177 protein-coding genes, 3 tRNA genes and 2 pseudogenes (2 of these 182 running past the window's edge) are annotated in these 230,686 nt (G+C 71.1%); 87 read left to right on the top strand and 95 right to left on the bottom strand.

All coding sequences use genetic code 11. From position 1 onward, the window contains the following. Positions 1-1,742, top strand: partial view of a bifunctional acetate--CoA ligase family protein/GNAT family N-acetyltransferase gene (locus BLW47_RS07940; protein WP_091553634.1) — the 3' portion only. 811 nt of this gene lie to the left of the window's left edge; only the last 1,742 of its 2,553 coding nucleotides appear in the window; its start codon lies off the left edge, out of view; it ends in the stop codon at positions 1,740-1,742. Here BLW47_RS07940 and sigB read toward each other — a convergent pair whose 3' ends face one another. The 3 genes from sigB to BLW47_RS07925 form a co-directional block, all read right to left on the bottom strand. Beyond that, positions 1,743-2,735, bottom strand: coding sequence for an RNA polymerase sigma factor SigB (gene sigB, locus BLW47_RS07935; protein WP_091553633.1), 993 nt, complete (start codon positions 2,733-2,735; stop codon positions 1,743-1,745). Positions 2,736-2,881: 146 nt separating this feature from the next. Further along, complete coding sequence (gene dtd, locus BLW47_RS07930) at positions 2,882-3,325, bottom strand: D-aminoacyl-tRNA deacylase (RefSeq protein ID WP_091554622.1); 444 nt, start codon at positions 3,323-3,325, stop codon at positions 2,882-2,884. Positions 3,326-3,470: 145 nt separating this feature from the next. Further along, positions 3,471-4,985, bottom strand: coding sequence for a DUF7782 domain-containing protein (locus BLW47_RS07925; RefSeq protein ID WP_245736525.1), 1,515 nt, complete (start codon positions 4,983-4,985; stop codon positions 3,471-3,473). Between the two features lie 216 nt (positions 4,986-5,201). On the opposite strand from BLW47_RS07925, the gene BLW47_RS07920 reads away from it, so the two are divergent. The 3 genes from BLW47_RS07920 to BLW47_RS07910 all read left to right on the top strand — a co-directional run bounded on the left by BLW47_RS07920 (position 5,202) and on the right by BLW47_RS07910 (position 7,139). Next, a complete protein-coding gene (locus BLW47_RS07920) occupies positions 5,202-6,032 on the top strand; it encodes a DUF1684 domain-containing protein (protein ID WP_091553629.1) in 831 nt (276 codons plus the stop codon). An 88-nt stretch (positions 6,033-6,120) separates the two neighbouring features. Beyond that, positions 6,121-6,711, top strand: coding sequence for an HhH-GPD-type base excision DNA repair protein (locus BLW47_RS07915; RefSeq protein WP_091553628.1), 591 nt, complete (start codon positions 6,121-6,123; stop codon positions 6,709-6,711). 74 nt (positions 6,712-6,785) lie between these two features. Continuing rightward, entirely contained in the window at positions 6,786-7,139 is a 354-nt protein-coding gene (locus tag BLW47_RS07910; RefSeq protein WP_091554619.1) for a DUF3099 domain-containing protein, read from the top strand. Positions 7,140-7,174: 35 nt separating this feature from the next. Here BLW47_RS07910 and BLW47_RS07905 read toward each other — a convergent pair whose 3' ends face one another. Together BLW47_RS07905 and BLW47_RS07900 are read right to left on the bottom strand one after the other, a co-directional pair. Next, entirely contained in the window at positions 7,175-8,119 is a 945-nt protein-coding gene (locus BLW47_RS07905; protein ID WP_091553626.1) for a carbohydrate kinase family protein, read from the bottom strand. Positions 8,120-8,129: 10 nt separating this feature from the next. Beyond that, positions 8,130-9,053 (bottom strand): pseudouridine-5'-phosphate glycosidase, encoded by a 924-nt coding sequence (locus BLW47_RS07900; RefSeq protein WP_091554617.1) that lies wholly within the window; start codon positions 9,051-9,053, stop codon positions 8,130-8,132. A 90-nt stretch (positions 9,054-9,143) separates the two neighbouring features. Here BLW47_RS07900 and BLW47_RS07895 point away from each other — a divergent pair, with 90 nt between their 5' ends. The 3 genes from BLW47_RS07895 to BLW47_RS07885 all read left to right on the top strand — a co-directional run bounded on the left by BLW47_RS07895 (position 9,144) and on the right by BLW47_RS07885 (position 12,061). Further along, the gene (locus BLW47_RS07895; RefSeq protein WP_091553625.1) at positions 9,144-9,362 is read left to right on the top strand and encodes a DUF3039 domain-containing protein; all 219 of its coding nucleotides are present in this window, start codon (positions 9,144-9,146) and stop codon (positions 9,360-9,362) included. Positions 9,363-9,409: 47 nt separating this feature from the next. Continuing rightward, complete coding sequence (locus tag BLW47_RS07890) at positions 9,410-10,135, top strand: trimeric intracellular cation channel family protein (RefSeq protein ID WP_091553623.1); 726 nt, start codon at positions 9,410-9,412, stop codon at positions 10,133-10,135. 201 nt (positions 10,136-10,336) lie between these two features. Next, positions 10,337-12,061 (top strand): DEAD/DEAH box helicase, encoded by a 1,725-nt coding sequence (locus BLW47_RS07885; RefSeq protein WP_091553620.1) that lies wholly within the window; start codon positions 10,337-10,339, stop codon positions 12,059-12,061. Between the two features lie 96 nt (positions 12,062-12,157). Here the strand turns inward: BLW47_RS07885 and BLW47_RS07880 are convergent, their stop codons facing one another. Further along, positions 12,158-12,388: a DUF7455 domain-containing protein gene (locus tag BLW47_RS07880; protein WP_091554615.1), complete on the bottom strand. Its 231-nt coding sequence runs from the start codon at positions 12,386-12,388 to the stop codon at positions 12,158-12,160. Between the two features lie 244 nt (positions 12,389-12,632). Then, on the bottom strand, positions 12,633-14,243 hold the full coding sequence (locus BLW47_RS07875) for an RNA polymerase sigma factor (protein ID WP_091553617.1): 1,611 nt from the start codon (positions 14,241-14,243) through the stop codon (positions 12,633-12,635). A gap of 345 nt (positions 14,244-14,588) precedes the next feature. Here BLW47_RS07875 and BLW47_RS07870 point away from each other — a divergent pair, with 345 nt between their 5' ends. After that, a complete protein-coding gene (locus BLW47_RS07870; RefSeq protein WP_091553615.1) occupies positions 14,589-15,413 on the top strand; it encodes an inositol monophosphatase family protein in 825 nt (274 codons plus the stop codon). Between the two features lie 103 nt (positions 15,414-15,516). On the opposite strand, the gene BLW47_RS07865 is transcribed toward BLW47_RS07870, so the two are convergent. Then, complete coding sequence (locus BLW47_RS07865) at positions 15,517-16,056, bottom strand: LytR C-terminal domain-containing protein (protein WP_091553613.1); 540 nt, start codon at positions 16,054-16,056, stop codon at positions 15,517-15,519. 428 nt (positions 16,057-16,484) lie between these two features. On the opposite strand from BLW47_RS07865, the gene BLW47_RS07860 reads away from it, so the two are divergent. Continuing rightward, positions 16,485-16,781 carry a DUF4193 domain-containing protein gene (locus BLW47_RS07860; RefSeq protein WP_091553612.1) on the top strand — a complete coding sequence of 99 codons (297 nt, stop codon included), beginning with the start codon at positions 16,485-16,487 and terminating at the stop codon, positions 16,779-16,781. Positions 16,782-16,934: 153 nt separating this feature from the next. Next, positions 16,935-17,777, top strand: a complete 843-nt coding sequence (locus BLW47_RS07855; protein ID WP_245736523.1) for a hypothetical protein — start codon at positions 16,935-16,937, stop codon at positions 17,775-17,777. A 7-nt stretch (positions 17,778-17,784) separates the two neighbouring features. Here the strand turns inward: BLW47_RS07855 and BLW47_RS07850 are convergent, their stop codons facing one another. Continuing rightward, positions 17,785-18,291, bottom strand: a complete 507-nt coding sequence (locus BLW47_RS07850; protein ID WP_245736522.1) for a DUF3093 domain-containing protein — start codon at positions 18,289-18,291, stop codon at positions 17,785-17,787. Between the two features lie 80 nt (positions 18,292-18,371). On the opposite strand from BLW47_RS07850, the gene dut reads away from it, so the two are divergent. The 4 genes from dut (at position 18,372) to BLW47_RS07830 (ending at position 20,860) form a co-directional block, all read left to right on the top strand. Then, positions 18,372-18,890: a dUTP diphosphatase gene (dut, locus tag BLW47_RS07845; RefSeq protein ID WP_091553611.1), complete on the top strand. Its 519-nt coding sequence runs from the start codon at positions 18,372-18,374 to the stop codon at positions 18,888-18,890. Further along, on the top strand, positions 18,887-19,606 hold the full coding sequence (locus tag BLW47_RS07840; RefSeq protein ID WP_091553609.1) for a DUF3710 domain-containing protein: 720 nt from the start codon (positions 18,887-18,889) through the stop codon (positions 19,604-19,606). The genes dut and BLW47_RS07840 overlap by 4 nt, the downstream gene beginning before the upstream one ends. 169 nt (positions 19,607-19,775) lie before the next feature. After that, positions 19,776-20,156, top strand: a complete 381-nt coding sequence (locus BLW47_RS07835) for an OB-fold nucleic acid binding domain-containing protein (protein WP_091554607.1) — start codon at positions 19,776-19,778, stop codon at positions 20,154-20,156. Next, positions 20,156-20,860 carry a DUF3159 domain-containing protein gene (locus BLW47_RS07830; RefSeq protein ID WP_091553607.1) on the top strand — a complete coding sequence of 235 codons (705 nt, stop codon included), beginning with the start codon at positions 20,156-20,158 and terminating at the stop codon, positions 20,858-20,860. Before BLW47_RS07835 ends, BLW47_RS07830 begins: the two co-directional genes overlap by 1 nt. 40 nt (positions 20,861-20,900) lie before the next feature. Here BLW47_RS07830 and BLW47_RS07825 read toward each other — a convergent pair whose 3' ends face one another. Both BLW47_RS07825 and BLW47_RS07820 read right to left on the bottom strand, forming a co-directional pair. Next, complete coding sequence (locus BLW47_RS07825) at positions 20,901-21,602, bottom strand: potassium channel family protein (protein ID WP_175543560.1); 702 nt, start codon at positions 21,600-21,602, stop codon at positions 20,901-20,903. After that, the gene (locus BLW47_RS07820) at positions 21,599-22,264 is read right to left on the bottom strand and encodes a potassium channel family protein (RefSeq protein WP_091553582.1); all 666 of its coding nucleotides are present in this window, start codon (positions 22,262-22,264) and stop codon (positions 21,599-21,601) included. Before BLW47_RS07820 ends, BLW47_RS07825 begins: the two co-directional genes overlap by 4 nt. 172 nt (positions 22,265-22,436) lie before the next feature. On the opposite strand from BLW47_RS07820, the gene BLW47_RS07815 reads away from it, so the two are divergent. The 5 genes from BLW47_RS07815 to BLW47_RS07795 all read left to right on the top strand — a co-directional run bounded on the left by BLW47_RS07815 (position 22,437) and on the right by BLW47_RS07795 (position 30,705). Then, positions 22,437-24,479, top strand: a complete 2,043-nt coding sequence (locus tag BLW47_RS07815) for an APC family permease (RefSeq protein ID WP_091553579.1) — start codon at positions 22,437-22,439, stop codon at positions 24,477-24,479. Continuing rightward, the gene (locus BLW47_RS07810) at positions 24,476-25,723 is read left to right on the top strand and encodes a class I SAM-dependent RNA methyltransferase (protein WP_091553576.1); all 1,248 of its coding nucleotides are present in this window, start codon (positions 24,476-24,478) and stop codon (positions 25,721-25,723) included. Before BLW47_RS07815 ends, BLW47_RS07810 begins: the two co-directional genes overlap by 4 nt. 266 nt (positions 25,724-25,989) lie before the next feature. Next, positions 25,990-27,162: an anhydro-N-acetylmuramic acid kinase gene (locus BLW47_RS07805; RefSeq protein ID WP_091553572.1), complete on the top strand. Its 1,173-nt coding sequence runs from the start codon at positions 25,990-25,992 to the stop codon at positions 27,160-27,162. Positions 27,163-27,370: 208 nt separating this feature from the next. Then, positions 27,371-29,305: a 1-deoxy-D-xylulose-5-phosphate synthase gene (gene dxs, locus BLW47_RS07800; RefSeq protein WP_091553569.1), complete on the top strand. Its 1,935-nt coding sequence runs from the start codon at positions 27,371-27,373 to the stop codon at positions 29,303-29,305. An 11-nt stretch (positions 29,306-29,316) separates the two neighbouring features. Beyond that, complete coding sequence (locus BLW47_RS07795) at positions 29,317-30,705, top strand: outer membrane protein assembly factor BamB family protein (protein ID WP_091553567.1); 1,389 nt, start codon at positions 29,317-29,319, stop codon at positions 30,703-30,705. Here the strand turns inward: BLW47_RS07795 and BLW47_RS07790 are convergent, their stop codons facing one another. Then, complete coding sequence (locus tag BLW47_RS07790; RefSeq protein ID WP_091553563.1) at positions 30,706-31,899, bottom strand: C39 family peptidase; 1,194 nt, start codon at positions 31,897-31,899, stop codon at positions 30,706-30,708. It abuts the gene before it with no gap. Between the two features lie 169 nt (positions 31,900-32,068). On the opposite strand from BLW47_RS07790, the gene BLW47_RS07785 reads away from it, so the two are divergent. Then, positions 32,069-32,755, top strand: a complete 687-nt coding sequence (locus BLW47_RS07785; RefSeq protein ID WP_091553559.1) for a response regulator transcription factor — start codon at positions 32,069-32,071, stop codon at positions 32,753-32,755. Next, entirely contained in the window at positions 32,752-33,972 is a 1,221-nt protein-coding gene (locus tag BLW47_RS07780) for a sensor histidine kinase (protein WP_245736518.1), read from the top strand. Before BLW47_RS07785 ends, BLW47_RS07780 begins: the two co-directional genes overlap by 4 nt. 27 nt (positions 33,973-33,999) lie before the next feature. Here BLW47_RS07780 and BLW47_RS25555 read toward each other — a convergent pair whose 3' ends face one another. Continuing rightward, entirely contained in the window at positions 34,000-34,848 is an 849-nt protein-coding gene (locus BLW47_RS25555; RefSeq protein WP_245736516.1) for a DUF2637 domain-containing protein, read from the bottom strand. Between the two features lie 581 nt (positions 34,849-35,429). Here BLW47_RS25555 and BLW47_RS07770 point away from each other — a divergent pair. Together BLW47_RS07770 and BLW47_RS07765 are read left to right on the top strand one after the other, a co-directional pair. Continuing rightward, entirely contained in the window at positions 35,430-37,862 is a 2,433-nt protein-coding gene (locus BLW47_RS07770) for a non-reducing end alpha-L-arabinofuranosidase family hydrolase (protein ID WP_091553555.1), read from the top strand. A gap of 140 nt (positions 37,863-38,002) precedes the next feature. After that, complete coding sequence (locus tag BLW47_RS07765; RefSeq protein ID WP_425435358.1) at positions 38,003-39,340, top strand: poly(ethylene terephthalate) hydrolase family protein; 1,338 nt, start codon at positions 38,003-38,005, stop codon at positions 39,338-39,340. A gap of 90 nt (positions 39,341-39,430) precedes the next feature. Here BLW47_RS07765 and BLW47_RS07760 read toward each other — a convergent pair whose 3' ends face one another. From BLW47_RS07760 to BLW47_RS07750, 3 genes are all read right to left on the bottom strand, one after another. After that, positions 39,431-41,500: a 3-hydroxyacyl-CoA dehydrogenase NAD-binding domain-containing protein gene (locus tag BLW47_RS07760; protein WP_091553547.1), complete on the bottom strand. Its 2,070-nt coding sequence runs from the start codon at positions 41,498-41,500 to the stop codon at positions 39,431-39,433. Next, the gene (locus BLW47_RS07755) at positions 41,497-42,717 is read right to left on the bottom strand and encodes a thiolase family protein (RefSeq protein ID WP_091553544.1); all 1,221 of its coding nucleotides are present in this window, start codon (positions 42,715-42,717) and stop codon (positions 41,497-41,499) included. The genes BLW47_RS07760 and BLW47_RS07755 overlap by 4 nt, the downstream gene beginning before the upstream one ends. A gap of 109 nt (positions 42,718-42,826) precedes the next feature. After that, positions 42,827-44,050, bottom strand: a complete 1,224-nt coding sequence (locus tag BLW47_RS07750) for an HRDC domain-containing protein (protein ID WP_245736553.1) — start codon at positions 44,048-44,050, stop codon at positions 42,827-42,829. A 346-nt stretch (positions 44,051-44,396) separates the two neighbouring features. Here BLW47_RS07750 and BLW47_RS07745 point away from each other — a divergent pair, with 346 nt between their 5' ends. Next, complete coding sequence (locus BLW47_RS07745; protein ID WP_091553538.1) at positions 44,397-45,617, top strand: S1C family serine protease; 1,221 nt, start codon at positions 44,397-44,399, stop codon at positions 45,615-45,617. Positions 45,618-45,682: 65 nt separating this feature from the next. Further along, positions 45,683-46,459, top strand: coding sequence for a hypothetical protein (locus BLW47_RS07740; RefSeq protein WP_091553535.1), 777 nt, complete (start codon positions 45,683-45,685; stop codon positions 46,457-46,459). A 25-nt stretch (positions 46,460-46,484) separates the two neighbouring features. On the opposite strand, the gene BLW47_RS07735 is transcribed toward BLW47_RS07740, so the two are convergent. Further along, on the bottom strand, positions 46,485-47,051 hold the full coding sequence (locus BLW47_RS07735; RefSeq protein WP_091553531.1) for a DUF3000 domain-containing protein: 567 nt from the start codon (positions 47,049-47,051) through the stop codon (positions 46,485-46,487). 124 nt (positions 47,052-47,175) lie between these two features. On the opposite strand from BLW47_RS07735, the gene hemE reads away from it, so the two are divergent. The 3 genes from hemE to hemQ are packed head-to-tail and all read left to right on the top strand — an operon-like array spanning position 47,176 to position 50,371. Further along, positions 47,176-48,258 carry a uroporphyrinogen decarboxylase gene (gene hemE, locus BLW47_RS07730; RefSeq protein ID WP_091553528.1) on the top strand — a complete coding sequence of 361 codons (1,083 nt, stop codon included), beginning with the start codon at positions 47,176-47,178 and terminating at the stop codon, positions 48,256-48,258. Positions 48,259-48,269: 11 nt separating this feature from the next. Then, on the top strand, positions 48,270-49,673 hold the full coding sequence (hemG, locus tag BLW47_RS07725) for a protoporphyrinogen oxidase (RefSeq protein WP_091553523.1): 1,404 nt from the start codon (positions 48,270-48,272) through the stop codon (positions 49,671-49,673). After that, entirely contained in the window at positions 49,670-50,371 is a 702-nt protein-coding gene (gene hemQ, locus BLW47_RS07720) for a hydrogen peroxide-dependent heme synthase (RefSeq protein ID WP_091553519.1), read from the top strand. Before hemG ends, hemQ begins: the two co-directional genes overlap by 4 nt. Before the next feature lie 29 nt (positions 50,372-50,400). Here hemQ and BLW47_RS07715 read toward each other — a convergent pair whose 3' ends face one another. Both BLW47_RS07715 and BLW47_RS07710 read right to left on the bottom strand, forming a co-directional pair. Next, positions 50,401-50,856 (bottom strand): GNAT family N-acetyltransferase, encoded by a 456-nt coding sequence (locus BLW47_RS07715; RefSeq protein ID WP_091553517.1) that lies wholly within the window; start codon positions 50,854-50,856, stop codon positions 50,401-50,403. A gap of 50 nt (positions 50,857-50,906) precedes the next feature. Next, positions 50,907-51,167 (bottom strand): Prokaryotic metallothionein, encoded by a 261-nt coding sequence (locus BLW47_RS07710; RefSeq protein WP_091553514.1) that lies wholly within the window; start codon positions 51,165-51,167, stop codon positions 50,907-50,909. 165 nt (positions 51,168-51,332) lie between these two features. Here BLW47_RS07710 and BLW47_RS07705 point away from each other — a divergent pair, with 165 nt between their 5' ends. After that, entirely contained in the window at positions 51,333-51,611 is a 279-nt protein-coding gene (locus BLW47_RS07705; RefSeq protein WP_091553510.1) for an isoamylase early set domain-containing protein, read from the top strand. A 45-nt stretch (positions 51,612-51,656) separates the two neighbouring features. Here the strand turns inward: BLW47_RS07705 and msrB are convergent, their stop codons facing one another. Beyond that, entirely contained in the window at positions 51,657-52,070 is a 414-nt protein-coding gene (gene msrB / locus BLW47_RS07700; RefSeq protein ID WP_091553506.1) for a peptide-methionine (R)-S-oxide reductase MsrB, read from the bottom strand. 57 nt (positions 52,071-52,127) lie between these two features. Here msrB and BLW47_RS07695 point away from each other — a divergent pair, with 57 nt between their 5' ends. From BLW47_RS07695 to BLW47_RS07670, 6 genes are all read left to right on the top strand, one after another. Next, on the top strand, positions 52,128-52,688 hold the full coding sequence (locus BLW47_RS07695; RefSeq protein ID WP_091553502.1) for a hypothetical protein: 561 nt from the start codon (positions 52,128-52,130) through the stop codon (positions 52,686-52,688). Positions 52,689-52,753: 65 nt separating this feature from the next. After that, complete coding sequence (gene ligD, locus BLW47_RS07690; RefSeq protein ID WP_091553499.1) at positions 52,754-53,830, top strand: non-homologous end-joining DNA ligase; 1,077 nt, start codon at positions 52,754-52,756, stop codon at positions 53,828-53,830. Positions 53,831-53,937: 107 nt separating this feature from the next. Continuing rightward, on the top strand, positions 53,938-57,135 hold the full coding sequence (locus BLW47_RS07685; protein WP_091554603.1) for an FtsX-like permease family protein: 3,198 nt from the start codon (positions 53,938-53,940) through the stop codon (positions 57,133-57,135). 112 nt (positions 57,136-57,247) lie between these two features. After that, entirely contained in the window at positions 57,248-59,956 is a 2,709-nt protein-coding gene (locus BLW47_RS07680) for a thioesterase domain-containing protein (RefSeq protein WP_091553496.1), read from the top strand. Between the two features lies 1 nt (position 59,957). Then, a complete protein-coding gene (locus BLW47_RS07675; RefSeq protein ID WP_091553492.1) occupies positions 59,958-60,938 on the top strand; it encodes an ABC transporter ATP-binding protein in 981 nt (326 codons plus the stop codon). Beyond that, a complete protein-coding gene (locus tag BLW47_RS07670) occupies positions 60,935-61,675 on the top strand; it encodes an ABC transporter ATP-binding protein (protein WP_091553489.1) in 741 nt (246 codons plus the stop codon). Before BLW47_RS07675 ends, BLW47_RS07670 begins: the two co-directional genes overlap by 4 nt. Before the next feature lie 64 nt (positions 61,676-61,739). Here BLW47_RS07670 and BLW47_RS07665 read toward each other — a convergent pair whose 3' ends face one another. The 15 genes from BLW47_RS07665 to BLW47_RS07595 form a co-directional block, all read right to left on the bottom strand. Continuing rightward, on the bottom strand, positions 61,740-63,317 hold the full coding sequence (locus BLW47_RS07665; protein WP_091553485.1) for an alpha/beta hydrolase: 1,578 nt from the start codon (positions 63,315-63,317) through the stop codon (positions 61,740-61,742). 73 nt (positions 63,318-63,390) lie between these two features. After that, positions 63,391-64,479 (bottom strand): ATP-dependent DNA ligase, encoded by a 1,089-nt coding sequence (locus BLW47_RS07660; RefSeq protein WP_091553482.1) that lies wholly within the window; start codon positions 64,477-64,479, stop codon positions 63,391-63,393. Positions 64,480-64,548: 69 nt separating this feature from the next. Next, positions 64,549-65,154, bottom strand: coding sequence for a hypothetical protein (locus BLW47_RS07655; RefSeq protein WP_139307195.1), 606 nt, complete (start codon positions 65,152-65,154; stop codon positions 64,549-64,551). A gap of 66 nt (positions 65,155-65,220) precedes the next feature. Then, complete coding sequence (locus tag BLW47_RS07650; RefSeq protein ID WP_091553475.1) at positions 65,221-66,141, bottom strand: DNA-3-methyladenine glycosylase family protein; 921 nt, start codon at positions 66,139-66,141, stop codon at positions 65,221-65,223. 194 nt (positions 66,142-66,335) lie between these two features. Continuing rightward, positions 66,336-67,310 (bottom strand): Pecanex-like protein 1, encoded by a 975-nt coding sequence (locus tag BLW47_RS07645; RefSeq protein ID WP_245736514.1) that lies wholly within the window; start codon positions 67,308-67,310, stop codon positions 66,336-66,338. 73 nt (positions 67,311-67,383) lie between these two features. After that, entirely contained in the window at positions 67,384-68,139 is a 756-nt protein-coding gene (locus BLW47_RS07640; RefSeq protein WP_245736512.1) for a DUF4142 domain-containing protein, read from the bottom strand. A gap of 339 nt (positions 68,140-68,478) precedes the next feature. Further along, positions 68,479-69,114, bottom strand: a complete 636-nt coding sequence (locus BLW47_RS07635) for a hypothetical protein (RefSeq protein WP_091553469.1) — start codon at positions 69,112-69,114, stop codon at positions 68,479-68,481. A gap of 303 nt (positions 69,115-69,417) precedes the next feature. Further along, positions 69,418-70,206, bottom strand: a complete 789-nt coding sequence (locus BLW47_RS07630; RefSeq protein WP_091553466.1) for an anti-sigma factor family protein — start codon at positions 70,204-70,206, stop codon at positions 69,418-69,420. After that, positions 70,203-70,895, bottom strand: a complete 693-nt coding sequence (locus tag BLW47_RS07625; protein WP_091553464.1) for a sigma-70 family RNA polymerase sigma factor — start codon at positions 70,893-70,895, stop codon at positions 70,203-70,205. Before BLW47_RS07625 ends, BLW47_RS07630 begins: the two co-directional genes overlap by 4 nt. A gap of 78 nt (positions 70,896-70,973) precedes the next feature. Next, positions 70,974-71,834, bottom strand: coding sequence for a spermidine synthase (locus BLW47_RS07620; protein WP_091553461.1), 861 nt, complete (start codon positions 71,832-71,834; stop codon positions 70,974-70,976). Between the two features lie 35 nt (positions 71,835-71,869). Beyond that, the gene (locus BLW47_RS07615; protein WP_091553457.1) at positions 71,870-72,823 is read right to left on the bottom strand and encodes a hypothetical protein; all 954 of its coding nucleotides are present in this window, start codon (positions 72,821-72,823) and stop codon (positions 71,870-71,872) included. Between the two features lie 55 nt (positions 72,824-72,878). Further along, entirely contained in the window at positions 72,879-75,371 is a 2,493-nt protein-coding gene (locus BLW47_RS07610; RefSeq protein ID WP_091553454.1) for an AAA family ATPase, read from the bottom strand. Then, positions 75,368-76,519, bottom strand: a complete 1,152-nt coding sequence (locus BLW47_RS07605; protein WP_091553450.1) for an exonuclease SbcCD subunit D — start codon at positions 76,517-76,519, stop codon at positions 75,368-75,370. The genes BLW47_RS07610 and BLW47_RS07605 overlap by 4 nt, the downstream gene beginning before the upstream one ends. 9 nt (positions 76,520-76,528) lie before the next feature. Beyond that, the gene (locus tag BLW47_RS07600; RefSeq protein WP_091554599.1) at positions 76,529-78,295 is read right to left on the bottom strand and encodes an ATP-binding protein; all 1,767 of its coding nucleotides are present in this window, start codon (positions 78,293-78,295) and stop codon (positions 76,529-76,531) included. A gap of 161 nt (positions 78,296-78,456) precedes the next feature. Continuing rightward, complete coding sequence (locus BLW47_RS07595; protein ID WP_091553447.1) at positions 78,457-79,203, bottom strand: pyrimidine reductase family protein; 747 nt, start codon at positions 79,201-79,203, stop codon at positions 78,457-78,459. A gap of 147 nt (positions 79,204-79,350) precedes the next feature. On the opposite strand from BLW47_RS07595, the gene BLW47_RS07590 reads away from it, so the two are divergent. From BLW47_RS07590 to BLW47_RS07565, 6 genes are all read left to right on the top strand, one after another. After that, positions 79,351-79,896, top strand: coding sequence for a plasmid pRiA4b ORF-3 family protein (locus tag BLW47_RS07590; protein WP_091553444.1), 546 nt, complete (start codon positions 79,351-79,353; stop codon positions 79,894-79,896). A 291-nt stretch (positions 79,897-80,187) separates the two neighbouring features. Then, positions 80,188-81,501, top strand: a complete 1,314-nt coding sequence (locus BLW47_RS07585) for an ABC transporter substrate-binding protein (protein WP_091553440.1) — start codon at positions 80,188-80,190, stop codon at positions 81,499-81,501. A gap of 105 nt (positions 81,502-81,606) precedes the next feature. Then, positions 81,607-82,596, top strand: a complete 990-nt coding sequence (locus BLW47_RS07580; RefSeq protein ID WP_091553437.1) for a carbohydrate ABC transporter permease — start codon at positions 81,607-81,609, stop codon at positions 82,594-82,596. A gap of 7 nt (positions 82,597-82,603) precedes the next feature. After that, complete coding sequence (locus BLW47_RS07575) at positions 82,604-83,491, top strand: carbohydrate ABC transporter permease (RefSeq protein ID WP_091553434.1); 888 nt, start codon at positions 82,604-82,606, stop codon at positions 83,489-83,491. Beyond that, entirely contained in the window at positions 83,488-84,918 is a 1,431-nt protein-coding gene (locus BLW47_RS07570; RefSeq protein ID WP_091553432.1) for a GH1 family beta-glucosidase, read from the top strand. The genes BLW47_RS07575 and BLW47_RS07570 overlap by 4 nt, the downstream gene beginning before the upstream one ends. A gap of 87 nt (positions 84,919-85,005) precedes the next feature. Continuing rightward, complete coding sequence (locus BLW47_RS07565; RefSeq protein WP_091553428.1) at positions 85,006-86,052, top strand: LacI family DNA-binding transcriptional regulator; 1,047 nt, start codon at positions 85,006-85,008, stop codon at positions 86,050-86,052. Between the two features lie 23 nt (positions 86,053-86,075). Here BLW47_RS07565 and BLW47_RS07560 read toward each other — a convergent pair whose 3' ends face one another. Together BLW47_RS07560 and BLW47_RS07555 are read right to left on the bottom strand one after the other, a co-directional pair. Beyond that, a complete protein-coding gene (locus BLW47_RS07560) occupies positions 86,076-87,284 on the bottom strand; it encodes an acyl-CoA dehydrogenase family protein (RefSeq protein ID WP_091553424.1) in 1,209 nt (402 codons plus the stop codon). Continuing rightward, complete coding sequence (locus BLW47_RS07555; RefSeq protein ID WP_091553421.1) at positions 87,285-88,331, bottom strand: phosphotransferase family protein; 1,047 nt, start codon at positions 88,329-88,331, stop codon at positions 87,285-87,287. A 234-nt stretch (positions 88,332-88,565) separates the two neighbouring features. On the opposite strand from BLW47_RS07555, the gene BLW47_RS07550 reads away from it, so the two are divergent. The 3 genes from BLW47_RS07550 (at position 88,566) to BLW47_RS07540 (ending at position 90,932) form a co-directional block, all read left to right on the top strand. Next, positions 88,566-89,354 (top strand): ACT domain-containing protein, encoded by a 789-nt coding sequence (locus BLW47_RS07550; RefSeq protein ID WP_091553417.1) that lies wholly within the window; start codon positions 88,566-88,568, stop codon positions 89,352-89,354. A 127-nt stretch (positions 89,355-89,481) separates the two neighbouring features. Continuing rightward, positions 89,482-90,579, top strand: a complete 1,098-nt coding sequence (locus BLW47_RS07545; protein ID WP_091553413.1) for a GNAT family N-acetyltransferase — start codon at positions 89,482-89,484, stop codon at positions 90,577-90,579. A gap of 146 nt (positions 90,580-90,725) precedes the next feature. Then, positions 90,726-90,932: a hypothetical protein gene (locus BLW47_RS07540; protein WP_091553410.1), complete on the top strand. Its 207-nt coding sequence runs from the start codon at positions 90,726-90,728 to the stop codon at positions 90,930-90,932. 73 nt (positions 90,933-91,005) lie between these two features. On the opposite strand, the gene BLW47_RS07535 is transcribed toward BLW47_RS07540, so the two are convergent. After that, positions 91,006-92,574 carry an aldehyde dehydrogenase family protein gene (locus tag BLW47_RS07535; RefSeq protein ID WP_091553407.1) on the bottom strand — a complete coding sequence of 523 codons (1,569 nt, stop codon included), beginning with the start codon at positions 92,572-92,574 and terminating at the stop codon, positions 91,006-91,008. 317 nt (positions 92,575-92,891) lie between these two features. After that, positions 92,892-93,683 (bottom strand): LPXTG cell wall anchor domain-containing protein, encoded by a 792-nt coding sequence (locus tag BLW47_RS07530; RefSeq protein WP_091553403.1) that lies wholly within the window; start codon positions 93,681-93,683, stop codon positions 92,892-92,894. A gap of 470 nt (positions 93,684-94,153) precedes the next feature. On the opposite strand from BLW47_RS07530, the gene BLW47_RS07525 reads away from it, so the two are divergent. Next, complete coding sequence (locus tag BLW47_RS07525) at positions 94,154-95,335, top strand: YncE family protein (protein ID WP_139307194.1); 1,182 nt, start codon at positions 94,154-94,156, stop codon at positions 95,333-95,335. A 91-nt stretch (positions 95,336-95,426) separates the two neighbouring features. Here the strand turns inward: BLW47_RS07525 and bsaP are convergent. Together bsaP and bioB are read right to left on the bottom strand one after the other, a co-directional pair. Next, a pseudogene (gene bsaP, locus BLW47_RS07520) lies at positions 95,427-95,696 on the bottom strand (biotin synthase auxiliary protein BsaP); the annotation flags it as partial. Continuing rightward, positions 95,621-96,616, bottom strand: coding sequence for a biotin synthase BioB (gene bioB, locus BLW47_RS07515; RefSeq protein WP_091553395.1), 996 nt, complete (start codon positions 96,614-96,616; stop codon positions 95,621-95,623). The pseudogene bsaP and the gene bioB, both read right to left, overlap by 76 nt. A gap of 59 nt (positions 96,617-96,675) precedes the next feature. On the opposite strand from bioB, the gene BLW47_RS07510 reads away from it, so the two are divergent. After that, positions 96,676-97,812 carry an 8-amino-7-oxononanoate synthase gene (locus BLW47_RS07510; RefSeq protein WP_091553392.1) on the top strand — a complete coding sequence of 379 codons (1,137 nt, stop codon included), beginning with the start codon at positions 96,676-96,678 and terminating at the stop codon, positions 97,810-97,812. A gap of 23 nt (positions 97,813-97,835) precedes the next feature. Further along, entirely contained in the window at positions 97,836-98,537 is a 702-nt protein-coding gene (gene bioD / locus BLW47_RS07505; protein ID WP_091554594.1) for a dethiobiotin synthase, read from the top strand. Here the strand turns inward: bioD and BLW47_RS07500 are convergent. Then, complete coding sequence (locus BLW47_RS07500) at positions 98,530-99,198, bottom strand: class I SAM-dependent methyltransferase (protein ID WP_091553388.1); 669 nt, start codon at positions 99,196-99,198, stop codon at positions 98,530-98,532. The genes bioD and BLW47_RS07500 overlap by 8 nt on opposite strands. A gap of 183 nt (positions 99,199-99,381) precedes the next feature. Between BLW47_RS07500 and BLW47_RS07495 the strand changes: the two genes are divergently transcribed. After that, positions 99,382-100,212, top strand: coding sequence for a hypothetical protein (locus BLW47_RS07495; protein ID WP_245736551.1), 831 nt, complete (start codon positions 99,382-99,384; stop codon positions 100,210-100,212). Between the two features lie 22 nt (positions 100,213-100,234). Further along, positions 100,235-101,080 carry a DUF6807 domain-containing protein gene (locus tag BLW47_RS07490; protein WP_091553386.1) on the top strand — a complete coding sequence of 282 codons (846 nt, stop codon included), beginning with the start codon at positions 100,235-100,237 and terminating at the stop codon, positions 101,078-101,080. Positions 101,081-101,089: 9 nt separating this feature from the next. Here the strand turns inward: BLW47_RS07490 and BLW47_RS07485 are convergent, their stop codons facing one another. Continuing rightward, entirely contained in the window at positions 101,090-101,692 is a 603-nt protein-coding gene (locus BLW47_RS07485) for a TetR/AcrR family transcriptional regulator (RefSeq protein ID WP_091553382.1), read from the bottom strand. Between the two features lie 169 nt (positions 101,693-101,861). Here BLW47_RS07485 and BLW47_RS07480 point away from each other — a divergent pair, with 169 nt between their 5' ends. The 5 genes from BLW47_RS07480 to BLW47_RS07460 all read left to right on the top strand — a co-directional run bounded on the left by BLW47_RS07480 (position 101,862) and on the right by BLW47_RS07460 (position 105,583). Further along, on the top strand, positions 101,862-104,006 hold the full coding sequence (locus tag BLW47_RS07480; protein WP_091553379.1) for a TRAP transporter permease: 2,145 nt from the start codon (positions 101,862-101,864) through the stop codon (positions 104,004-104,006). Between the two features lie 13 nt (positions 104,007-104,019). Next, entirely contained in the window at positions 104,020-105,042 is a 1,023-nt protein-coding gene (locus BLW47_RS07475) for a TAXI family TRAP transporter solute-binding subunit (protein WP_091553376.1), read from the top strand. Between the two features lie 273 nt (positions 105,043-105,315). Continuing rightward, positions 105,316-105,388 (top strand) — tRNA-Gly (locus BLW47_RS07470). Positions 105,389-105,425: 37 nt separating this feature from the next. Then, positions 105,426-105,496, top strand: a tRNA-Cys gene (locus BLW47_RS07465). A gap of 12 nt (positions 105,497-105,508) precedes the next feature. Beyond that, positions 105,509-105,583, top strand: a tRNA-Val gene (locus tag BLW47_RS07460). A gap of 71 nt (positions 105,584-105,654) precedes the next feature. On the opposite strand, the gene BLW47_RS07455 is transcribed toward BLW47_RS07460, so the two are convergent. From BLW47_RS07455 to BLW47_RS07395, 12 genes are all read right to left on the bottom strand, one after another. Then, entirely contained in the window at positions 105,655-106,869 is a 1,215-nt protein-coding gene (locus tag BLW47_RS07455; protein WP_091553372.1) for a tyrosine-type recombinase/integrase, read from the bottom strand. Next, complete coding sequence (locus tag BLW47_RS07450; RefSeq protein WP_091553369.1) at positions 106,869-107,075, bottom strand: excisionase family DNA-binding protein; 207 nt, start codon at positions 107,073-107,075, stop codon at positions 106,869-106,871. The genes BLW47_RS07455 and BLW47_RS07450 overlap by 1 nt, the downstream gene beginning before the upstream one ends. 13 nt (positions 107,076-107,088) lie before the next feature. Next, positions 107,089-108,825 (bottom strand): replication initiator, encoded by a 1,737-nt coding sequence (locus BLW47_RS07445; protein WP_091553365.1) that lies wholly within the window; start codon positions 108,823-108,825, stop codon positions 107,089-107,091. A gap of 223 nt (positions 108,826-109,048) precedes the next feature. Then, the gene (locus BLW47_RS07435; protein WP_091553356.1) at positions 109,049-109,504 is read right to left on the bottom strand and encodes a hypothetical protein; all 456 of its coding nucleotides are present in this window, start codon (positions 109,502-109,504) and stop codon (positions 109,049-109,051) included. Then, on the bottom strand, positions 109,501-110,142 hold the full coding sequence (locus BLW47_RS07430; protein ID WP_091553351.1) for a hypothetical protein: 642 nt from the start codon (positions 110,140-110,142) through the stop codon (positions 109,501-109,503). Before BLW47_RS07430 ends, BLW47_RS07435 begins: the two co-directional genes overlap by 4 nt. Then, a complete protein-coding gene (locus tag BLW47_RS07425; protein WP_091553347.1) occupies positions 110,127-110,393 on the bottom strand; it encodes a hypothetical protein in 267 nt (88 codons plus the stop codon). Before BLW47_RS07425 ends, BLW47_RS07430 begins: the two co-directional genes overlap by 16 nt. Continuing rightward, entirely contained in the window at positions 110,390-110,632 is a 243-nt protein-coding gene (locus tag BLW47_RS07420) for a hypothetical protein (protein WP_139307193.1), read from the bottom strand. Before BLW47_RS07420 ends, BLW47_RS07425 begins: the two co-directional genes overlap by 4 nt. Beyond that, positions 110,629-110,817, bottom strand: coding sequence for a hypothetical protein (locus tag BLW47_RS07415; protein WP_091554592.1), 189 nt, complete (start codon positions 110,815-110,817; stop codon positions 110,629-110,631). The genes BLW47_RS07420 and BLW47_RS07415 overlap by 4 nt, the downstream gene beginning before the upstream one ends. A 26-nt stretch (positions 110,818-110,843) precedes the next feature. Further along, the gene (locus BLW47_RS07410; RefSeq protein ID WP_245736510.1) at positions 110,844-111,152 is read right to left on the bottom strand and encodes a spread protein; all 309 of its coding nucleotides are present in this window, start codon (positions 111,150-111,152) and stop codon (positions 110,844-110,846) included. Next, on the bottom strand, positions 111,149-112,798 hold the full coding sequence (locus tag BLW47_RS07405) for an FtsK/SpoIIIE domain-containing protein (RefSeq protein WP_245736508.1): 1,650 nt from the start codon (positions 112,796-112,798) through the stop codon (positions 111,149-111,151). The genes BLW47_RS07410 and BLW47_RS07405 overlap by 4 nt, the downstream gene beginning before the upstream one ends. After that, entirely contained in the window at positions 112,798-112,962 is a 165-nt protein-coding gene (locus BLW47_RS25060) for a hypothetical protein (RefSeq protein WP_175543543.1), read from the bottom strand. The genes BLW47_RS07405 and BLW47_RS25060 overlap by 1 nt, the downstream gene beginning before the upstream one ends. Positions 112,963-113,060: 98 nt before the next feature. Next, entirely contained in the window at positions 113,061-113,459 is a 399-nt protein-coding gene (locus BLW47_RS07395; protein WP_091553332.1) for a transcriptional regulator, read from the bottom strand. A 200-nt stretch (positions 113,460-113,659) separates the two neighbouring features. On the opposite strand from BLW47_RS07395, the gene BLW47_RS07390 reads away from it, so the two are divergent. Together BLW47_RS07390 and BLW47_RS07385 are read left to right on the top strand one after the other, a co-directional pair. Then, positions 113,660-114,514, top strand: coding sequence for an AAA family ATPase (locus BLW47_RS07390; RefSeq protein WP_091554588.1), 855 nt, complete (start codon positions 113,660-113,662; stop codon positions 114,512-114,514). Beyond that, positions 114,515-115,060, top strand: coding sequence for a kinase (locus tag BLW47_RS07385; protein ID WP_091553329.1), 546 nt, complete (start codon positions 114,515-114,517; stop codon positions 115,058-115,060). A 930-nt stretch (positions 115,061-115,990) separates the two neighbouring features. On the opposite strand, the gene BLW47_RS07380 is transcribed toward BLW47_RS07385, so the two are convergent. From BLW47_RS07380 to BLW47_RS07360, 5 genes are all read right to left on the bottom strand, one after another. Further along, the gene (locus BLW47_RS07380) at positions 115,991-118,987 is read right to left on the bottom strand and encodes an NACHT domain-containing protein (RefSeq protein WP_175543542.1); all 2,997 of its coding nucleotides are present in this window, start codon (positions 118,985-118,987) and stop codon (positions 115,991-115,993) included. Positions 118,988-119,368: 381 nt separating this feature from the next. Next, complete coding sequence (locus BLW47_RS07375; RefSeq protein WP_091553322.1) at positions 119,369-119,845, bottom strand: DUF4352 domain-containing protein; 477 nt, start codon at positions 119,843-119,845, stop codon at positions 119,369-119,371. A 385-nt stretch (positions 119,846-120,230) separates the two neighbouring features. Continuing rightward, positions 120,231-121,691: a hypothetical protein gene (locus BLW47_RS07370; RefSeq protein WP_091553318.1), complete on the bottom strand. Its 1,461-nt coding sequence runs from the start codon at positions 121,689-121,691 to the stop codon at positions 120,231-120,233. Between the two features lie 754 nt (positions 121,692-122,445). After that, positions 122,446-123,261: a tyrosine-type recombinase/integrase gene (locus tag BLW47_RS07365; protein WP_245736506.1), complete on the bottom strand. Its 816-nt coding sequence runs from the start codon at positions 123,259-123,261 to the stop codon at positions 122,446-122,448. Positions 123,262-123,578: 317 nt separating this feature from the next. Continuing rightward, positions 123,579-124,301 (bottom strand): 4'-phosphopantetheinyl transferase family protein, encoded by a 723-nt coding sequence (locus BLW47_RS07360; protein WP_175543541.1) that lies wholly within the window; start codon positions 124,299-124,301, stop codon positions 123,579-123,581. 186 nt (positions 124,302-124,487) lie between these two features. On the opposite strand from BLW47_RS07360, the gene BLW47_RS07355 reads away from it, so the two are divergent. Next, a complete protein-coding gene (locus BLW47_RS07355) occupies positions 124,488-125,789 on the top strand; it encodes an IS256 family transposase (protein ID WP_091553312.1) in 1,302 nt (433 codons plus the stop codon). 847 nt (positions 125,790-126,636) lie between these two features. After that, a pseudogene (locus BLW47_RS07350) lies at positions 126,637-126,825 on the top strand (transposase family protein); the annotation flags it as partial. Positions 126,826-126,851: 26 nt separating this feature from the next. Here the strand turns inward: BLW47_RS07350 and BLW47_RS07345 are convergent. From BLW47_RS07345 to BLW47_RS07285, 13 genes are all read right to left on the bottom strand, one after another. Further along, complete coding sequence (locus tag BLW47_RS07345; protein WP_091553308.1) at positions 126,852-127,718, bottom strand: alanyl-tRNA editing protein; 867 nt, start codon at positions 127,716-127,718, stop codon at positions 126,852-126,854. A 91-nt stretch (positions 127,719-127,809) separates the two neighbouring features. Next, positions 127,810-128,991 carry an NAD(P)/FAD-dependent oxidoreductase gene (locus BLW47_RS07340; protein WP_091553304.1) on the bottom strand — a complete coding sequence of 394 codons (1,182 nt, stop codon included), beginning with the start codon at positions 128,989-128,991 and terminating at the stop codon, positions 127,810-127,812. After that, positions 128,988-129,236 carry a phosphopantetheine-binding protein gene (locus BLW47_RS07335; protein WP_091553300.1) on the bottom strand — a complete coding sequence of 83 codons (249 nt, stop codon included), beginning with the start codon at positions 129,234-129,236 and terminating at the stop codon, positions 128,988-128,990. Before BLW47_RS07335 ends, BLW47_RS07340 begins: the two co-directional genes overlap by 4 nt. After that, the gene (locus BLW47_RS07330) at positions 129,233-129,976 is read right to left on the bottom strand and encodes a hypothetical protein (RefSeq protein ID WP_139307191.1); all 744 of its coding nucleotides are present in this window, start codon (positions 129,974-129,976) and stop codon (positions 129,233-129,235) included. The genes BLW47_RS07335 and BLW47_RS07330 overlap by 4 nt, the downstream gene beginning before the upstream one ends. Then, positions 129,973-131,511, bottom strand: coding sequence for an AMP-binding protein (locus BLW47_RS07325; RefSeq protein ID WP_175543540.1), 1,539 nt, complete (start codon positions 131,509-131,511; stop codon positions 129,973-129,975). Before BLW47_RS07325 ends, BLW47_RS07330 begins: the two co-directional genes overlap by 4 nt. Continuing rightward, entirely contained in the window at positions 131,508-132,140 is a 633-nt protein-coding gene (locus tag BLW47_RS07320) for an FMN-binding negative transcriptional regulator (protein WP_091553293.1), read from the bottom strand. Before BLW47_RS07320 ends, BLW47_RS07325 begins: the two co-directional genes overlap by 4 nt. 24 nt (positions 132,141-132,164) lie before the next feature. Further along, complete coding sequence (locus BLW47_RS07315) at positions 132,165-133,442, bottom strand: lysine N(6)-hydroxylase/L-ornithine N(5)-oxygenase family protein (RefSeq protein ID WP_091553290.1); 1,278 nt, start codon at positions 133,440-133,442, stop codon at positions 132,165-132,167. Beyond that, positions 133,435-135,486 (bottom strand): amino acid adenylation domain-containing protein, encoded by a 2,052-nt coding sequence (locus BLW47_RS07310; protein ID WP_091553287.1) that lies wholly within the window; start codon positions 135,484-135,486, stop codon positions 133,435-133,437. Before BLW47_RS07310 ends, BLW47_RS07315 begins: the two co-directional genes overlap by 8 nt. Beyond that, positions 135,473-140,749, bottom strand: coding sequence for a non-ribosomal peptide synthetase (locus BLW47_RS07305; protein WP_091553284.1), 5,277 nt, complete (start codon positions 140,747-140,749; stop codon positions 135,473-135,475). Before BLW47_RS07305 ends, BLW47_RS07310 begins: the two co-directional genes overlap by 14 nt. A 23-nt stretch (positions 140,750-140,772) precedes the next feature. Further along, positions 140,773-147,357 (bottom strand): non-ribosomal peptide synthetase, encoded by a 6,585-nt coding sequence (locus BLW47_RS07300; RefSeq protein WP_091553281.1) that lies wholly within the window; start codon positions 147,355-147,357, stop codon positions 140,773-140,775. Next, positions 147,354-148,367: a TauD/TfdA family dioxygenase gene (locus tag BLW47_RS07295; RefSeq protein ID WP_091553277.1), complete on the bottom strand. Its 1,014-nt coding sequence runs from the start codon at positions 148,365-148,367 to the stop codon at positions 147,354-147,356. Before BLW47_RS07295 ends, BLW47_RS07300 begins: the two co-directional genes overlap by 4 nt. After that, positions 148,364-149,395, bottom strand: a complete 1,032-nt coding sequence (locus BLW47_RS07290) for a TauD/TfdA family dioxygenase (protein ID WP_091553273.1) — start codon at positions 149,393-149,395, stop codon at positions 148,364-148,366. The genes BLW47_RS07295 and BLW47_RS07290 overlap by 4 nt, the downstream gene beginning before the upstream one ends. Next, complete coding sequence (locus tag BLW47_RS07285) at positions 149,388-152,543, bottom strand: non-ribosomal peptide synthetase (RefSeq protein WP_091553270.1); 3,156 nt, start codon at positions 152,541-152,543, stop codon at positions 149,388-149,390. Before BLW47_RS07285 ends, BLW47_RS07290 begins: the two co-directional genes overlap by 8 nt. A gap of 479 nt (positions 152,544-153,022) precedes the next feature. On the opposite strand from BLW47_RS07285, the gene BLW47_RS07280 reads away from it, so the two are divergent. The 15 genes from BLW47_RS07280 (at position 153,023) to BLW47_RS26020 (ending at position 180,615) form a co-directional block, all read left to right on the top strand. Then, positions 153,023-156,109, top strand: coding sequence for a non-ribosomal peptide synthetase (locus tag BLW47_RS07280; protein WP_091553266.1), 3,087 nt, complete (start codon positions 153,023-153,025; stop codon positions 156,107-156,109). 1 nt (position 156,110) lies between these two features. Then, positions 156,111-162,398 carry a non-ribosomal peptide synthetase gene (locus tag BLW47_RS07275; RefSeq protein WP_091553262.1) on the top strand — a complete coding sequence of 2,096 codons (6,288 nt, stop codon included), beginning with the start codon at positions 156,111-156,113 and terminating at the stop codon, positions 162,396-162,398. 4 nt (positions 162,399-162,402) lie between these two features. Next, positions 162,403-163,389 (top strand): 2,3-diaminopropionate biosynthesis protein SbnA, encoded by a 987-nt coding sequence (gene sbnA, locus BLW47_RS07270; RefSeq protein WP_091553257.1) that lies wholly within the window; start codon positions 162,403-162,405, stop codon positions 163,387-163,389. Continuing rightward, positions 163,382-164,371, top strand: coding sequence for a 2,3-diaminopropionate biosynthesis protein SbnB (gene sbnB, locus BLW47_RS07265; protein ID WP_091553254.1), 990 nt, complete (start codon positions 163,382-163,384; stop codon positions 164,369-164,371). Before sbnA ends, sbnB begins: the two co-directional genes overlap by 8 nt. 27 nt (positions 164,372-164,398) lie before the next feature. Continuing rightward, positions 164,399-165,739, top strand: coding sequence for a diaminopimelate decarboxylase (lysA, locus tag BLW47_RS07260; RefSeq protein WP_091553251.1), 1,341 nt, complete (start codon positions 164,399-164,401; stop codon positions 165,737-165,739). Further along, the gene (locus BLW47_RS07255) at positions 165,739-167,253 is read left to right on the top strand and encodes an amino acid adenylation domain-containing protein (protein WP_091553247.1); all 1,515 of its coding nucleotides are present in this window, start codon (positions 165,739-165,741) and stop codon (positions 167,251-167,253) included. Before lysA ends, BLW47_RS07255 begins: the two co-directional genes overlap by 1 nt. Then, positions 167,253-168,974 (top strand): ABC transporter ATP-binding protein, encoded by a 1,722-nt coding sequence (locus BLW47_RS07250; protein ID WP_091553243.1) that lies wholly within the window; start codon positions 167,253-167,255, stop codon positions 168,972-168,974. Before BLW47_RS07255 ends, BLW47_RS07250 begins: the two co-directional genes overlap by 1 nt. Beyond that, positions 168,971-170,746, top strand: coding sequence for an ATP-binding cassette domain-containing protein (locus tag BLW47_RS07245; RefSeq protein ID WP_091553239.1), 1,776 nt, complete (start codon positions 168,971-168,973; stop codon positions 170,744-170,746). Before BLW47_RS07250 ends, BLW47_RS07245 begins: the two co-directional genes overlap by 4 nt. Continuing rightward, on the top strand, positions 170,743-172,146 hold the full coding sequence (locus tag BLW47_RS07240) for a condensation domain-containing protein (RefSeq protein ID WP_091553234.1): 1,404 nt from the start codon (positions 170,743-170,745) through the stop codon (positions 172,144-172,146). The genes BLW47_RS07245 and BLW47_RS07240 overlap by 4 nt, the downstream gene beginning before the upstream one ends. 46 nt (positions 172,147-172,192) lie before the next feature. Next, positions 172,193-178,072 (top strand): non-ribosomal peptide synthetase, encoded by a 5,880-nt coding sequence (locus tag BLW47_RS07235; protein WP_091553231.1) that lies wholly within the window; start codon positions 172,193-172,195, stop codon positions 178,070-178,072. A gap of 135 nt (positions 178,073-178,207) precedes the next feature. Continuing rightward, a complete protein-coding gene (locus BLW47_RS07230) occupies positions 178,208-178,420 on the top strand; it encodes an MbtH family protein (protein WP_091553229.1) in 213 nt (70 codons plus the stop codon). After that, complete coding sequence (locus BLW47_RS25905; protein ID WP_217634802.1) at positions 178,421-178,729, top strand: alpha-hydroxy-acid oxidizing protein; 309 nt, start codon at positions 178,421-178,423, stop codon at positions 178,727-178,729. Between the two features lie 54 nt (positions 178,730-178,783). Next, the gene (locus BLW47_RS07220; protein ID WP_091553225.1) at positions 178,784-178,996 is read left to right on the top strand and encodes a hypothetical protein; all 213 of its coding nucleotides are present in this window, start codon (positions 178,784-178,786) and stop codon (positions 178,994-178,996) included. A 14-nt stretch (positions 178,997-179,010) separates the two neighbouring features. Further along, positions 179,011-180,417 carry an NERD domain-containing protein gene (locus BLW47_RS07215; protein WP_139307190.1) on the top strand — a complete coding sequence of 469 codons (1,407 nt, stop codon included), beginning with the start codon at positions 179,011-179,013 and terminating at the stop codon, positions 180,415-180,417. Positions 180,418-180,432: 15 nt separating this feature from the next. Next, on the top strand, positions 180,433-180,615 hold the full coding sequence (locus BLW47_RS26020) for a hypothetical protein (protein ID WP_091553218.1): 183 nt from the start codon (positions 180,433-180,435) through the stop codon (positions 180,613-180,615). Positions 180,616-180,682: 67 nt separating this feature from the next. Here the strand turns inward: BLW47_RS26020 and BLW47_RS07205 are convergent, their stop codons facing one another. Next, the gene (locus tag BLW47_RS07205; RefSeq protein ID WP_091553214.1) at positions 180,683-182,893 is read right to left on the bottom strand and encodes a caspase family protein; all 2,211 of its coding nucleotides are present in this window, start codon (positions 182,891-182,893) and stop codon (positions 180,683-180,685) included. Beyond that, positions 182,890-183,279 (bottom strand): hypothetical protein, encoded by a 390-nt coding sequence (locus BLW47_RS07200; protein WP_139307189.1) that lies wholly within the window; start codon positions 183,277-183,279, stop codon positions 182,890-182,892. Before BLW47_RS07200 ends, BLW47_RS07205 begins: the two co-directional genes overlap by 4 nt. 960 nt (positions 183,280-184,239) lie before the next feature. On the opposite strand from BLW47_RS07200, the gene BLW47_RS07195 reads away from it, so the two are divergent. The 3 genes from BLW47_RS07195 (at position 184,240) to BLW47_RS07185 (ending at position 189,565) form a co-directional block, all read left to right on the top strand. After that, positions 184,240-188,178, top strand: coding sequence for a golvesin C-terminal-like domain-containing protein (locus tag BLW47_RS07195; RefSeq protein ID WP_139307188.1), 3,939 nt, complete (start codon positions 184,240-184,242; stop codon positions 188,176-188,178). Positions 188,179-188,454: 276 nt separating this feature from the next. Beyond that, on the top strand, positions 188,455-188,907 hold the full coding sequence (locus BLW47_RS07190) for a DUF2690 domain-containing protein (RefSeq protein WP_091553205.1): 453 nt from the start codon (positions 188,455-188,457) through the stop codon (positions 188,905-188,907). A 505-nt stretch (positions 188,908-189,412) separates the two neighbouring features. Continuing rightward, positions 189,413-189,565, top strand: coding sequence for a DDE-type integrase/transposase/recombinase (locus BLW47_RS07185; RefSeq protein ID WP_217634811.1), 153 nt, complete (start codon positions 189,413-189,415; stop codon positions 189,563-189,565). 414 nt (positions 189,566-189,979) lie between these two features. Here BLW47_RS07185 and BLW47_RS24640 read toward each other — a convergent pair whose 3' ends face one another. Continuing rightward, complete coding sequence (locus tag BLW47_RS24640) at positions 189,980-190,639, bottom strand: hypothetical protein (protein WP_139307187.1); 660 nt, start codon at positions 190,637-190,639, stop codon at positions 189,980-189,982. A gap of 306 nt (positions 190,640-190,945) precedes the next feature. Here BLW47_RS24640 and BLW47_RS07175 point away from each other — a divergent pair, with 306 nt between their 5' ends. Next, the gene (locus BLW47_RS07175) at positions 190,946-191,665 is read left to right on the top strand and encodes a VOC family protein (RefSeq protein ID WP_091553198.1); all 720 of its coding nucleotides are present in this window, start codon (positions 190,946-190,948) and stop codon (positions 191,663-191,665) included. A 512-nt stretch (positions 191,666-192,177) separates the two neighbouring features. Here the strand turns inward: BLW47_RS07175 and BLW47_RS07170 are convergent. Both BLW47_RS07170 and BLW47_RS07165 read right to left on the bottom strand, forming a co-directional pair. Then, positions 192,178-193,113 (bottom strand): DUF2332 domain-containing protein, encoded by a 936-nt coding sequence (locus BLW47_RS07170; protein WP_091554579.1) that lies wholly within the window; start codon positions 193,111-193,113, stop codon positions 192,178-192,180. A 261-nt stretch (positions 193,114-193,374) separates the two neighbouring features. Further along, entirely contained in the window at positions 193,375-194,292 is a 918-nt protein-coding gene (locus BLW47_RS07165) for a hypothetical protein (RefSeq protein ID WP_139307186.1), read from the bottom strand. 311 nt (positions 194,293-194,603) lie between these two features. Between BLW47_RS07165 and BLW47_RS07160 the strand changes: the two genes are divergently transcribed. Genes BLW47_RS07160 through BLW47_RS07145 form a run of 4 tightly spaced genes read left to right on the top strand, consistent with a single transcriptional unit; the run spans position 194,604 to position 199,457 of the window. Beyond that, a complete protein-coding gene (locus BLW47_RS07160; protein ID WP_091553192.1) occupies positions 194,604-196,169 on the top strand; it encodes an ABC transporter substrate-binding protein in 1,566 nt (521 codons plus the stop codon). Next, positions 196,166-197,203, top strand: coding sequence for an ABC transporter permease (locus BLW47_RS07155; protein ID WP_245736501.1), 1,038 nt, complete (start codon positions 196,166-196,168; stop codon positions 197,201-197,203). Before BLW47_RS07160 ends, BLW47_RS07155 begins: the two co-directional genes overlap by 4 nt. Continuing rightward, positions 197,200-198,039: an ABC transporter permease gene (locus BLW47_RS07150; RefSeq protein WP_245736500.1), complete on the top strand. Its 840-nt coding sequence runs from the start codon at positions 197,200-197,202 to the stop codon at positions 198,037-198,039. The genes BLW47_RS07155 and BLW47_RS07150 overlap by 4 nt, the downstream gene beginning before the upstream one ends. Continuing rightward, the gene (locus tag BLW47_RS07145; RefSeq protein WP_091553185.1) at positions 198,036-199,457 is read left to right on the top strand and encodes an ABC transporter ATP-binding protein; all 1,422 of its coding nucleotides are present in this window, start codon (positions 198,036-198,038) and stop codon (positions 199,455-199,457) included. The genes BLW47_RS07150 and BLW47_RS07145 overlap by 4 nt, the downstream gene beginning before the upstream one ends. Before the next feature lie 55 nt (positions 199,458-199,512). Here BLW47_RS07145 and BLW47_RS07140 read toward each other — a convergent pair whose 3' ends face one another. From BLW47_RS07140 to BLW47_RS07115, 7 genes are all read right to left on the bottom strand, one after another. After that, complete coding sequence (locus BLW47_RS07140; RefSeq protein WP_217634801.1) at positions 199,513-199,899, bottom strand: response regulator transcription factor; 387 nt, start codon at positions 199,897-199,899, stop codon at positions 199,513-199,515. A 7-nt stretch (positions 199,900-199,906) separates the two neighbouring features. After that, positions 199,907-200,215, bottom strand: a complete 309-nt coding sequence (locus BLW47_RS07135) for a hypothetical protein (RefSeq protein WP_091553181.1) — start codon at positions 200,213-200,215, stop codon at positions 199,907-199,909. Continuing rightward, the gene (locus tag BLW47_RS24635) at positions 200,212-200,433 is read right to left on the bottom strand and encodes a hypothetical protein (protein ID WP_139307185.1); all 222 of its coding nucleotides are present in this window, start codon (positions 200,431-200,433) and stop codon (positions 200,212-200,214) included. Before BLW47_RS24635 ends, BLW47_RS07135 begins: the two co-directional genes overlap by 4 nt. Before the next feature lie 309 nt (positions 200,434-200,742). Beyond that, complete coding sequence (locus tag BLW47_RS07130) at positions 200,743-201,243, bottom strand: DinB family protein (protein WP_091554574.1); 501 nt, start codon at positions 201,241-201,243, stop codon at positions 200,743-200,745. Between the two features lie 251 nt (positions 201,244-201,494). Next, positions 201,495-202,088, bottom strand: a complete 594-nt coding sequence (locus BLW47_RS07125; RefSeq protein WP_091553178.1) for a hypothetical protein — start codon at positions 202,086-202,088, stop codon at positions 201,495-201,497. Between the two features lie 224 nt (positions 202,089-202,312). After that, a complete protein-coding gene (locus BLW47_RS07120) occupies positions 202,313-204,361 on the bottom strand; it encodes a hypothetical protein (RefSeq protein ID WP_091553174.1) in 2,049 nt (682 codons plus the stop codon). Further along, complete coding sequence (locus tag BLW47_RS07115; RefSeq protein WP_091553170.1) at positions 204,358-206,148, bottom strand: HSP90 family protein; 1,791 nt, start codon at positions 206,146-206,148, stop codon at positions 204,358-204,360. The genes BLW47_RS07120 and BLW47_RS07115 overlap by 4 nt, the downstream gene beginning before the upstream one ends. A gap of 270 nt (positions 206,149-206,418) precedes the next feature. Between BLW47_RS07115 and BLW47_RS07110 the strand changes: the two genes are divergently transcribed. Next, positions 206,419-207,243, top strand: a complete 825-nt coding sequence (locus tag BLW47_RS07110) for a hypothetical protein (protein WP_139307184.1) — start codon at positions 206,419-206,421, stop codon at positions 207,241-207,243. 181 nt (positions 207,244-207,424) lie between these two features. Here the strand turns inward: BLW47_RS07110 and BLW47_RS07105 are convergent, their stop codons facing one another. Both BLW47_RS07105 and BLW47_RS25775 read right to left on the bottom strand, forming a co-directional pair. Further along, positions 207,425-208,042, bottom strand: a complete 618-nt coding sequence (locus BLW47_RS07105; RefSeq protein WP_245736497.1) for an SAM-dependent methyltransferase — start codon at positions 208,040-208,042, stop codon at positions 207,425-207,427. Then, a complete protein-coding gene (locus BLW47_RS25775) occupies positions 208,039-208,164 on the bottom strand; it encodes a hypothetical protein (RefSeq protein WP_281247241.1) in 126 nt (41 codons plus the stop codon). The genes BLW47_RS07105 and BLW47_RS25775 overlap by 4 nt, the downstream gene beginning before the upstream one ends. A gap of 65 nt (positions 208,165-208,229) precedes the next feature. On the opposite strand from BLW47_RS25775, the gene BLW47_RS07100 reads away from it, so the two are divergent. Beyond that, the gene (locus tag BLW47_RS07100; RefSeq protein ID WP_091553157.1) at positions 208,230-208,835 is read left to right on the top strand and encodes a helix-turn-helix domain-containing protein; all 606 of its coding nucleotides are present in this window, start codon (positions 208,230-208,232) and stop codon (positions 208,833-208,835) included. Positions 208,836-208,964: 129 nt separating this feature from the next. Here BLW47_RS07100 and BLW47_RS07095 read toward each other — a convergent pair whose 3' ends face one another. From BLW47_RS07095 to BLW47_RS07065, 7 genes are all read right to left on the bottom strand, one after another. Continuing rightward, positions 208,965-211,490, bottom strand: coding sequence for a polynucleotide kinase-phosphatase (locus BLW47_RS07095; RefSeq protein WP_091553154.1), 2,526 nt, complete (start codon positions 211,488-211,490; stop codon positions 208,965-208,967). Continuing rightward, complete coding sequence (locus tag BLW47_RS07090) at positions 211,491-212,891, bottom strand: 3' terminal RNA ribose 2'-O-methyltransferase Hen1 (RefSeq protein WP_091553149.1); 1,401 nt, start codon at positions 212,889-212,891, stop codon at positions 211,491-211,493. A 191-nt stretch (positions 212,892-213,082) separates the two neighbouring features. Further along, positions 213,083-213,505, bottom strand: coding sequence for a hypothetical protein (locus BLW47_RS07085; RefSeq protein ID WP_091553146.1), 423 nt, complete (start codon positions 213,503-213,505; stop codon positions 213,083-213,085). Between the two features lie 126 nt (positions 213,506-213,631). Further along, positions 213,632-214,051, bottom strand: a complete 420-nt coding sequence (locus BLW47_RS07080) for a DUF350 domain-containing protein (RefSeq protein ID WP_091553142.1) — start codon at positions 214,049-214,051, stop codon at positions 213,632-213,634. Positions 214,052-214,093: 42 nt separating this feature from the next. After that, positions 214,094-214,285, bottom strand: coding sequence for a hypothetical protein (locus BLW47_RS07075; protein ID WP_139307183.1), 192 nt, complete (start codon positions 214,283-214,285; stop codon positions 214,094-214,096). A 14-nt stretch (positions 214,286-214,299) separates the two neighbouring features. Next, complete coding sequence (locus BLW47_RS07070; RefSeq protein WP_091553135.1) at positions 214,300-215,499, bottom strand: glutathionylspermidine synthase family protein; 1,200 nt, start codon at positions 215,497-215,499, stop codon at positions 214,300-214,302. Further along, on the bottom strand, positions 215,499-215,897 hold the full coding sequence (locus tag BLW47_RS07065) for a hypothetical protein (RefSeq protein WP_175543537.1): 399 nt from the start codon (positions 215,895-215,897) through the stop codon (positions 215,499-215,501). Before BLW47_RS07065 ends, BLW47_RS07070 begins: the two co-directional genes overlap by 1 nt. 311 nt (positions 215,898-216,208) lie before the next feature. Here BLW47_RS07065 and BLW47_RS07060 point away from each other — a divergent pair, with 311 nt between their 5' ends. The 4 genes from BLW47_RS07060 to BLW47_RS07045 all read left to right on the top strand — a co-directional run bounded on the left by BLW47_RS07060 (position 216,209) and on the right by BLW47_RS07045 (position 229,976). Then, the gene (locus BLW47_RS07060) at positions 216,209-216,853 is read left to right on the top strand and encodes a SanA/YdcF family protein (RefSeq protein ID WP_245736490.1); all 645 of its coding nucleotides are present in this window, start codon (positions 216,209-216,211) and stop codon (positions 216,851-216,853) included. A gap of 297 nt (positions 216,854-217,150) precedes the next feature. Beyond that, complete coding sequence (locus BLW47_RS07055; protein ID WP_139307182.1) at positions 217,151-218,248, top strand: TIGR03118 family protein; 1,098 nt, start codon at positions 217,151-217,153, stop codon at positions 218,246-218,248. A gap of 579 nt (positions 218,249-218,827) precedes the next feature. Continuing rightward, a complete protein-coding gene (locus BLW47_RS07050) occupies positions 218,828-222,712 on the top strand; it encodes a LamG-like jellyroll fold domain-containing protein (protein WP_091553121.1) in 3,885 nt (1,294 codons plus the stop codon). Positions 222,713-222,854: 142 nt separating this feature from the next. Next, the gene (locus BLW47_RS07045; RefSeq protein ID WP_091553118.1) at positions 222,855-229,976 is read left to right on the top strand and encodes a polymorphic toxin-type HINT domain-containing protein; all 7,122 of its coding nucleotides are present in this window, start codon (positions 222,855-222,857) and stop codon (positions 229,974-229,976) included. A gap of 272 nt (positions 229,977-230,248) precedes the next feature. Here the strand turns inward: BLW47_RS07045 and BLW47_RS26015 are convergent, their stop codons facing one another. After that, positions 230,249-230,686, bottom strand: the 3' portion of a protein-coding gene (locus BLW47_RS26015; protein WP_425435370.1) for a transposase. 78 nt of this gene lie beyond the right edge of the window; 438 of the gene's 516 nt are visible here — the last part of the coding sequence; its start codon lies off the right edge, out of view; the stop codon is at positions 230,249-230,251.

Here is a 230,686-nt window from a genome sequence, read left to right as displayed (position 1 = left end):
CCGACGCGGCCGCGGCCGGCGCGCACGGCGTGGTGGTGGTCTCGGCGGGCTTCGCCGAGACCGGCGGGCACGGCGCGGCCGCTCAGGAGGCGCTGCTGCGGGCCGCCCGCGACGCCGGGATGCGCGTGGTGGGACCGAACTGTCTCGGCATCGCCAACACCGACGACCGGATCCGCCTCAACGCCACGCTCGCGCCGCGGCTGCCCGGCGCCGGCCGGGTCGGGTTCTTCAGCCAGTCCGGGGCGCTCGGGGTGGCGCTGCTCGCCGAGGCCGACCGGCGTGGCCTCGGCCTGTCCAGCTTCGTCTCGGCCGGCAACCGCGCCGACGTCTCCGGCAACGACCTGCTGCAGTACTGGCAGACCGATCCCGGCACCGACGTGATTCTGCTCTACCTGGAGACCTTCGGGAACCCGCGTAAGTTCGCCCGGTTGGCCCGGCGGATCGGGCGCACCAAGCCGATCGTGGCACTCGCCTCGCCGGTGCGCGCCCCGGCCGCCCCGCCGCCGCCCGAGGCGGGCGTGGCCGGCCCGGACGCCGCGGCGATCACCGCGCTGTTCGCCCGGTCCGGCGTGATCCGGGTCGACACCGTCGCCGAGCTCTTCGACGTCGGGGCGTTGCTGGCCAACCAGCCGCTGCCGGCCGGCGACCGTATCGGGGTGGTCGGCAACTCCTCGGCGCTGGTCCGGCTCGCCACCACCGCCTGCGCCGCGCAGGGGCTCACCGTCGCGCCCGGCTACCCCCGCGACGTCGGCCCCCAGGCCGGCGCGAACGACTTCGCGGACGCGCTGGCCGAGGCCGCCGTCGACGACGCGGTCGACGCGCTGGTGGTGGTCTTCGCGCCGCCGCTGCCCGGCCAGCACGTCGACGAGGACGCGGACTTCGCCTCCGCGATCGGCAGCGTGGCGCTCGCCGGGGACAAGCCCACCGTCGCCACGTTCCTCGCCGGCCGGCTGCCGACCGGAGTGCCGTCGTACCCGTCGGTGGAGGAGGCGGTGCGGGCGCTCGCCCGGGTCGCCGCGTACGCCGACTGGCTCCGCCGGCCGCCGGGGGTGCTGCCGGAGCTGCCCGGCGTCGACCCGGAAGCCGCCCGGCTCGCGCCCGGCGGGGAGCTGCTCGGGGCGTACGGCATCGAGGTCGTCCCCGCCGAGCCGGCCGACTCGGCCGCGACCGCCGTCGCCGCGGCCCGGCGGCTCGGCTACCCGGTCGCGTTGAAGGCGGCGGTGGAGGGGCTGCGGCACCGGCTCGACCTGGGGGCGGTCCGGCTCGACCTGGACTCCGACGCCGCCGTCGAGCGCGCGTACGGCGAGATGGCGGCGGCGTTCGGTCCGGACATGCTGCTGCAGCCGATGGTCGAGCCCGGCGTCGCCTGCGTGGTGGAGATGGTGGAGGACCCGACGTTCGGGCCGGTGGTCGGCTTCGGACTGGGCGGGGTCGCGATGGACCTGCTCGGGGACCGGGCGTGGCGCGCGGCGCCGCTGACCGACAGCGACGCGGCCGCCCTGATCGACGAGCCGCGGGCGGCGCCGCTGCTGCGGGGCTACCGGGGCGCCGGCGCGGTCGACCGCGCCGCCCTCGCCGACCTGCTGGTCCGGGTGGGCCGGCTCGTCGACGAGCACCCCCAGGTGCGGGCGCTGCGGCTCAACCCCGTGCTGGTCCGGTCGACCGGCCTGTCGGTGCTGCACGCCACCGTCCACCTCGACGCCAACGCCCCCCGTCCCGACACCGGCCCCCGCCGCCTCTGATCAGCAGGCGTACGCCTCCAGGCGCTGGGCGCGCTCGGGGTCGCGCAGCTTGCCCAGCGTCACCTTCTCGATCTGGCGGATCCGCTCCCGGGACAGGCCGAACTCGCGGCCGACCTCGTCGAGGGTGCGCTGGCGGCCGTCGTCGAGGCCGAAGCGCAGCCGGATCACCTCCTGCTCGCGCTGCGACAGCGTGGCGAGCACGATCTCCACCTCGGTGCGGAGCTGACCCTGCGCCGCGGCGTCCGCCGGCTCCTGGCGCGGGTCGACCGCCGCCACGAAGTCGCCGAGCGCGCTCTCCCCGTCCTCGCCGACCGCCTGGTCCAGGCTGACCGGCTCCCGGTCGAACGAGATCAGCTCGATCACCTGGAACTCCGGCACCCCCATCGCGGTCGCGACCTCGCCGACGGTGGGCTCCCGGCCCAGGGTGGCCGCGAGATCCCGGCGGGCCCGCACCATGCGGTTGACCTGCTCGACCACGTGCACCGGGATGCGGATGGTGCGGGCCTGGTCGGCCATGGCGCGGGTGATGGCCTGCCGGATCCACCAGGTGGCGTAGGTCGAGAACTTGTAGCCCTTGGTGTAGTCGAACTTCTCGACGGCGCGGATGAGGCCGAGGTTGCCCTCCTGGATGAGGTCGAGGAAGGGCATGCCGCGGCCGGTGTAGCGCTTGGCCAGCGACACCACCAGACGGAGGTTCGCCTCCAGCAGGTGGTCCTTCGCGGCCCGTCCCTCGGCTGCCACGATCGCGAGGTCGCCCCGGAGCTCCGGCGTCAGTGGGCTGTCGTCGCCGAGCTTCTCCTCCGCGAGGAGGCCGGCCTCGATCCGCTTGGCGAGCTCCACCTCCTGCACGGCGGTGAGCAGCTTCGTGCGCCCGATGCCGTTCAGGTACGCCCGGACGAGGTCGGCGGAGACGCCCCGCTCGTCGGTGGCGTCGAGGTCCACCGTGGCCTCGCGCTCCGCCGCCGTGGCCGGATCGAGCTCGTTCTTCGTCATCTGCGGAACCACTGTGAGTCGCCTCCCCGCGTCGACAAGTGGCACGTACGCCGGCGGCCGAATCGCGCCGGTGACCACCAGCTTGGCGGTCGGGGCGTGAAGCGGGAGTGAGGAAAATTTCGACGTGGAGCGGGCGGAGCGGGGGGCTAGAGGTCGAGTAGGAGGGTTTGGGGGCCGACGTTGACGCTCTCGACGAGCATGTGGGCGCGGAAGCGGCCGGTCTGCACGGCCGCGCCCCGCCCGCGCAGCGCGGCGACGAAGGCCTCCACCAAGGGCTCTGCCACCTCGGCCGGCGCGGCGGCGGACCAGCTCGGCCGACGGCCCTTGCGGGCGTCGCCGTACAGCGTGAACTGGCTGACGACCAGCAGCGGCGCGCCGATCTCCGCCGCGGAGCGCTCCGGACCGGGCGTATCCGGCGCGGGGCCGAAGATGCGCAGCTCATGCACCTTCCGGGCCATGGTCTCGGCGGTCTGCGCGGTGTCCGAGTGCGTCACGCCGAGCAGTACCAACAGCCCGGCGCCGATCGCGCCGACCACCTCGCCGTCCACCGTCACGCTCGCCCGGCTGACCGTCTGCACCACCGCTCGCACCCGCCCACCCTCGCACGCGGGCCCCGCCACCCGGCGGCCCCACCCCCCTCTTTCGTTGATCAAGGGGGCGACGGCAGGAACAGCCCCGTGAACTGCCGCCGACTCCTTGATCAACGGGGAGAGGCGGGGGAGGGAGGGGGCGGGGTCAGGCGGGGAGGATGACGCTGCGTTCGACCAGGTGGGTGATGATCGGGACGGCGGCCTCCGCGAGCTCGGCCTCGGGCACGTCGTGGGCGACGGCGAGCAGCGCGATCTGGTCCCGCAGCGGCACCCGGCCGTCGCAGCCGCCGACGAGCGCCAGTACCAGCGGATCGACCTCCTCGGTCCAGCGCAGCCCGTGCGGCAGCGCGAGGACCTGGCGGTCCACCGCCCAGCCCTCGGGCCCCATTGTCGCCTCCTGGCGCAGCTGCAACCCGTCCGCCGCGCGGTAGCGGGCCGCCAGCAGCGCCCCGGCGTCACGCGACCGCAGCCAGTCCTGCCGATCGAACCAGGCGGCCACGTGCTCGCCCAGCGGCGGTTCCACCGCCTGGCGCAGGTCCTCCACCCGTACCACCGGGTCGGCGTGGCCGGAGTTGCGCAGCGTGATCAACCCGAACCCGACCGCCTCGACCTTGTGCGCGTCGAACCAGTCCAGCCAGGCGGCGGCCCGCTGCGGATCCGCGGCCTCGCTGGCGTCGGCCAGCCAGAGATTCACGTACCCGACCGGGTCGGCGACCTCGCGCTGGATCACCCAGGCGTCCAGCCCGGTGCCGGCGAACCAGCCCGCGACCCGTTCGCCCCAGTCCTCGCCGGCGACGTGCACCCAGTTCGCCAGGTACTGCATCACCCCGCCGTCGGTGAGCAGGCCGGGGGCCGCGGCGGCGAGCTCCGCACAGACGCCGTCGCCGACGCGGCCGGAGTCGCGGTAGGTGTGCGTCGCGGTGCCCGGACCGACCACGAACGGCGGGTTGCTGACCACCAGGTCGAAGCGGCGGCCCGCGACCGGGGCGACGAGATCGCCCTGGAGCAGCTCCCACTGCTGGCCGTTGAGGGCGGCGGTGGTGGCCGCGAAGCGCAGCGCCCGGACCGACAGATCGGTGGCCGTGACAGTGCCGGCGTGGGTGGCGAGGTGCAGCGACTGCACGCCGCAGCCGGTGCCGAGGTCGAGCGCCGCGCCGACCGGCCGGCGGATCGTGGCGCCGGCGAGCGTGGTCGAGGCGCCGCCGACACCGAGCACGTGGTCGGCGGGGAGCGGTCGGCCGGGCCGGGCGGCGGCGGGCACGTCGGAGAGCACCCACCAGCTCTCGCCGTACGGCTCCAGGTCCACGCCCTGCCGCAGCCCGGTGACGCCGTCCGGGTCCGCGGGCGCCCGTTCGACCAGTCCGGCGGCGCGCGCCTCGGCGAGCGGCAGCGGGGCCAGCGCGGCGGCGACCGTCTCCTCCGGCTCCGTCTGGCCGCAGACGAAGAGTCGGATCAGGGTGCCGAGCCGGTCGCGGTCCTCGGTCATCCGCAGCGCCATCCGAAAGTCGTTGCGGGCGACGCCCGCGGTGGCCTCCGGTCCGAGGCGCGCGGCGATGCCGGCGGCCGTGTATCCCGCACTGAGCAGCGCCTCGCGGAGCTGGTCGATGCCGGTGGGGGAGAGCAGGCCGGGGAACGGAGCATGGATGTCAGGTTCAGGCACGAGTGCCATCCTGCCGGCTGCGCTCCGCGCGCCGGGCCCAACCCCTGAATCCGCCCGGAGTCTGCCCGACCCGGCCGGAATGTGCCCGGTTCGGTGGTTCGGCCGCGGACGGTATCGCCACGATCACCCGCGAGTGGGGTGCGGGAGTGTCATCGTACGAATGCGGACAAGGCGGGCGAGCCGGGCGACCGACCGAGCAGCGAAGGGAACACCGCGATGACGATGGTCGAGCGCGAGGCGCTGGTCAACGACTGGGTGGCCTGGCGGGTGCGGCGCGTGGACGAGTTGCGCGAACCGTACGGCTGGCTGAGCCTGAGCGCGCTGCACTGGCTCACCGGGGAGCCGACCGGGTACCGGGGCGTGCCGGGCCGGTGGGACGGGCGCCCCGCCGGGGTCATGGCGCGGGTGACGCCGGAGGACGGCCTGGTCCTGCACGGCCGGCACGTGCAGGGCACGGTCCTGGTCGAGGTCGCCGACGCCGCGCCGCCCGCGATCGCCACCGTCGCCGACAAGCGGATCGAGATCATGCAGCGCGGCCGGCGGTACGCGATCCGGGTCCGGGACCCGCGGGCGGCGACGCGCACCCGGTTCGCCGGGGTGCCGGCGTACGCCCCGCGTCCGGAGTGGATTGTCGAGGGGTGGTTCCACGCGTACGACGAGCCCCGCGACGTGACGCTGGGCTCGGTGGTGGACGGGCTGACGCACCGGCAGTGCGCCCGCGGGGTGGTGCGGTTCCATCTCGACGGCGAGGACTACGCGCTGACCGCGTTCGGGCGCGCCGACGGCGGGTTGTGGCTGCCGTTCCGGGACGCCACGAGCGGCGTCACGACCTGCCCCGCGGCGCGTTCGCTGACGGTTCCCGAGCCCGGTCCGGACGGCCTGTTGATCCTCGACTTCAACCGGGCGGTGAATCCGCCGTGCGCGTTCACCGACTTCGCCACCTGCGCCCTCCCGCCACCCGAGAACACACTGCCGTTCGCCGTCGAGGCGGGCGAGCGGTCGCCGCTGCGGGTCGCACCGGACGGCGGCCGGCACCGCGCGGAGTGACCGTCGCCGGCCCATGACCGCCCGACGTACCGCTGGATCTGACCGGCACGGCCGGGGTGGCGCGGCTTCGCGGCTGGCGGAGGGCAGGATGGAGCACATGACGCTCTCTCTGCCCATCGATCCGCAGGCGAACAAGCTGCTCCAGGAGAACCCGCTGGCGCTGCTGGTCGGCATGGTGCTCGACCAGCAGGTCTCGATGGAGAAGGCGTTCTCGTCGCCGTATGAGCTGGTGCGGCGGCTCGGTCACGAGCCGACCGCGGCGGAGTTGGCGACGTACGACCCAGAGGCGCTGGTCGAGCTCTTCAGCGCCCGGCCGGCGCTGCACCGCTTCCCGAAGGCGATGGCGGCGCGGGTCCAGGACGTCTGCCTGAGGCTGGTCGAGCGCTACGACGGGGACGTCACGCGGCTGTGGTCGGAGGCGAAGGACGGCAGGGAGCTGCTCGAGCGGATCGGTGAGCTGCCCGGGTTCGGCAAGCAGAAGGCGCAGATCTTCGCGGCGCTGCTCGGCAAGCGGTTCGGGGTGACGCCGCCGGGCTGGCGGGAGGCGGCGGGCGCGTACGGCGAACCGGGCGCGTACCGGTCGGTCGCGGACGTCACCGACGAGGACTCGCTGGTGAAGGTGCGCAGCTACAAGCAGCAGATGAAGGCGGCCGCGAAGGCGTCGGAGAGCAACCTCTAGCCCCGCGCCCCCTCGCCGGGGTGGGTGACCCGGCCGTGGAGTGGGAGGATGGACGGCAGTCGAGGGAGGCCCGGGTGAAGCGACAGGAATCGCCACCGATCCTGATCACCGACGCCGCCCGCAGCCAGGACGATCAGCTGCGCAGCCGTCAGGTGCGGTACATCGTGATGATGTCGATCCGGGCGGTGTGCCTGATCGTCGGCGCTGTGCTCGTCTCCGCGCGGGCGCCGCTGCTCTGGCTCTGGCTCCCGATCTGCGGCGTCGGGATGATCCTCATCCCGTGGCTGGCCGTGCTGCTCGCCAACGACGGCCCGCCCAAGGAGAAGCACCGGATGTCCCGAATGCGTCACCACCCCGCGGGCCCGGCCGCCCTGCCGGCCCCGCCCGCCGGCCCCGCACCGAACCGCGTCATCGACCTCGAGCCATGATCCGCAGGATCGTCGCGTTGTGGCGGGTGGAGCGATCATGTGCGGGGCAGGGGTGGGCGGGCGCCGACGGTGGAGACGGCTATCGCGCCGAGTTCGCCGGCGCGGCGTAGTGCCTCCGCGGGCTCGGCGCCGGTCACCCAGGCGGCCAGCAGGCCGGCCGCGAACGCGTCCCCGGCGCCGGTAGCGTCCACCACCGGCACCCGCTGCGCGGGCTGCTCGGTCACCACCCCGGTCGGCTCCGCCCAGACCGCGCCCTCGCCGGCGCGTTTGAGCACCACGTGCCGGGCGATCCCGCGCAGCGCACGCGCGCGCGCCACCGCCGAGCTGGGCCGGTCGGGCAGCAGCGCCGTGCCGGTCAGCGCCGCCGCCTCGTCGGCGTTGGCGAGCAGCAGGTCGACGCCGCGTACCCATTGCAGGAAGGCCGCCGCGCCGACCTGCCGCAGCGGCTCCGCGGAGGCCGCGTCGACGCTGGTGGTGAGCCCGTGGCGGCGGGCGGCCGCCAGCGCGTGCCGGCCGGCGGCCCGCGAGGCGCGGTCCAGCAGCGTGTAGCCGGACAGGTGCAGGTGGGTGGCGTCCGGGGCGGCGGCGAGCGCCGCGTCCACGTCCGCCGGCTCCAGCTTCAGGTTCGCGCCCCGGTCGGTGATCATCGACCGCTCGCCGTCGTGGACCAGAACGATCACGGTGCCGGTCGGCGCGTCCGGGCAGCGCCGTACGGCGCAGCGCACGCCCGCCGCGGCGAGCTCGTCGACCCGGGCCTGCCCGGCCTCGTCGGCGCCGATCGCGGCGACGAGCGTCACGTCGCCGCCCTCCCAGCCGAGCCAGGCCGCCGTGTTCGCGGCCTGGCCGCCGCCGGTCTGCCGGACGTCCGCGCGGGTGTCGGAGCCGGTCGCCAGCGGTGCGGCGAGCACGGCGAGGACGTCGGTGACCACGTCGCCGACGACCACGATCCGTCGTCGGGGCGGCCCCTCGGGTTCGGGCATCGCCGGCGGGTCAGGCCGCGGCGGCGACGGCGATCCGGCCCGCCAGCTCCGCGTTGCGCAGGATGATCCGTACGTTCACCGCGAGGCTGCGCCCCTCGGTCGCCGAGTGGAAGTGCGCCAGCAGGAACGGGGTCACCGCCTTGCCGGTCACCCCGTCGCGCGCCAGCATCGCCAGGCCGTCGGCGAGCGTCCGGTCGTGCAGCGCCGGATCGAGCTGCTCGTCGACCGGCAGCGGGTTCGCCACGATCAGGCCGCCGCCCTGCACGCCCTGCTCACGCCGGGCGCGCAGCGCCGCGGCGATCTGCTCCGGCGACTCCACCGACCAGTCGAGGTCGAAGCCGCTGTCGGTGATGAAGAACCCGGGGAAGCGGCGGGTGCGGTAGCCGACCACGGTCACCCCGAGGGTCTCCAGCCGCTCCAGCGTCGCGCCCACGTCCAGGATCGACTTGACGCCGGCGCAGACCACCGCGATCGGCGTACGGGCCAGGGTGGTCAGGTCCGCGGACTCGTCGAAGGTCTGCGACGCCTCGCGGTGCACCCCGCCCAGCCCGCCGGTCGCGAAGACCCCGATCCCGGCGGCCGCGGCGACCGCGCTGGTTGCGGCGACCGTGGTGGCGCCGTCGGCGCCGAGCGCGGCCGCCACCGGCAGGTCGCGGACGGAGAGCTTCGCCACGCCGTCGGCGGTGGCGAGATGGCTGAGCTGGGCGTCGTCGAGGCCGACCACGAGCCGGCCGCCGACCATGCCGATGGTGGCGGGCACCGCGCCGGCGCCGCGGACCGCTGACTCGATCTCCCGGGCCACGCGCAGGTTGTCCGGGCGCGGCAGCCCGTGGGAGACGATGGTGCTCTCCAGGGCGACGATCGGGCGCCCGTCACGGCGGGCGGCGGCGACCTCGGCGCCGTACTGGATGTCGAAGCGCGGGGACTCGTTCACGATCACCACGGTACGGGTCGGGTCGGCACGGCCGTGCGTTGGACCGGCACCCCGTCAGCTGCAACACTGGTGGGCTGGAGGTGTTACCACGTGAGCACAGAGGTTCTGGAGCGTCCGGAGCTCAAGGACGCCGATACCGGTCCGGAGATGTTCCATTACGTCCGGAAAGAGAAGATCGCCGAGAGCGCGGTCATGGGGACGTTCGTGATCGCCCTCTGCGGCGAGACGTTCCCGGTCACCAAGTCGCCGAAGCCCGGCTCGCCGGTCTGCCCGGCGTGCAAGGAGATCTACGAATCGATGAAGGGCTGACCCGGCCCCTGCGCCGACCCCGGCCCCCGCGCGCGTAGCCTGCGGCGGTGAGCACCTCCACCGCCCTGCTGGCCGCCGACCTGGCCGGGGTCGCCGTCTTCGCGGCCTCCGGCGCCTCCGCCGCGGTGGTCAAGCGGCTCGACCTGTTCGGCGTGGTCTTCGTCGGCTTCGTCGCGGCGCTCGGCGGCGGGATCCTGCGCGATCTCGTCATCGGGGAGGTGCCGCCGCTCGCGTTCGCCGACTGGCGGTACGCGACGGCCGCCGCGCTCGCCTCGATCGCCGTCTTCTGGCTGCATCCCCAGCTCGCCCGGCTGCGTCGTACCGTTCTGGTCCTCGACGCGGCCGGCCTGGGCCTGTTCACCGTCACCGGCACGCTCAAGGCGCTCGGCGCCGGGGTGCCCGCGATGGGCACCTGCGTGATCGGCATGCTGACCGCGATCGGCGGCGGGCTCGGTCGCGACCTGCTCACCGGTGAGATCCCGGTCGTGCTGCGCCGGGAGATCTACGCGGTGGCCGCGCTCGTCGGCTCGGTCACGGTGGTCGCGCTGCACTTCACCGGGTACGCCGGGCCGGCCCCACTGGCCGCCGCGGCGCTGCTCGTCTTCGGCCTGCGGGTGGTGGCGCTGCGCCGCAGGTGGTCGGCGCCGGTGGCGATGGAGCGGGGCTTTAGGCGGCGGCTCCGCGAGGAAGGCGCCGCCGAGACCCCGACGGCGTCCGGCGACGGCGGCGCCGGCCGCGGTCGCCCGTCGTCACCCGGCCCGGCCGGCGGCTGAGGCCCGCCGTTCCACCGACCGCGTCCGGGTGTGACCAGGCGCTCGCGCGGTGTCGCTGCCGGGCCCGGAAACGTCGGCGCGGCTATGCTGGGACGGCCTTCGCGCTCCACCGTCGCGAGGGCGTTTTCGTGAGCCGCGACCGTGGTCGCGCTGGTCGTTGCGCAGAGTGTCCGCCCCCGTGGTGGTCGGAGGGAGCGTCTCTTGGGTGCCCAACTGCCGGCTATCGACACCTTTCCGGCACTGCGTGCCTGGCAGCGCAAGGCGCTCGTGGGTTACCTGCGGCGACGCTCCGAGGACTTCATGGCGGTCGCGACCCCCGGCGCCGGTAAGACCACGTTCGCGCTGCGCATCGCCGCCGAGCTGCTCGCCGACGGCACCGTCGAGGCGGTCACCGTGGTGGCGCCGACCGAGCACCTGAAGACCCAGTGGGCACAGGCCGCCGCGCGGATCGGCATCCAGCTCGACGCCGGCTTCCGCAACGCCGACGTGCACTCCTCCGCGGACTTCCACGGCGCCGTCGTCACGTACGCGCAGGTCGGGATCGCGCCCCAGGTGCACCGCCGGCGCACGCTGACCCGCCGCACCATGGTGATCCTCGACGAGGTGCACCACGCCGGCGACTCGCGCTCCTGGGGTGACGGGGTGAAGTCGGCGTTCGAGCCGGCCGTCCGTCGGCTGATGCTCACCGGTACGCCGTTCCGCTCGGACGACAACCCGATCCCGTTCGTGACGTACGAGCGGGGCGGCGACGGGCTGCTGCGATCGCGCGCCGACTCCGTCTACGGATACTCCGACGCGCTCCGCGACGGCGTCGTCCGCCCCGTGATCTTCCTTGCGTACTCCGGCGAGACCCGCTGGCGCACCAGCGCCGGCGACGAGCTCGCGGCCCGGCTCGGCGAGCCGATGACCCAGGACGTGGTCGCCCAGGCGTGGCGGACCGCGCTGGACCCGGCCGGTGACTGGATGCCCCAGGTGCTGCGCGCGGCCGACGCCCGGCTGCAGGTGGTGCGCAACGGCGGGATGGCGGACGCCGGCGGGCTGGTCATCGCGACCGACCAGCAGTCCGCCCGGGCGTACGCCCGGCTGCTGGAGCGGATCACCGGGGAGAAGGCCGTCGTCGTGCTCTCCGACGACGTGGGCGCCTCGGCGCGGATCGCCGAGTTCGCCGCCTCCAATCAGCGGTGGCTGGTCGCGGTCCGGATGGTCTCCGAGGGCGTCGACATCCCCCGGCTGGCGGTCGGGGTGTACGCGACGAGCGCCTCCACGCCGCTCTTCTTCGCGCAGGCCATCGGGCGTTTCGTCCGGGCCCGCCGGCCCGGCGAGACCGCGTCGGTCTTCCTGCCGAGCGTGCCGCACCTGCTCGGCCTGGCCAGCGAGATGGAGGCCGAGCGGGATCACGTGCTCGGCGCGCCGAAGCAGCGGGAGGGCTTCGACGACGACCTGCTGGAGCGGGCGCAGCGCAACGAGAACGCGAGCGGCGAGCTGGAGAAGCGGTTCGAGGCGCTCTCCGCCACCGCGGAACTCGACCAGGTGATTTTCGACGGCACCACGTTCGGCACGGCCGCCCAGGCCGGCACGCCGGAGGAGGAGGAGTACCTCGGGCTGCCGGGGCTGCTCACCGCGGACCAGGTGGCCGTGCTGCTGAACAAGCGCCAGGCCGAGCAGCTGGCGGCGCAGCGTCGGCGGCGGAGCGAGCAGGCGCCGCCCTCGGCGCCCACGCAGTCGGCCGGGCCGCGTACCGCGGCGGAGCGGCGGATCGTGCTGCGCCGTCAGCTCAACGCGCTGGTCGCTGCCCACCATCACCGCACCGGGCTCCCGCACGGGAAGATCCACGCCGAGCTGCGGCGGCTTTGCGGCGGACCGCCGAGCGCCCAGGCGACGATCGAGCAGCTGGAAGAGCGGATCGCGACCGTCCAGACCCTCTGACGGGGCGGCGGCAGCGGCAGCGGCGCACGGCATATAAACCGGCCGGCGGCGTCCCCCGTGAGGGGAACGCCGCCGGCCGGTTTATGTGATGGAACCTCAGTTCGCCATCAGATCGGCGCCACGCCAGGTGAACTCGGGGTCGGCCTTGAACTGGACCGCGATCTTCACGAGATCGTCGGCGTACTTGTTCGCGTGGTGTCCGCAGAACACCAGCTCACTGCCGCCCGCCAGCGTCACCCGCAGCTTGCCGGCCGCGTTGCACCGGTCGCACCGTTCATCGGCGCCCAGGGAAGCCACCGTCTCCGGCGGCGTGAGGGTCGGGGTCATCGCCTTCCTCCTCTTGTCGTCACCGATGAACACACTCGTCGGTCGTTGCTCACCCATCGTCCAACACCGGTGATGGGCGCGTCCTTCCCAATGTGCCCCCGGGGGACCGAGGTCACACGTGGTAGGGACAGTGTGCCGTGCACCAAGGGTGCCACGTCAACGATCACAACAGCACATCCGCCGGATCAGTTCGCGTTGATCCACATCTGGTGATCAAAGCGACACGTTCGGTTGACGAAATCGTCTAGTCCAAGTAGTCGCGGAGAACCTGCGAGCGGGACGGGTGTCGCAACTTTGACATCGTCTTCGACTCGATCTGCCGGATCCGCTCCCGGGTCACCCCGTAAACCTGGCCGATCTCGTCGAGGGTGCGCGGCTGACCGTCGGTCAGCCCGAACCGCAGCCGCACCACCCCGGCCTCGCGCTCGGAGAGCGTCTGCAGGACCTGCTGGAGCTGGTCCTGCAGCAGCGAGAAGCTCACGGCGTCGACCGCGACGACCGCCTCGGAGTCCTCGATGAAGTCGCCGAGCTGGCTGTCGCCCTCGTCACCGATGGTCTGGTCGAGCGAGATGGGCTCCCGGGCGTACTGCTGGATCTCCAGCACCTTCTCCGGTGTGATGTCCATCTCCTTGGCCAGCTCCTCCGGGGTGGGCTCCCGGCCCAGGTCCTGGAGAAGCTCGCGCTGGATGCGGCCGAGCTTGTTGATGACCTCGACCATGTGCACCGGGATGCGGATGGTGCGGGCCTGGTCGGCCATGGCCCGGGTGATGGCCTGCCGGATCCACCAGGTGGCGTACGTGGAGAACTTGTAGCCCTTGGTGTAGTCGAACTTCTCGACGGCGCGGATGAGGCCGAGGTTGCCCTCCTGGATGAGGTCGAGGAAGGCCATGCCGCGGCCGGTGTAGCGCTTGGCCAGCGACACCACCAGACGGAGGTTCGCCTCCAGCAGGTGGTTCTTCGCCCGCTCGCCGTCGCGCGAGATCCACATCAGGTCGCGCTGCATCTCCCGGACGAGCTTCTCCTCGCCCTCCTCGGCCGCGCGCAGCCGCTCGGCCGCGTAGAGCCCCGCCTCGATCCGCTTGGCGAGCTCCACCTCCTGCTCGGCGTTGAGCAGCGGCACCTTGCCGATCTGCTTCAGGTACGCGCGGACCGAGTCGGCGGAGGCGGTCAGCTCGGCGTCCCGGCGGGCCTGCTTGAGGGCCTCGGACTCCTCGTCGTCCCACTCGAAGTCGTTGCTGTCGTTGGAGGCGTCGGCCTCGGCCGCCTGGGCCAGCTCCGCCGGCTCCTCGACCACCACGTCCTCGATCTCGGCCGCGAGCTCCTCGGGATCGATCTCGCCCTCGGCGCCCTCGCCGTCGGCCGCCTTCGCCTTGCTCGCCTTCGCCGTCTTGGCCGGCGCGGCGGCCTTCGTCGCCTTGGCGGCGCGGACGGTCCTGGCCGGGGCCTTGGCCGGCGCGTCGCCGCCGTCGGTCGAGGTGGTGGTCGCCTTGCGGGCGGTCGCCTTCTTGGCCGGCGCCGCCGCGGCGGCCTCGTCGCCGCCCGGGGCGGTCTGCTTGGGGGCGGGTGGCGCGGCCTTCTTGGTGGTCTTCGCGGTGGTGGCCTTGGACGCGGGCGTGGCGGACCGGGCGGCGGCGACGCGGCGGCGCGTGCTCGCCGATCCGTCCACCACGACGGTGATGCCGGCGTCCGCGAGGGCGCGCAGAATCTTCTTGGCCTGGGCCGGGGTCACCTCAGCGGACTCGACGGAGCGTGCGACCTCGGCCGACGTGAGCTGGCCGCCGGCGCGCTCCGCGTGGGCGATCAGAGCGTCGGTGAGGGAGCGTACGTCGGCGCCGGTGTGGCGGAGTTCTGTCACGAATGACCTTCCGGAGGCGATGAGCGAGCACGGCCGGACCGGCCACCGCAGCGCGGAGCGACGTGTGCCGGTGTGGAGTGGGGCCCCCGTGTCGCGGACCGGCCGGGTTGGCGGCGATCCGTGGCGCAAGGGTAGGCGTGAATTGTAACGCCGTCTGCGGCGATCATCCTGCGCGCGCGCCGGAGGCGACGACCGGGCCCCACCAAGCGTGAACGAACGTGGACTTTGAAAGGATGTTACCCCTGCCAGGTGGGGGAGGGGTGGCCTGACCGGGCGACGGAGGCCGCCGACTTCATCCCCGCGGAAAACGCCCGAAAATGGGCGCGGAAAGGGCGTGACGCACGCATGCGCGAAATCACCCCACGTCCGGATGAGTTGCTGAGGATCGCGGTGGACGTGGCGCGGGACGCCGCCGAGACCGCCCGCCGGATGCGCGCCGAGGGCGTGCGCGGGGTCGACACCAAGAGCACGAGCACCGACGTGGTCACCGCGGCGGACCGGGCGGTGGAGCGCCAGGTCGTCGCGGCGCTGCGCGACGCCCGGCCCGGGGACACCGTGCTGGGTGAGGAGTACGGCGACAGCGCCGACCCGCGGTCGCGCCCGCCGGGCGCGGTGCGCTGGATCCTCGACCCCATCGACGGCACCGTCAACTACCTCTACGGCCTGCCCGAGTACGCCGTCTCGCTCGCCGCCGAGGTCGACGGGGTGGTCGTGGCGGGGGTCGTGCGCAACGCCGCGACCGGCGACGAGTGGCGGGCGACGCGGGGCGGTGGTGCCTACCGCGACGGCGAGCGGCTGCGCGGCTCCGCGCAGACCGACCTCGCGCACGCGCTGATCGCCACGGGCTTCGGTTACGACCCCGCCCGCCGGCGCCATCAGGCCGCGGTGCTCGCGGGTCTGATCACCGAGGTGCGGGACATCCGCCGGTTCGGCGCGGCCGCCATCGACCTGTGCCGGGTGGCCGAGGGCGCGATGGACGCGTACTACGAGAAGGGGCTCAACGCCTGGGACCACGCGGCCGGGGGCCTGGTCGCCACCGAGGCGGGGCTGCGGGTGGCCGGGCTGGCCGGGGCGCCGCCGGGGCCGGAGCTCGTCATCGCGGCGCCGCCGGCGCTCTTCGGCCCGCTGCACGCCCACCTGCTGCGGCTCGACGCGGCGGGCGGCGCGTAGCGCGCGACGACGACGGCGGGCCCGCCGCGCGGCGGGGCGGCCCGTGGCCCGCACGCGATCGGCGCCCGGTCCGACCGGACCGGGCGCCGATGGGATCACGCGATCAGAGCTGCTCGTCCGCGGCGCAGGTCTGCGGCGGCAGCTGCGGCTTGCCGCCGAGCTCGACCAGCGACTGGTTGACCTCCGTGGTCGTCGCCAGCTGCTGGTACGCGTTGCCGATCACCACGTCGACCGCGTCGTCCTTGCGCTTGGGGTCGTACTCCACCTTCGCCTGGTCCAGGAAGTACGCCCGCAGCAGGTGCGCCGAGCCGACCGCCTGCGGGCCGTACCGCAGCACCGCGACGCCGTCGACCCCCTTCTTCTGCGGGTCGTTGCCTTCCTTCTGCACCTGGAACTTGCGGTTCTTGAACTCCGTCCCGACCTTCGTGGCCAGGCCCGGCGTGTCCGTCGCGTTGTAAACGTTGATCCGGACGTCCTTCGGCTCCCGCAACCGGATGTTGGCCAGCGCGTACCCGTCGGGGCAGCTCTTGGCGGCGGTCGGGCCGCTCTGCGTGTCCCGAACGACCGCGACCACGACGAATACCAGCGCGAACAGGGCCAGCGCGCCGACGACGACGAGTGCTCGCACTCGCGCAAAGCTCATGGAATGGCTCCCGTGCAGGTGGGTTGGCTGGTGCCGGGCCAAAAGGGTGGTGTCGTCGCGACCCTGTGGCTACCGAGTATGCCGCTGAGGTTAGCGGTTATCCGTCCGGTGTGGGGAAACAGTGCGGGCCATCCGGCGCGGCGACCGTGATCGGTGGACTCTTACCCCTATCTTCGTGTCGCCTGAGTCACATTGGGAACAATTCCCCGCGCGCGGGCGTACATGCAACGCACGAGGGCGGTATACATGCCTCGCCCACAGGGGGGTAAGGTACCGCGCTCGCCGGGGATGTTTCCTGCGGTCCGCCGTGTCCGGGGACAGCATGGCCCGTTCCCGATGTGGACGCCACGTTGGCGCGCAGGGAACCAAAACACGTGTTCCGGCGTTGGAACCGGAAGCGACTTATATCGATACGGGAGAGTGAACCGATGGCCACCGACTACGACGCCCCGCGTCGCGACGAGGTCGACCTCGGCGAGGACAGCCTGGAAGAGCTCAAGGCACGGCGCGTCGACTCTCAGTCGGGCGCCGTGGACGTCGACGAGGCGGAGGTCGCGGAGAGCTTCGAGCTGCCCGGCGCCGACCTGGCCGACGAGGAGCTCACGGTCAAGGTCCTGCCCATGCAACAGGACGAGTTCCGGTGCGCGCGCTGCTTCCTGGTGCACCACCGCAGTCAACTGGCAACGGAGCGTAACGGCGAGCTGATCTGCCGGGAGTGCGCCTGAGCGGGCCGGCGGTCCGCTGAGCACGCCCGCCACCACGACCGCGACGGCGGCCTCGCTCGGCAGGTCGCCGTCGTCGCTCCGCGTGCGGGTGTCGCGCCGGCCTGATTCACTCGATCGCGGTAGGCCTATCCGATCCGTGTCCGGGGGCAGAGCATGACCCGCTTCGACCATTCGCCGCAGAACCCGCCCGCGGGTCCGCCGCCGTCCGACGACGAACCGGGCGCCGACCTGGTCGTCGCGGACGGGGAGCTGGGACGGACGGTCGTCGAGCTGACGCGCGACGACATCGAGCCCGCGCAGCGGCGGCGGCTGCTGGGCAGACTGATCGGTCAGGTCCGCGCCCGGGGGGTACGGGACCTGTTCAAGCCGAAGGCGGCGCTCCGCTGGATGGCGGACGTGGTGACCGAGATCGCGCCGCACGTTCCGGTGCGGGATCTGGAGACGCTGCGGCGGCACTACGACGGACTGGAGGGCGACGCGCTCGCCGAGCGTCTGGTGCGCAACGCCGCGCTGGCCACCGCCGGGGTCGGCGCCGCCGGCGGCGGGGTGGCCGCGGTCGAGTGGGCTGCGACGCCGACCCTGCTGTCGGCGCCCGTGCTGCTCGCGGCCGAGACCGTCGTGGTGGTCGCGATCGAGCTGAAGCTGATCGGCGAGTTGCACGAGGTGTACGGCGCGCCGGTGCGGGGCAACGGCGGCCAGCGCGCGGTGTCGATGCTGCAGTCCTGGGCCGGGCAGCGCGGGATCAACCCGATGGTGCCGGGGGTGGGGCTCGGCGCGGTGCTCGGCACGGCGGCCCGCAACGAGCTCCGGGACATGCTGCTGCGCCGCTTCGGGCGCAATCTGACGACGCTCGGCCCGTTCCTGAGCGGCGCGGCGGTGGCGAGTTACCTCAACCGGCGGGCGACCCGCAGCCTCGGCGACCGCATCCGCGACGACCTGCGCAAGCGGCACGGGACCGTGGACCCGGCGGCCCCACCGCGCGTCATCGAGAACTAAGCCGCGGTCAGCCGGCGTCGCCGCCGGACGGGGCGGGGCGCGCGGCGAGGATCGCGTTCGCCAACCGGACCGGATCCCGCGAGCTGACCACCCAGTACGGCGTCGGGTCGTCCGGGTCGTCCAGCACCACCTGCACCGCGCCGGCCACCCACGGCCGCTGCACCACGAAGGCCAGCGGGTCGGCCCCGACGCCCAGCACCTCGCGCCGCCCGGCGACGTCCAGCGCGATCACGTCGGCGACGAACCGGGCGGGCAGCCGGGCGTCGTCCACCCGTAGTTCGCCGTCGGTGACGGCGACCCTGATCCGGCCGAACCAGACCAGCCCGGCGGCGGTCAGCGGCAGGAAGACCGCGAAGGGCAGCCAGGCCCGTACGCCGGGGGCGCCCATCCACACCTCGGCGGCGAGCAGGGCGGCGAGCCCGAGCGCGCAGAGCCACAGCCACCAGGGCAGCGTGAGCCGCTCGGTGTAGCGGTCGGTGTCCGCCAGCGGCGCGACGTCGGAGTGCGGTGCCACGTTGTCCGAGGGTACGGCGCGCCACGGAACCCGCAGACGGCAGGATGGGGGACGCTGTCGGCGCACCGGACGCCCAGCCCATGCCCGCGAAGGAGCCGTCACCCGTGACCCACCCTGTGCCCGTACCCGTGCGGCAGCTCGACCCCGATCTGCCGCTGCCGGCGTACTCCCATCCGGGGGACGCCGGCGCGGACCTCGTCGCCGCCGAGGACGTCGAGCTGGCGCCGGGAGCCCGGTCGCTGGTGCGGACGGGAATCGCGATCGCACTGCCCGAGGGGTTCGTGGGGCTGGTGCATCCGCGCTCCGGTCTCGCCGCCCGGCTCGGCGTCACGGTGCTCAACGCGCCCGGCACGGTCGACGCCGGCTACCGCGGCGAGATCCTGGTGAACCTGATCAACCACGACCCGGCGCGTTCGGCGAAGATATCCCGCGGCGACCGCATCGCGCAGCTTGTGGTGCAGCGGGTGGAACGGGCACACTTCCACCGCGTCGACGAGCTGCCCGATTCCAGCCGTGGGGCCGGCGGGCACGGCTCGACCGGCGGGCACGCCGGCCTGGTGGCCCCGGTCGCGACCGACGACGGAAGGGTGGGACAGTGATCTTCTCGCGAGGACGCGGGGGCGGGCGGCACGCGCGCAGGGAGCAGGCCGGGACGGGTCCGGAGACGGATCCGCGCTCCGCGGCCGTCGAGGCGGCGTCCGACGCCCCGGAGCGCGGCCCGTACGACGTCTCCGAGGCCCCCGCGGGGGTGCAGCGACTCGATCTGGGCAGCCTGCAGATCCCCGCGGTGGCGGACGTCGAGGTGCGGGTGCAGGCCGATCCGGACGGCACCATCCAGCAGGTGGTGCTGGTGCACGGGGAGAACGCGCTGCAGCTCGGCGTCTTCGCGGCGCCCCGCACCGAGGGGATCTGGGACGAGGTGCGTGAGGAGATCCGCACGTCGCTGTTCAACGACGGTGTCGCGGCGCAGGAGACCTCGGGCGAGTACGGCGTGGAGCTGCGCGCCCGGGTCCGCGCCGAGGGCGGCCTGACGGACCTGCGGTTCGTCGGGATCGACGGCCCGCGGTGGATGGTCCGGGGCGTCTACCAGGGGCCGGCCGCGAGCGACCCGGCCAGCGCCGGACCGCTGGCGCAGGTGCTGGACGGGCTGGTCGTGGACCGCGGCCAGGAGGCGAAGCCGGTGCGGGAGCCGCTGCCGCTGCGGCTGCCGCGCGAGGTCGCGCAGCAGGCCGAGGCGGGCAACGTCGCCGCGTCCGGCGAGGGCGGGCCGGGCGTCAACGGCGCCGATCCGTACGGCGTCCCGCACCGGGACTAGCCGTCGCTGCGGCCGCGCCCGTCGCCGGTGGCGCCGCGCGCCGCCGGCGGATGGGGACGCGGCCGCCGCGGGCGTACTCTGGCGGAGCGGCCCGCGCCCGACGTGAGCCGTGCCGGCGTGCGACGCCGGTGGCACGGGGCGGCGCGTTGAGGAGAGTGACACCCCGGTGATGGCGACCGACGAGAACCGTCCGTCCCTGCGGCGTCTTTTGCGGCGGTTCACCGCCAGCGAGGCGGAGCTCGACGCGGCGGAGTTGCAGCGCGAGAGCGCGGAGCAGGGCTGCACGCTGGCGGACCAGTGCCGCCGCGGCCAGGTGGTCGCGGTCTCCGGCCGGCTGCGCACGGTGGTCTACACCCCGCGCACCAACCTGCCGACGTTGGAGGCCGACCTCTACGACGGCAGCGACGTGGTCACCCTGGTGTGGCTGGGGCGCCGGCACATCGCCGGCATCGAGCCCGGGCGGCAGCTGACCGCCCGCGGCCGGGTGGCGCTCCGTGACGATCGCAAGGTCATCTATAATCCGTACTACGAGCTGGAAGCGCCGCGCTGATGAGCACCGGAGAGCACCCCGCCGCCCCGACCGACGCCCGCGGCGAGGAGGACGAGCCGCTGCCCAGCATGGCCGAGATGGTCGCCGATCAGCTCGGCGGCGTGCGCGGGCTCGTCGAGTCCAGCGTCCCGGTCGTGGTCTTCGTGCTGGTGAACGTGATTGCGGAGCTGCGTCCGGCGGTCATCGCGGCGGTCGGGACCGCGCTGGCAATCGGTGTGCTGCGGTTGGTCCAGCGGCGCCCGATCCGGCACGCCGTCAACGGCCTGTTCGGGGTCGGCGTGGGCGCGCTGATCGCCTGGCGCAGTGGCGACGCCAAGGACTTCTACCTGCCCGGCATCCTCTACGGCGTCGCCTACGGTCTCGCGCTGCTCGGCTCGGTCGCGATCCGGCAGCCGATGGTCGGCTGGATCTGGTCGATGATCGTCGCGGGCGGGCGCTCCGATTGGCGCACCGACCCGCCGCTGATCCGCCTGTTCAACCGGCTCACCGTGCTCTGGGGCGTGGTGTGGCTGGCGAAGGTCGCGGCGCAGGCGGCGCTCTACCTCGCCGACATGGAGACCGCGCTCGGGGTCGCCCGGTTGGTGCTGAGCACGCCCCTGTACGCGCTGCTGCTGGCGTTCACGGTCTGGACCGTGCGGCGGGTGACCCGCGACCGTGAGGCGACCCCGGTCATCACGCCCGCCCCGGCGCCCGCCGAGGGCTGAGCCCGCGCGCGCTCGGCGGGTGCCGGGCCCGGCCGCGCGGTCAGCGCCCGTTGGCCGCCCGGGTCCGCTGCACGCTGTCCGCGCCGAGCATCACCGCGCGCACGTCGTCCTCCACCTCGGCGGTGCAGACGAAGACCAGCTCGTCGCCGGCCTCCAGCGGGTCGTCCGGGGTCGGGGTCAGCACCCGCCGGCCGCGCACGATCGCCACCAGCGCGGAGTCCGGCGGGAGCGGCACGGCGCTGACCGCGTGGCCGACGTAGGGCGCCTCCCGGGGCAGGGTGATCTCGACGAGGTTCGCCTCGCCCTGTCGGAAGGTCATCAGCCGGACCAGGTCGCCGACGCTGACCGCCTCCTCGACCAGGGCGGCCATCACCCGCGGCTTGCTCACCGCGACGTCGACGCCCCACTGCTCGGTGAAGAGCCACTCGTTCTCGGCGCGGTTCACCCGCGCGACCACCCGCGGCACGCTGAACTCGGTCTTGGCGAGCAGCGACACCACCAGGTTGACCTTGTCGTCCCCGGTGGCGGCGACCACCACCTCGCAGTTGGCCACGTCGGCCTCTTCGAGGCTGGCCAGCTCGCACGCGTCGGCGAGCACCCACTCCGCCGCCGGCACCCGGTCCGGGCGCAGCATCTTCGGTTGCCGCTCGATCAGCATCACCTGGTGGCCGTTCTCGATCAGCTCCTGCGCGATCGAACGTCCGACGTTCCCGGCGCCCGCGATGGCGACCCGCATGGTCAGTGCGCTCCTTCCGGCGGATTGCCGGCCACCGCGGTGACGGCCGGGGCGATGTCGTCGGTGACCAGCATGAAGAGCTGGTCACCCTCCTGGATGACGGTGGAGGCGGTGGGCAGCGTGCCGACGCCGAAGCGCATCACGTACGCCGCGCGGGTCCCGGTCGCGTCCTCCAGCCGGTGCAGCGCGCACCCGATCCAGTCCTTGTGCACCGGCACCTCGATGATCGAGACGGTGCTGGTCGGGTCGCGGAAGATCTCCACGTGCCCCTCCGGGACCAGGTGCCGGTACATCCGGTCGGCGGTCCACCGCACCGTGGCGACGGTGGGGATGCCGAGCCGCTCGTAGACCTCGGCGCGCTTCTGGTCGTAGATGCGGGCGGCGACGCGGGTGACGCCGAAGGTCTCCCGGGCCAGCCGGGCCGAGATGATGTTGGAGTTGTCGCCGCTGGAGACGGCGGCGAAGGCGTCCGCCTGCTCGATGCCGGCCTGCTGCAGCACCGCGCGGTCGTAACCCGTCCCGGTGACCGTGACGCCGCGGAAGTCGGGGCTGAGTCGACGGAACGCGTCCGCGTCCTGGTCGATCACGGCGACCGAGTGCCCCCGGGCCTCCAGATTGTGCGCGAGCGTGGAGCCGACCCGCCCGCACCCCATGATCACGACGTGCACCGTCGCCCCTCCCGCAGCGTGACCGCCAACCGCGCGTCCACCCCGGACGCACGCACCGCCAGCGTGCCACGAGCACGCACGCCGGTGCCGTAGGACGGTACCGCGCGTCACAGGGCCGCGTCGGGCGGCTCCGCGGGGCGGCAGGGGTGCGCCGGTCGTACTCTTACCCCTTGTGGCCAGACCCACCTCTCTCGTCAAGCGGCTGCTCCTGGGCCGGCCTTTCCGCTCCGACAAGCTCGAGCACACGCTGTTGCCCAAGCGGATCGCGTTGCCGGTCTTCGCCTCCGACGCGCTCTCCAGCGTCGCGTACGCGCCGGACGAGATCCTGCTGACGCTGTCGATCGCCGGCGCCTCCGCTTTCCTCTTCTCCCCGTGGGTGGCCCTGGCGGTCGTCGTGGTGATGCTCACCGTGGTCGCCAGCTACCGGCAGAACGTGCACGCCTACCCGTCCGGGGGCGGCGACTACGAGGTCGCCACGGTCAACCTCGGCCCGAAGTTCGGGGTCGGGGTGGCGAGCGCGCTGATGGTGGACTACGTGCTGACGGTCGCGGTGTCGGTCTCGTCCGGCGTGGCCAACCTCGGCTCGGTGGTGCCGTTCGTGGCGACCCACAAGGTGCTGATCGCCGTGACCGCGGTGGCGGTGCTGACCGCGGTGAACCTGCGCGGCCTGCGGGAGTCCGGGACGGCGTTCGCCATCCCGACGTACGGCTTCATGATCGTCATCATCGGCATGGTCGTCACCGGTCTGGTGCGGATCTTCGTGCTCGGTCACGAACTCCGCGCCCCCAGCGCCGATCTCGTCATCCAGGCCGAGCACAGCGTCACCGGCGCCGCGCTCGCCTTCCTGCTGCTGCGCAGCTTCTCCTCCGGCTGCGCCGCGCTCACCGGCGTCGAAGCGATCTCCAACGGCGTGCCCGCGTTCAAGCCGCCGAAGAGCCGCAACGCGGCCACCTCGCTGCTGCTGCTCGGCACGATCGCGATCACCATGCTGGTCGGCATCATCTGGCTCGCCCGCCTCACCCACCTGCAGTTCATGGAGGACCCCGTCCGGCAGATCGTCTCCGGACCGGCCGGCTATGTGCAGAAGACCGTGACCACCCAGCTCGGTGAGGCGGTCTTCGGCCACGGACTGCTGCTCTACGTCGTCGCCGCGATGACCGCGTTGATCCTCTTCCTGGCCGCCAACACCGCCTTCAACGGCTTCCCGGTCCTCGGCTCGATCCTCGCCCAGGACCGCTACCTGCCCCGCCAGCTGCACACCCGCGGCGACCGCCTCGCCTTCTCCAACGGCATCGTGCTGCTGGCGCTCGCCGCGATGGTGCTGATCGCGTCGTTCCAGGCCGAGGTGACCCGGCTCATCCAGCTCTACATCGTCGGCGTCTTCGTCTCGTTCACGCTTTCCCAGGCCGGCATGATCCGGCACTGGAACCGGGCGCTGCGCACCGAGCGCGACCCGGCGGCCCGGCGGCGGATGTACCGGTCCCGCGCGATCAACACCTTCGGCATGGCCCTCACCGGCGCCGTGCTGGTCGTGGTCCTGATCACCAAGTTCCTGCTCGGCGCCTGGATCGCGATCGTCGCGATGGCGGTGATCTTCCTGATCATGCTCGGCATCCGCCGGCACTACGACATGATCGCCGAGGAGCTGGAGCCGGCCGAGGGGCGTCCCGTGCTGCCGGCCCGCAACCACGCCGTCGTGCTGGTCAGCAAGGTGCACCGGCCCACGCTCCGCGCGGTCGCGTACGCCCGGGCGACCCGGCCGGACACCATCACCGCGGTGACCGTCAACGTGGACGACAAGGACACCCGCGCCGTGCAGGCCGAGTGGGAACGCCGGCAGGTGCCGGTGCCGCTGACGGTCATCGACTCGCCGTACCGGGAGATCACCCGGCCGATCATCGACTTCGTCTCGTCCATCCGCCGGGACTCACCCCGCGACGTGGTCACCATCTTCATTCCCGAGTACGTGGTGGGCCACTGGTGGGAGCACCTGCTGCACAACCAGAGCGCGCTGCGGCTCAAGGGGCGGCTGCTCTTCGAGCCCGGCGTGATGGTGACCAGCGTGCCCTGGCAGCTCGCCTCCTCGGCGAACAAGGACCTGGACCGCTTCGATGAGACGCTCAGCCGGGGCCCGTTGCGCGGACCGCGCGCCGGGCTCGGTCCCGGCCGGCCGGCCTCCCCGCCGGCCGAAGACGTCGCGGCGCCGCGCTCATGACCGCCGCCGGACCTGCCACGGGTGCCCCGCCGGAGGAGGCGGAGCGGGTGGAGTTGACCGTCGGCGCGGTGGCGCACGGCGGACACTGCGTCGCCCGCCTCGACGGTCACGTCATCTTCGTCCGGCACGCGCTGCCGGGGGAACGCGTGGTCGCCGAGATCACCGAGGTGCACCGGGCTTACCGGCGCGCCGACGCGGTCGAGATCCTCGAGGCGTCACCGGACCGCGTCACCCCGCCCTGCCCGTACGCGCGGCCCGGCGTCTGCGGCGGATGCGACCTGCAGCACGCGACCCCGGCCGCGCAGCTGGACTGGAAGAGCGCGGTGTTGCGGGAGCAGCTGGCGCGGCTGGGCGGGCTGGCGCCGGACGAGATCGAGGCGCTGGCGCCACGCGTGGAGGCGCTGCCGGGCGGGCCGTTGGGCTGGCGCTCGCGGGTGCGGTACGCGATCGACGCCGCCGGCCGGGCCGGGCTGCTCAAGCACCGCTCGCACGAGGTGGTCCCGATCGACCGTTGCCTGATCGCGCATCCGGCGATCCAGCAGCTGCCGGTGTTGCCGCCGACCGGGCGGCGCTGGCCGACCGGGGACGCGGTCGAGACCGTCGCGTCCTCCGGCGGGGACGTCGCGGTCCGGGCGGTCTCCGGGGAGACCGTCAGCGCGGTCGACGGCCCCGAGGAGGTCCGCGAGCGTGCCGCCGGCCGCCGGTGGCGCGTGCCGGCGGAGGCGTTCTGGCAGGTGCACCCGGCCGCGCCGGACACGCTGGTCAACGCCGTGCTGGAGCTGGTGGAGCCGCGCGAGGGGGAGTCCGCCTGGGACCTGTACGGCGGGGCGGGGCTCTTCGCGGCCGCGCTGGCCGGGCGGGTCGGCCCGGCGGGCCGGGTGACGCTGGTGGAGTCGGCGCCGCTGGGCGTGGCCGCGGCCCGCGACAACCTGCGGGACCTGCCGCAGGTGGAGATCGTGGCGGCGCGGGTGGAGAGCGCGCTGGAGCGCCGCCGGATCACCGGACCGGTCGATCTGGTGGTGCTGGACCCGCCGCGCAGCGGTGCGGGGGCGCGGGTGGTGCGGGCGCTCGTCGGCGCGCGGCCCCGGGCCGTCGGATACGTCGCCTGCGACCCGGCCGCGTTCGCCCGCGACGTGCGCACCTTCCGGGAGGCCGGCTGGCGGCTGGCGGCGCTGCGCGGCTACGACTGCTTCCCGATGACCCAGCACCTGGAGTGCGTGGGCCTGCTCCTCCCGCCGTCCTGACTGCGGGACGGGTGTGACCGGAGCGCCCGTCGGGGTCCGCACACCGCGGGACGGTGATGACGGAGGGCCTGCTGGTCGAGCGTCGCCGCCGACACGTGAGCGGATGAGGGATATACCGGAGAGTCAATAAATATGCCTGACCGGCATATTCCTCATCCAGCGTCGGTGCCGTCGACCGACAACGTCGGTGGACCGCGCCGCTTGCGCTTCAACGGCGGGACGACGCGGCCGGCCGCCGAGCCGTTCCCGGCGCTAGGGTCACCGGGGTGCGGATCGTCGGTCTGATGTCGGGCACCTCCCACGACGGCGTCGACGTGGCCGCGGCCGAGTTCGACCGTGCCGGCGACACGCTCCGGCTGGCCCCGCTGGGGCACCGGAGCCTGCCGTACGACGACGAGCTGCGGGGCGCGATCGCCGGCCTGCTCCCGCCGGCCGGCACCACGATCGAGGCGGTCTGCCGGCTCGACACCCGGCTCGGGCAGCGGTTCGCGGACGCCGCCGCGGTCGGCGTCGAGCTGGCCGGCGGCGCCGATCTGATCGTGTCGCACGGGCAGACGGTCTTCCACTGGGTCGCCGGCGGACGGGCACACGGGACCCTGCAGCTCGGCGCGCCGGCCTGGATCGCGGCGCGCACCGGCGTACCCGTGCTGTCGGACCTGCGCTCGGCGGACATCGCGGCCGGCGGTCAGGGCGCGCCGCTGGTCCCGGTCTTCGACGCGCTGCTGCTCGGGGACGGTGGCGACCGGCCGGCGCCGCGCGCGGCGCTCAACCTCGGCGGGATCGCCAACCTCACCGTGGTCGCGCCGCCGGCCCCACCGATCGGGTACGACATCGGCCCGGCCAACGCCCTGCTCGACGCCGCCGCCCGACGCTTCTATCGTGAACCGTGCGATGTGGACGGTCGGCACGCCGCCCGGGGCCGGGTGCACGAGCCGCTGCTGGAGTTGCTGCTCGCCGAGCCGTTCTACGCCCGACCGGCGCCGAAGTCCACCGGGAAGGAACTGTTCCACGACGGCTACCTCGACGCCCGGCTCGACGCGCTCGACGGGGCGCCGCCCGCGGACGACGTGCTCGCCACGCTGACCGAGCTCGCCGCCCGGACCGTCACCGCGGAGTGCGCACGGCACGGGGTGACCGAGGTGATCGCCGCCGGCGGCGGGGTGCGCAACCCGGTGCTGATGGCGCGGCTGCGTGAGCTGGCCGCGGGGCGCTGGCGGCTGCGCGACACCGGCGAGCTGGGGGTGCCGGCCCGGGCGAAGGAGGCGTACGCGTTCGCGCTGCTCGGGTGGCTCTCCTGGCACGGGCTGCCCGGCGCGCTGCCGTCGGTGACCGGGGCCCGGGCGGGCGCCGTACTCGGGTCGTGGACGCCGGGGGCGGCCCCGCTGCGGCTGCCGCCGCGGGCCGCGTCGCCGCCGCGGCGGCTGCGGGTCGGCCGGTGACGGTTGCCCGGCGTCCGCCGGGGCCGTCGATCATCCCGGGCGGGAGCACCGTCGTCGATTACCGGCCCGGGGTGCCGCGGTGAGGCGATGCTCTCGCCCGGGGCGGGGGTGCGACCGTCCCGATAGACTCGGCGGTCATGAGCGAGCGTAGCGAGCGGATCGGCCAGCTCACCCCGGCGGCCGGCACGACGGGCAGCGAGGTGGCCGCATGAGTCTGGACGAGGGATCGGTCACTGACGGTCGACTGCTGGCGACGGTGCGTGGCCCGCAGGACGTCAAGCGGATGTCCGTCGCGCAGCTGACGCGGCTCGCCGCCGAGATCCGCGACTTCCTGGTGGCGAAGGTCTCCCGTACGGGCGGGCACCTCGGGCCCAACCTCGGTGTCGTCGAGCTCACCCTGGCCATGCACCGCGTCTTCGACTCGCCCCGGGACCGCTTCCTGTTCGACACCGGTCACCAGGCGTACGTGCACAAGATCGTGACCGGCCGGCAGGAGGGCTTCGACCAGCTCCGCCAGCGGGGCGGCCTCTCGGGCTACCCGAGCCGGGCGGAGAGCGAGCACGACCTGATCGAGAACTCGCACGCCTCGACCGCGCTCTCCTACGCCGACGGGCTGGCCAAGGCGTACGCGCTGCGCGGCGAGGACCGCGCGGTGGTCGCCGTCGTCGGCGACGGCGCGCTGACCGGCGGCATGTGCTGGGAGGCGCTGAACAACATCGCCGGCGCCGGCAACCCGCTGATCATCGTCGTCAACGACAACGGCCGGTCCTACGCGCCGACCATCGGCGGCCTCGCCGACCACCTCTCCACGCTGCGGCTCAACCCCGGCTACGAGAAGGTGCTCGACCTCGTGAAGGAGTCGCTGGGCGCGACGCCGCTGGTGGGCAAGCCGGTCTACGAGGTGCTGCACGCGGTCAAGAGGGGGATCAAGGACGCGGTCGCCCCGCAGACGATGTTCGAGGACCTCGGCCTGAAGTACGTCGGGCCGATCGACGGCCACGACGTGGCCGCGGTCGAGTCGGCGCTGCGCCGCGCCAAGGGCTTCGGCGGCCCGGTGATCGTGCACGCCGTCACGCGCAAGGGGTACGGCTACCGCCCGGCCGAGGAGGACGAGGCGGACTGCCTGCACGGGCCGGGCAGCGCCTTCGACGTGGAGACCGGCAAGCTGCTGGCCGCCCCCTCCGTGAAGTGGACGCACGTCTTCGCCGACGAGCTGGTCGCGATCGCCGACGAACGCCCCGACGTGGTCGGGATCACCGCCGCGATGGCGGAGCCGACCGGCATCGCGTCGCTGGCCCGCAAGTACCCCGAGCGGGTGTACGACGTCGGCATCGCCGAGCAGCACGCCGCCACCTCGGCGGCCGGCCTGGCGATGGGCGGCCTGCACCCCGTGGTCGCGGTCTACGCGACGTTCCTCAACCGCGCCTTCGACCAGGTGCTGCTCGACGTGGCGATGCACAAGCTGCCGGTGACCTTCGTGCTCGACCGGGCCGGCATCACCGGTCCGGACGGCCCGAGCCACTACGGCATCTGGGACATGGCGGTCTTCGGGGCCGTCCCCGGGCTGCGCATCGCGGCGCCCCGGGACGCCGCCACGCTCCGCGAGGAGCTGCGCGAGGCCGTCGCGGTCGAGGACGGGCCGACGATCGTGCGCTTCCCGACCGGTTCGGTCGCGCCCGACCTGCCGGCGCTGCGCCGGGTCGGGCCGGTGGACGTGCTCGCCGAGTCGCCGCGCAAGGACGTGCTGTTGGTCGCGGCCGGTGCGTTCGCGCACCTCGGGGTCGAGGTGGCGGGCCGGGTCGCCGAGCAGGGCTACGGCGTCACCGTGGTCGACCCGCGTTGGGTCCGGCCGGTCGCCGACGAGCTGGTGACGATGGCCGCCGCGCACCGACTCGTGGTCAGCGTCGAGGACGGCGTCCGCAACGGCGGCGTCGGGGACGCGCTCGCCAAGGCGCTGCGCGACGCCGACGTCCGGGTGCCGCTGCGGGACCTCGGCGTGCCCGCGGACTGGCACCCGCACGGCACCCGTACGCAGATCCTCGCCGACCTCCGGCTGACCGCCCAGGACGTGGCCCGGGACATCACCGGCTGGGTCTCCGGTCTGGACGACCCGGTGGAGTCGGTGATCGACGCCCGCCGCTGACCGTTACGCCGGTGGGCGTCATCGAGCTCGGCGAGGTCGGGCGGGACGACCTCCCGCCCGAGGGGCCGCGGCGCCGCCCCGGTCGCCGGGCCGACAACCGGTGGCTCACCGCCGGCGGCCTGTTCGCGCTCGTGCTCGCGACGATGGCCGGCGGCGGGCCACGGTCCGGCCCGCTGCCCGAGGCGACGATCCCGGCCCGGCTGGGCGCGCAGACGGTCGCGGCCGGCGACCGTCTCTTCGTCATCGACCCGGCGGAGCGCGTCGACCCGAGCGGGATGGTCGCCGAGCCGTCGATCGCCGCCTACCGGCTGCCCGACGCCCGGCCGCTGTGGCGGGTGCCGCTGCCTGTCGCCCGGGTGCGTGGCTCCGGCGCTATCGATTCCCGGATCGTCGGGGAGACGCTGGTGATGACCGCCGCGGCGACGCCGGGCGTCGATTCCGGGTTCGCGACGGCGGCGCTCGACGTGCGCTCCGGGACGACGCTGTGGCGCCGCCCGGGACACGCGATAGGCCGTACCCCCGGCGGCCTCGTGCTGCTGGGGCTGTCCAGTCCGCGCTCGGCGCCCGACGCGGCGGCCCGGTACGCCGCGCTGAGTCCGCGCACCGGCGCGGTCCGATGGTCGCTCGCCGCGGGCGGCCGGGTGGCGTTCGACTTCGACGACGAGCAGGTGCGGGCGATGATCACGATCGCGCCGCCGAACCGGCTCGCGGTGCACGACGTGGAGACCGGGACCACCGTCCGCGCGGTCGCGCTGCCGGGCGAGCGCGTCGACCCGCAGCTGCTCGGCGTCGACGTCGCCGGCGGGCTGCTGCTGCTCCGCGACGACGAGCGGGGAACGGTCACGGCCTACGGGCTGGACCGGCTGGAGCGGCGCTGGACCAGGCCACTGGACGCGTCCGGCCGCTCGTATGTGTCCGCGTGCGGCGACGCCGTCTGCGTGCAGGATTTCGACGAGGGTGGCCTGCGGGTGCTGGATCCGCGCGACGGGCGGATCCGCTGGTCCCACGCCCACCTCATGCCGCCCATCCGGATCGGTGCGCGCATGCTCGCCTGGAATCCCGGCTCCGGATGCCGGAACCCGTGGCTCTGTCGCGAGCTGCCGGACGCGTCCGGCGTGCTCACCGTGGTCGACCCGGCGACCGGCAAGATCCTCGGCGAGCTCGGCCCGTGGCAGTGGACCGACCGGCCGGGGCCGCGCGGCGACCTGCTCGCGGTGCGGATCGACTCGCGGACCGGGCGTGCGCAGGTCGCCCGCCTCGATCCGGCGACGCTGACCGTCCGGACGCTCGGGATGCTGACCGGCGTCTCCGCGGCCGGCGGCGGGTGCGGGGTGGACGGGACGACGCTCCACTGCCGGCGTCGGGACGCGTCGGTCGGGGTGTGGCGGCTGCCGGCGTAACTACCAGTTGGGCTGCGACCCCGGCGGCGGCAGCGGCACGTGCGGTGGTCGGATCACGTACACGAGTCCACGGCTGGAGCCCAGCCAGGCCCGTTCGAACTCCGCGCGCGGCACCGGGGTGCGGACCCGGTCGTTGCTCGGCGCGGCCGGGTCGTTGAGCACCGGTTCGCCGGTCGCGGTGAACCCGACGAGCACCATGAGGTGCCCGGCGGTGTCGTAGTCGAGGCCGGGAATCTCGCCCCGGACGTACGACGCCGAGACGATCAGCGGAATACCGGCCGCGATGAAGCGTTCGGCCTCGACGAGCGACCGCAACCGGGTGACGAAGCCGTCCAGCCCGTACCGGCCGGCGTAGGCCGTGTTGAACGGCCAGTTGCCGGTGCCGCCGTACGCGTGGTCGTAGCAGTGCCGCGCCGCGTGGTCCACGTCCGGGTCGGTGTGGTCGGCGCCGACCCAGGCGTGGTCGGCCGGGGTGGGGCCGACGCCCCAGAACCGCAGCACCATCGCGGTCGACGCCGGGCTGCACCAGCCGTGCCCGCCGCCCGCCCACCGCGGGTGGTGCCCGATGTGGAGCTTCTGCGAGTACGGCGGGACGTCGAGGACGACCCCGTGCGCGGTCTCGGGGGCGCTCGGCAGCGCGGCGTCGGGGCGCGGCGCGCCGGTGGCGACCGCCCCCGCGGAACGCAGCACCGGCGTCGCCGCGCTGCCCGCCGCGCGCAGCAGCGTCACCCGTAGCTGCCACGCCGTCAGCGCCCGGCCCGGCCCGGCGACGAGCACGTCGGCGGCGACGGCACCGGCCGGGCCCGACTGTCCGGGCACCGAGGTGCGGGCCACCGGACCGTCGCCGGCGGTCCACCGCGCGAGGGTGAACCAGGGGGTGTCGCGGCCGTCGGCCGTGCTGCCGCGCAGCTCGATGTGGAGCCAGCAGCCGGGTGGGGTGTCCGCGGTCCAGGAGGGGATCACCTCGCTCGCCGTGAACCCGGGGGAGACCACCGGCGCGGTCCAGGCGCCGAACTCGTACCGCGCCGTCCGGCCCGTGTGCGGGTCGGTGTCGTCGCGGGCCCCGGCCGGCGCGGCGAGCACGACGGCGTCGCCCGAGAGCGCGACGCCGGTCAGGACGCCGGCGCCGAACTCGGCGGCGCTCCGGAATCCCCGGTACGCGATGTCGCGGACGACGATGGAGTCGGCCTGCACCCCATGCCTCCCTCCAGTGCGGAAAAAGGGTGACGCGAAGCATGCCGTACCAGAAGGTTTCCTGCAACGATCCGGCCGCGGACGCCGGTTCTGCGCGCGGCGCTAGGTTGTTTCACGCCGGCTTAACGCGTGCCGGCGCAGGGTGTGACGTCGACGGGAGGAGACCGCGGTGCGGGTGCTGGTGGTCGAGGACGAGCGCAATCTCGCCGACGCGATCGCGCGGGGCCTGCGGCGGCACGGCATGGCGGTGGACGTTGCGTACGACGGCTCCGCCGGGCACGAGATGGCGTTCGTGACCCGGTACGACGTGGTCGTGCTCGACCGTGACCTGCCCGGCATGCACGGCGACCAGATCTGTGCCGAGCTGGCCCGCTCCGGCGCGCTCACCCGGGTGCTGATGCTGACCGCGAGCGGCACGGTCGCCGACCGGGTCGAGGGGCTGCAGCTCGGCGCCGACGACTACCTGCCCAAGCCGTTCGCCTTCGACGAGCTCGTGGCCCGGGTCCGGGCGCTCGGCCGGCGGGCCACCCCCGCGACGCCGCCGGTGCTCACCGTCGCCGACCTCGTCGTCGACCCCGCCAAGCGGATCGCGACCCGCTCCGGGGCGCCGATCGACCTCACCCGTAAGGAGTTCGGTGTGCTGGAGGAGCTGCTGAAGGCGCGCGGCGCGGTGGTCTCCAGCGAGGAGCTGCTGGAACGCGTCTGGGACGCGAACACGGACCCCTTCACCACGACCGTGCGCGTCACCGTGATGACGCTGCGCAAGAAGCTCGGGGATCCGCCGCTGATCGAGACGGTGGTCGGCGCCGGTTACCGGGTGCCCGACCCCTACCAGCCCGGGCAGGTGACCCCGTGACCGTCTACCCGGGACGTCGACGATCCCGGCTGCGCCCGACACTGCGGCTGCGGCTCACCCTGCTCAACGGCGTGCTGCTGATCGGCGCCGGCGCGGTCCTGGTGGTGCTGGCCTGGCTGCTCGTCGACGGCGCGCTGCGCCCCGCCGACGAGCTGCGGCCCGGCACCACCGTGGTCCTCGCCGACGGGCGCACCCTGGACGCGCGGCAGTGGCAGACGCAGGTCGTCGACGCCGCGTCGCGGGAGCTGCTCGTCAAGGGCCTCGCCGCACTCGTCGCGATCAGCGTCGTCGGGGTCGCCGGCGCCTACGCCGTGGCGGGCCGGGCGCTGCGGCCGCTGCACCAGGTCACCGCGACCGCGCGGCGGCTGGGCGAGGAGACGCTCGACGAGCGGATCCGGTACGCCGGAGCCGACGACGAGGTCGCGGAACTCGCCGGCACGTTCGACGCGATGCTCGACCGGATCGGCGCCGCGTTCGAGGCGCAGAAACGGTTCGTCGCCAACGCCTCGCACGAGCTGCGCACCCCGCTCGCCGTCATGCGGACCGAGATCGACGTGACGATGGCCGACGACGAGGCGGACGTGGCCGAGTACCGGCGGATGGCGACGGTCGTGCGCGACGCGTCCGAGCGCGCCAACAACCTGGTCGACGCGTTGCTGGTGCTCGCGCGCAGCGAGGCGCAGTCCGGGCTGCGGCTGGTGCGCAAGGTGCCGACCGACCTGTCGACCGGCGTCTGCGCGGCGCTGTCGGCGATGCGGCACGAGACCGAGCGGCTCAAGCTCGACGTGACGACCGCGCTGGAACCGGCCCCCGTGGTCGGCGACCCCGGCCTGCTGGAACGCCTTGCCGGCAACCTGATCGAGAACGCGGTGCGCTACAACCACCTGCACGGCCGGCTGTGGGCACGCACCGGCGTGGACGCCGGGCAGGCGTGGCTGGTGGTCGGCAACACCGGATTCGAGGTGGAGCAGGCGGACGTGCCGGGGCTGTTCGAGCCGTTCCGGCGCGGTGGCCGGGAGCGCACCGGGGCGCGCGGCTCCGGGCTGGGACTGTCCATCGTGCGGGCGGTCTGCGACGCCCACGGCGGTACGGTCACCGCGCTCGCCCAGCCCGGCGGTGGCCTCGAGGTCACCGTCACCCTGCCGCGCGCCGACGCGCGGGTCACACCCCCGTCCCCGGCCCTTCCCGGCGATCCGGGAGTTGTCCACCCGGTTTGATCCCGGATCGTGCCGGGCGTGCCGGCGTCAGGCCGCCAGGTCCAGCTCGCGCGCCTGCCGCCGTACCGCCCGCAGCCGCGCCGGCGTGATCCCCAACTCCTGCGCCACGTCGGCCTCGGTGGCGTGCGGCCGTTCCGCTTCGATCGCCGCCGCCAACGCGGCGGTCTCGGCGACCGGGCGGCGCGGACGCGCCCCGCCCGACTTCGCGGTGCCGCCGCTCGCCTCCCGCGCGGGTCTCGCCGCGGCCTTCGCGCGGGTCTGCGGGCCGCGCGCGGTGGTGGTGGTCGCCGGCGGCGGCTCCGTCGGCGGCGCGGTGGCCGCCGGGAGCGGCTCGGGCGGCGCGGTGGCCGCCGGGAGCGGCTCGGGCGTCGCCGCGGGCGGGACGACCGCGGCCGGGGCTCCGCCCGTCGCCGTGACCGGCGTGGCCGTCCCGCTCTCCGCCTGCACGGCCGTGACCGGCGTGCCCGCCCGGTTCTCCGCCTGGGCGGCGGCGATCCGGCCGCCCAGCTCCACCAGACAGATGCTCGCCACCACGATCAGCCCGTCGACGGAGAGCGGCAGCAGGTACGGCGACGCGCCGGTCTCGCCGTAGCGCGCGGCCACGCCGGCCATGTGCCAGTACGAGACCCAGGCGGCGATCCCGGCGATGGTGGCGGTCGCGACGAACCGGGTGACCGCCAGGTGACGCCGGTGCACCGGAACCCGTGAGATCAGCTCGACGGTCAGCAGCAGCGCCAGCGGCGGCCACGCAGCGATCGCCTGGCTGATGGGGTTGTCCCGGGCGTGCAGGATGTTGGCGACCACCGACGCGGCGACCCCGAGGGCGAGGGTCGCGCGGACGGCCCAGCGGACGCGGCGAAGCTGAGTGAGGGGCACCGGTTGCTCCTTGCCTTGTCGTACTCACGGTGACGCCGGCCGTGCGTCCGGCGACCGATCCTCCTAAGGGCGGGGTTTCTGCCAGCGGAGCGACCCTACTTGGTGCGGGCGCGGAAATGGTGTGGCCGACCGGCGCCGGCGGCCGCGACGCCGACCGCGGTTCCTGCGGCTGCCGGAGGGGAAACCCGGCGGGCCGTCGGCTTCGGGGCCGCCATCTGTAACGACACCGAAACTATCGGTCGTGAGCCGGAAACTATCGCTTGATAATCCCGCAACTCTTTGCAACTCTAGAGACGTCCATGAATGTGAGCGCTAACACAATCTCGCCGGGCCCATATCCATGGATCGCCCCAAGCCCCATCGTCAGCGCCGCCTCGACGTAGACCACACGCCCGGGCCGTGGTGGTCCCTGCTCGCGACGATCAACCCCCGATCGCTCGGAGGTGTGCCTCGATCAACTGGAAAGCCCGCCGCCCTTAACTGCCATCCATGCCGGTCGTGGCGGCCCGGCCACTCACCGTTAACGCGGTTTGCCCGTCTTGTGAAGAAAGCGCATCTATCGCAATCGTTGGAGGATCAATATGGTCTCCCGGACCCGTCCCCCCGGGCGTCGACTTCGAACGCCGTCGGTTCTCGGGATCGTCGCAGGCGTCGCGGCGCTCACCGTGTCCCTGCTTCCCAATCTCGCGCAGGCCGCCGAATCCACCCTGGGTGCGGCTGCGGCCCAGTCCGGCCGGTACTTCGGTGCCGCCGTCGCCGCGAGCAGGCTCAGCGACAGCGCCTACACCACGATCCTGAACCGCGAGTTCAACGCGGTCACGCCCGAGAACGAGATGAAGATCGACGCGACCGAGCCGCAGCAGAACAACTTCACGTTCAGCAACGCGGACCGAATCGTCAACCACGCCACCAGCCGGGGCTGGAAGGTGCGCGGGCACACGCTGGCCTGGCACTCGCAGCAGCCGGGCTGGATGCAGAGCATGTCCGGCACCACGCTGCGCAACGCGATGCTCAACCACGTCACCCGGGTGGCCACCTACTACCGAGGCAAGATCTACTCCTGGGATGTGGTGAACGAGGCGTTCGCCGACGGCGACAGCGGTGCGCGGCGCGACTCGAACCTACAGCGCACCGGAAACGACTGGATCGAGGCCGCGTTCCGGGCCGCCGACGCGGCCGACCCGAACGCGAAGCTCTGCTACAACGACTACAACACCGACAACTGGACCTGGGCCAAGACCCAGGCGGTCTACAACATGGTGCGCGATTTCAAGCAGCGTGGCGTGCCGATCGACTGTGTCGGGTTCCAGTCGCACTTCAACGCCAACTCGCCGTACAACAGCAACTACCGCACCACGCTGTCCAGCTTCGCGGCGCTCGGCGTCGATGTGCAGATCACCGAGTTGGACATCGAGGGTTCCGGCACCACGCAGGCCAATACGTACCGGAACGTGGTCAACGACTGCCTGGCGGTGGCCCGCTGCAACGGCATCACCGTGTGGGGCGTGCGGGATTGCGACTCGTGGCGCTCCAGCGGCACCCCGCTGCTCTTCGAGTGCAACGGCAACAAGAAGGCCGCGTACAACTCCACGCTGGACGCGCTGAACAGCGCCGGCCCCGGGCCCACGCCCACCACGCCGGGGCCCACCCCCACCACGCCGCCGACTGTCCCACCAAACTCCGCCTCGGAGATCGTGGGCGTGCAGTCGGGTCGGTGCGTCGACGTACCCAATGCTTCCCATGCCAACGGCACACGGGTGACCCTCTACGACTGCAACAAGCAGTCCAACCAGGCCTGGACGTACACCTCGGACAAGCAGCTACGGGTGTACGGCGACATGTGTCTGGACGCGGCGGGTTCCGGCAACGGCGCGGCGATCCAGATCTACAGCTGCCACGGTCAGACCAACCAGCAGTGGAACGTCAACTCCAACGGCACCATCAGCGGCGTGCAGTCCGGGCGATGCCTGGACGTCTGGAGCACGGCCAACGGAGCGCAGATCCAGCTGTACGACTGCCACGGACAAACCAACCAGCAGTTCAACCTCGTGCCGCTGGGCGGTTCCACCCCACCGCCCACGACCCCGACGCCGCCGCCGGGCGGTACGTGCAGTCTGCCGTCGTCGTACCGCTGGAGCTCGACGGGAGCGTTGGCCCAGCCGCGGTCGGGGTGGGTGTCGCTGAAGGACTTCACCTACGCCCCGTACAACGGCCAGCATCTGGTCTACGGCACCACGCACGACACGGGAACGACGTGGGGGTCGATGAACTTCGGCCTCTTCTCGGACTGGAACCAGATGGGCTCGGCCAGCCAGAACGCGATGTCCTCGGCGACCGTCGCGCCTTCGCTGTTCTACTTCGCCCCCAAGAACGTCTGGGTGCTGGCCTACCAGTGGGGTGGACCCGCGTTCTCGTACCGCACCTCGACCAACCCCACCAACGCCAATGGCTGGTCAGCGGCGCAGACGCTGTTCACCGGCAGCATCTCCAACTCCTCCACCGGCCCCATCGACCAAGCCCTCATCGGTGACGACCAGAACATGTACCTGTTCTTCGCCGGGGACAACGGCCGCATCTACCGGGCCAGCATGCCCATCGGCAACTTCCCGGGCAGCTTCGGGTCGAACTACACCACGATCATGACCGACTCGACGAACAACCTGTTCGAAGCCGTGCAGGTCTACAAGCTGCGGGGCCAGAACCAGTACCTGATGATCGTCGAGGCGATCGGCTCCCAGGGTCGCTACTTCCGTTCGTTCACGGCCACCAGCCTGGGCGGCTCGTGGACCCCGCAGGCCACGTCCGAGAGCAACCCGTTCGCGGGCAAGGCCAACAGCGGCGCCACCTGGACCAACGACATCAGCCACGGCGAGTTGATCCGCACCAACGCCGACCAGACCATGACCGTCGACCCCTGCAATCTGCAACTGCTCTACCAGGGACGGTCGCCCAACTCCGGCGGGGACTACGGCTTGCTGCCGTACCGACCCGGCCTGCTCACCCTGCAACGTTAACGATCGGACAACGCCGGAACGGGCGGGCTCGGCACCTGCCGAGCCCGCCCGTTCCGCACTCACCCCGTCACCAGGAGGCACCGACAATGCGAGGACACACACCCCACCCGCCGCCCTCGCGGGATACCCATACTGACCGAGTGTCCCTCGGCCTTCGGGGCCGGCTGCTCACGCTCGCCGCGGCCGGCGTCGCGGTCACTCTCGGCCTGTTCACCATGGCGGTGACGACCGGGTCGGCGTCGGCCGCCGACAACCCGTACCAGCGCGGTCCGGACCCCACCCGGACCAGCGTCGCGGCCGTGAACGGGCCTTTCGCCAACACCTCGGTCAGCGTCCCGACCGGGTACGGCTTCAACGGCGGCAGGATCTACTACCCGACCGACACCAGCCAGGGCACCTTCGGGGCAATCGCGATCTCGCCGGGTTACACCGCGTTGTTCTCCGCCGAACTGGCCTGGATGGGGCCGTGGCTGGCATCGCACGGCTTCGTCGTGATCGGCATCGAGACCAACAGCCGCAACGATTTCGACACCGCCCGAGGCACCCAGTTGCTCGCCGCACTGGACTACCTGACGCAGCAGAGCCCGGTACGCGACCGGGTCGACCCCAACCGGCTCGCCGTCGCCGGCCACTCCATGGGCGGCGGCGGGGCACTGAGCGCAGCAATCCGGCGTCCGGGGCTGAAGGCAGTGGTCGGCATCGCGCCCTACTCGCCGTCGTCGAACCTGGCCAACGACCGGGTGCCCACGATGATCTTCGCCGGGCAGGCGGACACGGTAGTCACCCCGTCCTACGCCACCGGCCTGTACAACAGCCTCCCGGCCACGACGGAGAGCGTCTACCTCGAGGTTGCCGGTGCGGATCATGGATTCATGGTCGGACGGTCGAACCCGGTGATGATTCGGACCATGCTGCCGTTCGTCAAGATGTTCATCGACAACGACGCTCGGTACAGCCAGTTCCTCTGCCCGCTGCTCGACTCCAGCGGCGTGGTCACCTACCGCAGCACCTGCCCGTTGCTGCCCGCGACGCCGACCACCCCGCCGACGACCCCGCCCACCACGCCTCCAGCCACCCCTACCGTGCCACCCAACTCCGCCTCCGCGATCGTGGGCGTGCAGTCGGGTCGGTGCGTCGACGTCACCAATGCGTCCCGTGCCAACGGCACCCGGGTGCAGCTCTACGACTGCAACAAGCAGTCCAACCAGGCCTGGACGTACACCTCGGACAAGCAGCTACGGGTGTACGGCGACATGTGTCTGGACGCGGCGGGTTCCGGCAACGGCGCGGCGGTCCAGATCTACAGCTGCCACGGTCAGAGCAACCAGCAGTGGAACGTCAACTCCAACGGCACCATCAGCGGCGTGCAGTCCGGGCGATGCCTGGACGTCTGGAGCACCGCCAACGGAGCGCAGATCCAGCTGTACGACTGCCACGGACAAACCAACCAACGATTCAACCTCGTGTCCGCAGGATGATCAGCCGGGCTGGGCAGTAGCACAAACGCGTGATCGGGGACTGGCCGGCGCGCGAGCGCCGACAGTCCCCGATAACGCGGATGATGCGCCTCAGGCGGGGAAGCTGGCCACCCCGCGCGGCAGGAACCGGTGGCCGGTCACGCTCTCCGAGGTGCCGGTGCGGTCCAGGTACGGGGTGACCCCGCCCAGGTGGAACGGCCAGCCGGCGCCGAGGATCATGCACAGGTCGATGTCCTGCGCCTCGGCGACCACACCCTCGTCCAGCATCAGCCGGATCTCCCGGGCGAGCGCGTCGAGCGCCCGCTGGCGTACCTCGTCGGCCGTCAGCGGCGCGTTGCCCACCTGCAGCAGCGCGACCACCTCGGGGTTCACCGCGTCGTCCACCATGATCGGCTTGCCGGCCTCGGCGATCCGCTTGAGGTTCTCGCTCACGCCGAACCGGTCGGGGAACGCCGCGTGCAGCGTGCCGCCGACGTGGTGCGCGACCGCCGGCCCGACGAGCTGCAGCAGCGCCAGCGGACGCATCGGCAGGCCCAGCGGGTCGAGCGCGCTGTCCGCGACCTCCGGCGGGGTGCCGGCGTCGACCGCGGCGAAGATCTCGCCGAGGAAGCGGGTCAGCAGCCGGTTGACCACGAACGCCGGGGCGTCCTTCACCAGCACGCAGGACTTGCGCAGCGACTTGCCGACCGCGAACGCGGTGGCGAGGCTGGCGTCGTCGGTCCGCTCGCCGCGGACGATCTCCAGCAGCGGCAGCACCGCGACCGGGTTGAAGAAGTGGAAGCCGACCACCCGCTCCGGGTGCTCCAGGTCGGCGGCCATCTCCGTCACCGACAGCGAGGAGGTGTTGGTCGCGAGGATCGCCTCGGGCTTGACGATCTTCTCCAGTTCGGCCCAGACCTGCTTCTTGACGTTGAGGTCCTCGAAGACCGCCTCGATCACGAAGTCCGCGTCGGCGAAGACGCTCTTGTCGACGGAGCCGCTCACCAGGCCGTACAGCTTCGCCGCCGTGCCCTTGTCCATCCGGCCCTTGCTGACGGCCTTCTCGATCTCCTTGTGGACGTACGCGACGCCCTTGTCCACCCGGGCCTGGTCCAGGTCGGTCAGCACCACCGGCACCTGGAGACGGCGCGCGAACAGCAGCGCCAGCTGCGAGGCCATCAGACCGGCGCCGACGATGCCCACCTTGTGGACGTCGCGGGCCAGCCCCGGCGACGGCGCGCCGGCCGGCCGCTTGGCCCGCCGCTGCACCAGGTCGAACGCGTAGAGGCCGCTGCGCAGCTCCTCGCTCATCACCAGGTCGGCCAGCGCCTCGTCCTCGGCGGCCGTGCCCTGCTCGAACGGCGCGTCCTTGGCCAGGCCGAGCAGCTCCAGCGCCTTGTACGCGGCCGGGACCGCGCCGTGCAGCCGCTGGTCGAGCGTCTGCTTGGCGAAGAACAGCACGCCGTCCCACATGTCCTTGTCGACCTCGGGACGGGCCACCGTGATCTCGCCGCGCACCACGCCGACGGCCCACTCCAGCGACCGCTCCAGGAAGTCGGCCGGCTCGAACAGCACGTCCGCGATGCCCATCTCCGCCGCCTGCTTCGGCTTGAGCATCTTGTTCTGCATCAGCGGGTTCTGGATGATCACCTGAGTCGCCGCCGGGATGCCGATCAGGTTCGGCAGCAGCTGCGTGCCGCCCCAGCCGGGCACCAGGCCGAGCGAGACCTCGGGGAGCGCGAGCGCCGCGGCGCCGCCGGAGATCGTCCGGTAGTGGCAGTGCAGCGCCAGCTCCAGGCCGCCGCCCATCGCCGCGCCGTTGACGAACGCGAACGTCGGGACCGCGCTGCCGCGCAGCCGGGCGAAGACCCGGTGGCCGAGGCGGCCGAGCTCGACCGCCTGTGCCCGGTCGGTGACCAGCGGGATGCCGGTCACGTCCGCGCCCACGCAGAAGATGTACGGCTTGCCGGTGACCGCGATGAACGCCGGATTGGCGGCGAGCGCCTCGGTGATGGCGTTGTCCAGGCTGGCCAGGCCGGCCGGACCGAGTGAGTTCGGCTTCTTGTGGTCGAAGCCGTTGTCGAGCGTGATCAGCGCGGCCGGCTTGTCCAGCCCGGGCACGGTGACCAGTCGCAGCAGGGACTTGGTCACGACCTCGTTCGGGTTCTCCAGAGTGCTCACTTGGCACCTTCCCGCTGCGACTGCTGGCTGGACCCCGTCCAGGCAGGGTTCTCCCAGATCACGGTGCCGCCCATGCCGATGCCGATGCACATCGCGGTCAGGCCGTAGCGGACCTCGGGGTGCTCGGCGAACTGCCGGGACAGCTGGGTCATCAGGCGTACGCCCGACGAGGCGAGCGGGTGGCCCATGGCGATCGCGCCACCCCACTGGTTGACCCGCGGGTCGTCGTCGGCGATGCCGAAGTGGTCGAGGAAGGCGAGCACCTGCACGGCGAACGCCTCGTTGAGCTCGAACAGTCCGATGTCGTCGATGGTGAGGCCGGCGATCTTCAGCGCCTTCTCGGTCGACGGGACCGGGCCGATGCCCATGATCTCCGGCTCGACGCCGACGAAGCCGTACGACACCAGCCGCATGCCGATCGGCAGGCCGAGCTCGCGGGCCACGTCCTCGGCGGCGAGCAGGCTCGCGGTCGCGCCGTCGTTCAGGCCGGCCGCGTTGCCCGCGGTCACCCGACCGTGCGGACGGAACGGCGTCTTGAGGGTGCCGAGCTTCTCCATCGAGGTCTCGCGCGGCGCCTCGTCGACGGTGGCCAGGCCCCAGCCGGCCTCCGGGTCGCGCACGGCGACGGCGACCAGGTCCGCCTGGAACTTGCCGTTGGCGTACGCCTTGGCGGTCTTCTGCTGCGAGGCGAGCGCGAACGCGTCGGTGCGCTGCTTGGTGATGTGCGGGACCCGGTCGTGCAGGTTCTCCGCGGTGGAGCCCATCACCAGCGCCGACGGGTCGACCAGCTTCTCGGCGATGATCCGCGGGTTGGGGTCGACGCCCTCGCCCATCGGGTGCCGGCCCATGTGCTCGACGCCGCCGGCGATGGCCACGTCGTACGCGCCCATGGCGATGCCGCCGGCGACCGTGGTGACCGCGGTCATCGCGCCGGCGCACATCCGGTCGATCGAGTAGCCGGGCACGGTCTTGGGGAGCCCGGCCAGCAGCGCGGCGGTGCGGCCGAGGGTCAGGCCCTGGTCGCCGATCTGGGTGGTGGCGGCGATGGCCACCTCGTCGACGCGCTCCGGTGGCAGCTGCGGGTTGCGGCGCAGCAGTTCGCGGATGCAGCGGATGACCAGGTCGTCGGCGCGGGTGTTGGCGTACATGCCACCCGCTTTGCCGAACGGGGTGCGGACGCCGTCGACGAAGACGACATCCCGGACTTCACGGGGCACGGTAGGGCCTCCTTGCCAACATCGAGCGTGTGCCTCGGATGCTACTCGCCGGTAACTATCGCTCGGCAGCCCGCCCGGCTGTGGTCCGGCCCACACCCCGGTGCCGGTGCTACTCGGTGCCGGTCAGCGCCGCGGTCAGCTCCTCCGCGATCAACCCGACCTGCCAGGCCCGCGCCCCGAATCCGCGCAACGTCGCCGAGACGGCGTCCACCGTGATCTCCTCCGGCGGCGTCCACGCCAGCCGGCGTACGGAGTCCGGGGCGATCAGGTTCTCCGGCGGCAGGACGTGCGCGGCGGCGGTCCGGGTGACCACCTCGCGGCACCGGGCCAGCCGCGCGGCCGCGGCGGGATCGCGTTCGGCCCACCGGTGCGGCGGGGGCGGTCCCTCGACGGCCGGCGCCACCGGCAGCTCCTCGTCGGGCAGCGATCGCGCCTCGGCGAGTGCGTCGAGCCAGGTCCGGGCCAACCGTCGTACGGAGCGACCGCCGAAGCCCGGCAGGGTCAGCAGCGTGCGCTCGTCCCGCGGATCCAGCTCGGCGGCGGCGATGATCGCCGCGTCGGGCAGCACCCGGCCGGGGGCCGAGTCCCGCCGTGCCGCGATCGCGTCCCGGGCGCGCCACATCGCGCGTACCCGCGCCTGCGCCCGCGCGCCGCGCACCCGGTGGATCCCCGACGTGCGCCGCCACGGGTCGACCCGCTGTCGCGGCGGTTGCGCGCCCCACGCCACCAGCGCCGCGAACTCCTCGGCCGCCCACGCCTGCTTGCCCTGCCGCTCCAGCTCCACCGCGAGCGCGTCGCGCAGATCGGTCAGCAGCTCCACGTCCAGCGCCGCGTACGTCAGCCACGACTCCGGCAGTGGCCGCGTCGACCAGTCGGCGGCGGAGTGGTGCTTCTCCAGGGTGAAGCCGAGCAGCTGCTCGGTCAGGGCGGCCAGCCCGACCCGCTCGAAGCCGGCCAGCCGGGCCGCCAGCTCGGTGTCGAAGAGCCGGCGCGGGCGCAGGCCGAGCTCGGCCAGGCAGGGCAGGTCCTGGCTGGCGGCGTGCAGCACCCACTCGGCGTCGGCGATCGCCTCGTCCAGCGTGCGCAGGTCGGCCAGGGGCAGCGGGTCGATCAGGACGGTGCCGGCGCCGGCGCGACGCAGCTGCACCAGATAGGCCCGCTGGCTGTAGCGGTAGCCCGAGGCGCGTTCGGCATCGATCGCGACGGCGCCCGTGCCGGAGGCGAAGTCGGCCACGACGTCGGCCAGCTCGGCGGCGGTCTCCACGGGAGCGGGGGTGCCCTCGCGCGGAGCGGTCAGCGGCACGGGGTCGGCGCGCGTCGCGCTGGGGGCCACGGCCTCGGGCGTTGCGGCCTCGCCCGTCGGCTGCGGCTCGGCCGCCGCTGCGCGCTGCCCGGCCCGACGGCGCAGGGGTGGTTCGTCGGTCACCTCGCAACCCTAGTTCGGCGCGGCCCCCGACGTGCAGAGCTGGGCGGCCGGCGCGTCGCGGCCGAGCGGGATGGTGACGCAGCGTGAGCGGTGCGGGAGCAGCCGGACACCGGGGAAGACAAACCCCTTTCCTGCAGGTACGGTCCACCCTGCCGATCAGTACGCTGAGTTGTTTTTTGTGTGACCGCGGGATGGAACACGCGGCCGCCGGGCGGCGATCGGCAGCAGGCGCCTTAGGGGAGGGCATCGATCCATGAGCAGTGGCTACGACCCGCATGCCGCGCAGTCCGGCGCGCAGCAGGACGCGACGCCGAAGGCGGGGGAGACCGCCCCGCTCGCGCCGTCGGCCCCGCCGCAGCCCGCGCCCGTCGCCGCCACCCCGCCCGCCGCTCCCGTGAGCGCCGCCCCGGTCTCCGGGGCCGGCGACCCGACGCAGCTCCGGCCGGGGCCGATGCCGCCGCGGGTCGAGCCCGCGTCGGCGGCCGCGCTCGTCACCGGTGCGGCGACGCCGCACGCCGGCGCCAACCCGTTCCGCGCCCCGCACACCGCCCCGACGTCGGGCGCGAGTTGGGAGCCCTCCGCGGGCTACCCCCGGCCGTACACCCCGCCCCAGCCCCCCGCGTCGGCGGAGTTCGCCGCCCCGCCGGCCGGCCCGGCCGCGGCCAGCGCCGGCGCCCCGGCGGCGGCGCCGAAGCGCCGCCTGGCCTGGCCCGGCGTCACCGCGCTGCTGCTGGTGCTCGCGCTCGGCGGCGCCGTCGGCTTCCAGGCACATCAGATGCAACGGCTCCAGGACCGCCTCGCCGCGGCCGACCGCCGGCTCGCCGAGGCGCAGGTCGAGCAGGGCCGGCGGATGGAGGCGCTGGAAGGGCGGGCCGCGCAGCTGGAGAAGCAGGCCGACGACGTGTTCAACCCCGAGGCGATCTCCTCGGCCGTGCTGCCCAGCGTGTTCCGGGTCAGCGCCGGCGAGTTCACCGGCACGGCGTTCGCGGTCGGCAAGCCGGCCAACGGCGGCGGGACGAATCTGTTCACCAACTTCCACGTCGTCGAGTCGGTGTGGAACAGCGGCGAGCGGAAGGTCTTCATCGAGCGCCGCGACCAGCGCTTCCCGGCGACGATCGTGAAGGTCGACGAGACCAACGACGTGGCGCAGCTGCGCGCCGACGGGAAGTTCACCGGGCTGGTCCCGGCGGGCGACGCGGTGAAGTCGGGGCAGCAGATCGTCGTGGTCGGCGCACCGCTCGGGTTGGAGGACACCGTCACCACCGGGGTGGTCAGCGCGTTCCGCAAGTCCCCGGACGGCGCCGGGACGGTCATCCAGTTCAGCGCCCCGATCAACCCCGGCAACTCCGGCGGCCCCGTCATCAACCGGTCGAAGCAGGTCGTCGGAATCGCGACCGCGAAGGCGCGCGACGCGGAGGGCATCGGGCTGGCCGTGCCGATCAAGACGGCCTGCGACGAGTTCAAAATCTGCTGATCTCTCCGCTCTCTTTCCCTCGCCGGCCACGACTGCGCCGGTGGGGGCGCCTTCCTGGAGGAAACATGTCCCACCCTTCGCACACCCCCGACGGTTCGCCCGCCGGCGAGGCCGGGCCGGACCGGGGGTACGCCCCCGGCGCGGCGCCGGTGTCGCCGCCGGCACCGCACCCGGCGCTGCTGGACCCGACGGTGACGATGCCGGCGGCCGCGTCGGACGCGCCCGCCGGGCAGGTCCCGCCGGCCGATTACACGCCGCCGCCGTTCGGTGCCGGGCCCGCGTCGGCGCCGCCGTTCGGCGGGCAGCCCGGCGCTCCGGCCGGCCCCGCGACGGTTCCGGGGGCGCCGGGACAGCCGTACCCCGGCGGGCCGGTCTCCGGGCCCGGCTACGGGCAGCCGATGTCCGGCGTGCCGTACCCGGCGGCGGGCGCCGGGGCAGGCCGCAGCCGGGGCGCGACCGTGCTCGCGATCGTGGCCGGCCTGCTGTTCGTGCTCGGCGGCGTGATGACCGGGCTCTTCATCGCGAAGTCGAGCGAGCTGAGCAGCACCGAGCAGCGGCTGACGGCGCAGGTCAGCGACCGCGACGCCCGGCTCGACGCGAATGCCAAGGAGATCGACGGGCTGAAGCGTGACCTGGAGACCGCGAACGACAACCTGAAGCAGGTCGAGCAGGACCTGGCCGGCACGAAGAACGCCCGTGACGAGCAGGCCCGGCAGAAGGAGATCATCGCCACGTGCCTCGAGACGCTCGGCCGGGCGATGGCGGCCGACGACCGGGGGACCTTCGAGAAGCTCGCCAAGGAGGCCGACAAGGCGTGCAAGGAGGCCGACAAGTACCTCTAGCCCCCGCCGACCGAGGAAGAGCGCGTCAGTGGGTGCGGGGCTGGGGCAGGGCCGTGACGCCGGGGGGCGGGAGGCCGGCGGTCGAGGCGAGCAGCGCGCACCAGGCCAGCAGGTGCGCTCCCAGGTCGTCGCTGACCGGCGTCCACGACGCCCGGATCTCGATGTCGCCGCCGGGGGGCGGCCCGGAGAGATCGCCGAACCGGGTCGACATCGTCTGGGTCACCGTGCCGCCGATCGCGATGTACGCCGCCTCGTGCGCGTCGAGGGCGTCGGTGAGCCACGTCCAGCCGACCCCCGGCAGCAGCGGGTCCGCGGCAAGTTCCGGCTCCAGGTCCGCGGTGACGTACGTCACCAGCCGTAGCGTGCCCTGCCACGCCTCATGGCCGGCGGGGTCGTGCAGCAGGATCAGCCGGCCGGTCGCGATCTCGTCGCCGTCGCGCAGCACCGTCGCGCTCAGCGCGAAGGCGTACGGCGCCAGCCGCTGCGGCGCCCCGATCTCCTCGACCATGATCTCCCCGCGCGGCGTTACCGCGCGCAGCCCGGCCACGGCGCGGGTGAACGCCTCGGGCAGCATGGTGGGAGGGGAGCTCATGTCCGCAGCCTAAGCCGACCGCCGCCACGGGTGGGGTCGGCGCGCCGATCCGCGGATATGACCGGACCAACCCGATCGCCCTCTGCGTGCCGGACGTCCGGTGCCACGTGGCACGATTGCCCCGATGACCACCATCATGCCGGGCAGCGCAGCCCACGACGGAGCCCCGAGCACACCCGCCCGATCGGCGTTCGTACGCGCCTGTCGGGGCGAGCCCGTGCCACACACCCCGGTCTGGTTCATGCGCCAGGCCGGGCGGTCGCTGCCGGAATACCGCGAGATCCGGGCCGGCATCCCGATGCTGGAGTCCTGCCGCCGCCCCGAGCTGGTCTGCGAGATCACCATGCAGCCGGTCCGCCGGCACGGCGTGGACGCGGCGATCCTGTTCAGCGACATCGTGGTGCCGGTCGCCGCCGCCGGTGTGGACCTGGACATCGTGCCCGGTACCGGGCCGGTGGTCGACGAGCCGATCCGCACCATGGCCGATGTGCAGCGGCTGCGCCCGATCACCGTCGACGACGTGTCGTACGTCGACGAGGCGGTCCGGCTGCTCGTCGCGGAGCTGGGCGCGACCCCGCTGATCGGCTTCGCGGGCGCCCCGTTCACGCTCGCCAGCTACCTGGTCGAGGGCGGGCCGTCGCGCACCCACGCGAAGACGAAGGCGCTGATGCACGGGGCGCCCGAGGTGTGGCACGCGCTCTGCGGCCGGCTTGCCGAGATCACGCTGGAGTTCCTGCGCGTGCAGGTCGCGGCCGGGGTTTCCGCCGTCCAGCTCTTCGACTCGTGGGCGGGGGCGCTCTCCGCCGCCGACTACCGCCGGTTCGTGCTGCCGCACTCCTCGGCGGTGCTTCAGGGGCTCGCCGACGCGGGCGTGCCGCGGATCCACTTCGGGGTCGGCACCGCCGAGCTGCTCGGCGCGATGGCCGACGCCGGCGCGGACGTCGTCGGCGTGGACTGGCGCACCCCGCTGGACCAGGCGGTCACCCGGATCGGGCCGGGCAAGGCGGTGCAGGGCAACCTCGACCCCACCCTGCTCTTCGCGCCGTGGCCCGTGATCGAGGCTGAGGTGCGGCGGGTGCTCGCCGAGGGCCGCGCCGCGCCCGGGCACGTCTTCAACCTGGGCCACGGCGTGCTGCCCGAGACCGACCCCGAGGTGCTGACCCGGGTGGTCGCGCTCGTGCACGAGGCGTCCGCGCGCGCCAGCTGACGGGCACCGGCATGCAGAGACGGATCGCGGTGATCGGCGGCGGCATCACCGGGCTGGCCGCCGCGCTGCGGTTGCGGGAGGCCGCGCCCGCCGGCACCCGCGTCACCGTGTACGAGCAGTCCGGGGCGCTCGGCGGCAAGCTGCGCACGGGTGAGCTCGCCGGTTCGGTGCTGGAGCGCGGCGCCGAGAACTTCCTGACCCGCGATCCCGCGGGCGGCGACTCCGCCGCGGTCGCGCTCGCCCGCCGGGTGGGGCTCGGTGACGACCTGGTACATCCGGCCACCACGCAGGCGGCGATCGTCGTCGGCGGGCGGCTGCTGCCGGTGCCCCGCGGCACGCTGGTCGGCGTACCCGGCGATCTGGACCAGGTGGCCGCGGTCGCGCGGCCGGACGCGGACCGGGACGCCGATGGCGGTGGCCCGCTGCTCGGGCCGGACGAGGACGTCGCGGTCGGCGCGCTGGTCCGGCAGCGCCTCGGCGACGACGTGGTCGACCGGCTCGTGGACCCGATGCTCGGCGGGGTGTACGCCGGCCGCGCCGACCAGCTGTCGCTGGCCGCGACCATGCCCGGGCTGGCCCGCGCCGCCCGGGTCGAGCCGACCCTGGTCCGAGCGGTCCGCGCGGCGATGACGGCCGCGCCGCGTCCCGCCGGCACCCCGGTCTTCGCCACCGTCTCCGGTGGCCTGTCCCGGCTGGTCGACGCGGTCGCCGCGGCCGGCGGCGCGCAGCTGCGGCTCGGCGCGGCGGTCCGCGAACTGACCCCCACCCGCACCGGCTGGCGGCTGGTCGTCGGCCCGACCCGCGACCCCGAGCGCGTCGACGTCGACGCGGTGGTCCTGGCGTTGCCGGCCCGCCCGGCCGCGCGGCTGCTCGCCGGCGTCGACACCGGCGTCGCCGCCCGGGTCGGCGAGCTGGACTACGCGAGCGTCGCGCTGGTCGCGATGGCGCTGCCGGCGGCGGCGCTGCCGGAACTCTCCGGCTTCCTGGTGCCGGCGGTCGAGGGCGCGCTCACCAAGGCCGCGACGTTCTTCACCACCAAATGGGCGCACCTGCGCCGCCCGGACGGGGTCGCGCTGGTGCGGGCCTCGGTCGGCCGGCACGGCGAGGAGCAGCAGCTGCAGCGCGACGACGACGAGCTCGTGGCGACCGTGCACCGGGAGCTGTCCGCGCTGGTCGGCGCCGCGCTGCCGGCGCCGCTGGAGACCCACGTCCAGCGCTGGGGCGGGGCGCTGCCGCAGTACGCACCGGGACACGTCGCGCGGGTCGCGGCGGCGCGGGCCCGGCTGCGGGCGGCGCATCCGACGCTGGCGCTGGCCGGCGCCGGCTACGACGGCGTGGGGATCCCGGTGTGCGTCCGGTCCGGCGAGACCGCCGCGGAAGAGATCATCAAAGCCCTGGAAGGATTGGCGGCATGAGCGAGCAGACCAACGCGGCCCGGCTGCGGGAGCTGAACGACACGATCCGGTACACGATGTGGTCCGTCTTCCGGGTCTCCGGATCGCTCCCCGCGCTCCGCGACGACGTCGTCAGCGAGATCGAGTCGCTCTTCGAGCAGTTCGCCACGAAGGACGTGACCGTGCGCGGCACGTACGACGTCTCCGGGCTGCGCGCCGACGCCGACATCATGATCTGGTGGCACTCCGGGTCCAGCGACGCGCTCCAGGAGGCGTACGGGCGGTTCCGCCGCACCGCGCTCGGCCGACAGCTCACCGCGGTCTGGTCGCAGATGGCGCTGCACCGGCCGGCCGAGTTCAACAAGAGCCACATCCCGGCGTTCCTCGCCGGGGAGGAGGCCCGCGCCTACATCTGCGTCTACCCGTTCGTGCGCTCCTACGAGTGGTACCTGCTGCCCGACGCCGAGCGGCGCGAGATGCTCGCCGAGCACGGCCGGATGGCGCGGGGCTACCCCGACGTGCGGGCGAACACCGTCGCGTCATTCGCGCTCGGCGACTACGAGTGGATGCTGGCGTTCGAGGCGGACGAGCTGCACCGCATCGTCGACCTGATGCGCGACCTGCGGGGCTCGACGGCGCGCCGGCACGTCCGCGAGGAGGTGCCGTTCTTCACCGGGCGGCGTCGCTCGGTGCCGGAGCTGATCGCCACGCTGCCGTAGCCGGCGGTCGCTGCGCACGCCGCGGACGATCAGGGCGTCGGGTCGCGGCGCATCGGCACGTGCGGGATGCCGTCGTCGAGGTACTCCGGGCCGGTCGGACGGAAGCCGTAGCCGGCGTAGAAGTCGACCAGGTGCGCCTGGGCGTCCAGCACACAGGCGCGCCGCCCGACCACGGTCAGCGCCTCGTCGAGCAGCCGCGCCGCGTGTCCGCGCCCGCGCTCCGCGCCGGCCACCACGACCCGGCCGATCCGCTCCCGGTCGCCGTCGTCGAGGATCCGCAGGTACGCCACGGGCGTGCGGTCGCGGGCGAGCCAGAGATGCCGGGTGCCCAGCTCGGTGTCCCGTCCGTCGAGTTCCGGATAGGCGCACTCCTGCTCGACGACGAAGACGTCGACGCGGAGCCGGAGCAGGTCGTACAGGGTGCGGGTGTCCAGGTCGGCGAAGGACGCCACCCGGAGCTGCACCTCGGCGGTCTGCGGCTGCATCCGGCGATCGTAGAGCGCCCCGGCGTCCGCCGCCGGATGGGCGCCGCGCGTCAGCTCGGCCGCGCCCCGACCGCGTCGCGCGTCTCGGCGCCCTGCGTGCCGGCCGCCGAGCGGGCGCAGTGCGCGCAGCAGAAGAACCGGCCCGCGACCTCGACCCCGTGCCCGATGACCTTGCACTGACAGTGCTCGCAGACCGGCGCCATCCGGTGGATGGCGCACTCGAACGAGTCGAAGGTGTGGACGGCGCCGCTCGTCGTGTGGATCTCGAACGTCATCCAGTAGTCGTTGCCGCAGACCTCACAGGTCGCCATGGCGAAACCTCCCGGTTCGGACACCCGCGAGCAGCCTGCGCCCCGACCGCGACGTCGGCAACCGGAACGGGGAATCCGGGGCCTCTGGCCGGGCGTGTCGCTTCGCGACATTCGGCGGCGGTGCGACGCTCGTCGGGTCGAGTGCGACACCGGAGGAGCAACACCGTGATCAAGCGCAGCAAACTGTTCGGCAGCAAGACCCGGGTGACGTTCTGCCTCCCCGGCGACGTCCCGGCCGGCGCGGTCAGCGTGGTCGGGTGTTTCAACGGCTGGGAGCCGGGACGGCACGAGCTGGTGCGCCGCCGCGACGGCAGCCGGACGGTCACCGTCCGGCTGGAGCCCGGGGAGTACCGCTTCCGCTACCTGGCGACCGGCGGCGTGTGGCTCGACGACGAGCACGCCGACCACGTCGACGAGCAGGGTGGCCGGCTGGTGCTGTCCTGACCGTGCCCCGCCGGCCGCGGCGTCCGCGGCCGGCGCGGGGCGCGATCAGACCCGGTCGGTCGGCTCCAGGGTCATCGACACCGAGTTGATGCAGTAGCGCGCGTTCTTCGGGGTGAAGCCCTCGCCGTCGAAGCGGTGCCCGAGGTGCGAGTCGCAGGTGGCGCAGCGCACCTCGGTGCGGAGCATGCCGTGCGAGCGGTCCTCCAGGTAGCGGATCGCGCCGGGGATCGCCTCGTCGAAGCTGGGCCAGCCGCAGTGCGAGTCGAACTTGGTGGCGCTGGAGAACAGTTCGGCGCCGCAGGCGCGGCAGTGGTAGAGGCCCGGAGTCTTGGTGTCCACGTACTCGCCGGTCCACGGACGCTCGGTGCCCGCCTCGCGCAGCACCCGGAACTCCTCCGGCGAGAGGCGTACCCGCCACTCCTCCTCGGTGCTGGGCAGGGAGCTCTTGTCAACAGCCATGCCTCTACGGTACGGCGGCCGTGATTACCAACCGGCCGGCCCCGTCGTTAGCCAGGCATGCAGGCATCCGCGCCGCCGCCGTCCGGGCAGCGGGCGGTCGCGCCCGCCCCGCCCGTGCTCGCCCGGTTCCGTCCCACTCGGCGGCAGGCGGCCGGCCGGGGGAGCTTCATCGGCGGGCTGGTCGCGGTGGCGCTGGCGCTGGTCCTGCTCGGCGCCGTGATGGGGCCGCCCCTGCTGGACCGGGTGGCCGGCACCCGCTCGGGTCGCGTCGACGTGCCGCCGCTCGCCTGGCTGCTCCTGCTGCTCCCGGTGCCGGTCGGCGCGCTGGTCGGCGTGCGGCTGCGGGCGCGGTTCGGCGCCGACCTGGACCGGTTGGGGATGCACGGGATGCCGTTGGCGCTGGAGGGTTTCGCGCCGTGGAAGCTGGTCGTCGACATCCGCCCGGAGCGGCGGCACCGGCGCACGGTGGTGACGGTCTACCTCGACGACGGCACGGTCCTGCGGCCGCGGGCGCCGTACGACGGGAAGCTGCTCGGCCGGGACCGAGAGTTCGAGCGGAAGCTCTTCATGATCTGCCACGTCTGGGAGACGTACCGGGACTGGAGCGTCCGGGTCTGAAGGAAATGTCCCCGATCGACGACGAGACATGCGCGGGCGGCGTGCGGGTGACATATCGTCACGGCATGGGTGGGACCGCGAGCACCGACGGCACACGGACCGGCGCCACACGGGCGCGCGCCGCCAAGGCGCCCGCCGTCGAGGCTGAGGTCGCCGGCCACACCGTCCGGCTGACCAGCCCCGACCGGATCTGCTTCCCGGGCCCCGGCTACACCAAGCGGGACGTCTTCGACTACTACCTCGCGGTCGGCGACGGCATCATGCGCGCCCTGGCCGACCGCCCGACCACGCTGCAGCGCTTCCCCGAGGGGATCGAGGGGGAGATGTTCTTCCAGAAGCGGGTGCCGGCGCGGGGCGTGCCGCCCTGGATCCGGACCGCGAAGATCACCTTCCCGAGCGGGCGCAGCGCCGACGAGCTCTGCCCCGCCGACCTCGCGCACGTGCTCTGGGCGGCCCAGATGGGCACCGTCGTCTTCCACCCGTGGCCGGTGCGCGGCGACGACGTCGACCGCCCCGACGAGCTGCGCATCGACCTCGACCCGCAGCCCGGCACGGACTTCGCCGACGCGGTCGAGGTCGCCGCCGAGGTGCGGGCGCTCCTCGACGAGCTGGGCGCGGTGGGCTACCCGAAGACGTCGGGCGGCCGGGGCGTGCACGTCTACGTCCGGATCCGTCCGCAGTGGACGTTCACCGAGGTGCGCCGGGCGGCGATCGCGTTCGCCCGCGAGATCGAGCGTCGCCGCCCCGACCTGGTGACCACCGCGTGGTGGAAGGAACAGCGCGGGCAGAAGGTTTTCATCGACTACAACCAGATGGCCCGGGACCGCACGATCGCCTGCGCGTACTCGCTGCGCGCCAACGCCCGCGCCACCGTCTCCACGCCGGTCACCTGGGACGAGCTGCCGCAGGTGGAGCCGGACGACTTCGACCTGCGTACGGTCCCGGTGCGGTTCGCGAAGATCGGCGACCCGCACGGCGGCATCGACGACACCCCGTGGGACATCACGCCGCTGCTGGAGTGGGCCGACCGCGACGAGCGGGACGGCACGGGGGACCTGCCGTACCCGCCGGACCACCCGAAAATGCCGGGGGAGCCGAAGCGGGTGCAGCCGTCCAAAGACCGCGACCGGCCACGCGGTTAGCGCTTCGTAACGATCACCTAACGGCCGGAACTTTTCCGCGCGCCTCTGCCGTTCTCCGTGCACCGGTCCCGCAGGGTCGGCACAGGACACGGGGGAGGGGCGTGGCGATGCGGCTGGTGCTTCGGCGGGCGCGCGCGGCGCGCGGCCTGCTGCTGGCGGCCGCCGCCGCGGCGCTGATCGCGACCGCGATGGTCACCGGGCTGGTCGAGTACAACCGGCAGGCGACCGCGGCCGGTGAGCGCGGCGTGGTCGAGGCCGCCGCGACCGAGGAACGCAGCCTGCTGATCAGCGGCTCGGGCGGCGCCGACGCGGCGGCGTACGAGGCGCGGGACGCCGCGATCCGGGCCGAGTTCGCCGGCGGCGTCGGCCGTCGCCCGGTCACCGTGCTCGGCGCCCGGTACGGCACCGGTCGGCAGCTCACCGGCGACCTGGCCGGGGCAGCCGCCGACGGCCCGGCCTTCGCCTCGATGGTGGCGCTGGACGGGCTGCCCGACCACGTCACGCTGACCCGCGGCGCGTGGCCGCGACCGGACGCGTCCCCCCTGCAGATCGCGCTGCCCGAACGCACCGCCGAGACGCTCGGCGTCACGGCGGGCGACCGGATCCCCGTGCTGGACCGCAGCACCGATCGCGCCAGCGAGTTGAGCGTCGCGGGGGTCTGGCGACCGCGGGACGTCGACGACCCGTACTGGCGACTCGTGCCCGACGTCGTCGCGCCGGCCCGCGCCGCGGCCGCGACCGGCCCCTTCGTGCTGGACGGCGCCGACTTCCGGCGCGCGTTCCCGGGCAGCATCTCCGCCGCCTGGCTGGTGCAGCCGCGACTGACCGACGCGACCGTCCCCGAGCTGGTCGAGGTCGGCGCGCAGATGCGCGCGGCGGGGGAGCGTGCGGCGCAGCGCGCCGGGCTGGGCACCTCCGGCCAGGCGGTGACCGAGCTGGACCGCCTCGCGGAACGGCTCAGCCGGGCCAGCGCCGTCGGTCGCTCCGCGCTGGTCACCCCGATGCTGCTCATCGCTCTGCTCGGCGGCTACACGCTGGTGCTGCTCGGTACCCTGCTGACCGAGGAGCGGCGGTCGCAGACCGCGCTGCTGCGCGCCCGCGGCGCGGCCCGTGGCCAGCTCGCCGGCTTCGCGGCGCGGGAGGCCGCGCTCTTCGTCGTGCCCGGCGCGGGGCTGGCTCCGTTGCTGAGCGTGGAGGCGTTGCGGCAGCTCGACCGCGCCCCACTGGGGGCCACCGCCGAGCTGCCGCTGGACGCCCGGCTCACCGCGGCGGCCTGGCTGGTCGCCGCCGTCGCGGCGCTCGGCTGCCTGCTGGTCATGACCGTTCCGGCGCTGCGCGCCGGCAGCAGCTACGCCGCCGAGTTGGCGGCCCGGTCGCGGCCGGACCGGCGGGCGGGCCTGCAACGGGCCGGGCTCGACCTCGCGCTGGTGGCGTTCGCGCTGATCGCCTGGGTCCAGCTGCGCCAGTACTCCTCGCCGTTGGCCGGGTTCGGGGCGGCGCTCGGAATCGATCCGCTGCTCGTCGTCGCGCCCACGCTCGGGGTGCTCGCCGGAACGGTCCTCGCGCTGCGGCTGCTGCCGCCGCTGACCCGCGCGGCCGTGCGCTACGTCGACCGCAAGCTCTGGACCGCCACGATCCTCGGGATGTGGCAGGCCGGCCGCCGGCCGCACGCCGGGCCCGTGTTCCTGCTGGCGCTGGCCGTCGCCGCGAGCGCGCTGGCGTGGTGCGTGATCGGCACGTGGCAGCGGTCGCTGGGCGATCAGGCCGACCATCACGTCGGCGCGGATCTGCGGCTGCTCGAGGACGTGGGGGTGGCCCAGCCGGACCGGGCGCGACAGCTCGCCGGGCTGCCGGGGGTGCGCGCGGTCGTGCCGGTGCAGCGCGACAGCGTACGGGTGGGCGCCGCCGACACGTCGGTGACCGTGCTGGCGCTCGACCCCGCCACCGCCCACGACGTCGTCCGGCTGCGCGACGGGCTCGCCGACGAGCCGCTGCCGACGCTGCTCGACCGGATGACCCGCGGGCGGGTCGCGGCGCCCGGGCCGGAGCTGCCGGCGGACGCCCGGCGGCTCACCGGCGTCATCGCCACCCCGCACACCGACCCGATACTCGCCACCCCCGTGACCACCGCCGCGCTCTTCGATGCCGGGAACGGCCGGACGTTCCGGCGGCCGGTGACGACGACGGGCAACGACGGGCGGCCGCAGCGGTTCTCCGTGGAGCTGCCGGACACGCCGGGACGGCCGTTGCGGTTCGCCGGCTTCCAGTCGGAGAGCGAGAACTCGGTGGCGTCGTCGTACGGGCTCCGCGCGACCGAGCTCGCCGTCGTCGGCGCCGCCGGGCGGAGCACCCCGCTCGAACTCGGCTCCGACGGGTGGGAGCTCGTGCACGACGGCGGCCGGGCGCGGGCGGTGCGCGTCGAGCGGCGCCCCGCGGTGATCTCCACCAGCTATCAGCCGCCGTCGGGCGGCTACTCCGGCAACCGCGTCCGATTCGCGGTGACCCCGCCCGTCGGCGACGCCCCGGTGCCGGTACTGGCCAGCGCGGCGCTGCTGCGCGAGCTGGACGTGCGGGTCGGCCAGACCACCGCTCTCCCGCTCGGCGGCCGGGAGGTGCCGGCCCGCATCGTCGGCGAGGTCGCCGCGCTGCCGACGACCGACGACGTCCCCGCCGCCGCGCTGGTCGACCTCCCGTCTATGGCCACGTATCTGCTGCACACCCGCGGCGCCACGATCGGCGGTCCGACGGAGTGGTGGGTGGCGACCGAACCGGCCGGCCACGGGGCGGCGGCACGGGCCGCGGCCCAACTGCCCGGGATCGGCGTGCTCGACCGGCGGGCCCTCGCCGACGAGGCGGAACGCGACCCGTACTGGCTGGGCACCCGCACCGGCTTCCTGGTCGCCGCGCTCGGTGCGGTGCTGCTCGCGCTGGTCGGGCTCGCCTTCGACGTCTGGGCGACCGCCCGCCGTCGGCTGGCCGAGCTCGCCGTGCTGCACACGCTCGGGGCCACCCCACGGCTGTTGGCCCGCGCGCTCATCGCCGAACAGGCGTTCCTCGCCGGGCTCGGCGTCGCGGTCGGCCTGCTGGTGGGGGTCGGGGTCGCCGCGACGATGGCGCCGCTGGTGATCCTGACCCCGTCGGCCGGGCGCCCGGTGCCGCCGGCCGCGTTCGAGCTGCCCTGGGGGCCGCTGCTCGCGACCGCGGCGGGGCTGCTCGCCGTCGCCGTGGCGCTGAGCGCCTCGATCGCGGCGACGGTGCGGCAGCGGGCCGCCGCGGCGCAGCTGCGGATCGGCGTCGACCGGTGAGCGGGCGGCGCGAGCAGCCGGGGCGGTCGGCGCGCGCCGCCGGCGACCGGGCCGGGCAGTCGGGGCGGTCCATGCGCGGCGCCGCCGGCCGGCGACAGGGGGAGGAGACGCGGTGAGGGCCACGCTGCACCGGATCCGGGCGTTCGGTGGGCATTTCGCACCGATCGCGGCGCTCGCGCTGGTCGCCGCGCTGCTGATCACGGCCGTCCCGCGGGTCGCGAACGGACTGACCGACGAGGGGCTGCGCGCGGACGTGGCGGCGCGGCCCGACGCGATCCGCGACCTACGCTACGACGAGCTGACGTATCCCGGCCAGGCGGGGGCGACCCGGGTCGGCGCGGGCACCGACCGGCTGAGGGACCTGCACGCGGCGATGCCCCCGGCGGTGCGACGGCTGGTCGGCGAGCGCTGGTACGCGGCCCAGGTGGGCCCGCGGGGGCTGTCGGCGACCGGGCGGGATCTGCACCCGGACGTGCAGCGGGTGGAGTTCGGCCTGCGTACGGTGACCGGCGCGACGGAGGGGGCCCGGCTGGTCGCCGGGCGGTGGCCGCGCAACCCGGAGCGCCCCGGCGGACGGCTGATCGAGGCGGTCATAGCCGAGCGCGTCGCCGCGGTGCTGCGACTCGAGGCCGGCAACCGGTTCCGGCTGACACCCCCCGCGCCGGGCGGTGCGTACGTCGACGTGGAACTCGTCGGGATCTTCGCGCCCATCGACCCCGGCGCGGGAATCTGGCAGTCGCTGCCCCCGACGCTGGACCCGGCCAGGTCGCCCTCCGGCGAGGGCCCGTACGAGGCGCTCGCGCTCACCGACGTCGCTGGCCTGCGCACGGTCGAGGCACGGTGGTGGCAGATGGCGCACAGCTGGCATTACCGGGTCGATCCCTCTCGGCTGACCGCGGCCGAGCTCGAACCGGCGCGCAGCGGCCTGCTGCGGATGCAGCGCGAGACGCCGCGGCCCGCCCGGCTCAGCGCGCCGCTGGACGGCGCGCTGCGGGACTTCGCCGAACAGTTCCGGTCGGGCCGCGCGTTGCTCGCGGTCGTCGCGGCCGGCGTGCTTGCCACACTGGCCGGCCTGGTTGCGCTGTCCGCGGGGCTCGCCGCGCGGCACCGCCGGCCGGAGTTGGCGCTGCTGCGCGCCCGGGGCGGCGCGCTGGCTACCGTGGCCCGGCGCGGCGCGGCCGAGTCCCTGCTGGTGGTGCCGTTACCGGCGGCGCTCGGCTGGCTCGCCGGCGGCCTCGCGCCCGGACGGGCCGCGGACATCGGCTGGCTGCTGCCGCTCGCCGTCGCGCTCGCCGTTCTCGCCGTGCCGGTGACGGTCCTCGCGGTCGCCCGCCGGGCCGAGCCCGGATCCGAACGGCGCGACCTGGTCGTCGCCCGTCCGTCGCCGCGCCGGCTCACCGCCGAGGGCGCGGTGCTGGTGCTCGCCGTGCTCGGCGCATTCCTGCTGCGGCGGCGCGGGCTGTCGGCGTCCAGCGGCGTCGATCCGTACCTCGTGTCGGTGCCGGTGCTGCTCGCCGCCGGGGCCGCGCTGCTCGCGCTGCGCGTCTACCCGTGGCCGTTGCGGCAGGTCGGACGGCTCGCGGACCGCGCCCGCGGCGTGGTGCCCTTCCTGGGGCTCGCCCGGGCCGGTCGTGCCGCGAGCGCCCCGCTGGCCCCGGTGACCGTTCTGGTCGTCGCGATCGCGACCGCGATGTTCTGCGCGGTCGTCGCGGCCGCGATCGCCGACGGTCGGGACCGGGCGACCGACCGCGCCGTGCCGGCGGATCTGCTGGTGAGGGGGGAGGCGTTTTCGGCGGGGACCGCGGCCGAGCTGGCGCGGGTCCCGGCGGTCCGGGCGGTGGCCGCGATGGCGATCGAGCCGGCGCAGCCGCTGCGGCCGACCGCGCAGGCCGGCGGTGCCGACCTTGCCGCCGTCACCGTGCTCGCGCTCGACGGGCCGGCGTTCGCCCGGGTCGCCGCGGACGCGGGGATCGACGTGGCGCTGCCCGCCCCGCTGACCGGTGCCGGGACGGCCGGCGAAGCCGTGCCCGCGCTGGTCTCCCCGGCGGTCGCCGCCGAGCTGCCCGGCCGCGGCTTCACCACCCTCCGAGATCACCGGTACGAGTTCCGGGTCGCCGCCGTCGCGGCGACGTTCCCGGTCATCGCGCCCGACGTGGAGCGCTTCGTGGTGCTCCCGTGGCAACTGCTCGCCCCGCCGGCGGGTCAGCCGCTCGCCCCGACCGGCTTCCTCCTGGCCGGCGCCGGAGCCGACGCGGCCGCCGTACGCGAGGTCGGCGACCGAGGGCAGCGGGAGCACGCGCGTGCCGGCGTGCTCACCGCGATCGCCCCACCGCCCACCACCACCGTGGTCCGGTGGTCGGACCACCGGCGCGGGCTCGAAGCGGGCGGGATCAACGGTCTGCTGTCGTTCGGATTCGGCGCGGGGGCGCTCGGCAGCGTCCTGCTGGCGCTGCTGGCGATCGGGTTCGCGGTCCTGGCCGGCTCCGCCGATCGGGCACAGACCCGCACCCGGCTGCGCACGCTCGGGTTGTCCCGCCGGCAGTGGCGGGGGCTGCTCTGCTACGAGCTGGGACCGCCGATGATCGTGGCGCTCGGCACCGGCGCCCTGGTCGGCGCGGCCCTGCCCGCGCTGCTCGCGCCGGTGCTCCAGCTGCCGCGCTTCGCCGAGGGCGTGCCGGTCGGCGTCCGCGTGGACGCGCGCATGCTCGGCGCGGTGCTCGCGCTCGGCGCGCTCGGGTTGATCACGGCGGTCCTGGTCGAGACGACCGCCAACCGCCGGCTGCGCCTCGGCGCGGGGCTGCGGAGCGAGGAGGGGACCTGACATGACGACGGAGCTCACCGCGCCGGACCTGGCGGAGCTGCAACGCCGCGCCGCGGACCGGGCCGCGGCCCGGGCGGGCGGCGCCGACAAGCTGCGCGGGCACATCGTGTGCGACGGGCTGGTGCGGATCTTCAAGACCGACGGCGTCGAGGTGGTGGCGCTGCAGGGCCTCGACCTGGTGATCGACCAGGGGGAGTTGGTCGCCATCGTCGGGGCCTCCGGGTCGGGCAAGTCGACGCTGCTGAACATCCTTTCCGGCCTGGACGTGCCGACCGCCGGGATCGCCCGCGTCGCCGACTACGACCTGCTCACCATGTCGGCGCGGCGACGGTTGCGGTACCGCCGGCACACCGTCGGCTTCGTGTGGCAACAGACCGGCCGCAACCTGCTGCCGTATCTGACCGCGCTGGAGAACGTGGAGCTGCCGATGCGGCTCGCCGGCGGTCGCTCGCGAACGATCCGGGCGCGGGCGCGGGAACTGCTGGACCTGGCGGGGGTCGGCTACGCCGCCGATCGGCGACCGGGGCAGCTCAGCGGCGGCGAACAGCAGCGCTGCGCGGTGGCGGTCGCGGTGGCCAACGATCCCGAGGTGCTCTTCGCCGACGAACCCACCGGCGAGCTGGACGAGGCGACCGCCGACGAGGTGTTCCGGACGCTCCGGACGATCAACGCCGAGCTGGGCGTGACGATCGTGGTGGTCACCCACGACCACGCGGTCGCCGCCCAGGTGAGCCGGACGATCGCGATCCGCGACGGGCGGACGGCGTCGGAGGTGCGGCGTACCGCGCGGGTCACCGGCGACGGGAGGACGGAGCTGGTGAGCGAGGAGTACGCCGTCCTCGACCGGACCGGCCGGCTGCAGCTGCCGGCGACGTTCGTCGAGGCACTGTCGTTGCGGGACCGGGTCCGGTTGAACCTCGAACCCGACCACGTCGAGGTCCGGCCCGCCGCCGGCTCCCGGGAGTCAGGAGATGCGCGATGAGCGACGAGCTGGTCCGGGTCGAGGGCGTCGGTCGGGACTTCGGCCGCGGCGATCGGGTGGTGCACGCGGTCCGCGACGTGTCGTTCACCGCGCGCCGCGGCGAGCTGGTCGCGATCCGCGGCCGCTCCGGCGCCGGCAAGACGACGCTGCTCAACATCGTCGGCGGGCTCGACCGGCCGACCACCGGCCGCGTCGTGGTCGCCGGCCACGACCTGACCGCCGCCGACGAGACGCAGCTGCTCGACCTGCGCCGGGGCACCATCGGGTTCGTGTTCCAGTCGTTCGGCCTGCTGCCGATTCTCTCCGCCGCCGAGAACGTCGGGGTGCCGCTGCGGCTGGCGAAGATGCCGGCCGCGCAGCGGGAGGAGCGGGTGGCGATGCTGCTGGAGCTGGTCGGGCTCGGTGGGCACGCGGCGCAGCGGCCGAACGAGCTGTCCGGCGGGCAGCAGCAGCGGGTGGCGGTGGCGCGGGCGCTGGCGAACGACCCGCAGCTGCTGATCGCCGACGAGCCGACCGGGCAGCTCGACTCGCAGACCGGGCGATCCATCATGGACCTGCTGCGGGCGCTGGTGCACGCGCGGGGGATGACCGCCCTGGTGGCGACGCACGATCCGGGGCTGATCGAGTTGGCCGACCGCGTGCTCGTCCTCCGCGACGGCCACCTCGCCCCCGCGGATGAGGGGTCGGAGGCGACCGTCTGTCCCAGCCCGTGCCCGCCCCGCGTCGGCCACCGATAGTGGGGTTCCGCGCCTTTGCTCTGCTTACGGTCAGTAAACGCGGGGGTAGTGCGGCGTCAGCGCGCTAGCGTGCGGGGCAGCGCTGCCCGGTCGGCGGCACCGCCAGATCGATGAGGTACCGGTTCACGGCCTCGGTGATGCACCGCGTCTGCGGGTACGCCGTGTGCCCCTCGCCCTCCCAGGTCAGCACCGTGCCGACCTGGAGCATCCTGGCGAGCCGCGGCGCCTGCTCGTACGGCGTCGCCGGGTCACCGGTGGTCCCGACCACCACCACCGGCGGCGCCCCGGTCGCCGCGTCGGTCGGGTACGGGTCGCGCTGACCGGGCCAGGTGACGCAGCTGAGCATGCCGACGGCGAGCGCCGGACCGAAGAGCGGATACTTCCGGCGCCAGCTCGACTGCAGCTCGCGGATCCGGTCGACGCTCGGCACGGATCCCGCGTCGGCGCAGTTCACCGCGAGGTTGGCGTCGAACAGGTTCGAGTACCGGCCGTCCTTCTCGCGGCCGGTGTACTCGTCCGCCAGGTCGAAGATCTTGCCCGGGTCGCCGCCCTCCAGGCTCTCGATCGCCTGCGCGAGCTGCTGCCAGCCCGCCTCCGTGTAGAGCGAGGAGATCACGGCGTAGAAGATCCAGCCGGCGGTGGCGTCCCGGCCGTTGCCGCCGTGGACCGGCGAGGTGCGGGCCTTCTCGATCGCGTCGGTCACCGCCGTGCGGGCGTCCGGGGCGATCGGGCACCGCGCCGGCGTGCTCGCGCACCACTTGTCGAAGTTGCCGAACGCGAGCTCGAAGCCCTTGGCCTGGCTCTCCGAGCCCGCCACGACGTCGAGCTTCGGGTCGACCGCCCCGTCCAGCACGAAGGCGCGCACGTTACGCGGGAAGAGCTGGGCGTACACCGCCCCGAGCAGCGTCCCGTACGAGTATCCGAGGTAGGTGAGCTTGTCGTCGCCGACCGCGGCCCGGACCGCGTCCATGTCGCGCGCGGCCTGCTCGGTGGAGTAGAGGCGGAGCCGCTCGCCGTACTGCGCGCCGCACCGCTCGCCGATCTTCTTGTTGAGCGCCAGCAGGCCGTCGAACTGTTCCCTGGTCGCCGGGTCGGGCTCGTAGCCGAAGGCGGCGTCCCAGTCGGCGTCGGCGACGCATTTGACCGGGCTCGACCGGGAGACGCCGCGGGGGTCGAAGCCGACGATGTCGAAGCGCTGGGTGACCTCGTCGGGAAGGCCCCCGAAGGCCGGGCCGAAGGAGAGGTAGACCGCGGTGTCGATGCCGGAGCCGCCGGGGCCCCCGGGGTTGATGACCAGCGACCCGATCCGGTCCCGCTGGTGCCCGGACCGCACCCGCAGCAGCGCGATCTCGAAGTCGCCGCCCGGTGCGGCGCTCGCCCCGCCGCCGCTGCCGCCGCCGGCGTTCCAGTCCGCCGGCACCCGGATCGTGGCGCACTCGTACGTCATGTCGGGCGCGCCCCGCCCCACCAGGTCCCGCGGCACCTCCGGGCAGGGCTTCCACGCCGGGGTCGCGCCGCCCGGTGCGGCGCCCTCACGCGCCGGAGTGCGCGGCGCGAAGACCGGCGCGGTGCACCCGGTCACGACCAGCGTGACCGCGGCGAGCAGCGCCAGCGTCAGACGGTGGGTACGGGACACGAGCATCCTCCGTGATCTTCCTGGCTCCGGGCTACGCGCTCGACGCCGGGCCGTCCGTCGCGTCCGGCCCGGCCGTCGGTCACTCCCGTGGGCTGGGGTCGCCGGCCAGCACCTGCTCCACGTCGAAGCGGACGGGGCGGTCGAGCTGGTCGTAGCGGCAGGACCGGGGGTCGCGGTCGGGCCGCCAGCGCACGAACTGGGCGGTGTGCCGGAACCGGTCGCCCTCCATCGCGTCGTAGCCGACCTCGGCCACCAGCTCCGGTCGCACCGGCTCCCATTCCAGGTTCTTCGCCCCGGACCATCGGCTCGGCCCGCCCGGGATGCGTTGGCCGCTGGAGTGGTCGCCGTGCACCCACGGGTGGCCGGCGGCGGCCCGGTAGGGAGCGAGCTCGTCGAGGAGCTCGGCGCGGCGGGCCGCGCTGAACGAGGCGGAGACGCCGACGTGGTGCAGGGTGCCCGCGTCGTCGTACAGGCCGAGCAGGAGCGAGCCGACGATCGGCCCGGACTTGTGCCAGCGGAACCCGGCGACCACGACGTCGGCGGTGCGGGCGTGCTTGACCTTGAACATCAGGCGTTTGCCCGGCGCGTACGGCAGGTCGGCCGGCTTGGCGATCACCCCGTCCAGGCCGGCGCCCTCGAAGAGGTCGAACCAGCGCCGCGCGGTGTCGAGGTCGGTGGTGGTCGGCGTGACGTGCATCGGGGGCCGCACCCCGGCCAGCGCCTCGGTCAACAGCGCCCGTCGACGGGTGAACGGCTGGTCGACCAGCAGCTCGTCGCCGAGCGCCAGCAGGTCGAACGCGACGAATGAGGCGGGCGTCTGCTCGGCGAGCAGGTTGATCCGGGACGCGGCCGGATGGATGCGCTGCCCGAGCAGCTCGAAGTCCAGTCGGGGCCCGCCGCCCGCGCCGTCACGGCGGATCACGATCAGCTCGCCGTCGATCGCCGACCGGGGCGGCAGTTGGCGCCGGGCCTCGGCGATCACCTCGGGGAAGTAGCGGGTCAGCGTCTTGCCGCCCCGGCTGGCGAGCTCCACCTCGTCGCCGTCCCGGAACACGATGCACCGGTAGCCGTCCCACTTGGGCTCGTACGTCATGCCCGCGTCGGCCGGGAGCTCCGGAACGCTCTTCGCGAGCATCGGCTCGACCGGCGGGTTGATCGGCAGCTGCACCCGCCTAGTCAACCATCTGCGACCGAGGTCAGCGGGGCACGCGCGCCCATGGCGCCCCGCCGGGTGCGGCTACCCGCGCGCCGCCTCGTCGTAGCGGCGCCGCAGCTCCGTCATCGTCGCCGGCTCGAGGGACTCCTGGAAGGCCTGTTCCTGGTAGCGCTCCGGGATCAGCTGCCGCACCCGGTCGCGGAACGACACCGTCGCGCTCGCCTCGGCGACCTCGATCGTCGGCGGGTCGGTGGAGAGGTCCAGCACCAGCGGCCCGACGAGCTTGACCGCCCCGTCCCAGGCGAGCCCGGGCTGCGCGACGGCGCAGAGGTGGTGCCCGTACACCGTGCGGACCGCGTCGAGGCGGTCGGCCGTGGCCGGCTCGAAGCCGAACACCCGCACCCCGCAGACGATGCGCGGCCGCCCCTCGGTGGCCTGGTTGACGTGCTCGCCGTGGCCGTGGTGCTGATCCGGTGGGGTCTGCTCCAGCACGGTGACCATCCGGCTCGCGAGCTGCCCGCGCAGGTCGGCGGGGCCGCCGTCGGCGTCGATGCGCTGCACGATCAGCACGGCGCAGACGGTGGCCGCCAGGATCGCGACGACCCAGGGCAGCCGGGCGTGGCGGGGGCGCGCCGGGGCGGGGGGCTCGCGCAGCGGCGCCCCGGAGGCATCGAGCTCCGTCGACATGTGGTGATGCTCGCACGCCGCGCGCCGCGCGTCCATGCCCCGGTGATCGCGATGCGTCGCGTTCGTTCAGAACTTCGCGAAGGAGCGCGGCGCGAGCCGCGGCCCGAACCGCGGGGCGTGCCGGCCGGCGACCTCGAGCAGCACGCAGACCCGCCCCCGGTGTCCGGTGAACGGCTCCAGCAGCGCCAGCATCCGCGCGTCGTCGCCGCGGGCCTCGCCGGCCAGCGCCCAGGCGACCATGTTGGGGATGTGGTAGTCCCCGACGCTGACCGCGTCCGCGTCGCCGTACGCGGTCCGGACCACCTCGGCGGCGGTCCACGGGCCGATGCCGGGGATCGCGGTCAGCCGCCGGGTCGCCTCGGCCGCGTCGGCGCACGCCTCGAGCCGGGCGGCGAGCGCGGCCGCCCGGCGCACCGTGTCGGCACGCCGCTGTTCGACGCCGAACGGGTGGAACTCCCAGTACGGCGCGGCGGCGATCACGGCCGGGGCGGGCGGCAGCCGGAGCGCGGCGACCGGACCCGGCGCCGGCGTGCCGAAGCGTCGGACGGTCGCGGCGTACGCCCGGTAGGCCTCGATCCCGGTCACCTTCTGCTCGAAGATCGCGCGCAGCAGCCGCGGGAAGACCTGTCCGGTGGTGGGGAACCGGAGGCCCCGGTGCGTGCGAGCCAGTTCGGCCACGACGGGGTGCGCGGCGGCCAGCTCGGCGAAGCCGGTGAGATCGTCGCGCAGCCCGGCGACCGCGTCGGCGTGTTCGATCACCCACGCCGCCCCCGGGCCGTAGCCGGTCGCGACCACCTCCGCGCCGTCGCCCCGCAGCGCCAGCGAGGCCGGACCGTCCGGGGTGGGGGTGGCCCACCAGAAGGCGCCGTCAACGGCGCGGGCGCACGGGTCGTGCCGGTTCATCGCCAGCCGCCCGACGGTGCCGGCGAGGTGGTAGCCCTCGGGCGGCCTCAGCCTCCTGGTCAGCACCGTCTCCGCCCGCGTCACCCGGACACTGTGCCACGCGGGCCGTCGCCACGGCCGCCGCGCGGGCCGCCGGCGCGGCGCAGGTCACGGCAGGCCGTGGGGAGCGGGGGAACGGCACGTCCCGCGGTGCGTCGTCGCCACCCGGCTCTCCACGTGACGGGTGGCGACGTCCGCACGTCGCGGGGACGTGCCGTTCCGGCTCTGCGAAGCCGCCGCTAGCGGGTCACGGTGACCCGGACGACGTCGAACGCGGGGATCTGGTTGGCGCGCTGCATCATCGGAATCCGGTGCGAACCGTCGCCGGCCCAGACCGCGCACTGCGCGATGCCGGTCTGCGGCAGCCCCGGCACCTGCACGGTCACCTCGTCCGGCGTCGCGCTGCCCTGGCCGTCCTCGGTCGCGACGAAGAACGCCGGCACCGGCGCCGGGTCGGGCGCGGTGCGCCGGCTGGCCAGCATCCGGCAGGCGCTGTGGAAGTGGCCGCGGACCAGGCCCTCGGCGGTCAGGAAGGAGCTCTCCTTGTAGTACCCGCCCTGTCCCGCGGCGAGGAACCGGTCGCGGACCAGGTTGCGGGTGCTGACCCGGATGGTGAACGCCTGGTTGACCCGGACCCGCTGCGGCGCCGACGAGATCAGCAGCGTCGGGTTCTGCTCGGCGTTGCCGACCTCACCGAACGCGGTGCTCACGCACCGGTCGCCGTTCTGGAAGCCGTCGTGCGCCTGCCGCTGGCTGTTGTCGCAGTTGTTGCCGAGGATCTGCAGCCCGGCGCCGGGGTTGCCGGTGCCCGGGTTGCCCGTGCCGGGGCTGCCGCTGGCCGGCGCGGCCGGGGTGCAGGTGACCGGTTGCCGGCCGCCCCGGCCCCACGTGCCCTGGCCGTCGCCGAGGTGGTGCCGCGCGCCCGACCGGTCGCGGTACGTCCCGGCGCTCGCGCCGGGGCTCGGTGCGCCGGGCGCGACCGTCGGCGCCGGGCTCTCCGTGCCGCCGGGGGTGTTGGGGGTCGCGCACGCCTGGGGACGGGGGCGCTGGCCGCGGGTGCCGGCGTTGGACACCTGCGTCACGGCGACGATGCCACCGAACACGGCAAGCGTCGCGGCCACCGCGACGATGCGGGTGCGCGGCTTCGTCGACGCGATCCGCCCGCGCCGCCGCTCGGCGCCGTACGACATGTCCTGCCGTCGTGATCTGTTCACGTGGTGCCACCTCTTCCTTCCCGGACGGCGAGGGGTGGGGCCGTCCGAACGAAACGCAGAATCGAAGTACCGCTCAACGGGAGCGGATCACACGGAACGTCGCGATGACGCCGGCGACGACCGCGGCGGCCAGCACGATCGTGATGATCGAGGCGTTGATGCCGTCGGCGTTGGCCCGCGCGACCGCCCCTTCCAGCAGCGTGCCGTCGTTGGTGTACACCGCGCCGGCGGGGCCGGCCGGCCGCGGCAGGCCCTCGTAGTCGACCAGCCCGGTGCTCTCCAGCATGGTCAGGTGGTTGAGCACGAAGCCGTTGGCGGCCTGCGCCAGTTCGCGGACGACGTCGTTGCGGGTGCCGGCCCGGACGTTGGCGATCGCCGGGAAGACCTTGCCGTGCGCCGCGCGGAGCCGGTCGACGAAGATCGTGTCGAACTGTGGCCCGGACGCCTCCGTCATCTCCCGCAGCCAGAACCGCTGGTCCGTGTTGGGCTCGTCCGGCAGCGGCACCCCGAGCTTGCCGGCGGCCACCACCGTGAGCCGGTCCAGCTCCGCGTGCTGCTTCGCGATCTCGGCGCCGATCTCGCGGACCCGCTTGTTGGAGCCCTTCTCCGCGGCCATCTGCCCGGCCGGCATCTCCCACAAACCGGCCAGCCGCACCTTGACCAGCAGGTCCTGATCCGCGGAAGTGAGCGGTCCGGCGGCCGCGCGCGCCGGCACCCGGGTCGCGGCCTCCGCTGTCGCCGGAGCCAGTCCGACGAGGCCGCTCGTGAGTCCGGCGACGACGGCGGCCGCCCAACGCATCGCGCGCCGCGGCCGTGATGCCGACACCATCTGTCCACCTCCGGGTCGATCGATTGAGGATTCGGCAAAACCGTATTGATGCGGGCGGACAATCGTCAACGTGTCGCCCGCGAAATACGGAAGTCTTAGGCGTCAGTTAAAAGAAACTTATGTCGGGGCCGGAAAGCCGCCGGCATCCTCCGTTCGGCCGATGTCGGGAGTTCGGACGCCGGGCGAAAACGGACGACGAAATGGGGCGCCGCCGGTGGCGGTGCGTAGTTCCGATATCGATTCTCGGTCACTGCCGGCCGGGTCGACGTACGACGCGGCGACGACCGGCCGCGCCCTCCCTGGCAACGACCGGCCGCCGCGTCGTACGGGCGGGAGTCGTCAGTAGTTGTACCCACCCGAGCTGCTGCCGGCGCTGTCGCCCTCGGCCGGCGGGGGAACCGCCTTCGGCGTCCCGGTGGGCAGGCATTCCAGGTTCTTCTTGCCGTCCGGCGCGACCACGAACCAGGTGGCGCCCACGCCCTGGCCCTTCCACTGCCCCGGCTTGGTGTCGCCCGCGTAGCGATAGACCGGCCAGCCGCCGATGGTCAGCTGCTTGGTGCCGTCGGGCCGGTTGACCGTGCCCACCTTGTCCGGCGAGATGCCGGCGATCTCCGGGCTGCCGTCGGTGAGCGCGGGCGGCCAGACCTTCGCGCAGTCGCCGGAGCAGTTCGAGGTGGGCGGGTCGTCGGTGTCCTTGTCGAAGCGGTAGAGGGTCCAGCCCTCGTCGTCGGTCACGACCTTGCCCATCTGCGGCACGCTCTTGCCGACGAGTCGGGTGGTGAGATCGACGTCGGCCGCCGCCTCGGCGGCCTCGGGTGCCGCGCTGGCGCTCGGGCTCGCCTCGGCGGCGGCGTTCGCGACGGGCTGCGCCTCGGCCCCGGCCTCGTCCGGGCTGTAGCCCGCCGGCGCGCACCCCGCCAGGGTCATTGCCGCCAGCGTGCCGGCGAGGATGACGGTTCGCTTTACGAGTGCCACGTGCGCTCCCTCAATCGTCCACGTTCGGGCTGTCGGCAGGAGGTACGCGCGGCCCGCGACGGCCGGATTAGTAATTGACCGTGGACAATCTCACACCCCATCGTTGAACCGATCGGAGCCGCGGTGCGTGTAGGGGATCGCGGGGGTCTGCACGTTGCACGTCGCCAGCGGCATGGGTAGTGTCTGCCACCGACGGCGGAAATGGTTCGGGAATCGGCGCGAACCTGGATTGGCGGGAACCTTTCGGGGGACGCACGGCACAATTCCGCACGCCCCCCGAACGGGCTTTCCCAAAGGGCTATGTCAGACGGGCACCGTCACGAGCGCCCGCGCGACACCCTGCTCATCCACCGCCTGCACCTGCACCCGGTCGATGTCGTCCCGCGGCGCGGCCGTCGCGGCCTGCAGCAGCAGCGGCATCGGCTGCTGGTCGGTGCCGTACCCGGCGGCCGGCACCGACCAGCTCGACAGCACCTCCGCGGTGCCGGAGGCCCGGATCACCACGAGCCGGCACTGCAGCGGTCCGGGCAGCTTGCTGAGGGCGAACGACATCTGCGTGCCCCACGCCGCCGCCTCCAGGACCAGGTCCGCACGCACGCCGCTGCTCTTGTCGATCCCGGTGAACTGCTCGGCGCCCTCCGGCACCGCCAGCTCCGGTCCGCCGATGTTCAACCCGTTGGGCCACGCGGGCGGCCTGGCCGAGGGCGCCGTCGGCTCCGGTTGCGCCGTCACGTTCGCCGGCGCCTCCCCGAACCACTGCGACCCCGCGAAGAGCGACGCCCCGCTGATCATCGCGGCGGCGACGACCCCCGCCGCGATCGCCAGCACCCGGCGGCTGCGCGCGTGGCGTCGGTCCTCGCCGACCACCCGGATCATCCGGTCCAGCATGTGGCGGTCGGGCCCGGCCGGCTCCGCCTCCTGCAGCTCGTCGATGTCGACGTCGGAGAGGAGCTCGACGACCGGGAGCATCGACTCCAGCTCCGCGGCGCAGGCCCAGCAGCTCGCCAGGTGCTCCTCGAAGCGCTCCGCGTCGGCCTCGTCGAGCACTCCCAACGCGTACGCGCCGACATCCCAGTGCTGCGCGCGGCTCATTCGGTCACCCCCTGCTTCTGCAGGGCGGACCGCAGCGCGCGCAGCGCGTAGTAGACCCGCGACTTGGCGGTGCCGAGCGGTAGCCCCAGCTCCTCGGCGGCCTCCGGCACGGTCCGACCCCGGAAATACGTCTCCACCAGGATCTCGCGGTGCGGCTGGCTGAGCGTCCGCATGGCGTCGGTGACGGTCATCGTGCGCAGCACACGATCGGTGCTGTCGCTCTCCGCGAAGCTCTCCAGGTCCCGGTCGTACTCCTCCGTCGGGCGCGCCCGCTCGCTGCGATGGTCGTCGATCGCGATCCGGCGCGCGACGGTGACCAGCCACGGCCGCAGCGACGACTGCCCCTGCGCGCCCAGCCGGTGCGCGTTGCGCCAGGCCCGCAGCAGCGTCTCCTGCACGATGTCCTCGGCGCGCTGCCGGTCACCCCCGGTCAGCCGCAGCACGAACCCCAACAGTGGGCGCGCGTGCTCCTCGTAGAGCATCCGCACGAGGTTGTCCTCGTGCCGCGTCTCGGCGGAGGTGGCGTGGTGGCGGCGCGCCGTTCGGGGGGACGTCACCGGGACATCATCGCGGTCGGCCCGCCTTCCGTCGAGAGTCTGCCAACGTTCCGCCGCACGCTGCCGCGGGGTGCTGCAGAGCCGGCCCGGCAGAAGCTGGTCGCCGTGCCAGCCGCTGGCTACCGCCTGCATCGTGGACCTCCGTCGACGTGGTCGGGTCGGCCCGCGGCTGGGGGCCACCCAGGGGTACGGAGCCCGGCCGCGCCCGGATCAAATCGCGATGCCGAAAGTTCCCGGCGGCGGCGGCAGCGACGGTGTGGCCGTCTCGTCGGTGATGACGCGGGCCCCGCCGGCGAACCGGTCGAGCTCGGCGTCGTGCAGCACCCGGCCGGGAAACCAGTCGCCGGCCGCCCGCCGGGTCAGCTCGGCGACCGGCGGGTCGACGCGCCCGGCGACCAGCACCAGGTTGCCGAACCGCCGGTTGCGCAGCACGGCGGCGTCGGTGACCAGGCACAGCCGCGGCAGCGCGGCCCGAGCGGTGGCGACCTGGGCGCGGGCGTGCCGCAGCGGCGGCCCGTCGGCCACGTTCAGCAAAAGGAAGCCGCCGGGGGTGAGCACCCGCGCCACCTCGCGCATGAACTCCACCGAGGTCAGCGCGGCGGGCGTCCGGGCGCCGGCGAACACGTCCGACACCACCAGGTCGTACGCGCCGTCGCGGGTCGCGGTGACCGCCGCCCGGGCATCGCCGACACGTACCCGCAACCGGGGGTCGGCCGGCCACGGCAGCGCCCGCCGGACCAGCTCGACCAGCGCGCCGTCGATCTCGACCACGCGCTGGGTCGACCCGGGCCGGGTCGCGGCGACGTACCGGGGCAGCGTCAACGCGCCGCCGCCCAGGTGCAGCACCCGCAGCGGCTGACGCGGCGGCGCGACGAGATCGATCGCGGCGGCGATCCGCCGCACGTACTCGAACTCCAGGTGCGTGGGGTCGTCCAGATCGACGTGCGACTGCGCCGCCCCGTCGATCAGCAGCGTGTACCCCCGCGGCCGGTCCGGGTCCGGGCGCACCTCCGCCACCCCCGACCCGACGGCGACCGTCTCCCCCCGCTCCACCCCACGCTTGCGCCCCATCCCCGCAGTATCCCGCCCCGCTGTTTCGGGCAGGGTCAACGGGCGGCGGCGAGGGTGAGGGCGCGGTAGAGGAGGCGCGGGTCGCCCAGGAGGGCGCGGAGGCGGCGTTCGAGGCCGGCGATCGGGATCAGGTTCTGCGGAGCCCGAGGATCCTTGTACGGGGTGGACGCGAACCGCGGCAGCGTGACCAGCGACAGGTCGGCCAGCCCGATCGCCTCCTGCGGGGGCAGTTCCGCGGAGCACTCCACCCGGACGATGCCGGCCCACGGCGCGCCGGCGGATCCGGGCAGCCGGACGTACCACGACCAGCCGCCCCACGCGGTGCCGAGCTTGAAGACGGGGGAGCGCTCGCCCGCCCGCAGGCCGGTGACCACAGTGGAGAGCGCCGCCGGGAGGTACTGGCTGTGCTGGGTCTTGATGTACCCGATGGTGCGCGGCAACTGGCGGCGGTTGCGCAGCGGCCCGTCCACGATCAGCAGGTCGCCGTCGGTGCGGGCCGCGTTCGAGACCTCGACCTCCAGCGCGGTGAGCGGCGCCTGCACGGCGGCGGGGAGCTTGCTCAGCTCACCGGTGCCCGCGACCCGGTGCACGGCGTAGCGGAGCTGGCCGGCGACCACGTCGGTCGCCGACGGGCTCGCCGTGAACAGGCCGCGCTCCACCCGGGCCCCGGCCAGCTCGGCGGCGCCGCGCCCCAGGTCGCAGCGGACCACGCCGGCGGCGTACGACGCGGCCAGACCGGGGTACGAGGCACCGTCCTCCTCCTGCGTCCACAGCCCGGCGTCGATGCGCCGCACCCCGTCGACGAGCAGCACCACGTGCGGGGCGCGTACGGCCGGCGGCGCGGTCAGCGGCCGCCACGCGTCGGTCGGCACCTCGACACCGGCGTCGACCTCCGCGCTGCTCGGCGCGGCCGGGCCGGCCGTCGCGGACGCCTCGAAGGAGGCGCCGTAGGCCGGATCCCAGCCGTCGACGAAGATCCGGACGGTCACCGGGCCCGCCTCTCGATCGCGACCGCGGGGCTCCGCCGCGCCGCGCTCCTCGCGCTCACAGGCCGGTCCGCTCGACGTGGGCGGTCCGGGCGTCCTTGCGCACCGCGAACCGGACGGGGATCCGTTCGGCGAGCGCCGCGACGTGGGTGACCACGCCGACCATCCGGTCACCGCGGGCGGCGAGCGTCTCCAGCGTGGCCGCGACCGTGTCGAGGGTGGCCGCGTCGAGCGTGCCGAAGCCCTCGTCGAGCACGATCGACTCCAGGCTGGCGGCAGTGGTCGACATCCCGGCGAGCTGCTCGGACAGGGCCAGCGCCAGCGCGAGGGAGGCCTGGAACGTCTCGCCGCCGGAGAGGGTGCGCACGGCGCGGCGCAGCCCCGCGTCGTGGTGGTCGACAACGTAGAACTCGCCCTTGTCGTGCACCAGGTCGTACTGCCCGGACGACAGCTCCCGCAGGATTCGCGACGCGCCATCGACGAGCAGGTCGAGCGCCTCCTCCAACAGCCACCGCTCGAAGTTGTTGGCCCGCAGGTGCCCGGCGAGCGCCTTCGCCACCCGGCTGTCCCGCTCGTGCCCGGCCCGCTGCTCGGCCAGCCGCCGCGCCTGCTCCCGGCGCTCGGCGAGACGCCGCTGCTCGGCCTCGGCGCGCTCGAGCGCCACCGCGGCCGCCCGCGGGTAGCCGGCGCCGTCCGCGCCGCCGGCCGGCGCGGTCAGCCCGGCGTCGGTGAAGAGCGCCGCGATCCGGTCGGCCGCCCCGGCCGCGGCCGTCCGCGCCGCCGTCACGCCCTCGGCGACCGCGACCCGGTCGGCCCGGCGCCGCTGCGCCTCCTCCTCGGCCCAGCGCCGCAGCGACTCCCAGGCCGCGGCGACGTCGTCGCGCTCGGCGGCCGGCGGCCCCAGCCGCGCCACCCCGTCGCGCGCGGTGTCGAACTCCCGCCAGGCGCTGCGCATCCGCTCCTCGGCGGCCTCGACGGCGACCTGCGCGCGCCGCTGCGCCTCGCGGGCGGCCCGCACCGCCCCGCCGGCGTCGTCCAACTGGTGCTGCAGCGCCGCGACCGAGTCCAGCTCCCGGCGCAGCACCGCCGGGCCGGGGGAGTCGGCCAGCTGCCGGTCCAGCTCGGCGCCGCGCGCCGCGAGCTGCTCGTGCTGCGCACGCACCCGATCGAGTACGCGTTCCAGCTCGCGCGCGGCCCGGTCCCGTTCCGTCACCACCTGCTGGGCGGCGTCGTGCTCCGCGCGCGCGGTGTGCCCGGCCGCCTCGGCGGCGGCCACGGCCGACCCGGCCGGGGTGGCCGGCACGGTGTGGACGGGCTGCGCGCAGACCGGGCAGTCGGCGCCGGCGGTGAGGTGGGCGCGCAGCGCCGACGCCCGGTCCGCGGTCTGCGCCTCCTGATAGGCGCGCCGCGCGGCCTCGAGTCGCTCCGCCGCGCGGGCCGCCTCGCCGCGCGCCGCCTCCAGCGCGGTCACCGCGGCGGCGTGATCCGTCTCGGCGCCGGTGAGCGCGGTGGCGAGCTCGGCGGCCTGCGCGGCCACCCGCTCGCGGTCGGCGTGCGCCGTCAACAGCAGCCGCAGCGCGGCGGCGTCGCCCGCGCCGGCCAGCGCCGCCCGCAGCTTCTCCTCGCCGTCCTCGGCGGCGGCCACGCCCGCGGCCGCCTCCGCGGCGGTCGCGCGGGCGGTCGCGACGGCGGTCGCCACCGCGGTCACCCCGGCCGGCGGCCGGACCGCGCCGAGCTGCTCGATCTCGGCGTCGAGGGCGCCGAGCGCGGCGACGGCGTCGGTCGCGGCGCGCTGGGCGTCCCGCAGCGCCGGCACGGCCGACTCGACGGCCGCGGCGAGCTCCCGCATCGTCTCGACCCGGTCGGCCGCCGCGGCCAGCTGCTCCTCGTCGGCGCCGCTGAGCCCGTCGAGCACCTGGTCGACGGCGGCGAGCTGCGCGTCGGCCTGCATCGCGCGGGTCGCCGCCCGCTTCTGGATCTCCTCGTAGACCTGCAGCCCGAGCAGGTTGACCAGGATCTGCTGCCGGGTCGCCGGCTTGGCGTGCAGGAAGTCGGCGAACTGCCCCTGCGGCAGCAGCACGCAGCTGGTGAACTGCTCGTACGGAAGCCCGACCGCCTCCAGGACCGCCTGTTCCATCTCGGCCGGCGTCCCGGCGAGCACCTCGCCCAGGTCCTCCGGGCTCATCCCGGTGTCCAGCTTGGTGACGTCGAAGCCGCGCGGCATCAGCTGCAGCCCGGCGTTGCTGGTCTTGACGTTGCCCCGGCCGTCGCGGCGGACGACCCGGGTGGCGACGTAGCGGTCGCCGGCCGACTCGAAGACCAGCCGCACCCGCGCCTCGGTGGCCGACGGGGCCAGGGCGTTGGCGATGCCGCGACTGCTGCCCCAGCGTGGCACCTGGCCGTAGAGCGCGAAGCAGATCGCGTCGAGCACGGTCGACTTGCCGGACCCGGTCGGGCCGACCAGGGCGAAGAAGTCGGCGTCGGTGAAGTCGACGGTGGTCTCGTCACGGAAGACGGTGAAGCCGGCGAGGTCCAGGCGCAGCGGTCTCACGCGGAGCTCACCTCCTCGTAGAGCGTGTCGAACAGCTCGCGGACGCCGTCGTCGACGTGCCCCCGCTGCTCCAGGTAGTCGCCGAACAGCTCGCGCGGGGACCGGCCGGCGCGCTGCGCGGCCCGCGCGCTGCTCTGGGTCGTCGGCATCATCTCGGGGTCGATGCGCACCTCGACCGCCCGCGGCAGCAGCGCCTGGACCTCCTCGCGCAGCCCCGCACGCGGCGCCTCGCGGACGTACACCCGCAGCCACGCCGTCGGGTCGGCCGCCTCGGCCAGCTCGTCGAGCGTGCCGCGTACGGTGCGCAGCGGGATGGCCGCGGTGACCGGCACGTCGCGCATCCGGGCGGCGGTGGTGGCGGTGACCTCGACGATCGTCACGGCCGGCGTGTTCTCCTCCTCGCCGAAGTCGACGGCGAGGGGGCTGCCGCTGTAGCGGACCGGGCAGGGACCGAGCACCTGCTGCGCCCGGTGCAGGTGCCCGAGCGCGACGTAGTGCGCGCTGGTGGGAAAGACCGTGGCCGGCACGGCGTAGCCGAGCACGGTGTGCGCCTCGCGCTCGCCGCCGCCCATCTGCGCGCCGACCACCGTCAGGTGCGCGGTGATCAGGTTGACCACGTCGGGCTCGGCGAACCGCTCGGTGAGCCGGCGGACCAGCCGGGCCACGTGGTCGGCGTACGTCTGGGTGGCCTCGGCGGCGGTCAGCTCGTACATCTCGGTGGCGCGCACGGCGTAGCGCTGGGACAGGAACGGCAGCGCCACCAGCCGCCACCGCTCGCCGCCCGCGGTCACGCCCTCGATCAGGTGCTCGTCGGGGTTGTCCCGGACGGTGCCGCGCAGCGTGATGCCGGCGGCCTCGGCCCACGGCCGCAGCGCGTCGAGCGCGGGCCCGTTGTCGTGGTTGCCGCCGATCGCGACGACCTGCGCGCCGGTGCCGCGCAGCGCGGAGAGCGCCCGCGTGACCAGCTTGGTGGCGTCGGAGGTGGGTGCCGCGGTGTCGTACAGGTCGCCGGCGACGATCACCAGGTCGGGGCGCTCGGCGCGGGCGATCTCAACGACCTGGGCGAGCACCGCGACGTGCTCGGCGGTCCGCGAGTGTCCCTTGAGGACCTTGCCGACGTGCCAGTCGGAGGTGTGCAGGATCTTCATCGGCAACCCCTAGAACGGGATCTCGTCGTCGGCCAGGGCCGGGCCGCGGCCGACCACCGCGAACGGGTCGGCGGCCTGGACGATCGAGCGCAGCGTCTCCGAGGGCGCGGCACCGGCCTCGGAGACCCGCGTCGCCCAGGCGGGAAACGGGAACTCCAGGCAGAGCGGGACCGGGATGTCGGGCTGGTTGACGAACATCGTGCCGGGCTTGGCGAGCAGCGCCCGCTGCCGCTGCACCGTGGGGAGGAAGCCGTACTCGGGGCGGGAGGCCTCGGCCGGATCGAGCCGGCCGACCACGCGGATCGCCGAGTTGGTGACGATGCGCCGCTCCACCTCGCTCGCGGTCTGCTGCGCCCCGATCAACACGACGCCGAGTGAGCGGCCGCGCTCGGCGATGTCGAGCAGCACCTCCTTGATCGGGGAGGAGCCCTCGCGCGGGGCGTACTTGTTGAGCTCGTCGAGCACGACGAAGAGCAACGGCTTGGCGGTGCCGGCCTTCTCCTTGCGCTCGAACTCGCTCTTGAGCGTCACGCCGACCACGAAGCGCTGCGCCCGGTCGGGCAGGTTGTGCAGGTCGACGACGGTGACCTGCGCGCTCTCGGCGGTGTTGATCGAGTGCGGGCGGCGGGTGGCCAGGTCGCCGCGGATCAACCGGGCGAGGTCCTTCTTGCTGCCGATCAGCCGGCGGGCGAACGCGTTCACCGTGCCGGTATTGATCGCGCTGCCGGCCCACTCCGACCGGGTCTCCTCGTCGGTGAGCTGTTCGACGATGTGGTCCACGAGGTCGGGGTAGGAGCCGATCCGCACCCCGTCGAGGCTGACCCCGCCGTCGGCGGGCTGGGCGGCCCGGGCCAGGTGAGCGGCGACGGAGTGGACCACCATCGTGTACTGCTGCCGCTCGTCGTCGGCGTCGGCGAAGACGTACGGCAGCAGCCGGTCGGCGCAGAACTCGCTGAGCGTCCAGTAGAAGCTGTCCACGCCGGCGAGCCGGCTGCTCACGTCGGGGGAGCCGGAGGAGTCGCCGGCGCGCGGCGGGGCGTAGACGCGTACGTCGGGGAAGGCGCCGGCGGGCAGCCCGAGCTTGGCGTACGCCGCGATGGTGGCGTCGTCGAGCCGGCTGTTGGGGTGGTCGAGGAAAAGCAGGTCCTCGCCCTTGACGTTGAAGATCAACGCCTTGGCGTTGACCGCGTCGCCGCCGAGCACTCCGGAGCGGAACACCGAGTAGAGCAGGAAGGTGGCGAAGCTTGTCTTCGTGGCGACGCCGGAGATGCCCGAGATCGAGACGTGCGCGCCGCGCTGGCCGTCGAGGAAGTCGGCGTTGAGGTAGACCGGGACGCCGTCGCGGCCGGTGCCCATCGGGATGCGCCGCTCCATGCGGTCGAAGTGCAGCGCGCGCGCCCGGGCGTCGCCCTCGGCGCGGTGCACCAGCGCCCCGGGGGCGGGCGGCACGTAGATCTCGGGGTCCACCCGGGTGGCGGTGATCTCCGCCGCCTCCTGGACCTGCGCCGGCAGGGTGCCGTCGGCGATGGCGAACACGTCGGAGTCGAACTGGGCCCCCTCGTGCCGCGCTCGCACCTGGGTGACCACCCCGGCGATCGTCACCGGCTCCCGCCCCGGCAGCTCGCGGCGGGTGACCACCACGTCGTCGAGCTGCAGGAAGCTGCCCGGCATCACCGCGGTCCAGAACTGCAGCGGGGTGGCGTCGGCGGTGCCGAGGACCCGGCCGACCGCCGCGCCGGGCGTGTCGCTGGGCTGTGCGGGCAGCGTGTCGGTCATCGCCCGCATCCTGTCATCTGTTCGCTCCGGTCACGGCACACGTCCAGCATCCTGCCCGACAAGTACGACACCCCGGCAATCCGACGCGGCGGACCGCACAGTTTCCACACCGTGTGGTGGTATTCCCGCCGGTTTGCACAAGTCGGTGCGTAACGGAAATCTCATCTGGCGTAGCGGAGCAGCAGCACGTCGTCCGCGGCGAGCGCGTGCCGCAGGGCCAGCGCCCGCGGCGGACTCGGCGGGCCGGTGGTGATCCGGCTGGCTCCCGGGCCGGTCAGCAGCGGCGAGACGGTCAGGCAGAGCTCGTCGACCAGGTCGGCCGCGGTGAGCGTGCCGAAGAGCCGTGGGCCGCCCTCGCAGAGCACCTGCCGGTGTCCGCGGGCGCGCAGCTCGGCGAGCGCGGCCGGCAGGTCGACCGCGTCCTTCCCGATGGTCAGCACGTCGGCCACCGGGGCGAGCGCCGCCCGCCGCCGTTCGGGCGCCCCCGCGTGGGTGAGCACGAGCGGGCGTACCGGGGCGTCGGCGAAGGCGGCCTGCGCCGGGTCGAGCTCCAGCGACGCCGAGACCACGACCAGGGTCGGGAACTCGGGAAGTCCGTGCGCCCGTCGCCACGCGCGGCGCGGCTCGGACAGCCGCAGCGCCCGGTAGCCCTCCTGCCGCAGGGTGCCGGCGCCGACCAGGAGCGCGTCGCAGAGCATCCGCAGCACGCCGAAGACGCGCTTGTCGGGGCCGCCGGAGAGCCCGGCCGAGTAGCCGTCCAGCTCGACGGCCCCGTCCAGGCTGGTGACGAAGTTGACCCGGAGCGCGGGGGTGGCCGGGTCCGGGCGGTAGAGGTCGGCCAGCGCCCCGTCGTCGAGCGGGTCGGTGACCGGGGCGGGCCAGACGCGGCGGATCGGGGAGTCGGTCATTCGCCGGCCGGACCGGTGACGGGAGGCGACGGTGCGGGGGTACGGTGCTGGCAGTCACACCATTTCCGGCCCGGACAGTCGTCGTGCCGTCTCTCGCGGCAGGCGCGGCAGATCATGTACCGACCTTATGCCAGAGGATGGATGAGGATGACGCGTCAGATCTTCCAGCTGAAGGTGTCGTTGCCGGACGTCACGCCGGCGGTGTGGCGGCGGGTGCTGGTGCCCGGCGGTTACACCCTCGATCGGCTGCACCGGGTGATCCAGCACGCCATGGGTTGGCAGGACTACCACCTGCACTCCTTCGACATCGACGGCCTGCAGTACGGCGAGCCCGACCCCGACGGCGAGCTCGCGCTCCGCGACGAGCTGGACGTCCGGCTGGACATGGTCGCGGCGAAGGGGAGCCGGTTCCTCTACACCTACGACTTCGGGGATTGGTGGGAGCACGAGGTGGTGGTGGAGGACGTGTTCGGCCCGGAGCCCGACGAGCGCTACCCGATCTGTGTGGACGGTGAGTGGGCGTGCCCGCCGGAGGACGTCGGCGGCGCGTTCGGCTACACCGAGTTCCTGGCCGCGCTCGCCGATCCGGGTCACCCGGAGCACGAGCCGATGCGCGGGTGGATCGGCCGCCCGTTCCACGCCGCCGCCTTCGAGCCGGACCGCGTCACCACCCTCCTCCGCCGCTTCTGCTGACCCACCCCTCCCGCCGCCATCCCGGTTGATCAAGGACCGGCCGCAGGAAAGCGCGCGATCCCCGCCGCCGGCCCCTTGATCAATCGGGATGGCGGGCGCGGTAACGAAATGGGAACGCTCCCACACGGGTCTTGACACCCCGGAAACCCAGCGGCAATCTCATGGGAGCGCTCCCGGTCATGTGGCCGATGCCACACGCCCGGCTCTCGGCCGCTCCTCCGCGGCCCCGGAGCGGCTTCCTCCCCGCACCACCCCCACCACGCAGAACGCACAGACCTGAGAGGGGTCAGGATGAGTGTTATCCCCCGGCGTCGGCGGTTGGCGGCGGTCGCCGCCGCCTCCGTCGCGGTGCTCACCGCCGCCACGGCCTGCAGCGGTGACGACTCGTCGGCCGCGGACCCGAACGAGAAGATCACGCTTGTCGTGGACGTCTTCGGTGACCAGGGATTCGGCTACGAGAAGCTGTACGAGGAGTACCGGAAGACCCACCCGAACGTCACGATCCAGGAGCGGGGCAAGGGCCTGGGCCTGAGCGACTACAACACCCGGCTCACGCAGCAGATCAACGCGGGGGCCGGCGCCGGCGACATCGTGGCGCTCGAAGAGGGCACCATTGTGCAGTTCTACGCGCAGGCCGCGAAGTTCGTGAACCTCGCCGATCACGGCGCCAGCTCGCTGCAGGGCAACTTCCTGCCCTGGAAGTGGGAGCAGGGCACCACGCCGAACGGCCAGATCCTCGGGCTCGGCACGGATGTCGGCTCGATGGCGATCTGCTACCGGACCGACCTGTTCAGGGCCGCGGGCCTGCCGACCGACCGGGACCAGCTCGCGCAGCGCTGGCAGACCTGGGAGCAGTTCATCGAGGTCGGCAAGGAGTTCGTGGCCAAGGACTCCAAGCACAAGTTCCTCGACTCCGCGACCAACGTCTACAACACGATGCTGATGCAGATCGCCGGCGCGGGCAGCGGCTACACGTACTACGACAAGAGCAACAAGATCGTCCTGGACAGCAACCAGGACATCAAGACGGCGTTCGATCTGACCACGAAGATGATCGAGGCCAAGCTCTCGAACAACCTGAAGTCCTTCTCGGCCGAGTGGAACGCCGGCTTCAAGAACGCCAGCTTCGCCACGATCGGCTGCCCGGCCTGGATGACCGGTGTCATCAAGGGGCAGGCCGGCGACGGCGCGGCCGGGAAGTGGGACATCGCCAAGGCGCCGGGCAACGGCGGCAACTGGGGCGGTTCGTTCCTCGCGGTGCCGAAGTCGAGCAAGCACCAGAAGGAGGCCGCGGAGCTGGTGAAGTTCCTGACGAACGCGCAGAGCCAGGCGGCGGTCTTCAAGGAACTCGGCAACCTGCCGTCGTCGCCGCAGGCGCTGCAGGACCCGGCGGTGCTCAGCGCCACGAACCCGTACTTCAGCGACGCGCCGACCGGAAAGATCTTCGGTGAGGGGGCGGCCACGCTGAAGCCCGTCTACCTCGGCCCGAAGAACCAGGCCGTCCGCGACGCGGTGGAGAACGCGCTCCGCTCGGTCGAGCAGGGCAAGGCCGCGGACGCGGCGTGGCGGGACGCGCAGAGCAAGGGTGCTGCCGCCGGAAAGTGATCCCCGTCGTGACGGGGGGTGGGGTGGCGCCGGCGGGACTCGGCGTCACCCCACCGTCCGTGGTCACCCGGCGCCCGCCGCCCCCCTGGAGTTGAAGGACCCCTGATGAGCCTGGACCTCGACACGGCCGTGCCGCCCGGACGGCACACGCACCGCGCGGGGCACGAGCCGGCGCCGCGCCGCGCCCGCCGCACCTCGCTGACCCGGCTGGACCTCAGATACTCGCCGTACCTGTACGTCCTGCCGTTCTTCGTCCTCTTCGCGATCTTCGGCGCCTACCCGATCGTCTACACCGCCTGGATCGCCCTCACCGACCGGTCCCCGATGAACGCGACGATCAGCTTCGTCGGCCCGGACAACTTCGTCGAGCTGATCACCAACGACCCGCAGTTCTGGAACGCCGTCTACAACACGCTCGGCATGTTCGTCTTCGCCACGGTGCCGCAGCTGCTGCTGGCGTTGCTGCTGGCCAACGCGCTCAACCGGCGCATCCCGGGACTGACCTTCTTCCGGATGGCGATCGCGATGCCGATCATCACCTCCACGGCGGTGGTGGCGCTGGTCTTCAGCGTCATCTACGGCCGTGACTTCGGGCTCGTCAACTGGGGACTGGACCTGCTCGGCGTCGGGCCGGTCGACTGGCGGGCCAGCCGGCTCGCCTCCTGGTTCGCCATCTCCACAATGGTCGACTGGCGGTGGGTCGGCTACAACGCGCTGATCTACCTGGCCGCGATGCAGTCGATCAGCAAGGACATGTACGAGGCCGCCTCGCTTGATGGCGCCTCCCGGACCCGGCAGTTCTGGTCGATCACGATCCCGCAGCTGCGTCCGACGATCATCTTCACGGTGATCATCTCTACCATCGGCGGGCTCCAGCTCTTCACCGAGCCGTTGCTGTTCACCAGCGGGTCCGGCGGGCTCTCCGGCGGCACCGAGGGCCAGTTCCAGACGATCACGATGTACCTGCTCGACGTGATGAACAACCGCTTCCGGTGGGGCTACGCCGGCGCCGTGTCGCTGGTGCTCTTCATCCTGATCGCGCTGTTCTCGCTCATCAACTACCTGCTGGCCCGTCGCATCAGCTCCGATAGGTGAGGGACCGATGACCACCACGACACTCGCGCCGGTCCCGCCCGCCCCCCAAAGCCGGCACAGCTCCGAGCGGCTCTGGAAGGGCACCCCGCTGACCTGGTTCGGCCTGGTCCTGGGCGTGATCCTGTCGCTCTTCCCGTTCTACTGGATGATCGTGGTCGCGTCGCGCTCCAACGACGCGGCGAACGCCTGGCCGCCGCCGTTCCTGCCCGGCGGCAACCTCGGCGAGAACATCGGGCGCGTCCTGAGCAACACCGACGCCAACATCGTCAAGGGCCTGCTCAACTCGGTCCTCGTCTCCGGGACGATCACGGTCGCGACCGTGTTCTTCGGCTCGCTCGCCGGCTTCGCCTTCGCCAAGCTGCGGTTCCGGGGCAAGAACGCGCTGCTGCTGATCATCCTGGCCTCGATGATGGTGCCGATCCAGCTCGGGGTGCTCCCGCTCTACCTGCTGATGGCGAAGCTGGAGTGGCTCAACACCATGCCGTCGGTGATCGTGCCGTTCCTGATCAGCGGGTTCGGGATCTTCATGATGCGGCAGTACGCCGAGCAGGCCGTGCCGGATGAGCTGATCGAGGCCGCCCGGGTGGACGGCTGCTCCACCTGGCGCATCTACTGGCACGTGGTCGCCCCGGCGCTGCGGCCGGCCGCGGCGGTGCTCGGCCTGCTCACCTTCATGGAGCAGTGGAACCAGTTCTTCTGGCCGTTCGTGGTCCTCGCCGACCCGGCCAACCCGACCGTGCAGATCTCACTGCGCACGCTGAACTCCGCCTATTTCGCAGACACCTCGCAGATCTTCGCGGGTACGTTGATCGCCACCCTGCCACTCTTCGTCGTGTTCGTTCTGTTCGGCCGCCAGATCATCGGCGGCATCATGGAAGGCGCCGTCAAGTCGTGACCAACCCAGCCAGTTCCCCGGCCCAGCTCCTCGACTCCAGCGGGCGCATCACGTTTCCCCCCGGCTTCCTCTGGGGCGCCGCCACCGCCGCGTACCAGATCGAGGGTGCGGCCACCGAGGGCGGCCGCACCCCGTCGATCTGGGACACCTTCAGCCACACGCCGGGGCGGGTCGTCGCAGGCCACACCGGCGACGTGGCCTGCGACCACTACCACCGCTTCCGCGACGACGTGAAGCTGATGGCCGAGCTGGGACTGAAGTCGTACCGTTTCTCGGTCTCCTGGCCGCGCGTGCAGCCCGGCGGTCGCGGCCCGGCCAACCAGGCGGGCCTCGACTTCTACCGCCGCCTCGTCGACGACCTGCTCGAGCACGGCATCGAGCCCTGGCTGACGCTCTACCACTGGGACCTGCCGCAGGAGCTGGAGGACGCGGGCGGGTGGCCGGAGCGCGACACCGCGGCCCGGTTCGCCGACTACGCCGCGCTGACCCACGCCGCCCTCGGCGACCGGGTCCGCTACTGGACCACCTTCAACGAGCCCTGGTGCTCGGCGTTCCTCGGCTACGGCTCCGGCGTGCACGCCCCGGGCCGCAACGACCCCGCGGCGTCGGTGCGCGCCGCGCACCACCTGATGCTCGGGCACGGCCTCGCCGTGCAGGCGTTGCGTGCCGCCCGGCCCGACCACGACCTGGGCATCACGCTCAACCTCTACGCGGTGTCGCCGGCGACCGGCAGCCCCGCCGACGCCGACGCCGCCCGCCGGATCGACGCGCTGGCCAACCGGTCGTTCCTCGACCCGGTGCTGCGCGGGGCCTACCCCGCCGACCTGGTCGAGGACCTGCGCGCCGTCACCGACTTCTCGCACGTCCGGGACGGCGACCTGTCGGTCATCGCGACCCCGCTCACCATGCTCGGCATCAACTACTACAGCCGGTACGTGGTCGCGGCGCCGATCGAGGGGCAGGAGCGCGAGGCGTACTGGCGGGCCCCCTCCTGCTGGCCGGCGAGCGAGCAGGTCCGGTTCGTCGACCGCGGGGCGCCGGTGACGGATATGAACTGGGAGATCGACGCGCCGGGGCTGGTGGAGGTGCTGCGGCGGGTCCACCGCGACTACCCGGAGCTGCCGCTCTACATCACCGAGAACGGCTCCGCCTTCGTTGACGAGGTGACCGACGGCGGGGTCGACGACCCGGACCGCCTCGCCTACTTCGACTCCCACCTGCGCGCCTGCCACGAGGCGATCAGTCACGGAGTGCCGTTGCGCGGGTACTTCGCGTGGTCGCTGATGGATAATTTCGAATGGGCCTGGGGCTACACGAAGCGCTTCGGTCTGGTGTACGTCGACTACGACAGCCAGCGCCGCATTCCCAAGTCCAGTGCCAGGTGGTACGCCGAGGTGATCCGACGCAACGGCTTGGACGCACAATAGGCGCAGCCAGGCAGTAACAGGGGCGCTGCCTGCGCCGACCCCTTCGCGGGGTCGGCGCCGGCCCGCCGAGCGTCGGAGGAGCAGACCATGACAACCCAGCGCACGCGTTCGCTCGGGCGTCCCACCCTGGACGCGGTCGCCGCCCGGGCGGGGGTCGGGCGGGGCACGGTCTCGCGCGTCGTCAACGGCTCGCCGCAGGTCAGCCCCGAGGCGCGGGCCGCCGTGCAGGCGGCCATCGCCGAGCTGGGGTACGTGCCGAACCGGGCGGCGCGGGCCCTGGTCACGCAGCGGACCGACTCGGTGGCGCTGGTGGTCTCCGAATCTGAGGAGCGGGTCTTCGGGGAGCCGTTCTTCGCCGGCATCGTCCGGGGCATCAGCTCCGGGCTGCTCGACACCCCGATGCAGCTCTGGCTGGCGATGGCGCAGTCGCCCGCCGAGCGGGAGCGGGTCGAGCACCATCTGACCAACCAACACGTCGACGGCGTGCTGCTGCTCTCCCTGCACGACGCCGATCCGCTGCCGACCCTGCTGGAGCAGCGCGGGCTGCCGACCGTGCTGGGCGGGCGTCCGGCGCGGATGCTCGAGCCGGGGACGCAGCCGGCGTACTTCGTCGACGTCGACAACGCGGGCGGGGCGCGGCAGGCGGTCGAATACCTTTTCGCGCGGGGACGCCGCCGGATCGCGACCATCGCCGGCCCGCAGGACATGGGCGCCGGGCTGGCGCGGTTGACGGGCTACCGCGAGGCCGTCCGGGCGACCGGCAGCCTGGACAGCGAGCACCTCATCGCGTACGGCGACTTCAGCGAGGGGAGCGGGACGGCGGCGATGCGCCGGCTGCTGGAGGTCTGCCCGGAGCTCGACGCGGTCTTCGTCGCCTCCGACCTGATGGCGTGCGGCGCGCTGCGGGCGCTGCGCGATGCGGGGCGGCGGGTCCCGGAGGACGTGGCGGTGGTGGGCTTCGAGGACGCCTCGATCGCCCGGCAGGCCGATCCGCCGCTGACCACGGTCTTCCAGCCGGTGGAGGAGATGGGGCGGCAGATGGCGCGGCTGCTCGTCTCGCGGATCCGCCGTGAGGAGCTGGCCGCCCCGTACGTGCTGCTCGACACCCATCTGGTGCCGCGCGCCTCCGCGTGATCGTGGCTGGGGTGGGCTGGGGGTCAGGTGGTCCAGCGGCGGAGTTCGCGGCGGGCCAGGGAGGCGCGGTGGACCTCGTCGGGGCCGTCGGCCAGCCGTAGGGTGCGGGCCTGCGCCCACAGCTGCGCCAGCGGGGTGTCCTGGCTGACCCCGGCGGCGCCGTGCGCCTGGATCGCCTTGTCGATCACCCACTCCGCCATCGCCGGCGTCGCGATCTTGATCGCCTGGATCTCGGTGTGCGCGCCCTTGTTGCCCACCGTGTCCATCAGCCAGGCGGTCTTCAACACCAGCAGCCGCACCTGCTCGATGCGCACCCGCGACTCCGCGATCCAGTCCCGGATCACCCCCTGCTCGGCCAACGGCCGACCGAAGGCCACCCGATCCGACGTGCGCCGGCAGAGCAGCTCCAGGGCACGCTCGGCCATGCCGATCAGCCGCATGCAGTGGTGGATGCGCCCCGGCCCGAGCCGCGCCTGCGCGATCGCGAAGCCCGCCCCCTCGGCGCCGACGAGGTTCTGCGCCGGCACCCGTACCTCGTCGAAGACCACCTCGGCGTGCCCGCCGTGCGCGCCGTCGGTGAACCCGAAGACCGTCATCCCGCGCCTGACCGTCACGCCGGGCGCGTCCCGCGGAACCAGCACCATGCTCTGCTGGCGGTGCCGGTCGGCGTCCGGGTCGGTCTTGCCCATCACGATGAAGATCTCGCACTGTGGGTCCATCGCCCCGGTCGACCACCACTTGCGGCCGGTGATCACATACTCGTCGCCGTCGCGGCGGATCCGCGTCGCGATGTTCGTCGCGTCCGACGAGGCCACCTCGGGCTCGGTCATGCAGAACGCCGACCGGATCTCGCCGTCGAGCAGCGGGCGCAGCCACCGCTCCTGCTGGGCCGGGGTGCCGAACTCGGCCAGCAGCTCCATGTTGCCGGTGTCCGGGGCGGCGCAGTTGAGCGCCTCCGGCGCGAGGTGGGGGCTGCGCCCGGTCAGCTCCGCCAGCGGCGCGTACTGCAGGTTCGTCAGGCCGGCGCCGTAGCGGGCGTCGGGGAGGAAGAGGTTCCACAGCCCGCGTTTGCGCGCCTCGGCCTTGAGCTCCGCCATGATCGGCGGTCGCGTCCATCCCTCGTCGGCCACCTGCGAGGCGTAGACCGGCTCCGCCGGATAGATCCGCTCGACCAGGAAGTCGTGCAACTCGTCGTAGAGCGTCGAGGTGCGGGGGTCGAAGCTGAAGTCCATCTACTCCTCCTTCAGGGCGGCGAGCCCGTGCGTCACCAGCGGGGCCACCATGTCGCCGATCCGGTCGAAACCCCCGCCGACGGTCTGCCCGAGCGTGTAGCGGTAGTGGATGCCCTCACAGATCACCGCGAGCTTGAAGCAGCCGAGCGCGACGTGCCAGTGCAGCGGCCCGACGTCGATGTCGCTGGCTGCCGCGTACCGGTCAATCAGCGCGGCGCCGGTCGGGAAACCCGCGCGCGGGCCGAGCCCGTCCGCCACCGGGCTGCCCCGGCCGGCCTCGCCGCCGCCGAGCACGTCCCAGTACGTCAGCAGCAGCCCGAGGTCGGCGAGCGGGTCACCGAGCGTGGCCATCTCCCAGTCGAGGACCGCGAGCACGGTCATCGTCTCCGGGTCGGCCATCAGGTTGTCGAGCCGGTAGTCGCCGTGCACCAGCCGCCCGGCCGCGCTCTCCGGCGCCGTCGCGGCGAGCCGGTCGCGCAGCTCGTCGATGCCCGGCAGCGGCCGGCTGCGCGAGCGGTCCAGCTGCCCGCTCCAGCGCCGTACCTGCCGCGCGAGGTAGCCCTCGGGGCGCCCGAAGCCGCCCAGCCCGACCGACTCGGGCGCGACCGCGTGCAGCGCGGCCAGGGTGTCCATCATCGCGAACGCCAACGCGCGGCGCTGCTCCGCGGTGAGCGGGTCGGTCTGGTCCCGCGTCCGGTAGACCACGCCGCGCACCCGTTCCATCAGGTAGAACGGCGCCCCCAGCACCCGCTCGTCGGCGCAGTTCAGCAGCGGCTGCGGCACCGGCACGGCGGTCGGGGCCAGCGCCGAGATCACCCGGAACTCGCGGCCCATGTCGTGCGCGGTGGCCAGCACGTGCCCCAGCGGCGGCCGCCGCAGCACGAACTCCCGCGCGCCGCTGGTGACCACGTACGTCAGGTTCGACTTCCCGCCGGCGATCAGCCGGGCGGTCAGCGGGCCGTCCAGCAGCTCCGGGCGGTGCTCGGCGAGGTGCGCGTGGAGCCGGTCGGGATCCAGGCCCGCGGGCGGGGAGCCGGGCTCGGACATCAGCGGCCCGATCCGCGGGTACGGCCGACGGCGGGGATCCCGGACGGAGTGGCGACCACGGTGCGGTAACCCGGGGGGAAGGTCATCGGAACAGTTGATGGCACGTGCACAGCGGGTGTCAAGGACGGTTTTCCCACCGAGACATGCCGTGGCAACAGGGATGAAACGGTCGCCGATCAGGCTGGGTGTCGGCCGGCCGGGAGCGCCGGCCCGCCGAGTGAAAGGGGGGCTGACATGTTGTTGCGGGTTCGCGTGACCCTGCCGGACCGGCCGGGGGCGCTCGGCCAGGTGGCACGCACGATGGGCGTTTCCGGCGCCGACATCGTGCAGGTCGTCGTGCTGGAGCGGCTCGGCGGCCGGGCCGTCGACGACTTCACCGTGGTCTGGCCCGGTGCGTCCCGGGTCGAGCGGCTGCTCGCCGGGCTCGCGGCGATCCCCGGCGTGCAGGTCGACGGGGTGTGGCGGGCGATCGGCGCGCCCGTGGCGGGGGGCCAGGACGCCGAGCTGCTCGCCCAGATGGCGGCCAACCCGGCCGACGGCCTGGCCACGCTCGTCGACGCCGTACCCGGACTGCTCGCCGCGGACTGGGCGGTCGCCGCGGTCGTGCCCGCCGACTGGGCGGTGCGCAACGGGTCGGCCCCACGGCCGGCGCTCTTCGACGCCGCGCGCGCCGTGCCCGACTCGTACGCGCAGCTCGACCCGTCCGAGTGCCAGCCCGCCGTCACGTACGCGAGCTGGCGTACCCCGGAGTCGCTGCGGATGCCCGAGGTCACGCCGCTGCGCGCCCGCGCGCTGGACGGGCCCGACGGGACCCGCTACGCGGTGGCGCCCTTCGGGCGCGCCGGGCTGGTGCTGGTGACCGCGCGCACCGACGGCGACGTTTTCCCGACCGCCGCCTTCCACATCAGCGAAGTGGACCGGATCGCCCAGCTCGTCCGGGCGGCCGCGACGATCCTCGGCGACCGGCTCGATCTGGTCACCGCCGGGCCGGCCGATTTACCGATCATGAGAAGTCACGGCTGAGCAATAGGCCAGAAACAGCGAAGCGCCAGGCTGAAGCCGGGACAAGGTGGTCTCCTGAGAGGTATGGGGCCGCGGACCGGTCAACCCGGGAGCGGCCGGAGGCAACGTGTGAAAGGGGGGACACCCCGTGGCACTCTGGCGAATCAGGGCGACAGTCGACGACCGACCGGGATATCTCGCGGTGCTCGCCGCGAGCCTGGCCCTGAGGTCGGTCAACATCCTGGCGGTGCAGGTGCACACGACCGAGGCGGGCGCGGTCGACGATTTCCTCGTCGACGCGCCGGACGCGATGACGGGGCAGGACCTGGTCGCGGCGGTGGAGCGGGGGCGCGGGCGCGACCCGTGGGTGGCGCGGGCCGAGGCGCGCGGGCTGGCGGACCAGCCGACCCGCACGCTGGGGCTGGCGAACCGGCTGGTACGCGATCCCGAGTCCCTCGGCGACGTGCTGGGCGGCCTCCTCGGCGCCACCTCGGTCACCTGGCGGCCCAGCGGAGAGGGGCAGCCCGGCTTCCGGCGGTACGAGATGTGGCTGCCCGATCCGGCCGGTGGCGCGTTCGAGATCGTCCGCACCGCGCCCGATTTCACCCCGGCAGAGTTCGCCCGGGCCCAGGCGATCGTCGAGCTCGCCGCGACCGTCGGCCGCCGCGCCGCCGACCAGGTCACCCTGGTGCTGACCGACGGGTCCGAGTTGACACTGCGTCCCGCGACGGGCGACGACCTGCCCGCGGTGCTCGCGCTTCATGAGCGCTGCTCCGCCGGCACCCTGCACAGTCGCTACCTGGGTGGCTCGTCCGCTCCCTCCCGGTCCCTGCTGGAGCGGCTGCTGGAGCCGGCGCAGGGGGTGACGCTGCTCGCCGTGCTCGGCGACGAGCGCGGTCCCGTGGTGGCGATGGCGAACCTGGTGGCCGAGGGGGAGATCGGCGAGGTGGCGCTGCTGGTCGAGGACGCGTGGCAGCGCCGCGGGATCGGCACCGCGCTGCTGCGCCGGCTGGTGGCGCACGCCGGCTGGGCGCCGTACGCGGCGTTGATCGCGCACACCCGGGCGGACAACACCGGGATGCTGCGCACGCTGCGGCGGCTCGGCCGGCCGGGCCCGGTGGACCGGGACGGCGACCTGGTCAGCGTGACCGTGCCGCTCACCTCGCCGCCGGCGGCGGTGCCCGCGCCGGTACCGCCGCCCTCCGTGTCCCCGCGCACCCCCACGGCTCCTGCCTCGTCGGCGTAGGCAGGAGCCGCCCGGGTGGTCCGGTCCCGGTGGCGAGGACCGGACCACCCGCCAGCGGCGACCGCTGAATCAACCTGATTCCGAGTTACCCGGCCGTCCCTCCGGGAAGCAGAAAGGAAGCCGACGATTCCCTGAGGGAGGGCAGCGTGCCGGATCGAGAGCGTGCAGAGCCGCCGCAGCGCAAGACGACCACGAGCCACGGCGGCGCGTACCCGCCGCAGGCGGACGAGGGCCCGACGAAGATCCCGCCGATCGAGGAGACGCGCGGGCGGGAGACGTACGAAGGGCGACCGCCGCCGCGGGGGCGGCACGCCCAGGCACTGCCCGACAAGGCACGGCCGCCGCACGAGTGAGTGTGGGTGCGTTTGTTGCCGCCATGACGACAACAAACGCACCCACACCCGGCGTGCGAGCGGACGCCGCGCGTCAGGTGGCGGGGTAGCTGTTGTAGTCGGGGAAGTTGCCGTAGAGGCGGTCCTCGCTGCCGCCCACGGTGACCGCCTGCACGAGCAGCTCGCCGCCGACGAACGCCCCCTTCCAGGACGCGCCCCGGCCACCGAACGGCTCCTCGCGGTCGCCGCGTGAGCGTGGCTTGTTAATGCCGACCTTGAACGCCTGCAGGTCGACGGCGAGCTTCGCCGCCTCCTCCTCGTTGTCGCAGGCGAGGCTGGCGACCAGCGCGCCGTTGGAGGCGTTCATCTGGGCGAGCAGCTCATCCTCGGTGTCGACCACGACGATCGTGTCGACCGGGCCGAACGGCTCGGCGTGCATGAGCCGGGAACGGCCGGGCGGGGCGAGCAGCACCGACGGCGCGACGTAGGCGGAGGTGTCCTGGCCGGGCAGGAACGGGGCGCCGTCGAGCTTGCCGCGGTAGAGCGGGACCGCGCCGCCGCGTACCGCCTCGTCGACCTTGCGGCGCAACTCGTCGGCCTTGGCGCCGCTGATCAGCGGTCCGAAGTCGAGCTCCGGGAGGGCGTCGCCCTCGGCCCAGTCCTCGCCGACCGCGAGCGGGTGACCGAAGCGCACCGACCGGACCACCGGCAGGTACATGTCGAGGAACTCGTCGACCAGGTCCCGCTGGACCACGAACCGGGGGTACGCGGTGCAGCGCTGCTTGCCGTACTCGAAGCCCTTCTTGAGGTGCGCGGCGAGCAGGTCCCACTGCGAGAAGTTCCAGATGCCCCAGGCGTTGAGGCCCTCCTGTTCGATCATGTGCCGCTTGTCGGTGTCGAGCAGCGCGGCGGCGACCTTGCCGCCGTTGGAGCGCCCGCCGACGAACGCGACCGCGCCGATCTCCGGCGCGCGCACCAGCACCTCGGAGAGCTCCTCGCCACTGCCGGAGAGCAGCGTGGCGGGCAGCCCGGCGCGGCGCATCAGCGCGTGCGCGACCGTGAGGCAGACGGCGCCGCCCTGGGACGGGGTCTTGGCGATCACGGCGTTGCCGGCGAGCAGCTGCACCAGCTCGGCGTGGACCAGAACGCTCATCGGGTAGTTCCAGCTGGCGATGTTGCTGACCGGGCCGGCGAGCGGCTCGCGGCCGTCGGCGAGCATCCGGTCGATCTCCTCGACGTACCAGCGCACGCCGTCGAGCGCCCGGTCCACGTCCGCGCAGGCGAGCCGCCACGGCTTGCCGATCTCCCAGACCAGCAGCAGGGCGAGCAGGTCACGGTGGAGGGTCAGCTCGTCGAGCGCCGCGGTGACCCGCGCCTTCCGCTCGGCGAGCGGGGTGGCGGCCCAGTCGCGGTGCTCGGCGGCGGCGAAGCGTACGGCCGCGCGGGCCAGGTCGCCGTCGAGCCGCGGCAGGTTGACCAGCACGGTGTTGTCGACGGGGGTGCGGACCGGCGTCGGCGTGCCGGCGGACTTCCAGCCTCCCTCGACGAGGTTACGCAGCGTGGTGGTGCTCGCCGGTGCGGCGTCGAACGCTTCGGGGGTGGCGGCCACGGCGCGGGCCAGAACGTCGTCCCAGGCGGTGCCGGCGGCAAGGCGTAGAGCCATCGTGTCTCCCTCGGGGTTTGACCAGTGGGGGCGGCGGCAGCGATGGCACCGCGGTGATCTAGGGCCGACTGTGCCGGCTGCGGTAACGGGCGGGCAACAGTACGCTCGTATGCCAGGACGACGCGCGTTCGGCTAAACGGCTATTCAGTCCCATCTATGGCGGTCCATTATGCGCCTGACCTCAGGAAATATCAGTCAGTACAGCGATGCATATCGATAATGTGAGCCGCGTCTAACATCCAGAAAGCGCTTTCCGGCCCGGACGGCGAAACGGGCCGGCGGACGCACCGTCCGCCGACCCGTTTCCCGCCGCGAGGTCAGCTCGTGAAGGTCACGCTCCGTCGACGTCGGACGAACATCAGCGCGCCGCCGCCGGCCACCAGGGCCGCGCCGAGCGCGATGAAACCGCCGACCGCGGCGCCGGTGATCGGCAGCTCCCCGTCGTCGGCGCCCTCGCCGCCGGCATTGCCGCCGCCCTCGCCGCCGTTCTCGGCGCCGGCGTCTCCGCCGACCTGGCCGTCCCCGCTCGGCGGTGCCGTGGCCCCGGGCTCGTCCGTCGAGTCCTCCGCGCCGCCCGCGCACGGCTGCAGCCAGAACACCTTGTGCTTCTCGGTCCACTCCGGGTGGTTCTTCCGGTCGACGGTGAGCCGAAGGTGGTAGCCCTGCTTCGGGTGCGGGGTCGCCTTGCCGAGGTCGAGGTCGTTCGCGGAGAACTGGAAGTACGCGTCCGGGTCCCGGCGCACCGAGCCGCCGGTCGCGTCGTCGTCGCTGACGAGCTGATCGTTGAGCCGGGCCACCTCGACGAAGTCGCCGGACGGCGGCTGGGCCTCGAGGATGAGATCGGCGCGCTCGCCCGCGTCGAAGTTGAAGAACTCGACCCGGAATTCGCAGGTCACGTGCGGCTCGTTGTTGTTCGCGTCGTCGTACGGAAAGCCGTCGATCTTGACTGTGCCGTTGGCGCCCGGCGGGTTGCCCGGCGTGGCGGCGGTGACGCCGTACCGGTGCGCGGGGACCGTCGTCGCTGCCCAGGCCGGGGTGGCGAGGGCGAGGGCGGCGGTCACGCCGGCCGCCGAGATCAGCGCAGGCATCGAGAGTCGATGCTGTCGCATTGGTGCCTCCGAGGGGGTGTGGAGAACGGGGCGCGTCATGATCGACGCGCGCCGCACGTCGTCATCGGGTAAGCGCCACTCACTTCTGCTTCGTTACGCGACGACGTTCCGCATTGGACAGGCCACGCTGCGTCAGCCTGGTGTCGTGAAAACGTGTTCCTACCGGTGATTCCCCGTGGTTGAACGATTGCGGACCGTCACCTGAGTTGTCGCGCGGCGGGACATGATGTCCGCTGTGGACCGGGCAGCTGAACGTGCCGGGACGTACTCCCGTACACCACCGGCAACCCGCGACCGACCTCGTGCGCCGCGAACGGCACGTCCGGCAGTTCGGGCTGACCGTTCGGAGCCGGACCGGTGCCGGTACGGCGAGCGGGGCACCGGCCCCCGTTCAGCTCGGGACCGCCGCTCCGGCGCGGGGTTGCGCGATCCGGCCCGCCCGCTCCGGGCCGCACCTACGCTCCGTGGCTATGTCCAGGTCACGCCGGGCGCTGCTCGCCGCCACCGTCGCCCTGCCGCTGTTCGGATGCGTGACCGAACGTACGGGGCCGGCGCCGACCCGGGCCCCGGCGTCGAACTCGGCCGCCCCGCCGGCCTCCGCCACCCCACACCGCCTGCCGGGGATGCCGCCCGACCCGGACCCCCGCAACGTGTACGCCCCCGCCGGGCCGAACATGCTCAGCGATCAGGTGCGCGGGCACCGCAACCTGGTCTACGTCCCGCACACCGTCAGCAACGACGTCTACGTCATCGACCCCACGACGTACAAGGTGGTCGACAAGTATCCGGGCGGCGAGGAGGCGCAGCACATCGTCCCGTCGTACGACCTGTCCACCCTCTACGTGGCCTCCAGCAAGGTGCCGGGCGGGGGGCTGGTGCCGATCGACCCGAAGACCGGCAAGCCGGGCAAGGAGATCAAGGTCGAGGACGTCTACAACCTCTACTTCACCCCGGACGGCAAGTACGGCATGGTGGTGGCGGAGTTCTTCAAGCGGCTCGACTTCTACGACCCGAAGACCTGGAAGAAGGTGTCCTCGGCGGAGTTCCCGGACTGCGCCGGCATCAACCACGTGGATTTCACCGCGGACGGCCGGACCATGCTGGTCAGCTGCGAGTTCGCGAACCGGATGATCGCCGTCGACACCGAGACGCGCCGCAAGCTGCGCGCCTTCACGTTGGACAAGGCGACCAACGGCATGCCGCAGGACACCCGGCTCACCCCGGACGGCCGGCACTTCCTGGTCGCCGACATGCACGCGCACGGCGTGTACGTCTTCGACGGGGCGGCGACCCGACAGACCGGCTTCATCCCGACCGGCCGTGGCGCGCACGGCATCTACTTCAGCCGCGACGGCCGCCGCGCCTTCGTCTCCAACCGCGACGAGGGCAGCATCAGCGTCCTGGACACCACGACCCTCAAGCCGGTCGCGAAGTGGCAGCTTCCCGGCGGCGGGAGCCCCGACATGGGTGGCCTCTCCGCGGACGGCAAGCAACTCTGGCTGGCCGGCCGCTACCACGGCGAGGTCTACGTCATCGACACCGACAACGGCCGCCTCATCACGCGCATCCCGGTGGGTAACGGCCCGCACGGCCTGGTCGTCTGGCCCCAACCCGGCCGCTACTCCCTCGGCCACACCGGCAACATCCGCTAGCCCCGACGCCCTGCCGATCTTGCAGTTGTGGCCGTGCTTTTGTCGTCATTGACGGCGATTTGTCGCCGCCACAACTGCAAGATCGACGTGGTCAGGGGCTGGTGGTGGTGCCGTGTTCGACGCAGGTCGCGGACCAGCCGGTCGGCAGCACCTGGACCTTCATCCGGCGGCGGCAGCGCGGGCAGAAGCGCGGGGGTTCCAGGGCGCGGGCCGTGACGCACGCCTCGTGGACGCCCCTGCCCGCGTCCCCGCCGCAACGGTCGCACCAGAGCGTCACGGCCGTGCTCACAGCGTCGCCGACAGCGCCTTGACCGGCATCTTCAGGTCTTCGAGCAGCGCGAGGTCGTCGGTCGCCGGTCGTCCCAGGGTGGTCAGGTAGTTGCCGACGATCACCGCGTTGATGCCGCCCAGCAGGCCGTCGCGGGTGCCGAGGTCGCCCAGGGTGATCTCCCGGCCGCCGGCGTACCGCAGGATCGTGCGCGGCATGGCCAGCCGGAACGCGGCGATCGCCCGCAGCGCGTCGCGGGCCTCGACCACCGGCCGGTCGCCCAGCGGCGTGCCCGGGCGGGGGTTGAGGAAGTTGAGGGGCACCTCGTGCGGGTCCAGCTCGGAAAGCTGCGCCGCGAACTCGGCCCGCTGCTCGATCGTCTCGCCGAGCCCGAGGATGCCGCCGCAGCAGACCTCCATCCCGGAGGCGCGCACCATCGTCAGCGTCTCCCAGCGCTCCTCCCAGGAGTGGGTGGTGACCACGTTCGGGAAGTAGGAGCGGCAGGTCTCCAGGTTGTGGTTGTAGCGGTGCACTCCCATGTCGACCAGCTCGTCGACCTGCTCCTGGCTGAGCATGCCGAGCGAGGCCGCTACCTGGATGTCCACCTCGGCCTTGATCGCGGCCACGCCCTCGCGCATCTGCTTCATCAGCCGCGCGTCCGGGCCGCGCACCGCCGCCACGATGCAGAACTCGGTCGCCCCGGTCGCCGCCGTCTGCTTGGCGGCCTCGACCAGGGACGGGATGTCCAGCCAGACCGAGCGCACCGGCGAGGCGAACAGGCCGGACTGGGAGCAGAAGTGGCAGTCCTCGGGGCAGCCGCCGGTCTTCAGCGACACGATCCCCTCGACCTCGACTTCCGGGCCGCACCAGCGCATCCGCACCTCGTGGGCGAGCTGCAGCGCCGCCGGCACGTCCTCGTCGGGGAGGCGCAGCACGGCGAGCACGCCGGCCTCGTCGAGGCCGACGCCACCGTCGAGCACCTGGCTGCGGGCGTGATCGAGGATCTCTGGCATGGTCGTACCCTACAAGGGATTATGTGGGGCGTGGACAACGGTCGGGGGGCGAAGACAGAGTGTCCGATTGGCTGGCGGGGCTCGACCGCCGGGCGGCGCTGCGGGCCAAGGCCGGCCTGACCCGGCGACTGCGCCCGCGAGGTGCCGCCGACACCGTCGTCGACCTCGCCGGCAACGACTATCTCGGGCTGTCGCGGCACCCCGCGGTGGTCGAGGCGGCCGCGGTCGCGCTGACCGGGTACGGCCTGGGGGCGACCGGCTCGCGCCTGGTCCGCGGCACCACCGAGCCGCACGCCGCGCTCGAGGAGGCCCTGGCGAGCTGGCTCGGCGTCGAGCGGGCGCTCGTCTTCTCCTCCGGCTACCTGGCCAACCTCGCCGCAGTGCGCGCGCTGGTGGAGCCGGGAACCCTGCTGATCTCGGACGCGCACAACCACGCGTCGCTGATCGACGGTTGCCGCATCTCCCGCGGAGACGTGGAGGTCACGCCGCACGGCGACGTGGCGGCCGTGGACGCGGCGCTCGCCGCGGCGCCGGGGCGGCCGGCCGTCGTCGTCACCGAGTCGATCTTCTCGGTGGACGGTGATCTGGCCCCGCTGCGGCAGCTGCACGGGACCGTCCGGCGGCACGGCGCGCTGTTGCTGGTCGACGACGCGCACGCGCTGGGCCTGATCGGGCCGGAGGGCGCGGGCGGCGTGGCGGCGGCCGGGCTGGCGGGCGAGCCGGACGTGGTGGTGACCGCCACGCTCTCCAAGTCCCTGGGCGGCGCGGGTGGCCTGGTCGCCGGCCCGGCGCCGCTGATCCGGGATCTGATCGACACCGGCCGGACGTTCATCTTCGACACCGCGCTGCCGCCGGCGGTCGCCGCCGGGGTGTTGGCCGCGACCCGGCTGACCCGCGACGGCGCCACCCTGCGCGCCGAGTTGGCCGACCGCGCCGCGGCCGCGGTGCGCCGGCTCACCGCCGCCGGGCTCACCGTGTCGGCGCCGGCCGGGGGCGTGATCTCGGTCGACGCGCCGGGGCCGGAGGCGGCCGTCGACTGGGCCGCGGACTGCCTCGACCGGGGCGTGGCGGTCGGCTGCTTCCGCCCACCGTCCACACCGGACGGCCGGTCCCGGATACGGTTGACCGTCAACGTGGGCGTGCCGCGCGTCGACTTCGACCGGGCGCTGGATGTGATCGTGGAGTGTGCACCGTGACGGATCAGGCCTGGCGCGGAGCGATCCTGGTGACCGGCACCGACACCGGGGTCGGCAAGACCGTGGTGACCGCGGCGATCGCGGCCGCGGCGCAGGCGGCCGGGCTGCGGGTCGCGGTGGTGAAGCCGGGCCAGACGGGTACGGTCACCGGCGACTCCGACGAGGCCACCGTGCGCCGGCTGGCGGACCCGACGACCGCCCGCACCCTGGCCGGATATCCCGAGCCGCTCGCCCCGCTGGCCGCGGCGCGGGTCGCGTCGATGGCGCCGCTCGAGCTCTACGCCGTCGTCGACGCGGTGCGCGCCGACGCCGAGAAGCACGACCTCGTGCTGGTCGAGGGGGCGGGCGGGCTGCTCGTACCGATGGGGTTGCGTCCCTCGGGCGAGCCCTGGACCGTCGCCGACCTGGCGGTCTCGCTCGGCGCGCCCGCGGTCGTGGTGGCCCGCGCCGGGCTCGGCACCCTCAACCACACGGCGCTCACCCTGGAGGCGCTGGAGCGGCGCGCGGTCCCGGCCGGGGTGGTGCTGGGGGCCTGGCCGGCGGAGCCGGAGCTGGTGCACTGGGCCAACCTCTCCGAGCTGGTGCCGAACATGGTCGGCGCGCTGCCCGACGGGGCCGGCGCGATGGATCCCGGCGTGTTCCGGCGCTCCGCGCCCGGCTGGCTGACCCCCGCCCTCCACGGCGTGCTCGACGACTGGCGCACCTGGGCCGACGAGGTCAGCTAGGCGGTCCGGCGGGGGGCAGCGCGAGCTCCCAGACGGTGGTGTGCTTGACCCCGACGGTCTCCAACGCCGGCGGGACCGGCACGTCGTAGCTGGCGAGTAGCGCGAACCGCTGCCGGGGTAGGAACGCGCGGCCGGGGTCGCCGACGAGCACCCGGGCGCCGCCGCGCGCGGCCCGGATCAGGAACCGCAGCACCCGGTTGGCCATCGCCTCGCTGTAGAAGACGTCCCCGGCGAGCACGACCTGCGCCCCCTCGGCATCGCCGTCCAGGATGTCGCCGACCGTGCCGGTCACCGCGACGCCGTTGGCTTCGGCGTTCAACGCGACCGCGGCCAGCGCCATCGGATCGATGTCGACCGCCCGAACCCCCGCCGCCCCCGCCTTCGCCGCCGCGATCGCCACCAGGCCGGAGCCGGCCGCGAGGTCCAGCACCCGCCGTCCCGCCACGAGCTCCGGGTTGTCCAGCACGTACCGCGCCAGCGCCTGCCCGCCCGCCCAGGCGAACGCCCAGAACGGTGGGGGCTGCTCGCTGCGGAACTCGCCCTCAGTGAGCTCCCAGAGGCCGATCGCGTCCTCCGCCTGATGGAGCCGGAGCTCCGGGACGTGGGCGACCGGGGCGAGTCGGGCGTACGCGCGGACGAACGCGGTGGCGGTGTCGGACACGGTCCGGATTCTGCCCGCCGCCGATCCGGGCGTGTCGGGCGGCCCGCGTGGCCGGTTCACCACCGTCGGTGAAAGTAGGCGCTTTCATTGTCGATGGGCGATAACACACCACTCTTACGTCCCCGCGCCGCAGGCCATAGCGTGGCGGGCGGAGGCAGTCGACGGACGAGGTGGTGGTTGACCGTGTGGCGCGGTGTTCGATCCGGCGCGTTCCTGACCTGCGTGACCGGGCTGGCCGTCGCGGTCGCCACCCCCGCCGCGGCGGCCCCCGGCTTCTCCGCGCGTTTCACCGAGCTGCCCGACGGGTTCGCCGCCGACGGGCGCCCGGCCACGGTCGCCGTGGTGGTCAGCCGGACCGACCGCGGCAACTGCCTGAAGGTGCGCTGGTCGCTCGTGCTGCGGGCGCAGGGGCTGCGGTTGGACCAGATGCGCGTCGACCGGATCGAGGAGGACGGGTCGTTCCCCGTGGACGTCCGGGCCGAGGGCGACGCGGCGCGCGTCACCGACGTCCAGCTCGATCCCGGCACGCTCTGCCGGGACCGGACGGTCACCGCCCGCTACCGGATCTCCGTCGCCGAGGGCGCGGCGCGGGGCCGGGTGCAGTTGACCGCGGAGGCGTACGACGGGCGGCTGCGGTTGCTGGCGCGGGAGAGCGCGACGCGGCAGGTGCTGGGTGATCCGTCGCCAACGCCGTCCGGGCGGACCCGGTCGCCGTCGCCGGAGCCGTCCGCCGCCGAGTCCGAGCCGGTCGAGCCCGCCGTGCCACCGACCCCGTCCGGGAACTCCGGCGCCGGCGGCGGGCAGCAGGCGCTCGATCCCGCGGCCGACAACCGGGGAAGTGGGCTGCCGCTGATCGGCTTCATGGTCGGGGGGCTGCTGGTCTTCTTCGGCGCCGGCCTCCTGGTCCGCACCGCGTGGCGGATGCGGCGCGCCCCCGCCGGCGCGCCCGCCATGGTCGCCCCCGACTGGTCGCGGCGCGGCACCGGCCGGGGACGCCGGACGCTGCGGTTCTAGGACGACAGGGGTAAGGACGACGGTGGACGAGAACGCACGGCTGACGGTGCGCGGCGCGACCGTCGCCGAGTACGTCATCGCGCCGGAGATCGACCCCCGTCACGGGCCCCGGCCGTTTCTGCACCCCGTCCGGACCCTCGCCGGAGTGCCGGTGACCGACGCGCTGCCCGAGGACCACCGCTGGCATCTCGGGGTCTCCGTCGCGATGCAGGACGTCGCCGGCACGAACCTGTGGGGCGGCCGCACGTACGTGCGGGGCAGCGGCTACACCTGGCGCGACGACCACGGCCGGATCGCGCACGACGCCTGGCTGGAGCGCGCCGACGACCACATCGGGCAGCGGTTGCGCTGGTGCGACCCGACCGGCGCGACCCTGCTGACCGAGCAGCGGCGGGTCGCCGCGCGCCCCGTGGACGGCCGGGACGACGCGTGGGCGCTGGACGTGACGTACACGCTGGCCGCGCCGATGGACCGGGAGATCGCGCTGGGCAGCCCGGCCACCAACGGACGCCCGGGCGGCGCCGGCTACGGCGGTTTCTTCTGGCGGGCGGCGCCGGGGCCGGCGGAGGCGTTCACGGCCGGCGCCGAGGGGGAGGAGGCCGTCAACGGCAGCACCGAGCCGTGGCTGGCGTTCGTCGGCGGCGGCGCGGGTGGGCCGGCGTACACGCTGGTGTTCTCGGGGCTGGGCGACGGCGACCACTGGTTCGTGCGGACGGGGATCTACCCGGGGGTGTGCGTGGCGCTCGCCTTCGCGCGGCCGCTGGTGATCGCGGCCGGGGGCGCGGTGCGGCGCCGGCACACCGTGCTGGTCGTCGACGGCACGCTGCGGCGCGATCAGGTCGAGGCGCTGCTCGGTCGGGTGGGCTGAGCGCCGCGCTCAGGCCAGCTGTTCGGGGCGCAGCCCGAGCTCGCGCGCGGCGGCGAGCCGTACCCACTCGGCGGCCAGCCGGCGGGACAGGACGCGTTCGTGCACGGAGACCTGCACGGCGAGCCCGTCGAGCAGGGCGTTGATCCGCCAGGCCGCGCCGGGGGCGTCGTCGCAGCTGAAGGTCCCGTCCCGGCAGCCGTCCGTGATCACCTGCGTGAGCGCCTCCTTCCAGCGCAGGTCGAGGCGGCGCGAGACCTTCTCCAACTCCGGCGTGCGCTGCGACTCCGACCAGCCGTCGATCCACATCGACCAGGACTGCGAGCGCCCGGTCGGGCCATAGAGGCGAAGGATCTTCTTCAGCTTCTCCAGCGGCGCGGCCGACGAGGCCAGCACCGCGTCGAGCCGGCCGAGGTCCTGCTCGGCGGCGTAGGCGAAGGCCTGGGCGAGCAGCCGTTCCTTCGTGGCGAAGTGGTAGAACACCAGTGCCTGGCTCACGCCGGCGGCCTGGGCGACGTCCGCCGTCCGGGTGTTGGCGAGGCCGCGTTGCACGATCACGTCGCAGGCGGTGCGCAGCAGCGAATCCAGGCGCACTTCCGCGGTACGTCTCGTCACGGGCCATACGGTAACGCATTCATCCGGGCACCGTGGGTCACTACGGATTTTTCTTGATTGATGCGACAGTCAACCCCCGGGCGGCCGGAGTCATCGACGCATCACGATTGAGAAACAATGCCGAGGTGGACGCTCGGCTGTGGGATCTGACGGGACGTAGGGTCCGCACATGCCAGACGGTCAGGCCCCGGTCGAACGAACGGCCGACGGCGGGACGACCACCGGCAGGGCCTCCACAGTGGACGAGCCGGCCGGCGCCGAGCCGACCGCCGGCCCGTCCCCGGCCCCGCCGCCCGCTGCCGAGGCGCCCGCCGCGGTCGCGGTCGACGACGAGGAACGCCCCGCCCGCCGGCTGACCGGCGTCACCGGACGGCTCGTCGCGGTCGTCGCCTTCGCGGTCGCGCTGCTCGTGCTCTGGCAGGTGTTCCGGCCGCTGTCGCAGGGCAGCCAGTTCTACCTGATCGTCTTCCTCGCCGGCGTACTCCCGCTGGTCTTCCTCAGCTACCGGTCCGGCCTGCGGCTGTCCGCGGTCCGGGCCCCCCGGCCGGCCGGGGCACGACCCGACCGGCCGTCGCCCGTCGACTGGGCGCTGGCGCTGCTCGCCCTGATCGTCTGCCTCTACCCGGTGCTGCCGGTCGCCGTCGGCGGCGCCGGCGGTGGCTACGACGCGTTCCTGAACCGCCAGGGGCTGCTCGCCCCGGCGGACGTCGCGCTGGGCACGCTGCTGCTGGTGCTGGTCATCGAGGCCTGCCGGCGCACCACCGGCTGGGTGCTGCCCGCGGTCTGCCTGGTCTTCCTCGGCTACGGCTACTACGGCGGCCTGCTGCCGCAGAGCTGGGCGATCGCCCACGCCGGGCTGGACTTCGACCAGCTCATCGACGCCTTCTACAACTCCGGCAGCGGCTTCTACGGCACCCCGCTGGACGTGGCGGCCAGCTACATCGTGCTGTTCACGATCTACGGGGCGGTGCTCGACCTCTCCGGGGCCGGCCGGTTCTTCGTGGAGCTGTCGGTCGCGGCGTTCCGACGCTCCCGCAGCGCGGCGGGGCGCACCGCCGTCGCCTCCGGCTTCCTGCTCGGCACGGTCTCCGGCTCCGGCACCGCGACCGCGGTCAGCGTCGGCGCCGTCACCTGGCCGATCCTGCGCCGGGCCGGCTACCCGGCCGACCAGGCCGGCGGGATGCTCGCCGCCGCCGGCGTCGGCGCGATCCTCTCGCCACCCACCCTCGGGGCCGCGGCGTTCATCGTCGCCGAGTACCTCAAGGTCTCCTACGTCACCGTGCTCGGCTGGGCGATGATCCCCACGGTCCTCTACTACCTGGGCATCCTGCTCGCCGTCGAGATCGACGCCCGCCGGTTCGGCGTCCGGGCCGTCGAGGTCAGCGCCGCCTCACCGGGGCGGCTGCTGGCCCGCTCCGGCTACCACTTCTCCTCGCTCGTGGTGATCGTCGTGTTGCTGGCGCTCGGGGTCACCGCCACCCGGGCGGTGGTGTTCGCCACCGCGCTGGCGTTCGTGCTCTCGTTCCTCGACCGCCGCGGCCGGCTCACCCCGCGACGACTCTTCGAGGCGCTCTCGGCCGGGGTGCGCGGCGTCCTGCCGGTCGCCGCCGTCTGCGCCGCCGCCGGCATCATCACCGCGGTCACCACCAAGACCGGGCTCGGCTCCCAGTTCGCCTCGCTGCTGGTGCGCGCCGCCCGGGCGCTGACCGATCACCCGACCGCCGTGCTGGCGCTGACCGTGCTGCTCGCCGCGATCGCGCTCTGCCTGCTCGGCCTCGCGGTGCCGGTGACCGCCTCGTTCATCATCGGCTGGGTCATCATCGGCCCCGCGCTGCTCGCGCTCGGCGTGCCCGGGCCGGCCGCCGCGATGTTCGTCTTCTACTACTCGGTGCTCTCCGAGGTCACGCCGCCGACCGCGCTGGCCGCGGTCGGCGCCGCCGCGATCACCGGCGGGCGCGCGGTCGCGACGATGCGCCAGGCGCTGAAGTACGCCCTGCCGGCGTTCCTCGCCCCCGTCGCGTTCGTGCTGACCGGCCCCGGCGAATACCTGCTCGGCCGCGGCCCCGCCACCGGGGTGCTCTGGGCCACCGCCGTCGCCTGCCTCGGCGTGGCGGCGCTCGCGGTCGCCACCGGCGGCTGGGTGCTCGGCGTCGGGCCGGCCGGCCCGGCCACGCGAGCGCTGGCGGCCGCCGCCGGCCTGCTCCTGCTCTACCTGCACCCGGTCACCATCACGACCGGGACCGCCGCGCTCGCCGCCGTGGTCGGGCTGGCGGTGCTACGCCGACGCGCCGCCGCCTCCGGCGGCGCGGCATAGGGAGGGGAGACTCATGAACCGTGCGGGACGCGTCGCCGCGGCGCTGACGGCGTGCGGCCTCGGGCTGACCGGGCTGGTCGGCTGCGGTGGGCGGCAGGACAACGCCGGCGTCGACACCGGGGGAGAAGTCACCTGCGAGGTGGCGAACGAGACCCGGATCAGCATCGCCACCGGCAACAACACCGGCGTCTACTTCGCGATCGGCAACGCCTACGCCGATCAGATCTCCACCTCCGGTGGCGGCAGGGTGAAGGCCACGGCCGCCGAGACCGGTGCCTCCGTGCAGAACATCCAGCAGTTGGTCGCCGGCACGTACCAGGTGGCGTTCTCGCTCGCCGACACCGCGGCCGACGCGGTGCAGGGCAAGGACAGCTTCGAGGGCAAGCCGCAGCCGGTGCAGGCGATCTCCCGGATCCACACCAACTACACCCAGGTGATCGCGCGCAAGGGCGCCGGCATCACCACGGTGGCCGACATGAGGGGCAAGCGGATCTCGACCGGCTCGCCGCGCTCCGGCACGGAGGTGATCGCACACCGCCTGCTGCAGGCCGCCGGCCTCGATCCGGCTACGGACGTGCAGGCGCAGCGCCTCGACCTGACCCGGACCGTCGACGGGATGAAGGACGGCTCCATCGACGCGCTCGTCTGGTCCGGCGGACTACCCACGCCCGGCATCACCGACCTGTTCACCACCGCCCGCGACCAGGTGGCGTTCGTCGACATCACCCCGCTGCTGCCCGCCCTGCAGAAGATCAACCCGGTGTACGAGGCGGGAAAGATCCCCGCCGCCACCTACGGCACGCCGGCGGACGTCACAACGATCGTGGTGCCCAACGTCCTGCTCGTGAAGAGCGACCTCGACCCGAACGTGGTCTGCGTGATCACCAAGGCGCTCTTCGAGCGCAAGCCGCAGCTCGAACAGGCCAACCGGGCGGCGAAGGAGATCAGCCTGGAAACCGCGCGCAGGACGGAGCCCGTGCCGCTGCACCGCGGTGCCACCGCCGCCCTCGACGCCCTCAACGCCCCCACCCGGTAGCCGTCCCACCCCGGGTGCGCCCGCCGATGATCTCCGACCGTGGGAACACGTCCTCGGTCGGCGGCAGATTCCTTGATCGGCGGGCGGCCCGGGCGCCGGTGGCGTGGGGCGCGGCGACGCCGGCGGCGGGTGGGGCCGGGCGGTCGCTCGGAAGAAACCGCAGGTCAGCGGCGTTGTGACCCAGCGTACGGCGCGCCGGGGCACCCCGAGTTGGCAACTGTTCCTCGCCTCGGCTAAAGTTCTCATCCGTCAGCGGGAAACACCGCAAGACAAGCGGACGTAGCGCAGTTGGTAGCGCATCACCTTGCCAAGGTGAGGGTCGCGGGTTCGAGTCCCGTCGTCCGCTCGGAGTAGGGCCCGCCAAGCACGTCGGGGGCTACCTCGGTGGAGTGGCCGAGAGGCGAGGCAACGGCCTGCAAAGCCGTGTACACGGGTTCAAATCCCGTCTCCACCTCGGCAACAACGAGGGCGATTGGCGCAGTGGGAGCGCGCTTCCTTGACACGGAAGAGGTCACTGGTTCAAACCCAGTATCGCCCACCAGCTCAGAGGCCATGTCCCATCGAGGGGCATGGCCTTTCTGCTTCTTGTACAGCAGTGAAGTACAGCAACGCTCAGCCATCGAGGGAATCTCCCAGCCGCTTGAGCGCTTCCCGCGTCGATTTCGATGAGACCTGGGTGTAGATCTCCATCGTGATCGAGAAGCGGGCATGACGCAGGATCGTCATCGCCACGCGAGGGTGCACGTCGAGGTCTGCCAGCAGCGAGCCGCAGGTGCGCCGCGCGTCATGCACCGTGATTTTCCGAACCCCGGCCTTCAAACAGCGGGCATCCCAGGAGCGGTTGAAGTTGCGTGGGTCAACCGGAGTGCCGAACGCCGTGCAGAAGACCAGGCCAGTGTGCTGCCAGGCAGAGCCCGCGGTCGGCTTCGCGGCGTCGGCATCGGCCAGACGCTGCCGCAGCGCGGTGACGCAGATGCCGGGCAGTGGCAACGTCGCGTCCGAGGCGTGCGTCTTGGTCTCGCGGTGCAGTAGCTCGCGGCGTACCCGCTGCAGCTGTCGACCGATCACCAGTTCGCCCGCGTCCAGGTCGACGTCATCGCGGGTGAGCCCCAGCACCTCTCCCTTGCGCAGCCCGAGCACGAGGACCAGGACGTAGGCCGCGTAGAGCGGATCGCGGTCGCGGCGGGCGGACTCCAGGAACCGGCGCGCTTCCTCGGTCGACCACGCCTTGCCCTTGCGTCGTCGGCCGGCAGGCAGTTTGACCAGTGTTGCCACGTTGCGGGAGAGCAGTTCCTCTTTCTGCGCGTGCGACAGCGCCGAGCGCAGTACCTTGCGGGCATCGCCGAGCGTGCTGGCCGCGGGCAGGTTGGAGCAGCAGGCCCCAGCTGCACAGCATCGGGGCATTGCACGCCGGGCGTCCTTGCCCTGGGCGCAGCACTGGCAGGCGGTAGCCAGGGCGTTAATCCAGCTCTGCACGTCGCGGACCTGCAACCGGTCGAGCCGCTTTCCGCCAAGGCCGGGGGCGATGTAGAGGCGGACCAAGGTGTCGTACGTCGCGTGCGTCAGCGGCGCCAGGTTCGGCTTGACCACGTCGCTCAGCCAGTAGGCGAGGTAGTCGCCGACGGTAGGTACGCGGGTGGCGACCGGGCCCGCCTTGGCCTGCTGGTGCAGTTTGATCCACTTGTCGTGCACAACCTCCCGCGTCTTGCCGTAGACGTACTTGCGGGTGCGCTTGCCGTCGGGCTTGGTGACCCAGACGTAGGCGGCGTAGCCGTTGCGGTACGGGAAGATCGAACCTTCACCGTTGGCGCGGGTGCGTCCGGGCATCAGGCCGCCTCCTGTCGCTCGACCTGATCGCGGATGTACTCATCCACCCACTCAGGCAGGATCCGGCGATACTTGCCATCCTTCACCGACCGCAGCTCACCCGTAGCGATCTTCATCTTGACCTTCGACAAGCCGAAGCCGAGCAGATCGGCGACCTCGGCGGGGGAGTACCACTTGGGGACCAGGGGCTGGGAACGGTCGCGCATGTCGTCCTCTCCGTCAGGCGGGCTGTTCGGCGGGCAGGGCGGAATCGGGTGATGCTCTGTCGCTTGCGGCCAGCAATGCGGCCTTCCACTGGGCGCGTTGGGACAGCGCCCGCAAGAGCCGGTGTTGTAGGGGTGGGATGTCGGGGTCGTCGGGCCGGGCCATCTCCCACGCGTAGGCGGGTGCGTCGTGCTGGTCGACGGGTTCCGCGTCGTCGGCTCCAGTGGTGACGCCGAGCAGGTTGCGCACCCACGCTCGAGCGTCGGCCCGGTGGTCGGCGAGAGTCTTTCCCGACCAGTCACGCGAGACGAGGATGCGCCGGCCGCCGATGCCGAGGGTGGCCCGCTGGTGGACCTTGCCCTTGCATCGGCCCGCTTGCAGCCTGCCGTGTGCCTTCTTCGGCTGGACGCCGTAGAGCAGCCAGTTGGCGCACCTCTCGTTGCACGGCGTGATCCGGAGCTGTTCCCACAGCCGGTCCAGGTGGTCCCGTTGCCGGTCGCTGTCTGGCTTGTGGCAGTCGGCGGCGGACTTGGTGATGTACTTCGTGATGTAGCCGATGGTGCGGTTGGCGTGGACCGTGCCGGGGGTGACGCCCTCGGCGTGGACCTGGGCGCCGAAGCGGACCACATGCGCCGGGGCGGCGTCGGGGTCGGAGTCGATGAGGTCCAGGGCGTCAGCCCACGTGGTCAGAGGTTCACGGGTGTCGGGGTCGACCCACTCTCTCCGTTCGCCGTCCCACAACGGGGGCCGGTCGAGGGAGTACACCAGCTCGTCAGCGGGCGGCCACCAGACTTGGTGATAGGTGGCGGCGGCGACCTGCCGCAGCACCGCCCGAGGGATGGTGCCTCGGATGGCGAAGTGGGCGTGTGGGGCGAGCCGGCGTTGGGGCTCGACGCAGCCGGCGTATTGGACGTTCCAGCCCACGCAGCGCCGCAGGTTCTGCCAGAACCGGTCCAGAAGCCGGGCGAAGTGCACAGCGTCCCAGGCGGCGCGCCGGTAGTCGTAGCTGTCCGGGTCAACGGGGGTGCCGTCGTCGCGAACGCGGCCGTAGGAGTCGAGCGTGAGCGACAGCCACATCGACGGGCGATGCTGCGTGCCGTCCGGGGCGCTGTAGACGCGGCCGACTGTGCGCGGCTCGACTTTCTTGCGGGGCAGGTCGGGGGCGTCCTGGCGGCGCCGGGTGGAGCGTTTGCGCCGCTTGCCCTCGCCCTGATCCTCACCGTCATCGGAGGTGTGCGGGGGTGCGACGCGGCCGCGCAGGCCCTCGGCGGAGATGGCTTCTTCCACCTCGCCGATCGCGTCGTCGAGTTCGTCGACCTGGTCCCATTGAGCGGCGCGGACGGCTTCATCACGGGCGAACTCGAAATGCGCGCGCAGCACAATCAACGCCCGCTGGCCCTCGGTGGCCGGTTGCGGCGTGGGGGCTGGTTCGTCGGCGCGGTGCCAGCCCTCACGGATCTGCGTCTGCCGCAACCGGCGGGCTCGCTTGGCGCACGGCGCGCACTTGTCCTCGCGCGTCGAGCCGCAGGGTAGGTCGATGATTTCGGTCTGGCCGGTCTGCAGGTTCGTGCGGCGCAGCGTGACGGGGTGCAGGCAGACGCCGTACTCGGCGGCCATCTCGGTCAGGACGTGGCGGGACATGGGCAGGGCGAGGCGGGCGGCGCGGGAGCCTGCCGCCGGCGCCACGGTGGCCGGGACGGCGGCGGGCGGCGGGGTGTCGGGGGCGAGGCCGGGCAGGGTGGGTGCGGTCAACGGGTCACCTCCGGAATCTCGAACAGGACGGGTTGGGTGGTGCCGGTCGGCGTGCAGCGGGTCGGGCCAATGCGGGAGGCCCAGCGGTGGGCGGCGGCTTCGTGCCGGGCGCAGGCGGTCTCGGCGCGGTAATGGCCGGTGCCGGGGTAGCCGGCTTCGATGAGGGCGGTGGCCCACCTACGGCATCGCGCGCAGTAGGTGGGCCAACCGGTCGCCATGGCGGTCAGTGCTTGCAGCCCGAGCAGTGGATCCCGCCGCACCCGGACTTACCGCGGAGCAGGGCGGCGAGGACGACGAGGACCAGGACCACGCCCGCGATGGCGGGGAACGCAGTCCGGACCGCGTCGACCAGCTGCACCGCCAAGTAGTCGACCAGCTGCACCGCCAAGTAGCCGATCCCGGCCAGGGCGCCGAGGGCCGGGACCGTGACGGCGGCGATGACGTGACCGCGCCGAAGCCGGCGCACCGCGGCCGGGGCGGGGCCGGGGGTGTCGAGGAACCGGACGGTGACGGTCACCCGGTCGCTGCCGGGGATCTGGCGGGGCTGCGTCATGGACAGCAGCCGGCCGGAGTCACGGACCAGGGCGACGGTCGCGGCGACCTCCGCCGGGGTGCCGACCACCCGGCGAGTGAGAGCCGGCGGACGGGACGAGACGCGGGCGGGCTGGATGCGGGTCATCGGGTCACCTCCGAGGCGACGACACCGTTGCGGGGCGTCTGGACGACGGACGAGATCAGCGCCGAGCGGACCGGAGCCGGCACGGTCACCGGAGCCGGAGTGGGCGCCGGACGCGGAGTCGGCGGCACGTAGGCCGGCGTCGGAGTGACCGGCATGTCGACCGGCTCCAGGTCGACAGGTCGAGCGGCCGCAGCCGGAGCGGATGCCGGCTTCACGGGTACCGGGGCCGGAGACTCGGCGGGGCGGGTGCCGGTGAGAACGAGCTTGGACAGGGCGAGGAAGGCCAGCGCGGGCACCGAGGACAGCAGCCGGGACGAGAAGCTGTCGTTGGCAACGGCGATCTGCGCGGCCAGGGACAACGCGACCGCGGCGAGCAGGATCGACAGCGGGTACAGCACCGATGCGGCCGGGTCGGCGCGGCGGCGACGGCGAATCACCAGCAGAGCGGCGGCCGGGGTGAGTTCGGAGATGACGGCGTTGGCCCAGCCGAACCACTGCCCGGTGCCGTGCGGGGCGTGCAGCATCGTCCAGTCCTTGACGTGGGTGAACGACGCGGCGCCGGCCATGCCTCCGACGGCCAGGAGAATGAGGACCAGGGCGACGGCTTCCAGCCGTTCCGGGTTCAGGAGGCGGCGCATTCGGTCACCTCCGGCTCCGGCGCAGCGGGCGGGGAGGGTCGGAGCCAGGCGCGCAGATTGCGGACATAGACAGCGCCGTAGACGAAGCAGGAGACGAGGAAGCCCCACTGCCGCGTGGTGATTGCGTAGCCGAGCCAGAGCACCTGGGCGGCGAGGCCGACGGCCCAGCCGGTCCAGGAACGCTTACCGGCGAGCCATAGGCCGGTGACGCCGACGGCCATCAGGAGCCAGGACCACAGCGGGTGGCTCATTGCGGGGCCTCCCATCGGGCGAAGGTCTCGGGGCGACAGACGGGGCACGGGATCTTCCAGATCCGATGCGCCGGTGGAGTCAGCTCGTGGGTGAGTCCGTCGTGGATGGTCGGGTTCCAGATCTGCACCTCGCCGCGCTGTTGGCACACGGTGCAGTCGTCGGGGTCGGTCACGAGGTGCAGCAAGCCCGCCGGGGTGGCGATGAAGACCAGCGGCTGTCGGAACGGGTGCAGGTTCATGCGGCCCATCCCCACGTTTCGGCGTCTTCGGCGGCGATCTCGGCGTGCTGGGCGAGGGCGGCGTCGAGGATGGCCGCCGCTTGGGTGTCGGGGGTGCAGTAGGGGCAGGTCTGGTCGGGGTCGGTGTGGGCGAGGTCGAGGCAGGTCCGGCGGATCGGGCGACGGGCCAAGCGGCGGGTACGCATCACGGGCTCCTGTCGGGCGAAGGAAGTCAGCGGTGGGTGGGGGTGATGTGCACGCGGATCCACTCCGGCGGCTCGCCGGTCGAGGCGACGGCTTCGGAGAGGCAGCGCCATAGAGCCCACGCCTCCGAGGGCGTCAGGTACATGCGGCGGCGGCCGGAGCCGACCGCGACGTAGAGGTCCGCGTCCGGGGTGATTCGGACCGTCACCGGGACGGAGGCTTTGTCGACGTGGGGGGCGCGCAGCCGGTAAAAGCGGCGCGGCTCCTCGGTCGGCTCGTCGGGCATGTCGGCGTAGGGCATCCGGGCCGGGGTGCTCTCGGGCAGGTCGGTCGTCACCGCGGCTCACCTCCGTTCCGAGTGGCGTCGAGGTCCAGAGCGTTGAGCAGCGACGGCGGCAGCAGCGGCGCGGCGGCCTGCCGAGGTGGAGTCGGGCGGAACGTGTGCCGGCCGTTGCCGTTGGTCCGGGCCGGCTTGACCGGGGCCGGGACGGGTTCGGGTTCCGGCTGGATGTCGGGCGGGGCCGCGAAGGTGGCCGCCATGTCCCGGATCACGTCATCGGCGATGTAGGAGAACCGGACCCGGGCGGGTTCGGGTTGACCGTCGAGCAGCACGTACGCGACGCCCTTGGCCGAGAGCGGGATCTGATCCGCGAGTGCTCCCCGGTCACGGGCACCGTCGCCCATCAGCATGTCGACGTGACCTCTCTCGGTCAGGCCGAGGGCGATCCGGGTCGGGAAGTAGTCCCGCACCGTCACGACTTCCTTGCGCGGGTCCTGGGTGGCCGCGACGACCAGGACGCCGAGGCCGGCACCCTGCGACAGCAGCAGTCCCAGCGCCTGCGTAATCCTGACCCGGATGTCGCTGTCCGCGAGGAACGCGATCAGGGCGGCCAGTTCGTCAATGACGATGACGATCAGCGGCTCATCGACCGTCGGCGTATGCACCCGCACCTTGCCGCGCAGCGCCTGTTGACGCACCCGCATCCGCGCGACGGCGTCTTCGAGCAGGTCCGCCATCCGGGACCAGTCGTCGTCGACGTAGCGGGAGAACAACGGCCGACCGATGGCCAGCTCCATTCCGCCCTTCGGGTCGATCGCCCACACCCGCACCAGGCCGATGCGGATGCCAGCAGCGAGGGCGCGGAGCAGGGACCAGATCACAGAGCCCTTGCCCATCCGCGTCGCACCACCGATCAACACGTGGGTGGCCAGCAGCCGCAGGCAGTAGGTCGCCAGGTCTTCCCGCAGCCCCAGCGGCAGGGCGGTGAAGTCGGGCCGCACCGGCACGGGCAGCGGCGCCACGACGCGGGTCAGCGGGTCACGGCGAATGAACACCAACCACACATGCCGGGGCCGGTCCCGGAACCGGATCGCGTCGATGCGACGCAGCAGCCACGCCAGGCGCCCTGACCGGGCGGGGGGTGCCTGGCGGCGGCCGGAGAAGACGCGGCAGTGCCGGGTGCCAAACGAGTACGCCAGGTCACGGGCGGCCTTGTGGTAGACCTCCGGGTTCTGACCCTTCGGCATCCGCAGCACCAGCTCGTCCGTGGCATCCGTACACCGCACCGACAGCAGCCGCGGCAGGACCTCGCCGCCGTCGTACTTCTTCACCAGGCCGCACAGGGACATGACCTCGTGCCACTGACGGCGGTAGATCAACAGCCGCCGCCACAGCGAGACGGCGCGGAGGACGACCAGCCTGCGGAACGAGTCGCGGCCACGCCACCACCAGACGGCGCCGGTAGCGGCGACGACGACGAGGACCAGGAGGTGAGGCCACCACCCGTGATCCCGGTAGGCGTCGACGGCGAGCAGAACCAGGACGACGACCGGCCAGGACCGCCAGTGCCGGAGGGCGAAGACGACGAAGCGACCCGCCAGGACAGTGGAGCGGACCAGCAGGAGAACGACGGTGACGGTCCAGACCAGCGGCCACGGGGCGGTGATCTGGAACCGGCGGAAGTTGACCAGCGGGGCGCGCATCACGCCACCGCCTTGCGGGAGTGCTGCTCGGTCCACGCCTCGGCGCAGACCTTGTGCACCGGCTTACCGGAGGGACTACGGCTGATCGCCGGCTTCCCGCAGATCACGCACGGGACCGGCTCGCCGGCACTGCCACCGCGCATCCAGTCCAGGACAACAGGCATGATGAACCTGCCCTTCCAGGCCGAGAGGATTTGGAGAGGGCAGCGGGGGCGGTCGAGCTTTCCTAGGGCCAAGACCGCCCCCGCGCCACGAGAAGAAGTCAGGCGGCCTTGCCGCGCGACTCCGCGAGGGTCTTCGGCGCCACCAAAGCAGTCGCCCGGAACGAGTACGCGAGCCGGCCGTTGCTGCCCACGTAGGGCGTGACCGTCAAGTTCTCGAACTCCACGGCCTGGAACGGACCCACCGGCGGCACCGGCTGCACATTGGCCAGGATCTTGATCGACACCTCACGCGACCGCGCGCCCAGCTCCGGGTCCATGTCCATCACCCGGCACTGCCACACACGCTGACCCGTCAGCTTGTCCTTGCTCGGCGTCCGCATCCGGGTCTTCTCGTCGAAGTCCTGCGCCTCCGCGATCGAATCCGGCACGAACACCGCACCGTGCGGAAAGACCGCCTCGAACGGAACCGCGAATCGAGTACCACCCCTCAGGGCCATGACCCACTCCTTCGCTGCTGCGACTTGGCCGGCGATCCGGCCTCTGTGATGCACGCAACCTAACAACTGATATCTATCTCAGTCAACTGTTAGGTCGAAAGTTCTTGCGCAGCGCCACTGACCAGGCAGAATCCCTTTCATCTGTTAGGTCCCTGGTAGCCTGCACCAGTACGCGACCCAAGCGAGCAGGGAGCACCGTGATGACCTCTCCCCACGGCCGCACCGAGCGGCCGGAGGCCCGGCATCAGCAGGTGGCGCGCAACATCCGCAACGAGATCGAGGCAGGGCGGCTTGCCCACGGCACCGCATTGCCTTCAACCAGAAAGCTCGCCGAGGAGTGGGACGTCAGCGTCTTCACCATCAGTGAGGCGATGAAGGTCTTGGCTGGCGAAGGACTCGTCATCAACGAGTCCCGATCGAAGCGCGTGGTGAACGCTCCCGACCAGCTGCGCCGGAGCGAGGTCCGTCCGCAGCGTCCCCGCGTGGTTCTGGTCGGGGGGTACGCCGGCAGCGGCAAGACCGAGTTGGGTCGCATCCTGGCGCGCGAGACTGGCTGGCCGATGCTCGACAAGGACACACTGACGCGGCCGGTCGTCGAGGCAGCCCTAGAGACGCTGGGTCTGTCGCCGCACGATCGGGAGTCGCAGACGTACCTGAACACGATCCGCCCGCGGGAGTACGAGGCCCTCCAGGACGCGGCCAGCGAGAACGTGCAGTGCGGTAACAGCGTCATCGTCACGGCACCGTTCATTCGCGAGTTCAACGATCCCACTTGGATGGCCCGCACCTGCGCCTACTACGAAAGCGCGAAGGCGGTCCCCGTCGTGGTGTGGGTGTACTGCGACGGCGAGACGATGCTGACCTACGTACGGCGTCGGGGAGCTGCGCGGGACGCCTTCAAGCTTGCCGACTGGGACCGATACCTGAACACGATCAACCTTGACTTCCGGCCCGCAGGTCAGCACTTCGTGGTGGACAACTGCGCATCCAGCCGCCCCTTGCAGGAACAAGCCAAGGAGCTGGTGAAGGGAATCCTCGCGGACGAGGCATCCTGAATGCGCGGTGTGATCATCTATGGGCCGCCAGCGGCCGGCAAGGACACCGTGACAGCCGCCCTACATGAGCTCGACTCCCGGTTCGCGTTGTACCGACGCTTGAAGGTGGGACCGGGGCGCGCTACCGGCTACCGCATCACCGACACAGCATCGCTCGACCAGCTGCATCATCGCGGGGAAGTTGTCTGGGAGAACCACCGGTACGGCGCTCGGTACGCGGTCGACCGCCCATCGCTGGTGGAGCACCTGTCGGCCGGGGTGCCGATCGTGCACCTGGGCCAGCGTGCCGCCGTCGCAGCAGTGACCGCGGCTGTCCCGGATGCCGATTGGTGCGTGGTCTATCTCTGGTGCCCACGGCACGTGGCCGAGCAGCGGATCATCTCGCGGCACACCGGCGACACAGCCGAGCGCCTTCGCGCCTGGGACGAGACAGAGCCGCTACTCGACCGCGACCTGTTCCTGAACACCGCCGAGCTGGCTCCACATACCGCAGCCGAGCGGATTCGCCGTCACGTCTTGAACGGGGCGCGAGTCGAGAAGCTTTGATCTTTCCTAGTCGCTCCATACGCGGATGGCGGGTGTGGGCCATGGAGTTGCCGCCGTGGTGGGGTGTGCACGTCCGCGCGGACGTTTGCCGTTGAGGACCAGGACGTGACTGATGAAGCCGCGGGGCGATCGAGGGAAGTGACAAGGGCGGCGATGTGCGGAGCGGCCGGGCAGTCGAAGTCAGCCAGCTAGGCGGGCCCCAGCCGTTCCCGGTGACGAATCAGGAACGCGACGGCCGGGGCGGGTGCTGTGCGCTGCCGGCTATGCAGACCGGGACGTGGCCGTGATCTGTTGCCGAATTCGCCTGTACCAGATCAAGGCGCTCCGCGCGGCGCGGGCCGGGGCGCGGCAACCGGCTCCTGCGGAGCCGCCGCCCCGGCTGCCTACGGCGCCGGGGCGGAAAATCAGCCGGCCCGCAAACCACGCCCCGCCCCGCGCGTCACCCTGGTCAGTTCAGTGACCGGGTGACGAGTCCACGGGTGACCGTGGGCAGGCAGACACATCAGCTTCCGCCTCCTCCATCCTCGTGACTCGAAGCCGTGGACCGGTCGAAGGCCGGTCGGCTGGAGTTGCCGAACGGAACGCGCGAGGCCGCTCACGGGTCCGAGGTGGGGGGAGGGGCGGAGGTAGGAGGAGGGTGGAGGGTTGGAAGGTGGTTGGGGTTAGAGCTGCCTCCGGCGGGGGCCAGACGACTCCGGGATGGGATTGCCGAACGGTTCTGGTCGTGAGTGGTTGAGGTAGGGATGCCATCCCGCCAGCCACCGACCCAGGCAAGCCGAGCAGACCAGGGCCAGGGCGACAAGGTCGTACGTCCAGTAGGGCGCTCCACCTTGTCACCCTGGCCCTGGCCCGCTCCACAGTGCGTGGGTCGGCGGCAGACGGGATGGCACCGGCGGATGGGTTAGCCAGCACCGCCGGGTGATGGAGCACCTACGGGTGCGCCTCTTCGTCTAGCAATCGGTGGAATTTGCGAATCCAGAGCCGAGCCGAATCGCCCTTCTCGTGGGTGATAAGTGCGGATGCGAGCTCGCGAAGCGAGTCGCGGTTCCATTTTATCCCTTGTTCGAAAGCCACCGTAAGCGCAGCTCTCTTCTTAGCGGTTAGCCGTGAGTCCTTAGCAGCGAATTGCTCACCGAGGAAGCGTTCGAGCAGGTCTTTGTCTTGGTCTGCGTTCCAACCGACGACCACTGGCAATGAGGAAATGGCCCACGGCGCAAACTCGTTGATATCGGCATCCTCAGACATCCAGTTGTGCAAGAGCTTCGGAAGGACTTCGGCAACCATCTGAGTATCGAGCAGCTCGCCCAACCAGCCGAGCACCCATTGAACCATTATCGTCTCTGCGCGGGTCGTCGCACCAGCAGCGAGAAGCCTCGCAGCAGCCGTCACTGGGTACCCAAGGCTGTCGAAGGACGCAATCTCAAAAATGTCCTGAGGATCCCTCGCCCTGGAGTCCCAAGAGATATACAAGAGCAGCGCTAAACCGCGTAGACGTTCGTCAAGTGACGTCGAGGATATCAACTCCTGTGAGATTTCGGGCCAGCGTTCCAACGGAGTTCCCTGGCTGGCGCCCACGAACTCGGCTAAGTTATGGACGTAGTCAACCAGTGGGTGTCGACCTTCTTTCACCCCGCTGAACGAGACCTCGTAAAACGTCTCGGCATAGCGCGAGTCAATGAGCCCGCCTATGTCAAGATACTCGGAGAGCTCCGCCTCGACAGAGTGACGGATGATGTCGGCGGCCAACGCTGGATCAATGAGAACGTCATCAGCTAAGCACATAAAAGCATTCGACGCAGCGTTATCCACCCGCTCCCAATATTCTTCGACCTCTTCTTTCGAGGCGGAGTCACTGGGGGGTGGTTCAATGATGATGGTATCCAAGGCTCGCAGGACACTACCCGCGTTACGTCCACTAAGAGCGACTGCAAGAGTTACGACTTCCTTCCACTCCCCAACCCTGAGAAATGGCTCTAACTTCTCGACGAGATTCGAAGTCGAGAGCTCGCCAGGGAGCCAGTCCTGGACGATCGCAAGGGCGGCCAGATACTCTTGAAAAGTGAGGTGCCGAAATTCATACATGGCGACAATCTCGCCATTCTTGACGTCATATCCACTGAGCGAGAGGAGGCTACTCCGCTCCTCAATGCGCTCCACCAACTTACTAGGAGGGGTCCTTGCGTAAGCTAGCACATCCGGCATCTCGCGTCGCGCTTCTTTGAACAGCTCAACAAGCTCTGGCCCGCTAACCCTGGCCTTTCCATTTAGCATCATCTGGTGCGCTGCGAAGGCGAGCTGCGGCAGAACTTCGTCAGGGTCGACAGGAGCATGACCTTCGATGTTCCAGGTCATGAGTAGAACCTCAATTGCCTTCCTGTACAGGACTGACCTTCGCCGAGGAAGTTGTCCCACCCACCGCCTGACAAGAAGCAGAGTGGTCAAGAGCAGCGGATTTCCCGCCAGCCGCCTGATCCGGTCCATGGTGACAATTTGACTGACAAGCTTCTCGGCTTCTTCAGTCGCCTTCTGTCCTCGGCCGACAACCTCGGCGTGCCATGCGTGGACCAACTGGTGGATCCCCTCATCGGAGAGGTCCGCAACTCGCATTCTGTGACAGGTCGAGGCGACCACTCCAGCGATCGGCCGGAAGCCGACCTCTCTTGATGTGATGACCGCACGAATCTGTGGATAGGTCGACAGGAATACTCTGAGCTGATTCACGAAAAGGGAACGCTCGGTGTCTACGTGAATCTCATCAAGCCCGTCGACAAGCAGTAGAACCTCACCTCGCCTCAAACTTTCGCCAACCCAAGCCTTGAACGTATCCGCCAAATCAGGACGTTCCGCCCAAAGGATCAAATCATTCAGGATATCTCTGATCGGCTTGTTCGGTTGGGCAGATAGCGTCCGACAGCGAATCACGAAAGGAGTAAGTGAATGCTCCGGAAGCTCGTCGTCTGATTCGACGCGACGGGAAGGATCTGCATAGGCAACCGCAAGACGTTTGATGATGGTTGACTTTCCGCCCCCCGGAGGCCCTAGAATGGCTAGGCGGTGATGTGTCGAGATCGCTGCACCAAGACTAATGTTGCTGACGGAGAAATCCTCTGCGGCGAGTTGTGCGGGAGGATCCTCTGCATCATGGGTAATCTCGTTATTGCTCCGAACGATATTTTCTAGCGTCGGGGGCACATAAAGGCTCTCCAGCCTAAATGACCGGGACCCAATTTCTTGATCGGTGGGCATCCCTTCCAGGGTGATGGCGCCGAATTCTGTTAAAAGGTATGTGATATAGACGGAGCGTGCCGTATTTACGTCTAGCATCGGCTCTGACGTGGCCGGTGCAAGGATCTCGGGAAAGTCTTCAAGGTTCAGCGATTCGGCGAGTTCTGCGCTTAACAATTGTCCGTCCGGGTGCACCAAGCAGGCGAACCTATTTCCGGATGGCGACCGGTAGTAAATTGCCCAAATCCAGCCCATGGCTGTTGCCAATAGCTCCGACTGACGCTGAAGCAAAAGCTCTGGACGTGTAGCTCCAACGAATCGACCGGAAACCTCAATCGCCTGCCGTTGTGGTGCGACGACCTTGCCGGCCTCAAGTACCTCTACAATTTGCTCTCCGTCCATGAGAGTCATGCGAGGTGGTTCGATTTGCCGCTCCTGTTCTAGGGCGGAACTGCGGAATCCTGATACCGACAAGAAGTAGCCATGTACGGGTACTGGTGCGCCGTGTTGTTCAGCGCCTAGCACTCCGGCGAACTTGTTTAGGTCAGCGCCGCCAATCGGCTCGTCTACGGCCTTGCACTCAGCCACCAAGCGCCGTCGCTCAAACTTGTGGCTCCCTTGTATGTCAACCTCTCGTCCGGATTTTGGTACGTTTAGTCTGAGGTCTTCGTATCCCAACTGATGGAAGACGTCCTGCGCCAACGATGTCAGGATGTCACCTTTCTCATTGGGCGACCCGGCGATTACCCGCATTTGAGCCAATGTCTGTTCCTTATGCCAGAGTGAGGATGTGGGCAGTCTAGCGGTGCAAGCGCACTAAGAGCAGCGTTGGCGGGCCTAAATGTATTTTTCGCATATAAGCGCATTTACGAGTTGCGGATGCCGATTAACGGGCCATGCGCACGTAGCGGAGCTCGCGCCCGGTAAGCCGGCAGCGACGGGAAGATGGAGGCCGGGAGGTGCGCCGTCGTGGCGGCCCTGTGGGCCGGCGACCACCAGAATCAGGGTGGTACCAGGCTTTAGCGCGCACACACGAGGCGAAGGCAGGCCGGGCGCGGTGATTGGTGCACGGTCGGCTGCAGGCTACAGCTCAATCCGATACGTCGGTCCCGAGAAGACCGTCTCGAACGGGAACAGCACTGCGACAGGGGTCGATCCCGTCGGAACCGACCATACGCGGGCTGCCTTCACCGTGGCCCGGGGGTTTGTCGTGGTGTCTTCGTTGAGGAGATTGTTGAGGTTGCCCGTCGCCTCTTCGTCGCTGCTCGACGAAGCGAACTGGCCTTTGTCGAGCACAACGTCTGCGAAGTCCATGGATGAGCCTGGTGTCTTGCCGATGTTTGTCAACGTCGCATCGACCCGGCAGAACTCCTTCCCTGCCTCTGGGGTGGCGGTGATGTACTCCGGAACGTCCGACTCTCCCTGCCACTTCGGGTTGGCTGCTGCGTGCGGGATCGACTTGATGCCACAGACCAGTTTCGTCACCGTGATCCGCCATTGGACAGGTGGAGAGTTGTCGCTGAAGGTCTGGGTGTACTCAAACGGCTGCCCGACCTTCACACGCTGCAAGTGTGAGGTCTCTTCAGCTGATCCGCAGAGCTCATCCCGATCGGGCGGTGTGAACTTAGGGTCGGAACATGCTTGTTCAAGATCCACGGACGGAGTCGCGTCTGGGGCAGCGGAGTCGGGGGGAGGGGACGACGAGCAAGCTGCCGCCCCGACGAGGACGGCGAGGCTCAGAAGGGAGGACAAGGATGATCGGCGCATAGCTGGAACCTACGTAGACTAGAGAGTGATCGGATCTCGGTCATCGATGCGTTCGGACAACCGGCCCGCTGGATGCGGCACGACTTCGGTGTCAGAGCGTGCCTCCGGCGGGGTCCTCGGGCACTCCGGGATGGCGATGTGGCCGATCGAGCGATTCGCTGTCTCGACCGAGCGAAAGCTAGTCGCCCTCGTCGTCCGTCTCATTATCGAGGTCATCGGTGATGGCGTACATACCGGACTCCGGGTCTGCGCCGTCCTCCTCGCCCAACTCTTCGTCTGACTGGACTCCTTTATCCTTGCTCGCCGACAGCTTTGGCATAATATCGATCTTTGCCGTCCGGATGTTCAAGCCAGAATTTCGGCGTACTTCTGCCGCATTCAACTCCAGTTCGGCCCATCGCTTCCTCATGGGCTTCGTCGTGGAATTCTTGATGGCTAGAAATACTGCGTCTTTGACCTCCAGGTTCAGGACGTATTCCGGTGTCTGCCTGAAGAGGCCGTTCCAAAACTCGCCGTGCGTCAGCTTCTTCATTTCGATCAGCACTCGCAGCCGACCGTCTCCGCTAAACGCAAAGTCAACCGGACCCTTCCCGGTCTCAACCTCTCGATCAATCCGGATGCCCGCAGCTTTGCAGTATTGTTTGACCATGCCGAGGAAAAGAATCTGCATGTTGGTTTCAGGGATGGTCTGCTTGGGGGCGTCCTTCCAGAAAAGCCGCCAGCCGCCATCCCGTTCAACCCAGTGCTGGACGTATCCAACAACTTCATCTATAAACGCCAGCATCTCCGTCTCTGAATGAATGACTCGTTGTCTAGCCTGCGGGAAGCTTTCTGCTGCCATCTTCGCGACTCGTTGCCACTGAACGTAGAGCTTGGGATCCAGATCGACGTCATACGGTTCCGGGTGACGGTTCTCTTGCGCTTGAATCCACATCCGGTATGTGCCGATGTTGGCACGAGCCGCGGCAAGGATGTCGGACTTCCTTACCTGTCCGGAGATCCGGAGGTTGAGGTCGTCCCTCAGTGACGTGTCGAGGTGGTCATACCAGTTGTCGGCAGAGAGAGTCGGCAGCTCTCTAAGGAAGCGCTTGGGTGTCAAGATAACTGGCTTGCCTTTTTCGTCAACTGGCAGATTGATTCGTTCGCTCATCCACCGATTGCGCATCTCGTTGAAAGTGGCGTGGGGGACTTCAACTTCCTCGGTGGGGATTTCTAGCTCTTCGCATACGCGCTGAGTATATGAGATGAATCTCGGCTTCAGCAGGTTGCAGATGACGTCTGAAATGCGATCACGGTTGAACCGGTCGACCAGGATGCCGAGTTCTTCGAAGTGACTGATGTCGTCAAGTCCTCGGTTGATGGCTTCGCCCATAGCCCCGACAACCTGTTTCGCGAGACCCTTGCCGGCGCCTGCCCCATCCGTGCTCTTCGCCGTGTACCCAAGCCTGAATTCCCTGGGTTCGGGGAAGAGCATGAGGGTTAGCACTCGGTCGTATAGCTGACCCCTGCGCATCCCGCTCTTGGCGAGCAGTTCGAAGGCCGAATGAAAATATTCCATGACGTTGTCGTGGGCGGTCGCCCACTCCTCGCTTTTGTCGGCAAAAAGCAAGAAGGGGTCGACGAAGAGGAGCGTGTCCACCTCTAGGATTGGGTCGAACCAATCGTAGCGCGATGGATTTTGGATGCCGAATCTCTCGCTAAAGTACATGTCGCCTCGCCAGGGGTGGGGGTTTGCCTACGATACGTGATCCCACGTGTTCATTGCGCCACGTGTCTGTCGGATGCATGACAGGTGTGGACTCGACCCGGTGGCGGGCGGGGCGAGCGTGGGGTTGAGAAGCTAGCCCCGTACCCGCTCGGCAGGAGGCTCCAGCGGTACAGCGGCGGAGTACAGAAACCGACGGCACCGAGCGGGACCACGGTGACCACCATCGGACCGTCGACCAGCGGTGCGAGCCGAGCGGGACCGCGTTGCCGATCTCTGGGGGTCAAGGGATTGAGATCGGCCCCTCGCAGTGGAAGTTAGTACAGCACAGGAGTACAGCAACCGACGCGACCGCAGCAGCCGAGGTTGGGCCCCGAGACGCTGCCTGACGTCGGAGGAGACCGTACCGAGCCTCGTTGCGCGAACTTGACACGGAAGAGGTCACTGGTTCAAACCCAGTATCGCCCACCAGAGAAACAGCAGGTCAAAGGCTCGTTACCGAATCTTCGGTAACGAGCCTTTCGTTTTGCGCCCATTACATTGGGAGCAAAATGGGAGCACATGATCGTCTGCCTTCCTGACGTCCCTGCGGCCGGGTTTGCCACGCGTCGGCGTGGTCGCCGCTGGTGGGGTGAACGGCGGCGGGGCGGCGCCGTGCTGGCGCCGCCCGTAGAGCCGGTGTCGCTGGCTACGCGGCGTGCAGGTGCGGCACGTGGGCGGCGGGTGCGGGTTGGGTGGTCAGCCAGCGGTTTTGGAGCGCATCGGTGATGCGCTGGCGCATGGCGGGTGTGACGTGGCTGTAGATGCCGCGTACGCCGGGCAGGCGGTGGCCGAGTCGCTGGGCTTGGGCGACTTCGGGGATGTCGTCTTCGATCAGCCAGGTTTTGTGCGTGTGTCGGAGGTCGTGGAAGTGCATGCCTTGGATGACCGGGCCGGTGTGGGCGCGGGGGTTGCCGTTGACGGCGGGGCCCCAGACGCGGCGGGACATGCTGGAGCGGCGTAGGTAGGCGCCGCGGGCGCCGCAGAAGACGGTGTCGTGGTCGTGGCTGTCGAGGAACTCCTGTAGCAGGCCGGTCAGGAACGGTGGGAGGTGGATGTCGCGCACGGAGTTCGCGGTTTTGGGTGGGCCGAGGTAGAGGCGGCCGGCGACTTCGTGCAGGGCGCCGACGTCGGGGTGCACCTGGATGAGTCCGTCGCCGAGGTGGGTGTTGGCCCGGGCGAGGCCGGCGAGTTCGCCCCAGCGCATGCCGGTGTAGGCGGCGGTGATGACCAGGATCTGGTCGGCGCGCCGGTGGATGCGGGAGGCGATGGTGTTGACCTGGGCCGGGGTGGCGTGCGGGCGTTCCGGGGCCCGGCGGGTGAGCACTTTGATGCCGGCGCAGGGGTTGTAGCCGATGCGGCGGTCGGCGACGGCTTCGCGCATGAGCAGGCCGAACAGCGACATGACGCTCGAGACGCTGGAGTCGGCGAGCTGTGTCTTGAGGTGTTTGACGAAGACCTTCACCGACTGGCGGGTGATCTTCGATAGTTGGACGTGGCCGAACCGGGCACTCGGTGTAGAAGGCAAGGTCAACCGACCATCGCCGATACACGGATTCTAATGAGCTGCTCCGACGTTGACCGTGGCCTGTGGTTCTCGTTTTTTTGCCCTCGGTTTCCGGGTCGCAAACGGCCGCCGTGTGCTCCGTAGTTGAAGATCAGTCGGACCTCGTAGGGCCCGGTACTGGCTTGCAAACCCTTGTCTTTCGGCTGTAGCGGGTGTGGGGCTTCAAGTCGGTGGGGCGGCACGACGACCGCCCCACCGACCGCTTCTGCACGCAACTACACAAGGGGTAGATCCATTGAGGCAGGCTGCCCCGACGACATGCCCGCCAACAGTGCCGTCGCGTCCAGTTCCCGGATGGTCAGCGCAGTTTCAGTTACCGCAGCTAGTGCGGCCACATGACCCTCCCGGCCGACAAGATCAAACAACTGCGCGACGAGGCCGGGGCGATCGGGATAACCGCCCAGAACTGGAGGGGTATCCGGCGCACCCACGGAAACCTGCGTCATCGGCACCATCAGTCCATCTCCGGTCGCCTTGAGGATCGCCTCCTTCCGCGTCCAGCAGACGAGGAAGTCTCGCACGCCACGTACGGCTTCACCGGGCGCGAGCACCGTAGAACGCAACTCATCTACGTCGATCGGCGCCTCGCGCTCAACATCGACCCCTACCTCTCCCGCCTCGGTCAGCGCGACGGCCACCCAGTCGCCGGAGTGCGACACCGAGACGTGCAGCCCGGTACCGGGTACGCGGGGCCGACCGTGGGGGCCGCCGCACCGGTTGCAGGCCCGATGCACCGTCACGCGGGAGGCTGGTACTCCGGTGTGCCGCTCAACCACCAAGCGGAGCACGGCAGCGCCGAGCAGAGAGCGAGCCCGGTCGGCCGAACGGCGAAGCGCGCTTATCCGCTGCCGCTCCACATCGTCCAGCAGATGCACCAATAGCGGCGCCGCAGCGGAAACTGGCGCCCACCATACGAAACACTCTTCAGAGAAGCGCACGGACGCCAATCTAACCAAAGTTGCCCCGCCGGGGGGTGGCGCCAGGGGTCAGCCGGGCGAACTTGCGGGCTTCATCGTGACCGGCGCGGCCACCAGTGCCGGTCATCGCGGCCCTGAGGTCTGCATGAGCCCTAGCCAGGGTCTGTACAACGAACGGTGTGTCTCCTGATTAGGGAGTAGACACCGATGACCGACATGACGACCGCCGTGGATACTGCCGCGGTGGCGAAAAAGGATCCGGCGCAGCCGCCGGTGAATGGCGTGGACGACGAGCTGGTCGGCCGGCTGGTGGAGCAGGCCCGGGCGGCGGGACTGCAGCTGACCGGCGACGGCGGGCTGTTGCAGCAGCTGACCAAGCGGGTTCTGGAATCTGCGCTCGAGGGTGAGATCAGCGATCACCTGGGCTATGACAAGGGCGACGCCACGGCCAAAGAGGGATCCAACCACCGCAACGGCGGCCGCTCCAAGAGGGTGCTGACCGACGTCGGCCCGGTCGAGACCGACGTGCCCCGTGACCGCGAGGGCTCATTCACGCCGCGGATCGTCCGCAAGCGGCAGCGCCGGTTGTCCGGGGTGGACGAAATGGTGATCTCCCTGTCGGCCAAGGGCCTGACGACCGGGGAGATCCAAACCCACCTGGGCGAGGTCTATGGCGCCGACGTGTCGCGGCAGACGATCTCGACGATCACGGACAAGGTCGTCGAGGGCATGACCGGGTGGCAGAACCGACCCCTGGACCCGGTCTATCCGGTGATCTTCCTCGACGCGGTGCACGTGAAGATCCGCGACGGGAAGGTCGCCAACCGGCCCATCTACCTCGCTTTGGCCGTCACCGTGGAAGGCACCCGCGACATCCTTGGCCTGTGGGCCGGTGACGGCGGCGAAGGTGCCAAGTTCTGGCTGCAGGTCCTCACGGAGTTGAAGAACCGCGGCGTCGCGGATGCGTGCATGGTGGTTTGCGACGGGCTCAAGGGCCTGCCCGACGCGATCAGTGAGGTGTGGCCGCAAGCCGTCGTGCAGACGTGCGTGATCCATCTGTTGAGGGCGTCGTTCCGGTATGCCGGCCGGCAGCACTGGGACGCCATCGCCAAAGCATTACGGCCGGTCTACACCGCTGCGACCGAAGCCGCCGCCCGAGCCCGCTTTGCCGAGTTCACCGAGGCCTGGGGTGACAGGTATCCGGCCATCATCCGGCTCTGGGAACAGGCATGGGCCGAGTTCGTGCCGTTCCTGGCCTTCGACGCAGAGATCCGCACCGTCGTCTGCTCCACCAACGCCATCGAGTCCGTCAACGCCCGCATCCGCCGCGCCGTCCGCGCCCGCGGCCACTTCCCCAACGAAGCCGCCGCGCTCAAGTGCGTCTACCTCGCCGTGATGAGCCTCGACCCCACCGGGCAGGGGCGCCGGCGGTGGACCATGCGCTGGAAACCAGCCCTCAACGCCTTCGACATCACTTTCGAAGGCCGCCTGTCCGCAGGCCGCAAGTAGTCCTCAAAACCGTGGACACACCGTTCGTTTGACAGTCCCTTTGAGGCGAAAATCTCCGCTGCTTCCAGCCGCAGGCTCCTCGCCGTCCACCAGCCGGATCCGAACAGCGCGTAACTGGCGGCCGGATCGTTGGGTCGGCGACAGCGACCGTCGGTCCTGCCCGATTACGCGATCGTGCTGGACGAACTCGCTGGCGACCAGCAGAGCGTCCCAGGAGTCCGGGCGATACCCAACCTGCTGGGGTCCGCAACGAATTCTTTCCAGGTCAGGAAATCGTCGCCGCGTCGCCATATGTCCAGGTTGTGGCGCAGCCGCAGCTTTGCGGCCCAGGCCTCCCGCTCGTTCTCATGCGGAACGTGGGACGGGAGACGCTCGACAGCATCGGCGACCGTGCTGGCGGGCGGTGGCGACGGCCGCGCGCAGCGGGTGGAGGGTGCTCAGGAACGTGGCCAGCTCGCGTGGTCGGTCGGTGGGTGGGCGCGGGAAGGCGACCAGCACCGCGTCGGCGACCGACCACAGCCATCGCCGCCGTACCCCGAGGACGAGCCCACCCTGGTCGACGAGATCGCCACGGCGCCAGCCTTCGCCGGCAAGGACGCGTCGGCGAGCGCGGTTGCGAGGGCGTGGAGGGTGGTCACGATCGGGCCGGTGATGGCAGCGTGTCCCGACGATGCCCGGTCGTGCGGGTGCACAGGCCCGCGGAGCGTGCCGACGCACCTGAGACCATCATCGGTGTCCGTGGTGCGCGTGGCGCGGCGGCGAATACGCCAGGAGAAAGGCCGAGTCCGATGAACCGCGCGGCCTCAAGCATCACGGTCTCCTGCTCGGTGTGCGGTTCCCTGCTTAGGTGTCTCGGCGACGACGATGTCGGTGTCTGGCCGATCGCATCCGCGGCTACCGCCACCAGCGCAAATCCCGATGGCGGCGGCTGACCCCCGGCCGCTGGGCCCTGCTCGCCTTGGCCCACCTGCGCAAAAATGACACCTACACCCGCCTCGCCGCCGGCTTCGAGATCGGCGTGGCCACCGCCTGGCGCTAAGTCCAAGAAGCAATCGCCCCGGGTCAGGGGAGCTGACGTGCAGCCTCCATCCGGAGCTCCGATCCGTCGTCGGACAGGCTCAAGGACACCTGGGTGAACCCGATCTCACCCGTACGCGTGACGTGGGTCCCGCCGCAGGGCACTCGGACGGCGCCGTCCGATAGTTCGCAGTAGAAGGTGCGCATCGCGTCGACGCCGGGGCCTTCCGTTTCCACGCCGACCGTTGCGTCCTCGGCCACCCAGCGCTCCATCACAGCGTTGATTCCGGCCTCCAGCTCGGGCAGCTCGGTGGCCAGCCGGTCGGCCGAGAAACCCTTGCGCCGCAGCGACTTCCCGAGCCGGTAGTGGTCTACGCTGCCGGTCGGCTGGATCCGGGACCGGGTGATGGCCAGTTTGTCGAAGTCCGGGTGGCCGAGCGCGTCGTCCTTCACCGGCTTCGTCCAACGCCCGGCCAGCTCTCGGTTGAGGGCTAGGCCGACCAGCTCGCACATGGTGTGCCCGGCCGACAACCCGTGCCGCCACACCGGATCCACCTCGAGCCCGGCCCGCTCGCCGGTCACCGCACCGGGGTCGGCCGCCACGACGTGCACGACATACCAGTTCCAGTCCGGGTCGTCCCGCCGCACCTCGATGTCGTCACCCGTGCTGATCGGCGCCGAGCCGTCCCGTGGCGCCGCACCGATGACGCAGTCCTCGACCGCCAGGGCCTGACCGCCGACGGTGAGCGTGCCCTGGTCGGCCGGCTGGTCGGGCCAGGTGTGGTCGATCGGGTGGAACGGGGTCGTGGCGCATACGATGCCGTGCCGGTCGCCGACCGGGACCGTCAGGCGGATCGTGGTCTCCGCGGTGAGTTCGCCGGCGGGGAAGGTGACGAGGGTGTTCTCGGGCATGGGTCCTTATCCGAGGTCTGGACACGGCAGGGCGTCGTTGAGCTGGGGGAGAGGAGACGGCAGTGCGCGGCGCTCCAGGGGGGAGGGGGGATCAAAGCAGATCGAGCAGTTCCGGGTCGTCGAAGAACTCCGCCGCGTCAAGGATGCCGAGCACCATCGAGAAGTAGCGTTGCGTGGCGCCGGGGGAGGTCGCCACGGTGCGCAGCAGGTCGATCCGGCCAGGGCTCAGCGAGAGCCGCGCCAGGTCCAACGTGCTGCGATAGGTCGAACTCGTGGCTCTGTCCCGCTGCGAGCCGAAGCGGGCCGTCGCCGCGTCCGTCGTCTCGTGGTCGTCGAGATCGGTGCCCACCAGTTCGGCGGCCAGCAGGTCGGCCTGTAAGAAGGCGTTCGTGATGCCGCTCGCGGTGATGGTGTCCAGATGGTGGCCCGCGTCACCGACCAGGACCCAGCCCGGGCCGGCCGCCTGCCGATAGAAGTTGCGCTGGTCACCGGTGCCGTGAATCCGGTCGGTCGGCACAATGTCCGCCACCTGGTCGTAGAGCTCGGGTGCGTGGCGGCGGATCGCGCCCAGATGCGCGGCGAGGGGATCGCGGCGGATCTGGGCGAACTCCTGCTGCGGGAAGTACGTCGACACGATCGTCAGCCCGTCGTGGGTCGGGATCCGGGCGATCCAGCTGCCGGGACGCTCGTGGAAGCCGAAGCCGGTTCGCAGCCCGCTCCACGACGTGAAGTAGACGCAGCTGGCCAACGGGTCACTCACCACCGTGGGGGCGCCCACCATCTCCGCGACGGCCGAGCGCATGCCGTCGGCGCCCACCACCAGCCGGGCGGTCAGGTCTCCACCGTCCACCCGGACGCCGGTCACGCGGTCGCCGGAGCGCAGCAGCTCTCGGACCGAGGTGCGGTCCATCACCTCGGCGCCGGCCTCCGCTGCGGCCTGCACGAGCAGCCGGTCGAGGACGCCTCGCCGCGGGGCATACGCGGCGTCCGCGCCGGGCGTCCGCGGTGTGGCCGAGGCGAGCCGCACCTCCCCCACGTCGTACTCAATCGTGTCCAGCGGCGGGCACCCGGAGGACACCACCGCGTCGAGCACGCCCCAGCGGGCCAGCAGCGCCACCCCGCCGGGCCGGATGTACAGCGTCGACATCGTGTCCGAGCCGATGGCGGCCCGATCCAGCAGCAGCACTCGGCGGCCCTGGCGGGCCAGCAGCATCGCCGTCGAGGCGCCCGCGCACCGGGCGCCGACCACGATGACGTCGTACGCCGGACTCATCCGCGGGTTCCGGCGAGCTCGTCGACCGCGGCGGCGAACTCGGACAGCACCGGGGTATCGATGATCAGCTGGACGGTGCACCGCACCGACCAGGCCCGCCGGATGCGCACGACGACCTTCGTGGCCAGCAGCGAATCGCCGCCGAGCTCGAAGAAGTCGTCGGACCGGGTGATCACGTCGAGACCCAGCACCTCCGCCCAGATGGCGGCGATGGCGGTCTCGGTCTGGGTGAGGGCGCCCTTCATACGGCTACTCCGGTGCTTCTCCTCGAGCGGAGGAAGTCGACGACGGCGGCGGCGGCCGCCGGGTGACGAGCGATCTGGTCGGGGGGCGCATCGACCCGCATGGTCGTCTCGGCGGTGACGCCGAGCCAGGTCAGATCGTCCGGCCACCGGGGAGAAAGGACCTGGAGTACGTCACCATGGGCGACCGGTTCGTGGTGGTGCGCGGCGACCAGGCAGGTGAGCCAGCGCTGGTAGATCGACAACATTTCGGCGATGGGCTCCTCGGCCTCGGCCATGTCGTAACCGTCGGCCAGGAAAACGGCCCGGGCTCGGGCGGACAGGTCCTCCTCGATCGCGGACAGCAGCACGTCACCGCGGCCGAGCAGCGCCGTGACGTCGATCGGGTTCGCACCCAGTGTCGGATCGCCTTCGGTGACCTGCTCCAGGACCTCGGCGTACGCGGTGGCGACTTCCCAGGCCCCGCTGGCCTGCGGGTCGACGAGCACCAGCGGGAGCGGCGACCCGGGGGCACCGAGCCGGGCGGCGATCGCCGTGCCGAGCGAGGCGGTCGCGCACAGGGCCACCACTGCCTCGGCGTCACCGGGCAGGTCCAGGCGTGCGGCGTACGCGGTGGTGTCGGCCGCGGCCGGCAGCGCTCCGGCCAACGCGTAATGGCACGTGAAGCCGTGGCCCTCCAGCCCCATGTCGCTGAGGCGGGCCTTGGCCCGTCGTCCGGGATAGTCGAGGATCAGCAATGTCACGATGGCCGTACCGTCGCGAGCAGGGATTCGGCGACTGCCTTGCGATCGATCTTTCCGCTCGGGGTGCGAGGCATGGACGGCACCGCCTCGATCGTCACGGGGATCGACTGCGCAGGCAGTAGTTCGGCCAGCGCGCGACGCAGCTCGTCAGCGTCCAGCGGCTGATCGGCGGCCAGCGTGACCACCGCTCGTAGCTGGCGTGACCCGGCCGCCACGTCCACCGGCACGCAGACCGCCTCGTCGATGCCGCGCTGCTCCATCAGGCAGGCGTCCACCTCCAGCGGGTTGACCCGAACGCCCCGGATCTTGACTTCCTCGTCGAGCCGGGAGAGGAACTGTACCTGCCCGTCCTCGATCTGGACGAGGTCGCCTGTATGGAAAGCCCGGGTGTGCCCCCGGGGGGTGGGTGGCACCGGGCGGTATCGCTCCGCGTTGAGTTCGGGCTGGTTGAGGTAGCCGACGGCGAGCGGGGCGCCGGCCACCAGCAGCTCACCGACGTGCGGCTCGGCCGGGTCGAGCGGGGCGATCAGCAGCTCGCACCCCGGCAGGGGCCGGCCGATCGGGGGCAGTGCCGGCCAGCTCGCCGGCGGTCCGGACAGGGTGTGCACGGTGACCATCGCGGACTCGCTCTGGCCGTAGTGGTTGTTGAAACGACACTCCGGCATCCGCTCGAAGAACTCCCGGATTGGCGGCGAGCAGAGCAACTGCTCGCCGGCCACATTGACCTCGCGCAGCGCGAGCCGGTCGAGGTCGTCGTCGGCCGCCGCCAGCGCCAGCATCTGCAGGGCGACGCCGGGCAGGAACAGCCGTTCGATCCGCTCGTCGGCGAGCCAGTCGAGCAGCGCGATCGGGTCTCGGCGCAGCCGTTCCGGCATGATCACGACGGTGCCGCCACCGTAGAGGGTGCCGAGCACCTCCTGGAACCACACGTCGAAGTTCATCGGGGCGAACTGGGCGGTACGCAGGTCGGGGCGGACTGAGTGGGCCGACTGCCACTGGGCCATGTTGTCGATGCTGCGATGCGGCAGCGCGACGCCCTTCGGACGACCGGTCGAGCCGGAGGTGTAGATGACGTAGAGCGGCCGCTCCGGATCGCAGGGCAGGTGGAGCGGTCCCGCGGCGGCATTTTCGCCCGGTCCGGGGATACGCAGTGACGGCGCGGCGCCGGCGAAGTCCGGCCGGTCGCCGGTGTGCAGCAGCAGCGCGGCATCGCAGTCGACCAGCATGTGGACTAGGCGCCGGGTCGGATATTCGGCGTCGAGCGGCACGTAGGCGGCGCCCACTGAGGCCGTCGCCAGCATCGCCCCGATCACCTCCGCACTGCGCCGTCCGGTGACCGCTACCCGGTCACCGGCCGTCACTCCGGCCGCGACGAGCCGCCCGGCCAACTCGGCGACCCAGGTGCTCAACTCGGGGTAGTGCAGGGTGCGGTCCCCGTCGACGACGGCTGGGCCGGTGCGGTCGCCGAGCCCTCGGATCATCTCGCCCAGGCAGGCGGCGGAGATCGGCTCGGTCCAGAGCGAGGTCACCGTCATCGGGGACCATTCATCAGGGCGGCGACGGCCGGTCCGCCCGGTTGGTCCGGCTCCGCCAGGCGATCGGCGATCCGGCGGCGTACGTGGGCCGGCTTGTCCTGGCTGAGCTTGAAGGTGCCGTCCGCGGTGGTCACCTCGAATCGGAACGCGCCGACGCCGGCCACGATGGACCGGAAGTAGTTCGCCGACCCGTCCTGGTCCCAGCCGTCGCCGAAGCGGTGCTCCAGCAGGAGGGCGGTCCGCCTGACGACGGCCAGTGTCTCCTCGGCGGTGGTGACGGGTCGCACCACGCCGGTCACGTGAACCGCGACGAAGTTCCACGTCGGGGCGGCCGGTGCGGCCGGATAGACGGCCGGGGTGACATATGCGTGCGGTCCGACGAAGATCAGCTTGGCTGCCTGCCCGTCGACGAGTGATCCCCATTGCGGGTTGGCCCGGTTCAGGTGACCGAGCAGGACGGCGCCCACCAGGTCGCCGTCACTGTCGCTGTCGCCGGCCGGCACCACCGGGAGGTGGGTCGCGAACGGCACGTCCGGCCCGACGGTGACCAACAGGCCCAGCGGATGGCCGGTGATGACCGACCAGAGTTGAGCCGCCGAGTCGGCCCGGTAGTCGGATGGGACGAACATGATCCTCCTCGTGGGTGGGGGCGATCAGAGCGAACGGATCGCGGCGAGGATCTCGCCGGCCCGGACCGCGACGTTGGACAGCAGCCCGGCGGAGAGTCCGTGGGTGCGCTCCGCGGCCGCACCGTGCACGTAGATTCCGCAGCGGACGCCGTCCGAGGTAATCACGCGGTAGTCCCGGGCCAGCGCGAGACGGCCCCGGTCATCGGTCTTGCATTCGTCGGCCAGATCGCCGAGCAGCTGCCGCGGGTCGGACGGTCGGTAGCCGGTGGCGTAGACGATCGCGTCGGCATCGATCTGCCGGATGGTCCCGGTGGGCAGGAACTCGACATCGAGATGCACGCCCTCACCGGTGACGGTCTGGCGGGTGATGCGCGAGGCGTGGTGGAAGTGCAGCCGGCGGCGACCGGCGATGTGCTCCCGATAGGCGGTGCCGTGCAGGGAACGGATCAAATCGAGGTCGACAACGGAATAGTTGGTGTTCGCGTGATAGCCCATCAGGGCGTCCCGGACCTCGCCCGGAGCGTGGTAGAACTCGTCAACGGAGTCCGGGTCGAAGATTTGATTGGCGAACGGGCTGTCGTCGGACATGCTGTAGCCGAAGCGACCGAAGATCGCATGCACGTCGGCCTCCGGATGGGTCGCGTGCAGGTGCTCCACCACCTCGGCCGCGCTCTGGCCCGCCCCCACCACGGCGAACGTGCGCGGCCTGGTTGGCGCTGGTGCGGCGAGCCGGGTCAGCAGCTCGGCACTGTGCCACACCCGCGGGCCGCGCTGCACGCCATCCGGGAAGCAGGGCGTCATGCCGGTGCCGATAACCAGGTTGCGGGTGCGGAACGTCCGGCCGTCGCCGGTCCGCACGAGCAGCTCGCGGACGACGTCATCGGTCCGCTCCGGCGTGACCGATACGACCTCCGTGCCGTACCGGACGTCGGCCGGCAGCCGGTCGGCGGCCCACTCCAGGTAGGTGTGGAAGTCGGTCCGGTAGGGATACAGCGTCTTGCTGTTGATGAAGTCGGTCAGCCGGCCGACATCGTGCAGGTAGGACGTGAACGTGTAGCGGCTGCTCGGGCTGCGTAAGGTGGCGAGGTCTTTCAGGAACGACACCTGCATGGTGGCGCCATCGAGCAGCATGCCCCGGTGCCATCCGAACGAGGGCTGCCGCTCCAGGAACACGCATTCGTCGAGCAGGGTGCGACCATCCGGCCCTGCCACTTCGCCGGCCGCGATGGCCAGAGCCAGGTTCGCCGGGCCGAAGCCGACCCCGACCACCTGCCGCACCGTCGCCGAATCGGTCTCACTCATGGAGGGAATCTCCGTTCATCGCTCTCGATGTCGTGCCCCGGGATCGTTCGTAGGCGGCGATCAGCCGGGCTCGGTCGACCTTGCCGGTGGCGGTGACCGGCAGAGCGTCCAGCGGCACCAGCAGTTCCGGCGTGGCGTACCGGGGGAGCACCTCGGCCAGGAGCCGGAGCGCGCCGGCCAGCGGCTCGCGCGGGCCGACCACGAAACCCACCAACCGGTCGCGGCCGCCGCTGTGGATGATCTCCGCCGCGGCGGCCCGGGCGTCGAGCCGGCCGAGGAGCGCCGACTCGATCTCGGCGAGCTCGATACGATGACCGTTGATCTTGGCCTGCCGATCGTTGCGCCCGTGGAATTCCAGATTGTCGTCGTCGCGCCAGCGGACCAGATCCCCGGTGCGATAGACCCGCCGGCCGAGCGGCCCGGCCGGGACGAACCGCTGGGCCGTCTGATCCGGATCGTTCAGATAGCCCTCGGCCAGGCCCGGCCCGCTGATGAGCAGTTCGCCCACCGCTCCGCGCGGCACCGCCCGGAGATCGTCGTCGACCACGAAGAACTCGAACCCGGGCAGTGGCCGGCCCAGCGGCGGGGTCCGCGGCCAGCCCGGAGCGCAGTCCATGACCGACACCTGGACCGTCGCCTCGGTCGGCCCGTAGCAGTTGAGGAAGCGACGCCGCCCGGTCGCCCAGCCCTCGACCTGGCGGCCGTTGAACGCCTCACCGCCGGCGGTGACCAGTCGCAGCCCGGGCAGCTCAGCCGGATCAAGAAACGGCATCAGCGACGGCGGAAGGTCGGCCACGGTGACCTCTTCGGCCCGCAGCAGCTCGGTCAGCAGATAGGGATCGAGCCGGTCGTCGTCGGTGGCGACACACATGCTCGCGCCGGCGCCGAGCGTGACGAAGGTCTCGAGCACGGACACGTCGAAGTACAGGGGCGCCAGCGCGAGCACGGTGTCACCCGGCTGCAGCTGATAGAGCTCGGTCGTCGTCTCGCACAGGTGGGCCAGGGCCCGGTGCGAGACCTCGACGCCCTTCGGGACACCGGTGGTGCCCGATGTGAAGATCACGTACGCCGACGCGTCGAGACCCGACGTCACCGGGCCGGTGCCGATCCCGGCGTCGATCCCGCCCTCCAGGTCGGTCGGAACGTCGGTCAGACCGGCCGCGAGCAACAGGTCGGTCGCCATCTTCTCTGCGTGGACGAAGACGGCGGCCCCCGTCGCCTCGATCACCCGGCGCAGCCGCTCCATCGGCCATTGCGGATCGACCGGCACGTTCACGGCGCCGGCCAGAAGCGAGCCGAGCATCGCCACCACGCCATCCGGCGAGCGGCCGGTGGCGATGAGGACGCTTTCCCCGGCGCTGACCCCGGCCACCCGCAGGCTCCGGGCCAGAGCGTGAGCGGCGGACCATACCTCGGCGTACCGGTATGTGCGGCCGAGGTGCCGCACGGCAGGGGCGTCTGGGGTGCGACGGACCCAGTCCTCGATGCGGGCCAGCACATGCGGCGGATTGGGTGCGGCCGGTCCGCCGGTGCCGAGCGCGATCAGCTCGTCGGTGAGCGGGCCGGCCGGCTCTACCCCGCCCTGTTCCAGCGACCTGGCCCAGGACGCCATCGTGCGTTCACCGTGCCAGTCAGTGCAGTGCACCAGCTCCCAGCCGTCGCCGGCCCGGCTCAGAACGACTGTCGAGCGCGCCTCGGCGAGCAGGCTCGCGGTGTGCCCTCCGGTGCCGTCGATGACCACGCCACCCCGCAGGTCGCCGGGTGCCGCGGGAGCCCGCTGCACGACGGAGGCACGGCCCGGCGTCACCTCCACCTTGACCAGCGCCGGTTCCTGGCCGTGGTCCACCACGCCGATCGTCGCCGACTCGGCCCGCACCCAGCGGCTAAGGTGGCCGCCGACCGCCTCGGTCACCCGCGCTACATCGGCCGACAGCGTCAGCCGCATCCGCGCGATCCGCCCGGCCGTGGTGTTCGGGACGAGGTCATACGGCAGTGCGGTCGGGACGAGCGATCCGGCCGGCGCGAGCTCGTCACTGGTCGTCATGCGGCACGTCCACTTCGGCGAACGCCCGGGCGAGACGGTCACGCGCGTCCAACGACAGCTGTGGCTCCAGCGCGGCCGCGAGAGAACGGGCCGTCGGGTGGTCGAACAGCAGCCGCACCGGCACCCGCTGCCCGATCAGTTCGGTCAGCAGCGCGGCGAACTGCATGGCCAGCACGGAATAGCCACCGGCTTCGAAGAAGCTCTCGTCCGGGTGCGGCGCTGGCCGGTCGAGCACCTCGCCGAACAGCGCGGTGATCAGCTCGGCGACCGGGTCGTCGAGCTCGGCGGCGGGCGTGTCGAACTCCACGATCAGCCGCGGCCGCTGGTGGTGCGGTAGTCGGCTACGCAGGTATTCGTCGAGACCGTCCCGGCCGGTTGCCGGTCCGAGCCGCACCTCTGCGATCAGCTCGCCGCCCGCCACCACGACCGTCGAGGCCTTGACCTGTGGCGCGGCCGCCAGCTCGCGGCGCACCAGCTCGACGTCGACCCGGCTGCCATCGATCCACAGTTCCTCCTCGGAGGTGCCCACCAGATCCCATCGGCCGTCACGGCGGCGGCGGCCGAGCTGACCGGTGGCGGCCAGCGATCCGTCCGGCCGGCGCCGGTGCACCGTGCCGACGGCGCCGGCCGGAACCGGCCGCTCGCCGTCGCGGATCGACGTCTCCGGGTCGGTGGTGTCGAGCGCCGCCGCCGAGCGCAGCACGTGTTCCACGATCGGGCGGTCGGGTTCGGCCAGCAGGGCGGCGGCCAGGGCCAGCCAGTCGTCGGTGATGGCGCGGACGGTGTCCTCGTCGAACAGATCCCGGCGGTAGGAGAGGCCACCGGCGACCCCGGCCGCCGTCTCCTCGAGCGACAGGTCCAGGTCGAACTTCGCCGTGGTGAGGTGGCCCGGCTCCGCGGCGACGGCCAGGCCCGGCAGCACGGCCGCGGCCCGCGCCGGCTCGTCCAGGGCGAAGCACATCTGAAACACCGGGTTCTGCAGGCGGTGTCGGGCCGGTGCGAGCTTCTCGACGATCTGCTCGAACGGCAGATCCTGGTGGGCGTACGCATCGACGGCGGTGTCCCGGACCTGATCGAGCAGCTCACGGAACGTCGTGCCGGCGTCGATGCGGACGCGCACCGGCAACATGTTGACGAAGAAGCCGATGAGCCGCTCCACCTCGACCCGGGTGCGGTTGGCGCTTGGCACCCCGATCACCAGGTCGGCCTGACCTGTGTAGTGGCGCATGACGGCGCCGTAGGTGGCGAACAGCGTCATGAACTTCGTCGCGGCGTGTTCCCGGCCCAGCTCGGTCAGACCGGTGACCAGCTCGTCCGGCACGGCCACCGGCAGATAACCACCGGCATGGCTGGTCCGCGCGCCGAACGGCCGGTCGGTCGGCAGGTCGGCGGCGCCCGGGGCGTCGGCCAGCCGCTGCACCCAATAGGCGGCCAGCGCCTCGCCCAGCTCGCTGCGGACCAGATCACGCTGCCAGACCGCGAAGTCGGCGTACTGCACGGGCAACGCCGGGAGGTCGGCCTCCTCGTCGGCCAGCCGGGCGGCGTAGACCGCCGAGAACTCCTGCAACAACACGTGCTCCGACCAGCCGTCGGTGGCGATGTGATGGATGGTGACCAGCAGGAGGTGCTCGTCGTCGGCGAGGGTGACCACGGCGGACCGGACCGGCTGCTCGCGCCAGAGATCGAACGGGCGGTGCGCGTCCGCCTCGACATAGTCTGCCGCGGCGCGCTCGGCGTCGGAGCGTCCTCGCAGGTCCAGCACGGTCACGGGTTGCGTGGCCGGCGCGCTCACCCGCTGCCGAACCTCACCGTTGACTTGCACCAGCGTCGTGCGCAGCACGTCGTGGCGGCTGCGCACGGTGTCCCAGGCGGCCTGCAGGGCCGGAATCGACAACCGGCCCCGCAACCGCAGCACGGTCGGCACCAGATAGGTGGCGGTCCCCGGGTCGACCTGCTCGTGGAACGCCAGCTGCTGCTGCGGATAGGACAACGGGTGGGTGGCCTCCCACTGCCTCGGTCCCGCGGTGACGGCGGGCGCGGCCGGCAGGCTGTCCCTCTCGCGCCGGGCGCGCTCGATCTCGGCGCTCAACGCCGCTACCGTCGGCGCCTGGTACAACGCGCGAATCGGCAGCTCCACGCCGAGCGCGTGCCGGATCCGGGCGACGATCTGGGTCATCAGCAGCGAACTGCCGCCCAGCGCGAAGAAGTTGTCCTCCGGGCCGATCTCGGCCATGGCCAGCACGTCGTGCCAGATGGCGACGACCATCTCCTCGGTTGAGGACAGCGGACGCCGTTGCACGACGCCCGCCCGCTCGACCGGCTCCGGCAACGCGCGCCGGTTCAGCTTGCCGTTGGCGTTGAGCGGGAACTCATCGAGGATCACTACCAGCGCAGGAATCATGTACGCCGGCAGCGTCTGCCGCAGGTGCTCACGCAGCGTCGCATCGGTAGCGCGCTCACCGGCCCGCAGCGTGGCATATCCGACGAGGCGGGCGTGCCCGGCCGGCCCGTGGTGAACGAGGATCACCGCCTGGTCGATCGCCGGATGGGTGCGCAACGCGGACTCGATCTCACCCAGCTCGATGCGGTACCCGTTGACCTTGACCTGGTTGTCGGCCCGGCCGATCACCTCCAGGACGCCGTCCGGACGATAACAGGCCAGGTCGCCGGAGCGGTAGAGACGGTCACCGGGCCGGTCGCCGAACGGGTTCGGTACCAGCCGGTCGGCAGTCAGGTCGGTGCGTCGGTAGTACCCGCGGCCGACCGCGGAGCCGGCCACGTACAGCTCGCCGACCACGCCCACCGGAACCGGCTCGAGGCGGTCGTTGAGCAGGTAGATCTGGGTGCGGTCGGCCGGCCGTCCGATCGGCACGATGCCGGTCAGATCGTCGCCGACCTCGACGCCGTCCAACGTCGTGTTGTCGATCGAGGTCTCGCTCAGCCCGTAGGCGGCGATGATCCGGGTGTCCGGGCGGCACAGCGCCCGGGCGCGGAGGTAGTCGCCGGCGTACCAGATGTCGCTGCCGGCGATCAGCAGGTCCAGGGAGTCCAGCCGGCCCCCGACCGACTCCACGTGGTCGACTAGGGCGGCCAGGATCGGCGTGATGAACTCGGCGCTGTTCACCCGTTCGCGCTGCATCAGCCCGTACAGCTGGTCCGGGGCCATCACCACCTCATGCGGGCAGACCACCAGCGTGGCCCCGGTGAACAGAGCGCGGGTGGTGTCGGCGATGAAGATGTCGAACGCGTGGCTAGTCATCTGCAGATGCACCCGCATCGGCGTGTCGTCGAGGTAGCGCCGTTGCCAGAACGTCACGTAGTGCACGTAGTTGGCATGGGTCAGCATCGCGCACTTGGGCGTTCCGCTGGATCCCGAGGTGTAGAACATGCATGAGAGATTGGCCGGGGTGGTGCGGCTGAGCGGCGCGGTGTCCGGGTGCCGGGCAATCTCCGCCGCGTCCCGGTCGACGCACAGCTGGCTGGTCACCCCCGGTGGCGTCAGCTTCGCCACCGACGCGTCCACGACGAGCACGTCGACTCGGGAGTCGGCGAGCATGAAGGCGACCCGGTCGGGCGGATAGCCGGGGTCGAGCGGCACGTACACGCCGCCGCTCTTGAGCACGCCGAGGAACGCCACGATCGTGGCCGCCGTGCGGCTCATGAACACGCCGACGCTGGTCTCGGTCCCGACGCCGCGGGCCTGCAGCGCGTGGGCCAGCTGGTTGGCCCGCCGGTCCAACTCGGTATAGGTCAGCCGGTCGTCGCCGGCCACCACCGCGACGGCGTCCGGGGTGGCCCGCACCTGTGCCTCGAACAGGTCGTGCAGGCGCACCTCCGGGATCGGCGGTGTCCCGGTGTCGTTCCAGTCGACGAGCATCGTGGCCCGTTCGCCCGGGGTCAGCAGGCCCAGCTCGTCGATGCGCCGGTCGGGTGCGGCCATCGCGGAGCCGAGCACCTGGGTCCAGTGGCCGACGAGCCGGGCGGCGGTGGCCTCGTCGAACAGGTCGGTGCAGTATTCCGCCTCGACCCGGACCCCTCCGGCGCTCTGCACCACGTCGAGGCTGAACTCGAACTTCGCCGAGGTCCGCTCATGGTCGAACGCGTCCATCGGGTGGTCGGCCAGCCGGGGCACGCCCAGCACATCGTCGTTGAGCATGCCGAAGGACACCTGCGCCAGCGGTGCGAAGCTCGGATCCCGCTCGGGGCGGATCGCCTGGACGATCTGGTTGAACGGCACGTCACCGTGCTCCAGCCCGCCGGCCAGTCGTTCCGAGACCTGCTGGACGAGCTGCCGGAAGGTTAGGGCACCGGTCGCGTCGATCCGCACCGGGATCGTGTTGATGAAGCAGCCGATGAGCGCGTCGTACGCGGCCTCGGGCCGGCCGAGGAGGGGCACGCTCACCGCGAAATCGGTCTGCCCACTGTGCCGGGCCAGCACGACGGCATAGCCGGCCAGCAGAACCGCCGGTAAGGACGTGCCGGCCGCCGCGGAGAACTCCACCAGTCGGTCGATCAGGCTGGCGTCCACATCGGCCGTGAGAACGGCGCCGCGGTAGGACTGCACGCTCGGACGCGGGTGCGTGGTCGGCAGTTGCAGCCGGGCGGGCTGGTCGGCCAGCTCGGCCTGCCAGTAGGCCAGCTGTCCGGAGACGTCGGCCGACCGCTGCCGCTCCACGAACGCCGCGTAGTCCACCGGCAGCGGGGCCAGGGCCGGCGAGTCACCGGCCGCGTACGCCGTGTACGCGGTGTTCAGCTCGTCGAGCAGCACCCCGCGGGAACCGCCGTCGAACACCAAGTGATGGCAGACCACCAGCAATACGTGATCGTCGGGGGCGACCTCGACGATGGCCGCCCGCACGAGCGGCCCGGCGGTCAGGTCGAAGGGAGCCTCGGTGACCCGGTCGATCAGGGCGGCCAGCGCCGCCTCCCGCCCCGGGCCGTCCAGGGCCGCCAACGAGTGCCGCTCCACCAGATCGTCCGGGACCTCCGGCCGGATCACCTGGACCGGGATGCCGTTCTTCTCGGGGAAGCTCGCCCGCAGCGGATCGTGCCGGCGAACGATGTGCCGCACGCTGGTCTCCAGCGCGTCGACATCGACCCCGCCGGCCAGCCGGAACAGCATTGGGATGTGATAGAGCGACGTGCCCGCCTGCATCCGGTCGGCGAGCCAGATCTGTTCCTGGGACAGCGACAGTGGCAACCGCCGCAGTGACGGCCGCGCCCGACGCCGTATCGGACCGGTCAGGATGGTGTCGGTGCTCATGAGTGCTCCTCCGGAGATGGCGGTCACGCGTCGACTAGGGCCAGCAGCTCGCGCATGTTGCGCGCGACCACACCACGGGTGCCGGGGTATCGGTCGAGGTCGGTCATGCCGTCCATGCAGGCGCGCCAAGACAGCGCGCGCATCAGGAAGCCGGTCGGCTTGGCCAGATCGACGGCCGCCGTCAGACGGCGGACCGCGTCGTCGCCGCCCCACCCCGTGAGGTACGCCTCGATCAGCCGGGCCTCGATCTCGGCCCGATCGGCCCGCCCCTCCAGGGCGTAGTCCCGGCGCACCGTGGTCAGCGAGCTGAGCGGGTTGCCGTACACGCTCTCCGCCCAGTCGAATAGAACGAAACCGCTGTCGGTGACCGCGATGCAGTCGCGCCAGAAGTCGGTGTTCTGGACCACGTCCGGCAGGCCGAACTCGGCCAGCTGGGCACACCGGTCGGCGAACCACGGCACACAGGCGACCAGCCGGCGCCGTTCGTCCGGGGTCAGCGCGCTCGGGTCGTCGGGGCTGAGCACCCGGTTGTCCTCGGCCAGGCGGGCCAGCAGCTCCGGCAGGACGCCGAGCCTGCGGTCGGGCACCCCCAGCGCGAGCACGTCAGCGCCGGTGTCCGTCAGGTCGCGCTGCATGCCGGCGTAAGCCGAGGCCACGGTGGAGTAGAGGTCCAGCTCGGTCAGTTCGCTGCCGATCTCCCGGTAGGCGCCGATGTCCTCGGTGGCCAGGAAGCCCCGGGCGGCATCGATGGCGAGGACCCTCGGCACCCGGCCCGGGAACGTGCGGTGCAGCAGGTCGACCAGCGCCGGTTCGTGCCGGAACGGGGCCGGGGCAGCCTTGAACCAGATCGTGCCGCCGTCAGTCGCCATGCGAGCGGTGTACGAGTACGGCGAGACGATGAACTGCTCGACCGGCCCGGTCGGCCGCCGGCCCGCGCCGGTCGCGACCTGGTGGAGCCACTCGGCCATCTCAGCCCGCCACTGCGGCTTGCCCCACTGGCCGCTGCGCAACTCGGGGCCACCGGGTTGCCGGCTAGCCGACCAGTCGTCCAGTGCACGCCGGTGCACCGGCACGGCCAGGGGCAGCGCGCCGAGCTCGGCTGCCGGGATCCACCGGGCGCCGGCCGGGTCCGGAGCCGGTCCGTCACCGGCCGGTGCGGCCAGATAGCCGTACGGCGTCGCCCAGTCACCCAGCTCCCACGCCCGCGCCTCGACGACCACCGGCAGTCCGTGACGCTCCTGCAGATCGCTGACCACGCAACCCGCCTCGTGCCGGGCATGCGGCGGCAGCGTCCAGCCGGCTTCGGTCTCCACCATCAGGACCCGGTCCCCGTCGGCGGTGACCGAGTAGCTCTCCGGGTCGGACGTGAGCCGCTCCTCGATGAGCGCGGAGAGCCGCGCCGGCCGGGAGTCGCGGACGAAGTCGGCGAGGCTGATCGGCGCTCCGAGCCGCTGACTCAGGCGGGTGGTGAGACGTAGGGCGAGCAGCGAATCGCCGCCGTCGTCGAAGAAGGACACGTCGCCCCGGGGTTCCCGGCCGAGCACCTCGGCCCACACCCGGGCCAGGACCTGGTCGATCGCCAACGCTGTTGCGTGCTCGACGTCCGGCTCCGGCTCGGCCGGCGTCGGGAAGGCCGCGACTGCCGTTTCGGGCAACCTGGTCTCCGGCTCGGCCGCGAACCGGGCCAGCGTCTCGTGATACCGCTCGGCGAAGCCGGCCGCACGGTCGGGTGGCCAGATCTCCGCGTCGAACTGCAGCGTCAGGTTGAGCCCCGGCTCGGTGTCGATCGACACGTCCACGGCCAGAGCGAAGGCCACGTCGACAGTCGCCTCGCGCGTGGCGACCACGCGCGAACCGTCCTCGGTGCCCGTCCGCACCGACGAGAAGTCGGTGAAGTTGAAGAACACATCGAACAGCCGCCCGCCACCGGTGGCGGCCTCGATGTCGGCCAGCGGCACCAGGTGGCGACCCATCAGATCCCGCTCCGAGCGCCACGCCTCGGCGGCCAGCTCGGCCGGTGTCACCCCGGCGACCGGCAGCCGCACCGGAAGGGTGGTGATGAACAGCCCGAGCGCGAGGTCCGCGCTCTCCTCGCCGGGCCGCTGCCCAACGACCAGGCCGGTGACCACCTCGGACGACCCGCCCTCGGCGCCGAGCGCGCGAGCGTGCGCGGCCAGCAGGACCGCCTTGAGCGGGACCTCGTGCCGCGCCGCGAACGCCCGCAGGTCGGCGGTGAGCCCGGCGTCGACCCGGCGGTTGAGTTGTGCGGTCATGTGCGGCGGCCGGCTGCCGACCGGCGCCACGCCGCTCACCCCGGCCAGCAACGCCCGCCAGGCCTGGACCGCGCTCGGCTCCTGCCGGGTCTGGCGTTCCAGTTCGACGAGCCGCCGGGGCGACAGGGCTGGCCCGGCGACCGGCGGGGTCGCCCCGGTCCGGGCGGCGGCGTAGCGCCTCAGCAGTTCGGCCAGCATCAGGTGGAGGCTCCAGCCGTCCATGGCGGCGTGGTGGTGGGCCACGATCAGCTCGAACTCGTCGCCGGACAGGCGCACCGCGCGGAACCGCAGCGGAACGTCGGCGGTGACATCGAACGGACGGCTGCGCTCCTCGTCGAAGGCCGCGGCAGCGCGTTGCTCGCGCTGGTCCGGGGCCAAGTCGCTGATGTCCTCGTCGGCAGTCTCCACGGTCACCGACTCCCGGACGAGCTGCATCGGTTCGGAGAACGTCGCGAGGTCGAAGACCGTCCGGATGGCGGGGTGAGCAGCGGCGAGACCGTCGACTGCCACCCGCAACGCGGCCGCGTCGAACGGCGCCGCGACCCGATGCCCGGTCACCACGTGATAGCTGTGGCGCTCCGGGATCAGCGCCGAGTGGTAGACCATGCCCTGCTGGAGCGCCGTCATCGGGTAGGCGTCGACCACACCGGCCGGAACCAGCTTTCGATCCTCGCCGGTCAGCAACGCGAACGCGGGGTTCTCGGCGACCGGCTGAGCCGGCCGCTCGCGCACGCTTTCCCGCACCAGCTCGCGCACGGTCTGGTAGCGAAAGATGTCGCGCAGCGGGAAGACCAGGCCGCGCCGGGCGGCCGCCGCCCGCGCCCGGATGGCCCGGATGGAGTCGGCGCCGACCTGGAACACGTTGTCGTCGACGCCCAGCCGCGCGATACCGAGCGTCTCCTGCCAGATCTCGATCAGGATTTGCTCGGCCGGATGGGTGGGCGGGGCGTAGTCGGTGGCCGACCCGGTGTCCGGGTCCGGCAGCGCGGCCCGGTCGAGTTTGCCGTTGCGGGTCAGCGGCAGCCGATCGATGATCTCGATCGAGTCTGGCACGAGGTAAGCGGGCAGTTGCTCGGCCAGCCAGTCGCGCAGTTCCGGACCAGAAGCGGCGGCCGCCGGGGCCGGCGCCGGCGCGGTCGCCGAGCGATAGGCCGGGCGGAACGCGTGCAGGTTGAAGCGGTCCGTGCCCACCAGAAGCTCATCCTGTTCGAGCAGGACGGTGAACCCGTGCTTCTCGAGCATCTCGGCGATCTGCCGCCCGCGGCCCGCGGTGGGGCCGTCGGGGTCCTCGTGCACCTCCATGGCGATCTGCTGGATCAGGGGCCAGTGCCGCTCGTCGAGGCCGAGCAGCACGTCCAGCTCGGCCCGCTGCACATCGATTTTCAACAGGTCGATGCGGTCGACGCCCTCCTCGTCGATGACCTGGGACAGCCGCCGCAGCCGGCACCGCTGCTCGGCCGGGTCGAAACGATCGGCCAGCAGGTCGTCCAGATTGGACAGCAGCTCGTCGTCCGCCGTCCGGCCGGACTGGTTTCGGGCATTGGTCAGATAGCGCCGGACTACCCGCTTCTCGGCCTGAGGATCGGCGTACGCGTGCTCGCCCGACATCATCGAGTAGCCGGGGTAATAGGCGAACGTGGTGTCTCGCTCGGTGCCCGAGAGGCCGTGCGCGAACAGTCGCGCGTTGCCCTCGAGCGGGGCCAGGTTGACCCGCAGCGCGTCGAAGACCGGGGTGACCGGCTCGAAGGCGTAGAGCCGGGCGTCGGCGACCAGGCTGGCGACGAACAGCGAGAACATGCCGATGTTGGCGCCGACGTCGAACACCACGGCCCCGGCCGGCAACGTGACGCCGCCGCGCAGATACGTCTCCTGCGTGAAGATCTCGTCGTAGAGGTATTGGGTCTCGTGCGGGTTGATCCCGGCCAGCCGGTGCGGGTCGACCGCGCGGGCAGCCGGCACCGCGTATGCGACGAGCCGGCGGCGACCGCCGTCGCCGTGAGTGATGACCGCGGCGGTCCGCACCGACGGGTGCTTGCGCAGCGCCGCGGTGATCTCGCCCGGCTCGATACGCGTACCGCGGATCTTGATCTGGTCGTCGGTGCGGCCGAGATAGTCGAGCCGGCCGTCGGGCCGCAGCCGCACCCGGTCGCCGGTCCGATAGGCGCGAACCGGGGTGCCGCCGGAATCCGCCACGGTGATGAACCGGGCGGCGGTCGCCGCCTCGTCCCCGAAGTAGCCGTCGGCGAGCTGGCCACCGGTGATTAGCAGCTCGCCCGGCGCGCCCACCGGCAGCGGTCGGCCGGCCGCGTCGGCCACGATGAAACCGACACCGGGCAGCGGGCGTCCGATCGTCGGCGAGGTGCCGGCCCGGACGGTCGCGAACGTGCTGTCCACGGTGCATTCCGTCGGGCCGTACAGGTTGATCGCGCGAACGCCGTCCAGCCCGGCGAGCTCGGCCCAGAGCGCCTCGTCGATGGCCTCACCGCCGATCAGCAGGAGCCCGGGCAGGGCGTCACCCGGCTGGCGTGCCTCGAGCAGGAGGCGAACGTGCGACGGCGTGCAGTCGAGTACATCGATCCGGTGCTCGGCCAGGAATCGCAGCATGCCGGGCGGGTCCTCGCGGACGCCGGCCGGCACCGGGCACAGGGTGTGCCCACTGGCGAGCTGGATCAGCTGCTTTACGGACGCGTCGAAGGTCGCGGGCGCGTTGACGCTCACCCGCAGCTGACCGTCCGTCGCGGCATAGACCGTGGCCGCCAGCGCCCGATGCAGCCGGGCGACTGCCCCGGAGTTCACCAGCACCGGTCGCGGGGCCCCGGTGGAGCCCGACGTGAAAATGATGTACGCCGGGTCGGTGGGCGCGCGATCGACAAGGTGACGCGGGCGGGACGGCTCGCTCACCCGGGTGACGGGGAAGGACTCGTCACCGATGACAGCGACCGCACCGACCCGCGCGACCAGCGCGGCGATGCGGGCGGCGGGCTGATCCGGGTCGACCGGAACATAGACCGCCCCCGCTCGCATGACGGCGAGGAACGCCACGACCGTACGCCAGCCGCGGTCGACCAGCACGGTCACCCGGTCGCCGGGCGCGACGCCGCGCGCGGCGAGTTCGCCGGCCAGGTCGGACGCACTCGCGTCGAGCTCGCCGAAGGTCAGCGACGTATCGCCGTCGATCACCGCCGGACGGGCCGGGTCGCTGCCCCGGACACCCTGCTCGAGCAGATCCTGAATGGTCGTCGACGAGGGCCGCGTCTGGGTCGGGCCGTGGCCGAGCTCGGCCAGTGCCGCGGCCTCGGCGGCGCCGAGAGAGGGTACGCCGGGCACGTCGTCGAGCAACGCGATGAGCGTGCCGACCACGGAATCGCGTAGCCAGGGGGCATACTCGCCGGCATCGGCCCGCACGCGCAGCGTCATCGTGCCGGCGCCGGTCACGCACTCCAGGTGCAGGGCGCCCAGGCTCGCCGGACCATCCACCTCGATCTCGTCGTCGCCGGTGACCGAACCGGCGAACGTCGCGACCAGCTGGGCGGGCTCGGCCAGCGGGGACGCCACCTCGATACCGGCCGGCTCGGTCATCGTGACCGCCTCGTAGCGGCCGAGCGAGCCGAGGACGCCGCGCGTTCCCTCGAGGCTTCGCCCGGCGTGATAACGACCGAATATCAGGGTGGTGTCGGCGTCGGCCGCGTAGCGGGAGAGCACCCGGATCCACGCCGCCAGCACCAGGTCGTCGGTCGTCGTCTTGTCATCGGCGGCCCGCTGCTGGAGGCGGTCCACCAGGACGGGGTCGAGGAACGCCTCGGCGCTCCCGGCGGGGCCGTCCGATGGCAGGACAACCGGCGCCCGCGTGTCCGGTGCGGCCGCCGGAAGCTGCTCCAGCTCCCATTCTGATATGTCGATGAACTGGAGACGGTCCTCGTCGTCCTCGTCGTCGTCCGGCCGGTCGGCGCCGAGCCGATCACGCAGCTCGGCCCCGAGTAGCCGCAGGCTCTCCGGATCGAGCGCGAGCGGAGAGGCGAGAACGGTCAACCGGCCCGGGGTGAAGACCGCGGTGACTGGGTGCCGCAGCCAATCCTCGTCGGCCGCCGGCTCGGCCGTGCCCACAGGCGGGCGGTGCTCGTCGGGCACCTGCTGAAAGGGCTCGTGCCGGCCGACGGTGAAGCGCAGGCGCAGGGCTTCGTGCCGGTCACTCAGCTCGTCGAGGACCCGACGCACGTCGGTGAGCGTGGTCGCCGACGGCAACTGGTATCGGGCGCGATGCCCGGGGCCGGCGGCCCGGCCGGACGCGAGCCACTGCCGCTGACCCGGCGAGAGCCGGAATTTGTCTTCCGTCATCGCGAAAACCCTGAATTCACATAGAGATCCGACATGGCTACCAGCACCCGGCGGTCGCCCTCGAAGGGCTCCCGGCCGTGCGTGGCGAGGAAGTTGTCGACTATCAGGACATCGCTCGCCTGCCAGTCGAAGCGGACCGAGTGGTCGCGGTACAGGTCGCCGATCATGCGCACCACCTCGTCCTCGATGACCGCACCGTCGCCGTAGTAGGCGTTGCGGGGCACCCCGGCCAGGCCGTACTCGCCGACCAGCGCGGCCGCCACATCGGACGGCAGGTTGGTCAGATGAAACAGGTGCGAGTGGTTGAACCAGACCGTCTCGCCGGTCTCCGGGTGTACCGCAGTCGCCTGGCGCACCGCGGTGGTGCGCAGCCCGTCGCGGCCGATCCAGGCGAACTCGGTGCGGGACTCGCGGCAGTACGCCTCGACCTCGGCCCGGTCGGTCGTCTGGAACACCTGCTGCCAGGGCAGGTCGAGCTCCGGACTGTAGTTACGGACGTAGCGCACGCCGTGTCGGACGAAGCGCTCGCGGGCCTCGGCCGGGATCAGCGGCAGCACGGTGCGCTCGCTGGCCAGTGGCGTCGCGCCGAGCCTGGTGGCCGCGACGTCGCAGTAGAAATAGAGCAGGGTCGGCCAGTTGTGGGCGTACGACATCTCGTGGTGCAGCGGGATCCACTGGTCGGCGGCCATCTCGGTGGAGGTGAACACGCCCGGCGCGACCTCCTGCCGGGGCGCTGCCCGCTCCACGTAGTCCAGCAGCACCGGGCTGACCGCCCGGGCCGACGATCCGAAGCCGGCCGGTCCGTCGACCGCGAAGCCGCGGAACAGCACGGCGCCGAAGCGATGCAGGTCGGCCCGGATGGCGGCGTGGTTGTCGGCGATCCAGCTCGGCAGCTGAAGTGCCGGGGAGGTGGCCTCGACGACGAGCGCGAAATCCTCGGCGAGGGTGGACCGGCGGACGGGACTAGTGACGCGGGCCATCCGGCGCATCGGGCCGGTGCTCGTCGTCATGCGTTGCCCGCGACGAAGCGGTAGGAGTCGCTCATCGCGGCGAGGATGCGCCGCGGTCCGGTGAATGGGTCACGGGCGTGCGCGGTCAGCATGTTCTCCACCACGAGCACGTCGCCGGCCTGCCAGTCGAACGAGCGGGTCTCGGCTAGATACGCCTCGTGCAGCTCGGCCAGAGTCGTCCGATCGATCGGCGATCCGTCGCCGTAGGAGGTGTGGTATGGAATGCCGTCCTCGCCGAGCGAGTCCCACAGGTCCTGCCCGACGCCGGACGGCATCGAGAAGATGTTGAAGAAGTGCGCGTGGTTGAACCATGTTCTCTCACCGGTGATCGGGTGACGATGCACCGCCGGCCGCACCTGAGCGGTGCGCAGCCCGCCGTCCGTCGTCCACTCGTAGGTGATCCCTTCGCGAACACAGTGCTCCTCGACGACCCGGCGGTCGTCGGTCTGAAAGGCCTCGGACCAGGACAGGCTGATGCCGTCGACGTAGTTGCGGGTGTACCGCACACCCGTGGCGGCGAAGCGGCCCACCGTCTCCGGGCGCAGCCGGGCCAGCACCTTGCGGCTGTCTACCAGGGGAGTGCGGCCGCCGGTGGTCGGTGGTATGTCGCAGAAGAACGAGATCCGCATGGGCCAGTTCAAGGTGTACGACTGCTCGTTGTGCGGCAGGATGCTCTCCGCGGCCGGGTGCTCGGTCGAGGTGTAGACTTGGTCGCCGATCACCTCGGTGCGCGGGGACGAACGCTCGCCATAGCTCAGCACCTCGCCGGAGAAGGCCCCGATCGCTTCGTGGAAGGCCGCCGCGTCGGGCACCGCGAAGCCCCGGAACAGCACTGCACCGGACGACCGGACCAGTTCGTCGGTCATCGCGCGGTTCGCCGCCAACCACTCGGCCAGCGACAGCAGCGGGTTACGGCAGCTCACCAGGGCTGGGAGCGAGCCGTCCAGCCATTGCTCGCTGACGGTGACAGCCGCTCGCTGTCGATCACGGCGGGCCACCGGTTTCAGATCCGAGGCGGTGTCAGCCATTCCTTCTCCTCCGTGCTATTGGTTGCCGCGTTGCGGCGGCGGCCTGGATCGCGGCGATGGTCCGGTCCGGATCACGCGCGGTGGATTGCAGTACCGTCTCGAAACGTTGATGCAGGTGGGCGATGCTCTCCGGGCGGAACCGGCGGGCCGGGGCGGTCCAGACCGCCTCGATGGCGTCGCCGTCCACCTCCAGCCACAGGGTCAGGTCGAGCCGGGCCTTCGCGGCCGGCAACTCACGGCCGCGCAGCCGGATCCGGCCTTCGGCAAAGCCGGGACGCGCGGCGGCCTGGACGCCGAACGCCACCTGGTAAAGCGGATTTCGGCCGGGCACGCGGACCGGCTGCACCCGCTCGACCAACTGCTCGAAGGACACGTCCTGGTGGCGGGTGGCGAACAGTGCGCTGTCGCGGACCTGGGCGAACAGCTTCGAACAGGGGTCGGCCCGGTCGAACCGCACCCGGACCGGGACCATGTTGACGAAGCAGCCGACGTGCGGCTCCTCGGCGACGTCGGTGCGCCCGGAGAAGGCGGAGCCGATCAGCAGGTCGTCCCGGCCGCACCAGCCACCGAGCACGACGCCGAAGGCGGCGAGGCCCACCATGTACAGGGTCGCACCCTGGGCCCGGCCGGCCGCTCGGACCGCCGTCGCCAGCTCGGGATCAAGTGTCCGGCGGTAGTGAACGGCGGCGTTGCCGTGCGCCGCGCCGTCCGTCCGGTCGGCCGGCAGGTCGAGGACGGCCGGGGCATCGCGCACCGAGGAGGCGAGCCGTTCGGTCGCTGCGATCGCCGCCTCGGTGCGCGCACGGGCGGTCCAGCGCCGCGCGCTCGCCGCGATCCCGCCAGGCAGTTCGCCACCGTCCTCGCCGGACAGCAGTCGGCCGAGGTCGTTCACGAGGATCGCGAGCGACCAACCGTCGAAGATGATGTGATGCAGGGTCAGCACCAGAGCGACCGGCACGTCACCCCGGGCCAGGATGCCGGCCCGCCACGGGCCGGGCCGGTCCAGCGGGATGGGCCGGGCCGAGTCGGCGGCAGCGATCCCGGCGGCGTGCTCGGCAAGGTCGTCGGTGGGGCCGACCTGCTCGACCCGGGGCCGACGGGCCGGGGCCGGGGCGACCAGCTGGGCCAGTTCGCCGGCGGTGCCGGTGACAAAAGCCGTCCGTAGCGCGGTGTGCCGACGGGCCAGCCGGTCGAGCGCACCGGTCAGTTCCGCCACGGTACCGACGCCGTCGACCTCAACCACCACATTGATCAGGTACGCGGTGTCCTGTGGATCCATCTCCTGCAGGACCCAGAGCCGCCGCTGGGAGGGACTGAGCGGGCCGTCGTGGTCACCGTCCGCCGGTTCGCCGGAAGCGGCCGCGGGCGGGGCCGACCGGATCGACGCCGTGGCCGCGGCCAGGGTCGGATGCTCCAGCAGTAACGTGTACGGCACGGACCGGCCGACGGCAGCGCCGACCCGGGCCGCGAACCGTAGCGCGGTGAGCGAGTCGCCGCCGTCGGCGAAGAAGTCGGAGTCGGGCGCGGGCACGGTGCAGAGCAACTCCCGCCACACGCGTCTGACCTCGGCCTCGACCGGATCGTCACCTTCCCCGGGCGCCTCAGCGACATATTGCGGTGAGGGCAGAGCAGCCCGGTCGATTTTTCCGGTCGGTGTCACCGGCAGGCGGTCGCACCAGACGAGCAGGGTCGGCACCATCGCGGCGGAAAGGAACGTACGCAAGTGGGCGAGCACGGCGGCATCGTCGGTCGCGCCGGGCCGGTCGGCGACGAGATAGCCCGCGAGCCGGAGATCGCCGGACGGGCCGGTCACCACCGTCGCGCAGGCCGTCCGCACGCCGGGTACGCGATGCAGCGCGGCGCTGACCTCTCCTAGCTCGATCCGGAAGCCCCGCACCTTCACCTGGTCGTCGGAGCGTCCGATGTATTCGAGGGCGTCATCCGCCCGGCGCCGGACGCGGTCGCCGGTGCGGTACATGCGAGCCCCGGGGGTGCCGGCGAACGGGTCGGGCAGGAATGCGGCCGCGGTGGCGGTCGGCCGGCCCAGATAACCGAGCGCCAGGCCGTCGCCGGACAGATACAGTTCCCCCGGTTCGCCGCCGGCAGCCGCCCGCAGGTCGTCGTCGAGCACATAGCCACGGGTGCCCGGCAGCGGGTGGCCGATCGGCGGTTCGCCCGGCGCCCCGGGTACCAGGTCGGCCCAGGTGCTGTAGGTGGTGTCCTCCGACGGGCCGTAGAGGTTGCAGACCCGGTTCACCTCGGGCAGCCGCCACAGCGCCTCGGCCAGCGTCGCCGGGAACCGCTCGCCGGCGAGGCAGACCGTCCGCACCGACCGCGGCAGCGCGCCGCTGTCGATCACCTCTCGTACGGCCGAGGGAACCGAATTGACCAGCCGCACGCCCGCGGCCTCGTCCAATGAGACGAGGCCGAGCACGTTGTCGACCAGAACGAGCCGCCCACCGCCGGCGACCGTCCCGAAGATCTCGAAGATCGAGAGGTCGAAGCAGATCGAGGTGGACGCGAGGACCCCGTCCAGGTCCGCGGCGAATGTGCCGGCGGCCCAGTCGGCGAGCGCGCGGGCCGAGCCGTGCCCGATCAGGACGCCCTTCGGCCGTCCGGTCGACCCCGAGGTGTAAATGACGTAAGCCGGGTCCGTGTCGCTGGTGTTTCTCGCCGGAAGCGGCTGCGTGACGGCGGTGGCCAACATCTCCTCGCCGGTAGCGGAGCGTAACCGTGGCCGGCCGGCCACGTCGTCCTCGAACACCACCTGCGCTCCCGAATCGGTCAGCATATAGGCGATCCGGTCCGGCGGATAGGCGGGATCTAGAGGGACGTAAAAACAGCCGGCTCGGAGGATCCCGTGGAGCACTCCGATGAGCGTCGGGGATCTGGCCATGCATACGCCCACGGCCGATCGCGGCGACAGGCCCATATTCAAAACGGCCCCGTATGTGTCCTCCGCAATCGCATCGATCTCGGCATAGCTATAAGTCGAACCGCGCCAATACACGGCGGGGCGACCCGGATCCTGCGCCGCCCAAATGGCGAGGTTTTCGTGTATCAGCCGGCCGGCCGGATCAAACTGCAATTTGACAGAACTGCACGTCGGCGCATGTTTCCAAGGCAGCACAGCGTCCACCACCGGCATCACTTCTCCCCGTTTAATCTCACTGCTCGCTTGGTGAGACCCAGGGATCGTACCCCGGCCTCCGCGGTTCTGCCACCCCGTACGCAGCGCTCTCGCTACCTGTCTCCAACCTAGCTGTGTTGATGCCTGTCTACCTCTAGTGAGACTGCATAACTGGCTCCGCGACGCGCGTCCGAAAGACTCGAGTCAATGAGTATTAGCACCGCCTCGGACCAGGGAAAACGGCTCGGTGGTCCCACCTGCCGGCCCCTTGTTGTCCCGCTGCCGGCCGCCCGGGAGCCGAGATCACGGGGTTGCCACGCCAGCGCGCTTTAGCTAGGGTCGACGCCGGACTGTCCCGAATGGCACATCACCAGGGGTCCCGTTAATCGCGGTCCGGCGTCGATGTTTGGAAGCCATTCTGATCGACGGCCGGGCATGTATTATTGCGCTCCGATGTTGGCATACACGGGGAGATATCGGATGAGAAGTTTCGCCGGATGAGGGATGTCTCATCCATAGGAGAGCTCTTCGTCGGTCAGGTGACCCGAAATCCAGAGGCCCTGGCAGTGACTCAGGGTGACGATGTTCAGCTCACCTACCGTGAGCTTTACCATCGGGCCCGTGGTGTGGCCGACGAACTGACGAGTCAGGGGGTCTGCCCCGGGAGTCTGGTCGGCATCGTGATCGACCGGTCGATCGACGCGGTCGCGGCAATGGTCGGTGTGACCCTCGCCGGCGCGGCGTACGTGCCGCTGAGCCCGCGGGAACCGGCGGCGCGACTGCGCCGGATCGACGCACTGGCCGGTTTGCGGCACATGCTGGTCGGGTCGGCCGAAGCCCGCGATCAGGTCAGGGACACACTGTCCGGCCGCTGCCCGGTCACCGACGTCACCGGCATCCCGGCCGGATCCCGGTCGGTCGAGCCTTCAGCGGGCTCCGCCTCCCGGCTCGCCTACGTCATGTTTACCTCGGGCACCACCGGCACGCCGAAGGGCGTGATGGTGGAGCACCGCGGGGTCGTCCGGCTGGTCACCGGCACCGACTACGCGCCCTTCGGTCCCGACCAGCGGATCCTGCACGGCGCCGCGCTGGAGTTCGACGCCGCCACCTTCGAACTGTGGGGTGCGCTGCTCAACGGCAGCAGCCTGCACGTGATCTCCGATGAGGCGCTCGTCGTCCCCTCCGAGCTCGGCGCACTCCTTCGCGCCCGGCAGATCACCATTGCCTGGTTGACCGCGCCGTTGTTCCATCAGATCGTCGACGAGGCGCCGGCCGAGCTGGCCACCCTCGACACCTTGATCACCGGCGGCGATGTGGTGTCGGCGGCGCACGTCCGGCGGCTGCGGGCGATTAGTCCGGGGCTGAGGCTGATCAACGCTTACGGTCCCACCGAGAACACAACGTTCTCCACCGTGTATCCGGTGCCGGCCGACGTGCCCGACCCCCTGCCGATCGGCCGGCCGATCCGCGGCACCACGGCCCTGGTCGTCGGTGACGACGGGGCCCCGGCGCCGGACGGGACCGAGGGTGAGCTTTGGGTCGGTGGCTCCGGCCTGGCCCGCGGTTATCTCGGCGACCCGGTCCTGACCGCCGAGCGGTTCGTGGTGCGCGACGGCGCCCGCTGGTATCGCACCGGCGACCGCGTGGGCCGGCGGGCCGATGGCGTGCTGCTCTTCCACGGCCGCACCGACGACCAGGTCAAGATCTCCGGGCGGCTCGTGCAGCCGCGCGGGGTGGATGCGGTGCTGCTCCGGCTGCCCGGTGTGCGATCGGCGTGGACCCGGGTGTTCGACACCCCGGGGACGGGCCCGCGACTGGTGTCCTACGTGGTCGGTCCGGTTGAGCCTGAGGCCGTCCTGGTTCAGCTGCGTGCCCAACTGCCGCCCTACCTGTGCCCGCAGCGCGTGGTGGTGCTGCCCCGCCTGCCGCTCGGGCCGGCCGGCAAGGTCGACTGGCGGGCGCTGCCCGATCCCGGCCGCGGCGACGCGGGGTCCGTTCCGGCCGACCGGCCGGGCCGCCTTCCCGGGAACGACCCGCACACCACGTCGAGTGCCCTCGCCGGTTTGTGGGCCGAGATCCTCCAGGTACCGACGTCCGACATCGGTCCGGCGTCCTCATTCGTCGGGCTCGGCGGGGATTCTCTGGCATTCGGCCGTCTGGCCGGCCGCATCGCCCGCCGCCTCGGCGTCGAGGTGCCGCTCGGCGCACTGATGGCCGTCCGCGACCTGGCCGAGATGACCAGCCTGATCGACCGAGCGGGCGTCGCCGCCCGGCCCAGGCCCGCGCCGGCCACGGCCGGCCTGCACCCGGCGCAGCGCGCGCTCTACACCCGGTGGCTGACCGACCCCGATTCCCTGGCGTACAACATCCCGTTTCGGATTGACCTGCGTGGACCGGTGGACCCGGATCGGGTGCGCGACGCAATGTCGGCGGTGGTCCCGCGGCACGACGTGTTCGATGGCCGCTTCGAACTGTCCGCGGAAGGCCCACGCCGGGCGATCGGCGAATCGGCGCCGCCGACGTTCGAATATCTTCCCCGGCCGATGGCCGGCGACGACGCGCCGTTCGTCCGGCCGTTCGCGCCCAGCGACTCCCCGCTGGTGCGGGCCCGGCTCGTCCGGCTCGGGCCGGATCGGCACGAGCTCTACATCGATGTTCACCATGTCGTGTTCGACGGGATCTCGCTGTCGCTGTTCGTCGAGGACTTCCTCGGCGAATACGCCGGGACGACTCGGCCGGCGTCCGCGCCGACCTACCGGGAGGCCACCGACCGGCACACCCAGCGGCTGGCCGCCGACCCGTACGGCGACGCCGTGTTCTGGGCGGGCGTGTTCCGGGAGCCGCCACCACGCCTCGCTCTGCCCTACGACCGACCGTTGCCGGCCCGTCGCGACGACCGCGGCGGGGTGGTACGGCGGACTCGGCCGGTCGAACGATCAGCCGCCGTCGACGCCCTCGCCCGCCGCCGGGGCACCACGCCGTTCACCGTGCTGTTCGCCGCGTACGTGACCTTGCTGGCCCGCATCGCGAAGGCCACCGACATCGCGGTCGGCGTGCCGATGCACGGCCGGGTGGATCCCGCCTTCGAGCGCACCGTCGGCATGTTCGTCAATACCGTGTGCCTGCGCGTGGAGGTGCCGGCCGGCGCCACCGTGGCCGAGCTGCTGGCCGAGGTCGACCGCCGGCGCCGCGCCGCGTTGGACCACCAAGCCTACCCTTTCGACGTGCTGATCGACCGGCTGGGCTGGCACCGGGATCCGGCGCGTACGCCGCTGTTCGACGTGTTCTTCGCGCTGCACGCGATCCCGATGTATGAATTCCGGTCCGGCGCGCTGACCGCCTCGGTCGACCTGCTGCCGACCGGACACGCGCGTTTCGACCTCAACCTGCAGGTTCATCCGATGCCCGGCGCGCTGGTCGTCGACCTCGAGTACGCGTCGGCCGTCTTCGACCGGGACACCGCGAGCCGCCTGCTCGACGAGTATCTGGCCGTGCTGGACGAGATCGTCGACGACCCGGACGTCGTGGTCCACCGCCGCGTGCCGGTGCCCGATCTTCCGGCATTCGATTTCGAGGACCGTTGAGATGACGATCGATGCAGGCGGCGGGGTGTCGGCGCTCTCCCGTGACCGGCTGCCCGACGGCGGTCCGGCTCGGTTCGCGCACGTCGAGCATGTCCACGACGAGGGGGTCGCCGCGGCGCTGACCAGGCTCACCCGGTCCGATCGCGCCCTCGCGCGGTTGGTCGCGCTGGTCGCCGCGGCCGTGACCGCGGCCCGGGCCACCGGAGCCGGCACCGTGTTCGTGCTCGCCGCCGGCCCTCGTCCCGCCGACCCGGTGACGGCGATCAGCGTGCCCGTGCCGGCCGGTGACACCTTCGCGGTGCGGCTCGTCGCGCTCAGGGCGGCGATGCTCGAGGCGGCTCTCGGGCCGGCGACCGCGGACTTCGCGGTGTCGGTCGACGGCGAGGTGACGTCCGACGCGGCCGCGGTCGCCGGTGCGGTGGCGTTGTTCGAGGTGGGGACCGGCGATCCGGCCCGCGTCCGCCTCACCTACCGCTGCGATCTGCTGACCGAGGATACCGGCCGCCGCCTGCTCGACGGTTTCGCCGCCGCGAGCGCGGCCGCCGCGCTCGACGTCCAGAGGACGATCGGCGCGTTGCTGGCGGCCACCCCAGACGAGCTGGCGGTCGTCGCCTCGGCCAACGACACCGCGACGCCGTTCCCCGACGATGCCGTGCTGCACGGGTTTCTGCGCGCGGCGGCCGAGCGCAGTCCCGGCTCGCGTGCCGTCCTCGACGCCGGCCTGACCTACGGCGAACTCGACCGGCGGGCCGACCAGCTGGCCCACCGGCTGGGTGAATGCGGCGTGGGCCGAGGCGACGTCGTCGGCGTCAGCGTGCCCCGATCGGCCGGCTTCATCGTGGCGGTCCAGGCCGTGCTGCGGGCCGGCGCCGCCTACCTCCCGCTGGACCCGGCCGCGCCGGTCGCGCGGCGGGAGACGATGCTGCGTCAGGCCTCGGTGCGAGCGGTGGTGACCGGTGCGGCCGGCGCGGGACCGGCGCCGGCGGGCATCGTCGAGGTTCCGCTCGACGACGAGTCGATCTGGACCGGGCCGTCCACCGCCCCGGCGGTGACGGTCGGACCGGACGACCTGTGTTACGTGATTTTCACGTCCGGCTCAACCGGACGCCCTAAGGGCGTCGGCGTGAGCCACCGGGCCGTGGTCAACCGGCTGAACTGGATGCAGCGGACGTTCCCGCTGACCGGCGACGACGTCATCCTGCACAAGACCTCGACGAGTTTCGACGTGTCGGTGTGGGAGCTGTTCTGGTGGTCGATCGCCGGAGCGGCGGTGGTGACGCTGCCCGAGGGCGACGAGCGCGACCCCGCCCGGATCGCTGCCTGTATCGCTGCGGACCGGGTGACCGTGACCCACTTCGTGCCGTCGATGCTGGGCGCCTTCACCGACTATCTCGAATCGGCCGGCGGAGGCGACTCTCTCGGCTCGCTGCGGTGGGTCTTCGCCAGCGGCGAGTCGCTGAACGCGCGTCAGGTGGCGGGCTTCCGCGACACGGTCGCCGCCGCCGGCGACGCCCGGCTCATCAATCTGTACGGCCCGACCGAGGCCGCCATCGATGTGACGGTGCAGGACACCACCGATCTGCGGCTGGACCGGCCGATCCCGATCGGGCGGCCGATCGACAACATTCAGCTGCACGTGCTCGACCGGACCGGCGCACCGGCTCCGCTCGGCGCTCCGGGTGAGTTGCACATCGGCGGCGTGGGCCTGGCCCGCGGCTATCTGGGTGACCCGACGCTCACGGCCGCCGCGTTCGTACCCGATCCGTTCGCTGCGGGCGAGCGGCTCTATCGCACCGGCGACCTCGCCCGGTGGACCGCCGACGGCACGCTGGAGTTCCTGGGCCGGATCGACCACCAGGTCAAACTGCGCGGATACCGGATCGAGCTCGGCGAGATCGAGCACGTCGCGGCCCAGGTGCCGGGCGTGGGCCAGGCGGCCGCCGTCGTGCTCGGTGAGTCGGACGCCGCCCGGCTCTGCCTCTATCTGGCGGCCAAGGCGTCGGTGCTTGGCGCGGTCCGAGCCAAGCTGGCGGCCACGCTTCCGGCGTACATGGTGCCGGCGTCCATCGTGGCCGTGCCGGCCATCCCGACCGGCCGCAACGGCAAGCGCGACCTGTCCGCCCTGCCCCGCCCGGCCGGCGACGCGGTCTGGGAGGCGCCGCGCGATGACCGGGAACGGCTGCTGGCCGAGGTCTGGCAGGCCGCCCTGGGGGTGGAGAAGGTTGGCATCCGGGACAACTTCTTCGCCCTGGGCGGCGACTCGATCCGGTTCATCTCGGTGCTCGCCGCACTGCGCTCGGCCGGGCTGGACCTCACCTTCCAGCAGATGTTCGCCTATCCGACGATTGCCGAGCTGGCCGGGCTCCTGCAGTCGAGCCCGGCAGCCGAACCGGTGGCCGTGCCGTATCGGCTCGTTCCCGGCGCCGACCGCGCCCAGCTTCCGCCGGGCGTCGAGGACGCCTACCCGTTGAGCGTGTTGCAGGCGGGAATCCTGTACGAGTGCGCGGCCGGCGACGACGACCTCTACCATGACGTCGCCACGTTCCGGGTGGCCGGAGAGCTCGACCCGGATCGGTTCGCCGCCGCGGTCGACGCGTTGGTGGCGCGGCATCCGATGCTTCGGACGTCGCTGCACCCAAGCGGATACAGTCGGCCGTTGCAGCTGGTGCATCAGGCCGTCGCCCGTCCCCTCACCATCGTCGACCTACGCGACGCCCGGCCGGACGTCGTCGACCATTCGGTGGCCGGTCTGGTTTCGGCCGAGCTGGCTCGTCCGATCGAGCTGGAGCGGCCCGGCCCGTTGCGGATCATCGTGCACCGGTGCGACGGCGAGTACTTCGTCCATCTGAGTTACCACGCCGCCGCACTGGACGGCTGGAGCGTGAGCACACTCGTCCGGGATCTGTTCGCCGCGTACGCCGGAGCTGGTACGCAGGCTCCCGACGGCCCCGGCTACGACCGCTTCCTCGAGCTGGAACAGGCGGCCGAGCGCGACCCGGCCCACCGCGACTTCTGGTCCGGCCTGCTTGCCGTTGGCGCACCCAGCCAGTTGCCGCGCCTGGGGGCCGACCCGGAAGCGCCGTCCCTGGTGATGCACGAGGCGGTTGTGCCGGGCGCGTTGTCCGACGCGGTCGTGCGGCTGGCCGGGGACCTGCGCGTACCGGTGAAGTCGGTGTTGCTCGCCGCGCATGCGGCCGTGTTGTCGTTCGTCACCGGCGAGGACGACGTGCTCACCGGCTACGAGCACAGTGGCCGCGTCGAGGAGCACGGCGGTGAGTCGGTCGCCGGGCTGTTCCTCAACACCGTGCCGTTCCGGGTCACGGCCGGCGGCGCCTGGCGCGACCTCGTCCAGGCGGTGTACGCGGCCGAGTCGCGCCTGCTGCCCTACCGCCGATACCCGATGGCGCGCATGCTCCGTGACCAGAACCGGCGCGAGCCGCTGTTCGAGACGGTCTTCAACTTCACCCACTTCCATGTGCTGCGCGAACTGCGCGACACGTGGGGCATCGAGCCGCGCCGCTTGGCGATCTTCAGCCGCACCGGCCACCCGTTCCGGGCCGAGTTCTGGCAGGACGCCGTCGCCGACGACGTGGGCTTCGCGCTTCACTACGACGGGCGGCAGTTCACCGCCGGTCAGATCGAGCGGTACGCCGGCTACTACATCCGTGCGCTCGAACTGATGACAGCAGCGCCGGAAGCCGACATCCGGTCCATGACGCTGATGAGTGCGGCGGAGCAGCGCTTCCTGGCCGACGCCCGGAGCGGTCCTCGCGTCCCGCTCGGCGACGAGACGGCGGTCGACCTGATCGCCCGGTGGATCCGGGAGCGGCCCGGGGAGGTGGCCGTCTCCTGCGGCTCGGCCTCCCTCACCTATGCGCAGCTCGATCGGCGGGTCGATCAGGTCCAGGCGCTGCTCGCCGGCGCCGGGGTGAGTGCCGGCGACGTGGTGGCGATCCCCATGCGCCGCGGCCTCGACTGGGCCGTCTCGGTGCTGGCGGTGCTGCGTCGTGGCGCGGTCTATCTGCCGATGGAGCCCGACGACCCGATCGAGCGGCTGCGCGGCATGCTGGACCGGGCCGGTGGCCGGCACGTGCTGACCACCGCCGGGCTGGGACAGCGCCTGACCGGCCTGGGCGCTCAGCGCCTGTTCGTCGAGGACGCTCCAGTCGATGCCCCGGTGGCGGCGACCCGCCCGGCGCGCCCGGACGACGTCGCGTACATCATCTTCACCTCGGGCTCGACCGGCCTTCCGAAGGGGGCCGTGGTGAACCACCGCGGCATGCTCAACCACCTCCGGTCCAAGGTCGAGGATCTTGCGCTCACCGGCCGCGACCGGATCGCCCAGCTCGCCCCGGCGTGCTTCGACATCTCGGTCTGGCAGCTGCTGGCCGCGTGGCTGGTCGGTGGCCGCACGGTGATCTACCCGGACGACGCGGTCCGCGACCTGGGCGCCATCCCCGGTGGGCTGACCGCCGACGCCGTGACCGTGGCCGAGACGGTGCCCTCCTATCTGGACGCGCTGCTCGAGACGGCCGCCCCCGCCGGCTGGCCCGACCTGCGCTACATGCTGGTCACCGGCGAGGCGCTGCCGGTGCAGCTGGTGTCGGACTGGTTCGCCCGCTACGAGATCCCGTTGGTCAACGCGTACGGTCCGACCGAGGCCTCGGACGACGTGACCCACCACGTGATGCGCGGACCGGTCCGGGGTGACCGGGTGCCGGTCGGCCGGCCGATCCGCAACACCGCCATCCACGTGGTCGGGCCCGATGGCCGGCCCATGCCGACCGGCTCGTTCGGCGAGGTGTGGGTTACCGGGGCCGGCGTCGCGTACGGCTACATCAACGACCCGGGCCGCACCGCCGCAGTGTTCGGACCCAACCCGTACGACGACCTGTCGCCCGTGCTCTACCGCACCGGTGACATCGGCCGCTACCTGCCCGACGGCACGATCGACGTGGCCGGGCGCGACGACTACCAGGTGAAGATCCGCGGCTATCGCATCGAGCTGACCGAGGTGGAGTCGGTGCTCGCCGCTCAGCCGGGCGTGGCCAACCCGGTCGTCATCGTGGCCCGCACGGGCGACCAGCCGCGTCTCGTCGCCTTCCACACCGGCCCGGCGGGCGACGACGACCCCGAGGTCGTGGCCGGCCTCGCCGCCCGGCTGCCGCACTACATGGTGCCGGACCGGCTCGTCGCCCTGCCCGCGTTGCCCCTGACCGCCAACGGCAAGATCGACCGGCCGGCGCTGACGCTCCGGGCTCCGGCGCCGGCGCAGGCAGGCCATGAACCGGCCGCCACGGCGTACGAGGCCGAGATGATCGCGCTGTTCGCCGAGGTGCTCGGGCTGCCGGTCGACCAGGTCGGCGCGACTGACAGCTTCTTCGACCTCGGCGGTCATTCGCTCGCCGCGATGCGGGTGGCGGCCCGGCTCGGCGGCCTCGGGCATGTCGCCGAGTTGATCCGCCATCCGGACGCGCGGTCATTGTGCCGCCGGCTGGCCCGACCGCACGAGAGCGCGCTGCTGGCCGAGATGGTCGGGGTGACCGGTGACCGTGGCGCCGGCCGTGACGCGCTGGTCTACGTGCCGTTCGCGGCGGGCGGCGTGGTCACCGCCGTGCTGCTGGCCCGGGCGGCCTCGGCCCGACCCGATCCGGTGCCTACCTACGCGGTCGACCTCCCGGCCCGCGCCGCGGGCGACGAGCACACCCATCCGGGGGTCGCCGCGCTGGCCGACCGCCTAGCGGCCGAGTTGTGCGCCACCGCCGCGGACCGGATCACCATCGTCGGTCACTCGGCCGGCACGGCTCTCGCCCTGGCCACCGCGCTGGCCCTGCAACGGCTCGGCCGCCCGGTCCGGCACCTGATGTTGGTCGGCAAGGTCCTCGGCGAGGCGGACCGCACCGGAGCGGTCGACGACATGGTCGGGCTGGGCGACACCGATGCGGTCGGCTGGCTGGTTCGCAACACCGGTTTCGCCTGGGCCGAACACCTCTCCGCCGCGGACCGCCGGGATCTGGCGACAGCCCTGCGGGCCGACGTGGTGTCCGCCCGGGCCTATCTGGCCACGGTGCTCCGCGACCCGGCGGCTCACCGGCTGACCGCTCCGACCACCGTGGTGCTCGCGGCGGACGACCCGGTCACCACCGGCCGGGAAGCGGCCGCCGCCGACTGGGCCGAACTGGCTGCGGACCTGCGCACCGTGGTGATCGAAGACGGCGGCCACTACCTCCAGTCCACCCGTCCGGAAGCGCTCGTCGACCTGGCGCTCGCGCAATTCGAGGGGAAGTGACGCGATGCTGGTCGGATCGCCGCTCCAGGGCGCCATTGCCCGGCACTACGCCGAACTGCCCGGTTTCCTGCCGCACGCGAGCACCTTCGTGAAGCTCGAGGGTCTCACCGTCACCGGCTCCATCAAGCACCGCACCGCACTGTCGATGCTCGACGCGCTGGAGAGCGCGGGCCGGATCGGACCCGGGTCCGAGCTCATCGAGTCGACCTCGGGCAACCTCGGCGTCGCGCTAGCCTCGATCTGCGCCGCCCGCGGATACCGGATCACCCTGGTCACCGACCCGAACGCGAACGTCCAGAGCGTGCGCTACATGCGTGCGCTCGGCGCCGAGATCGTCATCGTGGACACACGCGACGGGTACGACGGCTACCTGCACAACCGGATCGCATACATCCAGCGGCGCTTGGCCGAGTCGCCCACGCTCGTCTGGCCCAACCAGTACGCGAGCACGGCCAATATCGAGGCCCACCGGCTCGGCACCGGCGCCGAGATCGTCGCCGAGTTCGGCCGGCCGGACTGGCTGTTCGTCTCGGTCGGCAGCTCGGGGACGCTGATGGGGCTGGTCGCCCACATGCGGGAGATCGGCGCGGCCACCGAAGTGATCGGCGTCGACGTGGTCGGCTCGATCGTCTTCGGCGGCGCCGCCGGCCCACGCCGGTTGCCCGGCGCCGGAGCGAGCCGCCGGCCGGAGATCTTCACCGACGACGGCTCGTTCCGCAAGATCACCGTCCCGGAGGCGGAGGCCGTCCGCATGTGCCGGCGGGTGGCTCGACGGCACGGCCTGCTGCTCGGCGGATCCTCCGGACTCGTCTTGGCCGCGGCCAGCGCCCTCTCGTCGTCGATCGCGCCCGGCAGCACGGTGCTGGTGGTCTCGCCGGATATGGGCGAGCGCTATCTGGAGACGGTCTACGACAACAGCTGGGTGAGCCGGAACTTCGGCCCGGACCTGCTCGACAACGAAGCCCCGGAAGGATTTTCCGCCCATGACTGACTTCACGGCGATACCGCGCACGGTCGTCGACGCCGCACTGGAGAACAACGAAAAGGCAGTGCTGACCCGCGTCGAGCAGGCCTACCGTGCCCATGCGGCGGGCTGGACCGTGAACCCCGACAGCCACTTCCTGCGGTTTCCGGCTAAGCCGGACTCGCGGATCATAGCGCTCCCGGCGTTCATCGACGGCGACGAGCCGGTCGTCGGCATCAAGTGGATCTCCAGCTTCCCGGCCAATCACCGGCGCGGGCTCGATCGCGCCTCCGCCGTCCTGATCCTCAACGACTACGAAACCGGATATCCTGTCGCAGTCCTCGAGTCGGCCGCGATTAGCGCTGCCCGCACGGCGGCCTCGGCCGCCCTCGCCTGCGATCGCCTGGACGGGGCGGCGGCCAGTACCGTCGGGGTCGTCGGCTGCGGAGTGATCGCCCGCGCCACATTGCGTTTTCTGGCCGAGGTCGGCGTGCCGATGACCGGCGTGACGGCGTTTGACCTGGACCGGTCCGCGGCCACCGGGCTCGCCGCGGCGATCGAGGGGCGGGGGGCCCGCACGAGCGTGGCCGCCTCGATCGACGAGGCCCTCACGGCCGACGTCGTGGTGCTCACGACCACCGCCGGCACGCCGCACATCGGCCCGGACCAGGCCTTGCGGCCCGGGCAGATCATCCTGCATCTGTCGCTGCGCGACCTCGCCCCGGAACTGCTGCTCCGGGCCAACAACGTCGTCGACGACATCGATCACTGCCTCAAGGCGAACACCTCGCCGCACCTGGCCGAGCAGTTGACCGGCAACCGCGACTTCATCAGCGGTGACATGGCCGCCCTGCTGGACGGCTCGGTGACCCTCGACCCCGGGCGGCCCACGGTCTTCTCTCCGTTCGGCATGGGGATCCTCGACCTCGCCGTCGGCGCCTTCGTCCTCGAGGACGCCCGGCGGCACGGCCGGGCCACCGTTCTGCCGGATTTCTTCGCCGGCGCCTGAGAGCCCCCGTTCAGCCAGAAGGAAACCATGATCTCAATCGACACACCCGCGCTGCCGTACGGCGCCAACGGGCTCCAGCCGAAGCTGTGGTCGCGGCACACCGTCCGCCGTCCGGACGGCGTCGTCACGATCGGCGGCGTCGCCCTGACCGACCTCGCCGAGCAGTACGGGACGCCGGCCTACGTCTACGACGAGGCCGAGTTCCGGCTCCGCTGCGACGAGTTCCGCCGCGCGTTCCACGACTTCGACGTCTACTATGCGGGCAAATCGTTCCTCTGCCGGGCGGTGGCGCGCTGGGTGGCCGAATCCGGAATCGGCCTCGACGTCTGCACCGAGGGCGAGCTGCGGCTGGCGCTGTCGGCGGGGTTCCCGGCCGAACGGATCGTCCTGCACGGCAACAACAAGTCCGCCGTCGAGCTCGAACTTGCGGTCGAGCATCACGTGGGCCGCATCGTGGTGGACTCCTTCGACGAGATCGAGCGGCTGACCACCCTGGCCGCCGATCGCGGCGTATGCCCCCCGGTGCTGGTGCGGGCGACGGTCGGCGTGCGACCGGACACCCACGACAACATCGCCACCGCCCACGAGGACCAGAAATTCGGCTTCTCGGTCGCATCGGGCGCCGCGGCGGACGCGGTCGAGCTGATCCATGCCGGCGGCGTACTCGACCTTCGTGGTCTGCACATCCACCTCGGCTCGCAGATCTTCGGCACCCGCGAGTACGAGTTCGGGATCCGGTGCGCCGTCGAGTTGCTGGCCGAGCTGGCCAAGGCCGGCGACGAACTGCCCGAGCTGAGCCTCGGCGGCGGGTTCGCCATTGCCTACATCCCGGACCAGACGGCGTTGCCGGTCACCGAGCTGGCCGAGCGGCTGAGGAGCGCGGTAGGCGACGCCTGCCGCGCGGCCGGGATTCGCGTCCCCCGCCTGGCCGTCGAGCCGGGCCGGGCGATCAGCGGACCGTCCGGCGCCACCGTCTACCGCGTCGGGACGATCAAACACCTGCCCGGCCTGCGAACCTACATCGCGGTCGACGGCGGGATGAGCGACAACATTCGTCCACCGCTGTACGACGGCGTCTATGTTGCGGTCGTCGCCGGCCGTGACGTGGATGGCGACGACACCCCGGTGCGGGTGGTCGGCCGGCACTGTGACGCGGGGGACGTCGTCGTCCGCGACGACGTGCTGCCTAGCGGGGTGCGCCTGGGCGACCTGCTGGCGGTGCCGGGAACCGGGGCCTACTGCCGCAGCCTCAGCAACAACTTCAATCACGTGCCGCGCCCGCCGGTCGTCGCCGTCCTCGACGGCCAGGCTCGGCTCATCGTCCGGGGCGAGACGTTCGACGACCTGTTCGGGCTGGATGTGGGTTGATGGGCGCGCCTTCCTCGCTTCCCGCCCGTTTCGCCGCGACGCGGAACCTGTACCCGGACCGCCCGGCCGTCGTCCTGGGCGGCCAGGTCCTCTCCTACGCCCAGCTCGACGAGGCCGCTCGCGCGCTCGCCGCCGAGTTGGTCGGCCGCGGCGTGCGCCGCGGTGAGCTCGTCGGGCTTCAGGTGACCCGGTCGGCCGATCTGCCGGTCGCGATCCTCGGCATCATGATGGCCGGCGCCGCCTACCTGCCGCTCGACCCGCAGCTGCCGATCGCGCGGCTGCGCCTGATGGCCGAGGAGGCCGAGGTCCGTTGCCTGGTCGGCGCGATGACCGACGACCTCGGGTCGGGCATCGCCCATCGGGTGCCGGTCCAGGGCCACCCGGCGAACCCCGGATTCCGGCCGGTGGACCTCGAGCCCGGGGACCGCGCCTACGTCATCTACACCTCGGGATCCACCGGGCGGCCGAAGGGCTGCGTCATCACTCACGGAAACGTGCTCAGCCTGCTCGACGCGGCGCTGCCGCTGTTCGATGTCGGCCCGGAGGATCGGTGGAGCCTGTTCCACTCGATCAACTTCGACTTCTCCGTCTGGGAGCTGTGGTCGCCCCTGATCACCGGCGGCGCGGTGGTCGTCGTGAACGCGATGGCCGCGCTGGACCTGGAGGAGTTCGTCGACGTATTGGCCGTCGAACGCGTGTCGGTGCTGTGCCAGGTGCCGTCGGTGTTCCGGGCGCTCGCCCGGGCTCACGAGGGGGCCGGTCGGCCGGAGCTGGCGTTGCGCTACCTCATCTTCGGCGGCGAGGTGGTCGACCTCGACGTCACCGCGGCCTTCCTGGACGGATTGCCGGGCGACCGCCCGGTCGCAGTGAACATGTACGGGATAACCGAGACCACCGTCCACGTCACCTTCAAGGAACTCGACCGGGAGACGCTGGTCGGAACCGTCCGATCGCCCATCGGGCGGCCGCTGCCGCACCTCGACGTCACGCTGCGCGATGAAGCCGGCGTCGAGGTGGCGGCCGGTGAGATAGGCGAGATGTGGGTGTCCGGCAGCGGGGTCGGCGCGGGCTACCTGCGGCGCGACGATCTGACGGCGGAGCGGTTCGTGGCCGTCGGCGGCGTGCGGCACTACCGGTCCGGCGACCTGGCTCGCCGGTTGCCCGGCGGTGAGCTCGACTATGCCGGCCGGGCCGACCGTCAGGTGAAGGTGCGCGGGTTCCGCATCGAGCTGGGGGAGATCGAGTCGGTCCTGCGTCAGTGCACCGGCGTACGGGATGCGGTCGTCGACGTGCGCACCGGGCACGACGGCCACTTCCTCATCGGCTACGTCGTGGCCGACCACGATTTGGACGTCCGCCAGATCAAAGCCGAGTGCGGGCGGCTGCTATCCGCACACATGATTCCCAGCCGGTACCAGCGGATCGCCGAGATCCCTGTCACCGCCTCCGGAAAGCTCGACCGCGCGGCGCTAGCCGGGGCGGCCTACAGCCACGCCCGAGGAGAGGCAGTTTGATGGCCAGGCACCGCGAACTCTTCAGCCGGTACGTGCGCCCGCAATGGCCGCGGCTGATCGTGCTGACCGTGCTGTTGTTCGGCAACATCGCGATCGAGCTGATCGCGCCGCTTTGGGTAAGCCGGTTCATCGACGGCGTGCAGTCCGGGGCGACCAACAGCGCGCTGATCACCATCGCCATCCTGTTCATGGTGTTCACCGCGGCGCGCCCGATCGTGATGGGCATCGCCGGTTACCTCAGCGAGGACGTCGGCTGGCGGTCGACCAACCGCCTGCGTACCGACCTCGTCCGCCACTGCCTCAACCTGGATCTGTCGTTCCACCGCAAGCACACGCCGGGCGAACTCATGGAACGGGTGGACGGGGACGTCTCCGAACTCGCCGAGTTCCTGTCGTTCTTCGTGTTCGGGGTGGTCGGCCGGGCGCTGCTGTCGGTCGGCATCATCGTCATGGCCTTTCTCGTCGACTATCGCATCGGCTTGACCCTGCTGGTGGCCGCGGCGGCCGTGCTGATCATTCTGCGGACCACCCAGCGACTCGCGGTGCCCAAGTCCCAGGCGCTGCGCGCGGCCAAGGCCGACATGTCGAGCTTCCTAGAGGAGCGTCTCGGCGGCCGGGAGACAATCCGTGCGAACGGCGGCCGTGACCACCTGTTCGACGAGATGGACGGCCGGATCGGAGTGCTGGTCCGGCGGACCCGCGACGCGATGGTCGCGTCCCGCTACTCGTCCAGCCTGCTGGAGCTGATGGTCGCGCTGTCGGCGGTGGCCGTGCTGGCCCTCGGCGCGTATCTGCTGCCCTCCAGCTCGATCACCCTCGGCGAGATCTATCTCGGCTACTACTACACGGACCTGCTCAGTCACAGCCTCATCGTCGTCACGATGCACATGGAAGGGCTCCAGCGGGCCAGCGCCGCCATCCGCCGGATCGGTGAGCTGACCGCGATCCAGCCGACGGTGGTGTCGGGCCCGGGCCATGAGCCCGACCGGGGCTCGCTCGACATCGAGTTCGAGAATGTCGACTTCGGCTACGGCGGCACGCAGCGGGCCCTCGACGGCGTCTCGTTCCGGCTGGCCGCCGGTCAGACGCTGGGCCTGCTCGGCCGGACCGGGAGCGGCAAGACGACCATTGCCCGGCTGATCTGCCGGGAACAGGATGCGACCGGCGGCGCCGTGAGGATCGGCGGCGCCGATATCCGGGACTACTCACTGCCCCAGCTCCGGGGGCTGGTGACCATGGTTACGCAGGATGTCCAGCTGCTCCATGCCACGCTGCGCGACAATCTGACCTTCTTCGACGACTCGGTTTCCGACGAGCGGCTCTTCGCCGCCTTGGACGAGCTCCAGCTGCGCAAGTGGTACGAGTCGCTGCCCGACGGCCTGGACACCGTGCTCGTCGACGGCGGTGGCTCGCTGTCGGCGGGAGAGGCCCAGCTGGTCGCATTGACCCGGGCGTTCCTCAACGATCCGGACGTCGTGGTGCTGGATGAGGCGTCGTCGCGGCTCGACCCGGCGACCGAGCGCCTCGTCGAAGCCGCCACCGGTCGCCTACTCGAGGGCCGCACGGGGGTGGTCGTCGCGCACCGGCTGAACACCGTCCGCACGCTGGACCACATCGCCGTCCTGGACCAGGGACGGATCCAGGAGATCGGGGAGCAGACCAAGCTGTCGGCCGACCCGACGTCGCGGTTCGCCACGTTGCTCGCGGGAGGTACGTCATGAGCCAGTTCAAGGCCACCTTCGCCCTGATCCGGCGCGCGCCGGGCTGGTTCGCCCTCAGCGCCCTGCTGCAGATCATGCGCAGCGTGTTCCCGCTCGTCCCGGCCCTGGTCGTCAGCATCGCGTTCGACCGGCTGGCCGAGGGCTCCGGACTGAACACCGGCATGTGGGTGCTGTTCGCGGTCCTCATCGGAGCCGTCTTGGCCCGCGTCGCATCACTTTTCGGTAGCGTGGCGGTGGACGGATGGACCGACAGCACGACCGGCGGACTGCTGATCCGTAACACCGTCGCCCGGATCTTCCGCCGGCCCGGCGCCGAGGCGCTGCCGCACTCGACCGGCTCCACCGTCAACCGGCTCACCACCGACTCGCAGACGGTCGCCGACATGATGGTGTCCACCATGGTGGTGGTCGGCTCGACCGCGCAGGCGTTGTTCGCCCTCGGGGTCATGGCCAGCGTCGACGTCGTCCTGACCGTCCTGGTCGTGGTGCCGGTGTTCGCCGCCGGCCTGCTCATCACCTTCACCAGCACGCAGATCAAGCGGCACTACGCGCGGAGCCGGGAGGCCGCGGGCGAGGTGAGCTCGATGCTGCGGGAGGTCTTCCGCGCGGTCCAGGCGATCAAGCTGGCTGACGGCGTCGACCGGGTGACCGACCGGGTCCGGGAGCTCAGCGAGACGCGCCGCGCGCGCACTTTGAAGAGCCGCCTGTTCTCCCAGGTCATGCTCGGTGCGGTGTTCAACAGCACCTCCGGCCTGGGAGCCGGGCTGGTGATGCTGCTGGCGGTGAGCCGACTGCGGGACGGCACACTCACCGTCGGTGGCATCGTCCTGTTCGTCTCCTACCTGGTCTGGATCACCGAGTTCACCACGTTGTTCAGCCAGAGCCTGGCCGAGTACAAGCAGGCCGCGGTGTCGATGACCCGGCTCGACGAGGTGGTCGACGACGGCGCCGACCTGGCTGCGCTGGTGGCCGCTCCGACGTCGCGCTCCGGCGTGGCCGCGGCGTCCCGCGATTCGTCGCCCGTCGGTCCGCTGATCCAGTTGTCCGCCCGGCAGCTGACTTACCGTCACCCGGGGTCCGATCGTGGTATCGACGGCGTGGACCTGGATGTCCGCCGGGGTGAGCTCGTCGTCGTCACCGGCGGCGTCGGCGCGGGCAAGACCACGCTGCTGCGGGTCCTGATCGGCGCCCTCGACCGGGACGCCGGCACGATCGAGTGGAACGGCGTCGAGGTGGACCGGCCGGCGGACGTGCTCATCCCGCCGCGGTGTGCCTACACCCCGCAGGTTCCCTACCTGATGACCGGTTCGGTGCGCGACAACATCACGGCCGGTGCCGACGTCACGGAGGCCGACATCGAACGGGCTGCGTACCTGTCGGTACTGGACGCCGATCTGGCGACCATGCCGGACGGGCTCGCCACCCGGGTCGGCCCCCGCGGCACCACGCTCTCCGGCGGCCAGGCCCAGCGGGTCGCGGCCGCCCAGATGCTGGTCCGCAACCCCGATCTGCTGGTGTTCGACGACATCTCCAGCGCGCTCGACGTGAACACCGAGCGCGAGTTGTGGCACCGGCTACGCGCCGACGGCGCCCGTACGTGCCTGGCCGTGTCGCACCGCGAGATCGCACTGGCCCAGGCCGACCGGGTGATGGTGCTGCGCGACGGCAAGCTGGTCGCGTCCGGTCGGTACGAGGACATCCGGGACTCCGTCCCGGAACTGTCCCTCCCGGACCCGGCCGATCTGGTCGACAATCTGGTGGCCGGCCAGTGAGCAACGGAACCGCACGCGGCGCGCGGCTGCTCCGGCGGTTGCACGAGATGGCCGCCGCCGGGCCGGCCTCGGTTGTCGGCGGCCTCGAACCGGCCCCGCTGACCGGCGCGCAGACCGGCCTGTGGGTGATCGACCAGCTCGATCCGGGCGCGTCGGACTACAACGTCCCGCAGGTGTATCGGTTCCGCGGCGCCCTCGACGCCGCGGCACTCGGCATCGCTCTGGACGCGACCATCGCCCGGCAGGCCGCGCTCCGCACGGTCTTCGACTTCGACGGTAACGAGACGGTGCAGCGGTTCGACGGGCCGGTCAACCCGCTGCGGATCGTCGATCTCACGCACCTGCGCGGAGCCGAGCAGGACGCGGAACTGCGGCGCGAGCTCGACACCGAGGCGACCGCCGGCTTCGATCTGGCGGCCGGTCCACTGATCCGGGCCGTGCTGGTCCGGCTGTCGTCGGCCGAGCACGTGCTGATGCTGAACATCCATCACATCGTTTTCGACGGCACCTCGGCCGGTGTCATGACCGGGGACCTGAGCGCGGCCTATCGCGCCGCGGTCACCGGCCGGCCGGTCGATCTGCCGCCGATCATCGAGACCTTTGCCGACTACGCGCGGTGGCATCACGACTGGCTGGCCGGTGCCGACTGCCGGCGGGAGCGCGACTACTGGCTGACCCGTCTGGCCGGCCGCCCGGCGCCCGTGGATCTGGCGACCAAACCGCGCCGCCGCAACGCCGCCGCGCCGGGCGAACCGGTGCAGCTGTGGCTTCCGGACACCGGCGACGGAATCGGTGACCTGGCCGCCACCTGCCACCGCTCCGGCGTCACCCGGTTCATGGTGTTGCTCAGCGCGCTGTCGGTCGCTCTGGCCCGACGGACCGGATGCCGCGACCTGCTGATCGCCACCCCGATGGTGAACCGCCCGCTGCCTTACACCCGGCACCTCGTCGGATATTTCGTCAACCTGGTGTTGCTGCGGGTCGACCTGAGCGGCGAACCTACCTACGGTGAGCTGCTTTGCCGGGCCCGCGACACCGTGGTGGCGGGCGCCGAGCACCAGACGTTCCCGTACTCGGAGGTGGTCGACCATCTCGAGCCGGACCGCGACGACACGGCGCCGCCGCTGGCTCCGGTGACGCTGGTGCTACAGGACGCGGCCTGGGACAGCGGCGGTGACTGGCCGGGGCTGGACGTGCAGTTCGAGGAGCAGATCGCGGACGGAACCGTGACCGACGTGACGCTCTCGGTCAGCCACCAGCCTGGGCAGTTGCACGTCGAGTTCAGCTTCCGCGGCGACATCTGCGACCGCGCCGACATAGAGGATCTCGCGACGGCCTTCCGGTCGGCGGTTGAGGAGTTCACCGCCGAACTCTCCCGGCCCGTCCCGCTCGGCGACTGACCGGCCGCCGGTTCGACCCCGTAACCAGACTAAGGAAGACGACGAGATGCAGACGCTGCCCAGCCGGTTCGCGGATCAGGCTCGACGCACGCCCGACGCCGTCGCGGTGGACGGTCCGGATGAGTCGCTCACCTACGCCGAGCTCGACTCGCGAGCTAACCAGCTCGCCTGGCATCTGACCGGCCTCGGCCTGACCGCCGAGGAGCCGGTCGCGCTGCTGCTGGACCGGTCGGTAGGCGTCATCGTGGCGATGCTGGCCATCGCCAAGGCGGGCGGGACGTACGTGCCGGTCCACACCGCGTTCCCGGCGGGTCGGATGGCCGAGGTGGTCCACGATGCCGGGGCCCGCCTGCTGCTGATCGACGCGGCGCATGACCCGGTGCCGTTCGAGACCGCGGCCGAGACGATCCGGCTGGACCTGCTCGATCTGTCCCGGCAGCCCCGTCACGCTCCCGCCGTCGTCCAGCCGGAAGCGGCGCTGGCCTACGTCATGTACACATCGGGCTCCACCGGCCGGCCCAAGGGGGTCGCGATCAGCCAGGAGGCGCTCGTCCAACTGGCCACGGACAGCTGCTGGGCGCAGAACAGCAGTGCCGGCGCGGTGCTGTTCCACTCGCCGCACGCGTTCGACCTGACGGTCTACGAGATCTGGACGCCGCTGCTGGGTGGTGGCCGGGTGGTGGTGGCGCCACCGGAGGCACTCACCGCGGCGGCCCTGGAAGCCATGATCGACCGATACGGCCTGACTGCGGTGGGCATGACATCCGGGCTGTTCGAGGCGATGGCGGACACCGCGCCGTCCCTGTTCGCCCCGCTGCGCGAGGTGTCGGTCGGCGGTGACGTGGTGTCCCCGTCGATCGTGGTCAAGGTGGCCGCGGCGTGCCCGGACACGGTGATCCGGCACATTTACGGACCGACCGAGGCGACGCTCATCGTCACGCAGGTCGAGGTGAGCGGGCCCGGCCGGCCTGCGGCTCCGCCGCAGTTCGCGACATTCCCGCTCGGCGCAGCCCGGGACGGTATGGCGGTCTACGTCCTCGACGACGATCTTGTCGAGGTCCCCGCCGACGAGGTGGGTGAGTTGTACATCTCGGGCGCCGGTGTGGCCCGCGGCTACCTCGGTATGCAGGCGGCGACCGCCGACCGGTTCGTGCCGTGCCCGTACGGATCGCCCGGCGAGCGGATGTATCGTACCGGGGACCTCGTCCGGCGTACCACCGACGGTGACCTGATCTTCATCGGCCGAGCCGATCTCCAGCTCAAGATCCGCGGCAACCGGGTCGAGATCGGCGAGATCGAGGAGGTCATCGCCCGGCACCCCGAGGTCTCCCAGGCCGTGGTGGTGGGCCGCCGGGACGAGGCCGGCAACGTCAACCTGACGGCCTATATCGTCCCGGTGCCCCGCGGCCGGGTGTCGGTGCGGGCCCTGCAGGAGCACGTCCGCGAGTTCCTGCCCGACTACATGGTCCCGTACGAATTCATGCGGCTGAAGCACCTGCCGCTCACCCCCAACGGCAAGATCGACCGAGCGGCGCTGCCGGAGCCCGCGCGTCGTTCGGGTCGGTCGGCGCGGACGCCGCAGGAGGTGGTGTTGTGTGATGTGTTCGCCGAGTTGCTGGGTCGTTCGCGGGTCGGCGTGGATGAGAATTTCTTCGAGCTCGGTGGACATTCGTTGATGGCGGTGCGGTTGGCGGCGCGGATTCGGGCTTTCCTGGGTCGTGAGATCGCGGTTCGGGATTTGTTCGAGTCGCCGACGGTGGCGGGATTGGCTCGGCGGTTGTCGGCGGCGGATGCGGCTCGGCCGCCGATCACGGCGGTGGGCCGTCCGGATCGGGTTCCGTTGTCGTTTGCTCAGGCGCGGTTGTGGTTCATCAATCAGCTCGAAGGTCCGTCGGGCAACTACAACATTCCTTACGCCGTACGCATTCGTGGTGACCTCGACACGGGTGCCCTGCACGCGGCGTTGGGTGATGTCGTCGCCAGGCACGAGACGTTGCGCACGACCTATCCCGAGCAGGATGGTGTGCCGTATCAGCGCATTGAGCCGGCGCTGGAGATCGATCTGCCGGTCATCGCCGCTTCCGCGGACACGGTCACCGCTCGGATCAGTGAGATCGCCAACGCCGGCTACGACCTGACCACCGACGCGCCGTTGCGGGCTGCCCTGATCGAGCTGCCCGACCAGGAACACGTCCTGGTCCTGGTGTTGCATCACATTGCTGGTGACGGCTGGTCGACCGAGCCGTTGCTGGAGGAACTCAGTACTGCTTATGCCGCCCGGCTGGCTGGCGCCGCACCGGACTGGGCGCCGCTGCCGATCCAGTATGCCGATTACAGCCTTTGGCAGCGTCGCTGGCTCGGCGAGGAGAAAGACCCGGCCAGTGTCCTGAATCGGCAGCTCGCGTTCTGGCGCGAGACCCTCGACGGTGCGCCGGTCGAGCTGGCCCTGCCCACCGACCGGCCCCGTCCCGCGGCGGCTACCGGCCGCGGTGATCAGGTCGAGTTCCATCTGTCGGCGACCGTGCATCACGCGCTGACCGATATCGCCCACGCTAGCAAGGCCAGTGTGTTCATGGTGGTGCAGGCCGGGTTGCTGGCCACGCTGACCCACCTCGGTGCCGGGACCGACCTGACCATCGGCACCGTGACCGCGGGTCGCACCGACCAAGCCGTCGAAGACCTGATCGGTTTCTTCGTCAACACTCTCGTCCTGCGGACCTCCACCGCGGGCAACCCGACCTTCACCGAGCTGGTCACCCGCACCCGGGACACCGACCTGGCTGCGTTCGCGCACCAGGACACTCCGTTCGAACGCATCGTCGAGGCCCTCAACCCCCACCGGCATCCCACCCGGCATCCCCTGTTCCAAACCTTGCTGGCCTGGCAGAACAACGACCAGAGCCCCCTCAACCTGCAGCACACCACGACCACCGACGAACCCTTCGACTACGACGCCGCCAAATTCGACCTCGTCCTGTCGATCCAGGAGAACCGCGACTCCTTCGGCGTGCCGGAGGGGATCGAGGGCTCGCTGGAGTACGCCCTCGACCTGTTCGACCGGTCGACCGCGCAACGGATGGCCGACACCTTCACCCAGCTGATAACCGCCGTCGCCGCCGCGCCGGAGACGCCGCTGGCCGACATCGCCCTCCACGGCGACCAGCTCGCGGACCTCGTCGAGCGCGCCCGGAACGCGGCGTCGGCGAGGGCGCTGCCGGAGCCCGCGCGTCGTTCGGGTCGGTCGGCGCGGACGCCGCAGGAGGTGGTGTTGTGTGATGTGTTCGCCGAGTTGCTGGGTCGTTCGCGGGTCGGCGTGGATGAGAATTTCTTCGAGCTCGGTGGACATTCGTTGATGGCGGTGCGGTTGGCGGCGCGGATTCGGGCTTTCCTGGGTCGTGAGATCGCGGTTCGGGATTTGTTCGAGTCGCCGACGGTGGCGGGATTGGCTCGGCGGTTGTCGGCGGCGGATGCGGCTCGGCCGCCGATCACGGCGGTGGGCCGTCCGGATCGGGTTCCGTTGTCGTTTGCTCAGGCGCGGTTGTGGTTCATCAATCAGCTCGAAGGTCCGTCGGGCAACTACAACATTCCTTACGCCGTACGCATTCGTGGTGACCTCGACACGGGTGCCCTGCACGCGGCGTTGGGTGATGTCGTCGCCAGGCACGAGACGTTGCGCACGACCTATCCCGAGCAGGATGGTGTGCCGTATCAGCGCATTGAGCCGGCGCTGGAGATCGATCTGCCGGTCATCGCCGCTTCCGCGGACACGGTCACCGCTCGGATCAGTGAGATCGCCAACGCCGGCTACGACCTGACCACCGACGCGCCGTTGCGGGCTGCCCTGATCGAGCTGCCCGACCAGGAACACGTCCTGGTCCTGGTGTTGCATCACATTGCTGGTGACGGCTGGTCGACCGAGCCGTTGCTGGAGGAACTCAGTACTGCTTATGCCGCCCGGCTGGCTGGCGCCGCACCGGACTGGGCGCCGCTGCCGATCCAGTATGCCGATTACAGCCTTTGGCAGCGTCGCTGGCTCGGCGAGGAGAAAGACCCGGCCAGTGTCCTGAATCGGCAGCTCGCGTTCTGGCGCGAGACCCTCGACGGTGCGCCGGTCGAGCTGGCCCTGCCCACCGACCGGCCCCGTCCCGCGGCGGCTACCGGCCGCGGTGATCAGGTCGAGTTCCATCTGTCGGCGACCGTGCATCACGCGCTGACCGATATCGCCCACGCTAGCAAGGCCAGTGTGTTCATGGTGGTGCAGGCCGGGTTGCTGGCCACGCTGACCCACCTCGGTGCCGGGACCGACCTGACCATCGGCACCGTGACCGCGGGTCGCACCGACCAAGCCGTCGAAGACCTGATCGGTTTCTTCGTCAACACTCTCGTCCTGCGGACCTCCACCGCGGGCAACCCGACCTTCACCGAGCTGGTCACCCGCACCCGGGACACCGACCTGGCTGCGTTCGCGCACCAGGACACTCCGTTCGAACGCATCGTCGAGGCCCTCAACCCCCACCGGCATCCCACCCGGCATCCCCTGTTCCAAACCTTGCTGGCCTGGCAGAACAACGACCAGAGCCCCCTCAACCTGCAGCACACCACGACCACCGACGAACCCTTCGACTACGACGCCGCCAAATTCGACCTGCTGTTCTCGATGGCCGACACCTTTACCGACGACGAGGCGACGGGGATCGAGGGCGTGGTCGAGTACGCCGTAGATCTGTTCGATCGCGCGACCGTCGAGCAGCTGGTCGATGTCTTCACCCAGCTGCTCACCGCCGTCGCCGCCGCGCCCGAAACGCCGCTGGCCGACATCACGCTGGTGGGCGCCGAGGCGCTCGCCGCCCGCGTGGCCCGGTGGACCCCCGCCGCCGCACCCGGGAGCACGGCATCCCCGCGGCGCGGACCCGGCACGCCGCACGAGACCGCCATCGAAGGGCTGTTCGCCGAGATCCTCGGCGTCGATCACGTCGACGCCCACGACAACTTCTTCGAGCTCGGTGGTCACTCGTTGCTCGCCGTCACCCTGGCCGCCCGCCTCCGCGCGCTCGGTCTGCCGATCCGGGTCCGGGACATCTTCAGCGCACCCACCCCGCACGAACTCGCCGTCGCCGGCACCACGCCGGCGCAGGCAGGCTCGATGCTGGCGCCGCTGGTCACCTTGCGCGGCACCGGCGACGAAGCCCCACTGTTCCTGTTCCCGCCGATCAGTGGCCTCAGCTGGGCCTATGCCGCGCTGTTGCCGCACCTGCCCGGGGACCATCCGGTGTACGGGTTGCAGGTGCCGCGGCTGGAGTTCAGCGACGGCCCGAAGCTGATCGCGGCGCTGGCCGATCTGATCCGCAACGCCGTCGGCGATCAGCCGGTGCACCTGGCCGGCTGGTCGATCGGCGGCGTCGTCGCGCACGCGGTCGCCGCCGACCTGGCCCGCGGGGGCCAGGTCGTCAGCGTGAGCCTCATCGACGCCTACCCGTTCGCCGAGCAGCGCGCCGCGCTGGACCTCGGCCCGGACGACTTCGCGGCGGACGTCGTCGCCGGCCTGGCCACCGCTCTGCCCGGCGACCCGTCGGCGCCGATCACCGGCCTGGCCGGCCTGACCGACCGGCTGGCCGCGGATTGGGCGTTGACCGGCGACGAGGCCGGCGAGGTGGTGAGTGCCGCCCTGCGGTACCGCCACGTCGCGAACGACCTGGGCGGTGCCGTCTACGAGGGCGACATCACCGTGATCACCGCCGGTCGCGACGCGGCGGCCGGCGACTATAGAGCGTCCATGTGGCGTCCGTACGTGACCGGACAGATCACCGAGGACGTCGCCGATGCCGATCACTTCGGCATGTTGACCGGGCCGGCGGTGCGGACCGTCGGGACGGCGCTGGCCGAGGCGCTCGGTGGAAGAATTCACGGACACCGAGCGGTGGGCTGACATGACCAACCCGACCAAGGATCTTCGCCGCCTGTTCGGCCGCGGGACCATCCGGGCTTTTCATGCCGCCGCGGCCGACCAGAACACCGCGGTGAGCTGACCGCGTCCAGAAGTCCCATCCGATAGGAGAGTCATATGTTCAGCGATGCCGATCAGATCTTCGACGTGGTCGTGAACCACGAGGAGCAGTACTCGATCTGGCCCGTCGGGCGGGAGTTGCCCCCGGGCTGGCACACGACCGGTTTCACCGGCGAGCGGGCCGCCTGCCTGGAACACATCGGAACCGTGTGGACCGACATGCGACCGCTGTCCCTGCGCACCGCGATGGCTGAAAATGCCGCCGGGTAAGTGAGCGAGCACGCTGTCCGGGCCAACCGGGCCGCGTTCGCGCAGGCGACGATCGTCCCGCGGGTCCTGACCGGGGTGACCGAACCGGATCAAAGGGTCGACGTGCTCGGTCAGCGGTGGCCGGTGCCGATCGTGGTAGCTCCCATGGCTACCACCGGTTGGTCCATCCGGCGGGCGAGCCGGCCACCGCCCGGGCCGCCGGCGCGTGGTGTGCCGTTCAGGGTGAGCACAATGACTTGCCGTACCGACTCATCTCCCCGGCGCCGCCGGCCCGTCGCTCAAATCGCTGGACGAAAGGGCGCACCGTGATCCAGCTCGGTCCGTATGCGGAGTCGGTGTTCCGCGGCGCGCGCCGGATATGTCGTGGCCGACGAGGCCGCCCTGGCCCGGGCCGCACGCGACCACGGGATCATCTTCACGCCACTGTCCTCCTTCGATTCCACCGACGGTGGCGCGCACGAAATTCGGCTCTCCTTCAGATCACCGTCCATCGATGAGATCGTCGAGGGGATCGGTCAGCTTGCCCGATTCGTCGAAGATACGATGCGAAACCGGATTCGCGGAGCGGACCGTTGATCGAGGAGGACGGCATGGCTGTGTCTCGTTGGACGACGATCACACCGTGGGCATATTCCGACGAGCGGGACGCTGCGGACGCCATCCGGGAGGCGCTGCCCGACGTGGCACCGTTCCGAGCCTGGGCCAACTTCACGTTCGTGGCCGACTCCGGCCACCTCCACCGGATCGACCTGCTGGTCGCCGCGCCCGGCGGCCTGTTCGTGGTGGAGCTGGACGCCTTGCACGGCCGGGTCACCAACCGCGGCCCGGTGTGGGTGATCAGCGCCGGCCTGACCCGGGTGGCCCGGGACAGTCCCGCTCGGGTGGCGGCGATCAAGGCCCACGCCCTGGGCCAGGCGCTGAGCCGGGCCGCGGCCAGTAGCGGACTGCCCATGCCCCCCGTGTTCGGCGTGGTCCAGCTGACCTTCCCGGCCGCCGAGATCGACCTCGACCCGGCCGAGGCGGCCGCCGTCTACGGACCGGACAAGCCCGGAACCGACCGGCCCTGGCTGGTGCGGGATCTGCTCGCGCGCACCCCGGTCGATCCCAGCCACGTGCTGCCGGACTGCCTCTCCGAGGCGGTGGCCGGCCTACTCGCGCGGATCGGAGCGGCCCCTTCCCAGTTGAACCACCCGGTCGGCACCTGGCGAGTGGTCGAGCCGCCGCTCGAGGTGGCGCCGAACGCGCAGGACCACATCGCCTGGAGCACCGTCCTGGACAAGATCTCGGTCCGGGCCCGCGTCTTCGTCGCCCGGCCGGACCAGCCGGTCGAACAACGGGCCCGGCTGGACGAGTCCGTCCTCCGGGAGTATCTGCTGCTCAGCGAGCTGGATCACCCGGACATCGCGCGACCCGAGACGATCGGGCACCATGTGGCCGGGCCGGCCCTGCTCTACAAGCACGACCGGCGGGGGATCCGGTTCGACCACTACCTCGCCGTCTACGGCGACCGCCTCGGCCGTCCGGCGGCCGACGACATGATCACCCGGCTCGGTGACGCGCTCGCCTATGCCCACGGGCGTGGGGCCTACCACCTGGACCTGTCGGTCCGGGCTCTGACCGCCACGCCCCACCCCGACCATTTCGGCGAGCTCGACGACGGCTGGCTCGATCCGCGCGTGCGGATCACCGACTGGCGGCGCGCGGGCCAGGTGGGCGGCGAGCCGGCCCGATACGGCATCGATCCGGTGGCCGCCGACATGCTCGGCCTGGGCGTCGTCGCCCTGGCGGCGCGCACCGGCCGCCCGGCCGAGGGCGACGCGGCCGGCCTGGTCACCGCCTACCTGGCCGGGGGCGGCCCGGTCCGCCTCGACCCGAACCACCGCATCGGCGACCTGGTCGACCGGCTTCTGAGCACCAAGGACGCGGCCGAGATCCGCCCGGCGATCGAGGCCTTCCTCCGGCCCGATCCCCGCGTCAGCGAGGCGCTGTCGGCCTAGCCTGGGTGATTCACGGTGATCATCAACTCGTGGGATCTTGCGGCGTTAGGCGAGCACGTCCTCCTCGGCGACCCTGAAGACTCCGTCATGGCCGGTCTCATACAGAACCTTCGCCGCGGCCCCTACAAACTCGCCGTCGACGCCCCACCGGCCCTGCGGATCGCCGCCGCGTTCACCGAACTCGCCCAAGCGATCTGAACGCCGACCGGGCCCGGGTTCAACACGTCTGCCGGTTCCACAACGCAACGGCGCCTGCCCGACACCGTCAGCACTGTCGGGACTCTCCCGGCGCGGGATTGTCGTCCGGGTGTGCGTTGGGCAGATGGCTGGCGCCTGCGGCTGTGATGGCCGGTTCGGTCACCGCTGCTCCCGTTGCGTTCGTGCGGCGCATCCGACGTACGTCGAAGACGAGGAATGCGACCAGCGTGATCAGCGGGATCAGGCAGCCGACGTTGGCGATGATGGCGTGTGATGTCTGGTTGGTGGCGGGTTTGCCGTTCGCGTCGGTCCAGCTGCCGTCGATTGTGATCGCGATCGCCGCGATTTCCATGAAAATGAGTAGCCCGGTGGCGGCCCACATGAGTCCGCGCAGTGTCCAGCGGATCACTGCTGCACGGTGCGCGCGTTGGCGAGCGGTCTCCAGGTCGCGTAGCGTCGCCTCGGCCAGCGGCATAGACAGGTTGCGCTGGCTGGATGATTGGGCGAGCCAGCGAGCGATGGTGGGCCGGTCTGCGGGCACGAGCCGCGTGGTGACAGCGTTGTTCCAGGTGGTACGCAGGCCGGCGCAGAATCCGGCGAGGTAACCCGGGGTCGGGGTGAAGGTCGAGTTGGTGGAGCCGGCGGGTGCGGCGTGGCTGCCGAGGTGCTGGGCGAGGTCTACCAGCCACGGCGGTACCTGCGGAACAAGCGGTCCCGGCTCGCTCAGCGCCCGGCGCCAGTGTTCCCGCCACGGACGCAGCCATCGCACAACGTCGAACTGGTGGCCGACGAGTGTGTCGAGCGCGGCCAGCGGTAGCCGAGTGGCGGCCCGGATGGCGTCGTGTTCGCCACGGCGGTACTCCGTGTCAGCGTCGGCCGCTACCGGTTCGTGGTGTCCGTGCTGCCCGCCTGTTCGTCCCAGAGGGCCGCTCGCTGGATTGTGGCCGATATCGGTCCCGGCCGGGCTGCGATGTGCGCCGGCGGTTGGTCCAGCCAGCGGCCCCTGCGTGCCAGCACCACGTCGGACACGGGTAGTCGACAGGAACGGGTTAGAACCGGTGATCGAGAGCGGGGCTGCCGCTGTGGTGGGCAGCGCTGGTGCGTGGCCGCAGGCGACGTCGATGGCCTGTTGGACCGCGTCACGCAGCTGCCGGATGTCATTGTTGGCTGACTTTGCGAAAGAGACCGAGTTGTCGTCGGTCATCGGTGGTCGCCCGGCGTTGGGGCCGAACCGGGCGACCGGCGCTGGTGTCACCCCGGCCAGAAGCACCTGAAAACAGCCGTGGTGAAGACGGGTCGCCTCCTTGACCGCCAGACCGGACATCTGGCTGACGTGGTAACGGCGCTCGCCCTTGTAGATGTTGCCGACGCCGTCCTTGCCGATCACGACCCACTGGCCGTCGAACGACACCCAGCCCGACACACCTCGCACCACCAACGCACCGGTTGTCCGCAGCAGGGGCTGCTGCGGTACGGCCGCGGTCGGAATCACCGGCGACCACTGTCGTGCTGGTGTTCGGATGACATCCGAGACGACAAGAACGCCCTCACCCATGCCCAGCCGGCGGGGCCGCTGCGGTGACGGGCCACTGACGACATGCTCGTAGACGTAGTCGTACAGTTCGTCGACCGTGACCCGGCCGTCGCGGTTGAGGTCAGCGGCGCCAGTAGCGATGCCCGTGATCAAAGCTTCGGTAAAATACGACGGGCGGACCTCGGCCGAGTCAGCGTCCTCGAAGCTGACCTCCGTCTCGCCCGACGCCGTCAGTACGGCCACGCCGCTGCCCTGCGGCAGGTTCCGAACGAGGGATTGGACGCTGGCCGCACCGGCTGAGCGGGCGCGCATGCCCTTGATGAACACCCCGCTGAAGCAGCAGTCGACCACCACCAGGGTGGCCTTGGACCGGCTGGCGTAGATGCGCTCCCGGACCCAGTCGGCCGACACCGCGGTCGAGCTCAAGAAGTCTCGCTCGGTGTCGGTGAACGCGAAGTACAGCCGGCCCTGCGAGTCCTGTACACCGTGGCAGGACAGGTAGAGCAGATTCATCCCGTCGGTCACCCGGGCAGACGAGAAGAACCCTTCGATCGCTCGCTGCGCCTGCCGGCTGTCGCAGTCCACCTTCGCGGTCAGCGTATAGCCGCATGTGTCAGGGGCACGCAGGGCCCGAGCTAGCTCTTCAACGTCCCGACGGGGCGACCGTAACGCCGCGAGTGACCGGTCGGTGAAGCTACCGCAGCCGAGCAGCAACGCCCGACGCGTCGGCCGGGTGCCGGTCATGGCGTGCGGTCAAGGCGCTGCAGATAAGCAGCCACCAGCTCGTCCCGCTGCGACCTGGTCACCGGCCCACGGAACCGGTGTCCGTCGATGTCCACCTCCACGTCGCTCGGCTGGCGGCTCAGCCATGACGACACCACCGCCATGACACCTTCCATGACCGCCGGTGCCAACGTCACGAACAGCGCACCAATGGCGAGAACCTCGCCGGCCTTGGCGCCCGCCGGCGCCACACCGCCAGTCCCGGCCCGCACGTTGTCCACGTCCTCCGCCAACAGGGCCTCAGCCAGATTGCTCGCCAGTTCGTTGAGACGCTCAGGGTCAACACCCGGGCAGACCACCCGTATGCCGATAGATGCCGCTTCCATAAGACGTACCAATTCGGTCAATGATCATCAGTATGGGAGTCATCACGACACTAGCCATGGGCTGGCAGGAACGCCTCATCCGCACGGCCGACTTATCAATCAAGAACCCGACATAACATTGACGGCGGCCAGCGTTCCGCTGATTACGTCGGAGCATGAGCGAGTCTCGCGACAGAGGTGAAAGCTATCCTGTAGCAGCCTCTCGGCGAGCGATCAACCGCGATGACGATCATGTATTTGCTGTCGATGGCGCCCCCGACGCGATCCCCACGCCGACTGGCGCGGTTCGGCTGCAGGGTGGGGAGCAGATTGGGAGCAGATTGGGAGCAGCGGGGTGCGTTGAACGGCGTCGGACTGCTTTCAGCTGCTCGTATCGTCTCGGCGTGCCCTGCGGGCCTTCGCGTTTGTGCTGGTGCGAGGGCTGTGGACCGTTCGTTGACACGGAAGAGGTCACTGGTTCAAACCCAGTATCGCCCACCAGAGAAACAGCAGGTCAAAGGCTCGTTACCGGATCTTCGGTAACGAGCCTTTGGTTTTGCGCCCATTACATTGGGAGCAAAATGGCAGCACATGATCACGCACCTCTCTGGGGTGATGGGCGTGCACCGGTCTGTGCGGGTGGGTTCGCCGCCCGTCGGCGGGTGGTCGCGCCGACGGGGTGAACGGCGGTGGAGGGACGCCGTGCTGGCGCCGCCCCGCCGGAATGTACAGCGGGTGCGGCCAGTAGTTCACCCGGAACTCATGAACGGAGCCGCTGCAGCGGGCCGTGATCAGTGCCCCGTCGACGGCGTGACGGCTGTCCGGGTCGCCGAGACCGGTGATGTCCGCGCAGGTGCCCGCGCCGGCGCCGTCGCGGTGGGCTCGCGGTGAGTTGCCGGTGAGTTGCCGGTCTACTTCCTCACGCCGCCGAACGCCGATCAGAAATGATGGCTGTCGATCGGCGCGGCGGGGGCATCCGCCGCACGGCGGAAGGATCTCCCGATGCATCGAAGGCATGCCCGGTCCCCGCGCACCTCCCCACGTAGCCGCCGGCTCCTGGCCGCCGGCCTGCTCGTCGCCGCCGGGGCGTTCGGCATGCCCGGCCCGGCCGAGGCGGCGCCGCCCGCCACGCCCGTGAAGTCCGGATCGCCGGAGCCGGAGCCGGCGCCGGCACGGCCCACCGCCGACGCGCCCCGGTCGGTGGGGGCCGGTCAGCGGGACGCGGTGCTCGGCGCCGGCTGGCGCTCGTCCACCGACCGGGCGCTGGTCACCAGCAGCGACGCCGACGGCTTCCACCTGCTGGCCGGGCGGGCCAGCGAGGGGTACCAGTGGCGCCCGGTCACCACGCTGTCGGAGCCGGGGGTGGAGACCGACCAGTGGATCGGCAACGTCTGCGTCACCGGCTCGGGCCGGCGCGCGGTGGTCGCGTACGCGCCGCGGACGTTCACCAACAAGGCGGAACTGTTCGACCGGGCCGGCTTCACCGCCGTGGTCGACCTGTCCAACGGGGCGGTCCGCAAGCTGCCGATCCGCACCAGTCTTGCCTACTTCAACCCGGGCTGTGGCACCGGCGAGACGGTCGTGCTGACCCAGGGCGGCGAGGACCTCGGCCGCACCCGCCTCGTCACGCTGGACGCCCGGACCGGCCGGCTCGGCGCGCGTACGGAGATCAAGGGGCAGTTGACCTCGGCGGTGCCGACCCCCAAGGGCATCGTCGCCGCGGACGGCGGCGCGCTGGTGCGGGTCGACGGGCAGGGTCGGCGGCGGGTCCTCGCGTCCACCCGGGGTGTGCCGTTCCGGCTCGCGGCCGACGCGGGCGGCGGCGTCGTCTTCATGGAGCGGGAAGGCCGCGACCGGGCCGTGGTGCGCCGGGCGGCGCCGGCGGGCGGGGTGCGGACGCTCGCGCGGGGCGCTGTCACTCAGGTCGATGTGGCGTCGGGCCGGGGCGGCCGGGTCTTCATCACGGGCGCGGCGACGCCCGTCGAGCGGCCCCCGGCCGCGGTGTCCCTGGCGGCGGTCCCGGCCGGGTCGACGGTCTCCGAGCAGGGGCGGTTCGCCGTCACGTCGGTGCTGCGGGCGCGCAACCCCGACCCCCGAGCCGTCAGCGGGTCCGGCCCGGAGCCGCTGCTCATCGAGGGGACGGTGCTGGGCACCCGCCGCGCGGTCAAGCTGACCGCCGTGCCCGGCCCGCGTCCGACGGGCGGACCCACCGCGTCCGCCACCGCGGCGCCCCACCCGGCGGACGTGGCCGGGCGGCGCGCCAGCCCGCCCACCGCGACCCGCCGGACCGCCGCGACCCTGGCCGCCGGGGACCCGAACAACCCGGCCGACCTGGCCGACCGCTACTGCTCGGTGCCCCGCAACGACCCCCGCAACCAGGCGACGCAGCCGAAGCCGCGCCAGGTCGAGTGGGCCGTCGACCAGGCGGTGCGGGGGGTGCTGACGGTCCAGCGTCCGGCCAACTGGAAGAACCTCGGCATGCCCGCGTACACGCCGCAGGGGCTGTTCCCGTCGATTCCCCTGGTCACCGGCGGCTACGTGCCGGCGCAGATCATGCTGGGCATCGCCGCGCAGGAGTCGAACCTGTGGCAGGCCACCCGGTACGCGTATCCCGGTGAGACGGCCAACCCGTTGATCGGCAACTTCTACGGTCTGGACATCTACAACGCGGACACCTCGGACGACTGGACCATCGACTGGGCGAAGGCCGACTGCGGCTACGGCGTCACCCAGGTGACCGACCACATGCGACTGGCTGGCCGGGAGAAGGGGCCGGGCGACACCGCGTGGCCGTACCAGACGCAGCGCGCGGTGGCCCTGGACTTCGCCACGAACGTGGCCGCCGGGCTGCAGATCCTGCAATCGAAGTGGAACCAGGTGACCGGCGCCGGCCTACGCATCAACGACGGCAACCCGGCCAAGATTGAGAACTGGTTCTACGCCGTCTGGGCCTACAACTCCGGCTTCTACCCGTACACCTCATCGACGGCGCCGTGGGGGGTCGGCTGGGCCAACAACCCCGCCAACCCGAAGTACCCGGCCAACCGCGACTCGTTCCTCGACAGGACCTACGCCGACGCAGCCAGGCCGCAGAACTGGCCGTACCCGGAGAAGGTGCTCGGCTGGGCGGGGCACCCGGTCGAGGTGCCGGAGTCGCCGACCAAGTTGGTGGGCGGCTTCCGCGCGGCGTGGTGGCCCGGCGGCGACGTCCAGGGCCCGATCAACCGGACCGCGGTGAAGCCCCCGGCGTCGGTGTTCTGCGACCCCACCAACGACTGCTACTACGGGGAAACCCACCAGCCGGACGCCCCGGAGGTCATCACCGAACCGGCGGGCCCCTGCAACCACCGCAACTCCGCTGGCCAGATCGACCTCAAGTGCTGGTACCACGTACCGACGACGTGGAAGTCGGACTGCCCCTCCACCTGCGGCAACGAGTTGCTGCGCTTCGACCCGGGCTACCCGTACGAGCCGGACGGCGAGTCGTACCCGCCGAAGTGTGACACGGACGGGCTGCCGCTCGGCGCGCTGATCGTGGACGACCTGCCGGACGGAATCCCGCAGTCGCGACCCAACTGCGGCCGTCCGTTCTCGAACGAGGGCAGCTTCGAGATGAGCTTCCACCAGGACTCGGACGGCCGGTACCCAGGAAAGATCGACACGCACCAGATGGGCGGGGGGTTCGCCGGGCATTACTGGTTCTCGCACACCCGCAAGGTCGACCCCGGCTGGAAACTGGCGGTCACCGGCCGGTGGCGGTTGAACCGCGAGTACATCGGCCTGATGAAGATCATGGTGGCGCTACCCGACCACATCGGTCGAACACCCTCGGCCACCTACGAGGTGAACAGCTCGCACGGGAAGCGGGTCAGCGTCACCGCGCAGCGCAGCGCCAGCACCCGCTGGGCAACGCTGGGCGCCTTCCGGTTCGCCAACGTCCCCGAGGTCAGCCTGAGCACGCTGACCGGCGACGGCGACGGCAGCCAGGCGGTCGTCTGGGACGCGGTGGCATTCGTTCCGGTGAACGAGAGCACCACGCCGAAGCTGGAGCTCATGCAGTGGAACATCTCCGGGGCCACCGGCAACTGGGGCGGCTTCGACGTGATCGACCGGCTCGTCCGGGAGGTGCAGGCCACCCGGCCGGACGTGCTGTCCGTGAACGAGATGTGCGAGATGCAGTACGACTACCTGCGGGAGCGCTTGGCGGCCATCGGATACGAGATGGCCAGCTGGTATCAGGCGTCCACGCTCGCCGCCGGCGCCAAGTGCACCGCGCGGTGGGCACTGAGCGACCGGCCACTCAAGTTCACCGCCGGCAACGCGATCTTCGGCCGTGGCCGCGTGGTGCGGCAGTTCGGCTACCTGTTCGACCCGGACACGGACGCGCTCCAGGCGGCCGTGGCCCTGAGCGCCCGGCACGAACGCAGCGTCGCCTGCCTGACCTTCGCGCACACCGGCGACAACCGCGAGATCACCGCGTGCAGCGCACACCTGATCAAGGAGGGTGGCACCGCGGAGAACCCCGACTACACCCGGCCCGAGCGGCAGATCAACAACCTGGCGGCGCTGCCGGGCGACGCGCCCAACGAGGAGCCGTGGATCATGCTCGGCGACTACAACCGGCCCGGCCCGAACCTCGCCCTGGGCAGCTTCTACCCGGCCCCGATCGGCCGGGGCGCATTCGCCGAGATCGACCAGGAGCGACCCTGCCGGGAAACCTTCGTGTGCGACATCGCGCAGGGCGGCCTCCCGACGCTGGCCAGCATGCGGAAGGTCGACTACGCGTTCGTGGCCCGGCGGTTCTTCTACGTCTCCGAGTACAGCGCGTCGGTCAACGGCGACGTCGGCGCATGCAACGACTACACCAGCACCGACCTGGGTGCCACCAAACCCTGTTCTGACCATTTCATCCTGCACGGCAACGTCCTGATGCCGCTTTAGCGGAAGGAAGATCACCAATGTCACACGCCGAACGCCGCTGGCTCGGCCTCGCGGCCGCTATTCGGCCCTCCATGATCTGCTCCGGGAGGCCGTTCCCCATGGAGGGAACGGGCGCCTCCGCCGGGCAAGCGGGCGTGGCCGTGCGGTGGCGACGCCATCCGGCTGCTACTACCTGCGGGTGCACAACAGCTGCCCGGGTAGCCAGGGCACCATCTCAAATTTCGACTGAGGCTGTCGACCAGTCCATTGCAGACGTTCGATCAGAGGAGATCTTCCATGCGTAACATCGACGTTCGGCGGCTGGCCACCGCCCTGTGCGCGACCGCAGCGCTCATGCTCGCGACCGCGACCCCGGCCGCCGCGGCCACCAGCGGGTGCGGGTGGAGCTGCGAAGGCAAGGACCCGGCGACCTACAAGAACTGGACCAGTTCCACGTCGTACTACTACTGCGGAGACGACGCGGAAACGAAGGGCGTAGCCACCACCGGTCGTCCGAACGACTACACCGTCCTGCTGCGGTACAGCCCCCGGTGCCGTACCGTCTGGGCGCTCTCCGGCCACGAGGTCTACTTCTGGGTGGAGCGGAAGAGCCCGTACGGATTCGCAGACGCCTACCCGGTCACCGGCGGCGGCACTGTCCGCACGGTCATGCTGAACGACGCCGGATACGTGAGCCGGGCCTGCTACAGCTACCCGGCCGGCGGCACGATCTGCTCGGAATGGTACTGACCTCCAGGGCGCTGGTGGTGCCGCCGAGCGGTGGCACCGCCAGCGCCGGTCGCTGATCAGCCCCGCACGAACGCCATCGCGTTGTAGCCGACGCTGGTCGCGGTCGCGTCGGAGAGCGTGTGTTGTCCAGGCGTACGGTCAGACCGGCGGTCGTCTGGAAGCGGCCGAGGTTGACCCACTTGCCGGCGTGGTAGGTCTGGTCGATGCCGACCTGCCGGGCCCCGGTTGTCGGAGAGATCAGCTGCGGGCGGGTCAGGTCGTTGGCGAAGTCAACGCGCTTGCCCAGGGCGCTGGCGGGCACCTACGCCTCTTCGACCCCTACAAGGTCGGCGGATCGGTGGTCAGGGCGCCCCGGTGGTGGGGTGCCCTGAGCGTTGTTCGGCTGTGGGGTCAGCGGGGAACCTGGCGCAGCAGCCAGTACGCCCGGCCCGCGTCACCGCTGGCCAGCGAGCGGTCGCCGATCCCGCGGGCATGACACCACGTCGAGCAGTACGCCAACAATCCAATCGAGGCCGATCACAGTCCCCTCAAGCACCGGCTGAGACCGATGCGCGGGTTACAGACCGATCGGACCGCGCAGGTGATCATCGCCGGACACGCCTTCATGCAGAACCTGCGACGTGGACACTACGAACTCAGATGGAGAGGAGATGGCTAACTCGGTGCAGCGGTCCGAATCGAGATAACCGAAGGTCGCATTGTCGGTGAGGATGGTACTGGCTGGCACTACAAGAAGGCCGCCGATACCTTCAAGGGGCTCAGTCAACTGTTGGAGGATGATCGCAACGCACGGCGGAGGGGAAAACAGCCTGTTCTCACCGATCGTGAACGGCAGATCGCACTAGATGACGCGCGGGAGCTCTGGGCCGCGCTGAATGCCGATGACAAGACTGGAAAGTTTATGTCAGCGGTGACGGCCACGGCGGGGGGCGTGAGATGCTGGCTAATGCGAAGGCGAGCATCGAGAGGGACGCGGGAAACTATTCTGTCAAGGAGTTCACCGGGACACCCTTTTCAGCAGGAACGCTACAACGGGAATGTGACCCGCATCGTTCCGAGCGGCTCTCCGCGTCTAGGCGGCGTTGCCAATATGTTGAGTATCGTCGGCGACCTCATGCTCCTGCACGAGGTAGGTAAGGCGTTCGCATCCGACGATCCGGCTGGCGGACTTAACGAGATTCTCTGCAGTTTTGCGTCTCCGGCATGTATTCCATATGTCGGGAGAGATGACGTCAACTCCTACTTCCGACAAAACGGTAACGTGTACGCTGTGCCCCATGCCTGACTGAGGCCCCAAGCCTGCCCCCGCAAAATGCCCCACCCGATCACCCTCGGAGGAATGCTTATGTTGGCCCAAGCCTGGGACTTTGGCCCTTTCGGCAACCCCACTTGGCGGCACTTCCCCGAAGCCCGTGAGGCTGTCAAAGATCTCATCTGTGACGAGCTGCAACGCGCAATCGACGCGCACCGAGAACCGGAGCCGGTAGATGACTTCGAGTACGTGGTACATGCGGTCGGCCCACTGTTCTTCGACCAGCTGGGCAAGGTCAATGTTGACTTGGACCTGGTCCGCCGATTTTGTCTTTTCTGCCGCGACGTGATGAGTGACTCCGGTCCGGCTGCCGGCAGTGTCTCTTACACGTTCAACATGTACGTTCTCGACGGTACCGACCACCCCGCTGCGGTCCGTGTCCTCCGTCAGGTGGATCCCGAACTGGTCGAAATGGTTCACACACGCTACCCCGGCCGCTGGGCTGAGCGTCCGTGATCGCTGCGTCGCCACACCACCCGGTACAACAGCCGCTGCATCAGCGTCCGGCGCAAACGTCCCGGACGTCTACACGGGGTCTGTCAAACGATCGGCCCCGTCTCCCATTCGGTGGTGACGGAGCGTCGTGAGGGTCGTTGACGCTCGGGAAACGCGTGCCCCGGCCACTCAGCGCGCCGACCGCAGCTGCATCGACCGATCGGATGGCGCGAGTCGATGATCGGCTATTTCCATGTGCGACGGGCCGTCCGCGAGGTCTAGGAACGAGCCATGACGAACGAGGTGACCGTTCCCCTGCTGCCCTGCGCATCGATTGACGACATCGTCGCCTTCTACCGAGTGCTCGGCTTCAGCACGACGTATAAGCAGCGCAAGCCCAACCCATACGTGGCACTCCAACGTGAGGACCTGCACCTGCACTTCTTCGAGCTTGCCGGGTTCGACCCGGAGAATTCCTACGGCTCCTGTCTCGTACTCACGTCGGACATCGCCGAACTGCACCGGGCCTTCGCCGCCGGCATGCGAGCCGCATACGGCAAAGTCCTGGTTTCCGGAATGCCGCGGATGACCCGACCCAGGGCTCGGAAGAACGCCGACGGGTTGGGCGGATTCAGCATCATCGACCCGGGCGGCAACTGGATCCGCGTCGTCCAGGACGCCGCCACGCCGCCCACCCCAGCACCCACACCCGCCGGACGACTCGCCAAAGCGCTGGCAAACGCCATCGTGCTGGCCGACTCCAAGGGTGACGTCCGCCAGGCCGTCCGCATCCTCGATAGCGCACTGGCTCGCCCGCAAGCTGACGATGACCCGGCCACACACGTCGAGGTTCTGGTGTACCGCGCAGAATTGGCGATGGTGCTCCGTGACGAGGAGACCGCAACGGAGATGCTGGCTCGCGTCAAGCGCATCACGCTGAACGCGGAGGAGACCAGAAGGGCAGCACCAGCGTTCGAGACTGCCGCCGACCTCGCAGCGTCGCTGCCGTGAGCACGTAGGAGTTCCTGTTGTCCCACAGTGGTGGGTGAATCGGCGGGATCCCGCTCGCCCGCGACATGACGGAGGCATGTCGCGGGCCGTGGGCCGATCAAGCACATGATCGCCTTGCGGCCGCGCGTCTGGACTCTTCGACGTGTCGGCGAGACACCTTGGCAGTTGGCGTCGTCAGGAGCAAGCAACGCACTCACATCGGCCAGACGCGGATGACTCGCACACCAGCGTTGCGGACCGTCAGCATCACTGTCTGTGCCCGGCATGCTCAGGGCTCGTGTAACCCATCAGGTGGAGCCGCGGTGTAACGCATCAAGCGGAGTCAGACAGGGTGCCTCGTCTCCCATGATGGTTGACGGAACGGCCTCGCCTGATCCTTTACATGATCACGCCCAAGCTGACCGACCCAAGGGGCTGCGCGGACTGGCCATGACACTGGCGCTGCGAGACGTCCCCTCACGCCGATGTGCGTGCGGCCTGGAATCGGCGGAGTTCGCGGTAGTTGTCGTCGGTTATGCGAACCATGTCATCGCCTGCCCGTGGCCGCGGGTCCAGGCCAGCGGCGTGCCATCGAGCGCGAGAACGTTGTGCAGCGCCTGGTTCGGTGCGGCCGGCAATCCCCGGTATGGCAGGACGTCCGGGGCCTCGACCGATATCCAGTGTCCGGGCAGCTCGCGTACCAGGTCGACGAAGGCTGTGCGGCGCGCAGAAGGCACCTGGTACAGCACGGAGGTGTGAAACACGACCAGTGTCGTGTCACCGGGCGCCTGAGCCGCCAGGCTGAGCAAGTCGTCTACAAGGTCACCGCGGACCAGCGTCGGCGGGTCGGCGGCGGCGATGGCGGCCGCAGCGCGCAGCCGGTCCCGGCGGTGGTGGTGTTCCGGCCAGATCAGCGCCTCCAGCCAGGCGACATCAGCCGGTTCGGTCACGTCGAGTGGATCCAGATCGAGGCCGGCCCGCCACGCCACCTCGGGTAGCCGTGTCGGCGGCGTCGTCCCGGTGAGCGCACAGTCGAGGACCGGTCCGCTGGAGCCGATCTGGCAGTCGCCGTATCGGTAGGTGTAGCGGTCGGGGTAGAGCCCCAGACCCGCGGCGGCGCCGACCTCCAGTAACGCCAACGGTTGCGGCAGCGCGGCGAGTACGGGCAGCAGCAGCGCGCATCGCCCGACCTCGTTGGTCTGCGTGGCGCGCCTACGGAGTTCCGCCTCGATGGCCGGCCAATTCGAAACCGCGAAGTCATGGAAGGCAACCGGATCCTCCACTGGGCCGCCAAGTAAACGCACCACTCCCAGAAGCAGATTCGGTTGCCGCTTCGGCTCCGGCACCGTTTCCAGCAGCGCCAGGACGGTTTTGTCGCCGGACACCGCGCGGGCCAACCGCTCGTACGTCCGCGACACGTCCCGGGCCTCACGGTCGGCGAACTCGATGTACATCGATGCGGAGGTCACGGCGCGATGGTCGCACAGCGGTGCAGTGATCTGCCGTCGGGCGCGCGTCTGCGTCGTCCTGGTCGTGGTCGCCGCCGGCCGCATCAGCCGCTCGATCAGCAGGGCGGTTCAATCCCGGGGAGCTTGATCCACCAGGCGTTCCCCGGGCGCTTCGGCCTGTCGTCCATCACCGCCGCGCATGGTCGACGGCCGCCCCGACCCGGTGCCTGGGCACCTCGCCGGGACGGCCGTCCTGGTGATTCGTCGCACCGCGATGGATCGTCAGGCCGCCTCGGTGACGGTGACGGAGAAGGTGGCGACATTGTCGGCCGGGTTGGCGTCCGGGTACTGACGAAGCTCCCAGACCGCCACCTCAACGCCGGCTTCGCCGAGGTCCCCGAGCGGGGTGTCGGGGGAGGCGGAGAAGTGCAGGTCGAACGTTCGCGCCTCGCCCTCCATGAGCGGCCCGCCCGGCGCGCACTCGTGGCCGCACTCCGGGGACCACGGCCAGTCGAAGGTCGGGGGCAGGTTCCGGCCGACGATCGACACCCACTGGTGCGGGGCATCACTGTGGTAGCGGACGGTCACCGGCAGCCGGCCCTTGAACCAGCCGCTCGGCTGCCGGACCATCTCGAGATCCCCGGCAACGGTCACCGCGACGTCGGGCTGCGTGTCCCGCACGTACGGCTGCGGGTTCGCGAGCGAGCCGGTGGTGGAGCGGAACCGGGTGGCGAACTCCTCGTCGGCGACGACGGTGCCACCGACCTTGACGGCGACCTCGCCGTTCCGGGCCTTCATGGCGTACGGCTGGACAGTGGTCAGCACCTGGAAGTCGATCGTGAAGGTGCGCTGCTCACCCGGGGCCAGTAGGCCACCCGGGACATTGCACTCGACCTTGGTGCGATCGTCGGGCAGAAGCTCACCGCTGCTGTAGCAGTTGATCCCCCATTCCGCGTTCTGGTAGGCACCGGGGATCGGTTCCGTGATCACGTAGGTGGCCCGGCCCGGCGTGGCGCCCCGGTAGGTCAGGTCGACCTGGAGCGAGCCGCGGTATCCGCGGTCGGTCGGTTCGAGGATGAGCCGGTCGGCGACGGTGGCGGTCGAGCTCCTCTGCGCGGCCTGGGCGGGCGGTGCCGCGACCGCGAGCGCGCCGGCTAGGCCGAGGAGGCCAGCCAGCACAGTGGACAGTCTGGTACGCATGAAGGATCCCCCGATTTCCCAGTTGAATGACGACAGCCGCTCCGGCGTCGTGCCCGGGTACAGGATGTCATCATCACCGGCTGTCCTGCTGCCCGGCGAGCGGCTCTCCACTGTCGCATCCATTACACAACTCCATAATGGACGACAGATGGCTAAGGCGGCGTGGCGGCGTGCGGGGTGCGTCGGGCTGCCGGGTACGTCGTACCGGTCGTGGGTGGCTGTTCTGGGACCTGACGGGTGCGCGCATCGCAACTTGGTAATGAAAATGATTATCATTTACTCTCTCGGTGGCAACGAGGGAGGAGACAGGCATGGTGTGGGGCAGGCCGGCGGTCGCCGGCGTGGCGATGGTGGTATCGGCGGTGCTGGTGGCCTGCAGCGGACCGCCCGGTGCCGCGGGCGGGCGACAGCCCCGTGGCGGACCGAACGTCCTCCGCGTCGTCGGCCCGTTCGAGCTGCACAGCCTCGATCCGGCGCGGAGCGATGGCTTCTTCACCCGGCTGCGGGTGGCAGAGACCCTGGTCGACGCCGACGGGCGTGGTGACCTGCGGCCAGGTCTCGCGGCGGCCTGGCGGGTCTCGGACGACCAGCGGGCGTGGACGTTTTCGCTGCGCCCGGACACGGTCTTCCACGACGGCACCAAGGTCACCGCCGAGACGGTCGCCGCTTCGCTGACAAACGCCCGCGGCGAGCGGGGGACGCCGTGGGGCGACGCACCGGTGGCGGCGATCACGGCCAACGCCGGGGAGGTACAGGTCCAGCTCGACAGGCCGTACGCACCGCTGCCGGCTGTGCTCGCGCACGCCGGCACCCAGGTACTCGCGCCGGCCTCCTACAACTCGGACCGCACCGTCAAGAAGGTGATCGGGACCGGCCCGTACCGGGTGGAACGGATCGAGCAGCCATCCGCAATCGAGGTGGTGGCGTTCGAGGGGTGGGCCGGCAAGAAACCGGATATCGAGCGCATCTCGTACCAGGCGGTCGGTCGTGCCGAGACCCGGGCGCTGATGGCCGAGAGCGGCCAGGCCGACGTGACATTAGGCATCGACCCGGTCAGCCGGCAGCGGGTCCAGCGGGCGGCCGGTGTCGAGATCAAGTCGGTGACTCTGCCGCGCACGATCCTGCTCAAGGTGAACGCCGGGCACAGGGTGCTCGGCGACCTGCGGGTGCGCCAAGCGGTCAGCGCGGCCCTGGATCGCAAGGCGATGGCGACCGCCCTGCTGCGCGACCCCGAGATGGCCGCCACCCAGTTCTTCCCGCCGTCGCTGTCGGAGTGGCACCAGGACTCGGTGCCACCGCTCGCGCACGATCCCAGCCAGGCGCGTGAGCTGCTCGCCCAGGCCGGGTGGGCACCGGGACCCGACGGGGTGCTGACCCGGAATGGCCAGCGGTTCGAGATCTCGCTGCGCACCTTCCCGGACCGTCCCGAGCTGCCGGTCCTGGCGACTGCCGTGCAGGCCGCGTTGAAGGAACTCGGAATCCGGGTGAACGTGCAGGTGGGCAACTCCAGCGAGATCCCGGCCGGTCACAAGGACGGCACGTTGGAGCTTGGCCTGTACGCCCGAAACTTCGCGCTCGTTCCCGACCCGCTGGTCACGCTCCTCAACGACTACGGTCCCCGGGGCGCCGACTGGGGCGCGATGGGATGGAGCAACGCGGAACTCGCCCGTACGCTGAGTGACCTCGCCGACGGCACCGACGCCGCCGCGGCGGCCGCCGGACGCCAGCAAGTCTCCGGCATCCTGCAGCGTGAGCTGCCCGTGATCCCGGTGGCCTGGTACCGCCAGAGCGCGGTGGTCAGCGACCGCGTCAACGGGTTCACCCTCGACCCGCTCGAGCGCTCCTGGCTGATCGACGAGGTGCGGTGGTCGTCGTGACGACGGTCCCGCCGACGCTCGCGGCCGACGAGGTCGAACCGGCGGTCCGCGGCCCGGCACCCGCACGCCGGGGCACCCTCCCACCCGTCGCCCGAGTGCTGGCGCGGCGGGCCCTGCAGGCGGTGTCGGTCACGCTGCTGGTGTCGACGGCGTGCTTCGTCATCGTGCAGAACCTACCCGGGGACATGGCCTACCGGATCGCCGCCGGGCGCTACGGCTACGACCGCGTCACGACCGCGTCGGCCGACGCCGTGCGGGCCGACCTCGGTCTCGACGCCCCGGCGTGGCAGCAGCTGGCCCGCTGGTGGGCCGACCTCGCGCAGTTCGACCTCGGCACGTCCCTGGTGACCGGCGGTTCGGTCGTGCACGAGTTGCGGCTGCCGGTGACCAGCAGTCTGCAGCTGGCCGCCACGGCGCTCGCCCTCGCGGTCGCCGTCGGCGCACCGGTGGGTATGGCCGCCGCCTGGCGTCCGGGCGGCCTGCTCGACCGGCTGACCACGGTCTGGGTCGCCGGCACCCGGGCGCTGCCACCGTTCCTGCTCGGGTTGCTGCTCATCATGCTCTTCTCGGTCCATCTCGGGTGGCTGCCGGCCGTCGGGCACGGCTCCGCCTCCAACGTCGTACTGCCCGCGGTGACCCTGGCGGTGGGGCTGTCCGGCCTGTTTGCCAGGGTCACCCGCGACACGGTGGCGCAGCTGCGCGGCTCGGGCTTCGTCACCTTCGCCGAGACCAAGGGGCTCCGCGGCCGCGCCGTCCTGGCGCGGCACGTGCTGCGCAACGCCGGCGTCACCCTCGTCGCCTACGTCGGCGCGCAGGCGCTGATCCTGATCGAGGGTGTCGTCGTCGTGGAGAGCCTGTTCGCCTGGCCCGGGCTCGGGCGCACCCTGGTCCACGCGATCTTCTGGCGGGACGTGCCGGTCATCCAGGCTGCCGCGGTGGCGCTCGCGCTGCTCGTCGTGCTGATCAACACGGTCGTCGACGTGGCCGGGCTCGCCCTCGACCCGCGCCCGCGGTGGCGGCAGGTGGTCCCGTGAGTACCGCGACGACGACCGTCCCGGCCCACTGGCCACGATGGCAGCGGCTGCGCAGGCTCTCGCCGACGCAGCGCTGCGCCGCGGCAGCGCTGGTACTCCTGGGCCTGTTCGCCGTGGCCGGGGCGTGGGTGTGGCCGGACCCGGCCGCGCAGGACCTGTCGCGATTCCTCGAGCCGCCCAGCCTGGCCGAGCCCCTGGGGCGCGACCACCTCGGGCGGAGCGTCGCGGGCAGGCTCGCGTCCGCCACCCGGCTGTCCCTGGCGACGGCGGTCGCCTGTGTGGCGACGGCGGTCGTCGCGGGGGCGCTGGCCGGCGTCCTCGCGGCCTGGCGGGGCGGAATCGTCGACACCGTGCTGCACGGCCTGTCCGAGGCCTTCGTGGCGCTGCCCGCGCTGCTGGTCGTCCTCCTCGTGTCCGCGATGTCCGGCGGCGGGCTGTGGACGCTGTACGCCGGACTCGCGCTGGCACAGTGGGTCGAGTACTTCCGCGTCGTGCGGGCGCGCAGCGCCCTGGTGCTCAGCGGGCCGGCCGTCGAGGCGGCGGGGCTCCTGCAGTTGGGCCCGCTGCACGTGCTGCGCCGCCACCTGTGGCCCGACCTCCGCCCGCTGCTGACCACCATGGCCACGTTCGGCGTCGGAACCTCGGTGCTGGCCCTGTCCACCCTCGGCTTCGTCGGCGTCGGCATCGCGCCGCCGACCCCCGAGCTCGGCCTCATGATCACCGAGGCGTTCCCGTACTACGACGAGGCGCCGTGGATGTCGCTGGCGCCGGCACTCGTCCTCGCAACCGTCCTGGTAGGACTCCTCGGCCTGCGCGGTAAGGAGAGCGTGTCATGAACATGCACGTGCAGGGCCTCGTTGTGACCCATACCGGTCGGACCCTGCTGGACGTCGACGACCTGCGGCTGGAACGCGGCCGCGCGGTGACCATCGTCGGCGAGAGCGGCTCGGGCAAGTCGCTGCTCGCGCACGCCGTCATGGGGACCCTGGGCGCGGGCCTGGAGGCCCAGGGCCGGGTGGTGATTGAGGGAACCAGCTACGACGTGGCGGAGCGGCGAGCCCGCCGGCGGCTGTGGGGCCGGGTGATGGCGCTGCTGCCGCAGGAGCCGGTGCTGGCGCTGGACCCCACCATGCGCGTACGTGGGCAGGTCGCCGAAGGCGCCGCCTCGTTCTGGTCCGACCGCCGGTCGGGGTACCGCGCCGCGGAGGAGGTGCTCGGCACGCTCGGCGTGGCCGGCGCAGCACGGCGCTACCCGCACACCCTCTCGGGCGGCATGGCCCAGCGCGTCGCCTTCGCCGCGGCGACCATCGGAGGAGCCCGAGTGCTCATCGCCGACGAACCGTCCAAGGGGCTGGACGACCACGCACGCAACGACCTGACTGTGCTGCTACACCGGCACGTGACCGCCGGCGGAATCCTCCTCACGATCACCCACGACCTCGACCTGGGCCGCGACCTCGGCGGTGACGTCCTGGTGATGCGGGACGCCGGCATCGTCGAGCGCGGACCTGCGCACCAGGTGCTCATCACACCGTCGCACCCGTACACGCGCCGGCTGCTGGCCGCCGAGCCCGGCCGATGGCGGCATCTGTGGGTGCGCGACCGGACGAGCGGGGCGACGGAGCGGACGGCGGACCCCGGCGGCCCGACGCTCGTGCAGACGGACCGGGTCGCCAAGGGCTTCGCCGGGCGGACGCTGTTCTCCGACGTGTCCCTCACCATCCGCCCGGGGGACCGGCTGGCCCTCGCCGGCCCGAGCGGCTCGGGCAAGACCACGCTGGGCAACGTCCTGCTGCGCCTGCTGCAGCCCGACGCCGGTAGCGTGCGGCACACTCAGGAACTTGCCGGCGGGCGCCTGCAGAAGCTGTACCAGGACCCCGCGGTGGCGTTCCCCTCCCGCGTACCCATCGGCGCGGCATTGGCGGACGTGGTGCGCCGGCACCGGCCCGCACCAGGGCGCCTCACGTCGCTGCTGGCCGCGATGCGCCTGGACGAAAGCCTGTTGCAGCGCACACCCGGTCAGGTCTCCGGTGGGGAACTGCAGCGCCTGTCGATCATCCGCGCCATCCTGGTGGACCCGCTGCTGATCTTCGCCGACGAGCCGACGTCACGCCTGGACCTCGTGACGCAGGAAGAAACGATGTGCTGCCTCATGGAGCAGGTCGAGCGGTCCGGGTGCGCCCTGGTGCTCGTCACCCACAACCAGGCCCTCGCGCACACCGTCGCTGACCGGGTCCTCGCGGTGGCCGGTTGAGGATCTGCCGGTACACCCCGAAGGCATGATGTGCGTCGTCGTGGACCCGCTGGTGTTATCCGTCGGAGACGAGGCCGGCCTCGCGCGCCCTGACGGCCGCGTGGGCCCGGTCCATAACGTTGATCTTCGTGAACACATTGGAAACGTGGTTGCGTACCGTTTTCTCGCTCAGTACCAACCGGCGAGCGATGTCAGCATTGGTAAAGCCTCGACCGATCAGCCCGAGCACCTCCACCTCTCGATCGGTGAGCCGCGGAAACGGGTCTCCCGATCGGCGTCGGCGGCCCGCCGTGCCGGTCAGGAAGGCGAGCGCTTGATCGGCGACCGCCCGGCCGAAGACCACCTCGCCGGAGGCCACCGCACGGATCGCGGCGAGGATGCGCTCCTGGTCTGCGCCCTTGACCAGGTAGCCGCGGGCGCCGGCGCGCATCGCAGCGAACACCGACTCCTCATCCTCCTTCCATGAGCAGCAGCAGACCGATCAGCGCACCACCCAGCATCGACAGGAACACCAGTGCCGCGAACCCGCTGTCGTCGAGCGCGGTGAACAGCGCCTCGGCCTGCGCCGCATCGCCTCCAGCGGCAGCGGTGCCACCCAAGACGGCGTACTCGACCCCATGAATGGCGGCCAACCCCGTCATTCCGAGAACGCCCAGAGCCGCACCGGTCATGGCCAGACGGCGGGCGCGGCCGCGGGCGAGCGCCGCGAAGACGACAACGACGGCGATGAGCACCGGTACGGCGAGAAAGCCGATCATCTTGCTGGTGGTGAATGTGGCAAGGTTGGCGTCGACCCAGGCGAAGCGGGCGGCGTCGTCGCCGTGCGCGACTCCAGGATCTCCTCGACCACCTGCAGGGCCGGCCCGACGATCAGGGTGGCGGTGGCGGCGACCCGCAGCGGGGTGCTCCAGGTGTGCTGCGGCCGGATAACGGCGGCTCCGGGTGCCGTGGCGGCGACGGAATCAGTGGTGGACATGGCGTACTCCTCGGTCCGGGTCGGCCAATGCGGCGGCCCTCGTGGAGGAAAGCCTGCGAGCGGAGGCGTCCCAGACGCATGAGGTCGGTGTCCCGACCATCCAGGACACGCGATGCCCTACAGTCGGGCGCTTTTTACAGGGACTGCACCAGCGCTACCCGCGAGGCGTGCCCGATACAGCGGTCAAGAGGGGGCAACCGGGGGTGGCAGGCCGCCGCCGGACAGACGACAGGCACCTTCCAAACGCGCGATGCGGATTGACCTCGACAGCGGCTGGGTGGAGGGCGAGGCCAGGTATCGGCTCAGGCTTCACACTGTGCCGGTCGCGCCGTCGGTCAGCTCGCGCAGGATGTCTGCGTGGCCCGCGTGGCGGGCAGTCTCGTCGATCATGTGGATGTAGACCCACCGGAGCGAGATCGGACCGAGCTGCGGATGTGAGCCCACATCCTCCAATGCCAGCCGAGCGGCGACCGACCGCGAGCGGTCGCATTCTTGCGTGTATTCGGCGATCAACCCTTCGACTGTCGCATCGTCAACGAACCAGCCGCCGTCCTCGTCACCGGCGGCGGGTTGCCCCGCCAGGACGTGCTGGAACCAGTTCCGCTCGACAACGGTGACATGGCGGAGCAGGCCGGCAAGGGTAGTGAGCGACGGGACAAGGCGGCGCTTGGCGTCCTCATTCGACAGACCGTAAACCTTGCTCACGATCACCTTGCGGTAGAAGTCAAGGAAGCTTTCGAGTACCTCGCGCTCGCCAGCAGTGCCGACCAGCTCTGGACCGTACGGAGGGGTGAGCGGCAGCGTCTCCATGCACACACCATAGTGGCGAGCTTCCATGCGTGCGACGCCGCAGACTGATGCGGGCTGCCTGTCCGGGTGCACGCGGTGATCCGACGGTCCGGGGAGCCGGTGGCCCATCTGGCGCTGCACGTCGAACTCGTTGATGCCCGCGGTCGCCGGCTCCTCCGATCGCATGCCCGCGTAGGAGGCGAGGTGTCAATTCCCTGGAAACGTGGAGGGTCTTGACGTGGGTTGTTGTCGGCACGCCCTCGCGGCCTGGGTCAGGTGGCCGCGTGCAGGTCTTCCCACTCGCGTGTGTCGGGACGGCCCGAGCGCCATTCGTGGAGGAGTTCGGTGGCGCGGGTTTTGTCGGCTGCGATCAGGACCGTTTGCCGTCCGGCGTCCACTGCACGGTCGACGGCGTGGGAGCCCTCGCTGCAGCACGTGCACAGAAGCCGGCCGCTGCTGAGTACCTCGGCGCCGAGATCGTGCCGCGCGAATACCTCGAGCAGCGCATCGATATCGTCGGTGTCCGCCGCCGTGACGGTTACTGCCAGCGTCGCGATCTCGGACGGGGCGAACAGCATGATCTCGTCGAAGACCGGATACCGCTGCCCCTGCACAATCCGTTCCCCGTTGGGCACGCCGTCGTGCAGGACGACCTCGCCGAACCGGCGACTGGGGTCAAACGGGACCGTGACGACGCGGGCCCGGGTCGGGCACAGTCGGTGGGCCCACACCACCTCCTGCCCCGTGGCCGTGCTGATGCGTACGCAGGTGACCCCGAACTCGCCGAGGATCTCGCCGTCCCCGGGCGGCAGGGTGATTCCGTACCCGGTCCAGCAGTCCCGGGCGGTGGACCAGTCGCGCAGCACGGTGGCGGCGATCCCAAGATTCCAGAACGCGGGGTCCTGCGTGCCGCGGGGCGCCCGGGAGGCCGCCTCCTTGCCCAGCTCGTACGCCTTCGGCCAGTCGCGCAGGAACTTGTATGCCAGGGCCGCGTCGAACCAGAGCTTGTCGGGTAGGCCTGCTTCACCAGTTCACGGTCCTGGGACTGCCCGAAGATTCGCATTCGGAGAGTGTAGATCACCCGAATCTCTCATTCGTCTTCGTCCTCTTCGTAGTACTCGAGGTCATCGTCGTCAATCTCGTGTTCGGCCATGAACTGGGCCGCGTCCTCGGTTCGGCCCTGCATGCGCAGCGACTTTGCGACGATCATCGTTGCTGTCCAGCCGTGCCGCTCCGGCTCGGTTGCCAGCACGTCACGCGCCTGGGCTTCCGCCTCGATCGGACGTGAAGCCTTCAGCTGGAGTCGGGCCCGGTGGATCAGCGCGTCGGCGAGTTGTTGCGGGAGGGCGGCTGCCTCGAAGTGGACGAGCGCACGGTCGAGCCGGCCGATCGCCGCATCGACCTGGTCCGCCGCAGCCAGCAGACGTGCCGCAGCCACATCGACGTACGCCGCCTCGTCGGCGGTGCCGTTCCGGTCAGCGGCGATGAGCGTGTCCGCACGGTCGAGCGTGGCCGTCGCCAGGTCGGTCGGGGCTTGGGCACCCATCAACGTGAGGGCCTTGCGTAGGGTGCGAAGCTCGGCCGACCGGGCGGCGTGTGCGCGATGTCGGTCCGCCGCCGCGAGCAGTCTCGTTACGGCCTCGCCGCCGCCGAGGACGTCGGCGGCCTCTTCGAGTAGCACTTCGGGCGGCGGTACGCGGTCGGCGGGAGCGTCCGCGTCGAGGATCTCGTCGAGTACTCCGATGGCGTCGTTCCGGTGGTGCCACGCCCTGCTGTACAACTGCCACAACAGGTAGCGACACCGAGTGGCGTCTGACGCGAGGCCGGCCCGATGGAGGGCCCGCATCGCCTCTTCCGCGGCCTCGACGGCGTCCTCCCAGCGCCCGGCGTTGCGCAGCGCGTGCGCAACGTCGAGGCGGGCGCGAGCGGCGCCGGCCTCGTCGCCGGCGGCGGTGAGTTCCGCGACGCGCTCCAGCAGCGGCGTCAGAGACCGGTCGGTGCCGGACTTCCCCGGGGCCACGCGACCGGCGAGCACCGTCAGCGGCAGTTGATCCACGACGGGCTGCGCTGCCATCCGTGCCTCCGCCCGCCGGCTCTGGTGGTCGTTGCCGTTGCGGGCATCGAACCGCGCGGCCAGGCTCCGCACCTGGGCGGTCAGTTCGTCGTGCAGCTGTTCGACGGTTGACTCCCACCGCCGTGAGCCGTCGTCGGACCGTCGCCGCAGCACCAGGTCTCCATGGCCGGACGCGCGCAACCGGCCGAGGACGAGTGCGGCGGCGGAGCCGAACTCGAGGGCGGCGTAGGGCGACGACGGCCGCGCAAGCCAGGCTAGGTGGCGTTCGACGATCTCCAGTCCGCGGGCCTCGTTGCCGCTCAACCCGCAGAACAGCACATGCGAAGCGATGTTGTCCAGGTGGTGACGGTCGTCGCGAATGCGGCGGTAGCCATCGCGGTGCGCCTGGACGGCCTCGTCGAAGCGGCCGGTGTACAGGTAGGGCAGAAGTAGTTCGGCGAGTATCCACTGCGGCTGTTCGGTGCATCCGCCGTTTTTGAACGGTTCACCGACGGTAATCGCCTCGTCGAACCTGTTCAGGGAGGCCAGGTGGCGTACCTGACTCGACGGCACGCACGCGCTGCAGTCCGACAGCGAGTCCCGGCGGGCGGTGACCATGTTGTCGTACCACTCCTGCGCCGCAACGGTGTCGCCGACGTGATGCGCGACCAGCCAGCGGTGCTGGTACACGGCGTGCAGGCTATGGCCGCCCAGGAGGTACCGCCGCTCCATGTCGTCCAAGACCGCGACGGTGCGGTCGAGCGGGATCTCCGGGAACTGCGGCAGTCCCCAGACGACCCACTTGAACCGCCACAGCAGTGCGTTCGCGTGATGTCGGCTCACCAACTCCGGCTGGCGGTCGAAGACGGACAGACACCAGGAAAAGGCGAGAAACGTCCGGGTCGGGTCGCCGCCGTGGTGGAAGTCGGTAATCGCGTTCATCCGGGCGTTGAACCCGAACGCCACGTTGCCGGCTGCGTCGGCGTGCCGGAAGACGGCGTCGAGGGCCGCGAACCTGGCCGGCCCGGTGGGCAGCCCGTACGCCTGCCGGAGACGTTCCTGAAGGTCCTGCTCGGACGCGGTCATCGGGGCTGCCCCATCGCGTGGGTGAGCAGGCCCAGGAACGACTGGTTGAGCGCGGCGGTGTCGGCCGGCCGTAACGGCTGATGGCCCAGGAGCAGCGCCTGCACGTACAGACCCTCGACCGCGAGCACCACCAACTCCTCGTCGCCGATGCCGACCGCTTGGCGTACCAGTGGGTTGCGGTAGTTGAGTACCAGTTGCGGCCGGTCGTCGTGGTCTGCCGTGAACGTACCGAGAATCGACGCCCACACGTCGTCGACCTGCTCCTGGCCCCGGCGTAGGTCCACGCGCAGGGCGGTGTCGTTGTCGAGCAGATACAGCGCGGGCAGGCTGGCCGGGTCGAACGCGCGGAGCAGAACCTCGACTCCGAGCCGGTCCAGCGTCCGCTGTGCGAGCGTCAGGAACGGCCTGACCGACAGCTCCACCGCCGAGTCCAGCGGTTCCAGCTGGGTGGCGAGGTCCGTGGAGCTCAGCACCTGGGTGGTGGCCGAGGCGTCGACGTCCGACAGGCGCGCGACGAGCTCGGCGTCGTAGACGTAGCCCGCGTTGACCACCGCAATGCCCTGCGCCGCGGCGACCGCGGCGACCTGACGGAACTCGTCCACCGACCGTGAATACCGCACTACCCCGTACCGGTCGCGGAACTCGGCCAGGGTCAGCGGGCCCATGTTGGTCTCGAATGGCCACCACTGGTCGACCAGACGCAGCATTTCGTCATCGTGCACGGCCAACGCCTTCACACCGAGGTGGTGAATGCGCAGGAACTCCGCCAGTCGCCGCGAGTCGCTTCGGCCCAGCCGGCTCAACCAGCCACGCAGGCTGTCGCCCAGCGTCTCGCGTACCTGCTCAAGCAGGCTGTCTTCGTAGAGAGCCTCCCGGCTTGCCGTCGGCCGTAGCTCCGAAGTGTCCACCACGCAGCGCACGAAAAATGCCCACTCCGGCAGCAGGCCCTCCACGCCCTCCGACAGCAGCATCTGCTTGAGGTACACGCGGTGGGCGACCCTCGATGCCGGGTTCGACGGGATCGGAAGCACGAACGCCACGCCACGAAGGCCGGCCTCCGGCACCGCAAGGTCGATGACGTCGAAGGGAGTGAATCCGAAAACCTCCTGTGCGTACGCGTCCAGCCGGGATCGCCGCGCGGTGGCCGTCTCAGCGCCGTCGGAGTCCCACGGCGTGAGCCCCGAGGTGACGACCGTGTCGCCGACCCGCACCGCGATGGGCAACATCGATCCGTATAGGGCCGCCAGGGCCACTACGGTGTGCCGCTGCAGCCAATGCCCAGCGTCGCGGCGCGGCACCAGCGTGACTGTCGTGCCCTGCTCCGGTCGCTCGCGTTCCGGTGGAGCCACCGCAACCTCGTAGCGGCCGTCGGCGTAGCCGATCCACTCGACCGTGGGGGACTCGCCGGCCCGGGTGCGGACCCGGATCTCATCGGCCACCAGGAAACATGACAGCAGGCCGATGCCGAACTGACCCAGGAACTCCTGACGGGCGAACCCCAGCTCATCGCGTTTGGAGCTGCGCCCGATCGTGGCTAGCAGTTCGTGCACCTGCGTCTCGGTCAGGCCGATACCGGAGTCGTGGATGCGTAACGTACCGTCGCCGGTTGACTCCGACGGTTCGATCCATACCACGCCCGGAGCGCCCGGGTCCCCTGCTCGGCGAGCGGTAATCGCGTCGACCGCGTTCTGGAGCAGTTCGCGGACGTACACGCGGGGACTCGCGTACAGGTGATGGCTGAGAAGATCGACTATGCCGCGTAGGTCGACATGGAATGTGTGGCTCAACCTGTCCTCCCCGCCGCTTGATCTAGCAGGGGAGCACGATACAGGTAACGGACGATGCGGCCAGTACCTTTCTTCAGCCGGGCCCGACACCCGGCTGCGAGCACTTAGGACACGTGTGGCCTGCGGCGTGGCGGCCCGAAGAGGGAGAGCATCGGCGATCGCCGCGCGGGCCCGACGGCGACCAGTCGCTTGTCAGCCGATCTCCGTCAGCGGGAGCGGAGATCAAATATGGAAAGACGGCTCACCGCCGGGACGGCTACGGTCACCGGCGTGACATCGAACCTGGACTGTATTGGGCTCGGCGTGGACGACCACGCCGGGATGGACCGCCTGGTGAGCATCGCGCTACGCGGCGCCGAGCGCCTGGGCCAGGCCGGAGGCGTGTCGGTGCTGCGTTGGCAGGATCCCAGCGGCGCCCGGCTGATCCTGGGAGTGCGGGGCAATGAGGTGACCGACCTGCTGCCGTCGTACGCGGGCGAGCCCGGCGCTCGCCTGGCCAATGTCCGTGCCGTCAACGAGGACGTCGTCGTCGCCGACGTCCTCGACGAGGATGGTCAGCAGGTCACCATGCTGGCGGCCGAGTTGGAGCAGCGGCGGCTGTTGCCGGCGACCGGCACGGTGGGCGGGCCGGCCTGCGTGGTCGCGCTCGGCGTCGACGTCACCGTGTGGGCGGATGACGACGCGTTCGCCGCGTCGGACGCGAGCCTGCTCGGCGACGGCGACGAGCCCGGTGAGGCGCCGCCGCATGTGGTGGAGCAGGGCTGGCCGTGGCCACCGCGGATGGCCGCGGAGTCGTTTATCTCCTACGGAGTGTTCGGTGAGCCCGAGCAGGCCCGGGCGTACGCGCGGCTCAACGGCAGGGTGCTGCGCGCGCAGCGTAAGACGGTCGCCGTCACCGGGCGGGAGTTCGTCGCCGCGCGGGTGCGCACCGCCGGGTTCGAGGTCGACGTGTGCCTGCCGGCCGATGCGACCGGGGAGGTGCCGCGCGCCGGCAGTGTCATCGCGGGGACCGTGTTCCTGGTCGCCTCGCTGCCTGGTGTCGTCACGGCGGACGGCTCTCCGGGGAAGCGATCCTGGTTGCCGTGGCGCCGCTGACGACGGGCCACTGGGCACGCTTGCCAGGTTCGGCACGTCCACCGACGACACAACACCGCCACCCAACTCGTCCCGGCGCAGCGCAGGACCTCCGGATCCGCAGATGCGGCCGGGCAGATCAGCCCACCCGGCCCCCCCGGACGCCGAGTGCTCGGTGCCGAGTGTCGGCGTCCGGGAGAGGTCAGTGGCGGCGGGCGACCAGGACGGCGTCGTGGACCGTGACCTCGCCGCCGTGCTCCGGGTGGTGGACCGTCCGCGGGCGGGCCGCCGTGGTGATGATGTCCCACTGCTCCGGGTCGAGGTCGGCGGCCAGTTCCTCCGCGGTCGCGTACAGGTCGGGCAGGTCCGGGCGGGGCACCACGGCCGCGTCGCTCGGGTCGTGCTGGACCAGCAGCAGGGTCCCGCCCGGGGCGACGGCACCGGCGAGCCGGGCGTACAGCGGGCCCCGGACCGCGCTCGGCGGGTGCAGGAAGGCGGCGGTGACCAGGTCATAGCGGCCGGTCGGCGTCCACGCGGTCAGATCGGCCTGCTCGAACCGGATGCGCCCGGACAGCCCGCGGCGCTCCGCCTCCGCCGCCGCGCGGTCCAGCGCCACGGTCGAGATGTCCACCGCGACCACGTCCCAGTCGCGCTCGGCCAGCCAGAACGCGTCCCCACCCTCGCCGCAGCCGGCGTCCAGCGCCCGGCCCGGCGGCAGCTCCGCGACCTCGGCGACCAGCTGCGCGTTGGCCCGGCCGCTCCAGAGCGCGGGCGCCGAGCGGTAGCGCTCCTCCCACCACTGCCGGTCGAAGACGGTCACGCCGCCACCCCCGCACGCCGCGCGACGACCGCGCGCCGGGTGTCCTCGGCGACCAGGTCGGCGTTGATCGCCGCGCAGACCGCGGACTCGGACCGGGGTGAGAAGACTTTGTCGTTCTGCATGCCACCACGGTGACCGCCCGCCCAGCGACTGGCAAGCATCCTTGCCGGTTCGGCAAACTGGGCACATGGACGACGCGCAGACCGACGCCGTGCTGACCGCCGTGGGTCCCCGACTGCGCGCACTGCGCTCCGGCCGCGGGATGACGCTCGGGCAGCTCTCCGAGGCCACCGGTATCTCGGTGAGCACGCTCTCTCGTCTGGAATCCGGCGAGCGGCGCGCCACGCTGGAGCTGCTGCTGCCGCTGGCCCGCGTGCACGGGGTACCGCTCGACGAGCTGGTCGGCGCCCCGCCCACCGGGGACCCGCGCATCCACCCGCGGCCGATCACCCGGCACGGGATCACGGTGCTGCCGCTGTCGCGCCGCCCCGGCGGCATCCAGGCGTTCAAGATGTTCTACCCGCCGCACACGCCGTCCGGCGAGCCCGAGCTGCAGGTGCACGAGGGCTACGACTGGGTCTACGTGCTCTCCGGACGGCTGCGGCTGCTGCTCGGCGAGCACGACCTCGTCCTCGGCCCCGGCGAGGTCGCCGAGTTCGACACCCGCACGCCGCACTGGCTCGGCAACCCCGGGGATGAGGCAGCCGAGGTGCTCGGCCTGTTCGGCCCGCAGGGCGAGCGGCTCCACGTGCGCGCCCGCCCCGCCTCCCGCACCCGAACCCGCACTGACTGACCCGCGTGTCGCGTCAGTTCCATCTCCAGTACCGGCGGTCAGCGTCGGTGGACCAGGGACTCAGTCGCGAATACGTGCGCGGCCGGTCACGGAATCGGATGGTCGATGACCTGCGGGATGCTCTGCCCATCACAGTCTCGGGTCGGTGGGTTCGGACTCCAGTGCCAGCACGGCGAACACCAGCTCATGCACCCGCCACAGCGGCTCGCCGGCAGCCACCGCGTCCAGCGCCGCCAGGCCCAGGCCGTGCTCGCGCAGGGCGAGGCCGCGCTTGCGTTGCAGGCCCCGGTCACGGAGGCGTTCGAGGTGACGCGGTTCGGTGTAGTCGGGGCCGTAGATGATGCGCAGGTACTCCCGCCCCCGGCATTTGATGCCAGGCTGAACCGGCTTCCCCTTCGCACGGTGCTGCAGCCCGTTGTAGGGCTTGATGACCATTCCCTCGCCGCCGGCGCCGGTCAGTTCCAGCCACCATTCCGTGGCTTCCTTGATCGCGGTCTCGTCGCCCAAGTCGACGATCCGTCGGTCGGTGCGCCGCAGCAGGTCGGGGTCGGCGGCGACGAGGCGGTCGCAGAGCGCGAGGTGCCAGCCGTGGTCGCGGGCCGTGTGGGAGGCACCTTCGGAGGCCAGGATCATGAAAGGGGCGAGCTGAATGCCGTCCAGGCCGTCGATGGGCCAGCAGTAGCGTCGGTACGCCTCGGTGAACGCGCCGGCGTTGGCCGCGCGTGCCGCCGTCCGGGCCCGAAGCTCGGAGAGGTCGAGCCCCCGACCGATTCCCGCGTCGAGCGCGCTCAGCGCCGTGGGCAACGCGGCGCGCGCCGCCGCGCCGACGGCCGCGTACTGGCCCTTGATCAGGGCACCGGCCTTCGCCGACCAGGGCAGCAGCTCGCAATCGAGCAGCAGCCAATCGGTGGCCAGTTCGTCGAAGAGCGGATCCGCTGCGGCGCGAACGCGGGCAAGCAGCGCCTCGGTCAGCTCAGCATCGGTGAAGAACGGCCGTCCGGTGCGGGTGTAGACCGTACCGGACGAGCCGTCGTCGACGCCGAATCGTCCGGCCGCACTCGCCGCGTCCCGACACACGAGTACGACGGCCCGCGAGCCCATGTGCTTCTCCTCGCACACGACCCGCTCCACGCCGACAGCCCGGTAGTCGGCGAACGCCTCGGTCGGGTACTCCAGGTATCCCTCGAGAGTGGAGGTGGAGGGCGGGGACATGGTTGGCGGCAGCCACAGCAGGTAGCGCGGGTCGACAGCGAACCGGCTCATCACTTCCAGCGCGGCGGCGGCGTTCTCAGCGTCGACGGTCAAGGCGCCATAGTCGGTGCGGATATGGCGCCGGCCGGTCACGTCGGCCAGGTTGAGAGTCGCGTCGTCACGCGCCGGAGTGGCGGGGACCAGCGGCTTGACCGGCTCGTAGTGCATCCTCTCGGCCGGCACCGAGACCAGATCCTTCTCCGGGTATCGCAGCGCCGTCAGATGGCCGCCGAACACGCAGCCGGTGTCCAGGCAGATCGTGTTGTTGACCCACTCCGGCTTCGGGGTGGGGACGTGGCCGTAGACGACCATCGCCGAGCCGCGGTAGTCGTTGGCCCACGGGTAGCGCACCGGTAGCCCGTACTCGTCGGTTTCGCCGGTGGTTTCCCCGTACAGGCAGAACGCCCGCACCCGCCCGGACGCGCGGCCGTGGAACTCCTCCTTGAGCCCGGCGTGCGCCACCACCAGCCGGCCTCCGTCCAACCGCAGGTGGCTGACCAGGCCGTCGATCCACGTCGCGGCGGATTCGATGAACTCAGGGGTCTCCGCTTCCAGTTGGGAGAGGGTCTCCGCGAGGCCGTGGGTCACGCTGACCTTGCGGCCGCGCAGCTTGCGTAGCAGCTTCTGCTCGTGGTTGCCGGGCACGCACAGCGCCGTGCCCGCCGCGGTCATGCCCATCACCAGGCGCAGCACACCGGGGGAGTCCGGGCCACGATCGACGAGGTCACCGACGAAGACGGCCAGCCGCCCCTCGGGATGGGTGGCGTTGACCGGACGCCCCGCCTCGTCACGCTCGATCGCCCACCCGAGCTTGGTCAGCAGCGTCTCCAGTTCGGAGCGGCAGCCGTGCACGTCGCCGATGATGTCGAACGGCCCGGTGATCTCGCGCTTGTCGTTCCAGGCCCTCTCGTACGTGATGGTGACGTCGCCGGGATCGGTGACGACGTGCACCTTCCGGAACCCCTCGCGTCCCAGATTGCGCAGGGAACGGCGGAGGTTCTGCTGCTGACTGCGCAGTACCTGCCGGCCGAAGGTGCGGTCCTGCCTGGCCTGCGTGCGTTCCCATGCAATCGGTTCCGGGGTGTCGAGAACGATGGCGACAGGGAGTACGTCGTGCTCACGGGCGAGCTTCACCAGCTCGGCGCGGGCATGTTGCTGGACATTGGTGGCATCCACCACCACCCGCCGGCCGGCGCGCAGGCGGATGCCGGCGACGTGGTGTAGCGCCTCGAAAGCGTCCTTGGAGGCGGACTGGTCATTCTCGTCGTCAGCGACCATGGCCCGGAATGCATCCGAGGACAGCACTTCGGTCGGCTTGAAGTACCGGCGGGCGAATGTCGACTTGCCGGACCCGGAGATGCCCACCAGTGCGATGAGGGAGAGTTCAGGAATGTCGAGGTTCACTCAGGCGGCCTTCCGGAAAAACGCGAGCTGGGTAGGGGAGCCGACCTCTGGATCGACGTCGCCGACCGGCCGGATGTGCGCGTCGTAGCCGTACGCCTCGGCGACCCGGGCCGCCCACGCCGCGAACTGCGCGCGGGTCCACTCGAACCGGTGGTCGTCGTGGCGCAGGTGCTCGTGGGCCAGTCCCTCGTAGCGGACGTTGTACTCGACGTTCGGGGTCGTCACGATCACCGTCGCCGGGTTCGCGTGCCCGAACACGGCCCGTTCCAGAGCGGGCAGACGCACCTCGTCGAGGTGTTCGATGACCTCCATCAGGACGGCGGCGTCGTAGCCCTTGAGCCGGTCGTCGTGGTAGGTGAGCGCCGACTGGACCAGCTTGATCCGGCCCCGCTGTCGCTCCGGAAGCCGGTCGAGCTTCAACCGCCGCTCGGCGATCCGCAGACTCGCGCTGGACACGTCCGCGCCGACTATCTCGATGTAGCGCCGGTCGGCCATCAACTCCAACAACAGCGTGCCCGGGCCGCAGCCCAGATCGAGCACCCTGGCCGCGCCGGACTCGGCGAGCGCGGCCAGCACCGCTTCCGTGGGCAACTTGACCAGCGGCTTCTTGCGCTCGCTCTCGTCGACCTCTTCCGGCTCGTCCGTGGTCTCGAGCTCGTCCGAGGCCGCTTGTAGCCGCTCCAGGGCGCTCAGAGCCAGAGACCGGCGGTTGGCCAGGTAACGCCGCGTGATCAGCTCCTTCACGGGATGCCCGGCAAGCCACCCTTCGCCGGCGCGGAGCAGCTTGTCCACCTCGTCCTCGGAAACCCAGTAATGCTTGGCGTCGTCAAGGACGGGCAGCAGCACGTACAGATGGTTCAGTGCCTCGGCGAGCTTCCGGCGGCCGGTAAGCCTCAACTGCACGTACCGGGAGTCACCCCAGTCGGGGAACGCCGGGTCCAGCGGGACCGGTGTCGCCGTCACCGCCCAGCCCAGCGGAGCGAACAGCTGCTCAACGACTTTGACTCCGCCCCGGCATGGCAGGGCCGATACCTCGATCTCCAACGGTAGGGCGACATCGACCAGCTCGGGCCGATCCCTGCTCGCCCCCTTCAGCGCGGAGCGGAACACCTTGCCCAAAGCCACGGTGAGCAGGCTCGATGCCGCGTACGGCCGGTCGTTGACGTAGCGCCCGAGCGAGAAGTTATCGGGCGATCTCTGTCCCTTCGACGGTCGCGCCAACTCCACCGGGTCGACATCCAGCAGAAGCGCGACCGTGCACCGCGCAGGAGTGGCCTCCGGATACCAGACGTACGCCGTCCCGCCGGTCGTCTCGACAGACTGCGGTCGATCAGGGTGCTTGACCAGCAGGAAGCCTAGGTCAGTAGCCGGGGAGTGCGTGGTGGAGATCGTCAACAACACAAGAAGATGATCGCAGGGACAGCCAGCGAATATCTGTCCCTCGAAGCGGCCAAACTAGACGGAACGGGCCAGGCCGCCTGCCTCTTCCAGCTCCAGCCCGCCGGCGGGTGGCGTCGAGCCGGCCGATGACCGGCACGGCGAACCGCGATCGTGCTTCAGAGCTCCGCCTTCAACCGGTTGATCGACCCCGCCTACTTCGCTGCCCGAGGCAGGTACCACATTCCGGCGTGTTGGGGGTCCCGAAGCCAGCGCGCGCGAGGCGCCTCGTCGGGTCGAGGCGCCCAATCGCGGTACGGCAGGAAGGCCAGCCGCCAGGCGATCACCGCGAAGATGTAGACGCCAGGGCCCACGAACCACCACAGCGCGTCGCGCCGGCGGTAGGACGCACGCGGCGCGAGCCAGGCCGTCACCGCTACCGGAACCGCCATCCAGCCGAAGTAGGCCAAGGGGCCGCTACCCATCTTGGCCTCGATCAGCTCGCGGATGATGAAGGACGGCACCGTTACCCCGAGCATGAGCAGCGCCGCAATCAGCGTGCGCGGCATGCGTCCGATCGGCGGGCGCGAGCTGGGTGGATCATGGGCCATGACCCGGAGGATACGGGCCAGCAGCATTCGCGGATGTGGGGGATGCGGTCGTGACCGTGCAGGGGCGGTGTTGAGCCGGCCCATCCATGGGCCAGCAGCCGCGGAGCCTTCGTGACGGGAGGGTCCGACGCAGCGCTCAGGTGCTTGCGCCGGTCAGGGGGTAATCGAGGCGACGATGATCGCGGAGACGGCGACCTGTGATGCCGCGGTGACGAGGCTGGCCGGGTGGAACGGCACCTGCACGACGATCTCACCCAGCTTGCCGGGGGTGATCAGGTCGAGGATGACGAATGCGACCGCCTGCAGGACGATGCCGAACACGCCGAAAGTGACGGTCCAGCCCAGGGCGCTTCCGAAGCCGTTGGTGGCATTGGTCCAGATCGCGGTGAACGTGATCGCGCCGAGGCCGAGGAACCCGGAAGCGAGAACAATCCCCGCGTTGATGCTGCGGTTGTCGTAGATGTGCTTGCCGAGCCGGCCCGGGGTGAGCAGGTCGAGGGCGAAGAAACCACCGGTGAGCAGGGCGATGCCGACGGCGGTGTAGGCAAATGCGTACCCGAGGCTGGCGAGCATGGCGGTGGGGCCTTTCGTAAAGGGAAGCTTGGGGGCAGAGAGTCAGATGTCGGTGTTGCCCCGTGGGGGCATAACGCCGGTGGTGTTCGGTCCGGCGTCGGGCGGGTCGATGCCGAGAGCGGCGAGAATGCGGGCCTGGCCCGCCAGGACCTGCTCCATCTTGTTCTCCAGCCGGACCTGCTCGGCGTGCGTGAACTCGTCGTGATCGACAATGAGCCGAGATGTGTAGGGCACGAAGCGTGCGGTACTCATTCGTCCAGCCACCGTTGGATCGTTGAGCCGACTGGTCGCGGCGCGTCGATGATGTGCGGAACGAAGCGTGCGTAGTAGTCGGTGACCCAGGAGTCCGATTCCCGGATGCCGACGCCCGCCGCTTTGCCGTCCACCACCCACGAGCCGAGCACAGCCTTGTTGCCGTCGAAGTCCGGCAGCGGGCACCACTGCTGGTAGCACCAGCCCTCAGCGCCGTACCCGCCCGGCTGCGTGACGTTGACACCGTCGGCGTGGATCCTGATGTTGTCGCCTTCGCGGCCATGCAACGGCTTGGCCACCCATTCGGTGAGTTGACCAGGATTGTCCAGGTACGCAGGAAGCAGGTTCGGGTGGTCGGGATAGAGGTGCCACATGGCCGCGAGCAGCGCCTTGTTGCTCAGCAGGACCTTCCATACCGGTTCGATCCAGGCGACGGTATCCGGGTCGGTCATCACATGGACGCCGAACTCCTCACTGAGCATGTCCTCCCAGGGGTACAGCTTGAAGCACGTGTCGATCGGAGCCTCGGCGAGGTCGACGAAGCGTCCGGTCGCCTTGTCGTAGCCGATGTCCTCCATCGTCAGCCCGACGGTCTGCAGCCCGGCCTGGTCGGCGGTGTCGCGCAGGTACGCGACGGTCATCCACTCCTCACCGGACTCGTCAGCGACGCTGTGGGCGAAGTGGACGATGTTCGACCGGAACGTCGGTGACTGCTTACGCCAGGCCATCACAAGACGGTCGTGCAGGCTGTTCCACTGGTCACGCTCGGGGAAGAGGTCCCCGGCCCAGAAGTACTGCGCGACGGCGGACTCGACCAGCCCTGTCGGGGTGTCGGCGTTGTATTCCAGCATCTTCGCCGGACCGGTGCCGTCATAGCGCAGGTCGAACCGGCCGTACAGTGACGGCGGGTTCTTCGCCAATGACTCGCGCGCCAGGTCCAGGGCGAGGGCCGGCAGGCCCAGGTTGCCCATCGCCCCGGTGGCGAGGAACCGGGCCGCCTCGATAGCCATGCGGTGCAGAGCCTCGGTCACCTCTTCGAGCTCTTCGACCTGCGGCATCGTCAACTCGTAGTAGGCCGATTCGTGCCAATACGGCGTCTCGGTGCCGTCCTCGCGCACGGTGACCGGAAAGACCAGCCCCTGGGATTCGACGGTCTTCCGCCAGTCGGACCGCGGGGTCGACGGGTGGCGACGCATCACGAGCCGCTCCCGCCAGTCTTGCCGCCGAACCCGCCGCGCGACACCGACCCGCTCTCCGCCCCACCGCCCGTCGTTGCTCTGCCGCCGGATGTCGCGGTGCCGCCGGTCGCGGACGCGCCACCGTACTTGACGGTGGAGCCGCCGAACGGCTGGGTGAACGACCCGCCGGAGATCTTCTGGCCCTTGGCCGGGTAAGGCCGTCCAACCGGGATGAAGTACCAGCTACCACGTGACTGGTGACTTGGGTCGTCGTCACAATCGTCGTCGTCCAGCCGCTCCTGCGTCTGCGGGTCAGCGCACACCGCTCCGTACTCGGCCCCGCCGTCGTCGCTCGACTCGTCAACACGCTGCGGGGAACACGCGGCCGTCAGAGCGACCGCGAGCAGCGAGGTCACGCCGAGGGTCACGGAGACGGATTTCCTACGGGTCGGTGCCATCTCGGTCCTTCACTACAGCAGGCGGGCTTCGGTGAGCGTGCGGGTGATCGCCAGGTCAGATCAATTACCACACAGCCTGTCAAGGCTGCTGATCAAGACCGGCTACCGCTGCTGCGCGGCGCAACGGGCCTTGCTGCCGTTACTACGATGGGCGACATTTGCCGGCCGGCAGGAAGGACGAACGGGGTGGGTGTCGACGTTCCGCTCGAACAGTGCGCATGGGGCCGGTGACCGATCGGGTGCGCCCGGCGAACCGGCGCCGTCGACGCGTGGCGCGTTTGGCCGCCGCGGCCGTCGTCGCGCTGCTTCTCGTCAGTGCCCCCTGGCTGTGGACGACGATCTCCGCGCACGGCCACCTGTACGACGAGGTCGGCGCGCCGGCCGCGGACGTCGTCATCGTCCTGGGTACCGAGGTGGCGGCGGACCGCCGCCAACCGGGGACGCGGCTCGCCGGTCGCCTGCAGACCGCCGCCGCTCTGGTGCACAGCGGGCGGGCCCGGGTGATCCTCGTGTCGGGGGACGGCGGCGGCGCGTCCGGCGACGAGCCGGCGGTGATGACCTCGTACCTGGCCGGGCTCGGTGTCGATCCGCGGCGTGTCGTGGCCGATTCGTTCGGACTGGACACCTACGACAGCTGTGCCCGGGCGCGTGAGGTGTACGGGGTCGTCCGCGCTCTGGTCGTGACGCAGTCCTACCACCTGTCGCGGGCGGTGACGCTGTGCCGGCACCTCGGCCTCGACGTCGACGGAGTGGCCGCCCGATGCGCAGGCTGCGCCGCGACGCTGCTCGCCCAGAAGGCGGTCCGCGACTACTTCGCCAGTGGCAAGGCGGCATGGGACGCAGTACGGGGCAGGCCGCCGGCGGTCCGCTCGCCCGAGAGCGCGGCAGTCCACGACGCGCTCCGGGATGGGTGAGCACGCCGCGACGAGCGTGTCCGCCTACACCTGGGCAGGGCCTCGCGGCAATCGCCGAACTGGTCGGCCGCAGCGCCCCATCCATCGCACCGCGAGGACTCAGGCGCTGTTCCCTTGAGCCGGGTCGATAAAACACGCTCGGCGCGTCCCGGCCCGGCTCGATGCCCTTACATCATTTATGGCAATACGTCACGGCAACACGCCGCAAGAAATGCGGGATAAATCCGGACCAGCCATAACCAAACGGCCGTCCACCCCGATAGACCGGGTGTCCATCACACGCAAGGGGGGAACCTTGTGATTCGACGTCTCAATTTCCGTACGACGCTCTGCACCGCGGTGGCGCTGGCGCTGCTCGGCGGCGCGGCCCCGGGCTACGCCGACGACATGGTCGACAGCGACGACGACCGCACACCCCGCTTCACCCAGATCAACCAGGTCTCCGACCAGGCCAGCCGCCAGCCGTCCGTCGTCGACCCGATCGCGGTCAACTCCTGGGGCCTGGCACTCGGGCCGGACACCCCCCTCTGGGTCGCGAACAACGGCAGGGACACCTCCACGGTCTACAGCGGCGGGGTCGGTGGAAAGCCGGTCAGGAAGGAGGCGATTTCCGTCGCCATCCCCGATGGTGCGCCGACAGGTGCCGTTTTCAACAACACTGACGACTTCGAGGTGCCCGGCGCGGGCGAGAACCAACCGGCCCGGTTCATCTTCGTCGGCGAAGCGGGCAAGGTCTTCGCGTGGAACCCGCAGGCGAGGGGCTCGGCGGTCGAGGTCGCGCACGGGGACGGCGCAATCTACAAGGGAGCGACGCTCCTGAAGACCGATTTCGGGAACTTCCTGCTCGCAACCGACTTCCACAACGCCCGCATCGACGTGTTCGACGAGGACTTCAAGCGGGTGTCACTGCCGGCGGGCGCCTTCCAGGACGCGGACGTGCCCCAAGGGTTCGCGCCGTTCAACGTGTTGGCGGTCGACGAGAAGGTCTACGTCACCTACGCCAAGCAGGACGCGGCGGCCAAAGATGACGTTCCCGGCGCCGGGCTCGGCTTCGTCGACCTGTTCACCGACTTCGGCACAAAGGTGAAGCGGATCGCCAGCGAGGGCACGCTCAATGCGCCCTGGGGCCTGGCCATCGCGCCGGAGGGCTTCGGCGAGTTCACCGGCGACCTACTGGTCGGGAACTTCGGCGACGGCCGGATCGGCGTCTTCGAGGGCGACGAGTTCGAGGGGCAACTGCGGGACGAGAAGGACCAGGAGATCATTATCGACGGTCTCTGGGCGCTGCTGCCCGGCACTGAGACCACGGGCGGCGAAGGCACGCTGTGGTTCAGCGCGGGACCGGAGGACGAGACGCACGGCCTGGTGGGGCAGCTGATCCCCACCAAGAGCTGACGCGGACGAGCAGATCGTGCGCCGCCCTCCGGTTTCCGGGGAGCGGCGCACCGCCGCAGTGACGCAGATCGCGGGCAGCGGCAGGGTTGCGTTCGAGGCGCGTTCGCAGCAAGCCGAGACCGTGCTTCCCGTGTGGCATTCAAGACCGACAGCCGGAACTCGCGTTCGCAATGAGCGATTGAGGGCCTCGGCGCCCAAATCGGATTGGGTGCATCCGGGTAGTTTCGCCAATATTTTTTACTTCCGTTTCGGTTTAAGTTTCTCCTCGATAAGGCATTCCAGCAGGTATGCGTAATTCGCCACATGCAACATGTCTGGCTGTGACGTGGATCACGTCATAGACGGAGACCGCTTATATCTAGATCACGGTTGGTAGTTAAGGCACGTTGCGCGCATTAGGATATCGACATCTAGCGATTTATTGCGGTTGCTCTGCCGCCCGTGCGCTGGTGTAGACCGTAAAGGGGGCGGTGAGCGTGAAGATCGCTGCTTATTGTCTCTGCCACTGCTGATCAAGATTGGGCGTGTGGCGTGGGCGGTCGGTGGCGTTGCGGGTTGGCCGGGTGGGTAGCGACGGTCATGGCCGCAGGTCTCGTTGTGCTACCTGGGTCAATGCCTGCCGCGGCGGCCGCTGAGTGTGCGGACACCGCCAGCTCGGACCGTGAAGCCGCCGCGTTGGCTGTCTCCTGTGGAAAGCCCATGGTAGCCGAGGCTTCGCGTACGGAGTTCGCCCAGGTCGTGGCGCAGCCGGATGGCCGCTTTCGGTTTGAGGCGTCGGTGGTACCGCAGCGCACGCGCAAGGCGGGTCGGTGGGCCGACGTGGACTTGACGCTCTCTCGCGGAGCCGACGGTCTGCTGCGGCCAGCGGTCTCTGTGGCCGATGTGGTGTTTTCCGGCGGCGGTTCCGGCCCGCTCGTGACGCTCACTCGTCACGGTAAGAAGATGACGATGACGTGGCCGGGCAGGCCTCTGCCGGCGCCCACGGTGTCGGGGGATTCGGCGACGTATCCGAGCGTGCTGCCTGACGTCGACCTGGTCGTGCGGGCCACGCGAACCGGGTTTACCCACGTCCTGGTCATCAAGACGGCGGCGGCAGCAGCGAACCCGTCGGTGCGTCTGATCCGGTTCGGGTTGGGCGGCGAGGTGCAGGTGCGCTCCGCCTCAAGCGGGCGGCTGCGGGCGGTGGCGGGTAGGTCGGTCATCGCGGAGTCGGAGTCGGCGGTGATGTGGGACTCCCGTACCCAGGTAGCCACGGCCGGTTCGGCGAGCCTGCGGGCCGCCGAACCCGGGTTGCCTTCCACGCCGGTCGCCGCCGGCGATGCCGCCCGGGTTGCGCCGGTCGACGTGGAGATCGCGGGCAAGGACCTGCTGTTGCGGCCGGACGCAAAGTTGTTGGACGCGCCGGACGCGATGTTTCCGCTGTTCGTCGACCCGGCGTGGTCTGTGTACAAGACCAAGTGGGCCTATGCAACCAATGACGGCTCGTCCAACACTGACTACGCGACCGCTCGGGTTGGGCTGAATCCCGACACCGGCGCTGTCTACCGATCGTTCTTCGAGTTCCCGACGACGGCCAACGGGGTGTCGCTGAAGGGGAAGCACATCGAGTCCGCTTATGTGCAGATGAACCTTGACCACTCGTGGTCGTGCGGGAACACGGTCACGTCGATGTATTCCACGCCGGCCATCAACGCCACGATGAAGGCCAGCTGGTCGACCATGGCCTTGAAGAAGCTCCTGGACACCGCGACTGGCCACGCGAACGAAGCCGGTGGATGCACCTCTATCCAACCGGACATGATCATGAACTTCTCGGGCTCGGTGGTGACCAGCCAGGTGCAGTCCGCCGCGACCGAGAACTGGAACACGTTCACGGTGGGTTTCACGGCGCGCGCGTCGGATGGGTCGGGGGAGTCGACGCAGGACCGGTGGAAGAAGTTCCACCCCAACGGCGCGAAGTTTGTCGTGGACTACGACACAAAGCCGGGGGCTCCTAACGGACTACAGGTTGCGGGTGTGGCGTGTCCGGCCTCGGGTGTGCTGACGATCGGCACGCTGAGCCCGACGTTCTCGGCGGTGTTCACCGACGCCGACAAGGCTGACTCGTTGACGGGTGCGTTCGAGTGGATTCAGGTCCCGACCGGTGGCATGGGCGCGGTGACCGACACCTCGCCGACGCGTAGAACCCCGCCACCGAATAAGGCCGGGGTTGCACCGAATACCCGGGCCAGCAGCGCTGCGGTGTCGATCGTGAACGGGCCAACGTATGCATTCCGTGCCAGGGCTACCGACAAGGCGCCCTATTCCCTGACCGGCTCGTGGTCGGCGTGGTGCCAGTTCAGGGCGGATACGTCGGTTCCGCGGGTGTCGGCGAGCATGGTGACGGTGCCGGCCGGGCCGGGTATGAAGGGCAGGGTCCGGTTCGAATCGACCGACACGGACGTCACCAAGTTCAAGTACGGCTGGGATGCCGCTACCAGGGAGGTGACGGCCCAGGGGACGAACCCGAAGTACGCCGAGGTTGACGTGACCGCGGCGAGCTTCGGTCGCAACGTACTGCTGGTGAAGGCCGTCGATGCCACCCTGAACGAGGGCAACGGGTCGGTCGAGTTCATGGTTGGGCGTACCGCGCCGCCGGTGGCGACGTGGGGGTTGGAAACCTATCCCGGCATCAATCAAGCTGGGGCTCTGGCGGACAAGCAGTCCTCGCCGACCAATTCCCCGCTGACCGCATCGAACGTGACCTGGCCAGGCGATGTGCGCTTGGTTGGAGGGCAGACCGCCACGTTCAATGGCAGTTCGTCGGCCGCGACCACCGCAGCGAGCGTGGTGGCCACCACCGGGTCGTTCAGCGTCGCCGCGTGGGTGCGCCTCAACGCGGTACCGACCACGGACGCGAAGATCGCCGTGCAGGAGGGGACCGACGCGGCAGGGTTCGACTTCGGCGTGCGCCGGATGGGCAGCCCCTTGACGCCGTACTGGTCTTTCCTCCTGAAGGACACGTCCGCCCAGTCGAGTGCCTCACGGGCGGCGGTATCAACGGTGGCGATCACGTCGGCGGACGTCGGCAAGTGGACTCATGTGGCTGGGGTGTACGACGCAGCGGAGCAAAGGGTTCGCTTGTACGTCAATGGCGTGCGAGTTGCGGAGGCCGATCGCAGCGTCTCGCCATGGGCGGCATCGGGCAAGTTCGTCGTGGGACGCGGGTTCGGATTCGGCGCGGCCGAGAATTGGTGGAGTGGCTCGATCGCGGGTGTCCAGGTATTCAACCGGGTGCTGGTGGGCCAGGATTTCATCGGGCAGTTGGGCTCTGACGAGCTGTCGGGTGGGTTCAACGAGCCCGGCATCTTGACGCCGATCCAGGTGGGGCAGTGGAATTTCGACGGAGCCGTCGAGTGCCGTATCGCTGATCTGCGGGACAACTGCGAAGCTCCGGACACCGTGACGGCATGGGAGCGATGGCTGGCGTTGACCCGAGGCTCAGCGGTGGATGCGGGGCATTCGATCAACGACACGGGTCTGTGGATCGATGACCACTACTTTCCCGATGAGGGCAACACCGAAGCCACCCGGGAGTATGGCCGAAGCGCGGTCAAGACGGGCATCACCGGGCCTGACGGTGACGGCAACGAGTTCACGCAGTGGCAGGACCGGCCGGTGCTGCGTACCGACGACTCGTTCACGATATCGGCGTGGGTGTTGCTCAACGACCTGGGTGGGATGCGCACGGCGGTATCACAGCGCGGGGTGCATGAGAGCGCGAGCTGGCTGAGATACAACCCCGCACTTGCCAAGTGGGAGTTCGTAGTCAGCGACGAAGACGTCTCGAACACCGCGACGGCGGGGGTCACCTCGGAGTCTGCGGCCACAGAAGGAGTGTGGACGCATCTCGCGGGCGTGTACGACGCCGGCCGTAAGCAGTTGCGCATCTACGTGAACGGCCTGCTCGAAGGAGCGAAGCCGGTGTCATTCACCCCGATGCCGTCATCCGGACCGCTGCTGGTCGGCCGGACGCTGTCGCGCGACCAGCTAATGGACCAGTGGATCGGCGCGATCGACGACGTCGCGGTGTTCCAGGGTGCGATGAGCGACACGTCGATGTTCGAGCTGTACAACCTGCAGGTTCCGCCGGAAACGGGCACCAATACGTTGCCCCGCGGGGAGATCTTGACAGAGAGGCAGTACCTGCGCTCCGACACCGGTAACTACCGCTTGGAGATGCAGGAGGACGGCGACCTGGTGCTCTCCCAGGGCGGCCTGCCGATGTGGCAGACCGCAACGGGCGGCCATCCCGGGGCGCACCTTGCATTCCAGGCCGACGGCAACCTTGTCGTGCGCAGCGGCGACGGCACCGCTCTGTGGTCCACCGGTACGGCAGGCACCGCGGTGGACAAGCTCGTTTTGCGTGACGACGGCGACCTCGTCCTGCTCGATACCGGTGGTCAGGTCGTGTGGCGCCGGTGACCAGTCCTGGAACGTCTAACACTGCCTGGCGCGGCACCTGCCGCGGTAGTCAGGAGCGGCCCGGTCCCCTCCGGTGACCCCGGGTCACCCCTTCGTTCGTTCGGATGTCGTAGCGGTTGTCGCTCCTGGAAAGGATCACCTGATGTCTGCAGTGTCTGTGCGCGGATCGCGGCGGGCCCGTCGGCGTCTTATCGGCGTGGGCGGGCGGCGCCCGGTGCTCGTCGGAGCGGTGACCGTGTCGCTTTTCGTGTCGCTGCTGCCGGGTGTCCCGGCACAGGCGACGCCGCCCGCGAAGCCCACGAAGCCGCCGGTGGAAAGGCTCGACGGTCATGGCGGCCCGGTGACGGGGAAGGCATGGGCGCAAAACCGGGTGAAGCATGTTCCGGCACCGACGCCGGCATGGCCGAAAGCGGCGACCGCGCGGGTCGAGCTGAGTGCGGCCGCTGCCCGCACCGCTGCTGCCCGGGGGGTGCGCGCAGGCGACCTGCCCGTCTGGGTCAACCGGGGCGCTGGGAAGGCCGGCGAGCAGCTGTCGAGGGTTGATGTCCAGGTCATCGACCGGACGACCGTGCCGCAGGCGTGGCGTGATGGCCTGATGCTGAAGGTGACCGCGCCCCAGGATGCGCCAGCGGGAGCCGCGACGGTGTCCGTGGACTACAACGCATTCCGGTATGCGGGCGGCGGTTCGTGGGCGGAGCGACTGCGGCTGTGGCAGGTGCCCGAATGTGCGCTCTCCACGCCCGACAGGCCAGGCTGCCGGTCGGTGCCGTTGCGCACGTCCAACGATGTCGCAGCGGGTGTGGCGTCTGCGCAAGTCACCGTGGGCCGTTCGTCGTCCTCGACCGCCGCGCAGCCGGGTTCGTTCGTGGTGCTCGCGGCGGGCGGGTCAGGCAAGAGCGGTGATTTCGCCGCGACCGGCCTCGCTCCGTCGTCGACCTGGTCGGCGGGCGGCAGCTCCGGAGACTTCTCGTGGAGCTACCCGTTGCGCATTCCGCCCGCGACCGGCCCGGCGCCATCGATCGCGTTGTCGTACTCGTCCTCAGCGGTCGACGGTCGTTCGGAGGTGACCAATAACCAGCCGTCGTGGATCGGCGAGGGGTTCGACTATTCGCCCGGGTTCATCGAGCGCCGATACGTGCCGTGTGCCGAGGACATGAAGACCGGCGCGAACAACACCGAGGACAGCGGCGATCAGTGCTGGCGGTCGGACAACGCGACGATGAGCCTGAACGGCCGCGGCGGGGAGCTCATCTTCCAGGCGGGTAAGGGCTGGCATTCGCGTGCGGAGGACGGGTCGAAGATCGAGAAGCTGACCGGCGCGTCCAACGGTGATGCCGGTGACCCGGCCTACGGCGACGTGGGCGAGTACTGGAAGGTGACGACGACCGACGGCACTCAGTACTTCTTCGGCCTGCACAGCCTGCCGGGCCACTCCGCGAAGACCAACTCCACGTTGACCGTGCCGGTTTTCGGCAACCACAGCGGTGAGCCGTGTCGGAAGACCACCTTTACGGGCTCCGACTGCGAGCAGGCGTGGCGGTGGAATCTCGACTACGTCGTGGACGTACACGGCAACACGATGTCGCTGTGGTACGGCAAGGAGACCAACAAGTACGCCCGCAACGACACCGACTCCGATGACGTGACGTACGACCGGGCGGGGTACCTGACCCGGATCGACTACGGTACCTACGACCGGACGGTCGAGGCTCACGGGGTGAGCGAGCGCAGCGTGTCGCCGTACGCGCAGGTGCTGTTCGAGACGGACATGCGCTGTTTTTCGAACTGTGGCACCGAGTCGGACCCGGTCGCTGACAGTTGGAAGGACACGCCGTGGGATCAGGAGTGCAAGGCGTCGGCGACGTCATGTCCGCAGCAGTACCAGCCGACGTTCTGGACCACGAAGCGGCTGAAGAAGATCACGACGCGGGTGTGGGACACCACCAAGTCGACGCCGGCGTGGCAGAACGTGGAGTCGTGGACGTTGTCGCACACGTTCTCCGCGACGGCGGATTCGACGCATACCGGCCTGTGGCTCGACAAGATTGACCACGCGGGGCTGGTCGGCGGCACCGTCAACCTGCCACCCGTGACGTTCGAGGCCGAGTCGCTGCCGAACCGGGTGTTGACCGAGCACGGCACGACGGACAACTGGCTGCGGATTTCCAGCATCGTCACGGAGACCGGCGCGCGTATCAAGGTGGATTACGCGCAGCCGGAGTGCACCGAGGCGATCGTGGAGGATCTGCAGCCGCACACCAATACCAGGCGGTGTTACCCGGTGCGGGTGCCCGACCCGCAGGACCCGACCGGCAAAGCGCTGATCACCGAATGGTGGCACAAACACCGCGTCGAGCATGTGGTCGAAAACGACGTGCAGCTGACCGACGGGCATCAGGCTCCGGCCAAGCACACCTGGTACACGTACGTGGGCTCGCCGGCGTGGCACTACGCCGACGACGACGGTCTGTCGAAGCCGGATCGTAAGACGTGGAATCAGTGGCGTGGGTACGCCCGGGTCGAGACGCGGGTAGGCGACGACCCCGCGGCCCGGACGCTGGCGATTACCACCTTCATGCGGGGCATGCACGGGGACAAGGCCAGCCCGTCGGACGGTACCCGTAACGTGACGGTGCCCGCGTCGCTCGGGTCGGAGACCGTCTACGACCACGACCAGTTCGCCGGCCAGGTACGCGAACAAGTCGTCTACAACGGTGTCGCCACCAAGCCCGTGTCCAAGACGGTGAACGTGCCGTGGCGCTCGAACCCGACCGCCAGCCGGACCATCAACGGCGACGTGGTGGAGTCCCGCTTCGTCAACACCCAGACGACCTACACCTCGACCGCGCTGGGCGTCGACGGTGCTCGGGGTTGGCGGACCTCGCGGGGCACCAAGGACCTCGACCACACCTACGGCACGGTCAAGTGGTCGCAGGACGATGGCGACCTCAGCAAGACGGGTGACGAGAAGTGCGTCACCTACAGCTACAACCGAAACCTGACCAAGAACCTCACCCAGACGGTCAAGCAGACCACGACCACGGCGTTGGCCTGCGGCGTCAACCCCGGCAGCGCTGATGACGTGATCTCCGACGCGCGGAGCTACTACGACAACGCGACCAGCGTCGACACGGCGCCGAGGTTCGGATCGGTGACGAAGACCGAGCAGCTCAAGGACTGGGCCGCGGGTACCGGAACGGTCTGGCAGACGGTCTCGCAGGCCAGCTACGACTCAACCGGCCGTCGGCGGACCGCCACCGACATCAAGGGCAACGTCACCTCGACCGCCTACACGCCGCTGGTCGGCGGCCCGGTCACCAAGGTCGCTACGACGGGTCCAGCACCGTTCAACTGGACTTCCAGCGTGGACGTGAACCCGTACTGGGGTTCGACCATCCAAGCCACCGACCCGAATGACAGAGTCACGTCAGAGGTCCAGTACGACGCCCTCGGCCGCGTCGCCAAGGTGTGGCAGCTGGGCTGGAGCAGTCAGGCCAACCCGACCAGACCGTCAGCGCAGTACTCGTACACATTCGCCGCGGGCCGCGACAGGTACCCGTACGTCATGTCGCAGACCTTGAACCCGGACGGCAACTACGTCACGTCGTACCAGATTCTCGACGCTTTGCTGCGCCCGCGGCAGACGCAGTCGCTCTCGTTGGGTGGCAGCGGCGATCGCGTCGTGACCGACACGATCTACGACGAGTTCGGGCGAGCTGCGACGAGCTACGGCGCGCACGCCGAGCCCGGGGCGCCGAGCGGCACGTTGTGGTGGGAGCCGGAATGGTCGGTCCCCGCCGTTTCCAAGACGGTTTTCGACCAGGCGTCCCGCCCTACGTCCGGCATCTTTCTGGCAGGCGACGGGATCACGAACCTGGTGGAGAAGTGGCGGACGGTCACCGCGTACGAAGGTGACCTCACGAAGGTCACCCCGCCGGAGGGTGGCACGCCCACCACCACGGTGACGGACATCGAGGGCCGCACGGCGGCCCTCCGGCAGCACACCACGCCTGCCGGGGTGGCCGGCGCCTACCAGGAGACCAAGTACGTCTTCAACCGCAAGGATCAGCTGGTCAAGACCGTCGACCCGGGCGGTAACGAGTGGTTCAACGAGTATGACGTCAAGGGCCGGCTCTGGCGGACCACCGACCCGGACAAGGGTGTCACGACCAGCCACTTCAACGCGTTCAACGAGTTGGAGAAGACGGTCGACGCCCGCGGCGAGGCACTGTGGTACGTCTACGACGAACTGGGCCGCAAGAAGGCGCTGCGCGACGATTCGGCCACGGGGGCGCTTCGCGCGGAGTGGAAGTACGACTCCCTCTCCAGCGGCAAGACCGGCTTCAAAGGCCAGCTGACCCAGGCCATCCGCTACGAACCGGCCGGCTCGACCAACGCCTACAGGTGGCAGGTACGTGACTTCAACGGCCGCTACCAGCCGACCGGCGTCAACTACGTCATTCCGACCGTAGAGAGCGGCCTGGGCGCCACTTACGTCTACGCCTACGGCTACGCCGCCGCCACCGGCACACCGACGTCCATCTCATACCCGAGCGGCGGCGGGCTGGTCACCGAACAGCTGACCACCGACTACCACGCCACCACGGGCATGCCGGTCCGCCTCGACACCAGCCTCACCGGCTCGACCGGCACCATGGCCACCGCCTCCTACACCGCCTACGGGGAGCGCTCCGGGTCCATCTACAAGATGCCCGGCGGCGTCTACACCCAGGACACCGTCTATCGGGATGAGGCCACCCGCCGCATCACCCGCACCACCGTCGAGCGGGAAACCGTCGCCGGCACCGTCTCCGACCGCAACTACACCTACGACCACGTCGGCAACATCACCTCGATCTCCGAGACGCCCCAGGTCGGCGAAGCGGAAACCCAGTGCTTCCGCCACGACGTTCTCGGCCGGTTGGAAACCGCCTGGACCCCCAAAGCCGGGGTTACGTGCCAAAACGCCCCGACGGTCGCCGACCTGGGCGGACCCGCACGCTACTGGCACGACTGGACCTTCGACAACACCGGCAACCGGCTCACCGAGACCAGCCACGCGGACAGCGGCGACACCACCCGCACGTACAAGGTCCCGACCGGCGGACCGAACGTCGTACGGCCGCACGCCGTCACCGAAATGAACACCGCCGCTCCGGGGCAGTCGAGCGTCGTCTCGAAATACGGCTACGACGAGGCGGGTAACACGACCTGCCGGCCGGCCGGCCCCACGGCCAACGACTGCGCCACCAAGAGCGACAGCCAGACGCTGGCGTGGAACGCCGAAGGTAAGCTGGCCACCGTCACCGCGGCCAGCGGACAAACCATCGAGACCAACATCTACGACACCAATGGTGTCCGACTCATTCGTCGCGACCTGACCGGTACCACGCTGTACCTGCCCGGGCAGGAGATCCGCCGCGAAGGCGGCGTCAGCACCGGGACCCGGTACTACAGCTTCGCCGGCAACATCTGTGCCTCCCGCAAGGCAGGCTCGGCGATCTCCGACCTGACCTGGCTTTACGGCGATCACCAGGGAACCCAGCAGACCGCCATCAATGCCGGCACCCAGGCCGTCGACATCCGCCGGCAGACCCCCTACGGCGGACCCCGCGGCGAGAACCCGACATGGGTCAACGGCAAGGGATTCGTCGGCGGCGACATCGACCCGACCGGGCTGACCAACATCGGCGCTCGCCAGTACGACCAGCTGTTGGGCCGGTTCATCAGCGTCGACCCCGTCATGGACCTGGCCGACCCGCAACAATGGAACGCCTACGCCTACAGCTACAACAGCCCCATCAGCCACGCCGACCCGACCGGCGAAGATCCCTGCCCGGGCGGTGGAGGCGGGTGCTACTACGACGGCACCACGACCCGATACGACGGGGTCACCCCCGAGCAAATGAAGGCGGGCCTGCAGCAAACTCAGGCACTCCTACCTCAGGTCGCCGCGAAAGTCGCCGCACAGCAACAGGCACGCGAAGAAGCCGACCGCAAACAACGCGAATGCCAGGCCAGCTTCTGGTGCCGTAACGCCAGCACGGTTGGCATGGTCGCCGGGATCGCGGCAGGCGTCATCGTCGGCGCGGCCTGCACGATCGGCAGCTTCGGTGTCGGCGCTGTGGGGTGCGCCGCGATCGGCGGATTCGTCGGCGGTGCCGTCGGCTCCCTCGTCACCAACGGACTTGACGCCGACGAGGAAAGCGCGGGGGGACTCGCTCTCGAAGCCCTTGGCGGCGGCGTGATCGGCGGCGTAATGGGAGTCGGTGGCGCCCTGCTCGGTGCCGCGGCCTTCGGTGCAGGCGTCGCCGTTACGTCCGGCATGGGGCTCAAAGCCGCGGGACAGATGGCGATGAGCGGCATGCGTTCTAGTGTGACCGCGAGCGGCAGAGGCGCCGGCGGACTGCGGGGCTGTGTCAACAACAGTTTCGCGCCCGGTACCTCGGTCGTCATGGCCGACGGCACCACCAAGCGGATCGAGGAAATCCAGGTAGGCGACACAGTCCTGGCCACCGACCCCAACACCGGCGAGACCGACGCGAAGCCTGTAGCCGCCACGATCGTCGGTAAGGGTGCCAAGAACCTCGTCCAAATCACCACCGACAACGACGGTGACGACGGTCAGGCCACCGGCACGGTTATCGCGACCGACAAGCACCCGTTCTGGGTGCCAGAGCTGGGCCAATGGCGGGACGCCACAGAGCTGGCGCCCGGCCAGTGGCTGCAGACCTCGGCCGGGACGTACGTGCAAATCACGGCTATCGGCCGCTGGACGCAGACGGCGCAGGTCTACAACCTCAACGTCGCCGACATTCACACGTACTATGTGCTCGCCGGCAGCACGCCCGTGCTCGTGCACAACTGCGGCAAGTTCATTGCCGGCCCGAATCTGGGATCCCTTCGGGTATCGGCTGCGAATCCGTCAGCGTCTGAGATTGCGGCCGCACAGCACATGGCTGCCCGGGGCGGTAATGTTGTTCTTCGTGATCCGGTCGGCACTAGGTCAGGAGGGATGACAAGTGATCTATTGGTGGACGGCGTCGCCTGGGACGTCTATTCGCCAACTAGTGGATCCGTCAACAATATCCTTACCAATATTGCCAAGAAGCATTCCCAAGTGAATGGCGGTGGTGTGGTTGTCGATCTCAGCGGAACAGGACTTTCTGTTGGGCAGTTCGGCAATGCGCTGAACAGGGTTAATGGAATGATTGGAAGCTGGGGCAAGCGGCCAATCGGCGGCCTAGAGTTCATGGGCGGGTAGCAGTGGCCAAGATGATTTGTCGGTGCGAGACGATACTCCGAGACGACGACCCTGACGGCAGCCTGCTACTGCTTTCGCGTCGTGAATTCAATGTGGATTCCGATAGTACTTATCTTTTCGGGTTAGCGAAATTGGTGCTGCACTGCCCGACGTGTGGGCGCCTGTGGGTTTTCTGGGAAGATGGAATGGAGGCAGCGGAGTACATGCCCGCTTCGAAGATGTCGAAGAGTCCGTCCTGATGAGCACGGTAATTCGATGAGCGGTCGCTGAGGTCAGTCACGGAGAGGTGTGGTTGGCCGTGCGGCGCATGATCGATTCGCCGGGAACTGTGGGCGTTGTGGGTGGCGGGTCACGCGCGGCGACCCGTAGGCGCCACCGGAGTCGGCGTGGACGGTCTTGGTCTGCTCGGCCAAGCGATCCTCGTGCGCGGCGCGAGCCCCAAGGGCCGGCTCACTTGCCGCCAGCGGTAAAACCCGGAGCGCGGCCCGCCAGCACCCGGCGCAGCCCCTTCGCGCCGTGTTACCCACGGTGGTGGAGATGGGGGTTTCCTCCTGCCGCAGCTCAGCCACCTCACGCCGCAGACGGGCGATCTCCGCGTCCTTGTCCGTCACCGACAACCCGTCACCACCCCAGGCAGGGACTCCCACTGGATGCCGGCCGGTATGCAACACGAACAAGATCGCGCACAGCACCTGCCGGTCCGGAATCCG

The organism is Micromonospora pattaloongensis, from assembly GCF_900107255.1.
Taxonomy (GTDB): Bacteria; Actinomycetota; Actinomycetes; order Mycobacteriales; family Micromonosporaceae; genus Micromonospora_I; species Micromonospora_I pattaloongensis.
The sequence above is the reverse complement of the archived record's forward strand: the minus strand, read 5'-3'. Positions and strand labels throughout refer to the sequence as shown.

Coding starts and splice junctions, on each gene's coding strand:
- sigB (WP_091553633.1), bottom strand. CDS start 2,735: ATGACGAAGAACGAGCTCGATCCGGCCACGGCGGCGGAGCGCGAGGCC.
- BLW47_RS07920 (WP_091553629.1), top strand. CDS start 5,202: ATGACGATGGTCGAGCGCGAGGCGCTGGTCAACGACTGGGTGGCCTGG.
- BLW47_RS07915 (WP_091553628.1), top strand. CDS start 6,121: ATGGAGCACATGACGCTCTCTCTGCCCATCGATCCGCAGGCGAACAAG.
- BLW47_RS07905 (WP_091553626.1), bottom strand. CDS start 8,119: ATGCCCGAACCCGAGGGGCCGCCCCGACGACGGATCGTGGTCGTCGGC.
- BLW47_RS07880 (WP_091554615.1), bottom strand. CDS start 12,388: ATGACCCCGACCCTCACGCCGCCGGAGACGGTGGCTTCCCTGGGCGCC.
- BLW47_RS07870 (WP_091553615.1), top strand. CDS start 14,589: ATGCGCGAAATCACCCCACGTCCGGATGAGTTGCTGAGGATCGCGGTG.
- BLW47_RS07865 (WP_091553613.1), bottom strand. CDS start 16,056: ATGAGCTTTGCGCGAGTGCGAGCACTCGTCGTCGTCGGCGCGCTGGCC.
- BLW47_RS07860 (WP_091553612.1), top strand. CDS start 16,485: ATGGCCACCGACTACGACGCCCCGCGTCGCGACGAGGTCGACCTCGGC.
- BLW47_RS07855 (WP_245736523.1), top strand. CDS start 16,935: ATGACCCGCTTCGACCATTCGCCGCAGAACCCGCCCGCGGGTCCGCCG.
- dut (WP_091553611.1), top strand. CDS start 18,372: ATGCCCGCGAAGGAGCCGTCACCCGTGACCCACCCTGTGCCCGTACCC.
- BLW47_RS07835 (WP_091554607.1), top strand. CDS start 19,776: ATGGCGACCGACGAGAACCGTCCGTCCCTGCGGCGTCTTTTGCGGCGG.
- BLW47_RS07830 (WP_091553607.1), top strand. CDS start 20,156: ATGAGCACCGGAGAGCACCCCGCCGCCCCGACCGACGCCCGCGGCGAG.
- BLW47_RS07810 (WP_091553576.1), top strand. CDS start 24,476: ATGACCGCCGCCGGACCTGCCACGGGTGCCCCGCCGGAGGAGGCGGAG.
- dxs (WP_091553569.1), top strand. CDS start 27,371: ATGAGTCTGGACGAGGGATCGGTCACTGACGGTCGACTGCTGGCGACG.
- BLW47_RS07770 (WP_091553555.1), top strand. CDS start 35,430: ATGGTCTCCCGGACCCGTCCCCCCGGGCGTCGACTTCGAACGCCGTCG.
- BLW47_RS07745 (WP_091553538.1), top strand. CDS start 44,397: ATGAGCAGTGGCTACGACCCGCATGCCGCGCAGTCCGGCGCGCAGCAG.
- BLW47_RS07740 (WP_091553535.1), top strand. CDS start 45,683: ATGTCCCACCCTTCGCACACCCCCGACGGTTCGCCCGCCGGCGAGGCC.
- BLW47_RS07735 (WP_091553531.1), bottom strand. CDS start 47,051: ATGAGCTCCCCTCCCACCATGCTGCCCGAGGCGTTCACCCGCGCCGTG.
- hemE (WP_091553528.1), top strand. CDS start 47,176: ATGACCACCATCATGCCGGGCAGCGCAGCCCACGACGGAGCCCCGAGC.
- hemG (WP_091553523.1), top strand. CDS start 48,270: ATGCAGAGACGGATCGCGGTGATCGGCGGCGGCATCACCGGGCTGGCC.
- hemQ (WP_091553519.1), top strand. CDS start 49,670: ATGAGCGAGCAGACCAACGCGGCCCGGCTGCGGGAGCTGAACGACACG.
- BLW47_RS07715 (WP_091553517.1), bottom strand. CDS start 50,856: ATGCAGCCGCAGACCGCCGAGGTGCAGCTCCGGGTGGCGTCCTTCGCC.
- BLW47_RS07710 (WP_091553514.1), bottom strand. CDS start 51,167: ATGGCGACCTGTGAGGTCTGCGGCAACGACTACTGGATGACGTTCGAG.
- msrB (WP_091553506.1), bottom strand. CDS start 52,070: ATGGCTGTTGACAAGAGCTCCCTGCCCAGCACCGAGGAGGAGTGGCGG.
- BLW47_RS07695 (WP_091553502.1), top strand. CDS start 52,128: ATGCAGGCATCCGCGCCGCCGCCGTCCGGGCAGCGGGCGGTCGCGCCC.
- ligD (WP_091553499.1), top strand. CDS start 52,754: ATGGGTGGGACCGCGAGCACCGACGGCACACGGACCGGCGCCACACGG.
- BLW47_RS07685 (WP_091554603.1), top strand. CDS start 53,938: ATGCGGCTGGTGCTTCGGCGGGCGCGCGCGGCGCGCGGCCTGCTGCTG.
- BLW47_RS07675 (WP_091553492.1), top strand. CDS start 59,958: ATGACGACGGAGCTCACCGCGCCGGACCTGGCGGAGCTGCAACGCCGC.
- BLW47_RS07670 (WP_091553489.1), top strand. CDS start 60,935: ATGAGCGACGAGCTGGTCCGGGTCGAGGGCGTCGGTCGGGACTTCGGC.
- BLW47_RS07665 (WP_091553485.1), bottom strand. CDS start 63,317: ATGCTCGTGTCCCGTACCCACCGTCTGACGCTGGCGCTGCTCGCCGCG.
- BLW47_RS07655 (WP_139307195.1), bottom strand. CDS start 65,154: ATGTCGACGGAGCTCGATGCCTCCGGGGCGCCGCTGCGCGAGCCCCCC.
- BLW47_RS07640 (WP_245736512.1), bottom strand. CDS start 68,139: ATGGTGTCGGCATCACGGCCGCGGCGCGCGATGCGTTGGGCGGCCGCC.
- BLW47_RS07630 (WP_091553466.1), bottom strand. CDS start 70,206: ATGAGCCGCGCGCAGCACTGGGATGTCGGCGCGTACGCGTTGGGAGTG.
- BLW47_RS07625 (WP_091553464.1), bottom strand. CDS start 70,895: ATGCAGGCGGTAGCCAGCGGCTGGCACGGCGACCAGCTTCTGCCGGGC.
- BLW47_RS07620 (WP_091553461.1), bottom strand. CDS start 71,834: ATGGGGCGCAAGCGTGGGGTGGAGCGGGGGGAGACGGTCGCCGTCGGG.
- BLW47_RS07605 (WP_091553450.1), bottom strand. CDS start 76,519: ATGAAGATCCTGCACACCTCCGACTGGCACGTCGGCAAGGTCCTCAAG.
- BLW47_RS07600 (WP_091554599.1), bottom strand. CDS start 78,295: ATGACCGACACGCTGCCCGCACAGCCCAGCGACACGCCCGGCGCGGCG.
- BLW47_RS07595 (WP_091553447.1), bottom strand. CDS start 79,203: ATGACCGACTCCCCGATCCGCCGCGTCTGGCCCGCCCCGGTCACCGAC.
- BLW47_RS07590 (WP_091553444.1), top strand. CDS start 79,351: ATGACGCGTCAGATCTTCCAGCTGAAGGTGTCGTTGCCGGACGTCACG.
- BLW47_RS07585 (WP_091553440.1), top strand. CDS start 80,188: ATGAGTGTTATCCCCCGGCGTCGGCGGTTGGCGGCGGTCGCCGCCGCC.
- BLW47_RS07580 (WP_091553437.1), top strand. CDS start 81,607: ATGAGCCTGGACCTCGACACGGCCGTGCCGCCCGGACGGCACACGCAC.
- BLW47_RS07575 (WP_091553434.1), top strand. CDS start 82,604: ATGACCACCACGACACTCGCGCCGGTCCCGCCCGCCCCCCAAAGCCGG.
- BLW47_RS07565 (WP_091553428.1), top strand. CDS start 85,006: ATGACAACCCAGCGCACGCGTTCGCTCGGGCGTCCCACCCTGGACGCG.
- BLW47_RS07560 (WP_091553424.1), bottom strand. CDS start 87,284: ATGGACTTCAGCTTCGACCCCCGCACCTCGACGCTCTACGACGAGTTG.
- BLW47_RS07555 (WP_091553421.1), bottom strand. CDS start 88,331: ATGTCCGAGCCCGGCTCCCCGCCCGCGGGCCTGGATCCCGACCGGCTC.
- BLW47_RS07550 (WP_091553417.1), top strand. CDS start 88,566: ATGTTGTTGCGGGTTCGCGTGACCCTGCCGGACCGGCCGGGGGCGCTC.
- BLW47_RS07535 (WP_091553407.1), bottom strand. CDS start 92,574: ATGGCTCTACGCCTTGCCGCCGGCACCGCCTGGGACGACGTTCTGGCC.
- BLW47_RS07530 (WP_091553403.1), bottom strand. CDS start 93,683: ATGCGACAGCATCGACTCTCGATGCCTGCGCTGATCTCGGCGGCCGGC.
- BLW47_RS07525 (WP_139307194.1), top strand. CDS start 94,154: ATGTCCAGGTCACGCCGGGCGCTGCTCGCCGCCACCGTCGCCCTGCCG.
- bioB (WP_091553395.1), bottom strand. CDS start 96,616: ATGCCAGAGATCCTCGATCACGCCCGCAGCCAGGTGCTCGACGGTGGC.
- BLW47_RS07480 (WP_091553379.1), top strand. CDS start 101,862: ATGCCAGACGGTCAGGCCCCGGTCGAACGAACGGCCGACGGCGGGACG.
- BLW47_RS07475 (WP_091553376.1), top strand. CDS start 104,020: ATGAACCGTGCGGGACGCGTCGCCGCGGCGCTGACGGCGTGCGGCCTC.
- BLW47_RS07455 (WP_091553372.1), bottom strand. CDS start 106,869: ATGCCCGGACGCACCCGCGCCAACGGTGAAGGTTCGATCTTCCCGTAC.
- BLW47_RS07450 (WP_091553369.1), bottom strand. CDS start 107,075: ATGCGCGACCGTTCCCAGCCCCTGGTCCCCAAGTGGTACTCCCCCGCC.
- BLW47_RS07435 (WP_091553356.1), bottom strand. CDS start 109,504: ATGACCCGCATCCAGCCCGCCCGCGTCTCGTCCCGTCCGCCGGCTCTC.
- BLW47_RS07430 (WP_091553351.1), bottom strand. CDS start 110,142: ATGCGCCGCCTCCTGAACCCGGAACGGCTGGAAGCCGTCGCCCTGGTC.
- BLW47_RS07425 (WP_091553347.1), bottom strand. CDS start 110,393: ATGAGCCACCCGCTGTGGTCCTGGCTCCTGATGGCCGTCGGCGTCACC.
- BLW47_RS07420 (WP_139307193.1), bottom strand. CDS start 110,632: ATGAACCTGCACCCGTTCCGACAGCCGCTGGTCTTCATCGCCACCCCG.
- BLW47_RS07415 (WP_091554592.1), bottom strand. CDS start 110,817: ATGCGTACCCGCCGCTTGGCCCGTCGCCCGATCCGCCGGACCTGCCTC.
- BLW47_RS07405 (WP_245736508.1), bottom strand. CDS start 112,798: ATGCGCGCCCCGCTGGTCAACTTCCGCCGGTTCCAGATCACCGCCCCG.
- BLW47_RS25060 (WP_175543543.1), bottom strand. CDS start 112,962: ATGCCTGTTGTCCTGGACTGGATGCGCGGTGGCAGTGCCGGCGAGCCG.
- BLW47_RS07395 (WP_091553332.1), bottom strand. CDS start 113,459: ATGGCCCTGAGGGGTGGTACTCGATTCGCGGTTCCGTTCGAGGCGGTC.
- BLW47_RS07390 (WP_091554588.1), top strand. CDS start 113,660: ATGACCTCTCCCCACGGCCGCACCGAGCGGCCGGAGGCCCGGCATCAG.
- BLW47_RS07385 (WP_091553329.1), top strand. CDS start 114,515: ATGCGCGGTGTGATCATCTATGGGCCGCCAGCGGCCGGCAAGGACACC.
- BLW47_RS07355 (WP_091553312.1), top strand. CDS start 124,488: ATGACCGACATGACGACCGCCGTGGATACTGCCGCGGTGGCGAAAAAG.
- BLW47_RS07345 (WP_091553308.1), bottom strand. CDS start 127,718: ATGCCCGAGAACACCCTCGTCACCTTCCCCGCCGGCGAACTCACCGCG.
- BLW47_RS07340 (WP_091553304.1), bottom strand. CDS start 128,991: ATGAGTCCGGCGTACGACGTCATCGTGGTCGGCGCCCGGTGCGCGGGC.
- BLW47_RS07335 (WP_091553300.1), bottom strand. CDS start 129,236: ATGAAGGGCGCCCTCACCCAGACCGAGACCGCCATCGCCGCCATCTGG.
- BLW47_RS07325 (WP_175543540.1), bottom strand. CDS start 131,511: ATGACGGTGACCTCGCTCTGGACCGAGCCGATCTCCGCCGCCTGCCTG.
- BLW47_RS07320 (WP_091553293.1), bottom strand. CDS start 132,140: ATGTTCGTCCCATCCGACTACCGGGCCGACTCGGCGGCTCAACTCTGG.
- BLW47_RS07315 (WP_091553290.1), bottom strand. CDS start 133,442: ATGAGTGAGACCGATTCGGCGACGGTGCGGCAGGTGGTCGGGGTCGGC.
- BLW47_RS07310 (WP_091553287.1), bottom strand. CDS start 135,486: ATGACGACCAGTGACGAGCTCGCGCCGGCCGGATCGCTCGTCCCGACC.
- BLW47_RS07305 (WP_091553284.1), bottom strand. CDS start 140,749: ATGAGCACCGACACCATCCTGACCGGTCCGATACGGCGTCGGGCGCGG.
- BLW47_RS07300 (WP_091553281.1), bottom strand. CDS start 147,357: ATGACGGAAGACAAATTCCGGCTCTCGCCGGGTCAGCGGCAGTGGCTC.
- BLW47_RS07295 (WP_091553277.1), bottom strand. CDS start 148,367: ATGACGACGAGCACCGGCCCGATGCGCCGGATGGCCCGCGTCACTAGT.
- BLW47_RS07290 (WP_091553273.1), bottom strand. CDS start 149,395: ATGGCTGACACCGCCTCGGATCTGAAACCGGTGGCCCGCCGTGATCGA.
- BLW47_RS07285 (WP_091553270.1), bottom strand. CDS start 152,543: ATGCCGGTGGTGGACGCTGTGCTGCCTTGGAAACATGCGCCGACGTGC.
- BLW47_RS07280 (WP_091553266.1), top strand. CDS start 153,023: ATGAGGGATGTCTCATCCATAGGAGAGCTCTTCGTCGGTCAGGTGACC.
- BLW47_RS07275 (WP_091553262.1), top strand. CDS start 156,111: ATGACGATCGATGCAGGCGGCGGGGTGTCGGCGCTCTCCCGTGACCGG.
- sbnA (WP_091553257.1), top strand. CDS start 162,403: ATGCTGGTCGGATCGCCGCTCCAGGGCGCCATTGCCCGGCACTACGCC.
- sbnB (WP_091553254.1), top strand. CDS start 163,382: ATGACTGACTTCACGGCGATACCGCGCACGGTCGTCGACGCCGCACTG.
- lysA (WP_091553251.1), top strand. CDS start 164,399: ATGATCTCAATCGACACACCCGCGCTGCCGTACGGCGCCAACGGGCTC.
- BLW47_RS07255 (WP_091553247.1), top strand. CDS start 165,739: ATGGGCGCGCCTTCCTCGCTTCCCGCCCGTTTCGCCGCGACGCGGAAC.
- BLW47_RS07250 (WP_091553243.1), top strand. CDS start 167,253: ATGGCCAGGCACCGCGAACTCTTCAGCCGGTACGTGCGCCCGCAATGG.
- BLW47_RS07245 (WP_091553239.1), top strand. CDS start 168,971: ATGAGCCAGTTCAAGGCCACCTTCGCCCTGATCCGGCGCGCGCCGGGC.
- BLW47_RS07235 (WP_091553231.1), top strand. CDS start 172,193: ATGCAGACGCTGCCCAGCCGGTTCGCGGATCAGGCTCGACGCACGCCC.
- BLW47_RS07230 (WP_091553229.1), top strand. CDS start 178,208: ATGTTCAGCGATGCCGATCAGATCTTCGACGTGGTCGTGAACCACGAG.
- BLW47_RS07215 (WP_139307190.1), top strand. CDS start 179,011: ATGGCTGTGTCTCGTTGGACGACGATCACACCGTGGGCATATTCCGAC.
- BLW47_RS07205 (WP_091553214.1), bottom strand. CDS start 182,893: ATGACCGGCACCCGGCCGACGCGTCGGGCGTTGCTGCTCGGCTGCGGT.
- BLW47_RS07195 (WP_139307188.1), top strand. CDS start 184,240: ATGCATCGAAGGCATGCCCGGTCCCCGCGCACCTCCCCACGTAGCCGC.
- BLW47_RS07190 (WP_091553205.1), top strand. CDS start 188,455: ATGCGTAACATCGACGTTCGGCGGCTGGCCACCGCCCTGTGCGCGACC.
- BLW47_RS07175 (WP_091553198.1), top strand. CDS start 190,946: ATGACGAACGAGGTGACCGTTCCCCTGCTGCCCTGCGCATCGATTGAC.
- BLW47_RS07165 (WP_139307186.1), bottom strand. CDS start 194,292: ATGCGTACCAGACTGTCCACTGTGCTGGCTGGCCTCCTCGGCCTAGCC.
- BLW47_RS07160 (WP_091553192.1), top strand. CDS start 194,604: ATGGTGTGGGGCAGGCCGGCGGTCGCCGGCGTGGCGATGGTGGTATCG.
- BLW47_RS07145 (WP_091553185.1), top strand. CDS start 198,036: ATGAACATGCACGTGCAGGGCCTCGTTGTGACCCATACCGGTCGGACC.
- BLW47_RS07135 (WP_091553181.1), bottom strand. CDS start 200,215: ATGATCGGCTTTCTCGCCGTACCGGTGCTCATCGCCGTCGTTGTCGTC.
- BLW47_RS24635 (WP_139307185.1), bottom strand. CDS start 200,433: ATGTCCACCACTGATTCCGTCGCCGCCACGGCACCCGGAGCCGCCGTT.
- BLW47_RS07130 (WP_091554574.1), bottom strand. CDS start 201,243: ATGGAGACGCTGCCGCTCACCCCTCCGTACGGTCCAGAGCTGGTCGGC.
- BLW47_RS07120 (WP_091553174.1), bottom strand. CDS start 204,361: ATGACCGCGTCCGAGCAGGACCTTCAGGAACGTCTCCGGCAGGCGTAC.
- BLW47_RS25775 (WP_281247241.1), bottom strand. CDS start 208,164: ATGCAGAACGACAAAGTCTTCTCACCCCGGTCCGAGTCCGCGGTCTGC.
- BLW47_RS07100 (WP_091553157.1), top strand. CDS start 208,230: ATGGACGACGCGCAGACCGACGCCGTGCTGACCGCCGTGGGTCCCCGA.
- BLW47_RS07085 (WP_091553146.1), bottom strand. CDS start 213,505: ATGCTGCTGGCCCGTATCCTCCGGGTCATGGCCCATGATCCACCCAGC.
- BLW47_RS07080 (WP_091553142.1), bottom strand. CDS start 214,051: ATGCTCGCCAGCCTCGGGTACGCATTTGCCTACACCGCCGTCGGCATC.
- BLW47_RS07070 (WP_091553135.1), bottom strand. CDS start 215,499: ATGCGTCGCCACCCGTCGACCCCGCGGTCCGACTGGCGGAAGACCGTC.
- BLW47_RS07050 (WP_091553121.1), top strand. CDS start 218,828: ATGGCCGCAGGTCTCGTTGTGCTACCTGGGTCAATGCCTGCCGCGGCG.
- BLW47_RS07045 (WP_091553118.1), top strand. CDS start 222,855: ATGTCTGCAGTGTCTGTGCGCGGATCGCGGCGGGCCCGTCGGCGTCTT.